A 225528-nucleotide genomic window follows, 5' to 3' on the forward strand; every position below is an offset into this window, starting at 1 on the left:
TATTGTGGCTGTTCCTCGGATCGACCTTATGAGTGGCAATACTTACGGGTGCTTGGAAAGCATCCGGCGAGGTCATCAGTTAATTGAAGGCTTAGACCGTGAAGGTAGTGTCCCTAAAAAAGAGAGCACTATAGAAATTGAGAAGCTGAGCCAGCGAGGTTAGCTTCTCTCGGGTAAAACGCATCGGCGAGGATGTTGCCGAAAAGCTCGCAGCTGGCGTTGACAAAAACTGCGAATTACTTATTCATCATTCTCTTCAGGGATGTCGTCGACATAAAGCATGGTTACCTTGTAACCGTCATTTTGAAATAGGGTTTGCTCCAGAATGTTGTTGGGTAAATGCGGCCCTCGTTCATCAGACAGCCAAACTATCCCGTCGAGCTCAGCCATCTCTCCGATCCCATCGCCGTTATCTCTTGAAGACGACTGTTTTGGAAGCTGTTGTCCCTTTCTGACGCTCAGCAGGTAAGGAAATTCTGGGCCCTTCGCCCAATATCTGATGGTGTCGTTATGGGAGAAAACGAAGGCTACCGGATAGTCAGAGAGGTTCATAAACCTCCGTGCAGTAGCTTCAATACTTGAATCAAAGTGGGCAGCAAGCCTAACCACCTGCGCAATGTCCGGCTCCCCGGCCGCACGCTGCAACTTCTTGAATGCGACCGTAGGCATCAATAACTCTGAAGCAAAAGCATTAGCCTCTACCTCCATTTCAATGCCTCTGTTGGAGTTAGGAGCGGAAGATGAGTCCTTTATATTTTCTGAAGTGCAGGAGAACTCGAGTTGGCGATGCCATGGGAGTAGGTAGTGGCCTAGCTCATGCCCAATGGTGAAGCGCCGACGTTGGGGATTTGCATTTGCTTTCACCAAAATGACCCCCTGAGATTTCTCAGGGTTAGTCATGAGCATTCCCTCGAATCCCTCGGTGACTAACTCACCGATGCTCTGGATACCAACAACCGCCGCCAATTCCTCCAGAGGAATCGGATACGGCATGTTTGGATTCTGGCGCAGGATTTCATCAACGATTTCGACTGGACGGACCTTGCCATCCAACTCTATCAAGTCGAGGGAAATGCTTGAAGTCACTATTTTTTGCCCTTCAGTACTTCCATCATTTGCTTGAGCGTTTCTTGGTCTCGAGGGTCGAGCGACTTCAGGTCTCTGTAGAACACCATCGCCTCATCATCGGCTGTTATACCTTCACGGCTTGGGTCAATGAGGTAGTCCACGGTAACTTTGAAGTGGTCTGCTAATTTTCGTAACAGATCCGCTGAAGGGTTCGAACTCTTGCCTTTCTCAAGCTCCCATATGTGTGTTTTTGTTACGCCCACGATGTCTGCTGTTTGTTGCAGCGACTCTCCCTTTCTCATGCGAAGCTCATTGAGCTTAGCTCCTAGGGACATGACATTATCCTCCAAATTTTCTGTGCTCGAACTGAAACCCGCTAGCCGGGAGCGTACCTCGTAAGATACACCCGAACAAAAATGTTGTGCAAGGGTTGTATTTTTCGATAGTTAGATTTATCTTACGAATATGGGGTGGCCGATACGGACATCCATCTACATGTTCTGGAGATTGAAATGACGAAGAGAAATCAACACGTAGTTCCGCATGATGATGCTTGGGCGGTTAAGGGGGCCGGCTCTGCGCGTGCCACTGTGGTTGTCGATACACAGAAGGAAGCAATTGACCGTGCTCGTGATATTGCTAGGAACCAGGGTACCGAATTGTTCATTCATGGCCGTGATGGGCGTATCCGCGAGCGCGATAGCCACGGCAACGACCCTTTTCCTCCAAAGGGCTAAACGTGGGTAGCAGGAAGCACTACGAGCCGCTTCACTTTCTCGTCTTATTGGGAGGATATGCAGGTGTTTGAAAAAATCTTCAATGCATTCTTGGACAATCCGAAACGCCTGGTTGCGCTAGGCGATTTTTTGATCACTTTGGGTTACTGGCTTGGTATTGTCGGATTGGTGGGCAAAGTGGCTACAACAGCAGTGGGAGCTATGACGAGCATGGCTAATAGCAGCGCGAGTGTAGGGACACTGGCCGATATCTATCCTTCGTTACCGACGGCCTGGGTTCCCGAAAGTGCTATTGGGTTGGTGCTTACAGCCCTGATCCTATCGTTGGGGCTATGGCTCAAACACACCGGTAAGCAATTTGAGCGCTATTTGCGCTACTAACTCGCTATCTGGCTAGGAGTAACTGCTATGTCCAATGGCGCAACTCATCGTTTGGCTGCGGCTGTTGCTGTAGGGACTGCGTTAGCGCACGCGGAGTACAACCGCAATGAAAAGACGTTGCGGCCTGTTGTGGGCGCTGTGTTGGCTGCAGCTACAACCAATCTCCCCGACTTAATTGAACCAGCATTACACCCTAATCATCGCCAGTTTTTTCATAGTGTTGCTTTCGCAGGAATTCTGGGTTGGGGGGCCTACAAGGTGTATGAGTGGGAGGCCGAGCACCCGGTCGACAAAGCAATCCGTCTCGTATTGTTGGTTGGTGCTGCCGGCTACCTGATCCACCTCGCGTTGGATGCCTGCTCGCCCAAATCACTACCTCTCATTGGCAAGATCTAAGGGCATAAATGCAGCCACACGAATATTCAGTCATTGGGCATAGTCGAGCCTCAATCGGCCGCTACCTGGGGGTCGCCGCCGGGCTTCTGGCATCGATTACGGCGGTATTGGTTACCTTGGGGCTAGATTTGGTCCAAAAATTTGGCGTCTCGAATGAAGCAGCCAAAGTGGTTCTCTTTCCGGTGAACGCAACCACTTTTTATTTAATTGGACACTTGGCATTCGAGAAGTGGGTGTGGCGCCGAAAGTTCGTGCAAACGCTCTTAGGAGTCCCGGATTTGAACGGTGAGTGGGATTGTCAGGGGGAAACAAGAGATCAGGACGGGAACGCGATTCATTGCTGGCATGCAACGGTAACCATCAGCCAGACTTGGGAAAAAATCCGGGTCTATCTAAACACGGGGCAATCCAGTTCCCGCAGTAAGTCCGCCTCTTTGGTGAAGGAGCCGGGACGTGGCTACGTCTTGATGTACAGCTATCAAAACGAGCCCAAGATCGGCGAGCCGGAGCTGCGTTCCCATGTTGGGTATTGCGAGTTGTTACTCAACGAAGAGCTGACAACTGCTGAAGGTGACTATTTCAACAACAAGGGTCGGATTACTTTCGGCCGTATGAAATTGGTTCGGAAGGAGAAGACTGGTGGCTAATTACACTCAAAAACTCGCCAACATGCGTAGTCGGCGCATGGGGTTAGGCAACGCTGCGCTTTCAGCTAATTTCCGTGAGGCTGTCGCACTTGACTCGATAAGTGAGGAATTCAGCGAGGCATACGAGAAGCGCGCAAAAACCGACGCAATCAAATACGCATTAGGAGCTATGCAGGCGCTGGATGCGAAGTACACTGCGATTAGCTTCCAAGAAGGCGACCGGGTGAAGAACCAACTTGGTCCATGCCTCCAAAGCGTAGGAATTTCGGCAACATTTGAGTACCAAGGCTCTGTGCCGTTGGATATTCATATTCGGCGAGCCAGTGATATTGACCTGCTCGTGCTCCATGACCGTTTTGTAACTGTTGACCATACGGGACCCCGAGCACAGACCTATTTCACGCTTCCATTGTCTGTTCTGGACGAGATGTTGAAGCTACGATCCCAATGCGAATCCATTCTCACCCAGAAGTTTCCTGCGGTAACTGTCGATACGTCGGGTGCAAAATCGATTTCGCTATCTGGTGGCTCATTGCAGCGAAAGATCGATGTTGTCCCTAGCCATTGGCATGACACTGCGGCATATCAGGTGTCGAAGGAAAAGCATGATCGTGAGGTAAAGGTACTTGATAAGCACGAACGGACGTTGATAACTAATCGTCCTTTTCTCCATATGCGGCGCATCGAGGAGAAAGACGGTCGTACCAATGGTTGTACCAAGAAAGTCATACGGCTACTGAAAAACCTCAAAAGGGACTCGAGCAAAGACATAAAGCTCAGCAGTTACGATATCGCGGCCTTGGTTTGGCACTTCAGTGATCAAGCACTGAACAAGCCATACTATCTTGAGCTCTCCCTAGTCGCGGAAACACAGAACTGTCTGCAGTTTATGCTCAACAACCCGGGTTATGCGCGAACACTCGATGTGCCGGATATGTCCCGTAAGATTCTCGATTCCGATGACAAGATGTCGGCCTTGCGACATTTGAAGGCGGAGGTCGACGAGTTGGCCACGAATCTAGTGCGTGAGCTGAAGCCCATCTATCTCGACAGCCAAGACTTTATTCGCAAGAGCCTAGCTGAAGCGCAGGTGTTCTAAATGCAGCTGGTAGAACCTTTCCTAGAAGAGCAATGGATTGTCGATGGCGTAGCAAGCGCTACTCGCCCTAAAGTTGACTCGCTGTATATCAAACCACTTCTCCAGAGCCTGGGACTATCGGGAACAGATGTAGTCCGCCACTCGTTAGTGCTAGACAACAATGTTCTCGCCGACCTCATCGAGTCGCGCAGGCCAGCCAACAATGAGTTTCTTGAGCGGTTGCTCAAGAGCCGACCAATCGAACTGAATCCAGTGGTGGCTTTTTTGGAGCAGCGTCAGAAGTTCTCTGGGGCTACGAAAGCGTTGGCTGATTACCGTGACTATTTAGCACGAGCCTTTGGTCACCATATTTCAGATCAAAACCTGGCAGCATTTGAGAAGTCACTTGAAGACGAGAAGGCAGCGCTGATATCTAATATTGAGACGCTAGCGGGGTATCTTTCACTGACCATTTACCTCTACCACCAGAACTGGCCAATTGAAAAGAAGCTCGAGACGCTGGCTGGATTGGTCTGCGCGAACAATCTTCCGGTATTTCAATTGCACTTCTACTTTGCAGCACTGGTGTTCTTGGTCGGTGAGCGTGCGGAACTATTCGATCAAGCGGATGTAAAAAAGGTCAGAAGGGACATGAAGGTTGCTAAGAGCGTCGATGAGCATTGGGTCAAAGTCCGAAACCTCACTAACGATTTGGCATTTCCTGCCCTTTCCCTATTTTCTGCGGGGCTTGGGCCTGGAGGGCTTGTATTCCCTTACGCTGCGACTCGGGACAGGCTTTGTCAGCTACTACTGAGCCAGGTTTCATGCGCCATGGTGGTGGCTGGTGACGATGGGCGCGCAAATGGCCTCTGGGCGCCAAGTGATGGGAGCTTGCTGAAGGAACAACTCGGAACACAATTGGATTTCTACATACCTAGGCGCAAAGCCCTCCAGGAAGCCGGTGATGTAGCGATCAGGAGTGCCAACGTTCGCGCCTTCGCTGATCGATACGTGGAGATGGCAGTCGTACACCATGGTGGTTAGGCCTCGCCATTGAGCTAATGCTTCTCCGCTCGTGTTGATGAATGGTAGTGGAAGCGATTTTTGAAGACCATCAACGAGTTGTTCCCCCGCACCAATTATGACCGAGAAAACTGGTTGGACGAATTATCTGATCTTGCCCGAAGCCGCTTCAGTTGTAGATATGTAGTGCCCAGAAAGATTAACGAACATGCAGAAATCTCGTTATGAACGGTACCGTCGGTTAATGCGGCTGTTTCACAGGAACCACCCTTGGCAACTGGACGATGGGGTTCACATGCCTCACACATACCTTGAGGCTCGGATACTTTCCTGGTGGGATGAGGTTGGATTCATCGTTAATGGATACCGTGTGGTGGTCTGGTGGGAGCATCTTCGGACAAAGTACGCGGACGCGATTCACAGACATGCCTGTGATCAGGCTGGTCCTTGCCCCGAGCTGTCGATGTTCAAGAGCGAAGAGAAATGCTGGAAGCGCGTCGGTCGATCCAGAAAGAAAACAGTTGGCTACCGAACACAATCCAGTTCGGCTGAAGAGAGAAGCTATTTCGACACGATTACAGCCAAGGAAGATCAGTTGAGGCTTGGTGGGATTGAATATTCGGTTCGACCGAGCATGACTGTGCGTCGGTACAGTTGGGGGATAGGCGTTGAGCTTTGCACTCCGCAGGAGGTCCGGAATATTGAAGAGGCTCGTAGTCTGGCCTCGATGGCAAAACGTCTCATCAAGCGCCAGGTCACGCTAAACGAGTTGTTCCCCGATACCAGTTATGACCGAGAAAACTGGTTGAACGAGTCGTCTGACCGTGCCAACGACGTTGCCCAAGCCCACACCTAGGTGTCGTCTATGCACATTGCTTTCCATTCTGATCCAATCGACCAGGAAGTCTTGCTCCGGGACATTCGATGTTATGGTTTCGCTTACTTGGATACGTTGCGAACCAATGCACAGCGGATCGGGAAAGAACTGAGGAAAAATGGTGCTGAAGCAATTGGTCTCGCAGTTTGTGGCCCGGATGGCGATTACCATTACTACCTGATGTCTCTATCGATCGCGGAGCACGACATTTCAGCAATCCAGGGCCGCGTTCTGCGAGCTGTCTTAGCGTGGCATGCTGACGGTTGTCCATTGCCCAGCGTACGCATGTTGTAGGCATGCTCTATGCGATGGCCCCTTTGATAGAACTCTCCATTAACAGTGGCAGAATTGCAGGAAATCTTCAGTTTCTTTGGCACACTGCTTGGTAGCCATGCCAAGGTATGTGAAATATCCTAGATGCTGCCTAGGTGGTGAGTTCACTTTCTGTGTCACCCGACATTTCCCGCTGACGATGTCCTGATTCCTGCTCAGTGCTCAGAACAAGAAGGCCGCTCGAAAGAGTGGCCTTCTTGATTTCAGGGGCCATGTATCCGGTTTTTCCGGAAGGAGGCGCGCGGCTTTCCCTCTATCCTGCACGGAAAAAAACGATCCACATTTTCCCGTCGTCTAGAAAAGGAAACCCAAAAATGAGAATGATCATCTGGTCCCTGTTTGCCCTAGCCATGCTTCTCTGGACAGGTACGGCACTGATTGCGGTGCACTTTGTCGATTGGACGGTCCAGACTTTCGGCAACACCTTGCCGACCGCCCAGGAACTTGGCGCAGTCGCCGAAGCCATTCCTTTGCCGGCCTGGTTGGCGGTCTGGGTTGATCCTGCCTGGGCGCAAATTTTCCAGGCCGGGTTCGGCAATTTCATCGAGGTTGTTTCGCAGAGCGCGCCTTTCCTGGCTTCCGCGATCAGTTGGCTCAGCCCGTTGATCTGGGGCATCTGGGGCCTGGGTGTGCTGGTGCTGCTGATCGCCGCAGCGCTGGGTCACTGGCTGCTTGGGACGCTGAAGAAATCCGCCTGACGAGGTATTTGCCAGGCAAGCGTCGATAGGCTGGTGAGACCGTTAATCTCCGGTTAACCCGGAAGCTGAAGAATGGCGCCCGTTCGCGGGATTCGCCCGCATCTGCGCCATTTCTTCATGCCCGACGACAATCAGAAGCTTGGCCGGCTCGGCTTCGACTACACCTCGACCTTCTACGGCCGCGACATGCTGCGCGACGGCGATTACCTACTACCAGGGGGCCGACCAGGCATTCAGGGAGCGCCTGATTGCCTGGCGGGGCGATTGAGGCCAGACCTCAGGTTCCACGTGAAACCTCAGCTTTTCTCGCCGCACCAGCACTGACTCAGCCCCTGGCGCACCTTGGCGGCGTCGTTTTCGCTGGCGAGCAGGCAATGCAGCTTGGCGAAAGCGGCTTCCAGTGTCATGTCGCCGACGGCAACGACGCCGATGCGGGCGAGGGCGGCGCCGGTGGCGTAGGTTTCCTGGCTGACGCCGCCGACCAGGCATTGGGTGGTGTTGACCAGGACGATGCCGCGGGCGGCGGCGCGTTCGAGCGCGGCCATCAGCTCGCGGTCGCCTTGCGGCGCGTTGCCGACGCCGTAGGTTTGCAGGATCAGGCCGCGGACGCGGGGATTGGCGGTGACGGCATCGACTGTACCGGCGGCGATGCCGGGGTGGAGTGTGAGGACGGCGACGGCCTGGTCGTCGAATTCGGGCACGACGAAGCATTTTTCGCCGGGGCTGAGGATGCGGTCGCGGTGGGCGGGGCCGCCGGCTTCGGCCAGGGGGGGGGAGTTGGGTGAGTCGAAGGCGGCGAATTCGGTGGCGGCGAGCTTGCGGCTGCGGTTGCCGCGCAGCAGCCGGCCACCGAAGTGGATGGCGACCTCGGGCACCGGGTCGACGGCGGCAAAGTGTAGCGCGCCGTCGACGTTGGCCAGCGCATCGCTGCCGGCCTCGCCCAGCGGAATCTGGGCGCCGGTCAGGATCAGCGGCTTGTCGGTGCCGCGCAGCATGAAGGACAGCGCCGAGGCGCTCCAGGCCATGGTGTCGGTGCCGTGCAGGATGACGAAGCCGGTGTAGTCGTCCCAGCGGTCGAGCAGGGCGCGGGCGATGGTCGGCCAGTGGCCGGGGCGCAGGTCGGCGCTATCGATCGGCGGCAGTTCGACGATGTCGTAATCGGGCAGGCGCTTGCCGTCGCGGGCGGCGAGCGCGGCGCGCAGGCGGGCGGGGAAACCGGGCGTTGGCCGGTAGCCGTCGGCGGCAGCGACCATGCCGATGGTGCCGCCGGTGTGAAGGATGAGCGTCTTCATTTGCGGGGGTTGAATTCTCGACAGGTGACGAAGGTAGTCCGAATGGGCGGCGGACGCCAGTGGCTCGCATACAATCGGTCCTTTTGCTTCAGGAGACCGCCATGCCCATGTTCGTCGATACCTCCCCGCCGGGACAGTGCATTTTCTGCAAACTGGTGGCTGGCGAGATTCCCTCGTCGAAGGTGTACGAGGACGAGCAGACGATTGCCTTCCTCGATCTCGGCCAGTTGAACCCGGGGCACACGCTGGTCGCCGTCAAGCGCCACGCCGACAACCTGCTCGAACTGACGCCGGACGAGGCCGCTGCGGCGATGCGCACGGCGCACCGGGTGGCGCACGCGATCCGCAAGGCGTACAACCCGCCCGGGCTGACGCTGCTGCAGTGCAACGGCAAGGAGGGCGACCAGACGGTGTTCCATTTCCACATGCACGTGCTGCCGCGCTGGGGCGATGACGGCATCGGCCTGTCGTGGCCGCGCAAGGACCCGGCACGCGAGGTGCTGGAACAGTACGCGGCGCAGTTGCGCGCCGCCATCGCCGCGGAGTGAGGCGATGCGGGTCGTTGTTCAACGTGTGAAGTCGGCCGACGTGACCGTCGATGGTGCCGTCACCGGCCGCATCGGGCCGGGTCTGCTGGTGCTGGCCGGCTTCGAGGAGGGGGACGGCGCGGCCGACCTCGACTGGATGGCCGGCAAGCTGGTGCGCCTGCGCCTGTTTGCCGATGAAGAAGGGGTGATGAACCACAGCGTCGTCGAGGCCGGCGGCGAGATCCTGGCGGTCTCGCAATTCACGCTTTACGCGTCGGTGAAGAAGGGCAACCGGCCGTCGTGGGGGCGGGCCGCGCGCGGCGATGTGTCCGGGCCACTGTTCGCCGCCTTTGTCGACAAACTGGCGGCAGCGCTGGGCAAGCCGGTGCCGACTGGCGTGTTCGGCGCCGACATGCAGGTTGCGCTGGTCAATGACGGACCGGTGACGCTGAGCATCGATTCGCGCCAGCCGGAATAGCTGATCAGTCGCCTTCCTTCTGGCTGGTCAGGACGCCCGGATAACCGGCCGGATCGTTCCGGTGGTCGTAAATCTCGCGGATCTGGAATTCGAGATCGGTGAGGGCACCGTTTTCGTCGGCGTAAATTTCCCGGATGCGCAGGACTTCGGGCAGCGTTTTGCGGAAGGCTTCCATCAACGCTGGATCGAAGTGCTTGCCGGTCTGCTCGTCCATCAAGTGCAGCGCGTCGTCGAGCGCGAATGCCGGCTTGTACGGACGGACCGAGACCAGGGCGTCGAAAACGTCGGCGATGGCGACGATGCGGCCTTCCAGCGGGATTTCCTCGCCCTTGAGCTGGCGCGGATAGCCGCTGCCGTCCCATTTCTCGTGGTGGGAGAGGGCGATGATACGGGCGGTTTCGAGCAGTTCGTTGTCGTGCTTGCCGATGATTTCGGCACCCATGATCGGGTGCTGGTGCATGATCTTCCATTCCTCGGCGTTGAGTTTGCCGGGTTTGAGCAGGATCGCGTCGGGAATGCCGATCTTGCCGATGTCGTGCATCGGCGCCGTGTTGAAGATGATGCTGGCGGCTTCGTCGCCCAGGCCGTGGGCTTCGGCGATCAGGCGGGCGTAGTGGCTCATGCGCAGCACATGGTTGCCGGTTTCGTTGTCCTTGAACTCGGCGGCGCGGCCCAGCCGGCGGATGATCTGCTGGCGGGTGGTCATCAGTTCGGCGGTGCGCTGGCGGACCATGCGTTCGAGTTCGCGCGACTGGTCGTAGAGCGCCAGGTGGGTGCGCACGCGGGCTTTGACGATGGGCGGGCTGATCGGCTTGGTGATGTAGTCGACGGCGCCCAGTTCGAGGCCGCGCTGCTCGTCCTCGGTGCTGCTCATGGCGGTGACGAAGATGATCGGGATGCGCCGACGGTCGGGGTTGGCCTTGAGCCGGCGGCAGATTTCCAGGCCGGACAGGCCGGGCATCATGATGTCGAGCAGGATCAGGTCGGGCGGCTCGTCGGAATAGACGATCTTCAGCGCCTTCTCGCCGGAGGTGGCGACGCGGATGCGGTAGTCGTGGGAGAGTACGTCGCTGAGGATGGTGATGTTTTCCGGACTGTCGTCGACGACCAGGATGCTTTGCTTGGGCAGCAGTGGAGTCATGTTTGTTGCGCTCGGGTCGGGAGTGTTGCGACAAGCGTGTCGAGGAGGGTTATGGCGGTTTCGAAATCGTAACTGCCAATGGCGCGCGTCAGATCGTTGATGGCCTGTGGATCGAGGCGGCTGCGCAGGGCCTCGGCCAGGTCTTCGAAGACCTGAACGGCGCTGGCGTCGTCGTCCCCGAGCAGTTCGCGCAGGCGGGCCAGTTCGGCGGGGTCGAGTTCGGCTCCGGCAGCGGGTTTCGGGATTGCCGTTCCGGTGTGCCGGGCAATGGTGGCGAGTACGCCGTCGAGGGAGACGCTCAGGGCCTGGCAGAGCTGCTCGATGCGTTCGCCATTGCCGGGCTGCTGCTTCAGTGTCTGTTCCAGTTCGCCGGCCAGGCGGCCGAGCTTGTCGGCGCCAATATTGCCGGCCAGCCCGCGCATGGTGTGGCTGAGCAGGATCATTTCGTCGACCGCGCCGTGCGCCTGGGCGGATTGCAGGCGGGCGATGAAATTGCCCTGATCCTCGACGAAGCGTCCCAACAGGCGGGTATGCAGCCCCTGATTACCGCCCAGGCGGGCGATGGCGGTGGCGCTGTCGATAGGTTCGTCGTCGGTGAATGGGGTTGGATCGGTGGTCTCGACCGCGGCGACCGGTGGCAGCTGGCCCAGCCAGTGGTCGAGCGTGCTGCGCAGGTTGGCGATGTCGATCGGTTTGGCGATGTGGTCGTTCATGCCGCAGGCCAGACAGTGTTCGCGGTCGGCGGCCAGGGCATTGGCGGTCATGGCGATGATCGGCAGTTCATCCCGGCCGAGATCCGCGCGGATGCGCCGGGTGGCTTCGTAGCCGTCCATCACCGGCATCTGGCAATCCATCAGCACCAGGTCGAAGCGGCCGGTGCGGACGGCGTCGACGGCGAGTGCGCCGTTGGCTGCGGTGGCGACGCGCAGGCCGAAGCCGGCCAGCATTTCTTCGGCCAGTTCGCGATTGACTTCGTTGTCCTCGACCAGCAGCACGCGGTGCCCGGCCAGCTTGCTGTTGTCCTGGGCGTCACGCGGGGCTTCGGGCACGCCCGGCGCCCGGTGCAGGGCCAGCATGATGCTGTCGAACAGGCCGGACGGCGTCGCCGGCTTGCCGAGGATGGCGCTGACCTTGTGCGGATGCAGCGCGTCGCGCAATTCGTCGTGGTCGTGTGCGGTGGTCATGATCACCGCCGGCGCATCGTCGCCGGGCGCGTCCTGGCGGATCGAGGCGACCAGTTCGACGCCGTCCATGCCCGGCATCTTCCAGTCGAGCAGCAGCAACTGGTAGGGGCGGCCGGCCTGACGGGCGGCGGCCATTTCGACCAGGGCTTCGGCGCCGCTGGCCGCCACCCGGCAATCGATGCCGAGCGCCGCGAACATGTGGGCGAATACTTCGCGGGCGCCTGGGCTGTCGTCGATGACCAGGGTCCGCAGGTCAGACGGGATGCCCAGCCGGCGCGGCTCGTCGGGCTCGCTGCCGGCCGGTTCGAAAGGCAGTTCGAAGGTGAAGCAACTGCCTTCGCCGGGCTGGCTGGTGACCGAAATCTGTCCGCCGAGCAGGTCCACGATGCGTTTGCAGATCGACAGGCCGAGGCCGGTGCCGCCGTATTTGCGGGTGGTCGAACTGTCGGCCTGGGAGAAGGCGCTGAACAGCCGCTCCTGTTGTTCCTGGCTCATGCCGATGCCGGTGTCGCGTACGGCGAAGCGCAGCAGGACGTCGTGATCGCGTTGTTCGGCGAGCGTCACGGTGACCGTGACCTCGCCCTGTTCGGTGAATTTGACGGCGTTGCCGACCAGATTGAGCAGGACCTGACCGAGGCGCAGCGGATCGCCGATCAGCCGGTCGGGGACGTTGGCCGACAGGTCGAACAGCAGTTCGATCCCGCGTTCGCGGGCCTTGATCGCGCACAGGTCGCCGAGATGCTGCAGGGCCGCGTCGATGCTGAAGACGGTGCGTTCGAAGCGCATCATGCCGGCCTCGATCTTGGACAGGTCGAGGATGTCGTTGATGATGCCGAGCAGGCCCTTGGCGGCGGCATCGACCTTGTTCAGATAGTTTTTCTGGCGCGGGTTGAGTTCGGTCTGCAGCGCCAGGTGGGTCATGCCGATGATGGCGTTCATCGGAGTGCGGATCTCGTGGCTCATGTTGGCCAGGAAGTCGGCCTTGGCGGCGGCCGCAGATTCGGCAGCGGCGCGGGCCTTCTCGGCTTCGCGCTCGGCTTCCTTCTGGGCGGTGATGTCGACGATGACGCCGATCAGCCCGCCCGGCGCCCCGTCCGGCGAACGGAAGCCGCTGACTGCGTACAGGGTGTCGCGGATCTCGCCATCGGCGCGCTGCATGCTGACCACCCGGCTGACCCGGCCGCATTCGGCGATCAGTTTTTCATCCTCGGCCTGGAAGGCAGCACGTGCGTCGGCGGGCAGGAATTCCAGATCGAGCACGCGCTTGCCGATGAACTGGCCGCGGTCGATGCCGAAGAATTCCTCGTAGGCGCGGTTGCAGCCAAGGAAGCGGCTGTGCTCGCCCTTGTAGAAGATGGGATTGGGAATGGTGTCGAGCAGAGCACGCTGGAAGGCGAATTGGCGGATCAGTTCGATCTGCATTTCGTGGCGGTCGGAGATGTCGAGCACGCTGACCAGCAGCGACGATATCGTGCCGGCCTCGTCGCGGACCGCGGCCACCTGGATATCGCCCCAGCGCGTCGCGCCGTGGGCGTCGATGAACTCGAATTCGCTGCGCAGGCCATTTTCCTCACCGGTCAGGATGACCTGCAGTGCGTTCTGCAGGCGTTCGGTTTCGGCCGGTGTCAGCGACAGATCGTGCAATTCACGCAGGCTGTCCTGGGTCCGGGCGACGAAATCGGCAAAGGCCCGGTTGCTTTCGGTGGCCCGTAATTCGGGATCGAGGCTGACGATGCCAACGGCGGCGTTGTCGAAGATGGCGCGGAAGAAGGCTTCGCGCTGTTGCAGGTGTTCCTGGCTCTGGCGCAGGGCGCTGGTACGCAGGGCGACCGTCATTTCGAGGTCGGCATTGATGCTTTGCAGCGCCTGGCGGCCGGATTGCAGTTGCTGGCGCATGTTCTCCAGCGCGTCGGCAAGCTGCGCCACTTCCTGCCAGGGGGCGGTGGTGGTGACCGGTTGGTCCAGTTCCTGGCGGCCGATGCGCTCGCTTTCCGCGGTCAGTTCGCTGAGCGGTTCGCCGAAGCGGCCGGCGATGCGGATGGCGACGGCGATGCCCAGGCCGAGAGCGCAGAGCAGAATGAGGCCGAGGACGGCCAGATCGCTGCCGGTGATCGGCACGAAATCGCGTTGCGGGGCGACGACACCGAGCCAGACGCCGGTCCGGTTCGCGTCGAGCCGCGTGAACAGCCCTAGCCAGCGTCCGTCCGGCCGTTCGAAGGCGCGTACGCTGCCGGCTGGCGGGGATTCCTGCTGCCACAGCCGGTAAGCCTGGGCGAGCTCGCCGAAGCCGGCTTCTTCGGGGGTTTTCAGCAGGGCCTGATTGATCGCTTCGCTGTCGGTGAAACGCTCGTCGCGCGGCGGCGCGATCAGGCGGCCGTCACCGAGCAGCAGTGCCGCCTGGCCGGCGCTGCCGAGGGCCAGACTGGTGGTGAATTCGGCGATGTCGCCGAGGCGCACGTCGTGGGCGATGACGTAGCGTTCGCCGCCGGCATCCTGCCAGCGCATGCCGGCGGTCAGCCCGGGTTCCTGCGTGGTGAAGAAAATGTAGGGCTGGGTCCAGTGCACGCCGGTATCGCTGTCGAGCGCCATGGCGCCCTTGAACCAGGGACGCTGGCGCGGGTCGTAATCGCTCTCGCGGATCTCGATGCGCTCGATCTGACGTTGGCTGTTCCAGGTGATCCAGAAACTCAGCCGGCCCCATTCGGCCGGGTTGCTGATGCGGTTGATCCAGCCGCCTTCCGGGGTCAGCAGCAGGAAGAATTCGCGGCCCGATTCATGGGCCAGGATGATCGAGTTGATCTCGTCGTGGTTGGCCAGGACCGGGAAGAAGAATTCGTTGAAGCGCAGCAGGTCGGCGTGGTCGACACTGCCGGCGCGGCCCCAGCCGTGGCTGGTGCGCAGGGTGATCTCGACCGAATGCAGCAGGCGCTCGTAGCGCGATTCGAGCTGTTCGGTCGCCAGGCGCATCTGCGATTCGGCCAGGCGCTCGACGGTCGGTTGGCCGATCAGCTTGATGATGCCGACGGCGAAAGCGGCGAGGGCGAGCAACGTCAGCAGCCCGATGCGCAGCACCAGGCTATAGGCGAACCCCGGTTTTCTGAATGAAATGCCGCGCAAGGCGCTTCCTCCGTGCTGCCTTATCCCGCCTGCCAGTGAGTTTTATTGTTTTTCGTTGCTACGCCAGCATAACGGAGCGGCATTGGCCTTTCAAGGAAAGATCAGGGCACCACGGTGATTTCCGGCGGCTTGCCGATGTATTCCAGGCGCTTGTTCAGGGCCTCGGTGACGAAGATGCGGTTGTCACGGTCGACGCGCATGACCAGCGGCGTCTGCATCTTGTCGGCCATCGCCCGCCAGCCATCGGGGCCGGCGACGAAAATGGGCTTGGACGCCGCATCGGACAGGGTGCCGGCCTTGGCGCTGGCCGGGATGAGCACGGTTAGCGCCTGGGTGTGATCGACCGGCCAGCCGGTGCGCGGGTCGATCAGGTGGGCGTAGCGCTTACCGTCGAGTTCGAAGTAGCGCTGGTAGTCGCCGGAAGTGCCGATGGCCTCGCCGTCGTCGAGCATGACCGTGGCCAGCGGGCCGGGCTGGCGCGGGTGCTGGATGCCGATGCGCCATTTGCGGCCTTCCTTGCTGCCCAGGGCGAGGACATTGCCGCCGATGTTGATCAGTGCATTGCGGATCCCCTGTTCGCGCAGGATGGCGGCGGCGCGGTCGAGGGCGACGCCCTTGAGGTAGCCGCCGAAATCGAGGGCCAGCGCCGGGTTGCGGGTGGATACCGTGGTTCCGGTAATGATCAGGTCGGCCAGCGACGGGCGCTGGCCGCGCCAGGCCTCGATGGCGGTGGGATCGGGCAGGCGCGCCTCGAATTCGTCGGCGTGAAAGCCCCACAGCTTGATCAGCCCGCCAATGCCCGGGTCGAACAGGTAATCGCCCTGCGCCGCGAGCGCCTGCGCCTCGGTCATGAATTCGGCCATCTCCGGGCTGACCGGGTGCGAACGGCCGGCGGCGAAAGCGGCATTGACCTCGGTGAGTTCGGACGGTTGCCAGGCGTGATAGGCGCGGTGCATGCGGTCGAATTCGCGCAGCACCGTGGCGATGGCTTTGCGGCCCTGTTCGGGGTCGGCGTCGACGACGATGACCTCGACCCGGGTGCCGAAGACGAAGGCCTGCTGTTCCTGCAGGGGCGCCTTGCCGCAGGCGGCGAGGGTCAGCGAAAGGAGGGCGATCAGGAGAGTCCGCATGCGTGTTCAATGGCAGTGATGCAGGCGCCGGCGGAATCGAAACCGCTTTGCTGGCGGATTTCGACCATGCCGGCCGGGTGGGTGACGTTGATGCCGGTCAGCGCGTTGCCGATGACGTCGAGACCGACGATCAGCAGACCGCGCTTGAGCAGTAGCGGGCCGAGGGTTTCGCCAAGGTGGCGGTCGTGGGCGCTGACTTCCTGGGCGACGCCGGTGCCGCCGGCGGCCAGGCTGCCGCGCGTCTCGCCGGCCTTGGGAATGCGCGCCAGGCACCAGGGCACGACCTTGCCGGCAATCAGCAGGATGCGTTTGTCGCCCTGGCCGATCTCGGGCAGGTGGATCTGCGCCATGATCGTGCGGCTGCCGTGGTCGGTCAGCGTCTCGACGATGACGTTACGGTTGGGATCGTTGCGGTGCACGCGGAAAACCGGCACCTTGCCGCAGCCGTCCAGCGGTTTGAGGACGACATCGCGCTGTTCGTCGATGAAATGCTGGATCTGCCCCATGTCGCGGCTGATCAGGCTGCTCGGCGCGAATTGCGGAAACTCGGTGATGGCCACCTTTTCCGCATGCTCGCGCAGCGCACGCGGCCGGTTGATGACGCGCACGCCGTCGGCTTCGGCCCGCTCCAGCAGCCAGGTGGCGGCGAGGAATTCGCGGTCGAGCGGCGGGTCAAGACGGACGATGACCGCGTCCAGGCCTTTCAGCGGCCGCCATTCGCGGCCGGTTTCGCGGTACCAGTCGTGGTCGTCCGGCCGCAGGTGGAGGTGGATCAACTCGCCGAAGACGCCGCCCGGATGGCCGGCTTCCGGCTTGCGCCAGCCAAGCGAGGCGGCTTCGATGGCGAAGACCTCGTGACCGTGGCTCTGCGCCGCGCGCATCAAGGCCACGCCGGGGTCGTTGAAAGCTTTTCGGGTGCTCAGCGGATCGACGACAAAGGCCAGCGACAGGCTGGCCCCCTTGCCCGAGATTTCCTTGGCGAAACTCAGTTGCATCGCGCTCTCCGGTCAGGTGCTCGCCCGCTGGCCGCTATCAACGAAGTGATAGTTGCCGGTCAGCAGGGGTTGTGGGGGAGGCGGTAATTCGGCCAGGTAGGCGGTGGCGAATTCCGTTGCCATCGTCGCGAGGCCACGTCGGATTTTTTCCAGATAGCCGGCCGGGGCTGGCGGCAGCGGTGGAGGGGGGCGTCTTTCGTCAATGAAGGTGATGGCGTCGACAGCTTGTCCGGCGGCGGTGCTGCAACACACTGCGGTCAGGGCGTAGCCCTTTTCACGCTGAATCAGTCTGGCCAGTTCTTCCGGGTTGATCTCGATCAGCGCCCCCAGGCATTGCCCGCTGCCATCCACTTGAAGATTCAGGAAACTGGCCGGTGTTTCCCGGCCAAGGCTGTCGACATGAATGGTGTGGATCGAATCCCAGCTGAGGCAATACCCTGGCAAGCGTACCGGCAACAGATCGGCGGCTGAGGTGTACCGGTGCAGGGCGCGTTCGGCGCTGACAGGGTCGAGCAGGGAGCCGTAAACGAAGAGTTTCATGCGCCACTCAATCAAGGATTTCCAGGTCAAGGACCGCAGCACACAGCGCGGCAAAGCCATCTTCGTGCTGTTCGATGCCTGCCGCGCAGGCCAGTTCCCGTTCGCTGGCCGGTGCCTCGCGGGCACGTGCCAGGGCGGTGCGCCAGTCCTGATCGAGCAGACCGCAGGCCAGGGCATTTTCCAGTTGCAGGGCAAAGCGTTTCTTGCTCGAACCGGTACGTTCCAGCAGGCTCAGTCCTTCGTCGATGATCGTGCGTGCCTGCTGCGCGGTTTCGTTTGTCGACTGTGGGTCGGTGAGCAGTGCCCGGCACAGGTGGGCGAGGGCCAGGTTGTGCAGGGCGACCGGCAATTCATCGATGTCGGCGATGCGTCGCTTGAGGTCGACAGCCAGCGTTGCGTATTCGATTGATTCGGCGATCAGGGTCAGGGCGTGCTTGGTGTCGGCTTGGCGTTGTTTGAGTCCGTACTTGCGGCTGACGTAGGCAAGATTGGTCAGCGAGCCGCTATACCATTTGAGCTGTATTCCGGGAATGGCGAGCGCCATGCGGTTTTCCGCGATGGCTTCGGCCTGTCGGCCATCGGCATCGAGATAGAGGGCGCGGTAGTTGTGATAGCGCCAGCACGCCTCTGCTTCGCCCGGGTGACGTTCCATCAGCTGGCCGACGGTATCGAGCCAGGCGAAACCTTGCGCGAGCAGGCTGCTGTCTCCCGTCGAATAGTTCAGCCATGCGGCTTCAAGCAATGCCGCGACATGAATGTCCGGACGTTGCGCCAGACTGTTGCATGCCAGGATCGGGCGGATGATGGCGAGGCCGCCGCGAGCATCGCCCTGGCGTTCCCGTAGACGGGCCAGACGTATACCGGCGGGCAACGGATCGAGATTCCTGAGTTTGTCCCAGATGGCGCTGGCAGCGGCGTAATAGCCACTGACTTCGAGCAGGCGGGCAAGCCGGGCAAGGATGTCCGGGGAAAATGCGTTGAACCGGGTCAGTGCTTGCACTTCCTCGGCAACAGGACGAAGGGGTGTGTGGTCGGCGATTACGCGCGGCAGTCGCCGGGCGATCTGACCTGCGCCGGGGCCATCGGCAAATTCCTGGCGGGCAAGGTGGGCAAACAGCGGGTAGTGTTCGCCTCGATCCAGGCCGGTGATTGTTTCCCCGACCAGCAGGCGCATCTGCTGCCTGAGCGATTGCTGCACTTGCGTGGAGTCGGCGGCTTGGTCATGGAGTACGGCCAGGCCATTGATCGTGTAGAGCAGGGTGGTCGGGTCGCCGTCATGGACAAAGCGGCGTGGGTCGCTGAGCAGTAGCTGTCGGGCCTGTGCCGCCAGTTGCGAGGCTTCGGGAGCGATGGCAGCAGCGAGCGCGGGCGACAGGCAGAGGATTTCGATCTGGTCCGGGTGCGGGTCGAGATAGGCGTAATCGTTGCGGCAGCGAGCGAGGAAACGATAAACGAAATCTTGCGGCAGATCGGTGGCAAAGTGCTGCGTCAGGCGCAGGAAGGCATTTTCCGAAAAGCATGCCGGACCGCTGTCGGCGCTGAGTGGACAGCGCATGAGCTGCTGCAGCGGGAAGGAAGCGACACGCATCAAGTGCAGCAGGCGCAATTCGCCTGCATTCAGGACTGTGATGGGTGCGGTTTCGCCAGCGCTTCGGGAAGCTGATTCGATCACCTGAAGCTTGATCCCGGATTGCGCTTCCAGCGCCCGGCAGACGCCTGTCATTTCATCGTTGCGGACATGCAGCCGGAGCCGGCTCCCGGAGGTCAGATGCTCGCGGAAAAGCGGCAGCAGAATGTCCCAGAAAACTTCTGCCTGATCGACAGTCGACGCGAGGCCGGGATTCCAGACATCGATCCGGCGGACTTTGTCGAGTTGCCGCAGGCGGGCCCAGGCCCGAGCCTGGCGCATGATTCTGGCGGGCCGCAGGTGGAAACGGTGAGTCATGTCGCGGAACCCGTCGACCATTTCTCCCAGTTCCTGTGACAACAGGGACATGCGCTTGGAACGGGCAGCGATGGCGGCGAGGACGACGTAGGCCAGGAGCGAGGCAAGTACGACCAGGATCAGCCGGGCCGAGGGTTGTTCGTCCAGGATCAGGTCATAGATCCCGTTGCCGAGGACGGCGAACAGGCTGATCGGGACGAGCAGGACGAGTACTGCCAGGGTGGTGCCCGACAGTGACAATAGCCGGGCGTTGGGAACCCGGGCCAGTTCTGCGGCCAGCCGCGAGGCGGCATCGGTTTCCGGGAGCGAGATCGTCCAGGCGTCGGCACCGGTAGCGACGAAGGTGTCGGGGGGCGGGTTTTCCCGCCAGTCGGCGGCAATCTCGACCTGGATCATGACCCCGGCTGCGTATTGTCCAGCTCGACCGCCGCTGCCAGGCAGGCCAGGCGGGCGACGACGCCGTAGGCGTAGAAACGGTTGGGCGGCGAATCGGGGTTGCCGCAGCGGTAGTCGGGCAGGTTGCAGCCGGTCTCGAAGGCCAGCGGCTCGAAGTGCATGCCCGGCGCGTTGAGGTTCTCGTCCTTGCCGCGGCCGGTATGGACGCGGTAGAAGCCGCCGACGACGTAGCGGTCGATCATGTAGATGACCGGCTCGGCGACCGCCTCATTGACCGTCTCGAAGGAGTGCACGCCTTCCTGAATCAGCACTTCGGAGACTTCCAGGCCTTCCTTGACCACGCTCATCTTGTTGCGCTGCTTGCGGTTGAGGGCGATCACTTCATCGACGTTGCGCACCGTCATCACGCCCATGCCGTAGGTGCCGGCGTCGGCCTTGACGACCACGTAGGGGGTTTCGGCGATGCCGTATTCGCGATACTTCTCGGCGACGATGTCGAGCACGGCCTGGACATTGGCGGCTAGGCATTCCTCGCCCTGACGTTCGTGGAAGTTGATCGAGCGGCAGACCGAAAAAGCCGGGTTGATGCGCCACGGGTCGATGCCGATTTCGCGGGCGAAGTCGTTGGCGACCTGGTCGTAGGCGGCGAAGTGATTCGATTTGCGGCGCACCGCCCAGCCAGCGTGCAGCGGCGGCAGCACGTACTGTTCGTCGAGATTGCCGAGGACTTCCGGGATGCCGGCCGACAGGTCGTTGTTGAGCAGGATGGCGCAGGGCTCGAAGCCGGCGACGCCGACGCGGTTGCCGTTGCGCACCAGCGGTTCGAGCAGCAGCTGCTGGCCGTTCGGCAGGTCTACCGGGGTCGGTCCGGTGAGGTCGGGAATCAGCGAGCCGATCCGCACTTCCAGCCCGGTCTGCTTGAGCACGGCGGCGATCTGGGCAACGTTCTGCAGGTAGAACTGGTTGCGCGTGTGGTTCTCGGGAATGAGCAGCAGACGCCGGGCTTCCGGGCAGAACTTCTCGATCGCGCTCATCGCGGCCTGCACGCACAGGGGCAGGAAGGCCGGGTTGAGGTTGTTGAAGCCGCCGGGGAACAGGTTGGTATCGACCGGCGCCAGCTTGAAGCCGGAATTGCGCAGGTCGACCGAGGAGTAGAAGGGCGGGGTGTGTTCCAGCCACTGTCCGCGCAGCCAGTGTTCGATCTGCGGACTGGCTTCGAGGAAGCGCCGTTCGAGTTCGAGTAGCGGGCCGGTCAGGGCCGTGGTGAGATGGGGGACCATGGTGCTGTCTCCAGGGTTTTTTGCGCGTTATTGTCGGCCGCGATGTTACACCGCGGTGCACAAAAATGGGGCCGCCGGCCGCGGTCCGGCGCGCAAAAAGGGTAAAATCCCGTCTCTTTTGAAATACTTGCCGGATCGGAATCGTCGTGCTCGTTGCTGCCAACATTACCATGCAATTCGGGGCCAAGCCCCTCTTTGAAAACGTCAATGTCAAGTTTGGCGAGGGCTATCGTTACGGCCTGATCGGCGCCAACGGCGCCGGCAAGTCGACCTTCATGAAGATCCTGTGCGGGGCGCTGGAGCCTTCAGCCGGCAACGTCTCCAAGGACGTGCACGAGCGCATGGCCTACCTGCGCCAGGACCAGTTCGCCTATGAGGACATGCGCGTCCTCGACGTGGTCATGATGGGCCACGAAGAACTGTGGAGCGCGATCCAGGAACGCGACGCCATCTACGCCAAGCCGGAAGCGACCGAAGATGACTACATGCGCGCCGCCGAGCTCGAAGGCAAGGTCGGCGAGTACGACGGCTATACCGCCGAATCGCGCGCCGGCGAGTTGCTGCTCGGCGTCGGCATCCCGACCAGCCAGCACAACGGCCCGATGAGCGAAGTCGCCCCGGGCTGGAAGCTGCGCGTACTGCTCTGCCAGGCGCTGTTCGCCAACCCGGACATCCTGCTGCTCGACGAACCGACCAACAACCTCGACATCAACACCATCCGCTGGCTGGAAGAGGTGCTCAACAACCGCGATTCGACGATGATCATCATCTCTCACGATCGCCACTTCCTGAACCAGGTCTGCACCCACATGGCCGACCTCGACTACGGCAAGATCACCACCTACGCCGGCAACTACGACGACTTCATGGAAGCCGCGCAGCAGGCCCGCGAGCGCCAGTCGCAGGCCAATGCCAAGGCCAAGGAGCGGATCGCCGAACTGCAGACCTTCGTCCGCCGCTTCTCGGCCAACGCCTCCAAGGCCAAGCAGGCAACCAGCCGTCTGAAGCTGATCGACAAGCTCAAGCCGGAAGACGTGAAGCCGTCGTCGCGCCAGTATCCGTGGATCCGCTTCGAATACGACGAGAAGCTGAAGCTGCACCGCCAGGCCGTCGAGATCGAGAACCTGACTTTTGCCTACGAAGGCGGCGAGCGCAAGATATTCGACAACCTGACGCTGACCATCAACGGCGGTGAGAAGATCGCCGTGATCGGCGAGAACGGCGTCGGCAAGACGACTTTCCTGAAGTTGCTGATGGGCGAACTGCAGCCGCAATACGGCACGCTGAAGTGGGCGGAAAAGGCCAAGACCGGTTACTACGCCCAGGACCACAGCGCCGAGTTCGCCGGCACCCAGAGCCTGACCGAATGGATCGTCGGCTACGCCCGCGCCTCGGTCGAGGAAGGTGGCGATCTGGAAACTCTGGTGCGCGGCACCCTCGGTCGCCTGCTGTTTTCCGGCGACGAGCAGAAGAAGGCTGTCAACGTCATCTCCGGCGGCGAACAGGGTCGCATGCTGTTCGGCAAGCTGATGCTGCAGAAGCCGAACGTACTGGTGCTCGACGAACCGACCAACCACCTCGACATGGAATCGATCGAAGCGCTCAACAGCGGCCTGGAGAAATTCCCGGGGACCTTGATCTTCGTCTCGCACGACCGCGAATTCGTCTCCTCGCTCGCCACTCGCGTGCTCGAAGTCAAGGGCGACGGCCGCATCGTCGATTACCTGGGCGGCTACGAGGACTATCTGGCCTCGCAGGGCGTCGAGTAAGCGTTTTCTTATCTCGGGGGAGGCTGATACGGTTTTTCGGTCAGGCCTTTCTCGTTGATCCAGCTATGCGCCGGCTGTGGTCGTCCAAACAGGTAACCCTGCAGCAGCCGGCAGCCCATCTGTTGTAGCAATGCTAGTTGCTCGGGCGTTTCAACGCCTTCGGTGACCACCCTCAAATCCAGATCCGCCGCCATCGACACGATCGCACGCACGATCTTCTGGTCCGATGAACTTACGGTCAGGTTGCGGATGAAGGACTGGTCGATCTTGATGATGTTCACCATGAAGCTGGACAGGTAGCTCATCGACGAATAACCGGTGCCGAAATCGTCAATGGCGATCCGCAAGCCGAGTTCCCGCAGGCGCCTCAATACTTCGGTGACGCCACCGCTGTCGCCAAGCAGCATGTCCTCGGTCACCTCCAGAATCAGTCGCTCAGCCGGCATGCCTTCTTCGGCCAGGATGGCAGCGACGCGCTCGGGAAAATCTTCGGCATTGATGTCGCTGACCGAGACATTCACCCCCAGGTAGGGGGCTGAGGGTGCTGCCAGATAGGGGATGAAAGCCCTGCTGGCTGAACGCAGCATGCTCAGCGTCAGCTCGCGGATGCAACCGGTTTCGATGGCCGCATGAATGAATTCTGGCGGCGGAACCCAGCCCAATTCCGGGTGCTGCCAGCGAGCCAGGGCTTCAAAGCCTGCTATCCCCTGCGTGTTACTTTCGACGATGGGCTGGAAATACACCTGGATGTCGCCATTGGCCACGGCATTGGGCAGCCAGGCTTCGAGACGGAATTGGCGTAGCGCGCGTTCGTGAATATTTCGGTCAAACACCACCACTTGGTTGCCGCGTTCCCGTTTGGCTTCGTGCATGGCGGTATCCGCTTCGCGCAACAGACGGTCTCGATCCACTTCTCCTGTAGTGCACCGGGCCACACCAAACGCTGCCGTTACCGACAAACGGTGTCCTGCGACGTGAAAAGGTTCGCTCAGTACGCGCTCGCACTGGTGACAAAGTGTTGCCAGATCGTTCGTTTCATCTAATTGCCGCAGGATGACGAAGGCGTCACCGCTGAAGCGGATAAGCTGGCTCCGTCCATCGAGAAGGCTGGACAATCGTTCCGCAACAGAGGAAACCACCTCGTCTCCGAAGGAGTGGCCATAGGTATCGTTGATAAGCTGGAAGCGGTTGACGTCCGCCATCACCAGCGCAATGGTGTGTCCTGAACCCCATTTCCCCTGGGCGAGTTGCTCGCTGAGCCAAGCACGGTTCGGCAATCCGGTCAGATCGTCATGGGTTGCCTGGTAGTGCAGGGCTGCGTGGCGCGAAGCGAGAATGCGGCTACGGATCAGCACCCCAGCGATCACCAGAATAAGTGCGACAATGACGGCAAGAAAGCCGAGCAAGGTGCTGCGGTATTCCGGATCGAACATTGAAGGCGGTCGGTTAATTATCTGGCTTCCCGGCGGCAAGGCTCGTTCGGAGATGCCGAACCGGTGCAGTTCCCGGTAATCGAACAGCTTTGCCAGGGGCGTTTCATAGACGATGGGAATTGATTCCGGCGCTTCGCCTGCAAGTATTCGCTGCGCCATGCGCGCCATCAACCGACCGTTTTCCAGTCCACTGTTCATGTAGCCGCCCAACGCACCGAGGCCGACGGTGGCGTCTAGATCGGAGTAGACCGGTCGGGTGGTGCGAGCATGCACGTGGGCGACCAATTCCTCTGGGCCATAAGGTCGTCCGCCGTCGATACGAGGTTGAGCTCCCAGGGCGAACAACAGGGTGTCCTCGCCGAGGAGCGGCAGGCGCCCCTCGACTTCGGCAAGGTTGCGCGTTACCCAGTGTTCCACCGCAATTCCAGTTCCTAGTTGCGTCAGCGCTTCGGTGACATGCTGTCGTATGCCAGCTCCCGACTCGTCCTCTGCGGTCAGGAATACCAGTCGCTTGACCTCCGGGTGCAGGCGCAGGGCCAAGTCGAGAGTTCGTGTGAAATCGAATCGTTCGGCGATGCCGGTGACACCGGACCGACTACCTATGATCTGGCCTGGGTCGTTGTTGATGCCGGAAAACACGATGGGTATGCCGGCAAATCTTTCCTGATGAACGGCGAATTCCAGCGCATTGTCGTCAACCGTTACCACCAGGTCGAAATCTTGCCCGGCATATTTTTCGCTCAGGTAGCGTGCGAAGTGTCGGCGTGCGTCTTGATCGGGGCGGCGCTTGGTGTCCATCCACTCGATATGCAGCGTTGGGCGAGCTGCCATGACACCACCCCACTCCTCGAAACCATCGAGGATGCGGTCCTCCCAAGTGTAGCCGTGGTGGTAAGACATCAAAACGAGCACCCGGGGGACTTCCTGGGCCGCAAACAGTCCGCTTGTCAGAACGAATTGCAACAGGCTGGCAACTAGCCAATGCCGCCAGGCTGGTATTCCGCTTCCCGACATTCATGGCTCCTTTGGTGGGTCTGGTCTTTTTTTTCTAAGGGTACTTTATCAGCTTCGACTTCTCTACCGACGTGTTATCAAAACCTGTTCGGACTCACGCCGTGCTTCCGTTGTTGGCATCCAGCCAGTGCAGCAGGCTGGCGAACAGTTGTTCCGGGATGACCGGTTTGCCGATGTGGTCGTTCATGCCGGCGTCGAGGCAGCGTTGCCGGTCTTCGGCGAAGGCGTTGGCGGTCATGGCCAGGATCGGGGTGTCGCGGTTCAGGCTGTCGGCGCGGATGGCGCGGCTGGCTTCGATGCCGTTCATCAGCGGCATTTGCATGTCCATCAGGATCAATGCGTAGTGCGTCTGGTGGGCGAGATCGACAGCTTCCTGGCCGTTGTTGGCGAGGTCGATGCGTATCCCCGTTTCTTCCAGCAAGCCGAGCGTGACTTCCTGGTTGATCGGCTCGTCTTCGGCGAGCAGGATGCGGCAGCCACGGTGGCGCCGGCTGAGTTGGGCTTCGGCCGATTCCTCGGGCACGATGGTGGCGGGCTGCGGCGCATGGGCGGCCGCCTTGCGCAGGCGGATGGTGAACCAGAAGCAGCTACCCCGGCCGGGTGCGCTGTCCACCCCGATTTCACCGCCCATCAGGTGCACCAGCTTCTTGCTGATCGCCAGCCCGAGGCCGGTGCCGCCATACTTGCGCGTGGTCGAGCTGTCGGCCTGCTCGAAGGCATTGAACAGCCGGCGCACGTGCTCGGCGTCGATGCCGATGCCGGTATCGCGGATGGCGAAACGCAGCAGGCTGTCGTCGGCGGTCGATTCGAGGACCGAGACGCTGACGACGACTTCGCCGCGTTCGGTGAATTTGACGGCATTGCCGGCCAGGTTGGTGAGTACCTGGCCGAGCCGCAGGGCATCGCCGCTGAAGTTGCCGGTAGCGTCGGATGGCAGCGGGTCGATGCGGAATTCGAGGCGTTTTTCGGCAGCCTTGTGACCTAGCAGGTCAGCCAGGTTGTCGAGTACCTGCTCGAGACGGAATTCCGCATTTTCCAGGCCAAGGTGCTCGGCTTCGATCTTCGACAGGTCGAGGATGTCGTTGAGGATCAGCAGCAGGCGATTGGCTGCCTCCATGGCCCGGTCCAGCTGGTGCTGCATCTTCTGGTCGGCCACCCGGGCGCGGACCAGCGAAACCATGCCCATGATGCCGTGCATCGGGGTGCGCAGCTCGTGGCTCATGTTGGCGAGGAAGGCGGATTTCGCCTTGTTCGCCGACTCGGCAGCCTCCTTGGCTTGCTGCAGGGTCTGGTTGGCAATCTCCAGGTCGACGTTGAGTGCCTGGATGCGTGCTTCCGAGCGCATCCGCTCGGCGATTTCGATTTCCATGCGCTCGTTGCCGCTGCGCAGTTCGGCGGCCTGGCGTTCGAGGCTGTCGGTGTGGTCGCGCAGTTGCCGGGCCATGTCGTCGATGGCTTCGTAGAGGCTGGAGACTTCGCGCAAGGGCGTGCTGTCACCGCCGGTCGGGCGCCAGTTGCCGGCGGCGATGCCGGCAGCGGCGCCGGACAGGCGGATCAGCGGGCGCGAGATCCAGTCGCTGGCGAGCAGGCCGATGAATATGCCGAAACCGGTGACCAGCAGGCCGAGGTAGATGACGTTCTGCAGCATGCTGCTGGCCAGCGTGTCGAAATGCGATTGCGGCAGGATCAGGCCGATGTTCAGGACTTGTCCCTGTTCCAGCTGGTGTCGGCGCCAGTCGACCAGATAGCGCTTTTCGTCGACCAGCACGAAGGCGCTGCCCTCGGGCTTGCCGTCGTCGCGCATGGTCTCTCCGGCGGCGCGCAGCAGGGGATCGTCGCTGCCGGCCAGGGTGATCCGGATCGTTTCTCCGTTGGTCCGGTAGATCGGGTGCCTGCTGGAACTGGCCAGCAGCTTGCCGTCGCTTTCGGCGAGGAAGGCGATTCCCCCGGAGTCCTCGCTCATTTCGGCAAGCAGGGTCGATAGTTGGGACAGGGCGACGTCGGCGGTAGTGACGCCGATGAAGCGACCGGCCGGATCGTGGAGCGGCGACGACATGCCGATGCCCATGGTGTCGTAAGCGCCCTGGGCGTCGTTGATGGCGTAGCGGTAGGCGGGGTACCAGGCGATGCGGCCGTTTTCGCGGGCGGCAACGAACCATGGACGGGTGCGCGCATCGAAGGCGTTGTTGGTCTGGGTTACCAGTGTGGTTGGCCGGGCTGCATCGTCCACCCGGTAAATGTGCATGCTCCGGTTGTCGGCAATGCGGGCATGCAGCAGGCGCAGGCCGCGGTCGGCACCGAGTGGTGGCCGGCTGCCGGCATAGTATTCGCCGTCGGTCATGCCGGCGGAGATGAAGGTCAGCAGGGGTTGCTGGCGGATCTGCAGGAGGAAGTCCTGCATCATCCGCTCGCGCTGATCGGGATCAAGCAAGCCGGCGCGGGCTTGCTCGACATTGAAGGCGACAACCCGTCTGGGTACTTCGAAAAAGGCCGCAACCCGGTCATGGATGCGTTCGCCGAGTGCGTCGGCCATGTTCTGGGCGAAGCGGTCGGCGGCCTGGCGGGCATTGACGTAGGAAATCCAGCCGCTGACGACGACAATGGGCAACAGGACGAGCAGCAGGGAACCGATCAGGAAGGTGCGCAGGCCGATGCGGCCGACTCGAGTCACCGGGTTGTCGTTGTGGTGGCGGAACAACTGACGCAGCATCAGGGCCAGGGTCAGCAAGGCAATCACGCCGCGGGTCAGCCACTGGCGCAGCGTGTTGTAGGGGTCGCCGGCCAGTGGCTTGGCGGCCAGGCGCCATTCGCCGCCGGGCAGATGGACGTCGATGGCAACATGCGCCTGCTTGAACAGCGCCGGGTCTCCATAAAATACTTCCCCGCTCGCACCGGCGCCGTCGCGACCGCGGATGGCCAGGGTGAAGCTGCTGTCGCGGCCGATCAGGCCGGCATCGGCGAGCACCCCGTCGAGATCGATGGCCGAGGAGACGACGCCCCGGAATTCCTCTGCCTGCCCCTCGCCGACGGAAAAATAGATCGGTGTGCGGCTGACCAGGCCGGGGCGGCCGCTCTGTACCAGGTCGATAGGCCCGGTCAGCACCGTGTCGCGGACGGCCAGCATGCGCTCGATGCCGGTCATGATGTAGGGCCGGTTGGCGTAATTCATCCCCTGGACAGCTTCGTTACCGGCGAAGGGATGGACGAAAACCACTTCGTAATGGCGCGACAGCGTCAGGTTGATGATGTTGCGGTGTTCGTTGATCAGCTTGTCGGAGAGTTCGCGCAGGCGGGCTTCGTCGAAGTTGAGGTCGGGCGGCAGGGTCGCGGCGAAATCGTAGTGAATCTGCTTGTGGTTCTGCAGGTCGCGCTCAAGCCGCAGGGCAGCGGAGCGCAACTGCGTCTCGGTCTGTTGCAGGTCAAGTGCTTCGACTTGTTGCCGATCAACATGGGTCAGGACAATGGCCAGTAACCAGCCGCCGATGGCGATGGCCAGCAGTTGCAACCAGGTGCCGGCGGCAAGGTTGCGGAAGGGATTCACGCTTATTGGCCCAGCCCTTTGCGCAGGCGGTCGAGCAGCCAGGCAAAGCCGACCAGCAGGACGAGGCGCTGCAGCGTGTTGAACAGCAGCGGACCGCGTTCTAGTCCGCCGGCGCTCAGTTGCCGTTCGGCGAGGTACCACAGCACGGCAGCCAGCACGGCCAGCATGGCAGCTCGCGGCAGGCTGATGAACCAGGCGACGGCGGCGATCGGCAGCAGGAAAAAGAGGTGGAATTCATGGCTGGCCGGGCTGTTCATGCGCAGGTAACCGACCAGGCCGGTGACGACGATGGCGGCTGCCCAGATACCGATCTGGGCCAGCGGTTTGGGGCGTGCGGCGAAGAGGGAATTCAGGTTCATGGCGAGATGTTCGGGTATTCCCGCTCGGCAATCAAGCGTACCCAGGCCAGCGGGCTGAAACTGCTATCGGCGAACAGGGCGACGGCGACCGTCAACACGGCCGTGAACAGCGGCGGCAGAAGCAGCAGCCAGGCGGTTTCGCGCCGGCCGACCGGGTGGATTTCCTCGTGCGGCCAGTCGGGCGGCGGCAGCTTGAGCCAGGCCCGGTGGAGGATGGGCAGGAAATAGGCGGCGTTGAGCAGGCTAGACCCCCACAGCACCCAGATCGCCCAGTCCATGCCGGCGGCGCTGGCGCCGTCGGACAGCCAGGCCTTGCTCACCGCGCCAGCGGTCAGCGGCGCACCCATCATGCCCAGGGCGCCGATGCTGAAGGCCAGCGTGGTCAGCGGCATGCGCCGGCCGACCCCGTCCATTTCGCTGACCTTGTGGATGCCCAGGGTCTCGGCGTAATTGCCGGCGCAGAAGAACAGGGTGATCTTCATGATGCCTTGATGGACCAGGTGGACCAGGCCGCCGATGGTGCCGAGTGGCCCGAACAGCGCGACGCCGAGGACGATGTAGGAAACCTGGCTGACGGTCGAGAAGGCCAGCCGCTTCTTGAGGTCGTTCTGGAACAGCGCCCGGCTACTGCCCCAGAGGATGGTGACGGCAGCGATAACGGCCAGCGGCAGGAGCAGGCCAAGCGACTGGGCGAACTCGATGCCGTAGATTTCATAGACGATGCGGACGATACCGAAGGCGCCGGCCTTGACCACGGCGACCGCATGCAACAACGCCGAGACCGGCGCCGGCGCGACCATCGCCTGCGGCAACCAGCCGTGCAGCGGGACGATGGCGGCCTTGACGCCGACCCCGGCGATCAGCAGCGCGAAAATCAGCTGAAGGGTCAGCGGGTCCAGCCCCGGGATGGCGGCGAGCAGGCCGCCCTGGGTGAATTCGCCGGGGCCGGCCAGGTGGTCGAGCCAGACGATGCCGGCGAGCAGCGCGGCGCCGCCGGCCAGGGTGTAGGCAAGGTAGATGCTGCCGCCGCGCATGGCCTGCGGCGTGCCGCGATGGACGACCAGCGGGAAGGTGGCCAGCGTCAGCAACTCGTAGAAGACGAAGAAGGTGAACAGGTTGCCGGCCATGGCGATGCCCATGGTTGCGGTGACGCACAGGCTGAAGAAACCGAAGAAACGGCTGCGATGCGGCGCGTGTTCGAGGTAGCCGATGGCGTACAGCGTGGTGAACAGCCACAGCACCGCCGACAGCGTGACGAAGAGCAGGGCCAGGGCGTCGGCCTTGAAGACGATTTCGATGCCGGGGGCGATGGCATGGCGCAGGCCGTATTCCTCTCCGGCGGCGACGCCGGCAATGAGCAGCCCGACCAGCCCGGCCTTGGCCAGCGCGCCGGCGAGGTTGAGCGCGGTGCGCAGGGCGACGCGCTTTTCCGGCAGGGCGAAGATGATCAGCCCCGGTAACAGCGACGAGGCGATCACCGCCAGCGGCAGCCACTGGTTGCTGGTCATGGCTGGACTCCGGCGATCAGGGCGAGCAGCGGCGCCGCGCCCAGGCCGATCAGCACGCTGCCGGCGGCCAGCGCGAACGCCGTCCATTCGAGCAGCGCTGCCGGCCGCTGCGGCAGCGGCACGTCATCGTGCGTGGTCGGGCGGCGGAAAGCCAGGCGCAGCACGCGGAAGACGTAGATGCCGGCAAGCAGCCCGCCGCTGAGCGCGACGACGACAATCCACGGTTGACCGGCGGCGAGCGCCGCGTCGATCAGCAGCCACTTGGCCAGGAAACCGCCCGACGGTGGCAGACCCATCAGCGTCACCCCGGCTAGCGCGAAAGCGAACAAGCTCACCGGCAGATGCGCGGCGGCACCGGCGACGCCGAGCACACGGTCGCTGCCGCCGACCTTGATCAGCGTGCCGGCGGCGACGAACATCGCCGCCTTCGCCAGGCCATGCGCCGTCGCCTGCAGGATGCCGGCCTGCAGCGCCAGGGCGCCGGTGCCGAGCAGCGGGAAGATGAGGAACAGGTAGCCCAGCTGGGCGACCGTCGAATAGGCGACCAGCATCTTCAGCCGGTCGGCGCGGATGGCCCGCCACGACCCCCAGAGGATGGCGGTGGCGCCGAGCGCGGCCGGCACCTGGGCGAGCGCCGGCAGGGCCTCGCTCAGCGCGGCGAAGGGGCCGAGCCAGAGACGCAGGAAGAGGTAGAACGAGGCCTTGACCACCAGCGCCGAGAGCAGCGCCGACACCGGCGCCGGGGCGCCGCCGTGGGCCGGCGGCAGCCAGAAGTGGAAGGGCAGCAGGGCGGTTTTCAGCAGCAGCCCGGTCAGCATCAGGCCGCCGGCCAGCCACACGGCGAGCGGCGCCTCACTGGTGATCAGGCTGCCGAGCAGGCTGGCCGAGACGGTGCCGTAACTGCCGTAGATCAGCGCCACGCCGAACAGGTAGGCGCCCGAGCCGACCAGCGTCGCCAGCAGGTAGCGCAAGGCGGCGGCGATCTGCGCCGCGCCGCCGCCGGCAGCGACCAGACCGACGGCGGCCAGGCCGACCAGTTCCAGCGTCACGTAGAGGTTGAACAGGTCGCCGGAGAGGAAGAGCGCGTTCATGCCGGCCAGCAGGAAGCCGGTCAGCGGCCAGAAGGCGGGCGGCGTGGCTTGGCTGAAATAGCTGCGGGCGTAGAGCGCCAGCGTCAGCGCGACGCCTTGGGTGAGCAGCAGCATGACCAGCGACAGGCCGTCGGCAACCAGGCGGATGCCCAGCGGCTCGGCCCAGCCGCCGGCTAGGTGGCCGATGCTGCCGTGACTGGCAACGTCGCCAGCCAGCGCGATGACGCACAGCAGCTGGCCGCCGATGCCGGCCAGTGCCAGCATCGGTCCATGGCGGTCGGCGGCGAGGAAGGCCAGCGTTGCCCACAACAACGGCAGCAGGATCAGCCAGGCGAGCGGATCGAGCAACGGGGTCATCGGCCGACCTTCCGTCTGTCGTTGGCCATGCGCCGCGCCCGGCTGCCGGCGTCGCCGACGCGGGCGATGTCCTCGCGTCCGGTCAGCGCGTGCCAGCGCCGGGCCAGGGTCAGCGCCAGTGCCGTGGCGGCCACGGCGACGACGATGCCGGTCAGCACCATGGCCTGCGGCACCGGGTCCGGCGTGCCGTCGCGCTGGGCCAGCCCGACCAGGACCAGGAAGGCGCCGCTGCCCATCAGGTTGAAGGCGAGGATGCGGCGCAACAAGGCCTTGAGTAGCAGCACGCCGCCGAGTCCGAGGACGAACAGCAGGCAGCCGGTGGCGGCGTAGATCAGGCCGGCGCTCATGTCTTGTCCGCCCGGAGCAGGAAGAAGGCCGCCAGGTTGACCGCCAGCGAGACGGTCAATCCGCTCTCGATCAACACGATCAGCAGGCCGGCGTGTTCCGGCGGATAGCGCAGCAGGCCGCCGTTAGCCAGCAGCGCGGCGGCGATGGCGAGAAAGAGCAGGAAGCCGCCGGCGATTGCCAGCCGGGGGCCGCGCCGGTCGCGTGGCCAGGGGGCGAGGATTTCGGCCAGGTGCAGCAGCACGGCCGCAGCGGCGAGCACGGCGGCGGCCTGGAAGGCGCCGCCGGGGCGGAAGGCGCCGGCCCACAGCAGATAGACGGCGGCCAGCACCATCAGCGGCACGGCCAGGCGGGCCAGGGTCGGCAGCATGGCGTTGCGGCTGCCGGTCGGTGGTGGCGGCGGCAGGCCGGCGGCGAGCATGCCGAGCAAGGCGATGATCAGGACGGCGACTTCTAGGAAGGTGTCGTAGCCGCGAAAGTTGAGCAGTACGGCGGTGACCGGGTGACTGACGCCGCTGGCGCCGAGGTTGGTGGCGACTTCTCCGGCCAGCTTGACCGGTGCCGGCGGTAGGCCAAGGACGGCGACCAGCAGCGCGGCGGCGAGGCCGAGCAGGGCGACAACGGTCAGGCTGCGCCACAGGGCTTTCATGATTGGCCTTCCTCGTCGTCCGGGCGGCGGGCGCGCAGCGCGGCGACCGCGTCGAGCAGCAGGGCGCCGGTCAGGCCGGCGCCGATGGCGGCTTCGGCGAGCGCGATGTCGGGGGCGTCGAGACGCGCCCAGGCCAGCGTCAGCAAGAGGCCGAAGACGATGAACAGGATCACCGCCCGGCCGATCTGCGGCGTCGCCAGCGTGCGCCAGGCGCTCCACAGCAGCGCGGCGGCGAGCAACAGGTCGAAGGCGGTGCTCATGGTTGCCGCTCCTGCCAGGGCGCGACGCCCAGGCGTTCGGCGCGGCGGGCGATGCTGTAGCCGACGGCGGCACTGGCGATCAGTGCCAGCGGCCAGATCGCCAGCAGCTTGAGCGCCACGGCCAGGCTGTCAGCCTGTAGTGCCAGCCCGGCGAGCACGCAGCCGAGCCCGAGGTTGTCGGCCTTGGCCAGCGCGTGCAGGCGGGTGTAGATGTCGGGAAAACGCAGCAGGCCGACGGTGCCGGCGAAGAAGAACGCGGCGCCGGCGAGGAGGAGCAGGGCGGAGAGCAGGTCAAGGAGCATCGTCTTCCTCTCCCGGTTTCTGCCAGGCGCGTTGGGCGAAGGCGATGCCGCTGATGGCGGCGAGCAGGGCCAGCGTCAGGGCGACGTCGACCAGTGCCGGATGACCGCCGGCAAAGGCCAGCAGGACGAGGATGCCGACGCCGGTGCTGCCGAACAGCAGCGCCGCCAACATGCGGTCGGCCGGGGTCGGGCCGCGCGCTGCCCGCCACAACGCGGCGATCAGGTTGAGCAGCAGGAAGATGGCCAGTCCCAGGCTGAGCGTAGCGATGTCGAGGTTCATCGTGCCTCCCTGAAGACGGCGGCGACGCGATTGGCTAGGCGGGCGGCATCGTCGGCGAGCGGTTGCCGCCGGTCGAGGACATGGACGAGCAGCGTGTCGCCCTGCAGGCGCACGCCGAGCGTGCCCGGCATCAGGCTAAGGGCGGCGGTGAATAGCAGGCGGGGCAGCCCCGGGGGCAGGGTCAGCGGTACTTCGATCAGCGCCGGTCGCAGGGCCGGTTGCCGCTGCAATGCCAGTCCGGCGACCTGGATGCCGCCGGCCAGCGACTGGCGGACGAACCAGACGAGAAAACGGAGCAGTCCGCCGGCCGAGATCGGCAGCAGGGTCTTCGCCGGCAGCAGCCACAGGCTGGCGGCGGTGGCACCGGCAACGCCGGCCAGTGCCAGCGGCCAGGCGTTCAGGTTGCCTTCGGCGGCTGCCAACCAGAGCAGCGCGAAGATGGCGCCCCGGCGCAGGGCGCTGCGGCTTGTCGTGGCATGGCTTGTCTGTTGGCGGTGGGGCATGGTTCGGCAAGCATCCTCATAGTTTCTAGAACAGACCGGCGGCAGCTCAGCCTGTTCCCACCAGCCAGCGCTTTTCCATTTCCATGATCAGGAAGATGACGCCGCCGATCGCCAGCGGTACCAGCCAGTGGCGCAGCGCCAGCGGCGTCGTGCCGAAGGCGCTGTTCATCAGCGGCAGGTAGACGAAGGCCAGTTGCAGCAGGAACAGCACGCCGACAGCGAGCCAGACCGCTCGGTTGGTGAACAGGAGGTCGAGACGCAGGCTGGAGGTGGTCAGGAAGCGGGCGTTGAAGAGATAGAAAGCTTGGGCGACGACCAGCGTGTTGACGGCCATGGTGCGGGCTAGATCAATCGGCATGCCGAGTGCCAGCTCGACTTCGAACATGGCGATGGTAGCGCCGCCGATGAGCAGCGAGACGATGGCCAGACGGATGATGAACGTGCGGTCGAGGATCGGCGTGCCCGGCTTGCGCGGCGGGCGCCGCATGATGCCCGGTTCGGCCGGTTCGAAGGCCAGGGCCATGGCCAGGGTGATGGCGACGACCATGTTCACCCACAGGATCTGCACCGGGGTCAGCGGCAGGGTCAGTCCGAACAGGACCGCCGCCAGCATCACGAAACCCTGGCCGCCGTTGGTCGGCAGGATGAACAGGATGGCTTTCTTCAGGTTGTCGTAGATGGTCCGGCCTTCTTCGACGGCGCGTTCGATCGACGAGAAGTTGTCGTCGGCGAGGACGATTTCGGCGGCTTCCTTGGTTGCCTCGGTGCCCTTGATGCCCATCGCCACGCCAACGTCGGCGCGCTTCAGCGCCGGCGCGTCGTTGACGCCGTCGCCGGTCATGGCGACGACCTCGCCGTTGGCCTGCAGCGCGGTGACGATGCGCAGCTTGTGCTCGGGGCTGGTGCGGGCAAAGATGTCGCAGTCGCGGACGAGGTGGCGCAGCGCTTCGTCGTCGGCGGCTTCCAGTTCGGTACCGGTGACGACCTTGAGCGTATCCGCCGTGCCGATGCCCATCTCGATGCCGATGGCGCGGGCGGTGCCGGCGTGGTCGCCGGTGATCATCTTGACCCGGATGCCGGCGCCGTGACACGAGGCGATGGCCTGGATGGCCTCCGGTCGCGGCGGGTCGATGATGCCGACCAGGCCGATGAAGATCATGCCGCTGTCGAGGTCGTCGATGCCCAGATGCTGGCGGCCGTCGTCGATCGGGCGGGCAGCGGCGGCGAGCACGCGCAGGCCTTCCTGGCTGAGGCGGTCGATCTCGCGCTCCCAGTAGGCGCGGTCGAGCGCCTGCGGCGTGCCGTCGGCGCCCAGTTCTTCGGCGCAGCGGTCGAGCAGGCGGTCGGGCGCGCCCTTCAGCAGGATGCGGCGCAGGCCGGCCGGGGTGTCGGCCAGCGTCGCCATGAACTTGTTCACCGACTCGAAGGGGATGGTTGCATGCCGGGTGTGCCGCTCGGCAGAGAATCCGGCCTTGTGCGCCAGCGTGCGCAGCGCGCCTTCGGTCGGTTCGCCGGTGACCCGCCACTGGCCAGCGTCTTCAGCGACGTGGGTGTCGTTGGCAACGGCGACGACTTCGATCAGCGCGTGCAGGTGCGCGTGTTCGGCCAGTTCGATCAGTTGCCCGTCGAGCGTGATCTGGCCCTGCGGCGCGTAGCCGGTGCCGCTGACCAGGTAGCTACCGGCGCGGGTGATGACGTGGCGGGCGGTCATTTCGTTCTTGGTCAGCGTGCCGGTCTTGTCGGAGCAGACGACGGTCACCGAACCCAGCGTCTCGACAGCGGTCAGCTTGCGGGTGATGGCGTTGCAGCGGGCCATGCGCTGCACGCCAAGGGCCAGCGTGATGGTCAGGATGGCCGGCAGGCCTTCGGGAATGGCGGCGACGGCGAAGCCGATGGCGGCGAGGAAGACTTCGCCGAGCGGGAAGGCATGCAGCCCGATGCCGACCGCGACCATCAGTGCAGCGAGGCCGACGATGACCACCGACAACTGCTTGCTGAACTGCGCCATCTGCCGGGTCAGCGGCGTCTGCAGGGTTTCGACTTCGGCGATCAGGCGGTTGATGCGGCCGATCTCGGTGTTCGGGCCGGTGGCGGTGATCACGCCCAGGCCCCGGCCGGCGGCGACCAGGGTGCCGGAATAGGCCATGCAGAAGCGGTCGCCGATGCCGGCGTCGGCCGCGACCGGGTCGGCGCTCTTGTCGCTGGGCACCGATTCGCCGGTCAGCGCCGATTCCTCGATGCGCAGGTTGGTCGCTTCGAGCAGGCGCAGGTCGGCCGGCACGCGGTCGCCCGATTTCAGGCGGACGATGTCGCCGGGCACCAGTCCGTCGGCGTCGATCTGCGTCCATTCGCCCTGGCGCCGGACCTGGGCGCTGGCTGACAGCATCTTGCGGATGCCGGCCAGGGCTTCCTCGGCCTTGCCTTCCTGGATGAAGCCGATGATTGCGTTGATGACGACGACGCCGACAATGACGCCGGTGTCGATCCAGTGACCGAGCAGCGCGGTGATGCCGGCAGCGATCAGCAGGATGTAGATGAGGATGTCGTGGAAGTGCTTGAAGAAGCGCTTGAGCAGGCTGTCTCGCGGCGGCGCGGGAAGGCGGTTGGGACCGGTTTCGGCGAGCCGGCGGGCGGCTTCCTGGGTCGTCAGGCCGTGGCTGTCCGACTGAAGTACTTCAAGAACCTGATCGCTGCGCTGGGCATGGGGCGGGGTACGGCGTGGCTGATTCACGAGGTCTCCGGAAATGCTTATTGGCAGGTACCCTCGGCGGCAAGGGTGCGGATGATGCGGACGCAGTCGAGGTCGGACTGGTGGTAAGCGGATTTGACGTACTCGATGTAGGCCGCTTCCTCGCTGCCGGCCTCGATCGCCAGTCCGGTGACGTAGCTGAAGCGCAGGAAAAGGTGGCCGTCGTGCGGTTCCTCGATGCGGATGGTCAGGCTGCCGCCGGGTTGTTCCGCGCTCGGTTCGATGTCGAAACAGACCGCCTGTTCCTCGGTCAGGGTGACGCGGTCGCGGATGCGGACGGCGCCGAAATCGAGTTCGCGCAAGGCGCTGTCGGCTTGCCGCTCAAGCATGGTGAAGTCGGCCAGTCCCGGCAGGAACAGCAGCGGATTGTCGACGCGATGGAGCAGGCCGAGCCAGAGCTGGCGGCGCGTCAGTTGCATGACCAGCGGGTTGCCGGGGTCGTTTATGGCAATCAGATGTTCGAAGTTCATGCGCCGATGGTAGCATCCTCACATGCAACTTGAACGTATCCTCCAAAGCCACGGCTTCGGCACCCGCAAGGCCTGCCGCGCCATGATCCGGCGCGAACGGGTGAGCGTCGCCGGGCAGATTGTCGACGACCCCTTTGCCGATCTCGCCACCGACGGGCTGGTCTTTTCCGTCGACGGGACCGATTGGCCGTTCCGCGAGCAGGCCAGCCTGCTGCTCTACAAACCCGCCGGTTACGAATGCTCGCGCAAGCCGCAGCATCATCCCTCGGTGCTCGAACTGCTGCCCCTGCCGCTGCGCGAGCGTGGCGTCCAGCCGATCGGCCGGCTCGACGAAGACACCACCGGGCTGCTGCTGATCACCGACGACGGGCAGCTCAATCACCAACTGTCCTCGGGCAAGCGCAAGGTGCCCAAGGTTTATCTGGCGACGGTCAAGCACGCGCTCGACGCCGCCCAGATCCAACAATTGCTCGCCGGCGTGCTGCTCCACGACGAGCCGGCGCCGATTGCCGCCGCCGCCGCCGAGATCGTCGACGATCATCAGCTGCGCCTGACCGTGACCGAAGGCAAATACCATCAGGTCAAGCGCATGGTCGCCGCCGTCGGTAACCGGGTCGAAGCCCTGCATCGCGAGGCACTGGCCGATCTGCGCCTGCCTGCCGGCCTCAAGCCGGGCGAATGGCGCTGGCTGGACGCCGAGGACATGAAACAACTGGGGGTGTCGCCATGACCCTGACCGAAATGCGTTACATCGTCGCCCTGGCGCGTGAGCGCCATTTCGGGCGGGCGGCGGAAGCCTGCCATGTCAGCCAGCCGACGCTGTCGGTGGCACTGAAGAAGGTCGAAGGACAGATCGGTACCGCGTTGTTCGAGCGCACCGCCAGCGACGTGCGCATCACCGCGCTCGGCGAACGCATCGTCGAGCAGGCCAAGCGCGTCCTCGACGAAGCGGTCAAGCTCGAGGAAATCGCCGAAGCCACCGGCGATCCGATGAGCGGCCAGTTGCGCGTCGGTATCATCTACACCATCGCGCCGTATCTTCTGCCGCAGCTGATTCCGGCGTTGAGCCGGCTGGCGCCGAAGATGCCGCTGTTCCTCAAGGAGGATTTCACGGCCAACCTGATCCCGGCGCTGAAGTCTGGCGAGCTCGACGTGATCGTCATCGCGCTGCCCTTTGCCGAACCGGGGCTGGTCGCCCAGCCAGTCTATGACGAGCCCTTCCGCGTCGTCGTCCCGGCCGGGCACGACTGGGTCGGACGCGAAAACATTCCGGCCGACGAACTCGACGGCCAGAACCTGTTGCTGCTCGGTCAGGGCAATTGCTTCCGCGACCAGGTGCTGGAATCCTGCCCGCGCCTGAGCGGTCAGGATGCGCTGGATCACTCGCTGGAAGGCAGTTCGCTGGAAACCATCCGCTACATGGTTGCCAGTGGTGCCGGCGTCGCCGTGATGCCGAGTACCGCCGCCGACCCGCTGATCGACAAGGAGCCGATGGTGCGCGTGCTGCCGTTTGCCGGCTCGCCGCCCGAACGCACGGTCGGCCTGGTCTGGCGGGTGACCTATCCGCGACCGCAGGCCATCGACGTGCTGCGGGCTGCAGTCCTGTCCTGTCAGCTACCCGGCGCCACGCCGCACCGCTGAGGTTTCACGTGAAACGCCCGACCGTCCTCCTGCTGACTTTACTGCTGGGGATGGTCTTGTCGGGTGTGGCGCAGGCGGTGCCGGAGCGCGTACGCGTGGTCGGCGACAAGAATTTCCCGCCCTATCTATTTCTCAGTGCCGACGGTCACCCGGAAGGCTATATCGTCGATCTGTGGCGCCTGTGGGAACGCAAGACCGGCATTCCCGTCGAGCTCAAGGCGATGGACTGGGCCGATGCCCAGGCCAGCCTCCTGGGGGGCGACGCCGACGTGATCGAGAACATCTACCGGACGCCGGGGCGCGAACCGCTGTATGAGTTTTCCCTACCCTATTCGACCCAGCGTAGCTTCATTTACAAGCACGAGAGCATCAGCGGCGTGGGTAGCCCGGCGACGCTCAAGGGTTTCCTGATCGGGGTCGAGGAGGGCGATGCCTGTGGCGAGGTGCTGGCTGCCCGGGGCATCACGACCTTGCAGTACTACCGCGATTACTCGCAGATGATCCAGGCGGCGATCGACCAGGAAATCAAGTTGTTCTGCCTCGATGAAGCGCCCGCCGCCTATTACCTGTACCGGTTCAAGGCCCAGGATCAGTTCCGCCAGGCTTTCGAGTTGTATCGCGGGGAAATGCGCCGTGCCGTGCGCAAGGGCAATGGCGAACTGCTGGCCATCGTCGAAGCCGGCATGGCGTCGATCAGCAAGGAGGAGCTGGCGGCGCTCCATGAGAAATGGATGGGCAAGCCGTTGTTGCTGGCGCCGTATGCCCGTTTCATCGGTCTTGGCCTGTCCATCCTGCTCTTGCTCGGCGCTGTTCTGGCGTTGTGGGTTTTCCTGTTGCGCCGCGTGGTCAACCAGCGCACGGCGGAACTGGAGATGCGGCGGGCGCAACTGAATACCGTCGTCAGCACGATTCCCGACCTGGTCTGGCTGAAGGATGTCGAGGGGACCTATCTGGCCTGCAATCGTCGCTTCGAGCAGTTGTTCGGGGCGACCGAAGCCGAGATTGTGGGGCGAACCGATTACGATTTCGTTGGCCAGGAACTGGCCGATTTCTTCCGCGAAAACGATCGCAAGGCAATGGCTGCTGGTTATCCGTCGCTCAATGAAGAGTGGCTGACTTTTGCCGAGGGCGGGGAGCGTCTGTTGTTCGAGACGATAAAAACACCGATGCTTGATCGCCAAGGGAAACTGATCGGAGTGCTTGGTATCGCCCGTGATATCACGCATCACCGTGAAACGGAAAACGAACTGAGGGCCAGCGAGGAAAAACTGCGTCGCTACCGCGAACAGCTCGAGGATCTGGTCGACGAACGCACCCGGCAACTGGCGCAGGCCCGGGACGCCGCCGAGAGCGCCAATCGGGCCAAGAGCGCATTTCTGGCCAACATGAGTCACGAAATCCGCACGCCGATGAATGCGATTATCGGCATGTCGCATGTGCTGCACCGCAAGCTTGCCGATCCCGAGCTGATCGACCGGCTGGACAAGATCGACGAGGCGGCGCGGCACCTGCTGGCAATCATCAACGACCTGCTCGACCTTTCCAAGATCGACGCCGACAAGCTGCAACTGGAGCAGCGGCCAGTCGAGCCGGCCGGCATCATGGACAATATCGTGTCCATGCTGGCGGTGCAGGCGAACGCCAAGGGCATCGAGTTGCGGTACCGGGTCGGTGACATGCCGGCCGGCTTGCAGGGTGACGGCGGACGCCTGATCCAGGCCTTCCTGAACCTGGCCAGTAATGCCGTCAAATTCACCGATCACGGCAGCGTCGAACTGTCGATCGATTGCGAGCGCGTTGAAGACGGTAGCGCCGTCCTGCGGTTCACGGTGGCTGACACGGGGATCGGGATCGTCCCGGAAGTCCTGCCCGAGTTGTTCCAATCCTTCCATCAGGCTGACAATTCGACTGCCCGGCGTTTTGGCGGTACCGGCCTGGGCCTGGCGATCACTCGCCGTCTGGCCCGCCTGATGGGCGGTGATGCCGGGGTAGAGAGCGAGATTGGACGGGGCAGCCGTTTCTGGTTTACTGCCCGTCTGGCTGTGGGCGAGGCGGCACCGCCGCTGCCCAAGCCGGCCGGCGGTGCCTTACGGGCCGATCAGGTGCTGCGGGCCGAATTCCTCGGTAGTCGCGTTCTGGTGGTGGAAGACGACCCGATCAATCAGGAAGTTGCCGTCGAACTGCTGCAGATGGTGGGTCTCGAGGTCGACGTGGCCGACGACGGCTTGCTGGCTTTGGACAAGGTGAGCCAGGCCCGCCGGCCGTTTGCCCTGATCCTGATGGATCTGCAGATGCCGCGTCTGGGCGGCCTGGAAACGCTGGCGCGCCTGCAGCAGATGCCGGGATTCTCGACACCGGTGGTCGCGATGACCGCCAACGCCTTCATCGAAGACCAGCAACGCTGCCGGGACGCCGGCATGGTCGATTTCATCGCCAAGCCGGTCGATCCGGTCCTGCTCTACGAGACCGTTCTCGAGTGGCTACGCCAGGGGAGAGCGACCGGCTGAGGGCTTATGCGTTTGCCGGCGGTTCGGTATCCAGCCGGTTCCGTCCGGCTGCCTTGGCCCGGTACAGGGCCTGATCGGCCTGCCTCAGCCAGGCTGCCGGATTGTCCGGCTGCTCGGGGATGCCATGCACCAGGCCGATGCTGATGGTGAAGGTGATCGGCTGTCCTTCCCAGGTGATCTGCAGGGCCGAAATATCGCTGCGCAAGGCTTCGAAATGGGCGAGGACTTCCTCTCGGGTGTCACCGCTCATGAAGGCGACGAATTCCTCGCCGCCGATCCGGGCGATGTTGTCGGTCTGGCGTCGCAGGTGCTGCTGCAGGCAGCGGGCCAGTTCGACCAGGCAGTGATCGCCAGCAGCGTGGCCGAGGCTGTCGTTGATCTTCTTGAAGTGATCGATGTCGATCATCGCCGTGGTAAAGGTCTGGGCGTTGCGCTGGCAACGCGAAAATTCCCGGGCAAACTCCTGCTCGAAGAACTGCCGGTTGCCGATCCCGGTCAGCGGGTCGGTGATGTTGAGTTGTGCCAGCTTCTGGTTGGCTTCGGCAAGTTGACGGTTGAGGCTGCCAAGCTTGCGGTTCCACAGTATCAACAGGGCCAGCGCGACGAAGATGATGCTGCCCCAGCGCCACAGCAGGGCGGTATCGATCCCCGGTTCGATGCGTATGGTTTGCCAGCGGCTTTCGATGCGTTGGCGATCGGCATCACTCAGGCTGGCCACCATTTTTTCGGCAATCGAAAACAGTTCGGGGAGATCGTTGCGCGTGGCCAGCGACAGCTTGCTGTCGACGGGAATACGGCTGACCACCTTGATATCGGCAAAACCCAGTTCGCGCAGATGGTAATTCACCGTGCTCAGCGTGCCGATATACCCCTCCAGCCTGCCCCGTTGGAGTTCGCGCAAGCCCTCCTTCTCGTTGTCGACCTCGACCAGTTCCAGTTGCGGGTAGCGACTGCGTAGCTGGTCGGCAATCGCATGGCCGCGCACGATGCCGACCTGGCGTCCGGCAAAGGCATCAAGGCCTTCGACAAACGGCGTTTCGATCCGCGCCAGAAGGACGTTCGGTGTTGTGTAGTAGGGCGCGGTGAAATTGAGGTGAATGCTCTGTTGCGGGGTCTGCACGGCCATCGTCAGCAGGTCGCAGCGACGTGCCTGCACGGCCTGCAGCGAGGCAAGCCAGGTGTTGGTCGGGACAATCTCGTAGGCGAGGTCGAACTGCTGGCTCATCCGCTCGAGATAGTCCGCGGCAATGCCGGCGTGGCGGCCGCCATCGAGTGCTTCGATCGGCATCCAGTCGGGGTCGGTACATACTTTCAACGGGCCATGCTGGCGTAACCACAATTTTTCGCCTTCGCTGAGCGCTTGCGGGGCCCCCGAATTATCGCGATAGCTGGCGCCCAGCCAGCGATTCTCGATGCTGCGTCGTTCAGTTGGCGTGATCGCCGCCAGTGCGCTGTCGAAAATCCCGACCAGCGGAGCCAGCCCCGGGCGCATGCCGAAGCGCAGGTCTTCGCCGGAGAAATCGGGCAGGATCAGTTCGCCGGCAATCGTGACGTTGGCCAGGCCCAGTTCGCGCACCCAGTGATTGCCGTTGTGCAGCGAGGCGATCACGACATCGACGCTGCCATCGGCCAGTGCCCGGAACATCGCATCCTGCGCACCGTAGGTGACGACTTGCTTGCCGAAGCGCTCGCGCAGGGCCTTTTCGTAAAAAATGCCTTCGCCGATGCCGATTTTCCGCTGGCCGAAATCCGGTGGGTCGGTCAGCCGGAAGCTGTGGTCGCGGGTGAAGGCGACGTTGGGGATGACGTGGTAAGGATCGGTGAAACGGGTGAAGGCCAGCCGGTCCGGCTGCCGGGAGATGTTGGTCAGGACATCGATTTCGCCGCGGCGAAGCAATTCGATCAGGACTGGCCAGCGGTCGACGACAGGGGTGACCGTCAGTCCGGTCAGATCCTGGATGCGCTCGAGGATGTCGATCGCCAGTCCCTGCGTCTTGCCGCCGTCGGCGAAGCTGAACGGGGCGTAGTCGCGCATGATGCCGACTCGCACCGGGCCGAGACGGCGGAGGTAATCGGTCTGTTCGCGGCTGAGCTGGAAATGCTGGGTTTCGCGGTTGCGACGCCCGCCGAATTCCTGCCAGACGGCCAGCATTTCCTGCATGCGGGCCGGCGGAATGGCTGCCAGGCCGGCGGCGATGACCTGATGGGCCTCGGGCTTTTCGCGGCGCACACCGATACGGAAGTCTTCCAGCTCGAAGCCGTCCATGGCCACGCGCCCGGCCACGCCGATCTGGTTGAAGCCTTCGCCGCGTGCCAGGTAGGCCAGGGTGACTTCCGGCCCGACAATGGCGTCCACCCAGCCGAAGGCCAGGGCGCGGATCAGGTTGGGTAGCGCGTCGTATTCGCTCAGTTGCAGGCCGTGGCGCTCAAGCGTGCTCTTGTAGAAGATGTTCTTGACGATGCCGACGCGATGGGGTTTCAGGTCCTCAAGGCTGGTGATCGGTGGCAGGCGGCGGTTCATGTCCTGCATGACGACCGTTTGCCGGTGATGGTAGGGCTCGGTGAACAGCGTGAAGGGTTTGCGGTCCTCGCGCAGCGAAATCTCGTCGATGGCGTCGATTTCGCCACGGACGAAGGCGGCGTAGATTTCCGGCCAGCTACCGGCCTTGTAGTCGAAGCGCAGCCCGGTCCGCCCCGAAATTTCTTCGAGAACGTCGATCGAGAAGCCTTCGAGTCGGCCGGCATGAACCGTGGAATAGGGGGCGTTGTCGGCAATTATGCCGATGCGGACGACGGGCTTTCCTGAAAGCCAGATTTGCGCGGCTGGGTCTAGCGTGACTTCTGCTGCAGTCGAAGCGCAGTACAGGATCAGGAACAGGGCGCCGAGATGGCGAAGGAAGTTGCGCATCGGCCCAGCTTAGCCGAGCGGCATGCCGGCTGCAAGCAGCCGGCGCGGTGTATCAGGCTTCCGCCTTCTTCTTTGCCGCAGGCTTCTTGGCTGCCGGAGCCTTCTTCTCGAACTCGAAACCGACCTTGCCTTCGGCGACGACCAGATAAGCCGAGAACTTGCGCTTGGTCCGGTTGGAGACGAACTCCCTGAGCAGGTCGGTCTTGCCGGTTTCCAGCATCTTCTTCATCTGGGCGGTGTCGACCGGCTGCTGCAGGATGATCTTGCCGGAACGGAAATCGCAGGTCTTGTCCGGGCCGACCGATTTCTCGCAGACATAGGAGCTGCCATGGTCGTAGACATTGGCCGCGCACTTCGGACATTTGCCCAGGCTTTCCTGGCCGGAGAAATCGACCGGCTCGGCGTTGGCTTCGTCGGCTTTGTCCTGGCCGAAGTCGAATTCCGGCAGATGCTCGTCGTTGAGCTTGATCGCCGCAGCAAAACTGCGGCCCATCTTGTTGCGGAAGCCGGTCAGCGGGCCGACGTGGCGTTCGGTCAGCAGCGTCTCGATTTCGGCCGGTTCGTACTGGCGGCCGGCGACGATCTTCCACAGCGAATAATCGCAGTCGCTGCACTGGAATTTCTTGTAGGTCTCGCGGATCAGGCCGCCGCACTTGGGACAGGGGGCGCTGAGGATGCCGAAATCGCCCGGAATCGTGTCGCTGTCGTAGGTCTTGGCGCGCTCGACGATGTGCCGCGTCATCTCGGCGATCTCGCGCATGAATTCGTCGCGCGTGAAATCGCCCTTCTCGATGCGGCCCAGCTTCCATTCCCAATCGCCGGTCAGTTCCGGCTGGGTCAGTTCCTTGATGCCCAGGCCGTTCAACAACGTCATCAGGTTGAAGGCCTTGGCCGTCGGGATCAGTTCGCGGCCTTCGCGCAGCATGTACTGCTCACCGATCAGGTTTTCGATGATCTGGGCGCGCGTCGCCGGGGTGCCGAGGCCGCGGCCGGCCATTGCCGCCTTCAGTTCTTCGTCGTCGACCATCTTGCCGGCGCCTTCCATGGCCGACAGCAGGGTGGCTTCCGAATAGCGCGGCGGCGGCTTGGTGGCGTTGGCCTTGACCGTGACTTCCTCGGTCTTGACCTTTTCGTCCTTGTCGACCGCGACCAGATTGCCTTCGTCGCCGCTCTGGCCTTCCTTGCCATGGACGGCAAGCCAGCCCGGATTGACCAGGACCTTGCCTTCAGTCTTGAACGGATGACCCTCGACCCGGGTGATGCGGGTGGTCACCATATACTCGGCGGCCGGGAAGAACACCGACAGGAAGCGGCGGACGACGAAGTCGTACAGCTTCTGCTCGGCTTCGTTGAGGTTCTTCGGCGCCTGCGGTGTGGGGATGATGGCGAAGTGATCGCTCACCTTCGCGTTATTGAAGATGCGCTTGTTCGGCAGCACCCAGTTGCGCGCCAGGACCTGGTGCGCAAACGGCGAGTAACGGGCGAGCAGGACTTCGTCGTGCCCCTTGCCGGCGCCTTCGCCGGTAAGTACGCGCATCGTTTCCTTGACCGTGGCGATGTAGTCCTCGGGCAGGCAGCGCGAGTCGGTTCGCGGGTAGGTCAGGACCTTGTGTTTTTCGTAGAGTGCCTGAGCCAGGCCGAGCGTCGTTTTGGCCGAGAAACCGAAACGGCTGTTGGCCTCGCGCTGCAGGCTGGTCAGGTCGAACAGCAGCGGCGACAGGCGGGTTTCCGGCTTGGCTTCCTCGCTGACGATGCCGGGCTTGCCCGAGGTGGCGGCCTGGATCGCTTCGGCGCGGGCCACTTCCCACAGGCGGTCGGCACGGGCGTGCTCGTCTTCCTGCTTGCCCTTGAAACCTTCGTCAAACCATTTGCCGGTGTAATTGCCGGCCTTGGCGGCGAATTCGGCTTCGACTTCCCAGTAATCGCGCGGCTTGAAGTCGCGAATCTTGCGTTCGCGCTCGACCACGATGGCCAGCGTCGGCGTCTGCACGCGACCGACCGTGGTCAGGTGGAAGCCGCCGGTCTTCGAGTTGAAGGCGGTCATTGCCCGGGTGCCGTTGATGCCGACCAGCCAGTCGGATTCGGAACGGCAGACGGCGGCGTCGGCCAGACCCTGCATTTCGCTGCCCGGGCGCAGGCGGGCGAAGCCGTCGCGGATGGCTTGCGGCGTCATCGACTGCAGCCACAGCCGCTGCACCGGTTTGCCGGCTTTGGCGTGCTGGGCGATGTAATTGAAGATCAGCTCACCTTCGCGCCCCGCGTCACAGGCGTTGACCAGGCCGGTCACATCCTTGCGCTTGATCAGCTTGTTGAGCACACGCAGGCGCGGCGCGCTCTTTTCGATCGGATTCAGCGCGAAATGCGGCGGGATCACTGGCAGGTGCGCGAAGGACCACTTGCCGCGCTTGACCTCGAATTCTTCCGGACAGGCCAGTTCGAGCAAATGGCCGACGGCCGACGAGACGACGTATTCGTCGGACTCGAAGTATTCGTCGTGCTTGGTGAAACCACCGAGCGCCTTGGCGATGTCGCTGGCGACGGAGGGTTTCTCGGCGATGATCAGTTTTTTGCTCATGGGGTCTGCCTGTCAGGTGCCGGGCATGATAAGTGGGCGCCCGACGGATTGGCAAGGGCGGACACAATTGATTTCTCGATCAATCGACGCGCTGGTAGCGATTGCCGGGCAGGACGGCGATCTTGCCAGCGAGTTCCAGGCTGAGCAATTCGCTCAGCAGGCTGTCGGCGCCCAGCCCGCTGCGCTCGACCAGCTCGTCGAGTCCGCAGGGATCGTGGCCGAGCGTGTCGAGTAAGGGATGCTCATTTGCATCATCCGGAATCGGCGCGTGTCGGGCGGGCGCCTGGCCGTTCAGTTCTTCGAGGATGTCGTCGGCGGTCTCGACCAGTTTCGCGCCTTGGCGGATCAGCTTGTGACAGCCTCGGGCCAGGGGCGAGTGGATGGAACCGGGAATGGCGAAAACTTCTCGCCCCTGTTCGCCGGCCAGCCGGGCGGTGATCAGCGAGCCGCTTTCGGTGGCCGCTTCCACCACCAGCACACCGCGAGACAAGCCGGCAATGAGGCGGTTGCGGCGGGGGAAATTGGCGGCATTGGCCGGTGTGCCAAGCGGAAATTCGGAAACGATGGCGCCGCGTTCGGCAATTGTCAGCGCCAGTTCACGGTTGCGGGCCGGGTAGATGCGGTTGGCGCCGGTACCGATGACCGCGACGGTGGCCCCATCGGCGGCCAGCGCACCGCGATGCGCCGCCGCGTCGATGCCCAGGGCCAGGCCGCTGACGATGCACCAGCCCTGGCCGGCCAGGGTGCGTGAGAATTGTTCGGCGTTGCGCAGCCCTTGTGGCGTGGCGTTGCGGCTGCCGACGACGCCAATCGCTGGTCCCTGCAGCAGCGCAGGATTGCCGCGCACGTAGATGACGCTCGGTGGATCGGGGATTTCCAGCAGGCTGGCCGGATAAGCCGTATCGGCCAGGGTCAGGATGTGCTGGTCCGGCTGCTCGGCCCAGTTCAGTGCCTGGGCGATATTTTCAGCGGGGTCGAAATCGAGCAGCAGGTCGGCCTTGTTGCCGATTACGCTGCGCACGGCCGACAGGCCGGCGGAGAAGATGTGGTCGGGCAGTCCGAAGGCGGCGAGCAGCTTGCGCTGCGTCTCGCCGCCGATGCCCGGAGCCAGGGTCAGGTGCAGCCAGGCTGCCAGACCCCGGGGCGGGCTCACGGATTGCCGACGGCGTCCCCGATCAGCACCGATTTGGAAGCATCGATTACCAGTGCGTAGGAAACGCGGTTAAAGGTGCGGAAGACGAAGGCCAGTGCATAGCGCTCATCCGGGATGGTGGTCGATTCGCGCTTCACGTCGTCGTCGAGGTGCAGGGCGACGCGCTTGCGGTAGAAGGCCACGACATGGCCGACCTCAATACCGTCGTCGGCCCCCTTGTTCAGGGTCACCACCGAGCTGGCGCCGCCCTCGCTGACGCCGCCGTAGATCGACATGATGCGGGCGTCGATCTTCTGCTCGGGCGAGCGCGGGACATAGGCCATGATGGTCGGTTGCGGTGCCGGCTTCAGCCAGTCGCCGCGGGAAATTTCTTCCTTGGCCAGGGTGATGCGCAGGGTGGCCGGCTCGCCGGGGCGGGTCAGTCGGGCGTTGCCGAGGAAGAAGGCTTCGTGGGCGAGCACCTCGCCGGTTTCGGGATCCTTCAGCGGCTTGCCGGGGCGGAAGACATGCCATTTTTCGACGCTGGCGTCGGGAATTCCGCTGGCGTAGGCCGTGTCGCCGCTACCGAGCAGGATGCGTTCTTCCTGGGTGGCGACGATGCGCGCCGACGTTTTCTCGATGCCGGCCTCGACAATCAAGGGCTGCGAAATGAAGGGTTCGATGACATTCGGCGGGATGCTCGGGATCACCTGATCGATGGCCGTGGCATAGGCCTGCGGCTGCAGTCGGCCTTGTACCGGCTTGCCCAGGCGCAGGCGGGGATTGCCATCGGACAGGTCAAGCCAGACGATGTCGCCAGGATAGATCAGGTGGGGATTCTTGATCTGTTCCTTGTTCAGGCGCCAGATTTCCGGCCAGCGCCACGGCTTTTTCAGGAATTTTCCGGAGATGTCCCACAGCGTGTCGCCCTTGACGACGACGTGCCGGTCCGGTGGATTGCTGACCAGTTCAAGCGGCTCGGCCGCAGAAGCGCAGGCGGCTGTCGCAGCCAGGATGAGCGCGGATATAATGCGAACCATGGGTAACCCCTCACATACCGGTGGAACGCGCAGCAGCTTGTGTGGTCTTACCGGCGTCTGCAATTCGCGTTCTTATCTCGAGAATTGCTTTAGATTCTGCATGTAATCCTCTAAGCAAGCAAGCATTTATTCCCTATTTGCCATGGCCTTATTACCCATTTTGCGTTTTCCCGATCCCCGGTTGACGAAAGTCGCGGCTCCCGTGACAAAAATTGACGATAGCATTCGCCGGTTGGCGGCCGATATGGCCGAGACCATGTACGAGGCGCCCGGGATCGGGCTGGCCGCGACCCAGGTCGATGTACACAAGCGGGTGGTGGTGATCGATGTCTCCGAAGACAAGAGCGAACTGCGGGTCTTCGTCAATCCGGAGCTCGACAACTGCCTCGGTCTGGCTGTCGGCGAGGAGGGTTGTCTGTCGGTGCCCGGCATTTACGACAAGGTCGAGCGTGCCGAGCGCGTCACCGTCCGTTATCTCGATCTCGACGGCAAGGCCCGGGTGCTCGAAGCCGACGGCCTGCTGGCGGTATGTATACAGCACGAGATCGATCACCTGAACGGCAAGGTCTTCGTCGATCACCTGTCGCAACTGAAACAGACACGTATCCGCAACAAGCTGGCCAAGCAGGCTCGGGTCACCGCATGAGGGTGATTTTCGCGGGTACGCCGGAGTTCGCGGCGCAGGCGCTGTCGGCCATCGTTGCCGCCGGTCACCAGGTGGCGCTGGTGCTGACCCAGCCGGATCGGCCGGCGGGGCGCGGCATGAGCCTGCAACCGTCGGCGGTCAAGCAGGTGGCGCTGGCGCACAGGATCGAGGTTTTCCAGCCGCTGACCTTGAAGGATGCCGAGGCGCAGGCAAAAGTGGCTGCCGTTGACGCCGAGGTCATGGTCGTTGCCGCGTATGGGCTGATCCTGCCGCAGGCGGTGCTCGACCTGCCGCGTTTCGGCTGTCTGAACATCCACGCTTCGCTGTTGCCGCGCTGGCGCGGTGCGGCGCCGATCCAGCGGGCACTGCTCGCCGGTGACAGCGAGACCGGCGTCTGCATCATGCAGATGGAAGCCGGCCTCGATACCGGTCCGGTGCTCTTGCGCGAGGCCTTCCCGATTGCCGGCGACGACACCACGGCGACCCTGCACGACAAGCTCGCCGCCTGTGGCGCGAAGCTGATCGTCGATGCCCTGGCGGACCTGCCGTTACCGGCCGAAGTTCAGCCGGGCGAGGGTGTGACCTATGCGCACAAGATCGAGAAGGTGGAAGCCGCGATCGACTGGACGCGCAGCGCCGCCGAGCTCGATCGCCATATTCGTGCCTTCAATCCTTTTCCCGGTGCGCAGGCGCAGTTTGCCGGGCAGACCGTCAAACTGTGGGCGGCGCGGCCGGTTGCCGGTCAGGGCGAGCCCGGTAGTGTGCTGACGGTCGACCGTCATGCGGTGGTCATCGCCTGCGGCGAAGGCGCGTTGGCTGTGAGTGAACTGCAGAAGGCCGGCGGCAAGCGCCTGCCGGTCCAGCAGTTCCTGGCCGGTCATCCGCTGCAGCCGGGCGATCGTTTCAGCGGCCGGGATTGATCGCCGCTGGCGTTTCACGTGAAACGCGCTGACGGTGAATTTCCTCCAGCAGGCGGCCGAGCCGGTAGCCGGCTTCGGCGACCCGGCGTTCGCCCGTCGCTTGTGCCCATTGCCGGTAATCGTCGTCTATCAGCAGACTGACGCTGCCCATGGTTTTCGGATAAGCCCGCTTCAGGAGCTGCCGGCTTTCATTCAGCCATTGCCGCACGTCGCCCTGCCTGGGGGTTGGCCAGTTGGCCTGCAGTGCCTCGGCCCGCAAGCGCAGGCGCTTGCCGCGCAGGCCGCTCGGGCCGGGTAGATCGTCCCACCAGGCGTGCAGCTTGACGAAAGGCTGGCGGGCCGACGGGTCTTCGATCAGTACCGTGTTGCCGCCACGGTCTTCGCTGTATCCGGCATGGAAGGGCTGGTGCAGGTCGGCGACCAGGTGGGCGAGCCAGGGTAAGGCCCAGGCAAGCTCGGCCGGCTGCGTGCTGGTGGCGAGCAGCTCGCTCAATTCGACGATCTTGCGGTCGATCTGCCCCCGGCCGCGTTTGCCGTGGCGGTCGAAATCGACGTAATGCCAGTCGCCATGCCGGCCCATGTCGGGAAAGCCGGGCAGGGGCGGGTTGTCTGACGGCTGGTCGGCAAAGCGCGGATCGTGACGGATGGCATCCGGCCAGGTGCTGGCCTCGGCGAAAATCAGCGCGGCATCGTCGGCGCCGGCTTTCTCCCGCCAACGGCCGTGATCCGGGTGCCGGGCCAGTGCCTGGCTGACGAATTCGCTGGTATCCGGCGCCATCTGCTGCCAGGCGATCAGGATGCCGAGCCGGTGCCCGGCACCGTTCCAGGCAAGAGCAGTGGGGCTGGTGAGCAGGAAAATGAGCAGGATGAGCAAAGGGCGCATGCCGGAATTATGCCCCGTGCGATAATCGCCACCTATGTCGCGATTGCCCTTCACCTCACTTGCCTATGCCTTGCGCGAGGCCGCCCGCATCGATGCGGCGGTATTCGCCGGTCAGAGCCTGGCCGACAACCTGCTCGGTCGCGTCGATGTCGTTGCCCGGCCGGCCGTCCAGGATCTTGTTTACGGCAGTCTGCGTGCCTTCGGTCGGGGCGATTTCTTCCTGTCGCGACTGCTGGAAAAGCCGCTGGCCGTCGATGAAGTCCGGGCGCTGCTGCTGGTTGCCCTGTATCGCCTGGAAACCCGCCCGGATGCAGCGCATACCGTGGTCGACCAGGCGGTGTCGGCGGCTGGCGAAATCCTGCACGGAAAATTCCGTGGCCTGGTCAATGCCGTATTGCGCAGCTTCTTGCGCCAGCAGGCGAGCTTGACCGCCGATGTCGCCGCCGACCCGGTCGCCCTGGCCCAGCATCCCGGCTGGTGGCTGGCGCAGCTGCAGGCCGCCTGGCCGGACGACTGGCAGCGCATCGTCGATGCCGGCAACCAGGCGCCGCCGATGGGTTTGCGCGTGAATCGGCGCCGGATCAGCCGTGATGACTATCTGCGGCAACTGACGGCGGTCGATATTGCCGCTCACCCGGTTGGCGAGGATGGACTGGCGCTGCTCAAACCGCAGCCGGTCGATCGTCTGCCCGGTTTCTTCGACGGCCTGGTTTCGGTCCAGGACCCGGGTGCCCAGCGCGCTGCGGAAATCCTCGCACCGGCTGCCGGCAGTCGCGTCCTCGATGCCTGCGCGGCGCCGGGCGGCAAGACCGCGCACCTGCTTGAGCGTGCCGACCTCGACCTGCTTGCGCTCGATCTCAAACCGGCCCGCTGCCGGCGGGTCGAGGAGGGGCTGGGACGTTTGCACCTGTCGGCCCGGGTCGAAGCTGCCGATTGTGCCAAACTCGATGTCTGGTGGGACGGTCGTCCCTTCGATGCGGTGCTGGCCGACGTGCCCTGTACCGCCAGCGGCGTCGTGCGCCGCAATCCCGACGCCAAATGGCTGCGCCGGCCCGAGGATGTCGCCAGCTTTGCCGGCACCCAGGCGCGCATCCTCGATGCCCTGTGGCAGGTGTTGCGGCCGGGCGGTAGACTGCTTTATGCAACCTGTTCGGTCTTCCTGGAGGAAAACTCGGTGCAGGTCAGGAATTTCCTCGGACGCCAGACGGCGGCGGGGATCGTTCACGAGGAACAGCTTCTTCCCGATGCGGAACGCGATGGCTTCTACTACTGCCTGCTCGAAAAGCGTGCTTGAGCGCCTGCGCGGCCTGTTGCTGTTGCTGGCTTTCCTGCCGGCGCTGGCCTGGGCGGCGGAAATCGAAGTCCACAATCCCGGGCTGACGGTGACCGAGGAAGGCCATTTGCTGTCCGCGGATTTTCGCTTCGAACTGAGTCCCAGCCTGGAAGAGGCGGTCAATCGCGGCGTCGTGCTGTATTTCGTTGCCGATTTCGAACTGACCCGCGAGCGCTGGTACTGGCTCGACGAGAAACTGCTCAGCCGCAGTCTGACCTATCGCCTCTCGTATCACGCGCTGACCCGTCAGTACCGCCTGAGTACCGGCGGCCTGCATCAATCCTTCGAGACGCTGGGCGAGGCACTGGCCGTGTTGCGCCGCCTGCGTAACTGGCTGGTCATTCCCCGCGACGATGCGCGCATCGTTGCCGGCGGAAATTATCAGGCTGCCGTACGCCTGCAACTCGACGTCCGCCAGTTGCCGCGCCCCTTCCAGATCAGCGCGCTCGGCAACAAGGACTGGACGCTCGCCAGCGACTGGAAGACTTGGGCGACCAAGTTGCCGCTGCCGCCTGTCGTGGAGGACAAGTGAAGCGATTTGTCGCTGCTGCCGGTGCCCTGGCTGCCGCCATCGGCGGGATCCTGTGGTTCCTGTTGCTGATGGCGACGGCGGCTGACACCGTCGTCTTCTCGCGCAACTATCCGCTGCTGATCGCGCTTAACGTCGTCCTGGCGCTCGGCATGGTGACGCTGGTCGGCTGGCAGTTGCGCAGCCTGTGGCGCGATTACAAGGCCCAGGTCTTTGGCGCCCGCCTCAAGCTGCGCCTGATGCTGATGTTCGGCGTCATCGCGGTGTTGCCCGGGGCGCTGGTCTACGGCGTGTCGGTGCAGTTCATGACCCGTTCGATCGAAAGCTGGTTCGACGTGCGCGTCGAGAAGGCACTGGAATCGGGCCTGCACCTCGGACGTTCGGCACTCGATTCATTGCTCGCCGAACTCAACGTCAAGGCGCGCGACATGGCCGACGAACTGTCGGTGATTCCTGAGCCGTCGCGGCGTTCGGCACTGTTCCGGCTGCGCGAGGACAAGGGCGTGCAGACGGCAGCGCTGTTTTCGGTCAGCGGCAAATTGCTCGCCAGTGCGACCGGCGATCTCGTGTTGCTGCCGGCGCTGCCCGGTCAGTCCCAGCTCAGGGAGGCACGGACCCAGCAGGGATTGAGCGGCATCGAGGGGGAGGAAGAATCGATGTTCCTGCGCGTGCTGCTGCCGGTCTCGCCGCGCGAGATGTTCGAGGAACCGCGCATCCTGCAACTGACGCAGGCCGTACCGGCCAATCTGGCACTCGATGCCGAGGCCGTACAGGCGGTTTATCGCGACTATCAGGAGCTGCAACTGGCGCGCGCCGGGCTGACCCGGATCTATGCCCTGACCCTGACCCTGACCGTGCTGGTCGCGCTGTTCAGCGCCTTTGCCCTGGCTTACTGGATGGCCCGGCGGCTGGTGGCGCCGCTGTACATCCTGGCCGAAGGCACGCAAGCCGTTGCCCAGGGTGACTTCTCGCAGCGTCAGGCGGTGTATAGCGGCGACGAACTCGGGGTGCTGACCCAGTCGTTCAACCGCATGACCCGGCAGCTTGACGATGCGCGCCGCGAAACCGACCGCCATCGCGGCGAACTCGAATCGGCGCGCGGCTACCTGGAGTCGATCCTGGCCAACCTGTCGGCCGGCGTGCTGGTGTTCGACCGCGATTTCCGCCTGCGCACGGTCAATGAAGGGGCGTTGACCATCCTCGACGATGATTTTTCCGGCCTGATCGGTCTGGCACCGGAAAGCTGGCCGCGCCAGGAAATGCTGGGTGGCTTCATCCGCCAGAACTTCGCCGCGACTGGCGAACCGGAATGGCAGGCCCAGCTGGAGCTGGAGCGGCCGAACGGCATGCCGCAGGTGTTGCTGCTGCGGGCTTCGCGCCTGCCCGAGGCCAGCGGCGGCGGTGACGTGGTCGTGTTCGACGACGTCACCCGGCTGATCGCCGCCCAGCGTAGCGCCGCCTGGGGCGAGGTGGCCCGGCGCCTGGCACACGAGATCAAGAACCCGCTGACGCCGATCCAGCTATCGGCCGAACGTCTGCAGCACAAGCTGGCCAGCAAGTTGAGCAACGGCGACGCCGAAATGCTGGCGCGCGGCACGCAGACCATCATCGGCCAGGTCCAGGCGATGAAGCGCATGGTCGATGATTTCCGTGATTACGCGCGGATGCCGGCGCCGGAAGTCGCGCCGCTCGATCTCAACGGCTTGCTCGGCGAGGTCATGGGCTTGTACGAGAGTTCCGCCGCGCAGTTCTCGGTCGTGCTGGGAGAGGGACTGCCGCCGGTGCTTGGCGACGCCACCCAGTTGCGTCAGATCATCCACAACCTGCTGCGCAATGCTGAGGATGCGTTGGAAGGTCGCGGTGACGGCCGGGTCGAAGTGGTCACCGAACTGGCCGGCCGTTGCGCCCGTCTGCGCATCACCGACAACGGGCCGGGGTTCCCGGTCGAGTTGCTGCCGCGTATCTTTGAACCGTATGTCACCACCAAGGCCCGGGGAACCGGGCTGGGATTGCCCATCGTCAAGAAGATTGTCGATGAACATCAAGGTAGTATAGAAATCAGCAATGCACCGGATGGCGGGGCGCGGATCGATATCCGCCTGCCGCTGGTCCGGGACAAGGAGGCCAAGCATGGCAATCATTCTGGTCGTTGATGACGAAGTCGGCATCCGCGAACTGCTTTCCGAAATCCTCATCGACGAGGGCTACGATGTTCGCCTCGCCGAGAACGCTGGCGCCGCCCGCCGCGTGCGTCAGGAGTTGCGCCCGGACCTGGTCCTGCTCGACATCTGGATGCCCGACACCGACGGCATTTCGCTGCTCAAGGAATGGCATGCCGGCGGTCACCTGAACATGCCGGTAGTCATGATGTCCGGTCACGGCACCATCGACACGGCCGTCGAGGCGACGCGTTTCGGTGCCTTCGATTTCCTGGAAAAGCCGATCGGCCTGCAGAAGCTGCTGGCTACCGTGCAGAAGGCGCTCAAGCACGACGCGCCGCCGCAGCGTCCGCCGCTGACCCTGGAGGCCTTCGCCCGCCTGCCCTTCGTCAAGGAATTCCGCCGGCGCCTGGAACAGGCTGCGGCCAAGGCTTCGGTGGTGTTGATCAAGGGCGCCACCGGCGGCATGGGCGAAATCGCTGCGCGCACCCTGCTGGCGCCGCGCGCGCCCTGGCTCGACCTGTCTACGGTGAGCAGCGCGCTCAGTCAGGAGACACTGGAGAAAGTCGGTGGCGGCATCCTGTTCGTCCCCGATCTGGCGGCGTTGGGCAAGATGCAGCAGATGAACCTGGCGTTTGCGCTGGATCGTGCCGAAAAACTGCATCTGCAGCTGGTGGTGGCCAGTACCACGCCGCTGTCGGCGCTGTCCGGCTGGGATGCCAAGCTGCTGGCCCGGCTGGGCGAAATCTGGGTGGCGCTGCCGGCGCTGGCGGCGCATGCCGACGACCTGCCGGAAATCGCCGCACTGTTGCTGACTAATTTCGTCGAACGCGGCGAAGTGCCGCCGCGGCGTTTTTCGACTGCGGCGCTCAATGCCTTGCGCACGCTGCCCTGGAAGAAGCACCCGGAAGCCAGCTGGAACGTGCTTTACGGGCTGGTGCGCAACCTCGCGCTGACAGCGCTGGACGAGGAAATCGGCGCCGACGACGTGGCCCGGGTGATGCCGCAGGAAATCGAGGAGGACGCGCCGGCGCAATCCTTCCTGCCGCTGTTCGAGCAGCCTCTGCGCGAAGCCCGTGATGCCTTCGAGAAGTTGTATTTCGAACACCACCTGCGCCAGGAAGGCGGCAACATGACGCGCCTGGCCGAGCGTTCCGGGCTGGAGCGGACCCACCTGTACCGCAAGCTCAAGCAGCTCGACATCCGGCTGGGCAAGCGCGGCGAGGACTAAGCATGAAAATCATCATTCTCGGTGCCGGTCAGGTTGGCGCCAGCGTGGCCGAGGGCCTGGTTTCCGAGGAAAACGACATCACCGTCGTTGACCAGGATCCGGCGCGGCTGGCGCAGTTGCAGGACCGCCTTGACCTGCGCACTGTGGTCGGCGATGCGGCAACGCCGACGGTGCTGCGCAGCGCCGGTGCCGAGGATGCCGACATGGTCATCGCGGTGACCCAGAGCGACCAGGCCAATCTGGTGGCCTGCAAGCTCGGACAGTCGGTGTTCAACATTCCGACCCGCATCGCCCGCCTGCGCTCGCGCGACTTCCTCGAAGACGAGTCGCTGCTGGCCAGCGACAATTTCGCCGTCGATTTCGCGCTCTGCCCGGAACAGGTCATTACCGACTACATCCGCCGCCTGATCGAGTTTCCACGCGCGCTGCAGGTGCTCAACTTCGCCCGTGGTCGCGTCTGTCTGGTCGCCGTGCGCGCCTATGAAGGCGGCCTGCTGGTCGGCAAGCCGATCAAGGCCATGCGCGAGCATCTGCCGCCGGAAATCGATGCCCGCATCGCCGCCATCTTCCGCGATAACCAGCCGGTTTTCCCCGAGGGCGATACCGTGGTCAAGGCCGGCGATGAGGTCTTCCTGCTGGCTGCTGCCGAGAACATCCACCCGGTGCTCAACCAGTTGCGCCGGCAGACGGCGCGGGTCGAGCGCATCATGATCGCCGGCGGCGGCAACATCGGCCTGCGCCTGGCCAAGTCGCTCGAAGAGCGCTACGAGGTCAAGCTGATCGAAGGTCGCCGGCCGCGCGCCGAGCTGCTGGCCAACGAACTGAACGACACCCTGGTGCTCTACGGCGACGCCACCGACGAAGACCTGCTGGAACAGGAAAACATCGCCGAGATGGACCTGTTCCTGGCGATGACCAACGACGACGAAGACAACATCATGGCCGGCAGCCTGGCCAAGCGTCTGGGCTGCAAGCGCGTCGTCGCTCTGGTCAATCGTCGCGCCTACGCCGAAATGATCGAGGGCGGACCGATCGACATCGGTATCTCGCCGGCCCAGGTGTCGATCGGCACCTTGCTCGCCTATGTCCGCCAGGGCGATGTCGCCGAGGTGCACTCGCTGCGCCGGGGGGCTGCCGAAGCCCTGGAAATCGTCGCCCACGGTGATCGCAACACGTCCAAGGTGGTTGGCCGGCGCATCGACGAAGTGCAGTGGCCCAAGGGCGTCACCGTCGCCGCCCTGGTGCGCAATTTCGAGCAACCCATCGTTGTCGGCCAGACCGACGACTGGACGGCAATCACCCGCTACGGCGAGGTGGTCATCGCGCACCACGACACGGTGATCGAGCCGGGCGACCACGTGATCATCTTCTGTACCCGAAAGAAGCTGGTGAAAAAGGTGGAAAAGCTGTTCCAGGTCGGCTTCCACTTCGTCTGAGGATGGCTTCGTGACCCGTTTCGCTCCCGTCCATCGCGCGCTCGGCATGATCCTGATGCTGTTCGGTCTGGCCATGCTGGTGCCGCTGACCGTCTCCCACGTCATGGATGACGGCGCGCAGCGCGTCTACGACGAGGTATTCCTGCTGACCATGCTGTGCGGCAGCTTCCTCTGGTACCGCTACCGCAATACGCCGCGCGATCTCAACGTACGCGACGGCTTCCTGCTGGTCGTGCTGGTGTGGACGGTGCTGCCGGCTTTCTCGGCCTTGCCGTTCATGATCCACCTCGGCATGTCGCATACCGACGCCTATTTCGAAGCCGTATCGGCGCTGACGGCGACCGGGGCGACGGTGATGTCCGGCCTGGACAGCCTGCCGGCGTCGATCAACCTGTGGCGTCACCTGATGCAATGGCTGGGCGGCATGGGCCTGATCGTTCTGGTGGTCGCCATCCTGCCCATGCTCGGCATCGGTGGCCGGCAGATGTTGCAGGCGGAAATTCCCGGGCCGATGAAGGACAACCGGATGACACCGCGGGTGACCGAGACGGCCAAGGGGCTGTGGCTGATCTACGTGTTCATCACCATCGCCTGCGCCGTGGCCTATCGCTGGGCCGGCATGAGTTGGTTCGACGCCATCTGTCACAGCTTCTCGACCGTTTCGCTCGGTGGTTTCTCGACCCACGACGCCAGCCTGGGCTATTTCAATTCGCCGGCCATCGAGTGGATCTGCATCGCCTTCATGCTCTTTTCCGGGATCAACTACGCCACCCACTTCCTCGCCCTGACCGGACGCTCGGTGTTCATCTATGGTCGTGACCCCGAAGCCGGCTGGTTCGTCGGCGTATTGCTGGTCAGCGTCTTTGTGCTCGCCAACTACCTATGGAAGGAGGGCTCCTTTCATGACATGGACACGGCCTTCCGCTACGCCATGTTCAACGTCATCTCGGTAGCGACGACGACCGGTTACTCGACCATGGACTACGGCCAGTGGCCGATGTTCGTTGGCCTGTGGATGTTGTTCCTGTGCAGCTTCTCGACCAGTGCCGGGTCTACTGGCGGCGGCATCAAGATGATGCGGGCGCTGCTGCTGTACAAGCAGGTCTATCGCGAACTGGTCCGCGCCATGCATCCGGCGGCCGTGTATAACGTCCGCCTGGGTGGGGCGACGGCGCCGCAGTCGGTGTTGTTCGCCGTGCTTGCCTTCGCCTTCGTTTACATGGTCAGTATCGTTTCGATGACCTTGTTGCTGGCGTTCACCGGGCTCGATACCGTGACCGCCTTCAGCGCCGTTGTTGCCAGCGTGAACAACACCGGCCCGGGTCTCGGTGCGGTCGGGCCGGCAACGACTTTTGCCGGGCTCGAGGACTTCCAGACCTGGGTCTGCATTTTCGCCATGTTGCTCGGTCGTCTTGAAATATTCACCTTGCTGGTCGTGTTGACGCCAGCATTCTGGCGCAAGTAAAGGCGCTGCCTTCGGGGTTTGCGGAGTTGCGATGAGAATTTCCGTTGTTTCCGGTCTTCTTCTGGCCACAGCGCTGCTGGCGGCCTGTGGCGACAAGGCTGCCGAACCGGCAGCCGTTGCGCCGGCCCAGCCGGCGCTGACGCTGGCCACGCTCGGCGAGTTGGCTTTGCGCCCCGAGCGCAACGCGCCGGCCGCCGTGATCGGCCGCCACGAAGCCCGTATTTCGGCCGAGGTCGCCGCCACCATCCAGGCCCTGCCGGTCGAGGTCGGGCAATCGGTTGCGGCCGGTGCGCTGATCGTCCGTCTTGATCCGCGTGACGCGGCACTTGCGCTGGAGCGCGCCGAGGCCGCGCTGGCCCAGGCCGAGGCCCGGCTGGCGCAAGCCGATGCCCAGTTGCAGCGGGCGCAGACCTTGCGCGAGCGTAATTTCTATTCCCCGGAAGCATTGACGCTGCGCGAGACCGAGCGGGCCGCTGCCGTGGCCGATGCGCGGGCGGCCCGGGCCAGCCGCGATACGGCCCGGCGGGCGCTCGACAAGCACAGCCTGCGCGCGCCGTTTGCCGGTGTCGTGCGCGAACGCCCGGCCCAGCTCGGCGAACTGGCCGCGCCGGGCAGCGTGCTGCTGACGCTGGTTGCTGCGGGTGATCCGGAAGTGGCGGCACAACTGCAGCCGCAGGATGTCGAGGTGGTCGCCCAGGCCGGCGAGTGGCAGTTCGAAGCGGCGGGTGTCCGCCATCCTTTACGCCTGATCCGCGTGTCGCCGGCAATGAATCCCGAGTCGCGCAGCGTCGAGGCGCGTTTTGCCTTTGCGGCGGCGGCGCCGGCCATCGGCCAGTCCGGTCGTCTGCTCTGGCGCGAATCCCGGCCCTGGTTACCGGCTGACCTGCTGGTCCGCCGCGATGGCCGCTACGGCGTGTTCACGGCGGTTGATGGCAAGGCGCGTTTCCACGTGCTGCCCGGTGCCAGCGAAGGCCGGCCGGCGCTGGTCGACCTGCCCGACGACACCCGGATCGTCGTCCAGGGCCGTCATGCCCTGCAGGACGGGGCGGCGCTGCCGTGAGCCTGTACCGCAAGCTGCTGGAAAACCATCCGCTGGCGAACATCGCCTTCGCGGTGGTGCTGATGCTCGGGGTGCTTGCCTACCTGACCATGCCGCGCGAGCAGGACCCGGAAATCAACTTCAACTGGGTGGTGATCACCACCGTGCTGCCCGGTGCTTCCGCCGAAGACGTGGAAAAACGCGTCACCGAGCCGCTCGAGGACGCGATCAAGGGCGTCGCCGACATCCGTTTCGTGCTGTCGTCGTCGCGCGAGAACGTGTCCAACATCCTGGTCCGTTTCCGCGACATTTCGACCAGCGTCTTCGACAAGCGCATCAACGACCTGCGGCGCGACATCCAGAACAAGGCCAGCAGCGAGTTGCCCGCCGTGGCCAAGGATCCGCGGGTCATGGAAATCACCACCTCGAACGGTTTTCCGACGGCGCTGGTGCTGGTCACCGGGCAGGCGGCCGACGAGGTTCTGCGCCAGCGCGCACGCCTGCTGAAGAACGAATTCGAGCGCATGAACGGGGTGGACCAGGTGTTCGCCACCGGCCTGCAGGACCCGGAACTGCTGGTCGAGTTCGATCCCGTGGCGCTGGCCAATCGCGGCCTGTCGGCGACCCAGGTGGCCGACGCAACGCAGGCCTGGTTCCGTGACGTTTTTGCCGGCAAGGTCGAGACGCAATCCGGCGACGAGCGCAATGCCTGGCTGGTGCGCATCCTCGGCGAGCATGTCGATCCGGCAAAGCTGGCCGATATTCCGGTGGGCAGCGCCCAGGTGCCGCTCGCTTCGGTGGCCGAGGTGTCGCGCGGCCGGGCCAAGGCTGGCAGCCTGGCGACGCACGAGGGCAAACCGGCGGTGATGCTGTCGATCACCAAGAAGAGTCGGGTCAATACGCTGGACATGATAGAGCGCATCAACGGCTTCATCGCCGAAAAGAATCCGCTGCTGGCCGCCGACGGCATCCGCCTCGAACTGCTCGACGACCAGACCATCCCGACCCGCGAATCGATCGGCATCATGGAAGCCAACGCCGTCGTCGGCCTGGCGGTGGTCTTGATCATCTGCTGGCTGTTCCTCGGCGCCCGCATCGCCTTGCTGGTCGGCATCGGCCTGCCGTTTTCGCTGGCCGGTACCTTCGCCGTGCTGGCGGCGCTCGGCTACACGGTCAACATCTCGGTGCTGCTCGGTGTCGTAATCGTGCTCGGCATGGTCGTCGACGACGCGGTGGTCGTGGTCGAGACCATCTACTACAAGATGCAGCGCGGGCTGGCGGCCATCGATGCCTCGATCGAGGCAATGCGCGAAGTGGTGGCGCCGGTGACCTCGTCGGTACTGACGACGATGGCAGCCTTCCTGCCGCTGATGCTGTTGCCCGGCATCGTCGGCAAGTTCATGTTCGTGATTCCCTTCATCATCACGCTGGCGCTGGCGATCAGCCTGTTCGAAGCATACTGGATGCTGCCTGTGCACGTTGCGACGGTGGGCCGGCGTCCGCCGGCCGACGACTGGCGGGCGCGCTTCAATCATCGCTTGCGGGTCAGGTATTCGCGCTTGCTGCTGGCGCTGCTTCGCCGGCCGCGTTTGTCGCTGGGCGCGGCCGGGCTGGTCTTCGTGCTGGCGGTCGGCGCCGTCGCCGGTGGCGCGGTGCGCATGCAGTTCTTTGCTTTCGATCCGCTGCGCCTGTTCTACGTCAACGTGGACATGCCGGCCGGTGCGCCGATCGAGGAGACCATGGCCCAGGCCAGCCGGGTCGAGGCCGAGGTGCGCAAGCACCTGCGCGACGACGAAGCACGTAACGTTGCTGCCTACGCCGGGGTCAAATTTACCGATACCGAGCCGCTCTACGGCGACATCTACGGGCAGGTGATCGTTTCCCTGAACCCGCGCGATCAGCTGGGCAGCGATGCCCGCGACGTCCAGGACATCGTCGCCGCCATGCGGCCGACCGTCGAGGCCCTGCCGGGGCCGGGCAAGATCAGCTTCACCATGATCTCGGGCGGGCCGCCGCTGGAGAAACCGGTCAAGGTCCGCGTGCGCGGCGACGATCCGCTCGAATTGCGCGCTGCAGCCGATGCCGTGCTGGCGGTCGCGCGGGCCATTCCCGGCAGCAAGGACGTGGTCGATGACGACATCCCCGGCCGCCCGCAACTGGTGCTGACGCTCGACCGCGAGGCCCTGGCCGCCGCCGGTCTCGACGCCGGCCGGGTGGCGCGCCTGATGCGTCTGCATGTCGACGGCGAAATCATCGCCCAGACCCGCGACCAGGGCGAGAAGATCGAATTGCGCGTACGCGCCAATCACGGCGGTCTGGTCGGCCAGGACATCGGCGACCTGCTGGCGACGCCGATTGCCCTGGCCTTGCCCGACGGTCGTCGTCAGACCACCTCGCTGGGCGCGCTGGTGCAGGCCGAGACGCGTACCGGCAAGGGCGTCATCAAGCGCTACAACCTGATGCGCGCGATCACCGTCGAAGCGGACCTGGACAAGGAAATCACCGATACCGTTGCGGCCAACCGCATCCTGCGCGAGGAATGGCAGAAGATCGCCGCCCAGTACCCGGGCGTCAATCTCGATTTCTCCGGCGAACTCGACGACATCAACGAAAGCCTCGATGCCATGCTGGCGCTGTTCGCGCTCGGTGTCGGCCTGATTTACCTGATTCTGGCCACCCAGTTCCGCAGCTATTTCCAGCCCATGCTGATCCTGGTCACCGTGCCGCTGGCCTTTACCGGCGTCGTCCTCGGCCTGCTGGTGTCCGGCAATCCCTTATCCCTGTACACGCTCTACGGTGTGATCGCGCTGACCGGGATCGCCGTCAATTCGGCCATCGTCCTGATCGACGCCGCCAACCAGCGCCTGCAGGAGGGCATGGGCGTGCTGCATGCAGCGGTCTATGCCGCCCGGCGACGTATCGTGCCCATCCTGATCACCTCGGTGACGACCATCGGCGGCCTGTTCTCGCTGGCCTTCGGACTGGCCGGCGAGTCGCTGCTGTGGGGGCCGGTGGCGCAATCCATCGTCTGGGGACTGGCCTTCTCCAGCCTGCTGACGGTGTTCGTCATTCCGCTGCTGTACTGGATGACGATGCGGCGCCGCGTGACCAGCCGGGCGTAAAGGCGGATAATCGCTGTTTCCTGATTTTCTGGCGGAGTAAAGCGTGAGCCGACCCAAGAACGATACCTTCCTGCGTGCCCTGTTGAAGGAGCCGACCGACTACACCCCGCTGTGGCTGATGCGCCAGGCCGGTCGCTACCTGCCGGAGTACTGCGCCACCCGCAAGCGGGCCGGTAACTTCCTGAACCTGTGCAAGACCCCGTCGCTGGCCTGCGAAGTGACGCTGCAGCCGCTGGCCCGTTACGACCTCGACGCCGCCATTCTGTTCTCCGACATCCTCACCGTGCCCGACGCGATGGGCCTGGGCCTGTATTTCGCCGAAGGCGAGGGCCCGAAGTTCGAGCGTCCGCTGCGCGAGGAATGGGCGATCAACAACCTGACCGCGCCCGATCCCTACGACCACCTCGGCTACGTCATGGACGCGGTCGCGGAAATCCGTCGCGCACTCGACAACTCGGTGCCGCTGATCGGCTTCTCCGGTAGCCCCTATACGCTCGCCTGCTACATGATCGAAGGCCAGGGCTCGTCCGACTTCCGCCACATCAAGGGCATGATGTACAGCCGCCCGGATCTGCTGCACAAGATCCTGTCGGTGACCGCCGATGCGGTGACCAGCTACCTGAACGCGCAGATCGATTCCGGCGCCCAGGCGGTGATGATTTTCGATACCTGGGGCGGTTCGCTGTCGGCGGCGGCTTACCAGGAATTCTCGCTGGCCTACATGCAGCGCATCGTCGCCGGCCTGAAGAAGGAAAAGGACGGGCAGCGCATTCCGAGCATCGTGTTCACCAAGAACGGCGGCCTGTGGCTGGAAAAGATCGCGGCCATCGGCTGCGACGGCGTCGGCCTGGACTGGACCATCGATATCGGCGAAGCTCGTCGCCGCGTTGGCGACCAGGTCGCGCTGCAGGGCAACATCGACCCGAACGTGCTGTTCGGCACCCCGGAAACCATCGCTGCCGAAACCCGCAAGGTGCTCGACAGCTACGGTCCGGGCAATACCGGCCACGTCTTCAACCTGGGCCACGGCATTTCCCAATACACCCCGCCGGAAAATGTTTCGGTGCTGGTCGATACGGTCCACAGCCACAGCCGTTCGCTGCGTAAGTGAGGACTCATTTTCCGGGGCAGGGCTTGACTTATTCACAGAATTTCCTGCCCCGGAATAAAAAAGTCCTGAAACCTGCTTGACAAGCGGGTTATTGTGTAAGTTGTTGTTATAAAAGCTTTTTGTGATTTGCACAATATTTCGGCAAGGTAACAAAATCCTTACGAAACGCCCACTTAGCTTTTTTCCCCCTTGGCAATCCACAAAGTTATCCACAGCTTTTGTGGACAACTGAAACGCGCCGACCGCCAAGCGTTTTTCCGGACCGATCATGCCTGTTCTGCGCGTCGCCCTCGATCTGCCCCTGCATCGCCTGTTCGACTACCGGGCCGACGATGCCACGCCTGCCGATGTCGGCCTGCGCGTGCGCGTGCCGTTCGGGCGGGGCGAGCGGATCGGCGTCATCGTCGCCGTGGTCGGGCAGAGTGAATGGCCGGCCGGCCAGTTGAAAACGGCCAGGGAAATCCTGCGCGATCCCGGGCCCTTGCCCGACGATTTCTTCGCCTTGTGCGAATTTGCGAGTACTTACTATCAAGCGCCGCTCGGCGAAGTCGTCCTGCAGGCTCTACCCGCCGGTCTCAAGCGCCTGTCGCCGCCGGAACGCCGCGCCGGACGCCCGCGTAAGCCGCCGCCGGCTTTGCCGGAGCCAGCGCTGACCGAAGAGCAGGCTTCAGCCATCGGGCAGGTCGACATCGACGGTGGCTATTCTGCCCACTTGCTGTTCGGCGTCACCGGCAGCGGCAAGACCGAGGTTTATCTGCGCCTGATCGACCAGGCGCTGCAACTTGGTCGCCAGGTGCTGCTGCTGGTGCCGGAAATCAACCTGACGCCGCAACTGGAAGACCGCGTTCGCGGGCGTTTCCCGGACCGTTGCGTGGTCTCGCTGCACAGCGAACTGGCGGAAGCCGCGCGCGAGCGCAACTGGCGTAGCGCCTTTGCCGGCGAGGCTGATCTGGTGCTCGGCACCCGCCTGTCGGTGTTCACGCCGCTGCCGCGCCTGGGGCTGATCATCGTCGATGAGGAACACGACCCGTCGTTCAAGCAGCAGGACGGCATGCGCTATTCGGCACGCGACGTCGCCGTGGTCCGTGCCCGTCAGTTGGCCGTCCCGGTGCTGCTCGGCTCGGCGACGCCGTCGCTGGAAAGCTGGGCCAACGCCCAGGGCGGGCGCTACAAGCTACTGACCTTGAAGGAACGGGCCAGTCCGGCGGCTCGCCTGCCGGCTGTGCATGTGCTCGATACCCGCCGGATGACGCTCAAGGAAGGCGTCAGCGAACCCTTGCTGGCGGCGATTCGCGAACGTCTGGCGCGCGGCGAGCAGAGCCTGGTCTTCCTGAATCGTCGCGGTTACGCGCCGGTGCTGGCGTGCCCGGCTTGCGGCTGGGTGTCGCGCTGCCAGCGCTGCGCCGCCAACCTGGTGCTGCACCTGGCCGATCGCCGCCTGCGCTGCCACCACTGCGGCTTCGAGAACGGCGTACCGCGCGCCTGCCCGACTTGCGGCAACCAGGACATCCATCCCTACGGCCGCGGCACGCAACGGGTCGAGGAATGGTTGCAGGGCGAATTTCCCGACGCGCGCATCCTGCGCGTCGACCGCGATTCGGTGAAAAGCCGGACGCAATGGGAGACCATGCTCGAACGCATCCACGGCGGCGAGGCCGACATCCTGGTCGGTACGCAGATGCTGGCCAAGGGGCACGATTTCCCCAAGCTGACGCTGGTCGGCGTGCTCGGCGCCGACGCTGCGCTGTACGCCGCCGACTGGCGCGCCCCGGAGCGTCTGTTCGCGCAACTGATGCAGGTCGCAGGTCGCGCCGGGCGGGCCGAATTGCGCGGCGAAGTCCTGGTCCAGACGCAGTATCCCGATCATCCGCTGTTTGCGGCGGTGGCCAGCCACGATTACCCGGGTTTTGCCGCGAGCCAGTTGCAGGAACGCGAGCAGGCCGGCTTTCCGCCTTACGCCTTCCAGGCCGTCCTGCGTGCCGAAGCGCCGGCGATGGCCGACGCCGTGGCCTTCCTCGAACTGGCGGCGGCGCTGCCGGTGGTAAAAGCGCACGATCAGGTCATGCTCTACGACCCGGTGCCGATGAAGATGGCCCGGCTGGCCAACCTCGAACGCGGGCAGCTGCTGGCCGAGGCCTTTTCCCGACCGGCCTTGCAGGCCTTCCTGCCGCGTTGGCGGGAAGCCATCGAAGGCCTGAAAACCTCGAACAAGTTGCGCTGGCACCTGGAAGTCGATCCGCTCGAACTGTGACGGGCATGTCCCTTGCAATGGCTTGAGCCCAATGACTGCAAGGAGTGCATCATGAGAATCCAGGAATCGGCCGTCGACATGACGGCCAGCCATACCGCGACCAGCAGCCGCGCTGAGGTGATCGACAGCGAACTGCGCTTTGACCAGCTTTTCCAGCGTCTGGCCAGCGACGAAGCCGACAAGGGTGACAAGCTGCGCGAGCGGGTGCAGAAGATGCTCGAATCGTTGCTCGAGTCCATCCTGGCGGCAATGGATGGCCGGCAATACCGGAAGGAAATTGCCGCCGACCTGCCCGCCGATGCCGAAGGCGGCACTCCGGCGCGCAGTCCGGCCAGGCAGATGCACTGGCGGCGCACGGTGTATGAGCGGGTCAGCGAATCCGAAACGACCCAGGTGTGTGGCAGCGGACTGGTCAAAACCTGTGACGGCCGGGAAATCGCCTTCAATTTCAAGGTGGACATGGCGCGCGCCTACAGCCGGGAAAGCTACGCCGAGGAATCGGGCAGTGTCGAGTTGCGCGATCCGCTGGTGCTCAATTTTGATGGCACTTACTGCCAGTTGGTGGACAGCCGCTTCTCGTTCGATCTGGATGCCGACGGCACACCTGAATGGCTGCCTGAATTGGCCGACGGCAGTTGTTTCCTGGTCTTCGACCGCAACGGCAACGGCCGGGCCGACGATGGCAGCGAATTGTTCGGCACCCGTAGCGGTAACGGCTTCGCCGATCTGGCCACGCTCGACGAAGATGGCAATGGCTGGATCGATGAGGGCGACAGCGCCTTCGCCAGACTGGCCCTGTGGTCGGGCGACAGCTTCCGCTCGCTGGCCGAGGCTGGGGTTGGGGCGCTTTATACCCGGGCGGTCGATGCGCCGTTCTCGCTCAAGAACGCCGACAACGAACTGCTCGGGCAGATCCGGGCGGCCGGCGTGTACCTGATGGAGAGCGGCAGCGCCGGGCTGATGCAGCAGGTCGACCTGGCGACCTCAGAGCGCTCGCCGGGGACGCAGGAACCAGATCAGCGACAGCGCCTGTAGACCGAGCAGGCAGTAGAAGGCCGTCCGGTAAGCTTCAGCCGTATCCTGACCGGCGGCCTGCAGGGCATCGACAAAACCGCCGATGCCCCATTGCAGGCCGAAGGCGCCGAAGAAGACGAGCAGGTTCAGCGCGGTATTGGCGCGCCCCGACATGGTCGGCGGAAAGGCCTGGGCGACCAGCGAATAGGCGATGTTGGACAGCGAGAAGCAGGCGCCGAGCAGGGGCCACAGCCAGTCGCCGGCCCAGCCCGGTTGCAGGCAGATGACGGCGAAGGCGGCAAAAGCGGTGAGCATCGCCCAGCGGAACAGCTTGTCCAGCGGCACGCCGCGATGCACCAGCGCGGTGGCGAAAAAGCCCATGAACAGGAAGCCGCCGAGCATGGCCACGCCCATCCAGGTCAGGCGGGCGGCGACGGCGGTGGCGTCGAGTTGTTCGAGCACGTTCATCCAGCGCGAGGCCCATAGCCCCTGGACGGCCATGAACCCGCCGGTGAAGCAGAAACCCATCGGCGCGTAGCGCCAGAAATGGGCGCTGGCGAAAATCTGGCGGACGCCGGCCATCTGTTCGGCGAAGCTGGCGCTGCTGCCTGTGCTCGGTTTGTCCGGAACCAGCCGCCACAGCAGGGTGGCGACGAGCAGGGTGACGACGGCCAGCGCCAGGACGATTTCCCGCCAGCCGGTAAAACCGAGGGCGATTTCCAGCGGCTTGGCGGCGGCCAGCGCACCGAGCCCGCCGGAAGCCATGATCCAGCCGGTCAGCGACGCCTGGCGCTCGGGCGGAAACCACTGGGTAAAGGCCTTGAACGAGGCCATCAGGCAGGCCGAGACGCCGAGCCCGATCAGGGCACGGCCCAGCGTCAGCCCGCTCAGGCCGTCAGCCAGCGCGAAGACGGCGGCCCCGGCGGCGGCAATGCACAACAACGCCGCCTCGACGCGGCGCGGACCGAAGCGGTCGAGCAGCATGCCGAGCGGCAACTGGGCGGCGCCGAAGGCGAGGAAATAGGTGCTGGTCAGCAGACCGAGCGCGTTGTCCGGCAAGGCCAGCTCGCCGGCGATGACCGGGCCGAGCACGGCGTTGACCGTGCGGTAGAGGTAGGACAGGAAGTAGCCTGCGGCAAAAGGCAGGAACAGGCGCAGCATCAGGCTGCGCGGATCGGGGTGGCTCATGCCTGCTCCGGTTTCACGTGGAACGTTGCCGGCGCTGCGGCCGGGGTGTCGGGACTGCGCTTCAGCCAGGCGAGCCGTTGTTCGATTTTCTGCCGCCAGTGCTCGGCGATGCCCGGGGTGGCGGTCAGCCGCTCGAGTTCGTCGATGGCCGGGCGATGATCTTGCCAGAGCTGCATGGCGGCTGCCAGGGTCGGACCGGTACCGGGTTGTTCCAGCAGCAAGGCGTTGCCGGGGGCGACCGTGCCCGGCGTCAGGACGCGCCAGTACCAGCCGGTCAGGCGCTGTTCGGCGATGAACTGCGCCATGCCCTCGGTGGCGAAGCGCTCGTCGATCTTCCAGCAGGGATTGCGCGGCTGGCAGACCTGCAGGCGGGCGTCGCCGAGTTGCCAGATGTCGCCGATGCGCACGCTGCTTTCGTCGAGTTCTGCGGTCGACAGGTTTTCGCCCAGACTTCCCGGTACCAGTTGCCCGGCAATTTCGGGAAAACGGGCGGCGAGTCGGGCGTAATGTGCGGCCGGGTAGAGATGGACGGCCTTTTCCGGGCCGCCGTGAACGCGCCGGTCAGCCTGGCTGTCGGCGAGAAAGCCTTCCGGGCCGAGCGCCAGTGGGCCGGTCGCCGGTTGTTTGTAGATGCCGGTCGGTCGCCCGGATTCGGGAAGCAGGCGGATGCCGCCGACAAAAAGGGAGATCTGTGCCATGGGACGGCGATTGTGCCATCAATTCCACAGCCATGCAGCGCCGCGCACCCCCGAGGAATCCCCGTGGGCGGGCGGCAGGATGCGGGTGCGCAGGTCGTCGGAGAAGACGTGGGGGCGGCAATAGCCCGGGAGCTTTTCGTAGAGTTGCGCCATCTGCGACAGTCCGCCGCCGAGGACGACGACGTCGGGGTCGAGCAGATTGATGACGCTGGCCAGCGCCCGCCCGAGACGGCGCGCGTGGCGGTCAAGGGTGGCCGCACTGGCGGCATCGCCGGCGGCTGCCTGGTGGGCGATGTCGGCGGCAGTGAGGGCGATTCCGGTATGGCGCTGATGGTCGGCCGCCAGGCCAGGACCCGACAGCCAGGTTTCGTTGCAGCCGTCGCGGCCGCAATAGCAGCGCTGGGGTGGCAGCGGATCGGCCGGGTCGGCGGGCAAGGGATTGTGCCCCCACTCACCGGCAATGGCATTGGCGCCGACCAGTACCCGGCCATCGATGACGATGCCGCCACCGACGCCGGTACCGAGTATGACCCCGAACACGCAGGCGGCACCGCGTCCGGCACCGTCGATGGCTTCCGACAGCGCAAAACAGTTGGCGTCGTTGGCCAGGCGGATTTCCCGCTGCAGCAGGTGCTGCAGGTCGGCGCGCAGCGGCTGGCCGATCAGGCAGGTCGAGTTGGCGTTCTTGATCCGCCCGTCGACCAGCGATTCGGCCCCGGGAATGCCGATGCCGACGCTGCCGCGCCGGCCCAGTTCTATCTCGGCATCGGTGACCAGACCGGCGATGGCCTGCAGGGTGGCGGGGTAGTCGCCCTGCGGCGTGGCGACGCGTCGTCGCAACAGTTCGCGGCCGTCGTCGGCGAGGGCGGCAATCTCGATCTTGGTGCCGCCAAGGTCAATGCCCAGCCGCATCAGACGCGGACAGCGACCGCCTTGACGTTGCCCCAGGTGGTGGTCATCGTGCGCAGGACGCTGGCGCCGGATTCGAGCAGCAGGAGGAAGAGGTCGCGCTCGGAATAGAGGCAGACTTCGTTGCGGATATCGTACTTGCGGGCCATGGCCGGGGACAGCTTGCTGTAGCGCTCGTAGATCGACTGCTCGCGTCCCGGATAGCCGTCGCCCAGCTCAGAATGCAGGCCGAGGATGGAAATGTAGAGCTTGCCGCCGATCTTCAGCTTTTGCATCAACTGGCGGATCAACTGCTTGCCTTGCGCGTAGGGCAGGCTGCACAGGCCGCGGCGCAACACGATGATGTCGAAGGGGGCGCCGCTGTCGGTTGCGGGCGGTGCCGGCAGTTCGGTCGGTGTGAAATGGATGCTGCCGGTCAGACCGGAGGCCAGGATGCGTCCTTCGATTTCACGTTGCCGGTCGGCCAGGTCGGCGACCGTCACCTGGGCGTCGAGCTGGGCAAAACGCACGGCCAGCTTGCACTGGCCAGCTGGCAGCACGAGCACGGAAACACTGTGATCGATACGCTGGCGCTTGGCGCATTCCTCCAGCGCCAGTTGCTGGATGGCGTCGTTGTCCTCGGACCAAGGATTGGCATTGGTATTTTTGTGCACTGGCGTCTCCCCCTTGCGGACATTGTGCATGAGCGTCGATGCTCCTGGCAACACGGCCGCTCCGGGAAAACCGCGATTGACCTCGCTGCAGCACAGGGCAGAATCGCCGTTGCCGTCGGAATTCCGAGGGCGGGGCGGCGAGGGACGTCGGTTTTCCGTGAGTCGGCCTATTCTTTCTAGAGTCAAATTGCCAGAAAATCAATGGCTTGTTATTTTTGTCGGCGCTTGGAAACGCTGGCACATGGCTTGCGATGTATAGGCTGCCGAAGCCCGCTCGCGGCTTCCTTACCTTCAGGAGAAGACATGAAACGTATCGCCCTCGCCGCCGCCCTCGCCGCCGTGTTTTCCAGTGCCGCCATGACGCCGGCTTTTGCCCAGGAAGCTTCGACGCTGAAGAAGATCAAGGACACCGGCAGCATCACCCTCGGTCACCGTGAATCCTCGATTCCCTTCTCTTATTACGACGACAAGCAGCAGGTCATCGGCTACTCGCATGAGCTGATGCTCAAGGTGGTCGATGCGATCAAGAACGAACTCAAGCTGGCCAAACTGGACACCCGCCTGATGCCGGTGACCTCGGCCAACCGCATCACCCTGCTGCAGAACGGCACGGTCGATATCGAATGCGGCTCGACGACGAATAACCTGGAGCGCCAGAAGCAGGTCGGCTTCTCGACCACCATTTTCGTCATCGGCACCCGCCTGATGACCAGGAAGGGCTCGGGCATCAACGATTTCGCCGATCTCGCCGGCAAGAACGTGGTCACCACCGCCGGGACCACTTCCGAGCGCCTGATCCGCCGGATGAACGAAGAAAAGCAGATGAAGATGAACATCATCTCGGCCAAGGATCACGGCGAAGCCTTCCTGACCCTGGAAACCGGCCGTGCCGTCGCCTTCATGATGGATGACGCGCTGCTTTACGGCGAAATGGCCAAGGCCAAGAAGCCGGCTGACTGGACCGTGGTCGGTACCGCCCAGTCCAAGGAAGCCTATGGCTGCATGCTGCGCAAGGATGACGCCGAGTTCAAGAAGGTCGTCGATGCCGCGCTGACCAAGGCGATGACTTCCGGCGATGCCGAGAAGATCTACAACAAGTGGTTCATGAACCCGATCCCGCCCAAGAGCCTGAACCTGAACATGCCGCTGTCGGCTGAAATGAAGGCCTTGTACAAGGCGCCGAACGACAAAGCGTTCGAGTAATCCCCCCAATCATTTGCTGTGCTGCCGGCGCCTCCCGAGTGAGGTGCCAGGCCCGGCTCATCCCAAAAAACAGAGGAGTTCATCATGTTCAAGCGAATTTTCACCCGCTGTGCGGTCTTCGCCGCCGGTTGCGCCGCCTCGCTGGCGGTCATGGCTGCCCAGCCCAATGTCGTCATCCTGGCCACCGGCGGCACCATCGCTGGCGCTGGCGCCGAAGCCACCAACAGCGCCACCTACCAGGCTGCCAAGGTGCCGGTCGACAAACTGATCGCCGGTGTGCCGGAACTGGCCAAGGTCGCCGCTGTGCGCGGCGAGCAGGTCTTCCAGATCGCCTCCGAAAGCTTCACCAACGAGCACCTGCTGACGCTCGGCAAGCGTGTCTCGGCGCTGGTCAAGCAGGCCGACGTCGACGGCATCGTCATCACCCACGGCACCGATACGCTGGAAGAAACCGCCTACTTCCTGAATCTGGTGATCAAGAGCGACAAGCCCATCGTCCTGGTCGGTTCGATGCGTCCGGGTACCGCGATGTCGGCCGACGGCATGCTCAACCTGTACAACGCTGTTGCCGCCGCCGCGGCCAAGGATGCTCGCGGCAAGGGCGTCCTGGTGGCGATGAACGACGAACTGAACAGCGGCCGTGACGTGTCCAAGATGATCAACATCCAGACCGGCGCCTTCAAGAGCCCCTGGGGCCCGCTCGGCATGATCGTCGAGGGCAAGAACTACTGGTTCCGCCTGCCGGCCAAGCGCCACACCGTCAATTCCGAGTTCGACATCGACAAGATCGACAGCCTGCCGGCGGTTGGCATTGCCTACGGTCACGGCAACGTTGCCGACACGGCCTACAAGGCGCTGGCGGCCAGCGGTGCCAAGGCGATCATCCACGCCGGCACTGGTAACGGTTCGGTCGCCAAGAACGTTGTCGCCGGCCTGCGCGAACTGCGTGGCCAGGGTGTCCAGATCATCCGTTCTTCGCACGTCAATGCCGGCGGCTTCGTCCTGCGCAACGCCGAGCAGCCGGATGACCAGTATGACTGGGTCGTCGCCCACGATCTGAATCCGCAGAAGGCCCGCATCCTGGCCACCGTCGCCCTGACCAAGACCGGCGACAGCAAGGAACTGCAGCGCATTTTCTGGGAATACTGATCCCGGCCCGCGGGCGGCCGAGCAAGGCCGCCCTTATTTTCCCTTTCAGGAGTTCCGCATGAATTACCAATGGAACTGGTCCATCTTCCTGCAGCCGACAGCCGTTGGCGATACGACCTATCTCGGCTGGATGTTCGCTGGCCTGCAGATGACGCTGATGCTGTCGCTTTGCGCCTGGGTGCTCGCCCTGCTGCTCGGCGCCGTCGTCGGTGTCCTGCGCACTGTCCCGAACAAAGTGCTGAGCGGGCTGGCGACTGCCTACGTCGAGCTGTTCCGCAACATCCCCCTGCTTGTCCAGTTGTTCATCTGGTATTTCGTGATGCCGGAGCTCGTACCGCAGAGCCTGGGCGATGCCTACAAGCAGTCGCATCCGGTGTTGCAGCAGTTCCTGGCGGCGATGGTCTGTCTGGCGCTGTTCACCAGCGCCCGGGTGGCCGAGCAGGTGCGTTCGGGTATCAATTCCTTGCCCAAGGGCCAGAAGAACGCCGGCCTGGCGCTCGGTTTCACGCTGCCACAGGTGTATCGCCACGTGCTGCTGCCGATGGCTTTCCGCCTGATCATGCCGCCGCTGACTTCGGAGTTCCTCAACATCTTCAAGAACTCTGCCGTCTGCTCGACCATCGGCCTGCTCGAACTGGCTGCCCAGGGGCGCCAATTGGTGGACTACACGGCGCAGCCTTACGAATCCTTCATCGCCGTCACCATTGCCTATGTGGCGATCAACGTCGTCGTCATGACGCTGATGAAGAAGCTGGAAGACAAGGTCCGCGTGCCGGGCTACATGGGGGGCAAGTAAATGGTTTACGAATTTGACTGGTCTTCGATCCCCGGCGCCTTGCCGATACTCTGGGACGGCATGGCGGTATCGCTGGAAATCACCCTGATCGCCATCGTTGTCGGCATCGTCTGGGGCACCCTGCTGGCGATGATGCGGCTGTCGTCGATCAAGCCGCTGTCGCTGTTTGCCGCCGGCTATGTGAACCTGTTCCGCGCCGTGCCGTTGGTCATGGTGCTGCTCTGGTTCTTCCTGATCGTGCCGCGCTTCATCGCCGACCTCTTCGGCCTGCCGCCCAATACCGACCTGCGCCTCGCTTCGGCGATGATCGGTTTCGCTTTGTTCGAGTCGGCCTACTACTCGGAAATCATCCGTGCCGGCATTCAGTCGGTGCCCAAGGGCCAGATGGCCGCCTGCCAGGCGCTGGGCATGACCTATGGTCAGGCGATGCGCCTGGTGATCCTGCCGCAGGCCTTCCGCAACATGGTTCCGCTGCTGCTGACCCAGGCCATCATCCTGTTCCAGGATACCTCGCTGGTCTATGTCTCCGCGCTGGCCGACTTCTTCGGTTCCGCCTACAAGGTCGGCGACCGTGACGGCCGCCTGGTCGAGTTGCTGCTGTTTGCCGGCCTCGTCTATTTCGTCCTCTGCTTTGCCGCGTCGATGCTGGTCAAGCATTTGCAGAAAAAATACCAACCGGCCTGAGGCCGCGTTTCCAGGAGATAGTCATGATCCAGATTTCCCATGTCAGCAAGAACTACGGCAGTTTCGACGTGCTCAAGGATTGCAGCACCACGGTCAGCAAGGGCGAGGTGATCGTCGTTTGCGGCCCTTCGGGTTCCGGCAAGTCGACGCTGATCAAGTGCGTCAATGGCCTCGAACCCTTCCAGTCGGGCGAAATCATCGTCAACGGCACCTCGGTCGGCGATCCGAAAACCAATCTGTCCAAGCTGCGCGCCCACGTCGGCATGGTTTTCCAGAACTTCGAGCTGTTCCCGCACATGAGCATCACCCAGAACCTGGCCATCGCCCAGGTCAAGGTGCTCGGCCGCCAGCAGGACGAAGCCATCGACAAGGGCCTCAAGCTGCTCGACCGGGTTGGCCTCAAGGCGCATGCGCACAAGTTCCCCGGCCAGTTGTCCGGCGGCCAGCAGCAGCGCGTGGCGATCGCCCGGGCGCTGGCGATGGACCCGATCTGCATGCTGTTCGACGAGCCGACCTCGGCGCTTGATCCGGAAATGGTCAACGAAGTGCTCGACGTGATGACCGAGCTGGCCCAGGAAGGCATGACCATGATGTGCGTCACGCACGAAATGGGCTTCGCCAAGCGGGTTGCCAACCGCGTCATCTTCATGGACCACGGCCGCATCGTCGAGGACGACAGCAAGGAAGCCTTCTTCGCCAATCCGCGTTCGGAACGGGCGCAGCAGTTCCTGGCCAAGATCCTGCACCACTGATGGCCAGCCTGGGCGCTAAGGAAAGCATGTCATGAAAGCCTTGTTCCGTCTGGGAATTGGTCCGCAACTGGCGATGGCGTTTACCGTCATCGTCGGCCTGTTTGTCGTCGTGGCTGGCTGGACGACGTTCAGCCTGGGGCGCGTCGATGCCGCAGCCGAGCGCATCGCCACGGTGTCGTTGACCAAGGACAGCCAGATTGCCGAATTGGGCTACGCCTACGCCGGCATGCGCGAAAGCGTGCGCAATAACATCATCTTCACCGATGCCGAGGTGATGAAGGCGGAAGCCGCACGCTACGAGCGTGAGAAGGCGCGCTTCTTCGCCGCCCTCGGGGCGCTGGAGAATATTGCGGTCGACCATGCCGTCACCGGTGAAGGCGCGTTGCTGCAACGGGTCAGGCAACAGGCGACGGCGGCCATCGATATCCAGGACAAGGCGATGGCCGAGGCCATGCAGTTCCTGTCGACGGTGGCCATGGGCATCCTGCAGCAGGAAGCCGAGCCGCGCATGCAGGTGCTCGAAGCCAGCATCGCCGAAGCGCGCCAGCTGGTGCAGGCGCAAAGCCGCGAACGGGCCGGCGACATCGTGGCCGAGTCGGCGAATACCCGTCGGCTGACGCTGATCCTGGTGGTCGTTGCCGTCCTGATCGCCGCCGTGCTCGGTTATCTGCTGACCGGGGGCGTGCGTCGTCCGCTGGAAACGACGGCTCGCCTGATGGAAAGCATCGCCGCTGGCGACCTGACGCAGCGCATTGAGCCGAACGGCTTTGCTGAAATCCGCCGCGTCCAGGCGGCGGCGATGAAGACCACCCAGTCGCTGGCCGACATTCTGGGCGCCATCCGCCTGGAAGCCGGGCAACTCAAGCATGCCGTCACCGCGCTTTCCGGTTCTGCCGACGAAATGCGCGGCAGTTCGGAAGCGCAGGCAGCGGCCAGTGCCGCCATGGCCGAAACGCTGCAGACCATGTCGGTCTGCATCACGCATATCGCCAACCTCGGTCAGGAGGCCCAGGATCTGTCCGGCAAGGCCGGGCAGCAGGCGGCCGGTGGTTGCCAGACGATCCAGACCATGGTCGACGAGATTCGTCAGATTGCCGGGCTGGTCACCGATTCGGCGGCGACGGCAACGACGCTGGGGCAGGAGTCGGAGCGCATCTCGGCGATTACCTCGGTGATCCACGATCTGGCCGACCAGACCAACCTGCTGGCGCTCAATGCCGCGATCGAGGCGGCGCGGGCCGGCGACAGCGGCCGGGGCTTTGCCGTGGTCGCCGACGAGGTGCGCAAGCTGGCCGAAAAGACGACCGCTTCGGCCAGCCAGATCGCCGCCATGGTCAGCGCCATCCAGAACGGCGCGCGCTCGATGGCCGAACACATGCAGCGCTCGGTCAGCCGCGTCGACGAAGGCCTGCGCATGGCCTGCGCGGCCGGCGAATCGATGAGCGCCATAGAAAGCAGCAACCGCCACGTCGCCCGGGTCATCGAAGAGGTCTCGGCCAGCCTGCGCCAGCAGTCGTCCGGCGGCGAGGAGATCGCTGCCCGGGTCGAACACATCGTCCGGATGATCCACGAAAACAACCGTGCCACCGCCAGCATGGCGACCACGGCGCGACAACTGGACAATCTGGCGAGCAGTCTCGAATCCGGAATTACCCGTTTCAGGACAGCTTGAGGATGGGCAGCGAAGCCAACCTGGCCAAACTTCTGGTCAGTTTATTGTTATCTAGCCAATCAATGAAGACCACAACTATCAATGGAGACAACATGACCACACGACTCGAACACGATCTGCTCGGCGACGCCGAGGTACCCGCCGGCGCCTACTGGGGCGTGCATACGCTGCGCGCCATCGAGAACTACCCGATTACCGGCAAGACCATCGGCAGCTACAGCGAACTGGTGCGCGCCCTGGCGCTGACCAAGCAGGCGGCGGCATTGGCCAATACCGAACTCGGGCAGCTCGACCGTACACGCGCCGATGCCATCGTCGCCGCCTGCCAGGAAATTGCCGGCGGCAAGTTGCACGAGCAGTTCGTCGTCGACGTCATCCAGGGCGGCGCCGGTACCTCGACCAACATGAACGCCAACGAAGTCATCGCCAACCGGGCGCTGGAAATCATCGGCCACAAGAAGGGCGACTATGCCCATCTGCATCCGCTCAACCACGTCAACATGTCGCAGAGCACCAACGACGTCTATCCGACGGCGCTGCGCGTCGCTGCCTGTTTTGCCATCCGCGGCCTGCTGTCGGCGATGGCCGGGCTGCGCGAGGCCTTCGCCGCCAAGGCCGAGGAATTCAAGGACGTGCTGAAGATCGGCCGCACCCAGTTGCAGGATGCCGTGCCGATGACGCTCGGTCAGGAGTTCTCGACCTACGCGGTGATGCTGCAGGAGGATGAGCTGCGCCTGGGCGAGGCGATTGCCCTGATCCGCGAGATCAACCTCGGCGCCACCGCCATCGGCACCGGCATCAACACCGACATGCGCTATTCCAAGCTGGCCATCGACCACTTGTCGCGGCTCTCCGGCTTCAGCCTGGAAGCGGCGCCGAATCTGATCGAGGCGACCCAGGATTGCGGCGCCTTCGTGCAGCTATCGGGCGTGCTCAAGCGCGTTGCCACCAAACTGTCGAAAACCTGCAACGACCTGCGCCTGTTGTCGTCCGGTCCGCAGGCCGGGCTCAATGAAATCAACCTGCCGCCGCGCGCTGCCGGTTCGTCGATCATGCCGGGCAAGGTCAATCCGGTGATTCCGGAAGTGGTCAACCAGATCGCCTTCGAGGTCATCGGCAACGACGTCACCATCACGATGGCGGCCGAGGGCGGCCAGTTGCAGTTGAACGCCTTCGAACCGATCATCGCCCACAGCCTGTTCAAGAGCATCGAGCATCTGACCGCCGGCTGCCGCACGCTGACCGCCCATTGCGTGCGCGGCATCACCGCCAACCGCGAGCTGCTGGCCGAGCGCGTGCGCACGTCGGCCGGGCTGGCAACGGCGCTGAATCCGCATATCGGCTACGAGAACGCCACGCGGGTTGCCCAGGAGGCGTTGCGCAGCGGCCGCGGTGTTGCCGAGTTGGTCGAGGAAATGGGATTGATGGACAAGGCTCAACTGGCCGCCGTGCTGGCGCCGGAAGTGCTGACCGCGCCGCGCCGGCCGGGTTGAGCGGCGATGGCGGGCCATGGTGTTCCCGGGCGGCAGGGGTTTGACCCTACAATGACCCATCAATGAGCCCGCCCGTCATGCCGGAATCCGACATCATTTCTCCCTACTCCTTGCCCAATCCGCATCGCGTGCTTGGCGTGGCTGGCTTGTTTGTGGCGTTCCTGCTGCTCGGTCTGGCGTCCTACCGGGTCTCCGAAAACTATGGGGTCGAAAGCATGCGCCAGGCAGCGTCGCATCAACTCGACATCCTCGGGGCGGCGATCGACAGCGAGGTAACCCGCCATGCCTCGGTGCCCAGCGCGGTCGAGCTGAACCCCGATGTCGTGACCTTGCTGCGCGCGCCGAGCGAAGAGGCGGACATCCGCCAGGCCGAGGCCAACCGTTTCCTGCAGAAACTGAACGATCATCTGGGCGGCCCGGCGATTTTTGTCCTGGATCTGAGCGGCCGCGTGGTGGCGTCGAGCGACTGGATTTTCTCGGACAACCTGCTTGGTTCCGATCTCTCCTACATGCCCTTCTTTCGCGATGCGGTGCGCGGTACGCCAGCCCGGCATTACGCGGTCGATCATATCCGGCATGAACCGGGGTATTACTTCGCCCTGCCGATTCGCGACGAGAGTCGTGAGTGGGCAATCATCGGTGTTGCCGTCGTCAAATCGGGCATCCGTGAAGTCGAGCGGCGCTGGCTGGCGCAGGAAGCGCCGGCCCTGATCGTCGACCGCAACGACGTGGTATTGCTCGCCTCGCCGCCGGAGTGGCGCTACGCCACGCTCGGCCGGCAGCCGACAGCGGTGCTCGAACGCCTTGGCCGGCAGCAGTTTGCCGGTCAGGCGCTGGGGGCGATCAGCCTCGACATCGACCTGGCAGGGGCGGATGAAGGGCGCGTGGTGCGCCTGCCCAAGCACCTGCGCGACGATGTGGCCCCGGCGCAGGGCGCGCGTCCCTACCTGGCGATGGCCAGGAATCTGCCCGGTACGGCGTGGCGCATCGTCGTCTTCTCGGATTTGCGCGCGGTCGGTGTCCAGGCGGCGACGCATGCCGCGCTCAGCGTGGCGGCCCTCGGCTGCCTGCTGCTTGGCGTCTTGTACGCCCGCCAGCGACGGCGTCTGGCGCGTGGGCGCGAAGAGGCGCGGGCGATGCTCGAACTGGCGAACCAGGAACTGGAACGCAAGGTCGAGGCGCGCACCGTCGACTTGTCCGAGGCGGTCTCCGGTCTGCAGCGCGAGGTCCAGGAACGCCAGCGCGCCGAACAGACCTTGCGTGCCGCCCAGAATGAACTGGTCCAGGCGGCCAAGCTGGCCGTGCTCGGCCAGATGGCGACGGGGATTACCCACGAACTGAGCCAGCCGCTCGGCGCCATTCGTACCCTGTCGGCCAACGCCGCCGAATTCATGCGTCGTGGCGAGGCGGCGACCGCCGAACGCAATCTTGCCATCGTCGAGCAGTTGACCGAGCAGATGGGCAACATCATCGGCCCCTTGAAGACCTTTGCGCGTAAATCGCCGGCGGTTTCAAGCGCGGTCGATATCGGGCAGGCGGTCGATAGCGCACTGTTCCTGTTCGAGTCGCGACTGAAGAAGGATGCGGTGATTGTCGAGCGCCATTTTGCCCCCGGTGCCACGACCGCCTGGTGTGACCGCAACCGCTTGCAGCAGGTCCTGGTCAACCTGGTCGGCAACGCCCTCGACGCGATGCATGACGAGCCTGTCCGCCGTTTGAGTTTCAGCAGCGAAGCAAGCAGTACCGGCAAGATTGCCTTGTCCGTCGTAGACAGCGGTCACGGTTTTTCCGAGGAGGCGGTGGCGCATCTGTTCGAACCCTTCTTCACCACCAAGCAGCCCGGTGAAGGCCTGGGGCTTGGCCTGACCATCTCGCGGGATATACTCCGCGATTTCGGCGGTGATCTGATGGCCGGCCCGGCACCCGGTGGTGGTGCCCGCTTCGTCGTCCTGCTGCCGCCGCTGTCGTCGGGAAGCGCTTGATGAAAACATCCTTGCAGGTCCTGCTCGTCGAAGACGACCCCAATGTCCGTCTGGGGTGCGAACAGGCCATGCAACTGGCGGGAATTCCCGTGCTCTCGGTGGCTTCCGCGGAAGCTGCGGAAAAGTACCTGAAGCCCGATTTTGCCGGCATCGTCGTCACCGACATGCGGCTGCCGGGCGCTAGCGGCATGGACCTGCTGCGCCTGGTCAGGGAACGCGATCCCGATCTGCCGGTGATCATCATCACCGGCCACGGCGACGTCACGCTGGCGGTCGAGGCGATGCGCAACGGTGCCTACGATTTCATGCAGAAGCCGTTCTCGACCGACGATCTGGTCGATGTCGTCCGCCGGGCGCTGGAGAAGCGGGCGCTGGTGCTGGAAGTCGAGGCCCTGCGCCGGCGCCTGGATCAGCGCGACGACCTTGAATCCCGCTTGATCGGCCGTTCGCCGCAGATGCAGCAGGTGCGCCGGCTGATCCTCGACATCGCCGATGCCGGCGTCGATGTGCTGATCTACGGCGAAACCGGTACCGGCAAGGAAATGGTTGCCCGCTGCCTGCACGACCTGTCGCGCGCCGGCCAGGAAAACTATGTCGCCCTCAATTGCGGCGGCATGGCCGACAACATCCTCGACAGCGAATTGTTCGGCCACGAGGCCGGGGCCTTTACCGGGGCGCAGAAACGGCGCATCGGCAAGATCGAATACGCCAGCGGCGGTACGCTCTTCCTCGACGAGGTCGAGAGCATGCCGATGAGCATGCAGATCAAGTTGCTGCGCGTGTTGCAGGAGCGCGTCATCGAGCGGCTGGGCTCGAACCATCAGGTGCCGGTCAATTGCCGTGTCGTCGCGGCGAGCAAGGAAGATCTTAAAATCTGGTCGGAACAGGGAAAATTCCGCGCCGACTTCTATTACCGCCTCAATGTCGTACGTATCGAACTGCCGCCGTTACGCGAGCGGCGCGAGGACATCCCGGCGCTTTACGACGCATTCCTGCTGCAGGCGGCCAAACGCTACAACCGGCCACTGCCGGCATTGACGCCGGAGGTTCTGCAGCGGCTGATGGTCCAGGACTGGCCGGGCAATATCCGCGAACTGAAGAATGCCGCCGATTGCCACGTTCTCGGCATCGGCAAGGCCTGCAGCGGGATCGATCCGACCGTCAAACCGTCGCTGGCCGAGGCGGTCGAGAATTACGAGCGGCTGCTGATTGCCGACGAGTTTTCGCGTCAGGAAGGCAATATCCAGCGTACCGCCGATGTCTTGAGGACAGCCCGCACGACCCTGCACGACAAATTGAAGAAATACGGTCTGCTATAGTGCCTCTCCCTTGAGAGAGATGACGCGAACGGACAGATGCGATGATCGTTACCTTCCAATCCAGCGAAACCGGTGAATTGCTGATGTACGCCGAAACGGCGAAAACCCTGCTGGAAATTGTCGGCAAGGAAACCGGTGCGCGCGGTGTATTCACCCAGCCCGAAATGTTGCCGGCGGCTGCCAAGCTGCAGCGTGCCGTCGATGAGGCGCGTCGTCAGATGGCGGGCGCGCCGGAACCGGATGATGAGGAAGAGCGGCAGAAACCGCCGCCGGTAGGCCTGCCGCAACGCGCCTGGCCGATGATCGACATGCTCGAGCGGACCGCGAACAGCGGCCCGGAAGCGCACATCGTCTGGGAAGCGGCGGCCGACTTCTGAGCGCCCGGCTCAGAACAGTTCGATATCGTCGCTCTTTTCCTTCATCTCGGCCATGAAGCGTTCGACCGCTTCCTGGACCGGGATGCCCTGCATGACCGCGTCGAACATCGCGATTTCCTCGCGCGTCGTGTATTTGCCCTTGATCCGCGTTTGCAGTCCAACCCATTCGCCCGGGTTGTAGATGCGGCCAGGTTCGGCGACCAGATCGCTGAGTTCGCCCAGACTCAGGCCGACGTGGGCAAGGCGCTGCACCAGCTTGTCGTAGAACTGGAAGGCAATGATCGCCTGGTGCACCATGCCGGAGACGTTGCCGGCAGCGCCGAGCAGTTCGGCCCGGGCCGCACCGGCGGCGCCGTCGTCGGGTAGCGCTTCGACCTTGCCGACGATTTCCTGCATGCAACCGGCCATCGTGGTGAAGGATTGCGTCAGCACATCGACGGAGGCATTGCTGTCCTTCATCGCGTGCTCGATCTGCACGGCGGCGAGCTCGAGCATCAATACGGTTTCGCGGACCTGGCTCCAGTTGAGGTCCGGGGCGTGCGCGGTGGAGCCGCGCGGCGGAACGATCTTGTCGGTCATGGTGGTGTCCTGTTCTGGTCGGCGACTATAACCCACTTCCGGCTGCCCGTTCCAGCACCACGTAATGCTTGCGGACGGCCTCGAGCACGGCGAAGGTGCCGGTGAATCCGGCCGGGATCACGCCGGCCTCGCCAGGACCGAATTCGGTCGCCTCGCCGTCGCTGTCGGTGATGCGGATACGGCCTTCGATGATGCAGAAGAACTCGTCCTTGCCCTCGGCAAAGGCGATGCGCCAGGCGCCCGGTTCGCAGGCCCAGATGCCAGCAACCAGATCGCCCTGCGGCGCCGCGAAATGTTCGTGCGTGGTACGCAGCGGGTTGCCCGCGACCAGACGGTCGGGACGCGGATGATCGTAAGCCGCCGCTGGCGACTGACGGGCAAAGACGGTCAATTTCGGCATGACGTGATCTTGATGGGTCAGGGCGCAATTTTACGGCGCACCCGGGGCAATTGGCACCCGCAGTGCGTTTTCACCGGATAATCCGCGCATGCCCGCTCTGTTTTCCCTGCTCGCCGCATGCTTGATGCTGCTCCTGCCGATAACGTCGCTGCAGGCCGCCCCCGAAATCGCCATCGATGTCGGCCACGGCGGTCGCGATAGCGGCGCCATTTCGGCGCGCGGGCGCAGCGAATTCGAGTTCAACCGGGATTTGGCCGGGCAACTGGCGCAGACCTTGGCCGAGCGCGGCCGGCGCGTACGGCCTGTCAATTTCGACGGCAACATCGGCAGCCTGGCCGCGCGGCCCGAGGCCGCGGTCGGCAGCGACTTCTTCATTTCCATCCATCACGATTCGGTGGGTGAGGCCTGGTTGCTGCCGTGGCTCTGGGAAGGCGTCGAGCGCACGCATACCGAGGTCAAGCGCGGCTACGGCATCTTCGTATCGGCCAATAATCCCGACCCCGCGACCAGCCTGCTCTGTGCGTCGGCGATGGGCGCCATGCTGCGCCGCGCCGGCTTCGTGCCGAGCGACTGGCACGGGCGCAAGCACGCGCCGGCCGATGCGAAAAACGGCGTCTGGTACTTCGACAACCTGGTCGTCCTCTACCGCACGACGCTGCCGGCCGTGCTATTCGAGGCCGGCGTGATCAAGCACAAGGACGAGGAACTCGAACTGCTCGACCCGGCGCGTCAGGCGCGCATGGCCGATGCGCTGGCGACCGGGCTGGCCGCCTGCCTGCAGGTCACAGGAAAACCGGTTCCGGACTGAGGACGACGGCGAACTTCTCGTGCACGGCCGCCTGGACGGCAGCCATCGTGTTGCGCACATCGGCGCCGCTGGCGCCGCCGCGATTGACCAGCACCAGCGCTTGCTTCTCGTACATGCCGACCGGGCCGAGATCCTTGCCCTTCCAGCCGGCTTGTTCGATCAGCCAGCCGGCGGCCAGTTTGACGCGCCCGTCGGCTTGCGGATAGTGCGGCAACTTGGGGTAGGCGGCGAGCAGGGCGTCGGCCTGCGTCCGCTCGACCACCGGGTTGTGGAAGAAACTGCCGGCATTCGGCGTCACCGCCGGATCCGGTAACTTGCGCTGGCGTACGGCGATGACCGCGTCGGCGACATCGCGCGCGCCGGGTTCGGCGATGCCGCGCTCGGCCAGTTCCTGGCGCAGATCGGCGTAGCCGATGTTCGGTCGGTAGTTCCTGGGTAAACGGAAAACGACCGAGACGATGGCGACACGGCCGTCGAGGTGCCAGCCTTCCTGTTTGAACAGGCTGTCGCGGTAAGCGAAATGGCAGGCGGCGCGGTCGAGGGTAAACAAGGTTTGCCTGGCGAAATCCCAGGCCGTCACCGAATGCAGGCGCTCGCCGACTTCCAGCCCGTAGGCACCGATGTTCTGCACCGGCGCGGCACCGACGGTACCCGGGATCAGCGACAGGTTTTCCAGTCCGGGACAGCCTTGCGCCAGCGTCCATTGGACGAATTCATGCCAGTTCTCGCCGGCGCCGCCCTCGATGTAGACGACCTCGTCGTCCTCGCGCAGAACGCGCTTGCCGGCAATCGCCATGTGCAGCACCAGACCGTCAAAATCGCCAGTCAGCACCAGGTTGCTGCCGCCACCCAAAACGAAACGGCGCTCGCCGGGAGCGACTGCCGCCAGTTGCCCGGGATCGGTGATTCGCTGATAACGGGCGGCCTTGCCGGGCAGCGCGAGGGTGTTGAAGGGGGTGAGGTCGATGGCGGTCTGTACGGTCATGGCGCCATTGTCGCCGATCACCCGGTGGCTGGGAACCGCTCCTCAGTGCGTCCGGAAGTTGTCGGCACTGATGCCGTGCCGGGTCAGTTTGTCGTATAGCGTCTTTTTCGGCACCTGCAGCAGTTCGGCCGCCTGGGCGACGTTGCCGGCACATTGCTGGAGGGCGCTTTCGATGGCGCGGCGTTCGGCGGCGTCGACCTGGGCGCCGAGTGAAGCGGGCGGGGCCTCGGGGGCGCCGCTGAGGGCGTCGGACAGGCCGAGGGCCCAGCGGTTGGCGACGTTCTTGAGCTCACGGACATTGCCCGGCCAGTCGTGTGCCTGCCAGCGGGCGAGGTCGGCCGGCGTCCAGTTGGCTGGCGGGCGCTGGTAGCGCTGGGCGGCTTCCTGGAGGAAGGCGGCCATCAACAGCGGAATGTCGTCGCGGCGTTCGCGCAGCGGCGGCAGGTCGATGCTGACGACGTTGAGTCGGTAGTAGATGTCGGCGCGGAACTGGCCGGCGTCGGCCAGCGTCTTGAGGTCGGCCTTGCTGGCGGCGACGACGCGGCAATCGACGGCGATGCTGTGGTTGCTGCCCAGGCGTTCGATGCAGCGCTCCTGAAGCACGCGCAGCAGCTTGACCTGCAGGTTGAGCGGCATCGATTCGATTTCGTCGAGGAACAGCGTGCCGCCGCTGGCGTGTTCGATGCGGCCGATGCGCCGCTTGCCGGCGCCGGTGAAGGCGCCCGCCTCGTGGCCGAAGAGTTCGCTTTCGAAGACCGTTTCCGGCAGCGCCGAGCAATTGACCGCGACGAAGGGGCCGCGCCGGCCGCTGGCGTCGTGGATGGCGCGGGCGACGACTTCCTTGCCGCAACCGGTTTCGCCGTTGATCAGGATGTCCACGCCGGTCGGCGCGAGGGCGCCGATCAGCCGGCGGATGTCCTGCATCGCCGGGGTCTGGCCGATCACCGCGCTCAGGCCGGCGGCGTGCAGTTGCTCCTTGAGCTGGCGGTTCTCGACCAGCAGGGCGCGTTTGTCGAGGGCGCTCCTGACCGCAGCGATCAGGCGTTCGGAGGGAAAGGGTTTTTCGATGAAGTCGTAGGCGCCGTCGCGCATCGCCTCGACGGCCATGGCCACGTCGCCGTGGCCGGTCATCAGCAGCACCGGCAGTTCGCGGTCAAACTGGCGCAGTTCGCGCAACAGCGTCAGGCCGTCGCGGCCGGGCAGGCGGATGTCGCTGACGACCAGCGCGGGCCGTGTCGTCGCCAGCGCGGCAAGCATGCTTTCGGCGTCGGCGAAGGCGCGCACCGGGATGTCGGCGATGGTCAGCGCCTGCGCGCAACCCTTGCGCACGGCGCTGTCGTCTTCAACCAGAAAGACCGTGAGTTCAGCCATGGACGACGGCCTTGGCGTAGCTGGCACGGTCGAGTTCAACGGTTTCGACGCTGAGCTGCAGTTCGTGTCCCGCAGGTGGAACCAGCGTCGCCATTAGGGCGGCGAGTGCGGCGTTGGCCAGTTGTTTGCGTTCGTCAGCGCTGCGTCCGCTGAGCAGCGCGATACGCAGATGGGCGAAGGCACGGGCGCCTGTTTGGACGCCGGTGCGGAAATCGCCGAGGCAGAGCGCGCGGCTCTTGATATCGGCTTCGCCAAACAGGCCCGAGTCGAAGGCGGCGGCGTTGATCGCCGTCAGCGCGGCGGCTGGGTCAATGGCGAGGTTGGCGGTGTATTCAAGCGTCAGGTGCGGCATGGTCGTCTCCGGCGGCGGGCAGCGTCAGCACGAACACGGCGCCGCCGTCGGCCGCGTTGTCGGTGCGTAGTGTGCCACCGTAGCTTTCGACGATGGCCAGCGAGATCGCCAGGCCGAGGCCGAGGCCTTCGCCGGCGGGCTTGGTGGTGTAGAAGGGTTCGAACAGGTGGCTGCGTACTTCGTCGGCAATCCCCGGGCCGTGGTCGCGCACGCTCAGGCGGACCTGGCCGGCGCTGCGGGCGACGGTGATTTCCAGGCGGGGTGCGGGCTGGCCGTGCATGGCGTCGAGGCCGTTGAGCATCAGGTTGACCAGCACCTGTTCGAGGCGACCGGCTTCGGCGACGACCTGCAGCTCGCCATCGTTCTGGCTGACCTCGATGCTGGCCGCAGTGTCGCGGCGGCGCGGTTCGACCAGCAACAGCGCATGTTCGATCGCGCTGGCGACGCTGACCGGCTGCGGCGTCGCCGCTTCTTTACGGGCGAAGGTTTTCAACTGGCGAACGATGCGTCCGGTACGGCCGACCAGTTCGCCGATCATCTGCAGGTTTTCCGCGACTTCCTCGTGGCGGCCGCGGGCAAGCAGGGCGCTGGCGTTGTCGGCGAAGGTCTGCAGCGCCGCCAGCGGCTGGTTCAGTTCGTGGCTGATGCCGGCCGACAGCTGCCCGAGGACGGCCAGCTTGCCGGCCTGCACCGCAGCGTCGCGGGTTTCGTGGAGAATTGCTTCGGTGCGTTGCAGTTCGGCGATCTTGGCGGTCAGGTCGGCGGTGCGTTCGGCGATGCGCTGTTCCAGTTCGCCGTGAATGCGCTGCAATTCCTCGCGCCGGCGGCGGCGATGGCGCAGGTGGGCGGCGACGCCAATGGCGAAGGCGGCGGCAAAGGCCAATGCCATGGCGCCGGAAAACGCCGCCGCCCGAGCTTCGTCGAGGCGGCCGAGCTGCACCACCTGCCAGCCGAAATTGCCGACCGGACGGGTCACCAGCAGGTGCTCGCGCGGCGTTTCGTCGGGCAGTGCCAGACGCAGGGGGGCGCTGGCTTCGAGCGGCACGGGCCGGTCAGCCAGGGCGACGATGGCCTGGTTGCCGTACTGACGGGTCTCCGCCAGGCGTGCCGTGGTTGCCGCCGGCAGCGGCGCCAGCGTGCGATAGCGCAGGCGGCGTTCCGACGACAGGAAGACGATGCCGTCGGCGTCGGCCAGCAGCAGGATGTCGCCGGCGCCGGCCATGGCCTGTTCCATGGCTTCCAGGCCGATCTTGAGGACGACGACACCGAGGATCTGCTGTCCGTCGCGGACTGGTGCGGCGATGAAGTAACCGGGTTCGCCGGTGGTCACGCCGACGCCGTAGAAGCGCCCCAGGCCTTGCGCGACGGCATCGGTGAAGTAGGGCCGGAAGGCGTAGTTGTGGCCGATGAAACTGCGCGGCTGGCGCCAGTTGCTGGCAGCCAGCGTCAGGCCGTTGGCGTCGATCAGGTAGGTGGCGGCCACCGCCGCCCCCTGTTGCGCGGCTTCGAGATAGGCGTTGGCCGCGTCGATCCGCTGTTTGTTGTCGGGGTCGCGCAGCAGCGCGGCCAGCGAAGGTTCGAGCGCGAGCAAGCCGGGCAGCGATTCGTGCCGGTTCAGCGTGGCGTCGAGCGACAGGGCGAAGGCGTCGAGACGCTGCGTCGCCAGCCGGCGCTCATGGGCCAGGTTGTGGTCGAGCAGCAGGCGATAGCCGAGCAGGCCGATCAACAGGCAGGCCAGCGTTGCCAGTACGGTCAGCAGCCAGGTGCGGGAGGGCGGTTTGGTAGGAATGACAGGACGGCTCATGGCCGCATCGTAACCAGTTTTGCCTGTTGCGGTGCAGGGGCCGGGCAGGCTTTCAGGTCGACCACGGTGTCGGCAGGCAGCGTCGGCAGCCAGTCCGGCATCGGTCGGCAGTCAGCGGCCGAACACACCACATAGGGCGCGACATGCGGTGAATGGCGCAAGCTCACCGCTGGCAGCAACGGCAGGGCGGGGGTGTAGTGCCAGGCACCGTCGCGGTAGACGGCGTCTGCCGGCGGTTCCATGCCGGCGCCGGTGCCCCGCACGCGGGCCGAGGTCAGGTGGAGTCGATCGCCCTGCAGGCGGTAGTCTTCCGCCCACAGGGTTTTCTGGATCGAGTGCGTCCATTGCAGCGTGACTGCCTCGCCGAGCGGCGCCACCAGCAGGCCGGCGACGAGGCAGATCACGTTCATGCCGGCTGCAGGCGACGGGTGCGCAGCAGGTGCCAGCCGATGAAGGCGGCACAGGCGGCGAAGCCAAGCTCGTCGGTGAGCGGCATGGCGGCGACCAGCATGAAGGCGGCGGCAGCAGCCCAGATGCGTTCCCAGGCGGCCAGCGGTGCGCGCAGGTAGCCAATGCTGGCAGCGCCCCACAGCGTGATCGCCAGCAGCGCTTTACCGACGATGTAGGCGACTGCCAGGACCGATGGATCGCCCTGCAGCATCAGCGCATTGTCGTACACCGCCATGAACGGCACGACGAAGCCGGCAATCGCGATCTGCACCGCCTTGATGCCGATCTTCATCGCCGGTTCCTTGGCCACCGAACTGGCGGCGAAGGCGGCGAGCGCTACCGGCGGCGTCAGGTCGGCCATGATGCCGAAGTAGAAGACGAACATGTGGCTGACGATCAGCGGTACGCCGAGTTCGAGCAGCGCCGGCGCGGCGATCGAGCTGGTGATGATGTAGTTGGGGATGGTCGGGATGCCCATGCCCAGCACCAGGCAGATCAGCATGGTCAGCAGCAGCGAGACGAACAGGCTGTCTTCGCCGACCTTGAGGATGAAACCGGCGAAGTTCGTGGCCGCGCCGGTCAGCGTCAGGACGCCGATGATGATGCCGACGATGGCACAGGCGACACCGACCGGCAGCGCCTGCTTGGCACCATCGACCAGACTGTTGCGCATCACCCGCAGCGTGTCGCGGCCGCCCTGGACGAACAGGCAGGCGACGATCAGCAGGGCGATGACGATCAGCACCGGATAGACGCCCCACTTGATCAGCGCCGAGGTGCCCAGACCGACCGCGAGCCAGAAGACGAAGCGGAAAGCGGTCGCCGACAGGCGGGCGGCGACGGCGGCGCCGAGGATCAGGATGGCGCACAGGGCGAGGCCCACCATGCCCGAGTACATCGGCGTGAAGCCGTTGAACAGCATGCCGACCAGGCCGACCAGCGGCAGCACCAGGTACCACTGGCTGCGGATCGCCTGCCACGGATTCGGGCAGTCTTCCTTGGCCAGTCCGCCGAGATTCTTGCGGCCGGCTTCCAGATGCACCATCCAGAACACTGTCGCGTAGTAGAGCAGGGCTGGGACCAGCGCCGCCTTGACGATCTCGATGTAGGGAACGTTGAGGTTCTCGGCCATGATGAAGGCGACCGCGCCCATCACCGGCGGCATGATCTGGCCGCCCATCGACGAGGTCGCCTCGACGGCGCCGGCGAAGGTGCCGGAATAGCCGAAGCGCTTCATCAGCGGGATGGTGAACTGGCCGGTGGTCAGCACGTTGGCGACGCCGGAGCCGGAGATCGAGCCCATCAGCCCCGAGGAAACGACTGAAACCTTGGCCGCGCCGCCCTTGGCGTGGCCGACGAAGCCCAGCGCTACCGAGTTGAACAGGTTGATCATCCCGGCGTGTTCGAGGAAGGCGCCGAACAGCACGAAGAGGAAGATGTACATCGCCGAAACCATGGTCGGGATGCCGAAGATGCCTTCGGTGCCGAAAGCCAGCTGGTCGACGATCTGGGCGAAATCGTAGCCGCGGTGGGCGAGGTCGCCCGGCAGGTGCTGGCCGAACAGGCCGTAGAGCAGGAACAGTGCGCAGATGGTCGGCAGCGCCAGGCCGAGAATGCGGCGGGCAGCCTCGAAAACGAGGACGATCATCGCCGTGCCGACGATCAGGTCGGTGGTGCTCGGGTCGCCGGCGCGCATGATCAGGTCGACTTCGAAGACCCATTGATAGGCGGTGAGGGCGAAAGCGAGGATGGCCAGCAGCCAGTCGCCGAAGGGAACGCGGTCAAGGCGACCGTTCTTGCGGATCGGGAAGAGGATGAAGGTCAGGGTCAGCAGGAAGCCGACATGCAGCGCGCGCATGACCAGGCTGGAGAGCGGATGGAAGGCCGCAATCGCCAGCTGGTAGATGGAAAAGCCGAGCGCGATGCCGGTCAGCACGAGGAGCGCGACGCCCCCGAGACGGCGCTGGGCGCCGTGCTCGGAGAACGTCTCCTGCTCGATGTTCGGCGGGGAGACGTGAGCCGTCATGATCGCTTACTTGAGCAGACCGGCTTCGCGGTAGTACTTCTCGGCACCCGGGTGCAGCGGCACCGGCGAACCGACGGCCAGCTTTTCCTTCTTGATCGCCTTGGCAGCAGCGTGGGCGGTGGCCATGGCATCCAGGTTCTCGGCCATCGACTTGGTCATCTTGTAGACGGTGTCAGCCGGCACGCCTTCGTGGGTGATCAGGTAGTTGGGCACGAGCACGGTGTTCACGTCGGTGGTCTGGCCGTTGTAGGTGTTGGCCGGGATGGTGCCGGACTGGTAGGCGGCGTCGCCGATCTTGGCGACCACGTCAGCCGGGATCGGGATGACGACGATCTTCAGCGCGGTTGCCAGGTCACGTACGGCGGCAACGCCGAGACCAGACGACAGCAGGGTGGCATCGAGCTGGCGGTTCTTCATCAGTTCGACCGACTCCGAGTAGCCGAGATATTCGGTCTTGGCGAAGTCCTGGTAGCTCATGCCGACGGCCTTGAGGATGTCGCGGCTGTTCAGTTCGGTGCCGCTCTTCGGGGCGCCGACCGAAACGCGCTTGCCCTTGAGGTCGGCCAGCGACTTGATGCCGGAATCGGCGGAAGCCAGGAAGTGGATGTAGTTCGGGTAGATCGCGGCGACCGTGCGCAGCTTGTTCAGCGGCGCCTTGAAGCCGACGTCGGCGTTGCCCTTCCAGGCTTCGGACAGCGTGTCGCCGAGCGTGAAGGCGATTTCGCCCTTGCCGGCCTGCAGCAGGTTGAGGTTTTCGGCCGAAGCCTTGGTCGCCTGCACCGACATCTTGGCATCGGGTAGCACCTTGCCGTAGATCTGGGTCAGCGAGACGCCGAGCGGGTAATAGACGCCGCTGGTGCCGCCAGTCAGGACGTTGATGAAGCCGGATGCATTGGCGGCAGTGGCGCCGACGGCCAGCGAGGCGGCAAGGATCAGGGAACGCAATTTCATGTTATCTCCTCCGTGGAATTGGGACGCGCCGCAAGGCGGCAGCGGAGGAAGACATCGCAGGACCTGTGCCAGCCGCGGCGCCGGCTGGCAAATCATTGATTTATTGAAGTTGTTTTCTGGCTGACGATAACCGGCGACGGTCGCTCAGTGCGGAACTCCGGAATCAGGCAAGGCGCCAGTGCGGAAATCCGCACAAGCCTAATCCGCCAGCAGCATCGCGCCGAGTGCTGCCGGCTGCGCTGCCGCCCGCCAGCCGGTACGCATTTCGTCGGCGTTCAGGCTGCCGTAACCCCAGGTCACGGCGATGAAGGGCAGGCCGTTGGCGTCGGCCGACTCGCCGTCCTCGCTGCGGTCGCCGATGTAGATTGCCTGTTCCTTGGCGATGCCCTGGTCGGCGAGCAGCCGGGCGATCATCGCCGCCTTGTTTGCCAGGCGCGGCGAAATCAGGTCGAGCGCGTACACATGGGCGAAATGCACGCGCCAGCCGAGGTGATCGAGGATCAACCGGGTCGGATGGATGCGCTTGTTGGTGGCAATCGACAGCGTCAGCCCGGCCCCGGCCAATTCGGCAAGCAACTCACCAACGCCGGCATAGGCGGCGGTTTCCCGGTAGCCGGCGCCGTCGTAACTGGCCTTGAAGGCCTCAGCCAATCGCCCGATCAACGCGGGATCGGCGCTACCCGACAGCAGTTGCAGGGTCTCGGTCAGCGGCGGGCCGATCACGCTTTCATCGATGGTGACAGCCGGTGCGATGCCGGTGTGCGCGAAAGCCGCGCGAAAACTGGCGAGGATGGCCGGGGCGGAGTCGATCAGCGTGCCGTCGAGGTCGAAAATGATGTGCGGATAGCGGGGCATGGTGGCGGGCATTGGGGAGGTTGGCGAAGGATAGCGTGTTTAGCCCAGCGGCGTTGCCGCCGCTGACGGATCGTTCTCGTCTGGTTCTATGCCCCAGTCGCCCCAGGTGTACCAGTCGTCGCCAAGCATTTCGGCGGGGTGCATGGTGCGGCCGGAGCCGTTGCCGCATTGCAGGTCGCGGGCCGGGCAGTATTTGTCGCAGCCCCAGCAGATGCGCTCGGGGTGTTTGGGGTGGAGCGGGAAGCGTTTGGCCATCGCTCCACCTCGATTAAAGCAGCGGCGCCAGCCAGCGTTCGGCTTCGCCGAGCGCCATGCCCTTGCGTCGCGCCCAGTCTTCCAGTTGATCGCGGCCGATCTTCGGGATGGCGAAGTACTTGGCGCCGGGGTGGCCGATGTAGAAGCCGGAGACGGCTGCCGCCGGGGTCATCGCGCAGGATTCGGTCAGCGCCATGCCGATTTCTGGGGCGTCGAGCAGGGCGAACAACTCGCGCTTGGCGGTGTGGTCCGGGCAGGCCGGGTAGCCGGGGGCGGGGCGGATGCCGGTGTAGGCTTCGGCGATCAGCGCGTCGTTGTCGAGCGTTTCGTCCTTGGCATAGCCCCAGTAGTGCGTGCGTACTTGCTTGTGCAGCCATTCGGCAGCGGCCTCGGCGAAGCGGTCGGCCAGCGCTTTCAACATGATCGCCGAGTAGTCGTCGTGGGCGGCTTCGAAAGCGGCGACGCGGTCGGCTATGCCGAGACCGGCGGTGACGGCGAAGGCGCCAGCGTAATCCTGTTCACCGACGAAATCGGCCAGTGCGGTGTTGAAACGTCCGGCCGGTTGCTTGATCTGCTGGCGCAGGCCGACCCAGCGAGTGGCCTCGACACTGCGCGACTCGTCGGTGTACAGCACGATGTCCTCGTTCTCGCCGCGGGCCGGGTAGAGGCCGAATACGGCTCTGGCGGTCAGCCACTTTTCGGCGACGATTTTCGCCAGCATCGCCTGCGCGTCGTGGAAGAGCTGGCGGGCGGTTTCGCCGACCACGTCGTTGGTCAGGATGGCCGGGTAGCGGCCGGCCAGGTCCCAGCTCTGGAAGAAGGGCGACCAGTCGATGAACGGGACCAAGTCGGCGAGCGGAATATCGAGCGTCTGGCGACCGAGTTGCGCCGGTTTGGTCGGCGTGTGCGCTTCGTTCCACGTGAAACGATTGCCCCGGGCGTCGGCCAGGCTGGCCAGCGTGGCGCCCTTGCGGCCGGCGTGTTCGGCGCGCACGGTTTCGTACTCGGCGGCGATTTCGGCGACGTAGCCGGCCTTCTGCTCGGTCGATAGCAGCTTGGTGGCGACGCCGACGGCGCGCGAGGCGTCCGGCACGTAGACCACCGGGCTGTCGGTGTTGGTGGCGATCTTGATCGCGGTGTGGGCGCGGCTGGTGGTGGCGCCGCCGATCAGCAGCGGCTGGTTCATGCCGAGGCGCTTCATCTCGCCGGCGACGTGGGCCATTTCTTCCAGCGACGGGGTGATCAGGCCGGACAGGCCGATGATGTCCACCTTGTGTTCGAGCGCCGCCTTGAGGATGTTGTCGCAAGGCACCATGACGCCGAGGTCGATGACGTCGTAGCCGTTGCAGCCCAGCACCACGCCGACGATGTTCTTGCCGATGTCGTGCACGTCGCCTTTAACGGTTGCCATCAGGATCTTGCCCTTGGAGCCGAGACCGGTACGGGCCTTTTCGGCTTCGATGAAGGGCAGCAGGTGGGCGACCGCCTGCTTCATGACGCGCGCCGACTTGACCACCTGCGGCAGGAACATCTTGCCGGCGCCGAACAAGTCGCCGACGACGTTCATGCCGCTCATCAGCGGCCCTTCGATGACCGCCAGCGGCGGCTTGCCTTCGCTTTCCAGCTTGACGCGCACTTCCTCGGTGTCGGCGACGACGAAATCGGTGATGCCTTTGATCAGCGCGTGTTCCAGTCGCTTCTCGACCGACTGCTCGCGCCAGGAGAGGTCCGGGCCGGCGTCCTTGGCCTTGCCTTCCTTGACCGTCTGCGCGAAATCAACCAGTGCCTCGCCGGCGCCGGGGTTCTTGTTCAAAACCACGTCTTCGACCTTGGCCCGCAGTTCAGGCTCCAGGTCGTCGTACACGCCGAGCATGCCGGCATTGACGATGCCCATGGTCATGCCGTTCTTGATCGCGTGGTAGAGGAAGACGGTGTGGATGGCCTCGCGTACCGGGTCGTTGCCGCGGAAGCTGAAGGAAACGTTGGAAACGCCGCCGGAAATGTGGGCGTGCGGCAGGTTTTCCTTGATCCAGCGCACCGATTCGATGAAATCGACGGCGTAGTTGTCGTGTTCCGGGATGCCGGTGGCGATGGCGAAGATGTTCGGGTCGAAGATGATGTCTTCGGCCGGGAAACCCATGCCGGTGAGCAGTTCGTAGGCCTTGCCGCAGATCTCGATCTTGCGCGCGTAGGTGTCGGCCTGGCCCTTTTCGTCGAAGGCCATGACGATGACGGCGGCGCCATAGCGACGGGCGAGTTTCGCCTGTTCCAGGAACTTGGCTTCGCCTTCCTTCATCGAGATCGAATTGACGATGCCTTTACCCTGGATGCACTTGAGGCCGGCCTCGATGACTTCCCACTTCGACGAGTCGATCATGATCGGCACGCGCGAAATGTCCGGTTCCGAGGCGATCAGCTTGAGGAACTTGTCCATCGCGGCGAGCGAATCGAGCATCGCCTCGTCCATGTTGATGTCGATCACCTGGGCACCGTTCTCCACCTGCTGGCGGGCGACGGCGAGCGCGTCGTCGAAGCGGCCTTCGAGAATCATCCGCGCGAAGGCGCGCGAACCGGTGACGTTGGTCCGTTCGCCGACGTTCACGTAGAGCGACTCGGCGGTGACGTTGAAGGCTTCCAGCCCTGAGAGGCGCAGCGCCGGTTCGATTTTTGGCGTTTTACGCGGGTTGACCGTGGACACCCGTTCGGCAATGGCGCGGATGTGCTCGGGCGAGGTGCCGCAGCAGCCGCCGACGATGTTGACGATGCCGCGCTCGGCCCAGCCGGCGATCTCGTCGGCCAGTTGTTCCGGGGTTTCGTCGTAGCCGCCGAAGGCATTGGGCAGGCCGGCGTTGGGGTGGGCCGAGACGTAGCAGTCGCAGACGCGCGACAGTTCCTCGACGTACTGGCGCAGCTCGCTGGCGCCGAGCGCGCAGTTGAGACCGAAGGAGAGCGGCTGGACGTGGCGCAGCGAGTTCCAGAAGGCTTCGGCGGTCTGTCCCGACAGCGTGCGCCCGGAAGCGTCGGTGATCGTGCCCGAGATCATCACCGGCCAGCGGCGGCCGGCGATGTCGAAGTACTTCTCGATGGCGAGCAGCGCGGCCTTGGCATTCAGCGTGTCGAACACGGTTTCGACGAGCAGGATGTCGGCGCCGCCTTCGATCAGCCCGGTGGTCGCTTCGAAGTAGTTGGCGACCAGTTCGTCGAAAGTGACGTTGCGGTAGCCGGGGTCGTTGACGTCGGGCGAGATCGACGCGGTGCGTGAGGTCGGGCCGAGGACGCCGGCCACGAAGCGCGGCTTGGCCGGATTCTGCGCGGTGAATTCGTCGCACAGCTTGCGGGCGAGCGCCGCGCCTTCGAAGTTCAGTTCGTAGACGATCTCGGTCAGGTTGTAGTCGGCCTGCGAGACGGCGGTCGAGTTGAAGGTGCAGGTCTCGATCAGGTCGGCGCCGGCTTCCAGGTACTCGCGGTGGATGCCGCCGATGATGTCGGGGCGGGTCAGCACCAGCAGGTCGTTGTTGCCCTTTAGGTCGTGCGGGTGATCCTTGAAGCGCTCGCCGCGGTAGTCCTTCTCCTGCAGGCCGTGGCGCTGGATCATCGTGCCCATGGCGCCGTCGAGGACGAGCAGGCGTTGTTCGAGCAGGGCGTGGAGTTCGGCAGTACGGTCGGGCTGGATCATGGCTTACCTCGGCAAAGCACCGGTGACGCCGCAAAAGCGAACGGCGCTGCAAACCGGCGAGTGGAACAGGGTTTGCGAGCGCCGTTGATCGTTGCCGAGCCTGGCCCCGATGTGGTCAAAGGGTCGCAGCGCTCCTCGGCAGGGGGTGAAGTGTAGCCGTCGACGGCACGAAAGCCAAGTTTTCCCTGCAAAAACAGTCGCTCAGCCCAGCGGCTCGCAGCGTAGCCAGACGGTGAACACGGCGCCGCTGCCGTCTGGCGAGTCGACGGTGATGCGGCCGTCGTAGCGTTCGACCAGCGATTTGCTGACCCACAGGCCAAGGCCGTGGCCGCCGGGTTTGTGGGCGGTGTAGAAGGGCTCGAACAGGTGTTCGCGGTCGGCTTCCGGGATGCCCGGGCCGGAGTCGGCGACGCTGAGGCGCAGGCCGATCGGCATGTCGGCCTCGTCCCAGTCCTCGACCGCCAGGCGCAGCGTGCCGCCGTCGGGCATGGCCTGGATCGCGTTGGCCAACAAATTGATGACGACCTGCTGCAGCTCGTTCTTGTTGCAAGTGACCAGCCGCGCCGAATCGATCTGCTGTTCGATGGCGATATTGCCCTTGCGCAACAGGTGACCGACCAGCAGCAGGCAGTCGTGGATCAGTTGCTGGGCGCCGACCGGTTCGAGGTAGCCGACGTATTCCTGCGGTCGGGCGAATTGCAGCAGCTTGGTCACGATCAGGCGGATGCGGTGCACCTGATCGAGGATCAGCCGGAACTCCGGCTCGACCGGTTTGGCTTGCTCGCCGAGCACTTCGCGGGCCATTTCCAGATTGCCCTGGATGACGGCAATCGGATTGTTGATTTCGTGGGCGACGCCGGCGGTCAACTGGCCGATGGCGGCCATTTTTTCCTGAGTGATCAGCTTGCCCTGCGTCGACCGCAGGGTTGCCAGCGCTTCCTGCAATTCGGCAGTGCGCTGGGCCACCTTGCCGTCCAGGGCTTCGCCCCAGCGTTGCAGGGCGAGCGCCTGCGCCTGCTGGCTTTCGAGCAGGCGGTCGAAGTGCCGGGCCAGGTCGCCGACCTCGTCGACATTGGGCACCGGGCCGACGCGGGCGGTGCCATCGCCGTTCTGGATGGCGTTCATGGTCGCGTGCATGCGCTCGATCGGATGAAACACCTGGCGCGCCCAGAGCACGCCGAATACCGCAACCAGCAGCATGGTCAGCGCGAATAGCGCGACGATACCGGACAGCGCCGAATTGCGGGCTTCGGCAAACGGCGTTTCGAGGAAACCGACGTAAAGCATGCCGATGCGCTCGCCGCGACTGTCGATCAGCGGGCGGTAGCCAGAGTAGTACCAGTCCTGGACGACGAAGGCGCGGTCGAGCCAGGTTTCGCCCGCGCCGAGCACGGCGTCGCGTACCGCCTGCGAGACGCGGGTGCCGATGGCGCGGCCGCCTTCGAACAGGCGGACATTGGTGGCAATGCGCACGTCGCCGAGGAAAAGCGTTGCCGTGCCGACGCTGCCGAGCATCAGTTCGCCATCGGGATAGACGATTTCGTTCAGGCGGTCGACGAATTCGAGATTGCCGTTGAGCAGCACGCCGCCGGCCAGCACGCCGAGCAGCTGGCCGTCGTGCGCGTAGACCGGTGCGGCGCTATGCACGACCAGACCCCGGTCTTCGGCCACACGCGGGTCGGGCGTCGCGTTCTGGGTCGGCAGCAGCGGCGTATGCGCGCGGCGGGCCAGGGCGGGGTCGATGGCGGCCAGCAAGCCGGGGGTGAAGATGTCGTTATCGGTCTGCGCCTGCCCTGAACGGGCGCGCTCGATGACCGGCCAGCCGGCGAAGCAGGGCTTGCCGGCATAAGCGGGGGCGCAATCGTCGGCGTCGAGCAGGTGCAGGAAATCCAGCTTCAGGCGCTGTCGCTCCGCGTCCAGCCAGCGGGGCAAGGCATCCGGGTCGGCGGCGGCAGCGGCCAGGCGGGTCGACCCGGCCAGACCTTCGACGGCGGTACCGATGCCGGCGCTGACGCGTTCGTAGTAGCCGTTGGCGATGCCCAGATCGGCGCCGACCTTGGCCACCAGCAAGCGGTCGAGATAGGCGCTGCCCCATTGGGTGAGGATGATCAGCAGCAGCGGCAACACGACGCCCAGCGGCAACAGGGCCAGCGCCAGCAGACGTTGGCGGATCGACTGCCGCCGGGGTTTGTCGCTCACTCGCAGCCCCAGGCGGTGCACTTGCGGTCCAGCGTCTTGCGCGAGATGCCCAGGCGGCGCGCGGCTTCCGACTTGTTGCCGTGGCAGGCCTGCAGCGTGGCCAGGATGTGCCGTTTCTCGACGGCTTCCAGGCGCTCGCCGCTCGCGCTTTCACCGTCGTCGCCGCTGTCGTCGTCGGTACCCAGGTCGAACCAGCCGAGGATCAGCGAGCGTTCGATGAAATTACGCAGTTCGCGTACATTGCCCGGCCAGTCATAGGCGGCCATGCGGGCGAGGGCACGCGGCGTCAGGTCGAGCGGCGGCACGTTCAGCGCCTGCGCCATGCTGGCGATGAAATGGCGGGCGAGCAGGGCGATGTCGTCGGGGCGCTCGCGCAGGGCGGGCAGATTGAGTTCGACGACCTGCAGGCGGTAGTAGAGATCCTGGCGGAAGCGCTGCTGGGCGACTTCCTCCTTGAGATTGCGGTTGGTGGCGGCGATGACGCGCACGTCGACCGGGATTTCCTGTTCCGAGCCGACCGGCCGGATGCGCCGCTCCTCGAGCACGCGCAACAGCTTGGCCTGGGCGGCGGCGGGCATTTCGGCGATTTCGTCGAGGAACAGGGTGCCGCCCTGGGCGTAGTAGAACAGGCCTTCGCGGGCGCTCTGGGCGCCGGTGAAGGCGCCCTTGACGTGGCCGAACAGCTCCGATTCGATCAGTTCGGCGGCAATCGCCGCGCAGTTGATCGGCACGAAGGGGCCGGCGTGACGGGCGCTCATGCGGTGCAGGGCGCGGGCGGCGACTTCCTTGCCGGTCCCGGATTCGCCGGTGATCAGCACGGTGGCGTTGGTCGGCGCGATGCGCTTGAGGCGCTCGCAGATGCCCTGCATGGCATCGGACTGGCAGATGACGCCATCGACCGCCGTCGATCTTTCCTCGATCTCGCGGCGCAGCACGAAATTTTCCCGGCGCAGCCGCGAGCGTTCGAAACAGCGGGCGACGCCGTTGAGCATCTGGGCCACCGAAAAAGGCTTGAGCAGGAAGTCGGAGGCGCCGGCGCGCAGCGCGTCGATGGCCGTATCGAGGTCGGCGTAGGCGGTGATCAGGATGACGTCGCCGGCAAAGCCGTCGTCGCGCAGGTCGTGCAGCCATTCGATGCCGGAACGGCCGGGCAGCGAGATGTCGAGGATGATCAGGTCGTACAGCCGCCGGTGCAGTTGCGGCACCGCCTGTTCGACGCTGCCGGCCGTATCCACCTGGCCGTAACGCTGGGCCAGCGCCCGCTGCAGGAAACTGAGCATGCCCGGCTCGTCGTCGACGACGAGGATGGAAAAGGGGGGCTGCCCCACCCCTGCCTGATCCGGGCTTGACTGAGCGTTTCCCGGTTTTGTTTGATCCATGATTGACTCCGCTTTTCCGGCATCATCGCAAACCTGGGCCTTGGCTAGCAATTGCTACGCGATGCGGCCAATTGTCGGGGAAGGCGGGGCATGGGAGTAAAATCGCGGTTTTTCAACAGATTGCGATGCCATGACCTTTGCCGAACTGGGCCTAGCCGCCCCGCTGTTACAGGCGCTTGAAACCCTCGGTTACCAGACGCCGACGCCGGTACAGCAGCAGGCCATTCCGCCGGTGCTGGCCGGCCGCGACCTGATGGCGGCGGCGCAGACCGGCACCGGCAAGACCGCCGCCTTCGCCTTGCCGCTGCTGCACAAGCTGGCCGCCGACGGCAAGAAGGTCGGCAGCAACGCGATCCGGGCGCTGGTGCTGGTGCCGACGCGCGAACTCGCCGAGCAGGTCAACGCCAGTTTCCGCGAATACGGTCAGGGCTTGTCGGTCAGTTCCTACGCGGCCTACGGCGGCGTCAGCATCAACCCGCAGATGATGCGCCTGCGCCGCGGCGTCGATGTGCTGGTGGCGACGCCCGGCCGCCTGCTCGACCTGTTCCGGCAGAACGCCGTGAAGTTCCGCGATGTGCAGGTGCTCGTGCTCGACGAAGCCGACCGCATGCTCGACCTCGGTTTTTCCGCCGAACTCGACACGCTGTTCATGGCGTTGCCGAAGAAGCGTCAGACGTTGCTGTTCTCGGCGACCTTCTCCGAACAGATCCGCAACATGGCGCGCGCCCGCCTGCGCGATCCGCAGACGGTCGAGGCCGGCCCGCGCAGCGTTACGGTCAAGGCGGTCAAGCAGTGGGTGGTGCCGGTCGACAAGAAGCGCAAGACCGAGCTGTTCCTGTTCATGCTCAAGGACCGCAAGTGGGGGCAGGTGCTGGCCTTCGTCAAGACCAAGAAGAGCGCCGACGATCTGGTTGCCCGCCTGCAGGCGAAAAAGATCGCCGCCGATGCGATTCACGGCGACCGGCCGCAGGCCTCGCGCCTGCGTGCGCTGGAGAGCTTCAAGGCGGGCGAGGTGCAGATCCTCGTCGCCACCGACGTGGCGGCGCGCGGGCTGGACATCGACGATCTGCCGCAAGTGGTCAATATCGACCTGCCCATCGTCGCCGAGGATTATGTGCACCGCATCGGCCGCACCGGCCGGGCCGGCGCCACCGGCGAGGCGATCTCGCTGGTCTGTGCCGACGAGGCGCCGTTGCTGGCGGCCATCGAGGTGCTGATCAAGCAGGTGCTGAGCCGCGAGGAAGAGCCGGGCTTCGAGCCGGATCACCGGGTGCCGGCAACCAACGGCGTGGTCGCCGCGCCGAAACGGCCGAAAAAACCCAAGCTCGGTCGCTCCGGCGGCACCCCGGGCAACTGGGTGGGTTACGACGACTATACGGTCGGCGACAAGCCGGTACGGCGCGGTACCGGCCAGCCGCTGGCCCGGACCCCGCCGCTGGCCGGCAAAAGACCGCCGGCCAAGGCACGCGGTCGTTGATGGCCGGCGTCAGCGAACGCTGACGCCGCTGCCTGCGCGCATCTGGCCGATCACCCGGGCTTCGCTGAAGCCGTCGGCGCGGAAGATGTCGAGCACCGCGTCCACGCAGTCCGGGGCGCAACTGACCAGCAGGCCGCCCGAGGTTTGCGGGTCGGTCACCAGCTTCTGCTGCCACGGGGCGAAGTCGGCCGGCAGTTCGACTTCGTCGCCGTAACTGGCCCAGTTGCGGGTCGAGGCGCCGGTGGCGACGCCCTGGCCGAGCCAGTCCAGCGCTTCGGCGATCACCGGCAGGTCGGCGAAATTGACGTCGGCGCCGAGGCCGGCACCCCGGCAGATTTCCAGCAGATGGCCGGCCAGGCCGAAGCCGGTGACGTCGGTCAGCGCGTGCACGCCTGCCAGTTCCGCGAGCTTGGGGCCGGGGGTGTTGAGCTTGGTCGTCCAGCGCAGCATCTCGGCGTAGCCGGCGGCCGACAGCTTGCCTTGCTTGAGCGCCGCCGACAGCACGCCGATGCCGAGCGGCTTGCCCAGCACCAGGCAATCGCCGGCCTGCGCGTCGCGATTCTTCTTGAGCTTGTCGGGATGGACCAGGCCGAGGGCGACCAGGCCGTAGATCGGTTCGACGACGTCGATCGAGTGCCCGCCGGCGACCGGGATGCCGGCTTCGCGGCAGATGCTGCTGCCGCCTTCGATGATCTGGCCGATGATTTCCGGCGGCAGCTTGTCGATCGGCATGCCGACCAGGGCCAGCGCCAGGATCGGCTTACCGCCCATGGCATAGACGTCGGACAGGGCATTGGCGGCGGCGATGCGGCCGAAATCGCGCGGGTCGTCGACCACCGGGGTGAAGAAGTCGGTAGTGGCGACCAGCGCCTGCGTGTCGTTGAGGCGGTAGACGGCGGCGTCGTCCGAGGATTCGATGCCGACCATCAGTTCGGGCGGAATCAGGCCGCGGTCGACGTGCTTCAGGATGTTGCTCAGAACGGCCGGCGAGATCTTGCAGCCGCAGCCGCCGCCATGGGCGAACTGGGTCAGGCGCAGGGGGGGCGGGTTTTCGGAAGGTTTGTCCATGAGCTGATCCTGAACTTCGTTAAAATGCCGTCTTTGGCTTGAAAGGGCGAAGGATAAAGGAAAATGCGCGACGACAGGCCGCCGGCAAATCAACGACCGTCCTCGCGCAAGGGGATCGCCAGCCTCGACGCGCTGGCCGGTTTCGACGAGATCATCGACGTCCGTTCGCCGGCCGAATTCGCCGACGACCACATTCCCGGCGCGATTTCCTGCCCGGTTCTCGACGACGCACAGCGGGCCGAGGTTGGCACGCTGTACAAGCAGGTCTCGCCCTTCGTCGCCAAGAAACTCGGCGCCGCCTACATCTCCGCCAATATCGCCCGTCATTTGCAGGAACGCTTCCTCGAGCGGGACAAGTCCTGGCGGCCGCTGATCGTCTGCTGGCGTGGCGGCATGCGTTCCGGCGCGATGACCACGGTGTTCCGCTCGGTCGGCTGGGATGCCTGCCAGCTCGAAGGCGGTTACAAGGCTTTCCGTAATCATGTGCTGGCCGAACTGGAGCGCCTGCCCGGCCTGTACCGTTTTCACGTCATCGCCGGGCCGACCGGCTCGGGCAAGACGCGCATCCTCCAGGCCATGGCCGGGCAGGGCGCCCAGGTGCTCGACCTGGAGGGTCTGGCCTGCCACAAGGGCTCGGTGCTCGGCGGGCAGCCCGGCCAGGCGCAGCCGGGGCAGAAATGGTTCGAGACCTGCCTGTGGCACGCGCTGGCCGCCTTCGATCCGGCGCGGCCGGTGTTCGTCGAATCGGAGTCGCGCAAGATCGGCCGCCTGCGCCTGCCGGAAGCCCTGTTCCTCGCCATGCAGCAGGCGCCGTGCAGCGAAATCCGGGTTGCCCGCGACGACCGCGTCGCTTTCCTGCTCCAGGATTACCCGCATTTTCTGCACGATATCGGGGAACTGGCTGTGCGTCTGAACGGTCTGCGTGCACTGCTCGGCAACGAGCGTATCGACGACTGGCTGGAACTGGCCGGGCAGGGCGATTTTTCCCGTCTGACCGCGTCCCTGCTCGAACTCCACTACGATCCGCTGTACGGGCGCGCCCTGGGCCATCTGCGCGGCCCGCGCCGACAGATCGAGGCCGGCGCGCTGACGACAGAGGAAATTGCCCGGGTGGCGCAGCAGGTCCAGGCCTTGGCGCCCTGATTCATGGGTTGGGACATTTTGTCCGTTGGGCTGGGTGGTTTGGACAAAATGTCCCATTTTCCGCGCTGTGCCGAAACCTGAAGTCTTTCGCCTCAGTGACTTGCGCTGAATGGCATGGTCGTTGCAGTGGTTTTTCCTTGCGACAGGGAGTCGCATTCAGGAGGAAAAACATAATGAACATGAACAGGCGGCAGTTCTTCAAGGTCTGCTCCGCCGGGCTCACGGGTTCGTCCATCGCAGTGATGGGCTTCTCCCCGACCGCAGCTCTGGCGGAAGTACGCACCTTCAAGCTCGCCCGCGCCACCGAAACGCGCAATATCTGCCCGTATTGCTCGGTGTCCTGCGGGGTGCTCATCTACTCGACCGGGGATAAATCCAAGAATTCCCAGTCCGAGATCATCCACATCGAAGGCGACCCGGATAATCCGGTCAATCGCGGTACGCTGTGCCCGAAGGGCGCCGGCCTGCGCGACATGATCCAGAGCAAGGACCGCCTGAAGTGGCCGGAAGTCCGCGAAGCCGGATCCAGCGAATGGAAGCGGATTTCCTGGAACGAAGCGCTCGATCGCATCGCCAAGCACATGAAGGCCGACCGCGACGCCAATTTCATCGCCCAGAACGCCGACGGCCTGACCGTCAACCGCTGGCCGACGATGGGTGCGCTGGTCTCTTCCGCCTCTTCGAACGAAGCCGGTTACCTGACCGTCAAGACCCTGCGCGGTCTCGGCGTCACTGCGCTCGATACCCAGGCACGCATTTGACACGCTCCCACGGTGGCCAGTCTGGCTCCGAGTTTTGGGCGTGGTGCGATGACCAACCATTGGGTGGACATCAAGAACGCAGACCTCATTTTCGTCATGGGCGGCAATCCCGCCGAAGCGCATCCCTGCGGCTTCAAATGGGCGATCGAGGCCAAGAAGAATCGTAAGGCAAAGCTTGTCGTCGTCGATCCGCGCTTCAACCGCACGGCATCGGTGGCCGACTACTACGCGCCGATCCGGCCGGGTTCCGACATTGCCTTCCTCGGCGGCGTCATCAATTACCTGGTCAGCCATGACAAACTCCAGCACGAGTACGTCAAGGCCTACACCAATGCCGCTTTCCTGATCGACGAAGGCTACGGCTTCGAAGACGGCATCTTCTCCGGCTACAACGAGGAGAAGCGCAACTACGACAAGTCCACCTGGAAGTACCAGATGGGCGAGGACGGCTTTGCCAAGGTCGACGAAACCCTGCAGGACCCGCGCTGCGTCTTCCAGCTGATGAAGGCCCACTACGCCCGCTATACGCCAGAAGTCGTGCAGCAGGTCTGCGGTACGCCGAAGGACGCTTTCCTCAAGGTGTGCGAGTACATTGCCTCGACCGCCGCCAAGGACAAGGTCATGACCAGCCTGTACGCGCTGGGCTGGACCGAGCACTCGGTCGGTTCGCAGAACATCCGCTGCATGGCGATGATCCAGTTGCTGCTCGGCAACATGGGCATGGCCGGCGGTGGCATCGGCGCCTTGCGCGGCCACGCCAACGTCCAGGGCATCACCGACATGTGCGCCTACTCGCAGAACCTGCCGGGTTACCTGTCGGCGCCGAACGAAACCGACAAGGATCGCACCAGCTATCTGGAGAAGCGTACGCCGAAGGCGCTGCGGCCGAACCAGATGAACTTCCCGCAGAACTTCCCGAAGTGGTTCACCAGCCTGTGCAAGGCCTGGTACGGCAACGCCGCCACCCCGGAAAACGGCTTCGCCTTCGACTGGTTGCCCAAACTGGGCGGGCCGGGCGACACGCTGGCCATCTTCCACGCAATGTTCGAGGGCAAGATCAACGGCTTCATCTGCCAGGGCTTCAACCCGCTGTCGTCGGTGCCGAACAAGAAGAAGGTCGGCGATGCGCTGGCCAGGCTGAAGTGGATGGTCGTCATCGATCCGCTGGCCACCGACACCTCCGAGTTCTGGAAGCCGCACGGTGAGTTCAACGACGTCAAGCCGGCCGAAATCCCGACCGAAGTGTTCCGTCTGCCGGCCACGCTGTTCGCCGAAAACTCGGGCACCTTCACCAACTCCGGCCGCGTCATCCAGTGGCGCTGGAAGGCGGCGGACGGTCCGGGCGATGCCAAGGACGACACCGAGATCATCGCTGCCTTGTTCCTGCGTCTGAAGGCCATGTATGCCAAGGACGGCGGTGCTTTCCCGGATCCCATCCTCAACCTGACCTGGGCCTACACCCAGCCGGCCAAGCCGTCGCCCGAAGAGCTCCTGCGCGAGATCAACGGCAAGGCGCTGGCCGACGTGGTTGATCCCAAGGACCCGACCAAGGTCCTGGTCAAGGCCGGCGAGCAGTTGCCGAGCTTTGCCATGTTGCGCGACGACGGTTCGACCGCCTGCGGCAACTGGATCTACTGCGGTTCCTGGTCGCAGGCCGGCAACAACACCGCGCGGCGCGACAACAGCGATCCGTCCGGCCTTGGCCAGACGCTGAACTGGGGCTTCGCCTGGCCGGTGAACCGGCGCATCCTCTACAACCGCGCTTCCGCCGACGTGGCTGGCAAGCCGTGGGATGCCCAGCGTACCGTGCTCAAGTGGACGGGCACGGCCTGGGGCGGCAACGACATTCCGGACATGCGTCCGAATGCCGCGCCGGAAGAGAACGTCATGCCCTTCATCATGACGCCGGAAGGTGTCGGCCGCCTGTTCAGCCGCGAGCTGATGGCGGAAGGCCCGCTGCCGGAGCACTACGAGCCGTTCGAAAGCCCGCTGGACAACAATCCGATGCACCCGAACAACCCCAAGGCCAAGTCCAATCCGGCCGCCCGGGTGTACAAGGGCGACATGGAAGCGTTCGGCACGGCCAAGGACTTCCCGTACGTGGCGACGACCTATCGTCTGGTCGAGCACTTCCACTACTGGACCAAGTTCTCGCAGATCAACGCGATCATGCAGCCCGAGCAGTTCGTCGAGCTGGGCGAGGAACTGGCCAAGGAGAAGGGCATCAAGGCCGGCGACAAGGTCAAGATCCGCTCCAACCGCGGCTTCATCAAGGCGGTGGCGGTGGTGACCAAGCGTATCAAGACGCTCGATGTGGACGGCAAGAAGGTCCACACGGTGGGTATCCCGATCCACTATGGGTTCAAGGGGGCGACGAGGCCTGGCTTCATCACCAACACCCTGACCCCGTTCGTCGGTGACGCCAACACGCAGACGCCGGAATACAAGGCGTTCCTGGTCAACATCGAGAAGGCGTAAAGGAGAGCTGACATGGCATTGCAATCGCTAGACATCAAACAGCGCTCCGCCACCACGACGCCGTCCACGCAAGTGCGGCAGACGGTGGAGATCGCCAAACTCATCGACGTTTCCGCCTGCATCGGCTGCAAGGCGTGCCAGGTAGCCTGCTCGGAGTGGAACGACATCCGCGACGAAGTCGGCAACTGCCACGGCGTCTACGACAACCCGATGGATCTGTCGGCCAAGTCGTGGACGGTGATGCGCTATACCGAGGTCGAGCAGAACAACAAGCTGGAGTGGCTGATCCGTAAGGACGGCTGCATGCACTGCGCTGATCCGGGTTGTTTGAAGGCTTGTCCGGCTCCGGGTGCGATCATCCAGTACGCCAACGGCATCGTCGATTTCCACCAGGAAAACTGTATCGGCTGCGGCTACTGCGTGACCGGCTGCCCGTTCAACGTCCCGCGCATCTCCAAGGAAGACAGCAAGGCTTACAAGTGCTCGCTGTGTTCCGACCGGGTTGCCGTCAACCAGGCACCGGCCTGCGTCAAATCCTGCCCAACAGGTGCGATCCAGTTCGGCAGCAAGGAGGACATGAAGGACTACGCCGCCAAGCGCGTCGCCGACCTCAAGGAGCGCGGCTACGACCAGGCGGGGCTGTACGACCCGCAGGGCGTCGGCGGTACGCACGTGATGTACGTGCTGCACCATGCCGACAAGCCCGATCTGTACGCCGGTCTGCCGGCCAATCCGTCGATCAGCCCGCTGGTCTCGCTGTGGAAGGGCTTCGCCAAGCCACTGGCTACCCTGGCCCTGGCCGGTGTTGCCCTGGGCAGCCTGTTCCACTACGTGACCAAGGGTCCGAACGAGGTCTCCAAGGAGATCGAGGACGAGATCGAGCGCGAAGATGCGTTGGCTAACAAGGAGGAAGCAAAATGATCCGCGATCCCAAGGACCTCAAGCGCTACACGGCGTCGGAACGGGCCAACCACTGGGTGGTGGGCATCAGCTTCATCCTCCTCGGTCTTTCCGGACTGGCCTTCTTCCACCCGGCGTTCTTCCCGCTGACACAGTTGTTCGGCGGGCCGGTGTGGACGCGCATCCTGCACCCCTACCTGGGGGTGATCATGGCGCTGGCCTTTGTCGTCATGTTCTTCCGCTTCAAGCACTTGAACAAGATGACACCGGCGGACAAGGAGTGGCTGAGCAAGGTCGACCAGATGGTTGACGGCGACGACCACAACATGCCGGAGCAGGGCAAGTACAACGGTGGCCAGAAGGTGATGTTTTGGGCACTGGCCATCAGCATGCTGCTGATGACCCTGTCCGGCATCGTCATCTGGCGGGCCTGGTTCGACCTGCCGGTGGACATCGTCCGCCTCGGCGCCGTCGTCCATGCCGCCGCCGGTGCCGTGATGATCGGCCTGATCATGGTGCACGTCTATGCCGCCATCTGGGTCAAGGGCACCATCCGCGCCATGTGGTACGGCACGGTCACCCGCGCCTGGGCCAAGCAGCATCACCGTGGTTGGTACCGTCAGGTAACGGGGAAATAATCCCGGTTCCCTGTTTCTAAAACGATTTACCTTGCGTTATCGGGGCTCTGCAGGAATATTCCTGCATCCCCGCTTTTTTCAAGATGGACCCCATGCAGAGCCAACCGATAGATTTTCATCCGCCCAGCGAAGAGGCGGCGCCCTACCTGTTGCCGGCGGCCGATGTGTTTGCCGGCCGCGCCCGTCGTTTCGAACACCTGGCCTGCGATCACAGCCTGGCTGAGTGGCTGCGCTTCTTGGCCCGCCTGAGCCAGGCCCAGCACGATGCGCTCAAGGCCATCCCCGAATTTCCGCTGCCGGAGGCGCAGGCCCGCGAACTGGCCCGCAACCACGGCATGCCCCCGCTCAATCTGGGCGAGCGCCCCGCGGTCTGGCGCGATGCCTTGCGCCAGATGCTCGCCGCCCTCGACGACGAGACCCTGCCCGAGGGTGCACGCGCCACCTTGACCGGTCTGCAGACGGCCGACGACAGCCGCCTGGAAAAACTCGCGGCGACCCTGCTCGAAGGCGAGATTTCCGCCGATCTGGCCGGCGAACTGCCCTTCATCGCCGCCGCCTTGCAAGTCACCTACACCGGCATGGCCCTGCGCCTCGATCCGGCCAGCCTGCAGAAACTCGACGCCCCGGCCGTCTGCCCGTGCTGCGGCAGCCCGGCGGTGGCCAGCGTGGTCCGTCTCGGCGCCGCCATCAACAACCTGCGCTACCTGCACTGCAGCCTGTGCAATACCGAATGGAACGTGCCGCGCGCCACCTGCACCACCTGCGAGGACGACAAGGAAATCGCCCTGCATGAACTCGAAGGCACAGCAGGGAAAAATGCAGGCGCCGTCCGTGCCGAAACCTGCGACGCCTGCAAGAGCTACCTGAAGATCGTCTATCAGGATAAAGACCCGAATGTGGACCCGGTCGCCGACGACCTGGCGACGCTCGCCCTCGACATGCTGGTCGACGAAGCCGGCTACGAGCGCAGCGGCCCGAATCTGTTGCTGATCGGTGCCTACAGCGGCTGATCCAGCCTTTCCCTCAACCTTTCTGCCCGGTCCGGGTGAAAGCCATGAACGAAAATCCACGTCTGCCCGCGGTTGACCGCGTCCTCAAACAACTTCCCGAGCTGATCGAAGCGCACGGTCGCCAGCCGGTGACCGCCTGCGTCCGTGCCGAGTTGGCCGCTGCCCGCGAGGGCGCGAAGCACGGCCTGCCGTTGCCCGACGAGGCGACGCTGCTCGCCGCCATCCGCCGCCGCGCCGCTGATGCCGCCCGCGCCAATCTGCGGCCGGTGTTCAACCTGACTGGCACCGTGCTGCATACCAACCTCGGTCGCGCGCTATTGTCCGAAGAAGCCATCGCGCTGATGGTCGAAGCCGCGCGTTCGCCCTGCGCGCTGGAATACGACCTCGCCTCCGGTGGCCGTGGTGACCGCGACGATCTGGTGTCCGGCCTGCTCGCCGAACTGGTCGCCGGCGGCTCGCCCGACATCGCGGCGACCATCGTCAACAACAACGCCGCTGCCGTGCTGCTGACGCTGAACGCGCTGGCCCAGGGCAAGGAGGCGGTGGTCTCGCGCGGCGAGCTGGTCGAGATCGGCGGTGCCTTCCGTGTTCCCGACGTGATGCGGCGGGCGCAGGTGAAGCTGGTCGAGATCGGCACCACCAACCGCACGCACGAGAAGGATTACTTTGATGCCATCGGCCCGAAGACGGCGCTGCTGATGAAGGTGCATACCAGCAACTATGTCGTCACCGGCTTCACCAAGAGCGTCGACGAGCAGGCGGTGGCCGACATCGCCCACGCCGCCGGCCTGCCTTTCGTCGTCGACCTGGGCAGCGGTACGCTGACCGATTTCGCGGCGCTCGGCCTGCCGGCCGAGCCGACGCCGCAGCAGGCGCTGGCCGCTGGTGCCGACATCGTCACCTTCTCCGGCGACAAGCTGCTCGGCGGGCCGCAGGCCGGGCTGATCGTCGGCCGCAAGGACCTGATCGCGAAGATCAAGAAGAACCCGTTGAAGCGTGCGCTGCGCGTCGGCAAGACGACGCTCGCCGCGCTGGAAGCGACGCTGCGCTTGTATCGCGATCCGGATCGTCTGTGCCAGCGCCTGCCGACCTTGCGCCTGCTGACCCGGGCGACGAGCGAGATCGCCGCCCTTGGCGAGCGCTTGCTGCCGTCGGTGCAGGCTGCCGTCGGTGCCGGCTTCGTGGTCGCGCTTGAGGACTGCGCCAGCCAGATCGGCAGCGGTGCCTTGCCGGTCGAGCGGCTGGCGTCGACCTCGTTGGTCCTGCGTTCGACCGCGAAGAAGCCGGGCAAGGCGCTGGCCGCCGTCGAAGCCGCCTTTCGCGGGCTGCCGCAGCCGGTGATCGGCTACATCCGCGACGATGCCTTCCGGCTCGACCTGCGCTGCCTGGAGACCAAGGATGAAGCGCGCTTCGTCGCGCAGCTGGCGGCAGTGAAACTGTAGTTTTCCGGAAATGGCCACGAGCAGCGGTCCGCGTACCGCCCGCCATTCCCGACCCCCGGCGCCTGGCGGCGCCACCCTGTAAATCCGGGCATCTCCGTGTCCGGGTGGTTCAACGCAATGGAGACGACAACATGAGCTTCAATCGAAGACAATTCCTCGCCGCTGGGGCGGCGCTCGGGACGAGCGGTGCCATCGCCACGCCGACCAGCCCGCTACCTTTCCTGATCCAGATGCAGTCCGACCCGTTGCTGCCGAAAGCTACCGGCAAGCGCGTGGTCATTTGCGGCGGCGGCTGGGGCGGGGTGACCGCCGCCAAGCACCTGAAAGTGCTCGATCCCAGCCTTGACGTCGTGCTGCTCGAACGCAACCCCATCTTCTTCGCCTGCCCGATGAGCAACAAGTGGCTGGTCGATGTCGTCGATGCGCAGTTCCTCACCTTCAGCTACCTCGACGTCGCCCAGAAGTACGGCTACCACTTCATCCAGACCGAAGTCACCGCCTTCGAGCGCGACAAGAAGCGTGTCGTCACTGCCCAGGGCTGGATTGATTACGACTACCTGATCGTCGGCGCCGGCATCCGCTACAACTATGAAGCCTGGTTCGGCAACGACCGCAAGGCCGCCGAATACACCAAGGCGATGTTCCCTGCCGCCTACATCCCGACCGCCGAGCACTTCAAGCTGAAGCAGAACATCCAGAACTTCAAGGGCGGCGACCTGGTGATGACGCTGCCGCCGCCACCGCACCGCTGCCCGCCGTCGCCCTACGAGCGCGCCTGCCTGATCGCCGACCTGTTCAAGCAGCGCAAGACCAAGGGCAAGATCATCATCCTCGATCCCAAGCCGAGCATCATGCCGATCGGCGGCGGCTACAAGGACGCCTTCGAGGAGCTGTACAAGGACCAGATCGTCTACGTGCCCAAGGCGCAGATCCAGGAAGTCGATCCGTTCAACAAGCGGATCAAGACCACGGCCGGCGACTTCAAGTTCGACCATTCCATCCTGATGGCCCCGCACCAGGCCGGCGACATGGCCTGGAAGGCCGGCGTCATCGGCCGCGACGCGGATGGCAAGCTGACCGGCTGGGCCGGCGTCGATCCCTTCTTCCTCAACCTCAAGGACGACCCGGACACCTACGTGATCGGCGACGCCGTCGGCGTCGTCTCGCCGCTGTTCAAGTACTACCCGAAGGCCGGCCACGTCGCCAACGCCCACGCCAAGATCGTCGCCAAATACATCACCGACCGCATCAAGGGCCGCGAACTGAAGCCGGCGCTGCCCGACAACCTCTGCTTCATGATGGTCAAGACCCAGCCGCAGGAAGCGATTGCCGTGCGCTTCAAGTACTGGGTCAACGACAAGGGCCTGATTGTCCAGGACCAGGACGACGACAACCTGCGCCGTCCCGAACTGGTGACCGAGGACTTCCAGTGGTTCGCCGGCAAGGTCGAGGACATGTTTGGTTGATGGCTATCAGCTGGTTCCACGTGGAACCAGCTTTGTCTGCTAGATTGGAAAGATGAGTACCAAGCCTTCTCTTGCCGTCGTTGAGCGCTTGTATCTTGCTGATGCGATGGGCGCACCCCTGCAGGCGCGGCTGCGTCTTTCCTTGTGTGCGGGGCAGGGGATTGTTGGCGACCGACATGCCAGTCGGCGAGATTGGCCGGGGCAGAACCTGACCCTGGTCGAGGCCGAAGAGATCGAAAGTTACTGTTTGAGCCGCAGTCGGCCGATTGATCTGGCGCTGACACGCCGTAACATCGTCACTCGTGGCGTTCGTCTCAATTCCCTGGTGGGTCGTCGTTTTCGCATTGGCGATTGCTTGCTGTACGGTGTCGAACGCTGTGAGCCCTGCCGTAGCCTTGGTCAGCGCCTGGCTGACGAAACCTTTGATGTGCCAGCCGTCATCCATTACTGGACGGGTCGTGGCGGCTTGCGTGCCGATGTCTTGAGCGATGGTCCAATCCGCGCCGGCGATAAGCTGGAGATCGTCGACACGTCCGGAGGCCTGGCATGATCGTCGGCACCGCCGGTCACATCGATCACGGCAAGACGACGCTGGTCAAGGCGCTGACCGGCGTCGACTGCGACCGCCTGAAGGAAGAGAAGGCGCGCGGCATCACCGTCGATCTTGGCTACGCCTATACGCCGACCCTCGGCTTCATCGACGTGCCGGGGCACGAGAAATTGGTGCACAACATGCTCGCCGGTGCCACCGGCATCGACTTCGCATTGCTGGTCATCGCCGCCGACGACGGGCCGATGCCGCAGACCCGCGAGCACCTGGAGATCGTCGAACTGCTCGGCATCCGCCGGGGGGCGGTGGCGCTGACCAAGATCGATACGGTTGCCGCCGACCGCGTCGAAGCGGCAAAAAGTGAAATCGAAGCGCTGCTCGCGGATACCGCGTTCGCCGGGGTGCCGGTGTTTCCGGTTGCCGCGGTCAGCGGTGCCGGCATTGCCGAACTGCGCGCGCATCTTGAGGCCGTCGCCGCCGGGCATGCCCGGCGCGAGGCTGCCGGCGGCTTCCGGCTGGCGGTCGATCGCTGCTTCACGCTCACTGGCGCCGGTACCGTCGTCACCGGTACGGCCTTCGCCGGCTGCGTCCGGGTCGGCGATCAGCTACTGCTGTCGCCGAGCGGCAAGCCGGTGCGCGTGCGCAGCCTGCGCGCTCAGGATGCGCCGGCCGAATCCGGCCAGGCCGGACAGCGTATCGCGCTGGCGCTGGCCGGCGTCGACAAAGGCGAAGTCGAGCGTGGCCAGTGGCTGCTGGCGCCGCCGCTGCACCGGCCGTTGCGCCGTTTCGACGCGAAGTTGCGGGTGCTTGCCGGGCAGCCGGCGCTGAAGCACTGGACGCAGGTGCACCTGCACCTCGGCGCCATTGACGTGCCGGCGCGGGTGGCCCTGCTCGGCGCCGAGGAAATCCCGCCGGGCGGCGAAAACTGGGCGCAACTCCACGTCGACCGCGACATCGGCGCGCTCGCCGGCGACCGTTTCATCCTGCGCGACGCCGCTGCTCGCCACACCATTGCCGGCGGCTGCGTCCTCGACAGCGCGCCGCCGACACGGCGCAAGTCGAGCCCGGAGCGCCTGGCGATGCTGGCAGCGCTGGCCGATCCCGATCCGGCGGTGGCGCTGGCGCTGGCCGCCCAACAGCAGCCGGCTGGTGTCGACCTGGCGGCGTACGCGCTCAACCGCAACCTCGACGCACCGACGCTGGCTGAAATCTGCCAGCGGCTTGGCCTGCGCACGGTCGGCGACATCGCCTTCGCCGCCGCCGGCTGGCAGGGCCTGGGTGAGCGCTTGCTCGCGGCGCTTGCCGCGGAACACGAGCGGGCGCCCGACCTCACCGGCGTCGAGCGCGACCGCCTGCGCCGGCTGACGCTGCCGACATTGGCCCGTCCTGCCTTCGACGCACTGCTTGGTGAACAGCTGGCCGCCGGCCGTGTCGCCCAGAGCAACGCCTGGCTGCACCTGCCCGGCCATCGCGTCGAACTTGCTGCCGCCGACCGCGACCTGTGGCAGACCTTGCTGCCGCTGCTCGCCGCCGAGCCGTACAACCCGCCGCGCGTGCGCGATGTCGCCAAAGCCACCGGCATCGCCGAGGACACCGTGCGTGCGCTGTTCAAGCGCATCGCCCGGCATGGCGAAGCCTGGCCGGTGGCGCACGACCATTATTTCACCGCCGCCGCAGTGGCCGACCTGGCCCGCCACGTCGCCATGCTCAACGAACGCGACGGCTGCGCCCGCGCCGCGCCGCTGCGCGACGTGATCGGTGGTGGACGAAAAGTCGCTATCCACATTCTCGAATTCTTCGATCGCATCGGCTACACTCGCCGGGTGCGCGATACGCACGTACTGCGCGGTGTACCGGAGCAATTCGGATCATGAACAACGGAAGGAATCGTTCCCCGGTGGGGCGGCCGGTCTTCAAAACCGGCAGGGCCTGTCAGACAGGCTTGGGTAGGTTCGACTCCTGCTTCCTTCCGCCATCGATCGCGCGTGGCGCATCCATGACTTTGTCGACTGCGCCTCGCCGTGCAGCAGCACTGTCTTCGGCTTGTCTTCGCGTCCTGAATGCACCACGCGCGCCGAATACGCCGCTATAAGTTTCACGCGAAATCCGCTAAATGGCTCACTCTCCTTTCACCGGCACCATTCCCGACGATCTCCTCTACGACCCCGAGCACGACATGTGGGTGCGCGAGCTGCCGGGCGGCGAGTTGTTGGTCGGCGCGACCGCTTTCGGCATTCACCTGGCCGGCGAGATCATCGCTTTCACCAGCAAGCCGAACGGTGCTGAGGTGGCGCGCGGGCGGGGGATGGGGACGGTCGAGTGCCGCAAGACGCTGCTCGCGCTGCATGCGCCGCTGTCCTTCGTCCTGCTCGAAGGCAACGAGGCGGCCGAGGAGCGGCCCGGGCGGATCAACCGCGATCCCTACGGCGACGGCTGGATGGCCCGGGTGCGGCCGACCGAGTGGGCCGGCGAGCGCGGCCTGCTGGTCGATGCCGCCGCCTACCGGGCGCAGGTGCTGAAGCTCGATCCGGAGGCCCGCCTTGACTGAGCGCCTGGCCCTGCTGATCGGCTCGGCGCAGCCGGAACAGGCGGTGACGCCGCTGGTCCATGCGCTGGCGGCACGCGCGCTGGATGCCGAGGTCGAAATCCACTTCGCCGGGCCGGCGGTGCGCTGGCTGGTCGCCGGGGTTGCCGAGGCGGCCTGGCCGACGCCGGCGCGGGAAAAGTCCATCGCCGCCTTCCTCGACGAAGCGGCTACCGCCGGCGTCCGCTTCTACGCCTGCGGCATGGCTCGCGCTGCCTGGGTCGGCGCCGAAGAAACGCTGCGCGCCGATGCCGGCGCCGCCGGCGCCACTGCATTCGTCGCCCGCACGCTCGATCCGGCGTGGCGGACGCTGGTGTACTGATGGATCGCGGAGAGATTACCGGCGTCGTCCTGGCCGGCGGGCTCGGCCGGCGCATGGGCGGTGTCGACAAGGGCTTGCAGGAACTGGCCGGGCGGCCGCTGGTGGCGCACATCATCGAGCGCCTGCAGCCGCAGGTCGGCCCCTTGCTGATCAACGCCAACCGCAATGCCGAGGTCTATGCCCGTTTCGGCTGTCCGGTGGTCGCCGATGCCGTGCCCGATTTTGCCGGGCCGCTGGCCGGCCTGCATGCGGCGCTGGCAGCCGCATCGACCCCGTGGGTGGTAACCGTGCCCTGCGATTCGCCCTTCCTGCCGGCAGATCTGGTGTCGCGCCTGGCCGGGGTGGCCGAGCAGGCATCGGCCGGGGTGGCGGTGGCGCGCACCGGCGACCAGGTGCACCCGGTGTTCTGCCTGTGCCGGCGCGAGTTGCGCGATCATCTCGGCGATTACCTGGCGCGCGGCGAGCGCAAGTTCACCGGCTGGTACGCTTCGCTGGCGACGGTGGAAGTGGCTTTCGACGATCAGCCGGCGGCTTTCGAGAACATCAATACGGTGGCCGAACTGGCGAGTTTTTCCCGGCCGGTTTAGGGCTTGGGCTGGATGCGCTGGCCGGCCTTCCTGACGGTGCCGTCGGCGAGGTCGAAGTGCACCGAAAAGTAGCTTTCCTCGGTGGGGAAATCGCCTTCGATTCGCCATTCCCAAACCGATTCGCCCAGATTGGAGAAAGTCTGGCGACTGGCCGGCTGGCCGAGCAGGCGCCGGACTTCGTCCTGCGTCAGACCCGGCGTGACGCGGGCGTAGGTCGCCGGCGTCAACACCTGGTCGAGCGCGGCAACGATTTCCTGGCGGTCGAAGCGGATCATGTAGCAATGCACGCCGGCTGGTTGACGGCTGTATTCCCAGGTCACCGTGCCGTCGTCGTTGCGGTGGATGAAGCCGGGTTCGCCCATGCGGCTGCGCACTTCGGCCTGGGTGGTGATGCCCGGCTTGATTTCCGGCAGATTGACCATGTCGCAGGCGGGCAGCAAGGCCGTCAGCAGTGCGGCGATCCAGGCGGGCAGTTTCATGGGGGCTCCTGTGGCGGGAATGGGTTTGGGCGTTTGGCTACCTTGCTCGCATAATAGCGGCTCATCCAGCTATTGTTCATGCCATGCAGCATCTCGACCCCCAAGCCGCCCATGATTTCCTCCAGCAGACTCCGGAGGCCGTACTCGTCGATTGCCGGACGGAAATCGAGCACATGTATGTCGGCCATCCGGTCGGTGCCGAGCACGTGGCCTGGCAGGAGGCGCCGGATTGGGAAATCGATCCCGATTTCGCGCGCAAGGTCGGCCGCCTGGTCAAGGGCGACCTGAGCCGGCCGGTACTGCTCATCTGCCGTAGCGGCACACGCTCGATCTTTGCCGGCGAGGCGCTGGAAGCAGCGGGCTTCCAGCAGGTGATCAACATCACCGAAGGTTTCGAAGGGCCGCTCGACGACAATTTCCATCGCGGCACGCTCGGCGGCTGGCGCCTGCGCGGCCTACCCTGGCAGCAGTCGTAGCCGCCGGTGCGCCAGCGCGGCCAGGCCGCCGGCGGTGAGCAGGCCGGCCATGCCCAGCGCCAGGTGCAGGGTCGATCCCCACAATAGCGGCGCGATCAGCGCCGCCGACAAACCATTGAATCCGGACTGGAAGAACGTCTGGCAGGACGCCGCCAGTCCGCGTTTGTCGGGGAAAGGATCGAGTGCGAACAGCGTCAGATTGGGCATCGCCAGCGACATGCCGATGGTGTACACGAACAGGGGGGCGACGCTCCACGGCAGGCCGGGCGGCAGGCTGAGGTTGAGGCCGAGATTGAGCAGCGCGGCGGTGGCCATGATCGCGTAGGCGACGGCGATGGTCTTGCCCGGCGGCAGCTTGCCGGCCAGGCGCCCGGAAATCCACGAACCGCACATCAGGCCGGCCATCGCCGGGCCGAACAGCCAGAGGAAGGCGGTTTCCGGCAGGCCCAGGTGCTGCATCAGGAAGGCGGGCGCTGACAGTACATAGACGAAGAAGCCGCCGAAATTCAGCGCCAGCGCCGAACAGGCGAACAGGAAGCGCGGCGAACTCATGACTTCGCGATAGGCGCCGGCCAGGTAGGTCGGGCGCAGTGACTGGCGTTTCTCCGGTGGCAGGGTTTCCGGCAGCAGTTTCAGACAGGCCAGCCACAGCGCGGCCGTTGCCAGCACCAGGAAGGCAAAAATCGACCGCCAGCCGAAGGCAATCTGCAGCCAGCCGCCGATCACCGGCGCTATCGCCGGGGCGAGCGCGAACATCATGGTGATCTGCGCCATCAGCCGCTGGGCGGCGGCGCCGTCGTAGAGATCGCGGACGATGGCCCGGCTGATGACGATGCCGGCGCCGGCGGTGATCCCCTGCATCGCCCGCCAGAACCACAATTGCCCGATGCTGGTGGCGAGCATGCAGCCGAGCGAGGCGACGCCGAACAGCGCCAGCGCGCCGAGGATCACCCGGCGGCGGCCGAAACGGTCAGCGATTGCGCCATGCCACAGGGTCATCGCGGCGAAGGACAGCAGGTAGGCGGACAGCGTTTGCTGGACCTCGAGCGGCGTTGCCCCGAGTTGCGCGGCGATGTCCGGGAACGACGGCAGGTAGGTATCGATCGAGAACGGACCGAGGGCGGAAAGGCAGGCAAGCAGCAGGGCGATGCCGCGGGTGCTGCGGGTGGTATGGGGCATGGGATCAGTCGCGGGCGAAGCGGCGGTACTGGATGGCTTCGGCAATGTGGGGTGCGCCGATGATAGCGCAATCGCCGAGGTCGGCGATGGTGCGCGCGACCTTGAGTACGCGGTGCCAGGCGCGCGCCGACAGGCCGAGGCGCTGGGCGGCCTGTTGCAGCAGGGCGCTGCCGGCGGTGTCGGCCTGGCACAGGGCATCGATTTCGCGGGTGTTGAGACGGGCGTTGGCCTTGCCCTGGCGCTCGCGCTGGCGCGCCCAGGCCAGTGCGACGCGCTCACGCACACTGGCCGAGGATTCGCCGTCCGGGCGTCCGGCCAGCGATTCGGGCGGCAAAGCCGGGACTTCGATGACCAGGTCGATGCGGTCGACGAAGGGGCCGGAGAGTTTGCCGCGGTAGCGGGCAACTTGCTCCGCTGTACACAAGCAGCGTTTTTCGCCGTGGTAGCCACAGGGACAAGGGTTCATCGCCGCGATCAACTGAAACTCGGCCGGGTAATCGGCATGGCGGGCGGCGCGGGAAATGTGCACGCGCCCGGTTTCCAGCGGTTCGCGCAGGGTTTCCAGCACCTTGCGGTCGAATTCGGGCAATTCGTCGAGAAACAGGATGCCCTCGTGGGCCAGGCTGATCTCGCCCGGGCGCGGCGGATTGCCGCCGCCGACCAGCGCTGCCGCCGAGGCGGTGTGGTGCGGGCTGCGGAAGACGCGCTGGCCGTAGCGGGTCGGATCGAACTGGCCGACCAGCGACAGGACGGCCGCCGAAGCGCGCGCGGCGGCGTCGTCGAGCGGCGGCATCAGGCCCGGCAAGCGGGCGGCGAGCATCGACTTGCCGGCCCCTGGCGGTCCCAGCATCAGCAGTGAATGCTTGCCGGCGGCGGCGATTTCCAGCGCCCGCCGCGCCTGTACCTGACCCCGCACCTCGGCCAGATCGGGATAGTGGATGGGGTTGCTGCGTTCCGGCAGCGGCGGGGGCTGCAATGGGCTTTCGCCGGCCAGATGGGCGCAGACGGCGAGCAGCGAGCCGGCGGCCAGAATGTTGTCCTGGCCGGTGAGCACCGCTTCGCAGGCGCTATCGTGGGGCAGGATGAAGGTCTTGCCGTCGCCGGCAGCGTTCAGTGCCATGGCCAGGGCGCCGCGTACCGGGCGCAGTTCGCCGGACAGTGACAACTCGCCGGCAAATTCATGGGCAGCCAGTTTTTTACCCGGAATCTGGCCGCTGGCAGCGAGGATTCCGAGTGCGATCGGCAGGTCGAAACGTCCGGACTCCTTGGGCAGGTCGGCCGGTGCGAGATTCACGGTAATCCGCCGGGCCGGGTATTCGAAGCCGGAATTGACGATGGCGGCGCGTACCCGGTCGCGCGCCTCGCGCACTTCGGTATCGGGCAGACCGACCAGGGTCAGTCCGGGCAGGCCGTTGGCCAGGTGCACCTCGACGGTGACCGGCGGCGCGTTGAGTCCGTCCAGTCCCCGGCTCAGCGCAACGGCCAGTGCCATCGCTGCTTACTGTTTCCCGTCGCGGGCTTTTTCCAGCGCCTCGACGCGTGCTTCCAGTGCCTGCAATTTTTCGCGGGTGCGGGCCAGTAGTTGCGCCTGGATGTCGAATTCCTCGCGGGTGACCAGGTCGAGCTTGCCGAAGACGCCGCTCATGACGGCCTTGGCGTTCTTTTCGATGTCTTTTGCCGGCGAATTGGCCAGAAGGGCGCTCATCTTGTTGCCGAATTCTTCCAGGATCTTGGGGTCGAGCATGATTTTCCTCCGTAGGCCGGCGAGTTTAGCACAGTGGAATTTGTCGCGATTTGCCGTCTCGCTCGTCGCTGGTGCGTGACGAAGTGTAACTGCACCGGATTGGTGCCCTGTATCGGTGCGTAGTCTTGGGTTATTTGTTTATCTATATGAATTTAATGGATAAAAGCTCGCTGGCACAGCTCCTGCATTGCTGTGCTGCACAAAATACTGTTTTTGCTTTTCAACTTTTCCTTACAGGAGAGAAACCATGAAGAAGTCCCTGATCGCCCTGGCTGTCGCCGGTGCCATTTCCGTTCCGGCCATCGCCCAGGAAGCCGCAAGCCCGCATACCTTTACCGGTAATGTCACCATTGCCTCGGATTACGTCTTCCGTGGCATCAGCCAGACCCAGCACAAGCCGGCCATCCAGGGTGGTTTCGACTACAGCCATGCCAGCGGTTTCTACGCCGGCATCTGGTCATCCAATGTTGCCTGGGTCAAGGAAGGTGGCTTCAAGGACAACAGCAGCCTGGAAGTGGATGTCTACGGCGGCTATCGTGGTGCGATCGGTGATTTCGGCTATGACGTTGGTGCCTTGCACTACTACTACCCGGGCGATACCAACACCACTAACAACTTCCCGAACCCGGATTCGACCGAGGTCTATGTCGGTGTCAGCTGGAAGTTCCTGAGCCTGAAGTATTCGCACGCAGTGTCCTCGCACCTGTTCGGCTGGGTCAACCCGACGAGCAATGAGAAGAGCCGGGGTAGCAACTATCTTGACCTGACGGCAACGCACGATTTTGGCAATGGCTGGGGTGGCGTGGCGCACGTGGGTCGCCAGACGATCAAGAACTACAGTGATGCTTCCTATACCGACTGGAAGATCGGCGTTACCAAGGATCTCGGCTTTGGCGTTGCCGGCCTGACCTACACCGATTCTAATGCCAAGGGAAGTTGCCCGTTCGTCAACACGCAGCCTTACTGCTGGGGTACCGCGCCTCGTGACAAGGACGTCAGCGAGTCTCGTGTCGTCCTGTCCTTCAGCAAGTCCTTCTAATCACTTCAGATGTTCGCCCGGTGTCTGCGGACACCGGGAAGACGCAAGTCGCTACCACTTAGGGGAACACTCATGAAATTCGTTACTGCCATCATCAAGCCGTTCAAGCTTGACGAAGTGCGTGAGGCGCTGTCCGCCATTGGCGTTCAGGGCATCACGGTGACCGAGGTCAAGGGTTTCGGTCGTCAGAAAGGCCATACCGAGCTGTATCGCGGCGCCGAGTATGTGGTCGATTTCCTGCCCAAGGTCAAGCTCGAAGCTGCCGTCAAGGCCGAGCAGATCGATCAGGTTATCGAAGCCATCGAGAAGTCTGCCAGCACCGGCAAGATCGGTGACGGCAAGATCTTCGTCTTCGATCTCGAACAAGTCGTCCGTATCCGCACCGGTGAAACCGGTGACGATGCCCTGTAAGGAGTCCTGACATGAAACACGTACTCTCCATGCTGGCCCTGCTGGGCGCGGTGACCTTCGGGGCACCGGCCTGGGCCGAAGAGCCGGCCGCTGCTGCGGCTGCCGTCGAGGCAGTTGTTGAAGTGGCTGCCGAAGCCGCTGCTGCGGTTGCCGAAGCTGCCGCACCGGCGCCGGTTGTTGAAAAGGGTGACGTTGCCTGGATCATGACCGCCACGCTGCTCGTCCTGTTCATGGCCCTGCCCGGCCTGGCACTGTTCTACGGCGGTCTGGTCCGCTCGAAGAACATGCTGTCGGTGCTGATGCAGGTCATGGTCGTCTTCTCGCTGATTTCCATCCTGTGGGTTTTCTACGGTTACAGCCTGGCTTTCACTGAAGGCTCGCCGTACATCGGCTCGCTGTCCAAGCTCTTCCTGTCGGGGGTGACGCCGGATACGCTGGCCGATACCTTCACTGACAACGTCAAGCTGCCGGAATATGCCTTCATCGCCTTCCAGTGCACCTTCGCCGGTATCACCTGCGCGCTGATCGTCGGTTCCTTCGCCGAGCGCATGCGCTTCTCCGCCGTGCTGATCTTCTCGGTCATCTGGTTCACGCTGTGCTATCTGCCGATCGCTCACATGGTCTGGGGTCCGGGTGGTCTGCTGCTGGGCGACGGCGCGCTGGACTTCGCTGGCGGTACCGTGGTGCACATCAACGCCGGTGTTGCCGGTCTGGTCGGTGCCTACATGGTTGGCAAGCGTATCGGCTACGGTCGTGAATCGATGGCTCCGCACTCGCTGACGCTGACCATGGTCGGTGCCTCGATGCTGTGGGTGGGCTGGTTCGGCTTCAACGCCGGTTCCAACCTGGAAGCCACTTCGGGTGCGACGCTGGCCTTCATCAACACCCTGATCGCCACGGCGGCCGCCGTGCTGGCCTGGAGTGCCGGTGAAGCCATGTTCAAGGGCAAGGCCTCGATGCTGGGTGCTGCTTCCGGTGCGGTTGCCGGTCTGGTTGCCATCACCCCGGCTTGCGGTTCGGTCGGCCCGATGGGCGCCATCATCATCGGTGGTCTGTCCGGCTTCGTCTGTCTGTGGGGTGTCAGTGGCCTGAAGCGCATGCTTGGTGCTGATGATTCGCTCGACGTGTTCGGCGTGCATGGCGTCGGCGGCATCATCGGTGCCATCCTGACCGGTGTGTTCACCGCCCCCTCGCTGGGTGGCACGGGCGACGCCGAGTTCAGCATCGCCAGCCAGGTCTGGATCCAGACCTACAGCGTGATCATCACCATCGTCTGGTCTGCCGTGGTTGCCTTCATCGCCTACAAGATCGCCGATATCGTGGTCGGTCTGCGGGTGCCGGAAGAAGAAGAGCGCGAAGGTCTCGACCTCACCGCTCACGGCGAAAGCGCCTACCACCACTAAGCAGTTTCGTAGTCTCTCTCCCTTTGGGCACCTTCGGGTGCCCATTTTTTACGGGAAATAAAAAACCGCCGAACCGGCGGTTTTTTATTTGGGCGATTGATCAGGCTTACTTGATCAGCGGCAGCAAGGCTCGGAAATCGTCGGTGCCGCCCTTCTCCAGCCACTCGAACAGGACCATTTCGGTGCTGACCACATGGCCGCCGGCATCGCGCAGACGTTCCAGAGCGAGCTGGCGGTTGGCTGGCGTGCGCGAAGAGGCGGCGTCGGCAACCATGAACACCTGGAAGCCTGCGGCGAGCAGGCCGAGGGCAGTCTGCAGGACGCAAACGTGGGTTTCGGCGCCGGTCAGGATGACCTGGCGGCAGCCGGTTGCGCGCAGCATGTCGAGTACGCCGGGCTCGCTGGCGCAGGAGAAATGGATTTTCTCGAAAATGGTAGCGGCGCTGGTTGCGTCGCGAATGGCGGCGACGCTGTGGCCGAGTCCCTTGACGTAGTGCTCGGAAACGAAGGCCGGGATGCCGAGGTGGCGGGCGCCTTCAAGCAGCTTGACGCTGTTGCGGGTGATTTCGTCGGCTTCGAAGATCGCCGGGGCGAGCTTTTCCTGGATGTCGACGACGAGGAGGAGCGAGTCTTTGCGGGAAATCAGCATTAGCGGAACACCACCGTCTTGTTGCCGTGTACCAGTACACGGTCCTCAAGATGGTAGCGCAGGCCGCGGGCGAGAACTGTCTTCTCGATGTCTTTTCCGTAGCGGACCATGTCTTCCGGCGCGTCCGAATGGTCGATGCGGATCACGTCCTGCTCGATGATCGGACCGGCGTCGAGCTCGCTGGTCACGTAATGGCAGGTCGCCCCGATCAGCTTGACGCCGCGCTGGAAAGCCTGGTGGTAGGGCTTGGCGCCGACGAAGCTGGGCAGGAAGCTGTGGTGGATGTTGATGATCTTGCCGGTCAGCGCGTCGCACAGTTCCGGCGACAGGATCTGCATGTAGCGCGCCAGGACCATGGTGTCGCCGCGCACATCGTCGAAGATGCGCTGGATTTCGGCGTAGGCGGCGGCCTTGTTGTCCGGATTCACCGGCACCTGGATGAAGGGAATGCCGTGCCACTCGACGAAACCCTTGAATGTGTCGTGGTTGGAGATGACGCAGGGAATCTCGATGTCCAGCTCTTTCGACTGCCAGCGCGCCAGCAGGTCGTACAAGCAATGTTCCTGCTTGGAGACCATGACCACGACGCGCTTCTTGACTGCGCTGTCGCTGATCCGCCAGTCCATCGCCAGCGGTTCGCCGATTTCGCGGCGGAAGCGGTCGCGGAATTCGGCGAGCAGGAAGGGCAGCGAATCGGCCTTGATCTCGATGCGCATGAAATAGCGACCGGTGACATCGTCCGCGTGGAAACTCGATTCGAGAATCCAGCCGCCGTGCTCGGCGATGAAGCCGGAAACGCGGGCGATGATCCCGACCCGGTCGGGGCAGGAGGCGGAGAGGGTGTAGAACCGGTCGCGATGCATGATGGTCAGGCGGCCTTGGCGAATGCTTTGTCGATTTCGGCGCGCAGCGCGTCGTAGTCGCGTACCACCGGGAACTGCGGGAATTCGCGGATGACGTTTTCCGGCGGGTGGAAGAGGATGCCGCCGTGGGCTTCGCCGAGCATCGCCGTGTCGTTGTACGAATCGCCGGCGGCGACGATGGTGAAGTTCAGTTCCTTGAAACGCTTGACCGCCTCCTGCTTCTGGTTCGGCATGCGCAGGTGGTAATTGACCAGCATGCCGTCGGCGTCGGCTTCGAGCGAATGGCAGAACAGCGTCGGCCAGCCGAGCTGGCGCATCAGCGGATGGGCGAATTCGTAGAAGGTGTCGGACAGGATGATGACCTGGTAATCCTCGCGCAGCTGGTCGAGGAAGGCGCGGGCGCCCTGCATCGGGCCCATTTCGGCGATCACCTTCTGGATGTCCGGCAGACCGAGCTTCTTCTCGCGCAGGATGTTCAGGCGATAGGTCATCAGCTTGTCGTAATCGGGTTCGTCGCGCGTCGTGCGCTTGAGTTCGGGAATGCCGGTGCGCTCGGCGAATTCGATCCAGATTTCGGGGACGAGTACCCCTTCGAGGTCAAGACAGACGATTTGCACGGCGAAACTCCCTGAGACGGCGAAAAAACGCGATTTTACCCGATTAACCCGTCTGGATTACGGCTTCCGGGTGGGAAAGGTAGTAGCCCTGTGCGTAATCGACACCGAGGCCGCGCAGGATTTCCAGCGTCCGCGCGCTGCCGACGAACTCGGCCACCGTTTTCTTGCCCAGACCGCGCGCGACTTCGACGATGGCGCGGACGAAGACCTGGTCGCTGGGATCGTCGGCCAGGTTGCGGATGAACATGCCGTCGATCTTGAGCACATCGGCGGGCAACTGCTTCAGATAGGCGAAGGACGAGAAGCCGACGCCGAAATCGTCGAGGCAGACGGTACAGCCCAAACGGTGCAAGTCGTCCATGAAGGTCTCGGCGTCATGGATGTTGGCCAGGGCAGCGGTCTCGGTCAATTCGACGATGAGCCGCTGCGGCTCGACCTCGAACGCCGCCAGCTTGCTGCGGATCAGTTCGGCCAGTCCCGGTTCGCCGAAGGAGCGCGCGGAAATGTTGATGGCCAGGGCCGGCAGATCGGGTTCTTCGGCGAGCACGCGGATGGCGTCGCTGATCACCCAGCGGTCGATGTCGAGAATGCGCCCGCTCTTCTCGGCGGCGGGGATGAACTTGCCCGGCATCAGCAGCGAATCGGGGCTGTCCGGGTCGATCATCCGGACCAGGGCTTCGTAATGGGCGACGGTGCCGGTGCGCACCGAGTGGATGCCCTGGAAATGCAGGACCAGGCGCCGCTCGTCGAGCGCGCGCTGGATGCGGTCGTTCCAGCCCAGTTGGTGGAGCATCTGCTCGGAGTCGTCGAGATCGGGCCGGTAGATGCGCCAGCAGTTCTTGCCGCTGGACTTGGCCTGGTACATCGCGGCGTCGGCGTGGGAAACGATGTTCTCGCTGCTGTCACCGTGTTCCGGGAAAAGCGCGATGCCGAGGCTGATGGTCAGGCCGAGCTGATGGCCGGAGAAATCGAAGGCGATGCTGCGCACGGCATTGACGATGCGTTCGGCCAGCGCCTGGGCGCCGGCCCGGTCGGCCCCGGGGGCGAGGATGACGAACTCGTCGCCACCCAGGCGGGCGAGCATTTCGTCGGCGCGGACGATCTTGCCGATGGTGTTGGCAGCGCGCAGCAGGACGTTGTCGCCGGCGCGATGGCCAAAGGTGTCGTTGATCGTCTTGAATTCGTCGATGTCGAAGTAAAGCAGCGCGCCATGGTATTCCGGTCCGCGATGCACGTGTTCCAGTGCGCGTTCGAGTTCGGCCGAGAAGCGGGCCCGGTTGGCCAGCCCGGTCAGCGGGTCGCTTTCGGCCATGTAGAGCAGGCGTTCAGCCAGTTCGCGCTGGGTCAGCTCGGCTGCCTCGAGTTCCACCATGCGGGCATTCAGGGCGGTGGCCATGGCGTTGAAGGCGGTGACGACGCGGCCGATATCGTCGTTGTCACCACTGGGCAGCGGCGAAAAGCGCTCGCCTTGCGCCAGGGCGCGGCTGGCGTTCGACAGCGCGCTCAGGTGGCGGGTCAGCCACAGTGCGATGGCGGTCAGCACGCCGGTGGTCAGCAGGATGCCGAACAGGGCGAGCAGGATGTTCTGGGTCAGGATGTCGCGCCGGGCGGTATTCAGGAAGTGCAGGTCGAGTCCGATCAGCAGTTCGCCGTAGTGCCGGCCTTCGATTTCCATGGCGATGTGGAAGTCCATGCGGCTGCTGTCCTCGGGTAGTCCCGAGAGGAATTCCACGGCGCTTTGCCCGGGCAGTTCGCTGGCCGACGCCGAGGCGATGCGCCGGTCTTCGTCGTCGAACATGACCAGATAGCTCATCCCCTGCAACTGGCGTGCGTCGTTCAGGATTTCGCTGATGGCGGCGTAGTCGTGCTGGGCCATGGCCGGCGCCAGCGCGGCCCGCATCAGGCGGCTGGTTTCAGCCCGGCGCAGCTCGAATTGCTGGAGCAGGTGGGTTTCGGCAAGGCGCTGGCTGTTCCACAGTATGGCCGAAATCATCACGACCTCGACGATCACCGTCAGGACGATCAGGCGCCCGCGCAACGAGCGGGGCAGCAGCGTCATTTTTGATCCGCTTCGCGCAGCTGCCGGCGGGTTTCGGGCAGTGCGCGTTCCAGCGTCTTGCGGTCGTCGGCGGTGAGCGCGCGGAAACCGCCCTGGGCCGTGGAGGTGAAGAATTCCTGGCCAGCAGGCGAGCGTTCGAAAGCTTGCAGCGCGGCGATTACGGCCTTGTAATCCTCGCCCAGGCGGGCATGGGCGATGTAGAACTGTCCCGGGAAAACGGCCAGGTCGCGCCAGACCTGGGTGCGCTGGCGAATTTCCGGCGGCGACAGGACCAGGCTGGTGGCATTGACCAGGGCGGCGCGGGTCTTGCCGGTAATCGCGTTGTGGATTGCGCTGGAATGCGAGACGGCGCTGACGAACTGGTAGTCCCGGTTCTCGACCAGTCCCTCGTCGGCCAGGGTCTGTGCGCCCAGGATGGCCATCAGTGCGCTGCGGTCGGTGACGGCAATGCTGGCGCCGCGCAAGTCGGCGATGTTCTTGACTGGTTGGTCGGCGGCACTGACCAGAATGCCGCGAATCGGGTCGCGGTGAACCAGCAGCGGCTGAAAACCATGGTCGCGAATCGCCAGCCAGCCGTAATGCGGCGGGGTGATCGCAATATCGTAGTCGCCAGCGCGCAGGCGCTGGAAAAAGCTTTTGTAATCTGGAGCGGTACGCAGATTGACCGGGCGCTGCAGGCTGCTTTCCAGGCTCTGGGCCAGCGCCGCATGAGTGCGCAGCAGCATGCCGGTGCTCATGTAGGGAACGATGCCGAGGGTCAGCGGGGTGCCGGCCGGCTTTTCGGCGGCTGTGGCCGGATGCGGCAGGATAAGGCCAAGGGCCAGCGACAGGGCGCAGACGAACAAGCTCAGGTGGCGCATACGACAATCCGGGGACACATAAGCACAGGATTATAGACCGTAAGGCCGTCAGGGTTTATGCGGAATCGGCGGACGGCAGTGCTTCGAGTGCTTCGTGCAATTCCAGCCAGCGCAGCTCGGCTTCGTCGATCTGCTCGCCAAGTGTACTGGCCTGGCGATGCATTTCTTCGCTTCTGGCGCGGTCTACCTTGGTGTAAAAATCGGGCTCGGCGAATTGCGCGTCGAGCGCCGCCTTCTCTGCCTGCCACTTGGCCAGCTTGCGGTCGATCTGCTCGATTTCCTTGCTCAGCGTGCGCCGCCGGGCGAGCAGGGCCTGCCGGCTGGCCTTGGCGTCGGCGCGTTGCTGCAGGCGTTCGCTTTTCTCGGCAGCGACGTCGGGTGCCGCTGCCTTCTCGGCGTTGCGCTGCGCTGCCAGCCAGGCGGCGTAGTCGTCGAGGTCGCCGTCGAAAGGCGTTGCCCGGCCGTTGTCGACGAGCAGCAGTTCGTCGGCGCAGGTGCGCAGCAGATGGCGGTCGTGCGAGACGACGACCATGCCGCCCTCGAATTCCTGCATGGCGAAGGTCAGCGCCTCGCGCATTTCCAGGTCGAGGTGGTTGGTCGGTTCGTCGAGCAGCAGCAGGTTGGGCTTGGTGCGGATCAGCAGGGCCAGCGCCAGGCGCGATTTCTCGCCGCCGGAGAAGGGTTCGACGGCGCGTGTCGCCATGTCGCCGCGGAAGTCGAAACCGCCCAGGTAATCGCGCAGTTCCTGCTCCGGCGTCAGCGGCTCAAGGCGTTGCAGGTGCTGCAGCGGCGATTCGTCGGGGCGCAGTTGTTCGAGCTGGTGCTGGGCGAAGTAGCCGATATTCAGCGCCTTGGCTTCCCTACGGTTTCCTTTTTCCTCGCCGCCTTGTTGCGCGACGGCACCGGCGAGCAGCTTGATCAGCGTCGACTTGCCGGCGCCGTTGCGGCCGAGCAGGCCGATGCGGCAGCCCGGGCGCAGCGTCAGCGTGATGTTGTCGAGAATCTTGCGGTCGACGTAACCGGCACTGGCATTCTCGATGACCAGCAGCGGATCGGGCAGGCTTTCCGGCGCGCGGAAGCTGAAATGGAAGGGCGAGTCGACGTGCGCGGCGGCGACGATTTCCATGCGTTCGAGCATCTTGACCCGGCTCTGCGCCTGGCGTGCCTTGGTCGCCTTGGCCTTGAAGCGCTCGACGAAGCGGGTCAGCTTGGCGATCTCGCGCTGCTGCGCGGCGAAAGCCGATTGCTGGGCGGCCAGGCGGGCGGCCTTGGCACGTTCGTAGTCGGAGTAGCCGCCCGTGGTCAGCGTCAGCTTCTGCTGGTCGATGGCGATGATCTGGCCGACCACGGCGTCGAGGAAGTCGCGGTCGTGCGAGATCAGCAGCAGCGTCGCCGGCGTCGTCTTCAGCCATTGTTCCAGCCAGAGCACGGCGTCGAGGTCTAGGTGGTTGGTCGGCTCGTCGAGCAGCAGGAGGTCGGCGCGGCAGGAGAGGGCGCGGGCGAGGTTGAGGCGGACCCGCCAGCCGCCGGAGAAATCGGCGACCGGCCGGGCGAAATCGGCGTCGGTGAAGCCAAGCCCGTGCAGCACCTCGGCGGCGCGCGCCTTGGCCGAATAGCCGTCGATGTCGGCGTAGCGGGTGTGCAGGTGACCGATCGCCTCGCCGTCGCCGCGAGCCTCGGCGTCGGCCAGTTCGCGTTCGACGCGGCGCAGTTCGAGGTCGCCGTCGAGCACGAAATCGAGCGCGGCGTCGGGCAGGGCCGGGGTTTCCTGGGTGACGCGGGCGATCTGCCAGCTGGCCGGAATCTCGCAGTCGCCGGCTTCGGCGTGCAGTTCGCCGGCGAGCAGCGCGAACAGGCTGGACTTGCCGCAGCCATTGGCGCCGACCACGCCGACTTTCCAGCCGGGGTGGAGCTGCAGGTTGGCGTCGACCACCAGGGGGCGGGCGGCGCGGGCGAAGGTGAGTTGGCGGAGGGCGATCATCAGGGGGCGAATTATAGCGGCGGGCTGCTAGAATCCTCGCATGATCAAGCTGATTACCACCGACCAGCTCAAACCGGGCATGTATATCCATGACCTCAATTGCGGCTGGCTCGATCATCCCTTCCTGACCAACGCTTTCCACGTGCGCGACATGGCGACCGTGGACAAGATCGTCAAGCTCGGTATCCGGGAGGTGTACATCGACACCGTCAAGGGTGCCGATGTCTGGCAGGCGCGCAGTGCCAGCGAGGTCAGTGCCGAACTCGACCGGCGGCTGCAGGAAATTGCCGAGAAAAGATCCGACCGGCCGATCGAGGTCGACGTCAAGGACGAAGCGGCCCGGGCGCGCCGTCTGCAAGGCGAAGCCAACAAGATCGTGCGCAACATGATGGACGATGTGCGCCTGGGCCAGCAGATTCAGGTCGAGCGCGTCGAGCCGCTGGTCGAGGGCATTGTCGATTCGATCTTCCGCAACCAGGATGCGCTGCTGCCGCTGAATCGTCTGAAGAATCACGACGACTATACCTTCCAGCATTCGGTCAGCGTCTGTGCCCTGCTGGTCGCCTTCGGCCGGGGCATGAAACTCGACAAGGCGGTGATCCGCGAACTGGCGCTCGGTGGCTTGCTGCACGATGTTGGCAAGGCGCGTATTCCTGATCGCATCCTGAACAAGCCGGGCAAGCTGAGCGACGACGAATTCGACCACATGCAACACCATGTCGACGAGGGTGTTGCCCTGTTGCGCGAGTCGGGCGGCGTCAGCGACATCGCTTTGCAGGTGACCGCCCAGCACCACGAGCGCTTCGACGGGTCGGGTTATCCCGGTGGCCTGGTCGGCGCCGGCGTGTCGCTGTACGGGCAGATGGCGTCAATTGTCGATGTCTATGATGCGATCACTTCCGAGCGCGTCTACCACAAGGGTATGGCGCCGACCCAGGCGCTGAAGAAGCTTCTCGAATGGAGCAGCCATCATTTTGATCCCAAGCTGGTCCAGGCCTTCATCCGCTCGATCGGCATCTATCCCAGCGGCTCGCTGGTCATGCTCGAAAGCAAGCGCCTCGGCGTGGTTCTGGAGCAGAACGAAGGCAATCTGCTTGAACCCGTGATCAGGGTCTTCTATCACACCGGGCAGAAGCACTACATTCCGCCGGAAATCATCGACCTGTCCAAGTTCCAGGTAGACCGGGTCGCCAGTTTCGAAAGCTACGAAAAATGGAACATCGATCCTCAGCTCTGGTTGCCGGGCTGATTCCGGCCTGGATGGCCGGCGATTGAGCAGGCGCGGTTCACGGTGATCCGCAAGATAGCCATCGGCGATTTGCAGCCCGGCATGTATGTCGTTGATCTGCACAAATCCTGGCTGGAACACCGCCTCTGGCGCAACCGCCTGATGATCCGCGACCAGGCGCAGATCGACCGCCTGCGCGAGGACGGTATCGTCGAAGTCAGCATCGATACCCGGCGCGGCAAGGATGTCCCGGTTCCTGCGCCGAAGGAAGCCCGTCGGCCGGTGCCGATGTTGCCGCCCAGGCCTGCGCCACGGGTGTCCCTGGGCGAGGAAAGACGGCGTTCGGCCCGCCTGTTGAACGAGGGGGCAGTTCTGCTCGACGAGCTGACCGATGCGGCCCGGGCCGGGCAGCGGGTCGACGCATTGCGTCTGGAGCCGCTGGTGGCCCGAATGATCGAATCGGTGGCGCGCAATCCCGATGCGCTGGTTCCCCTGTCCCGGCTCAAGCAGATGGGCGAGTACGACAATGCCCATGCCGTGGCAACGGCGGCGCTGATCATTGCGCTTGGTCGTCAGCAGGGGCTGGCCGCGCCCGAAATCGAGAAAATGGCGCTCGGGGCCTTGCTCAAGGACATCGGGCTGGCGGCCATTGATACGCGTTTGGTCGACAAGTCGGGGCAGCTATCGCATGCCGAGTATGTGCAGGTACAACGCCATGTCGAGGAGGGCCTGGCGGTGCTCGAAGCGACCGCCAGCCTGCCGGAAACGACGGTGGCGGTGGTTCTTGAGCACCACGAGCGTTTCAACGGCAGCGGCTATCCCTACCGCATGGCCGGCGAAGGGATTTCACTGGCCGGCCGGCTGGCGGCGATTGTCGATAGCTATGACGCGATGACCTCCGACCGCCCGTATCGTGCCGCGCTATCGCCGACGGTGGCATTGCGCCAGCTTTACGAGCAGGGCGGCAGCCAGTTCGATCCGGCGCTGGTCGCCGGCCTGGTCCGCACCCTTGGCATTTACCCGGTCGGTACCCTGGTGCTGCTCGAAAGCGGGCATCTGGCGGTGGTCGAGCAGGTGCATGCCGAGCAACCGTTGAACCCGGTGGTCAATGTCATCTACCACGCCGGGCGGCGCCAGTATTGCGCGCCGGTGCAGGTCGACCTGGCCAGGAAAGTCGGTAACCACTACGGGCAGATCGTCCGCGCCGAAAGCTTCCAGCGTTGGGGGCTCAGTCCGGAGCGCTGGCAACCAGCCTGATCAAGCGGGCAATCGGCGTCGGTACGCCAGCCGCAGCGGCTTTGCTCAGCGGCAACCATGCGCTGCCGGTCTCGCCGGTTGCCGGAGGCGCCTGGACACGGCAGAGCACCGGTTGCAGGGTCAGCCGGAAATGCGTGAACGCGTGTTTCAGGTCAGGCAGCTTCCGCTGCGCCAGGGCGCACAGACCGCGCGCCGCCAGCACCTGCTCCGGTTCGCCTTCCGGTGGCACCAGCAGGCCACCCCACAGGCCGCTCGGCGGTCGCCGTTCGAGTAGCAGGCGCTGGCCGTCGGTGATCAGCACGAAGGTCGCGTTGCGTTCCGGCATCGGCGCTCGCGGCCGGGCTTCCGGCAAGGTTTTCTGGCGCCCTTCGCGGCGGGCGACGCAGGCATCGGCAAAGGGACAGGCCGGACAGTGCGGCGTGCCGCGCGTGCACAAGGTCGCGCCGAGGTCCATCAGGCCCTGCGTGTAGGCCTCGATGCCGGTTTCCGGGAGCAGGCTTTCGGCGAGTTGCCAGAGTTTGCGTTCAACCGGAGCCGAGCCCGGAAAACCGGCGATGCCGAAGACCCGGCATAGCACTCGCTTGACGTTGCCGTCGAGGATTGCGGCCCGCTCGCCGAAACAGAAGGCAGCGATGGCGGCGGCCGTCGACCGGCCAATGCCGGGAAGTTCGGCGAGTTCGGCCGCAGTTCTCGGGAAAGCCCCGCCATGCTGCGCGACGATCTGCTGGGCGCAACGGTGCAGGTTGCGCGCCCGGGCGTAGTAACCGAGTCCGGCCCAGTGTTTGACGACGCGCTCGATCGGCGCCGCCGCCAGCGCCACAATATCGGGAAAGCTGCTCAGGAAACGCTGGTAATAGGGGATCACCGTGGCGACCTGAGTCTGCTGCAGCATGATTTCCGACAGCCAGACCCGGTAGGGGTCGCGGCTACCCTGCCAGGGCAGGTCGTGGCGGCCGGCAGTCTGTTGCCAGGCGATCAGTCGTTGGGCAAAGCTTTGTTCTTTCGGCAAATTTCGTCTCGACGCGGGAAGCGGGAGCCGGGATAATACGGCGTTTTTTCCGTAGTGAATGCCATGACCCAGCCGCAAACCGATACCCGCGCCCTGCGCAATGCCCTTGGCCGCTTTGCCACCGGCATCGCCATCGTCACGGCGATCGATCCGGACGGCCATCCGATCGGGCTGACGGTCAATTCCTTCTCGGCGGTTTCCCTGCAGCCGGCGCTGGTGCTGTGGTGTCTCGACAACGGCTCGCACAATCTGGAAGCCTTCCGCAAGTCAAGTCACCACGCGATCAACATCCTCTCAGCCGAACAGCAGGATCTCTCCAACCGTTTTGCCACCTGGCCGGCCGACCGCTTTGTCGGACTGCCCTGGCACGCCGGCGTCGGCGGCGCACCGGTATTCCCCGGTTGCTGCGCCAGTTTCGAAGTCGCCAACGAGAGCGCGCTGCCGGGCGGCGATCACACGATCTTCGTCGGCCGCGTCGAGAAATTCAGCGAAGCCCCGCAACTGGCGCCATTGTTGTTCCACGCCGGCCGGTACCGCAAACTGGCCGGGGTCTGATCCGGCAGTTCAGTTAGGCAGTCCTGCCCGGTCCGACTGGCGTCGGCGGGGATGATTGCCGGAGATGGGCAGGCCGCCCACGCCGTTGTCGCTGGTCCATTGGATCAGGGCTTCCCTGATCAGCCGTGCCTCGCCGGCGCTCAATTCGTCGTTGGCCAGCGCGATCCGCATCATTCCGCGCAGCAGGGTCTGTTGCAGGAAGGGATGGCTGACCTCTTCCAGCACCCGGGACAGGTCGCCGGCCGTCAGGCGCTGGTCGAGGGTACGGGTCATCGACTGACCGAGTTCGAGGTCTTCGTAGAACTCGCGGATCACCGTGTCGAGCAGCGGGCTGTCGATACCCAGCGCGCGCAGGATGTCGTCCTGTTCGATCAGTTTGTACTCTTCCGGCTCAGCCACACCGTCGATCAGCATGCCGAGGGCGAGGATGCGGGCAATGGCCTTGGGGCTGTTGTTTGGGTAATGGCGCATTTTTGTCTCCTGGGAATGGTTGAATCCTGCCGGGGGTTCCGGTCCGACTGATTATGCGGTGCCTGCCGGGGAAAATGTCTTACCCGGCACGATCGGCTACCATTCGTGATCAGATCGTTACATATCGCAACCATTTAGAACAAAACCGAATCGGCTGGTGCAGCGCGAGCGACAGACGGAAATCCTCGGACCCGCATTGAATTGCCGGTGATCCAGGACTAGAATCTCGCCTTCACCGCCCGAGCGGGCGTCGTATAGTGGCATTACCTGAGCTTCCCAAGCTCATGAGGAGGGTTCGATTCCCTTCGCCCGCTCCAGTCGCCGGTCCAATCAGCCCTCCTGTCTTGCGGAGGGCTTTTTTGTGTCCGGAAGCCCGGGGGCGCGGGATTCGCCGGCGGCTTCCAGCAATTCCCGGATGAAGGCCTGCGCCGGTAGCGACAGCACTTTCCCTTTCAGATGAACGATGGACCACGGCTGGCGGATCGGGAAGTGTTCGACGTCGAGGATGGCCAGTCCTTGTTCGGCGGGGTCGGCGGCTAGCGAATGTCGCGACAGGATGGCCAGGCCGAGGCCGCTGGCGACGAGGTCGCGGATGGCTTCGTTGCTGGCGACGGTGAGGCGGACGGTCGGTGTCAGGCCGAGTTGCTGCAGGTGACGGTCGACGGCGGCGCGCGAGCCGGAGCCGGGTTCACGCAGCAGGAAGGATGCGCCGGCCAGTTCGGCCGCCGTGCAGCGCCGGCCGGCGGCGGGGTGGTCGAGTGGGGCGATGACGACCAGCGGATTGTCGAGGAAGGGGCGGACGACGATGTCCATGTCAGCCGGCGGCAGGGACATGATGTAGAGGTCGTCCTCGTTGCCGCGCATGCGGGCGACGACGCCGGCGCGGTTGGTGATTTCCAGCTGGACGTCGATTTCCGGGTAGCGGCGGCAGAAGGCGCCGAGCATGCGCGGCAGGAAGTACTTGGCGGTGGTCACCAGGGCGACGCGCAGACGACCGCTGTGCATGCCCTGCAGGGCACCGATGGCCGAATCGAAGCGCGCCCATTCGTCGTCGAGCGCTCGTACTGTTGCCTGCAGTTCCTCGCCGGCAGCGGTCAGGCGGATGTCGCGGCCGATCTGCTCGAACAGCGGCAGGCCGATCGTTTCGCTCAATTGCTTGATCTGGATCGAGACCGCCGGCTGGGTCAGGTGCAGCGTCTCCGCCGCTCGCGAAAAGCTGCCGAGACGGGCGACGCTGGCAAAGGTTTCGAGCTGACGCTGGGTAATGTGGCGGCGGTTCATATAAGTAAAAGCAAATGATTTGACGATAAAGTTTAATTGGATTTAATCGATCGAAAAAGGGATAGTCGCGCCGTCGCGGCCCAGCCGCCTGCCGGAATGTTTCCATGCCCTTCGAACCCGTCATCCTTTTCTTCCTGCTCGGTGCCCTGGCCGGTCTGATCCGCTCCGACCTGCGCATTCCTGCCGTCCTCTACGAATCGCTGAGCATCTTCCTGCTGCTGGCGATCGGCCTGAAAGGTGGCGTCGAACTGGCGCGCTATCCGCTGGGCGACCTGGTATTTGCGGCCGCCTGCGTGGTGCTGGCCGGGGCGCTGATTCCGTTGATTGCTTTTCCGGTGCTGCTGCGCGCCGGCAAGATGGCGCGTGCCGACGCGGCGTCGATTGCTGCCCACTACGGTTCGGTGAGCGTCGTCACCTTCGCCGTCGGCAGTACCTTCCTGGCCGGGCAAGGCGTCGAGGCTGAGGGCTACCTGACGGTTTTCCTGGTCCTGCTCGAATTCCCGGCGCTGATGATCGGTATCTGGCTGGCCCGCCGGGGCGAGGGTGGCGGTGATTGGGGCAAGGTGCTGCACGAGGTCTTTGCCGGCAAGAGCATCGTCCTCCTGCTGGGTGGCCTGGTGATCGGCTGGGTTGCCGGTAGCGAGGGCTTGAAGCCGCTCGACAAGCTGTTCTTCGACCTGTTCAAGGGCATGCTGGCGATCTTCCTGCTCGAAATGGGCCTGGTGGCTGCCAGCCGCATCGGCGATCTGCGCCGGGCCGGCTGGTTCCTGGCCGGCTTCGCCATCGTCATGCCGCTGGTGTCGGCCGGCATCGGCATTGCCACCGGCCTGCTGCTCGGCCTGTCGGTCGGTGGCACGACCTTGCTGGCGACGCTTTACGCCAGCGCCTCCTACATCGCGGCGCCGGCAGCGATGCGCATTGCCGTGCCGGAAGCCAATCCCGGCCTGTCGATTGGCGCCGCGCTCGGCATCACCTTCCCGTTCAACCTGCTGGTGGGCATTCCGGCCTATCATTGGCTGGCCACCACCCTGCATGGAGTTTTCGCATGAACCGCCCGTTGCAAACCCGCAAGCTGCTGACCATCGTCTGCGAGGCCGCCCTGGAAAAGCGCCTGGAAAAGGAGCTGCCGCAGTTCGGCGCGCACGGCTACACGATTTCCGACGCCCGCGGCAGCGGCGCCCACGGTCGGCGCGACGCGGCCTGGCCGGCCAGCGCCAACATCCGGGTCGAGGTGCTGTGCGACGAGGCGGTGGCGGAAACCGTCATCCGCCACCTGGAAGCGCAGTATTTCACCAGCTACCAGCTGGTCGTCTTCCTGTCGGACGTACAGGTGTTGCGGGCGGAGAAGTTTTAACCCAGCAGGTTTAGCCTAGCAGCTTGCGCTGATCGAGGAATTTTTCGAGGATTTCCAGCCGGCTCAGCGGGTCTTCGAGTTCCAGCAGCTTCTGCTTGGCCAGGTTCTGCACCGGCAGCACTTCGGTCAGACGGTAGCCGACCCAGGCCGCGTCGTCGTAACGGTGCGGTTCCGGCATGCGCGCCGGGCCGAGATCGCCGATCACGCGCTGGAGTAAAGGCAGCAGGCGCTCGCGATGCTGTGGCAGCGGCACTTCCGGCTCGGCGATCAATTCGACGCTGGCGATCAGCAGCTTGTCGGCGCCGACCTCGTGGTCGAGGATGCGGAAACGCCGGCCGCCGAGGGCATCGATCATCAGGATGCCGAGCTGCTCCATTTCCCAGTTGGCAATGCGGGCCAGGGTACCGACGGTGTGCGGCACGGCAGCTTCGCCGACTTCGGCGCCGGCGTCGATCAGGCAGATGCCGAAGGGCGTGTCTTCCTTGAGGCAGGCGGCGGCCATGTCCAGATAGCGTTGCTCGAAGATCTTCAGCGGCTGCACGCCGCCGGGGAAGAGCACGGTGTTGAGCGGGAACAGCGGGATGCGCAGGGTTTCGACGGCGGCGCCGCCGGGCGAACGCATGAAATCGAACCAGCCCATCTCAGTCGGCCTCGCCCCAGCGCCGCATCAGCGTGTGACCGACGCCTATCTGGTCGAGGACGCGGGCGACGACGAAATCGACGATGTCCTGCACGCTCTGCGGGTGCTGGTAGAAGCCCGGGCTGGGCGGCAGGATGACGGCACCGGCGCGCGACAGGCGCAGCATGTTTTCCAGATGGATCGCCGAGAACGGGGTTTCACGTGGAACCAGCACCAGCTTGCGGCCTTCCTTGAGGACGACGTCGGCGGCGCGTTCGATCAGGTTGTCGGAAAGGCCCTGGGCAATCGAGGCCAGCGTGCCCATCGTGCACGGACAGACGATCATCGCGTCGGGCGGGTTGGAACCGGAGGCGACCGGCGCAAACCATTCCTCGCGGCCGTATACCTGCAGGTTTTCCGGGTGGGCAACGTTGAAGCGGGCGAGCAGGGCAGTGCGCGCCTCGGCAGGCCGCGACGGCAGCTCGAAATCCATTTCCTGACGGGCCACGATCTGCGCCGCCTGCGAATACAGCAACTGCACGCGACAGCCGGCGGCGAGCAGGCATTCGAGCAGGCGCAGGCCGTAGGGCATGCCCGAGGCGCCGGTCAGGGCAAGGCAGACGGTTTGGCTCATCGTGGGAAATCCGTGGCAGGCGTATCAGCCAGCAGTTTAGCCGCGATCAGGCCGTTGATGGTGCCGAATACCAGCGCCGCGCCGGCAAACACCGGGGTGAGCAGGAAGACGCCGTCGTGCGGGATCAGCCAGGCGCGGGCAAGCAGCAACTGGCCGCCGATGTGGGCAAAGGCGGCCAGGATCGACAGGCTGACCGGACCGAACCAGCGGGCCGGTAAATGGCGGGCCAGACCGAGCGTGAGCAGGCTGAGCGTGGTTCCGGTCAGCGACAGGAAGAAGCCGGGGGCGAGGAAGTAGCCGAGCAGCAGGCTGCCGGCCAGCACGCGCAGGACGCTGACCCAGACCGCCGTACCCCAGCCGTAGCGCAACAGCACGACCAGTGTGACGATATTGGCCAGCCCCGGCTTGACGCCGGGCAGCGGCGAGGGAATTGCCGCATCGACCAGCGACAGACCGACGGCGGCGGTGGCCAGCCAGGCGACGCGCCGGTCCTCGGCGGTGACGGTCAGTTCAATAGCTGATCGAGTCATAGACACGGGTCCGGCCGGTGATCTGCAGGCTGACGCGATTGGGGGCGCAGATGGCGATTTCGCCGGGGCGCATCAACCAGCCTTGCTTGACGCAGTACTGGCGCGGGCCGGGGTCGGAAACGACACGGGCGCGGCCGGGTTCGACGGCGATCAAGGTGCTGCCGAGCGGACCGGGGACTTCGATCTGCTTCCTGGCTTTGAGGTCGATATCGGCAAAAATCTGGCCCTCCTGGCGGACGATTGCCCGGTCGGCCATGCCGCCCTGCCAGAACATCGGGATGCTCAGTCCGACCAGCACGGCGGCCAGTCCGATGATCAGCCAGTCGCCGGGCAGCAGCAGCGCCAGCCAGCGCATCAGCCGGCCAGGGTGCGGTGACGGACCAGGACGCGGGCCTGGCCGGCGAATTGCCGGGCCAGGGTCTCGGCCAGGTAGACCGAACGGTGCTGACCGCCGGTGCAGCCGATGGCGACGGTCAGGTAATTGCGGTTGTCGCGCACGTAGCTGGGCAGCCAGTCGCCGACGAAGCGGGCGATGTCGTCGCGCATGCGGGCCACTTCAGGCTGGGCCTCGAGAAATTCGATGACCGGACGGTCGCGCCCGGTCAGCGGGCGCAACTCGGGATCGTAGTGCGGGTTGGGCAGGCAGCGTACGTCGTAGACCAGGTCGGCGTCGAGCGGCAGCCCGTGCTTGAAGCCGAAGGACTGGAACATCAGCGTCAGGCCCTGGCCGGGCTCGGTTTCGATGAACTGGCGCACCCATTCGCGCAGCGCATTGGCCTTGAGGTTGCTGGTGTCGATGCGGTGGCCGAGGTCCGAAATCGGCGCCAGCATCTCGCTTTCCAGGCGGATCGATTCGGCCAGCGTGCGGTTGTCGCCGCCCAGCGGGTGGCGCCGGCGGGTCTCCGAATAGCGCTTGAGCAGCGTTTCCTCGCTGGCGTGCAGGAACAGGAAATTGTGCCGAACGCCGTCCTCGGTGAGCTTCTTGAGCTTCTCCGGGAGCAGGCTGATGCCGCCGCCGGAACGGGCATCGATGGCCACCGCCACCTTGCGCACCTTCTCCTCGCGCAACATGCCGGCGAGTACCGTGAGCATCACCACCGGCAGGTTGTCCACGCAGTAATAACCGGCGTCCTCGAGCAGGTGCAGGGCGACGGACTTGCCTGAACCGGACAGGCCGCTGATGAGAATGAGTTCCATGGAGGCAGAGCATAATCAACGGGGCGGCAGCCGGCAAGCTGCGGGGTGCTGTCTATATCGACGGGAGTTGGCGTTATCCACGCCAGGGGCTTATTCTCTTGGGATGTGCAGGCAGGGCAACCTATCGGGAACTCGGTTGATTCAAACAAAAGCCTCCGGACTTCGGTTCACTGGCTCGCCAGCCGGAGGCTAGGGTAGACTTCCAAACTAAAACGACGCCTGCAGAATTGCAAGGTTGGAAAATGCAGGATGACGGCTATCTGTCGTCAGGAAAAGCGAATTGAGGAATTAGGAGACGCTTTCGCAACGGCTGCGGTGTTTTCTATGCGCGGGAGAGATTAGATGAAGTGCGTGGAGTTATACGCTGGTGCTGGCGGACTAGCCATGGGCGTTCACCTTGCTGGGTTTGAGCCTCAAGCTGTCGTCGAATGGGATAAATGGGCGTGCGACACCATCCGCGAGAACGGGGTATGCGGTTATCCGCTCGTGGCAGGCTGGAATGTCCATGAAGGCGATGTCAGAGCTTTTGATTGGGAAAGTATCGGCGAAGGCATTGACCTTCTCGCTGGTGGCCCGCCGTGCCAACCTTTCTCTGTCGGCGGAAAGCACAAAGCACATGACGACAGCCGCGACATGTTTCCCGCAACGGTAGATATCGTGCGCAGACTGCGCCCACGAGCCTTCATCGTTGAGAATGTGAAAGGACTGACCCGTTCGTCGTTTGCAAACTACTATCAATACATCTTGTTGCAACTGACATTCCCCGAAGTCGGGAAGCGGAATAGCGAGGATTGGCTGAGCCATTTCCATCGATTGCAAAAGGAAAAGGCCTCGGGCAAGGCAATCGGTAACGGACTGACCTACAATGTTGTTCCGACCCTAGTGAACGCTGCCGATTATGGCATCCCACAAAAGCGGGAGCGGGTCTTTGTCGTCGGATTCCGTGCTGATCAGGAGGTCGAATGGTCTTTTCCGAAGGCAACACATAGCTTTGACGCCCTCCTTTATGACCAGTTCGTCAGCGGTGAATATTGGAAGCGGCATGGTATTAAACAACTGCCAATACCTGAGAAGCACATCTCGCGCATCAGAAAGCTGGGAATGTTTCCGCCAGATACGCTTCCTTGGAAAACCGTGCGCGATGCCTTAGTAGGCTTGCCAGATCCAGAATCAACGATGGCAAAAATCTTCCCCGACCATCGTTTCCAAGATGGTGCCAAGGTTTATCCAGGTCATACGGGGAGTCCGCTTGACCTGCCTGCAAAAACCCTGAAGGCGGGGGGGCACGGCGTTCCCGGCGGCGAAAACATGCTTGTTCGTGAAGACGGAAGCGTTCGCTACTTCACCGTAAGAGAGGCCGCGCGTATCCAGACTTTCCCTGATGGCTACCGCTTCCATGGTTCGTGGACGGAAACCATGCGGCAACTAGGTAATGCGGTTCCCGTCATGCTTGGGCGGATCGTTGCCGCCAGCGTTGCCGAGAAACTTGCTCTTGCGCAGATGCAGCAACTTGCGAGTACTCCCGTGAAGGCCAAGGGTGTTGCATGATGGCGGATATCATCCCTTTCAACCCGCTGGATAAAAGGAATCTAGGGGCAAGTGTTGCTGAAGCGATGCTCGCAAGCAAGGTGCATCCGCTCGGAGATTTGCCTGAATTCAAGGGGGCGGGCATTTACGCTATTTACTACGCAGGCAACTTTGCTCCGTATGCGGAGATTGCAAAGCGGAACAAGGATTCGAAGACAGCTCCCATCTATGTTGGTAAGGCTGTTCCTGCGGGGGCCAGAAAAGGTGGTGGAGCAGGAACAAATGGCGGTAAACCACTATTCAATCGCCTGGCCGAACACGCGGAAAGCATTCGTGCCGTCGAAAATCTGGACGTCAAGGACTTCTATTGTCGCTTTCTCGTCGTTGACGATATTTGGATTCCCCTGGGCGAGTCCTTGCTGATCGCTCGTTATTCGCCAGTTTGGAATGCGCTTATCGACGGTTTCGGAAACCACGACCCTGGCAGTGGGAGATACAACGGCATGAGACCCCGCTGGGATCTCCTTCATCCGGGACGGGCCTGGGCGGCAAAGTGCAGACCAAGACCAGAGTCACCTGAAGACATTGCACGTGATATCGAGACCTATCTTCGGAACTCGACTTTCCCGATTTCTGACCGTTTCATCGTATCTGACGATTGAGTTTATTCTTGTGAACCGACTAACCGAAGGGCTTGCGGCATGACCCCCACCATCCCCCTTCCCGATTTGCCCTTTCTCGCCGAACTGACGGCGTTGCGCCGCGACATCCACGCGCACCCGGAACTGGCTTTCGACGAATACCGCACCGCCGACATCGTCGCCCGCGAACTTGAGCGCTACGGCCTGGTGGTGCATCGCGGCCTGGCCCGTACCGGCGTGGTTGGCGTGCTCAAGGCCGGCAACTCGTCGCGGATGATCGGCCTGCGCGCCGACATGGACGCCTTGCCGCTGGCCGAGATGAACGAATTCCCGCATCACTCGAAGCACCCGGGCAAGATGCACGCCTGCGGCCACGACGGCCATACCGCGATGCTGCTCGGTGCCGCCCGTTACCTGGCGAGCCATCCCGATTTCGACGGTACCGTCGTCTTCATCTTCCAGCCGGCCGAGGAATCCGAGGGCGGCGCGGCAGTCATGATTGAGGACGGTCTGTTCGAGCAGTTCCCGGTCGAGGCGGTGTTCGGCCTGCACAACTGGCCGGGAATTCCGGTCGGCGAGATGATGGCGATGCCGGGGCCGGTGATGGCCGGGACCTGTGGTTTCGAGATTCATGTGCGCGGTCACGGCTGCCACGCGGCGATGCCGCACCAGGGCATCGACGCCATCGTCACCGGTTCGCAACTGGTGCAGGCGCTGCAGACCGTGGTCAGCCGCACGCTGCATCCCTGCGATGCTGCTGTGGTCAGCGTCACCCAGTTCCATGCCGGCGAGGCCTGGAACATCATCCCGGAAGAAGTCGTGATGCGCGGCACCATCCGCACCTTCAAGCCCGAAGTCCAGGAGGCCGTCGAGCGTGCCATCGAACGCCTGTGCAGCGGCATCGCCTCGGCCAACGGGGCGCAGATCAGCGTGCGTTTCGACCATCGCTATCCGCCGACGGTCAACAGCCCGGCCGAGGCCCGTTTCTGTCAGCAGGTGGCGGCCGAGGTGTTCGGCGAGGACAAGGTCTTGCGCGACACCCTGCCGTCGATGGGCGCCGAGGACTTTGCCTACATGCTCAAGGAAAAGCCCGGCTGCTACGTGTGGCTGGGCAACGGCCCGGGGACGGGCGGTTGCACCCTGCACAACCCGCATTACGACTTCAACGATGAACTGTTGAAACTGGGCGTCGCCTACTGGGCGCACCTGGTCCGGCGCGCCCTGCCGAAAAGCTGAGGCTTATAGCCGGAAGCGGGAAATCGATTCGTTGAGCGCCCGCGAAACGGCGTTCAGGCGGGCAGCGTTGTCGACCACGTCGTTCAGTGCCTGATCGTTTTGCGCGATCAGGTTGCGCACCTGCTCGACGTGCGATTCGATCAGCCGCTCGTTTTCGTTCTCGACGGTAACTGCCTGGGCGATCCGGCGAACCACGGCATTGACCTCCTGCGAACCGGCATTCATCCGGTCGAAGGCTTGGCGTGACTGGTTCGACAATTCGACGCTCTCGCCAACCTGCAGCAGGCCGGATTCCATGCCCTGCACCGCGCGCTGGGTACCGGACTGGATGCTCTCGACCATGGCCGAGATTTCGGCCGTCGATTGCGCGGTCCGTTCCGCCAGCTTGCGCACTTCGTCGGCAACCACAGCAAAACCGCGGCCCTGTTCGCCAGCGCGAGCCGCTTCGATGGCGGCGTTGAGGGCGAGCAGGTTGGTCTGGCTGGCAATGTCGGAAATGACGCCGAGGATGGAACTGATCTTCGCCGACTGCGCACCCAGATCCTGGATATGGGCCGCCGTTGCCTTGACCGAGCCGGCCATGGCCTCGGTTTCGGCCGCCGCACGGCTGGCCAGCTCGGCCCCGCTGCCGGAAGTCTCGCTGGACTCGCCGACGATGCGTTCGGCTTCGCCGACGGCCTGCATGACGCTGCCCAGCCCGGCGGCGAGCTGGTGTACGTTGTCGACCATGTCCTGGGCGTAATTCAGTTGCTGCCGGCTGCCATCGGCAACCTGCTGGGTGGCCTTGCCGACCTGGTCGGCACTGCGTTCGACGTCGCGTGCATGTTCGGCCAGGGTGCCGACCAGTTGCCGCAGTTGCGACTGCATGCGGGCCAGCGCGGCGAGCAGGCTGTTCTGTTGCTCGGCATCGACATGAATGGTCTGGCTGAGGTCGCCGGTGGCTACGGTGCTGGCGACTTCGCGGGCATAGGCCGGCTCGCCGCCAAGCTCGCGACGGACGTAGGCGAGCGTGGAAAAGACGCTGACGCCGCCAATCAGGATGGCGAGGGCGGTCAGTAGCAGGGTGATGAGTTGGCGATTGTCGGCGGCAGCGGCGACCCGGCTGCGTTCTTCCTGGGTCTTCTGCTTGAGGATTTCAAGATCGTCGAGCAGCGCCTGCTTGAGCTTGCGCCAGGCCGGGGTTTCCTTGCTGTTGATCAGCGTCTTGGCTTCCTCGACGTTGCCGGCCTTGAGTGCGGCCATGACCAGTTTCTGGGCTTCCGACTGTTCGGCGGCCAGGGCTTCCAGGGTGGCCAGCGAGGCGCTGAATCCGTCTACCGCTTTGGCGCTGGCCAGCGCCGATTGGCGGGCGGTGGCGAAATCCTCGCGCGCTTTTTCGAGGTTCTTGTAGGCCCGCGGGTTTTCCGGGTCGAGCGTGATGTTGCGCAGCGCCTGGCCCATCTGCAGCCCCTGGGCGTACATTTCGCTGTAGTCTTGGCGCAGTGCCCCAGTGCCGTCGAGAAACTCGCCAAAGCTGCTCGAGGTGGCGCGCAGGCCGCTGTAGGCGACGACGATGGCTGCGACGAAGGCGGCGATGATTAGGGCCATGCCCAGCATCAATCGGTTACGAAAGCTCATTGAATTCCCCCTGTTCTATAAGGGTTTCATTGTAATCGGCTGTCGTTATTTTTTGTCAGCGGCTTGCCAGCATGTCGTCGACGCGACGAATGGCGCTGGCGTGCAGCAGTTCCTGCTGCAGCCTTGACGATAACTCATCGTCGGCGATGGCCAGGTAACGCTGGTTCAGATCGATGACGATGGGCAGGCTGGCGACGAAGGCGGCAAAGTCCCTGACCGGCATGGGCTGCCGTTCCATCAGGGCAAAGGTCGTGATCACCTTGATGGCGTGCCAGGCCAGTTTGTCGATGTTGGCGCTGAAATGGTCGAGCCGGCCGAAAGCGCGTTGCAGGGCGCCGGCCGCATCGGCAAACGGGGCGCCGTGGCCGGGGATGACGATGTCGATCGCCAGCCGCGACAGCTCTTCCAGCGTTGCTCTGGTTGCCGCCAGTCCGTCGGCGGTGCCGAGCAATTCCGGGAAGACCACGCCGAAGCCGTTTTCCCAGAGCGCGTCGCCGGAAATCAGGATGCGCCGTTCGGGGTTGTAGTAAGCCAGCGCATCCATGTCGTGCCCAGGAACGGCGATGGCCCGCCAGTTGAGGCCGCCGAGTTCGAGTTCGTCGCCGGCATGGATCAGTGCGTCGTGGCGAAAGATGGCAGCCTGCTGGCCGAGCGGCGACAGCAGCAGGGCGGCTTCGTCCCATTCGGCGATGGTCGCCTGCATGCCGGCCGGAACCACGATTTCGCAATCGAATGCCGTTTTCAGCGCGGCGTTGCCGCCGATATGGTCGGAATGCGAGTGGGTGTTCACCAGCCGTGTCAGTTGCCGTCCTTCCAGCGCCTGCCGGACCAGGGCCAGGGTTTGTTCGGCATGGGTGACGTAGCCGCTGTCGATCAGCGTGGCCCGGTCGTGATCGATGCACAGGACGTTGTTGGCCGACAGCCAGCCGCGTTCGAGAACGCGCAGACTAGCCGGCAGCTGGACCGTCACGCTGGTGTATCCGGGTCGGTCGAGCTGCTCGGCTGGGTGTCGATAACGACTGGCTGGAGTTCGACCACGACGTCCGGAACACTTTCGGGTGGGCGGCCGCAGCCGAGGCAGTAGCCGGAATCCGGGTCGGTCATGCAGATGCCGACGCACTGGTAACGGGTTTCGTTTGCCTCGTTCATGGCTTTCCTGCAGCGGCGGACGCCTGCCGGCGTTCGGCGACCCGTTCGAGGACCGTCAGTCGGGTCGCGTTGTCGAAAGCGGACCAGCCGGCGATCTCCTCCAGTGTGCGCTGGCAGCCGATGCACAGTCCGCTGAGCGGATCCATGCGGCAGATGTTGATGCAGGGGGAGGCGGGGGGCGTGCTCATTAGATGATGATGTAGCGTTGCTGGTTGTTGCGGGATTTCTCGACGGCCGCCCTGGCTTCGTCACGTGAGACGCGAACCAGGGTCGCCAGATGCTGACGCCGGTCGCGGCTGGAAAGTTCCGGGAAACTGATGGTTTGCGCATCGTCGTCGGCGTTGGCGTCATGCACGATGCCCAGGCGGTCGATCCGGATGCTGACCGGGGTCAGGCTGAGCGCGCTTTCCGGGTGGCGCAGGAAATCGGCGAGCAATTCCACCAGGTTTTCCGGCATCAGTGCCTCGTCGTCCCGGCGCAACTGCATGTCCAGTTCGACCAGGTGCCGGGTGTGCTGCTCGTGTTCGGCCATCGGGTGGCTGTGCTGCCAGGCCGCCAGTTGGGCGTGTTCTGCCGACAGGTCGGCACGCAGGCCCTGGCGCTCGCGGCGCAGGGTTTCGACGTGGGCGTTGAAGGTCTGCAGCAGGCTTTCCAGTGCCCGCGCCTGCAACCGTGAACGCGTCATGTCCAGGTCGCAGCAGGGTTCGATCAGGGTCTGGCCTGAGAAGAAGAGGACTTCCTGTGGCACGTCGGCGCGGATGATGTTGCCCTGCTGGGCCATGCCGAAATGCTTCTTCTGCTGGCGACGGGCCGCCAGCATTGCGCAGAAGCAGTCGCTGCGCCAGCATTCCGGCTTCTCGAGAAAGTCGCGGACCGCCTGGCTGCGCCCGAGCATGTCGTCGATGTCGTTGGCGGTGGCGAACAGCGCATGGACCAGCGCATCGCTGCCGAAAGCCTGGCGGTTGATCTGGATCGGGCCAGGCAGTGCGGCGACCAGTCCCTGGCAGTAGCCCAGCGCGTGTTCGACGGCGCCCAGCAGATGTTTGTCCAGCCGGGGCGCTGCGCGGACCAGCGGGTCCACTATCCCGATCACCCGGTCGAGCGCGGCCGCCACCGCGGGGTCGGGTGGTGCGGCCGGTTTCAGGAGATCGGTGATGGCGCTGAGAAAGCTCACTCGTCGGCAGTACACAAGGCCCGGCCGGCGCGGGCGCCGTTCGGTCGGTTGAGGGCGCGGGAAATCCAGTCGCCGGTAGCCGCCAGTTTAGCCAGATCGATGCCGGTTTCAATGCCTAATCCATTGAGCAGATAGACCACATCCTCGGTGGCGACGTTGCCGGAGGCGCCTTTCGCGTAGGGACAGCCGCCGAGGCCGGCGACCGAAGCGTCGAAAACCGCCATGCCCTGCATCAGGGACGCGTAAATGTTGGCAATCGCCATGCCGTAGGTGTCGTGATAATGCCCGGCGAGCTTTTCGATCGGGACGACGCGGGCGCAGGCTTCGATCATCCGGGCAATCGAGCGGGGATTGCCGACGCCGATCGTGTCGCCGAGCGAGACCTCGTAGCAGCCCATGCCGTAGAGGATGCCGGCAATCTCGGCCGCCTTTTCCGGCGCTACCTCGCCCGAATACGGGCAGCCGACGACGCACGACACATAGCCGCGCACCGGGATTTCCAGCGCCGAGGCGGCGGAAACCACTGGCTCGAAGCGCTTCAGGCTCTCCGCAATCGAACAGTTGATGTTCTTCTGCGAGAAGGCCTCCGAGGCGGCGCCGAAAATCGCCACTTCATCCGCGCGGGCCGCGACGGCGCCGTCGAAACCCTGCAGGTTCGGCGTCAGCGCCGCGTAGGTGACACCCGCCCGGCGCTTGATGCCGCCCAGCACGGCGGTGTTGTCGCCCATCTGCGGCACCCATTTCGGCGACACGAAGGAAGTCGCCTCGATCACCGGCAGTCCGGCATCGGCCAGGCGCTCGATCAGTTCGATCTTGGTTTCACTCGGGACAAGCTGTTTTTCGTTCTGCAGTCCGTCGCGCGGGCCGACTTCGACGATCTTGACCTTGGTTGGCAGCATCAGGCGTCTCCTTCGAACTCGACCAGCGCCGCGCCGTCGGTCACCTGTTCGCCGGCGGCGTAGCAGAAGGCCTTGAGCGTGCCGGCGGCGGGGGCGGTGATGGTGTGTTCCATCTTCATCGCTTCGAGGATCAGCAGCGGTGTGCCTTTTTCCACCTTCTGGCCGGGCTGGGCGAGCAGGGCGACGACCTTGCCGGGCATTGGCGCGGTCAGGCCGCCGCCGTGGCTGTCGCCGGCATCGACGCGGTGCAGCGGGTCATCGCGCAGGAGTGAGTACGTGCTCCCTTGCAAAAACACTGTGCGCTTGTCGTCGACGGCGACGACGCTGGCGATCAGCCGGCGGTCGTCGAGTTCGACGGCAAAGCGGTCGCCTTCCAGCTTCCTGCCGCTGGCCACGGTCGTTTCGCCGCCGAGCGAGATTTCCCACCGCTCGCCGAGGTAACGGACGCGGGCTTCGACCAGCGTCTCGCCGTCCATGAAGCTGATCGTGCGTGCGGCCGACAGGTTCATGCGCCAGCCGTCGCGCGCGTGCCAGGGCGAGAACGGGTCGCCGCTGTGCTGCGCGGCCTGCTTGGCGGCGTGCTGTTCCCAGAGCAGTTCGCCGACCGTGGCGACCAGCAGCGCGTCGCGCGGCACCGGCTGGGCGGCGGGGAAGAGGAAATCCTTCTGCCGCTCGATCAGGCCGGTATCGAGGTCGGCCTTGCCGAAGGCCGGGCAGGCGACCAGGCGGGAGAGGAAATCGATGTTGGTGGTCAGGCCGGCGACGCGGTAGTCGGCCAGTGCCTTGCGCATGCGCGCCAGGGCGCCGTCGCGGGTTTCGTCCCAGACGATCAGCTTGGCGATCATCGGGTCGTAGAAGGGCGTGATTTCGTCGCCTTCCTCGACGCCGGTATCGACGCGTACATTGATCGACTCGGCCGGCGGCACCAGGCGCACCAGCTTGCCGGTGGCAGGCAGGAAGCCCTTGTTCGCGTCCTCGGCATAGATGCGCGCTTCCAGCGCGTGGCCGCGGATTTCCAGCTGTTCCTGACGGAGCGGCAGCGGCTGGCCGGCGGCGACGCGCAATTGCCATTCGACCAGGTCCTGGCCGGTGATCATTTCGGTGACCGGGTGCTCGACCTGCAGACGGGTGTTCATCTCCATGAAGAAGAAGCTGCCGTCCTGGTTGGCGATGAATTCAACCGTGCCGGCGCCGACGTAGCCGACGGCCTTGGCCGCGGCGACCGCCGCCTCGCCCATCTCGCGGCGGCGCGCCTCGGTCATGCCTGGCGCCGGGGCTTCTTCGAGCACCTTCTGGTGGCGGCGCTGCACCGAGCAGTCGCGTTCGAACAGATAGACGCAGTTGCCCAGCGTGTCGGCGAAGACCTGGATTTCGACGTGGCGCGGCTTGGTGATGTATTTCTCGATCAGCACATGGTCGTCGCCGAAGCTCGACAGCGCCTCGCGCTTGCACGACGCCAGCGCGTCGGGGAAGTCCTCGGATTTCTCGACCAGGCGCATGCCCTTGCCGCCGCCACCGGCCGCCGCCTTGATCAGTACCGGGTAGCCGATCTTTTCGGCCTCGGCATGGAGCAGCGTCGGGCGCTGGTCGTCGCCGTGGTAGCCCGGCGTCAGCGGCACCTTGGCCGTGCCCATCAGCTTCTTGGCTTCCGACTTCGAGCCCATGGCGCGGATCGCCGAGGCCGGTGGGCCGATGAAGACCAGTCCGGCCTGGGTCAGGGCTTCAGCGAACTCCTCGTTTTCAGAGAGAAAGCCGTAGCCCGGATGCACCGCCTGGGCGCCGGTGCGCTGGCAGGCCTCGATGATCTTGTCGGCCACCAGATAGGACTCCCGCGCCGCCGCCGGTCCGAGCAGCACGGCCTCGTCGGCCAGGCGCACGTGGCGGGCGTTGGCGTCGGCTTCGGAATAGACGGCGACGGTACGGATGCCCATGCGGCGGGCGGTTTTTATTACCCGGCAAGCGATCTCGCCGCGATTGGCAATCAGAATCTTGGTGAACATCGTTTTACGCCTCCATCCAGTTGGGCGAACGTTTCTCAAGGAAGGCGGCAATACCCTCGCGTGCCTCGGGCGTCGCCCGCAAATGGGCGATGCGGTGGGCGGTTTCCTCGACCAGGGTGTGATTGACCGGCTGGTGATCGACAGCGCGGATCAGGTCCTTGGCGGCGGCCTGCGCGTTGGGGCCGCCGGCGAGCAGCGCGGCGACGATCTCGGCGACCTTGGCGTCGAGCGCTTCCGGTTCGGCGACTTCATGCACCAGCCCGATCTCGCGGGCGCGGACGGCGTCGATGCGTTCGGCGCTCTGGAAGTAGCGCGTCGCCTGGCGGGCGCCGATGGCGCGCAGCACGTAGGGCGAAATCGCCGAGGGAATGATGCCGAACTTGACCTCGGAGGTGGCGAACACCGCCTTGGTCGACGCGACGGCGATGTCGCAGGCCGAGGCCAGGCCCATGCCGCCGCCGAGCGCGGCGCCTTGCACGCGGGCGATGGTCGGCTTCTTCATCTCGGCCAGGGTGCGCAGCATGCCGGCCAAGGCGCGGGCGTCGTTGAGGTTTTCATCGATGCCGTTGTTGGCGGCGCGGCGCATCCAGTTGAGGTCGGCGCCAGCCGAGAAACTCTTGCCGCGTCCGGCGAGGACGACGACGCGGACGTCGGCATCCCCGTCGAGGGCGATGCAGGCGGCGGTCAGTTCGGCGATCAGGGTTTCGTCGAAGGCGTTATGCAGGTCGGGCCGGTTCATCCAGATCGTGGCGACCGGGCCGGTGAGTTCGATTTCCAGGGAAGTCAACATGGTGGCTCCTTACATCCGGAAAATGCCGAACTTGGTTTCCTCTGCCGGCGCGTTCATCGCCGCCGACAGTCCCAGGCCGAGCACGCGTCGGGTATCGGCCGGATCGATGATGCCGTCGTCCCACAGCCGCGCCGACGCGTAGTAGGGATGGCCCTGCGATTCGTACTGCTCGCGGATCGGTGCCTTGAAGGCTTCTTCCTCGGCTGGCGACCAGCTGCCGCCCTTGGCCTCGATGCCGTCGCGCTTGACCGTGGCCAGCACACCGGCCGCCTGCTCGCCGCCCATCACCGAGATGCGCGCGTTCGGCCACATCCACAGGAAACGCGGGCTGTAGGCGCGACCGCACATGCCGTAGTTGCCGGCGCCGAACGAGCCGCCGATGACGACGGTGAATTTCGGCACCTTGGCGGTGGCGACGGCCGTAACCATCTTGGCGCCGTCGCGGGCGATGCCGCCGTTTTCGTATTTGCGGCCGACCATGAAACCGGTGATGTTCTGCAGGAAAACGAGCGGGATGCCGCGCTGGGCGCAGAGTTCGATGAAATGCGCACCCTTCAGCGCCGACTCGCTGAACAGGATGCCGTTGTTGGCGACGATGCCGACCGGGTAGCCGTAGATGCGCGCGAAACCGCAGACCAGCGTGTTGCCGTAGCGCGCCTTGAACTCGTCGAAGTCGGAGCCGTCGACGATGCGGGCGATGATCTCGCGGACGTCGAAGGGCTTCTTGGTGTCGGTCGGGATGACGCCGTAGAGCTCTTCCGGGCTGAACAGCGGGGCGCTCGGGGCGGACAGGGTGACCGGCGGCGTCTTTTTCCAGTTCAGGTCGCGGACGATGCGCCGGGCGATGGCCAGTGCGTGGGCGTCGTTCTCGGCCAGGTGGTCGGCGACACCGGAGATGCGCGTATGCACGTCGGCGCCACCGAGGTCTTCGGCGGTGACGACCTCGCCGGTCGCCGCCTTGACCAGTGGCGGGCCGCCGAGAAAGATGGTGCCCTGGTCGCGGACGATGATCGACTCGTCGCACATCGCCGGCACATAGGCGCCGCCGGCTGTGCACGAACCCATGACGGCGGCGATCTGCGGGATGCCCTGGGCCGACAGGTTGGCCTGGTTGAAGAAGATGCGGCCGAAGTGTTCCTTGTCCGGGAAGACCTCGTCCTGCATGGGCAGGAAGGCACCGCCGGAATCGACCAGATAGATGCACGGCAGGCGGTTTTCCAGCGCGATTTCCTGGGCGCGCAGGTGCTTCTTCACGGTCAGCGGGTAGTAGGTGCCGCCCTTCACCGTCGCATCGTTGGCGACGATCATGCACTCGACGCCTTCGACGCGGCCGATGCCGGCGATCACCGAGGCGGCTGGTACGTCGCCGCCGTACATGCCGTACGCTGCGAACTGGCCGATTTCGAGGAAGGGCGTGCCGGGGTCGAGCAGGGCGCTGACCCGCTCGCGCGGCAGCAGCTTGCCGCGCGCAAGGTGCTTCTGGCGCGCTGCTTCCGGGCCGCCGAGGGCGATCTTCTCGACTTTTTCATGCAGGTCGGCAACGACCGCCTGCATCGCTGCCGCGTTGGCCTGGAAGTCGGCCGAACGCGGGTTCAATTGGGATTTCAGGATGGTCATGTCTCCTCGCTTCTTTTGTGTGTGCGTTACCTGAAAACGGAAAAATGGAAGGCCCTACAACTGCCTTTCCTCCTTGAGCCATTTACTGACCGGTTCAGGCCGGTAATCGGCCATCGTCGCCAGCAGTCTTTCGATATCGGTGTCGGCCAGCGCCATCGCCCGGTTCTGCGGGCGCAGGAAGCCGTCGCTGACGGCGCGGTCGAACATCGCCAGCAGCGGGTCGTAAAAGCCATTCACGTTGAGCAGGCCCATCGGTTTCACGTGGAACCCGAGCTGCCCCCAGGTGAGGATTTCGCAAAATTCCTCGAAGGTGCCGAAGCCGCCGGGCAGCGCGATGAAACCATCGGACAACTCGGCCATGCGTGCTTTACGGGTGTGCATGGAGTCGACGACTTCGAGCCGGGTCAGCGCCCGGTGATCGACCGCACGACCGGCGACTTCCTTGCCCACCAGCGCTTCCGGAATGATGCCGATGACCGTGCCGCCCGCTTCCAGGCAGGCATCGGCGACGGCGCCCATGAGGCCGATGTTGCCGGCACCATAGACCAGTTCGATGCCACGCGCGGCGAGCAGCCGCCCGAGCTTTTCGGCTTCGGCCCGGTAGATCGGTTGGCTGCCGGCGTTCGAGCCGCAGAAGACGCAGAATCTTTTCATGTTTCTCTTGGCTTGATTCAGAAACCGCCGCTTTCCAGCCAGTGCTCGATCTGCGGCAGGCGGTCGGCGCCGAAGAAGTGCTCGCCGTCGATGATCACGTGTGGCGAACCGAAGACGCCAGTAGCCAGCGCCTGCTCGCATTCGTCCTTGAGCCGGGCCTTGATTTCCGGGCTTTGCAGCGCGGCGGCCAGGGTTTCACGGTCGACACCCAGTTTTCCGGCAATGTCGAGCACGGTCTCGGGCGAGGAAATGTCGAGGTCGTCGACGAAAAAGCCGCGATAGACGGCATGGGCGAACTGGCGGGCCAGTGCGCAATCCTGACCGTGCAGCCAGTAGTAGGCGCGGGCGGCGTTCTGCGTCGGCAGCGGGAAGCGGCTCGGCGGATTGTAGGGAACCCCCATGTGGCGGGCGGAGCGATGGAAATCGCGATAGACGTATCTGGCCCTGGCGCTGCTGCCGTCGGCAGGCGGCCGCGAGCCGGTGGCCTGGAAGATGACGCCGAGCAGGATCGGGTGCCAGCGCACCTTGCGACCGAAGCGGGCGGCGACATCGTCGATCTTCTCGGCCATCAGGTAGCCGTAGGGGCTGGAAAAATCGAACCAGAAATCGATAGTGTTCTTGTCGGTGGTTTCGCTCATCTTTGTCTCCTCGGGGTTGGGGGCGGTCGCCGGAATTCTCTGTCCGGTCGACCGCGGGTTGGCTTACTCGGCAGCGATCGAACGACCGATCACCAGTCGCTGGATGTCGTTGGCGCCTTCGTAGATCTGGCAGATGCGTACGTCACGGTAGATGCGCTCGACCGGGAAATCGCTGGTGTAGCCGACGCCGCCGTGGATCTGGATGGCGTCGGAAGCGATCTTCTCGGCGGCTTCGGAGGCGAACATCTTGGCCATCGACGCTTCCTTGAGGCAGGGCTTGCCGGCGTCCTTCAACTGGGCGGCGCGCCAGACCATCAGGCGGGCGGCGTCGAGCAGGGTGTTCATGTCGGCCAGCTTGAAGTTGACCGCCTGGTGCTCAATGATCGGCTGGCCGAAGGTGACGCGCTCCCTGGCGTAACGCACAGCCGCTTCAAACGCGGCGCGGGCCATGCCGATGCTCTGGGCGGCGATGCCGATGCGGCCGGCTTCGAGGTTGGAGAGGGCGATCTTGTAGCCTTCGCCTTCCTTGCCGAGCAATGCGGAAGCCGGCACGCGGCAGTTTTCCAGGATGATCTGCACGGTGTCGGAGGCGTGCTGGCCCATCTTGTCCTCGGTGCGGCCGACGATGAAACCCGGCGTGTTGCAAGGAATCAGGAAGCAGGAAATGCCCTTCTTGCCGGCGGCCTTGTCGGTCACCGCGAAGACGATGGCCATGTGGGCGTGCTTGCCGGTGGTGATGAACTGCTTGACGCCGTTGAGCACGAAGAAGTCGCCATCCTTGTCGGCGCGCGTGGTGATGGCGGCGGCGTCCGACCCGGTGTGCGGTTCGGTCAGGCAGAAGCAGCCGAGTTTTTCGCCACGGGCGAGCGGCTTCAGCCATTCTTCCTTCTGCGCGTCGGTACCGTATTTCTGCGTGATGCCGCAGGCCAGCGAGTTCTGCACCGAAACGATGGTCGAGGTGGCGCCGTCGCCGGCGGCGATCTCTTCCAGCGTCAGCACCAGCGACATGTAATCCATGCCGGCGCCGTCCCATTCCTCGGGCACGCACATGCCCATGGCGCCGAGTTCGCCGAGTTCCTTCAGGGCGTCGGCCGGAAAGGTGTGGTTGCGGTCCCATTCGGCGGCGAAGGGCGCGAGGCGCTCCTGCGCGAAGGCGCGCATGGTGTCGCGGATCATTTCCTGTTCTTGCGTCAGAATCATGCTGTTTTCTCCAGAGTTGTTTTTTGTAGGGTGGTCAGCCAGACGCCGGCAATCACCAGCAGGCCGCCGAAAAGCACCGGCAGGCCGAGGCGCTCGTCGAGCAGGACGGCGGCCTGCAGCACGGCGAAGACCGGTACCAGGTTGATGAAGACCGAGGCGTGGCCGGCGCCGAGTTGCTGCACGGCGGCGGTGAACCAGGTGTAGGCGATGGCGGTGCCGAAGACGGCGAGGAAGAACATGCCGGTCCACACCCGCCACGACCAGGCGGCCGGATCGATGTCGCCCTGCACCAGCGCTGCCAGTCCGAGCAGGATGGCGCCCGTCAGGCAGGCGTAGAGCGTGGTTGCCAGTGCCGAGAAGCGGCCGGTGGCGCGCCAGCCGATGAAGGTGTAGGCGGTCCAGCTCAACACGCAGCCGATGATCAGCCATTCGCCGATGCCGACCTCGCCTTGCAGCAGGGCCAGCGGATCGCCGTTGCCGATCACCGTCAGGCAGCCGGCCAGCGCGATGATGCTGCCGACCGCTTTGCGCGGGTTCATGCCTTCCTTGCCGGTCAGCCAGGCGAGCAGCACGATGACCACCGGATTGAGCGCGACGACCAGCGCGCCGCGTCCGGCCGGGATGTGCTGCAGCCCGAAAAAGAAGCACAGGCCGTAAAGGAAGATGCCGAAAAAGCCCAGCGCCCAGACCAGCGCCCATTCCTGCCGACCCTGGGGCAGCGGGATGCCGCCACCGGATATCAGCATGACGCTGCCGACCACCAGGCCGGCAATGACAAAGCGCAGCGAGGCGACGGCGAGCGGCGCACTGAGTTCCTGGGCGATGACCCGCCCGGCAATCCAGGTGCCGCCCCACATCGCCATCGCTGCCACCAGCTTGGCGTAGGTCAGGGTCCGGGCCTGTTGCGGCACTTAGAGCATTTCCACCGCGAGGGCCGTGGCTTCGCCACCGCCGATGCACAGCGAGGCGACGCCGCGCTTCTTGCCGTACTTCTTCAGCGCGCCGAGCAGGGTGACGACGATGCGGGCACCGGAAGCGCCGATCGGGTGACCCAGTGCGCAGGCGCCGCCATGCACGTTGACCTTGGCCGGATCGAGCTTGAGGTCGTGCAGCGCGGCCATGGCGACGACGGCGAAGGCTTCATTGACTTCGAACAGGTCGACGCTGTCGGCGCTCCAGCCGGTCTTGGCGAACAACTTCTGCATGGCGCCGACCGGGGCCGACGGGAACAGTGCCGGCACGCCGGCATGGGTGGTGTGGGCGACGATGCGGGCAACCGGCGCCAGCCCCAGCTTGGCGGCTTGCGATTCGCGCATCAGCACCATGGCGGCGGCGCCGTCGGAAATCGACGACGAGTTGGCGGCGGTGACCGTGCCGTCCTTCTTGAACGCCGGCTTCAGGGTCGGAATCTTGTCCACATTGACTGCGAACGGGCCTTCGTCCTTGTCGATGACGACATCGCCTTTACGGCCGGCGACGGTGACCGGGGTGATTTCCCAGTCGAAGGAACCGTTGTTGCTGGCTTCGATGGCGCGGGTCGTCGATTGCACGGCGTAGGCGTCCTGCGCTTCACGGGTGAAACCGTAAGTGGCCGCACACTCTTCGGCAAACGTGCCCATCAGGCGGCCACGGGTTTCCTTGCTGTAGGCGTCTTCGAGACCGTCCATGAACATGTGGTCGAACATCTGGCCGTGGCCGAGGCGGTAGCCGCCGCGTGCCTTGGGCAACAGGTAGGGGGCGTTGGTCATCGACTCCATGCCGCCGACCACGGCGGCGCCGTAGGAGCCGGCGAGGATGCCGTCGTGACCGAGCATGGTCGCCTTCATTGCCGAACCGCAGACCTTGTGGATCGTGGCGCAGCCGGCCGACAGCGGCAGGCCTGCCTGCAGCGCGGCTTGACGGGCCGGCGCCTGGCCCTGGCCGGCCTGGAGCACGCAGCCCATCAGGACTTCTTCGATCAGCTTGGCGTCGATGCCGGCGCGGGCGACGGCGGCCTTGATGGCTTCGGCGCCGAGATTGGCGGCGGTCAGGCCGGCAAAGCCGCCCTGGAAGCTGCCCATGGCGGTGCGGGCGGCGGATACGATGACGATCGGGTCTTGCATGCTGTTTTCTCCTTGCGGATTGTTATGGGAATGGGGTTAAAAGGGGGCTCAGACGTCGAGTGCCAGTAACGCTGCCTCGTAACGGGTCGGCAGGTCGGTCGGGGTGTCGATGGTGATGCCGAGGTCGTGCATGTGACCGTCCTTGAGACCGTAGATCCAGCCGTGCACGGTCAGTTTCTGGCCGCGCTGCCAGGCATCCTGGACGACCGGGTTGTGGCAGACGTTGACCACCTGTTCGAGGACGTTGAGTTCGCACAGACGGTCGTGGCGTTTTTCCGGCGGCAGCGAATCGACGGCGGCGAGGTGCTTGTTGTGCACGTCGTGCACATGGCGCAGCCACAGGTCGACGACGCCGACACGGGCGCGGTTGAGCGCCGCCAGCACGCCGCCGCAGCCGTAGTGGCCGACGACCATGATGTGTTTGACCTTGAGCACGTCGACCGCATACTGGATCACCGACAGGCAGTTGAGGTCGGTGTGCACGACGACGTTGGCGACGTTGCGATGGACGAAGACCTCGCCCGGCAGCAGGCCGACGATCTGGTTGGCCGGTACGCGCGAATCGGAACAGCCGATCCACAGGAATTCCGGCGTCTGCAGGTCGGCCAACTTGTCGAAATAGCCGGGATCGATTTCGCGCATCTGGCGGGCCCAGGCGCGGTTGTAGTCGAACAGGTGGCAGAGGTTCTCGTTGCAGTTTTCCTCTTCCGACCAGTTGTCGAGGTCGAGCGCCAGAAAGATGGTGTTCTCGACCGGCGTCGGGTAATAGGCCGGGACTTCGTTGAAGCCGAGTTCGCGGTAGAGCTTCACGGCCATGCGCATGTTCGGCATGGTGTCGAGCAGCAGGCGCTTATAGCCGATTTCCTTGGCTGCCTTGATCGCCGCCAGTGCCAGCGCCCGGCCGACGCCGAGGCCGCGCCGCTCGGGATCGACGTAGAGGCGCTTCATTTCGCAAACGCCTTCGGAGAAAGGACGCACCCCGACGCAGCCGGCCGGCTGGCCGTTGACTTCGGCGAAGAACAGGCGGCCTGCCGGGGCCGCGTAGGCGCCGGGCAGCGAGGCCATTTCCTGGTCGAAATTCTGGTACGAGAGATCGACGCCCAGCCAGCCCGCGTAATTGCGGAAATACTGGCGGACCTGTTCGATGGCCTCGGTGTCGGCGGCGGAAAGCGTGCGCAGGGTGATCTTCATGCTGTGTGGCTCCTGGTAGGCGAAGGCGGGATACCGCTCCGCATTTTTACGTTGTCCCTGGGGTGGCCAGGGACAATCGCGCATTCTACCTGTGCCTGTAATTATGAATTCAGCGTGTCTCCGCCATCAGTTCGCGACCGATCAGCATGCGGCGGATTTCCGAGGTGCCGGCACCGATCTCGTAGAGTTTCGCATCGCGCCACAAGCGGCCGGTCGGGTACTCGTTGGTGTAGCCGACCCCGCCCAGCGTCTGGATTGCCTCGCCAGCCATCCAGGTCGCCTTTTCGGCGGAGTAGAGGATGGCGCCGGCGGCGTCCTTGCGCAGCGTGCGCGAATGATCGCTGCTGTCGCAGGCGCGACCGACGGCATAAACGTAGGCGCGGGTGGCCTGCCAGGTCGAGTACAGGTCGGCAACCTTGCCCTGCATCAGCTGGAAGTCGCCGATCGGCTGGCCGAATTGCTTGCGTTCGTGCAGGTAGGGCACGACCACGTCCATGCAGGCGGCCATGATGCCGAGCGGGCCGCCGCAAAGCACGGCGCGCTCGTAGTCGAGACCGGACATCAGTACCTTGGTGCCGTTGCCGACGCCGCCGAGCACGTTCTCTTCCGGTACTTCGCAGTCGTCGAAGAACAGCGGGAAGGTGTTGGAGCCGCGCATGCCCAGCTTGTCGAGATGGGTGCCGTGGGAAAAGCCCTTCATGCCCTTCTCGACGATGAAGGCGGTCATGCCCTTGGCACCGGCCGCCGGATCGGTCTTGGCGTAGACAACCAGAGTGTCGGCGTCGCCGCCGTTGGTGATCCACATCTTGGCGCCGTTCAACACGTAGCGGTCGCCCTTCTTCTCGGCGCGCAGTTTCATCGAGACGACATCGGAACCGGCATTCGGCTCGGACATCGCCAGCGCGCCGACGTGTTCGCCGGAAATCAGCTTGGGCAGGTATTTCTGCTTCTGCGCTTCGCTGCCGTTGCGGCGGATCTGGTTGACGCACAGGTTGGAGTGGGCGCCGTAGGACAGGCCGACCGAGGCCGAGGCGCGCGAGATTTCCTCGAGCGCGACGATGTGCGCCAGGTAGCCCATGTTGGTGCCGCCGTACTCCTCGCCGGCAGTCATGCCGAGCAGGCCCATGTCGCCGAATTTCCGCCACAGGTCGGCGGGGAATTCGTTGACCCGGTCGATTTCCGCTGCGCGCGGGGCAATCTCGGCGTCGGCAAACGCCTTGACGGCGTCGCGCAGCAGGTTGATGTCTTCGCCGAGGGCGAAGTCGAGGCTGGGAATGTTCATTGGTTTGTCTCCAGTTTGTTGTTGCTTGTCTTGCTGTCCGCTTTGCCGTGCATCGCCATGATCGTCTGCTGCATCAGCGCACACAGGGTTTCTTTACCGTCATTGACGGCGAAGACTTCGGCCTGGGTAACGATCAGCGTGCGGCCGGAACGGACGACCTGGCCGCGGGCGATCAGTTTTTCACCGTCGGCCGGGGCGAGCAGGTTCATCTTGTATTCGACGGTCAGCACCGAGGCGCTGGCCGGTACCGTGGTCATTGCCGCATAGCCGGCAGCCGAATCGGCAATCATGCCGACGACACCGCCGTGCACGTAGCCGTGCTGCTGTTCGATCCCGTCCCAGTGGGGCACGTGGATTTCCGTGATGCCGTATTCGATTCGCGGCAGCGCCGCGCGGATCAGCGCCATCGCGCTCTGGCGCTGGAAACTGGCGAGGACGCGGGCAGCGAAATCGGGGTCGGTAGGCTTGTGCATGGCAGTCGATTTATCTTACGTTGACGTTAACGTAAACCAATCGGCAAAAAAAATCACGCGTTTTTCCTGCGCGTCAGTTCCTTTTCGCACTGCTGTTCGAACTGGCCGATTTCGGCGAGCATCGCTTCGATGTCCTCGCGCTGCTGTTCCAGGGCTTCCCGCCGCTTGGACATGACGCGCAGGCATTCCATCAGTTGCGGCGTCTCGTCCTCGGTCGAGTTGTACATGCCGATCAGGTCCTTGATCTCGGCCAGGCTCAGGCCCAGGCGTTTGCCGCGCAGGGCCATTTTCAGGCGGGCCCGGTCGCGGCGGGTGAAGATGCGTTTCTGGCCCTCGCGCTGCGGGGCGAGGATGCCCTGGTCTTCCCAGAAGCGGATGGTGCGCGGGGTGATGGCGAATTCCCGGGCAAGGTCGGAAATGCTGAAAGTGGCCGGCTGGCTCATGATGTCTCCAAGATTGCCGCGAAGTTAAGCAGATGACGGGGCTTTTTTCAATCCGCTACCGTATGGTAACTTGTACAAAAAACGAAACGGAACAGCATGTCCCTCGATTATCCCTTCACAGAGATTCCCGCCGCCGGGGAAGTGCGCGAAGTCGCGCCCGGCATTTTCTGGCTGCGCATGCCGCTCCCGTTCCAGCTCGACCACATCAACCTGTGGCTGATGCGCGACGGCGACGGCTGGACCATCGTCGATACCGGTTTCCCCGACGATGCCGTGCGCGAAACCTGGCGCGCCATCCTCGACCGCCTCGACGGGCCGGTGACACGCCTGATCGTCACCCACTTCCATCCCGATCACCTCGGACTGGCGACCTGGCTGCTGGCCGAGACCGGTGCCGAGCTGTGGATGACCTCCGGCGAGTTTCTGACCGCCCATGTCGTGTGGAATGAAGTTGCTGGCCACGGCGCGCGTTTCATGGTCGAACAGTTCCGTCAGCACGGCCTCGATGGCGAGCATCTGGCCCGTTTCGAGAAGCGTGGATCGGGCTATCGCAAGGCGGTGCCCGGCTTGCCGGAACACTATCGGCGGATCAAGGCCGGCGATGCGATCCGGATTGGCTGTCACACCTGGCAAACAATCATCGGTTATGGTCATGCGCCGGAGCATCTGGCGCTTTACTGTGCTGAACTTGGCGTGTTAATTTCCGGAGACATGTTGTTGCCAAGAATTTCCACCAACATCAGCGTTTTTGCGGCAACGCCGGACGCCGACGCCCTGCGTTGGTATCTGGCGTCGCTGGACCGGATGGCTGAGGAAGTTCTGCCGCAAACCCTGGTTTTACCATCACACGGTCTGCCCTTCACCGGGGTGCAGGCACGGGTGGGTGCATTGCATGCGCACCACGAAGAACGATTGCATGCGCTTGAGAACAGCTGTGAACACGCGCCGCAGAGCGCAGCCGGGTTGCTCGACGTGTTGTTTGGTCGGGTGCTCGATACACACCAAACGATGTTCGCGATGGGCGAAGCAATTGCCCACCTGAACTATCTGGAACAAGCCGGTCGGCTGTCACGCAGCATCGACGCCGACGGGGTGATTCGCTATTCGCGGTTGCAGCACCAACCCGCCGCGCACTGACAGAGGGAGTTTCAAGATGTCGCAGCAAACCGAAGACCAGGGCCTGAACCTGCCCAATCCGGCCGAAATGGCCAAGACCTATGCCGAGGTGGCACAGCGCGCCTCGCGCATCATCACCCAGTACATGGAAAAGAAGGCCAAGGACGGGGTCGAGGCGCCGGCCGACGAACTCGGCGTGGCCAAGGCCTTCATGGACCTGTCGGCGCGGCTGATGGCCAACCCGTACAAGCTGGCGCAGACCCAGATGAACATGATGTGGGACTACTTCTCGCTGTGGCAGGGTTCCATGATGAAGATGATGGGCATGCCGGGCGCCGCCCCGGTGGCCGCGCCGAAGAAGGGCGACAATCGCTTCAAGGACGAGGAATGGGAACAGCATTTCCTGTTCGACTTCATGAAGCAGTCCTACCTCATCGCCGCTCGTCACATTCATGACACGGTGGCCGATACCGATGGCCTGGATGACGCGACCCAGCAGAAGGTGAATTTCTTCACCCGTCAGTACATCGACGCGCTGTCGCCGTCGAACTTCGCCATGACCAATCCGGAAGTCTTCCGCGAAACGGTCAAGAGCCACGGTCAGAACCTGATCAAGGGCCTGAACAACCTGCTGCACGACGTCGAGGCCGGCGATGGCCAGCTGCGCATCCGGATGACCGACACCTCGGCCTTCGAAATGGGCAAGAACGTTGCCACGACGCCGGGCAAGGTGGTCTTCCAGAACGAACTGTTCCAGTTGATCCAGTACGATCCGAAGACCCCGGACCAGTACAAGAAGCCCTTCCTGATCGTGCCGCCGTGGATCAATAAGTACTACATCCTCGACCTGCGCGAGAAGAACTCCATGGTCAACTGGGCGACCAGCCAGGGCCACACCACCTTCATCATGTCCTGGGTCAACCCGGACGAGAAGCTGGCGCAGAAGTCCTTCGAGAACTACCTGCTCGAAGGTTCGCTGGAAGCGATCAACCAGGTCTGCGCCCACACCGGCGAAGACAGCGTCAACCTGGCCGGCTACTGCCTGGGCGGTACGCTGACCATGACCACGCTGGCCTACATGACCGCCAAGAAGGACAAGCGCGCCAACTCGGCAACCTTCTTCACGACCATGCTCGACTTCTCCGAGCCGGGCGAACTCGGTGTCTTCCTCGATGAAGGCGCGGTTGCCGGACTGGAAAAGAAGATGGCCGAACGCGGCTTCCTCGAAGGTTCGGAAATGGCCGGCACCTTCAACATGCTGCGCGCCAACGACCTGATCTGGTCCTTCGTGGTCAATAACTACCTGATGGGCAAGGATCCGTTCCCGTTTGACCTGCTGTACTGGAACTCGGATTCGACGCGCATGCCGGCAGCGATGCACAGCTTCTACCTGCGCAACATGTACCTGGCCAACCTGCTCAAGGAGCCCGGTGGCATCACCCTGGGCGGCGTCAAGATCGACCTCTCCAAGGTCAAGACCCCGTGCTACTTCATCTCCACGATCGAAGACCACATCGCCCCCTGGAAGAGCACCTACATGGGCGCCCGCCTGCCTTCCGGCAAGACCAAGTTCGTGCTCGGCGGCTCCGGCCACATCGCCGGCATCGTCAATCCGCCGGCGGCCAACAAATACGGCTACTGGACCAATGACGCGACCGACGGCAACCTGCCGGAAAGCCCGGAAGAGTTCCTGGCCGGTGCCACCCAGAATGCCGGTTCGTGGTGGACGCACTGGCATGAGTGGGTGACCAGCCTGCCGGGCGGCTCGGCCAAGGTGCCGGCCCGTCAGCCGGAAGCCGGTGCGCTCAAGGTCATCGAACCGGCCCCGGGCAGCTACGTCAAGTTCCGTCTGGACACCCAGAAGAAGGACTGACCGGCATTTCTGCCGAGATCATGGGGAGGGCTGCGGCCCTCCCTTTTTTCATTGTGAAAAGGCGTTTGCCATTTGTTACATATCTCCGTTATGCCTGTCTGCGGTGCGTGCTAATCTGAACTGGTCACTCGTCGAACAAGCAAGGAGAGAACAATGAAAAATACGATACTGATGCTCAGTGCAGCCAGCCTGGTCCTCACGGGTTGCGCCAACATGGATGAAACCCAGCGCCACACCGGTACCGGTGCGGCGATAGGAGCCGTCGCCGGGGCGGTTCTCGGCGCGGCAACTTCGAACCGCTCGGATCGTGGTGAAGGAGCGCTGATCGGTGCTGCTGCCGGTGCGGCTATCGGCGCCGGTGGTGGTTACCTGTGGTCGAAGCGGATGCAGGAACAGAAAGCAGCGATGGAGCAGGCGACTGCCGGCACCGGCATCGACGTCACGCAGACGGCCGATAATCGCCTGAAGCTGGAGATTCCCAGCGATGTTTCCTTCGATTCCGGTCGTTACGACATCAAGCCGTCCTTGCGTCCGGTCCTCGACAAGCTGGCTCAGGGGCTGACCCAGCATCCGGTGACCCGGGTGACCATCATCGGCCATACCGACAGTGTTGGCTCCGATGCGGTCAATAACCCGCTGTCGGTGAATCGGGCGGCGGCCGTGCGCGATTACTTGGCACCGCGCGGTGTCGCCTCGTCGCGGATCGCCATCGATGGTCGTGGTTCGCGTGAACCGATTGCCGACAATGCCACCGCCCAGGGACGGGCGATGAACCGCCGGGTCGAGATTTTCATCGCCGAAACCAGCGCTAACTGATTCCGCGTCTACCCCCAGCCAAGCCCGCCGAGTGCGGGCTTGTCAACGTCCGGGCAGGGGGAGTTGCGGCAAGGCCGGCAATTCGATGGCGTCGAGCATGTTCTTGACGATCAGCCCGAGCTCGGTGTCGCCGGTGATTTCCAGTTCGCGGTTGAAAAACAGCGTGTCCGGGTCTTCCTGGCGGGCGAGCAACTGCAGGAAGGCCGACAGGTTGGCGGCGAACGCCAGGTCGGGTTCGCGCTGGGCCTGGAAAACCGGGCGGAACATGCCGTTGCGGAAGGTATAGTTGGCTTCGCCGCCGGTATCGAGGACGCGGACGCGGAACAGCTTGTCTTCCAGTGCCGCCAGTTCGCTTTCGGGCAGCAGTTTGAGTTTGAGGGCGGCGTTCAGTGTGCCGACCAGGGCCAGCGTATGCGGCCATTGCGGCAGCTTGTGGCCGAAGCGGGCGATGAAGGCCGGCAGGCGGAAACGGGGAATGACGAAGTTCGGGCTCATGCGGTGACTCCGGGAAGTTCGTTGGCGGAATGTACCGCAATACCGGCGTCGCCGTGCCAGTAGCCGTTGACCAGGCCGCTTTCGCTCCAGGTCGAGGTGTCGGGCGCGGTGACTTGTCCGCTTCCGGCGGCGGCAAAGGCAGCGATGATTTCGGCCATGTGCTTCTTCTGTGGGCTGAGGCGGATAATGTCGATGCCGATCTCGCGCAGCGCCGGCATGTCGCCGAGCAGGCTGTAGGTCTGCGCCGACATCGTCTGGATCCCGTTGATGGTCAGGAATTCCTGGCCTTCGCGAGTGCGCAGGGTCAGTCCTTCCTCATGGTCGAGGCACTTGAACTGGCAATCGTCCTTGTTCAGGTCGTAATGACGGGCGGTGAAGCAGCGTGCCGAAAAGGCCAGCGGCAGTTTGCCGAAGGCGAAGACCTCAGTCTCGACGCCGGCCGGCCGGTAACGATGCAGGTGCTCGATCATCTGGCGCGAGGCTTCCAGCGGCGGTACCCAGCGGCACATGCCGTAGCGGGCGAAGGTGGCCAGCGTTTCCTCGTTGTAGATGTTGAGGTGCGGCCCGGCGACAAAGGGCTTGCCGCAGACGAGATTGACCGCGCCGAGGTCGTTGGCTTCGACCTTGCAGCCTGCGTCGTCGACCAGGCGGCGGAGGGCCTTCAGGTCACTCTCCGATTCGAGCAGGGCCTGCGCCGAAACGATGACTTCCTTGCCGGCGTCGGTCAGGTCGCGGGCCAGGCCGATCCAGTCGCTGGTGCGCAACTGCTGGCGCCGGGAACAGACCACTTCACCGACATGGATGACATCGAGGGCCGGGTTTTCGGCCATTTCCGCGTAAAAGGCCATGACTTCGGCCTTGGGCCAGAAGTAGAGCAGGGGGCCGAGCGACAGTTTCATGCTTATCTCCACGGCCGGTTGTAGGCGCCGAGCGTCGCCTGGCTGCCTTCGGAAACCTTGGCCAGTTCGCTCTGCCAGGCCGGCTTGACGTGGTAGCGCGCGTCGCCATCGCGCAGGGCATCAAGTGCGGCGCGCAAGGTGCGGGTCACCTGGGTGACATAGGTCGGGCTGCGCTGCCGGCCTTCGACCTTGATCGCGCGCACGCCGATCTTGAGGATGTCGGGCAGGATGGAGAGGACGTTGAGGCTGGTCGGCTCCTCGAGCGCGTAATAGGTTTCGCCCTGGACGTCGAAGCGGCCCTTGCACAGCGTCGGATAACCGGCCGGTTCGTCGTCGCCGAAGCGGTCGATGAGGATGCCGTTGAGCCGGGTCTCCATGGCGCCGGGCTGCTTGTCCCATTTGACGTACTTGGCCGGCGAGCAGGCGCCGACGGTATTCGGCGACTCGCCGCAGGCGTACGACGACAGCCAGCAGCGACCCTCGTTCATCACGCACAGGCTGCCAAAACCGAAGACTTCGATTTCCACCGAGGTGTTCCGGATCACATGCTCGACCTGGGCCAGCGTCAGCACGCGCGGCAGGACGGCGCGCCGGATGTTGAATTCGCGCTGGCAGAAATTGATCGCCTCGTAACTGGTCGCCGACCCTTGGACCGACAGGTGCAGGCGCTGTTGCGGATGACGGCGGGTGGCGTAATCGAGCAGGCCGACGTCGGCCAGGATGATCGCATCGACGCCGAGGTCGACGGCGGCATCGACCGCCTTGTGCCAGTCGGCGGTGCGTCCGGCCTGCGGGAAAGTGTTGATCGCCAGCAGGATTTCGCGGCCTTTGCCGTGGGCGTAGCGGATACCGTCGCTCATGCCTTTCTGGTCGAAGTTCAGACCGGCGAAATTACGCGCATTGGTATCGTTCTTGAATCCGAGATAGACGGCGTCGGCGCCATTATCCACGGCTGCCTTGAGCGCCGGCAGGCTACCAGCGGGGCAAACGAGATCGGGCAAGGTGGGCATGAGAAACATTCATTCCGGAGAAGGGGGAAAGTATAGCCAGTGCGCCGGGCCAGCCATTGATCCTCATCAAAGCCCTGGCTCGTGCTAGGATTCCGGCAACATTCCTGCATCGGCATTCAGCATCCATGTCCCAGAATCACGTTCTCGTTGTCGACGACGAAGCCATCAACCTGATGCTGATCGAGGATTTTCTCGAGCAGGAAAAGCTGGCTCTCGAGTTGTTCAGCGATCCGCTGCAGGCCTGGCAGCGACTGGCCGAGCCGGGCAGCGATTTCTCGCTGGTCGTGCTCGACCGGATGATGCCCGGCATGGACGGTATCGAACTGTTGCGCCGGATCAAGGCCGACCACCGTTTCGAAGACGTGCCGGTGATCATGCAGACGGCCGCCTCGGCACCGGAGCAGGTGCGCGAGGGGCTGGAGGCCGGGGCTTACTACTACCTGACCAAGCCGTATGCACCGGAAGCGCTGATTTCCATCGTCCGTGCTGCCCTTGACGACCGGCGGGCCCGGGCTTCGTTGCGCACCCGGGCGGCCCGCCTCGAGGAAGCGCAGAAGCTGCTGGTCGGCGCCGAGTACGGTTTTGCCACGCTGGAGGAAGTCTCCTGTCTGGTGCCGGTCCTGGCCGCCCTGTGCCCGGATCCGGACCGCGTCGCGCCGGGCCTGTCGGACCTGATGCTCAACGCCGTCGAGCACGGTAACCTGGGTATCACCTATCGTGAAAAATCGCTGCTCAAGTGGGATGGCGACTGGGAGGCAGAAATCCGCCGCCGGCTCAACATTGCACCGTTCAGTGGTCGGCGGGCGACGATCCAGGTGACATGCAGTACCGAGGCGATCAGTTTCCGCATCACCGATGAAGGTGAGGGCTTCGACTGGCAGAAATTCCTCGATTTCGACCCCGAGCGGGCTTTTGATCCCAACGGGCGCGGTATCGCGATGGCGCGGCTGACCAGTTTTTCCAGTCTTGAATACGAAGGCCGCGGCAACATCGTGACCGCCCGCGTCATTCTGTCACCACGTCCCTGAGGTTCTTAGCGCAGGACGATGGTTGGCTTGTAGCCGAGTGCGTTGCGGATGCGTTCGGCGATATTTTCGGCTGCCGGGCGTGAGGCATAGGGGCCGAGCTGCAGACGGTGCAGGCCGTTGGCCCGGACGATGTGCATTTCTTCCCTGACCCAGTCGAGTTCGCCGACCAGATGGCGCTTCAGGTTGTCGGCGTTGTCGGCATTGGCGAAGGCGCCGAGCTGCAGGTAAACCCCTGCCGGCAGAGCGTTTTCCACTACCGGCGGGCTGACTGCCGGCTGCGGCGGCGGTGCCACCTGGGCGTAGCTGGTGCTGCTGCCGGTCGGGACGATGGCCTCGACTTCGACCTGGGCGCTGCCGTTGCGGATGATGTCCAGTTTGTGCGCGGCGGTATAGGAGAGGTCGATGATGCGTCCGGCGTGGAAGGGGCCGCGATCGATGACGCGAACGACGACCGAGCGCCCGTTCTGCAGATTGGTGACGCGGGCATACGACGGCAGGGCCAGCGTCGGGTGAGCGGCGGTCATGGCGAACATGTCGTAGGGTTCGCCGATCGAGGTTTTCTGACCGTGGAATTTCTTGCCGTACCAGCTGGCCAGGCCACGGGCCTTGTACGGGCGGACCGAGGTGTTTGGCTCGTAGCGTTTGCCGAATACTTCGTACGGCCGCAGTGCCGGCCGGTGCAGCGGCTCCCAGCGCGGTACCGCGTCGGGGATCTGGTCCAGGTTGTCCGGAATCTCGCTGGCCGGGCCGTCATCCTTGTAATAACCGCCGCCGCGCGGGGTGGCAACCGGCGGCGGGGGTGCCGGGCGGCTGGTACCAGCGCTCGGGGTCGCCGGCGCGCTGCTGGCCGGCCGCTCCGGCTGACTGCCGCAGGCGGCGAGCAACAGGGTGAAAGTCAGGGGGGCCAGCAGGCGAAGGGAAGCGGTCATTTCTTTACCAGCATGCGGTGGGTATGGATGCTCATCAGGATGCCGACGCCGAGCATCAGGGTCAGCAGCGCGGTGCCGCCGTAGCTGATGAAGGGCAGCGGGACGCCGACCACCGGCAGGATACCCGAGACCATGCCCATGTTGACGAAGGCGTAGATGAAGAAGACCAGGGTCAGGGCCGCAGCCAGCAGGCGCGAGAACATGGTCGGCGCAGCGGCGGCGATCATCAGCCCGCGGCCGATCAGCAGCGTGAACAGGATCAGCAGGATACCGTTGCCGAGCAGGCCCCATTCCTCGGAAAAGACGGCGAAGATGAAGTCCGTGTGTTTTTCCGGGATGAATTCCAGGTGGGTCTGGGTGCCGTTCAGGTAACCCTTGCCGAAGCCGCCGCCCGAGCCGATGGCGATGGTCGACTGGATGATGTGATAGCCGGCGCCAAGCGGGTCCGAGGTCGGGTCGAGCAAGGTCAGTACGCGCCGTCGCTGGTAGTCGTGCAGCATGTTCCAGGCAAAAGGCATGGCGGCGCCGGCGGCAGCCCCCAGGCCGAGCATGATCTTCCACGGCAGGCCAGCGAAGAAGATGACGAAGAAGCCGGCGGCGCCGATCAGCAGCGAGGTGCCGAGGTCAGGCTGCTTGAGCACCAGGGCGATAGGGATCAGTAGAATCGCCGTGGCAACGGCGAAATGCCGGGCACGCAGCATCGACTCATGCTTGTGGAAATACCAGGCCAGCATCAGCGGCATGGCGATCTTCATGATTTCGGACGGCTGGATGCGCGCCACGCCGAGCGAAATCCAGCGGCGCGAGCCATTGACCACGATGCCGAACAGGGCGACACCGATCAGCAGGACGACGCCGAGTACATAGAGCGGGACGGCAAAGCGCATCAAGGTCTGGGGTGGCGTCCGGGCGACGACCAGCATGACGACGGTCGATGCAGCGATGTTGATCAACTGCTTGTCCAGTTTCCAGAAGCCGTCGCTGGCGGTTGCCGAATAGATGGTCATCAGGCCGATGCCCATCAGCGCCATGACGATCAGGAAGAGCGGCATGTCGAGGTGGGCCAGGATGTTCTGGATGATGCGCTTAATGAGCTTCATCGGTGCTCTCCTGAATCAGGTCGATGGCTTCCTCTTCATCCGGGCTGTCGACTTCCGGTGCCGGGCCGCCCGGGCGCTTGCCGGTCAGGTGGTAGTCGAACAACTGGCGGGTGATTGGTGCCGCCGATTGGGCACCGAAACCGCCGTTTTCGACCATCACGGCGACGACGATCTTCGGGTTGTCCACCGGGGCAAAGGCGACGTACCAGGAGTGGTCGCGCAGGCGTTCGCGAACCTGGCCGGCAACATATTTCTGGCCGCTTTTCAGGCTGAAGACCTGGGCGGTTCCGGTCTTGCCGCCGGAATCATAGGCGGCGCCGGCGAAGACGCGGGCACCGGTACCTTCCTTGACGACCCCGGCCATGCCGCGCTTGATTACGTCGACATGTTCGCGCTTGAGTGCAATCTGGCGGATCGGCTGCGGTTCGACCATGCGCACCTCGCCGGTGGTCGGGTTGGTGATCGAATGGACCAGGTGCGGCCGGAAAACCTGGCCATAATTGAGTACGTTGGCCAGAGCATGCGCCATGTGCAGGGTCGAATAGGCGTTGTATCCCTGGCCGATGCCGATCGAGATGGTCTCCCCGGGATACCATTTCTGCTGTTCGCGTTTCTTGAAGCGGCGCTGCTTCCATTCGGGTGACGGCAGGATGCCGGTCGCCTCGCCGGGAATGTCGATTTCCGTCCGTCGGCCGAGGCCGAGGTCGCCCATGAAGCGGGCGATGTTGTCGATGCCCATATCGTTGGCCAGGACGTAGTAATAGGTATTGCACGAGACGACGATGGACTTGTGCATGTCGACCATGCCGTGACCGCCGACCTTGTCGTCCATGAAACGACGGTTGCCGAAATTGAAGAAGCCGGGGTCGGCGATGGCCTGGCCGGGGGTGCGTTTGCCCGTGGTCAGTGCGCCCAGTGCCATCAGCGGCTTGAAGGTCGAACCCGGCGGATAGGTACTGTAGATGGCGCGGTTGAGCAGGGGTTTGTCCGGATGATTGTTCAGCTCATCCCAGTCGTCGAAGCGGATGCCGTCGACAAACAGGTTGGGGTCGAAGGCGGGCGAGGAAACCAGGGCAAGCACGGCGCCGTTGCTGGGGTCGATGGCGGCCAGCGAGCCGCGGCGACCACCAAAGGCCTGCTCGGCAACCCGCTGCAACTCGGCATCCAGCGTCAGCTTCAGATTGTTGCCGGGGGTCGGCGGCGTTTGCGAGAGGACGCGCACGGCACGGCCGCCGGCATCGACTTCGACCTGTTCGTAACCGGCGGTGCCGTGCAGTTCGAATTCGTAATGCGCTTCCAGGCCGATCTTGCCGATATGCTCGGTGCCCTTGTAGTTCGCGCCATGCCCGCTGGCCTCGATCATCTCCTTGTCCTTGGTGTTGATCCGGCTGATGTAGCCGATCGCATGCGCGGCCAGCGAGTTTTCCGGATACTGGCGGAACAGCCTGGCCTTGACCTCGACGCCAGGGAAGCGATAGCGATGGGCGGCAAAGCGGGCGACTTCCTCGTCGGTCAGGCGGGTACGGATGGGAATGGATTCGAAGTTTTTCGACTCCTCGAGCAGGCGTTTGAAGCGTCGCCTGTCCTTGAGCTGGATTTCGACGATCTCGCCCAGCTGGTCGATGGTTTCTTCGAGGCCCAGGGTTTTTGATGGGGTGATTTCAAGCGTGAACGCCGAGTAGTTGCGCGCCAGGATGACCCCGTTACGGTCTTCGATATTGCCACGGTTGGGCATCACCGGGACCAGCGAGATGCGATTGCTTTCGGCGCGCGTCGCGTAGTACTCGTGCTGCAGCACCTGCAGATAGAAAAAGCGGCCGAAGAGCAGGGCAAAACACAGCAGCACGAAGCTGCCGGCGATGACCAGGCGGTTGCGGAAGCGATCCGAGTCCTGTTCGCTGTGATGGAAGTCGTTCATTGCCGACGGCGGTCAGAGCGGACGGTTTTCGTCCCGCTCGACCGGCTGATATTGCGGCAGCAGTAGCAGGAAGGTGGCGGGAATCCACAGGAAGGTGGCGATCAGCGGACCGATCAGGAACCCCCACCCCGGGAAATCGGCGCCGGCCAGCATGCGCATGGCGAGCTGGATGAACTGGCTAGCCAGCAGCATGGGCAGCACCTGCAAGGCCTGCTGGGCCAGCGGGAACCACAGGATACGCCGGGACTGGCTGGCGGCGATGTAGGCCAGCAGGACGTAAGCCAGGCAATGCTGGCCGAGCGCGGCGCCGTCGGCGACATCCATCATCAGGCCGAGGACGAAGGCCCAACCCATGCCGACGCGACGCGGTTCGCGGATGCTCCAGAAGCACAGCACCAGTGCAACCCAATCAGGGATGCCGGGCCATTGAGCGGTTGGCAGGAAATTCAGCAGCAGGGCGGTGAGCAGGCTGAAGGCGATGAACCAGGGCCGGACCGGTAGCAGGATGCGCGATGAGGAGAAGGTTGGCTGCATCAGTTTGCTCCCGCCTTGACGGGGGTGCCCGTGTTGCCGCTACGCCCGGTTGCGTCGGGTGGGCGGGGGGCTTGCGGCTGGCGTGGCGAGAGGACCAGGACTTCGCCGAAATTCTCGACGGCGGCTACAGGTGCGCACAGGATGCGGGCGAAGGCGTAGGAGTGTTCGCGCTCGATGCTGACCACACGGGCAACCGGAAAGCCGGGTAGGTAGATGCCGTCGAGCCCTGAGGTGACCAGCAGGTCGCCTTCCTGGATGTCGGCGTTGGCCGGGATGTAGCGCAATTCGAGTCGTCCTTTGCCCAGGCCGAAAACCACCGAGCGCTGGCCGGTACGAACCACCTGGACAGGCACCGTCTGGTCCTTGTCGGTGATCAGAGTGATTTCCGACGAGAACGGGAAGGTCCGGGTGACCTGGCCGACCACCCCGGATTCGTCGATGGCCGGTTGGCCGGCAACGATGCCGGATTGCTGCCCCTTGTCCACGATGATCTTGTGCGAGAAGGGGTCGCGGGCCGTGTACATGATCTGGGCCACTTCGCCCTTGGCTTTTTCCCGCTCCTTGACCGCCAGCAGCTTGCGCAGGCGCTCGTTTTCCTTCTCCAGGTGTTCCAGGCGCTGCAAGTTCGGTGCGGTCTGCAGCTGCGTTTGCTTGAGGCCGGTGTTTTCCTCAAGCAAGTCGTCCAGCCCGCGCAGGTAGCCGAGTGCGTTGTCGACCAGGCTGCCCGGCGTCTGGGCGATGCGCTGGATCGGGTCGGTGACCAGGGCAATGCTCTGGCGCAGCAGGTCGAGGCTTTTCAGTCGCAGGTCGACGACGAACAGCGCCAGCGAGATCGCGACATAGAAAGTCAGAAGGGCCAGCGGTGCTGGCCCTCGCTTGAAGAAAGGCGGTGGAGCGTGGTCGGTGCCAGCCATCGCGATCAATCCTGCAGGCTTGCGGTCGACGCGTTAATCCGAGGCAAAAATGCTGCCCAGCTTGTCCATCTTTTCCAGCGCCATGCCGCAGCCGCGAGCGACGCAGGTCAGCGGCTCGTCGGCGACGATCACCGGCAGGCCGGTCTCTTCCATCAGCAGGCGGTCGAGATCGCGCAACAGGGCGCCACCGCCGGTCAGGACCATGCCCTTTTCGGCGATGTCGGCGCCGAGTTCCGGCGGCGTCTTTTCCAGCGCCGACTTGACGGCGGAAATGATCTGGTTGAGCGGGTCGGTCAGCGCTTCGAGGATTTCGTTCGACGAGATCGTGAACTTGCGCGGGATGCCTTCGGCCTTGTTGATGCCGGAGACTTCCATTTCCTTGACTTCGGCGCCGGGGAAGGCCGAGCCGATGGTCTTCTTGATATTTTCGGCGGTGTTTTCGCCGATCATCATGCCGTAGTTGCGGCTGATGTAGTTGATGATCGCTTCGTCGAGCTTGTCGCCGCCGACGCGCACCGAACCGGCATAGACCATGCCGCCGAGCGAGATGACACCGACTTCGGTAGTGCCGCCGCCGATGTCGACGACCATTGAGCCGGTCGCGTCGGAAACCGGCAGGCCGGCGCCGATGGCGGCAGCCATCGGTTCCTCGATCAGGTACACCTGGCTGGCGCCGGCGCCGAGGGCCGATTCGCGGATCGCGCGGCGTTCGACCTGGGTCGAGCCGGACGGCACGCAGATGATGATCCGCGGGCTCGGCGAGAACAGCTTGGAATCGTGCGCCTTCTTGATGAACTGCTTGAGCATCTGCTCGGTGACGGTGAAGTCGGCGATCACGCCATCCTTCATCGGCCGGATGACGGTGATGCTGCCGGGGGCCTTGCCAAGCATTTCCTTGGCCTCCTTGCCGACGGCCTGGATGGTTTTCTTGGCGTTGGGGCCGCCTTCGAGGCGGATCGCAACGACCGAAGGCTCATCGAGGACGATCGAGCGGCCACGCACGTAAATCAGCGTATTGGCCGTGCCGAGGTCGATGGCGAGGTCGTTGGAAAAATACTTGGAGAGGAATCCGAACATCTGTTGAGCTCCGCGCGGGGGATGCGGTAGGTAAAGCTTTTATGATACCTTACAACGCTTTCGTTTTTAAGACTTTGTGCGCCGCAAAAAGTCTTTTTCAAGCCATGTCGCTTACTCCAGAACAGGTTAAACGGATTGCCCATCTCGCCCGCATCGAGGTCAGCGAATCCGAGGCCCTGACCACCCAGGGTCATCTCAACGGCATCTTCGAACTGATCGAGCAGATGCAGGCCGTCGACACCACCGGTGTCGAGCCGATGGCGCACGCGCAGGACGTCTCGCAACGCCTGCGTCCCGACGCCGTCAGCGAGGCCGACCGGCGCGCCGCCTACCAGGCCGTCGCGCCGGAAACCGAGGCCGGTCTCTATCTCGTGCCGAAGGTGATCGAATGATCGACAAGACACTCAAGCAACTGTCGCAGGCCCTGGCAGCCAAGGAAGTCTCCAGCGTCGAACTGAGCACGCTGTTTCTCGACCGGATCGAGCGTCTGAACCCCGACATCAACGCCTTCGTCACCGTCGACCGCGAAAAAACGCTGGCCATGGCCGCTGCGGCCGATGCCCGCATAGCTGCCGGAACGGCCGGACCGCTGACCGGCATTCCCATCGCCCAGAAGGACATCTTCTGCGCAGAAGGCTGGCGCACCACCTGCGGCTCGAAGATGCTCGCCGACTTCGTTGCGCCCTACGACGCGACGGTGATCGAAAAAATGCATCGCGATGCCGGTCTGGTGTCGCTGGGCAAGACCAACATGGACGAGTTCGCCATGGGCTCGTCGAACGAGACCTCGTTCTTCGGCCCGGTGAAGAACCCCTGGGACCGTACGCGCGTTCCCGGCGGTTCATCCGGCGGTTCGGCGGCGGCGATCGCCGCCCGCCTGGCGCCGGCGGCGACCGGTACCGACACCGGCGGCTCGATCCGCCAGCCGGCGGCGCTGTGCAACCTGACCGGCCTCAAGCCGACCTACGGCGTCGTCTCGCGCTACGGCATGATCGCCTACGCCTCGTCGCTTGATCAGGGCGGCCCGATGGGCGCCACCGCCGAGGATTGCGCGCTGCTGCTCAACACCATGGCCGGTTTCGACGCGCGCGATTCGACCTCGCTCGAGCGCCCGGCCGAGGATTACACGCGCAGCCTCGAGCAACCGCTGGCCGGCCTGCGCATCGGCCTGCCCAAGGAGTTCTTCGCTGCCGGTTGCGACGCCGGGGTGATGGCCGCAGTGCAGGAAGCGATCAACGAATACCGCCGGCTCGGTGCGACCATCGTCGACGTCTCGCTGCCCAACTCGCACCTCTCGGTGCCGGCCTACTACGTCATTGCGCCGGCCGAGGCAAGCTCGAACCTGAGCCGTTTCGACGGCGTCCGCTACGGCTACCGCGCGCCGGACTACGGCAACCTCGACGACATGTACATGAAGACGCGGGCGCAGGGTTTCGGCGAAGAGGTCAAGCGCCGCATCCTGATCGGCACCTACGTCCTCTCGCACGGCTACTACGACGCCTACTACCTGCAGGCGCAGCGTATCCGCCGGCTGATCGCCAACGATTTCGTCGACGCCTTCAAGTCCTGCGACGTGATCCTCGGGCCGACTTCGCCGACGACCGCGTTCAAGCTTGGCGAAAAGTCTGCCGACCCGGTGCAGATGTACCTCTCCGACATCTACACCATCGCCGTCAACCTCGCCGGCCTGCCCGGCATGGCCCTGCCTTGCGGTTTCGCCGGCGGCCTGCCGGTCGGCCTGCAACTGATCGGCAATTACTTCGACGAGGCCCGCCTGCTCAACGTCGCACACCGCTACCAGCAGGCGACCGACTGGCATCAGCGGCGTCCTCAGGGCATCGAGTAAATGCGCAGCACCATATTCGCGCTGATCGGCGCCGCCCTGCTGGCAGCTTGTGCCTCGCCGCCGCCGGCGCCCGAGCCGGTGCCGGAACCGGCGCCGCCGGTGGCCGAGGAGACGCCGAAATTCAAGAACTCGACCTTGAAGTACCTGGCCAACCGCAACCTGAAGCCGCAGCCGACCCGGCCGCTCAACGTCCGCTCGCGCTGCTCTCACCGTGATGCGATAGGTACCGTCACCCGGCTCAACCTGCTGGTCAAGGAGGCCGAGGTCAAGAGCTTCGATGCTCAGGTCAGCATGAAGGGGCGCGGTGTCTGCAACTTCAACATCAAGGACTTCGCGCAGGACGCGAAGCTGCCGCAGGTCCTGCTCCGGCACAAGAAGGAAAGCGCTTGCACCGTGCGCATGTGGGAACAGGGCAAGGAAGTCACCATCGCCTTCAACAGTTGCCAGCAATCCTGCGAAGGCAAGGCTTTCGATTATCTGTGGCCGGTCGTCGTCGACGCGAAGACCGGGCGCTGTCATTGAACGGATGAAACCATGAATCAATGGGAAGTTGTCATCGGCATCGAGACGCACGCACAACTGGCGACCGTCTCGAAAATTTTCTCGGGCGCTTCGACTGCCTTCGGCGCTGCACCGAACACCCAGGCCTGCGCGGTCGACTTGGCCCTGCCCGGCGTGCTGCCGGTGCTCAACCGTCAGGCCGTCGAATGTGCGATCCGCTTCGGCCTGGCCATCGGCGCCCACGTTGCGCCGAAGTCGGTGTTTGCGCGCAAGAATTACTTCTACCCCGACCTGCCCAAGGGCTACCAGATCAGCCAGTTCGAACTGCCGGTGGTGCAGGGTGGCGCGATTACCGTCCAGGTTGGCAGCGGCGACAAGGCTTACGAAAAGACGGTCAACCTGACCCGCGCCCATCTTGAAGAAGATGCCGGCAAATCGCTGCACGAGGATTTCCACGGCAAGTCAGGCATCGACCTCAATCGTGCCGGCACGCCGCTGCTCGAAATCGTCACCGAGCCCGACATGCGCTCGTCCGACGAGGCCGTCGCCTACGCCCGTGCCCTGCACGCGCTGGTGCGCTGGATCGGCATCTGCGACGGCAACATGCAGGAGGGTTCGTTCCGCTGCGACGCCAACGTTTCCGTGCGTCGTCCCGGTGCGCCCTTCGGTACCCGCCGCGAGATCAAGAACCTGAACTCCTTCCGTTTCCTCAAGGAGGCCATCGACTACGAAGTCCAGTGGCAGATCAACGAGATCGAGGAAGGCCGCGCCATCCAGCAGGCAACCGTGTTGTTCGATCCGGACAGCGGTGAGACGCGCACCATGCGGACCAAGGAAGACGCACACGACTACCGTTATTTCCCCGACCCGGATCTGCTGCCGCTGGCCATCACCGATGACTGGATCGCGCGGGTCAAGGGTGAATTGCCCGAACTGCCGGTGCAGAAGCGTCAGCGTTTCATGGACCAGTTCGGCTTGTCCGCCTACGATGCGACGACGCTGACCGCCAGCCAGGAAATCGCCGATTTCTACGAGGCGACCGTAGGTGTTGCCGGGCAGGGCGCGGCCAAGCCCTGTGCCAACTGGGTCATGGTCGATCTTGCTGCCCGCCTGAACAAGGACGGCCTGGAGATTGCCCAGTCACCGGTCTCCCCGCAGCAACTCGGCGGCCTGGTGGCGCGCATCGCCGACAACACCATCTCCAACAACATCGCCAAGAAGGTTTTCGAAGCGCTGTGGAATGGCGAGGGCGCGAGTGCCGACGAGGTCATCGACAAGCAGGGCCTGAAGCAGATTACCGACAGCGGTGCCATCGAAGCGTTGGTTGACGAGGTGCTCGCGGCTAATGCGGCCAATGTCGCCGAATATCGCGCCGGCAAGGAAAAGGCGTTCAACGCGCTGGTCGGTCAGGTGATGAAGGCCGCGAAGGGTAAGGCCAATCCGCAGCAGGTCAACGAACTGCTGAAGAAGAAGCTGGAGGCTTAAGGTTCGACGGGCTGGGCGCTTGAGCGCCCGGTCAGCTGGAAGTAACGCTGGCGGTCGCTGTCGTATTTGCTGCGGATGGCTTCCAGTTCCTTGCGCTTGACCTGGATCAGCTCCTGCTGCAGGCGGATTTCGTGGCCGACGGTGCGCAGCTTGGTGTCGAGTTCGGGCGGCATCGCCTTGCGTTTGTAGAACTCGGCTTCTTCGGCCAGCTTGCGTTGCGATTTCTGCAAGTCGGTGATCTTGGCCGTGGCCGTCTGGATGGTCAGCTGGACATCGCCTTCCGCTTTGCGCTGGGCCATGTCGATGTCTTCGGCCGTGGCATAGGTGGTCAGCAGCGCCTGGTCGATGCGCCGCTGTTCGAGGCGTTTTTCCTCTTCTTCTTTCTTGCGTTGCGCTTCGGCGGCAGCGGCCGCTTTCTGTTCCGGGGTCAGCGGTGCGGCGACGTCGCGGATCGGGTTGCCGGCCCGGTCGAAAACCCGGTAGGCCAGGCCGCGACATTGTTGCGGCAACATGTCGGCGCAGATGCGGCGACCGCTGGCGGGTTCGGTACAGCAGAACAATTCGCCTGCCGCCGCCCACACCGGAGCGGCCAGCAAGCTCAACAGGAGGGCGACGACGGCCCTAGACATCGACCCCGTAGCGTTCGCGGTAGGCGGCGACGGCAGCCCGGTGTCCGGCGAACTCGGCATGGTGTTCGAGGTAGGTCATCAGGTCGCGCAGGCCGGCGACGGCAACTACCGGGATGCCGTAGTCGCGCTGGACTTCCTGAACCGCAGACAACTCGCCCTGGCCGCGCTCCTGGCGGTCTAGGGCAATCAGGACGCCGGCCGGCGTGGCGCCGGCGGCACGGATCAGTTCGACCGATTCGCGCACCGAAGTGCCGGCCGAAATCACGTCGTCGACAATCAGCACGCGGCCGCTCAGCGGGGCGCCAACGATGGTGCCGCCCTCTCCATGATCCTTGGCTTCCTTGCGATTGAAGGCGAAAGGATAGTTGCTGCCTTCGGTGGCCAAGGCGATGGCGATTGCGGCGACCAGCGGAATGCCCTTGTAGGCCGGGCCAAACAGCATGTCGAAGTCGACGCTGCCAGCCTTGGCGGCTTTCGCGTAGAATCCGGCGAGACGCCCGAGGGACGCGCCATCGTTGAACAGGCCGGCATTGAAGAAGTAGGGCGACAGCCGCCCGGCCTTGGTCTTGAATTCGCCGAAACGCAGCACCTCGCATTTCAGGGCGAACTCGATGAAATCCTGACGAAAATCCATAAATCTCCAGTTCCAGTCTGGAAAACGACCGGTATTAATGCAATGTTACGCATCATCTCCCTGAACCTCAATGGCATCCGCTCGGCCTGGAGCAAAAACCTGCTGCCCTGGCTGCAACAGCAGCAGGCCGACATCGTCTGTCTGCAGGAACTGAAAGCCCAGGCGGCTGATCTGATTGCCGAGATGCGGGCGCCTGATGGCATGCACGCTGCGTATCACCATGCCGAGAAAAAAGGCTACAGCGGTGTTGGCGTCTGGAGTCGGTCGGCGCCGGTGAGTGTGATCGAGGGGTTCGATGGCGGCGAATTCGACGCCGAAGGCCGTTATCTGCGCGCCGATTTCGGCAATCTGTCGGTGATCTCGCTTTATCTGCCGTCCGGTTCTTCCTCGCCGGAGCGCCAGGAAGCGAAGTTTCGCTTTCTCGATGTCTTCCTGCCCAAGATGCAGGCGTTGCGCGCCGAAGGCCGGGAAATCGTGCTGTGTGGCGACTGGAATATCGCGCACAAGGAAATCGATCTGAAAAACTGGAAGTCGAATCAGAAAAACTCGGGTTTCCTGCCGGAAGAGCGCGCCTGGCTGACCCGGGTGTTCGACGAGCTGGGCTGGGTCGACGTCTATCGCCAGCTTCATCCCGAAGCGACCGCCGAGGCCTACACCTGGTGGAGCAATCGCGGGCAGGCCTGGGCGAACAACGTCGGTTGGCGCATCGATTACCAGATCGCCACCCCCGGGGTGGCGGCGACGGCCAGGCAGGCGTCGATCTACAAGGACAGCCGCTTTTCCGACCATGCCCCGCTGATCATCGACTACGACTATCTTCTGGCGACCAATGCGAATTGATTTACGCTGCCGGAAGGGCTAACCTGTAATCCCTGAACAACCGCTCGCAGACGAGGTTACAAAATGTCAGAACAAATGACCGCCGCCAACAAGGACAAGCTGGTTTCCGACCTGAAGGTCGTGATTGCCGATACCGAAGAACTGCTGCGTGCCACCACCGGTGTGGCCGGCGAAAAGGTCGGCGAACTGCGCGAACGCCTGACGGTACGCTTGCGCGATGCCAAGGAACGCATCGTCGATCTCGAACATGTCGTTATCGACAAGACCAAGGCTGCCGCCCGTGCCACCGACGATTTCGTCCATGACGAGCCGTGGAAGGCCGTCGGCGTTGCCGCCATCGTCGGTGTCGCCCTGGGTGTGCTGATCGGCCGCCGCTAAGCGGATGTCGGCCCAGTTGCCGCCCGAAGACGCCGGGCGCCCGGGACTCTTCGCCGCGCTGAAGAACATTTTCGCGACGCTCCTGTCGATCGGCAGGACGCGGGCGGAATTGCTCGCCGTCGAGATCGAGGAAGAGAAATATCGCCTGATCGCGATGTGGGCCAAGGCCATCGGCGCGGCATTCCTGATCGCGCTCGGGGTTATCATGGCCGTGTTCAGCCTGGCGCTGGCCTTCTGGGAACAGCGGGTAGTGGTTTTCGGCCTGTTCGCTGCGCTGTTCTTCGTCGGCGCCGCCGTGCTGGTGCTGTCGCTACGGCAGCAGGCCAAGGCACCGAGCCGTCTGTTCCGTAGCAGTCTGGCCGAACTGGACGCCGACATCGCGCAATTGCGCGGCAGTACGCGCGAATGAACGAAAAACTGCTCGAACTTGCCGCCCGGCGCGGTGCGCTCGGCGTTCGCATCGCCGGCCAGCGGCAGACGCTGGCGCGCGAGGCCGAGGCCCTGAGCGGCGTTTTCTCCGCCGGTGACGTCGTCTTGCGCGGCGTCGACTGGCTCAAGCAGCATCCGCTGGCGGTTGGCGCCGCCGTTGCCGGCGCTGTCGTTGTGCGTCCCCGGCGGGCCTTGCGTTGGGCCCAGCGCGGCTTCTTCGTCTGGCGTGGCTGGCGGGCGATGCGCAACACCCTGTCGCGCCTCTAGCATGGATCGCCTGGTCTTGCCCCTGCCCGGCTGGTGGCGGCAGTTGCTGTCGTCGCAGCGGCGCGAAGTGCAGCGGGTGATCGGCGAGGTGATGGCCACGCGCGGCATGATGCCGCTGCTGATGAAAGCCCGTAACGGCGGGCAGTGGACCATCGAAGAGCGGCGCGAGCTGCTGATCCATCTACGCCGGATCGCCCATCTTTCCCCCTACCTGATCGTCCTGCTGCTACCCGGTTCGGTGCTGATCCTGCCGGCCTATGCCTGGTGGCTGGATCGCCGCCGCCTCAGGCGACAGGACTAGTCCGTTCGCCATTTTCGCGCCACGGCGCGACCTTGAGCAGCAGCAGCATGCCGGGGATGGCAAGGAAAAAACACAGCCAGAAGAACTGCGTCCAGCCCACGGCCTCGACCAGCCAGCCGGCGGTGGCGTTGATGAAGGTGCGCGGCACCGCCATCAGGCTGGTGAATAATGCCAGTTGCGTGGCCGTGTAGGCCGGGTGCGTGGTGCGCGCCATGAAGGCGACGAAGGCTGTGGTGCCCAGTCCGGCGCCGACGGCTTCGCCGGCGATGACGATGGCCAGTGTCGCCAGACGGAGCGGCGTCGATTCGCCGGGGCCGATCCAGGCCATCCAGACGAAGCCGAGGATGGTCACGATCTGGGCGACGCCAAAGAGCCATAAGGCTCGGTTGATGCCCAGCTTGAGCATCCAGATGCCGCCGAGGATGCCGCCGATGACCATCGGCCAGAGGCCGGCATTCTTGGCGATGATGCCGATCTCGGTTTTGCTGTAGCCCATGTCCAGGTAGAAGGGGGTGGCCAGTGCGGTGCACAGCGAGTCGCCGAGCTTGTAGAAAAACAGGAAGGCCAGAACCAGCAGCGCCGATTGCACGCCGTGGCGGCCGAAGAATTCGCGGAAGGGTTCGACCACGGCATCGCGCAGCGTGCGCGGGCTGCCCGTTGCGGCCAGCGGTTCCTTGACCAGCAGCGTCATCGCCAGGCCGGGAATCATGAAGGCAGCGGTGATCACGAAAACCTGGTTCCACGGCAGGTGGTCGGCCAGGATCAGCGATAGAGAGCCGGGCACCAGGCCGGCGATGCGGTAGGCATTGACGTGAATGGCGTTGCCCAGGCCGAGCTCGTGGTCGGGCAGGATCTCGCGGCGGAAGGCGTCAAGGGCGATGTCCTGGGTGGCCGACAGGAAGGCGAGCAGGGCGGTCAGGCCGACAACCAGCGACAGGTGATCGACTGGCGACAACTGGCCGAGCCAGCCGATGGCGGCGACCAGGCCGATCTGCGAGACGAACATCCAGCTGCGCCGACGGCCGAGCCAGGGCAGGATGCCGTAGCGGTCGAGCAGCGGTGCCCACAGGAATTTCCAGGTGTAGGGAAACTGGATCAGCGCGAAGGCGCCGATGGCGCGCAGCGACAGGCCTTCGGTCTTGAGCCAGGCCGGCACCAGATTGAGCAGCAGGTAGAGCGGTAATCCCGAGGCGAAACCGGTGAAGATGCAGATCAGCATCCGCCGGTTCCACATCGCGTTCAGCCAGGCGGGCATCAGCGCGGACGGGTCAGGCGGTAAACGGCCAGGCTGCCGAGGAAATTCAGGTCGCGCGGCGACTCGGCCTGGATGATTTCACCGGCCTCGTCGAGGACGCGCCGTTCGACGATGGTCAGCCCCATTTTTTCACAGAGCGCTTCGAAATCGAGCAGCGTGAAGAAGCGGACGTTGGGCGAGTCGTACCACTGGTAGGGCAGGTCTTCCGACACCGGCATGCGGCCGTCGAGGACCGAGCGCAGGTTCTGCCAGTAGGCGAAATTGGGGAAGGAAACGACCGCTTCGCGACCGACGCGCAGCATCTCGCGCAGGATGCCTTCAGTGTGGCGCACCGTCTGCAGGGTGCGCGACAGCACCACGTGGTCGAAGGCGTCGTCAGCGAAGTCCTTGAGGCCGTTTTCCAGGTTGCTCTGGATCACGTTGATGCCGTTGCGCAGGGCGGCCAGCACGTTGGCGTCCTCGATATCGACACCCCAGCCCTGGACATTGCGGGTTTCGATCAGGTGCTTGAGCAGCGCGCCGTCGCCGCAACCGAGGTCGAGCACGCGATGTCCCGGCTCGACCCAGCCGGCGATGACGTCGAAATCGGGGCGTCCGAGCGTATTGGTCATAAGGCGATGTTCCCCAGGAAGGCGGCAACCAGGCCGTGGTATTGCGGGTCTTCCATCAGGAAGGAGTCGTGGCCGAAGTTGAGGTCGATTTCGGCGTAGGAGACCTTGCGTCCGTTGGCCAGCAGCGCGGCGACGATTTCCCGCGAGCGCGCCGGCGAGAAGCGCCAGTCGGTGGTGAACGAGGCGACGAAGAAATTGGTGTCGGGATGCGTGCGGGCCATGGTCCTGACCAGATCGCCGTCGTCGAGCCGGGCCGGGTCGAAGTAATCGAGGGCCTTGGTCATCAGCAGGTAGGTGTTGGCGTCGAAATAGCCGGCGAATTTGTCGCCCTGGTAGCGCAGGTAGGACTCGACCTCGAACTCGACGTCGTAATCGAAGGCGAACGAGCTGTTGCGCAGCTCGCGGCCGAATTTCTCGCCCATCTGGTCGTCGGACAGGTAGGTGATGTGGCCGAGCATGCGGGCCAGGCGCAGGCCGCGCACCGGCCGCGTGCCATGTTCGTAGTAATGGCCGCCGTGGAAATCCGGATCAGTCAGGATGGCCTGGCGGGCGACGTCGTTGAAGGCGATGTTCTGCGCCGTGAGCTTGGGCGCGGAAGCGATGATCAGCGCGTTGCGCACCCGCTCCGGGTAGGAAATGCTCCAGCGCAGCGCCTGCATGCCGCCCAGGCTGCCGCCCATGACGGCGGCCCAGCTATCTATGCCGAACTTGTCGGCCAGGCGGGCCTGGGCATTGACCCAGTCGCTGACGGCGATGATCGGGAAATCGGCACCCCAGGGTTTGCCGGTGGCCGGGTTGATCGACGACGGGCCGGTCGAACCGTGGCAGCCGCCGGGATTGTTCAGGCCGACGATGAAGAACTTGTCGGTGTCGAGCGGCCGCCCCGGGCCGATGATGTTGTCCCACCAGCCGACATTGTCCGGTGCATCGGCGTAATGTCCGGCCAGGTGATGGTGGCCGGACAGTGCATGGCAGACCAGAATGGCGTTGGAGCGGGCGGCGTTGAGCGTACCGTAGGTTTCGACGGCCAGGTCGTAGGCCGGCAGGATGCCGCCGCTACGCAGATGGAGCGGTTCGCTGAAGTGGATGCGTTGTGATTCGACGACGCCAATACCCGGCATGATGATTCCAGAAACAAAAAACCCAGTTGGCCAAAACGCGAACTGGGGTCCCCGCTTTAGCGGCATTTCTAAGGCGCCCGCAATCTGAGATAAATCGGCGCCGCCGGAGGTTTCCGACGGCCTTGAAGATACCCAGCGGTCGTTGAAAAGTCAATTCGTGACATCAGCCTGCGAATGTAAATGGGACTTTGGTACTATTCGGGCTAGTCAAACGAACAATATCAAGGGGCAGGCATGCTCGAACAGCGACGACATCAACGCATCCGCTTCGGGGTTCCGCCTCGGGCGAAGGTGGGCTTTGGTGGCAAGATCGGAGAAGCTTGCATCGAAAACCTGTCGATGTCCGGCCTGATGATGCACTGCGACATCCCGCTCGAGATCGGACAATCCGCCGGTTGCGAGTTCTCGTTGTTCGGCTCGCCGGTGATGGATGTCTCGGTGACCGTGGTCAGCCGTCTCGGCGACCTTTACGGCGCCCGTTTCCAGGCCGGTCTGATCAATCAGGTGGTGATCGAGGATGCGATCCGCGGCGCGCTGGCATCGGGCAAGGCTTCCATCCTGTCGGTGCACGAAGTGGGTGGGCGCAAGATCATGCGCATTGCCGGCGGTCTCAACGGCTCTTTGCGCAATGATTTCATGCACGCGTTGACCCGTGTCGGAGTCGACGAAATCGACCTGGCCGGCGTCACCCAGGTCGAACAGGCCGGCCTGGCCTTGTGCGTGGTGGCGACAGAGCGTCATGGCGCGGTACTCGGTGAGCAGTCGGTGTGTTTTGCCGAGGCCTGGAAGTTTGCCTTGACGCTGCCGGGTCATCCAGCTGTCTGACAAGGGCATTGCCTTGTCATCACGCATTGCGCCGCTAATTCTGTCGCTTCTGGTATCTGGCGCCTCAGCCAGCGATGAACTTTTCTTTGCCGACCTGCCCGTTGTCGCTTCGGTCAGCCGCCTGCCTCAGCGCCTGGCCGATGCTCCCGCATCGGTGACGGTGATTGATCGTGAAATGATTCGAGCCTCGGGTGTTCGTTCATTGAACGACATCTTCCGTCTGGTGCCGGGCTTCCAGACCTTCGCTCACAGCGATACGGCGGCCAGGGTCAATTATCACGGGATTACGGACGACAACGATTTTTCGCCACGGGTTCAGGTGCTGATCGATGGTCGTTCGCTGCATTCACCCTTGTTCCGCAATGGCATGAATTGGGCATTGGTGCCGGTGGCACTGGAGGATATCGAACGAATCGAGGTGGTTCGTGGCTCCAATTCAGTGTCTTACGGCACCAACGCCTTTCTCGGCGTGGTCAATATCATCACCATCGATCCCTCGCTGGTACAGGGAAGCTCGCTCTCGGCGAGCAGCGGCAGCCAGGGCGTACGCGACTACACCTTGCGTACCGGCGGGCGCATTGGCGATAACGGCAGTTATCGCCTGACCTACCAGGAGACCAAGGACGAGGGCCTCGATGACGATTACGACTGGCGTGACAGTTACCGGAATCGTCGCCTTGATCTACGCGTCAACTACGCTGCGAGCATCAGCGACAGCCTTGAGTTGCATCTTGGCCGGGTTGACGGCGAATTCACCCGCGGGCGACTGGATACCGTGACCCCGCCGGTGGTCGATACAAGAAACCCGTTCCGTGCGCTCGATGAGTCGTCGCTCTGGATACAGACGCGCTGGTTACGGACGCTCGAAGATGGTGCGGACTTTTCGTTGCGTTACACCTTCAGCGAAGACCGGGGCGATGACAGCTACACTCATCCGAGCCGCCCGCCGGGTTACAACGAAGTCAATGAATCCGGCGATTGGGGGCGGCGCCACGAAATCGAGGCAATGCACAACTTTTCGCCGATCGACAAAGTTCGCCTGGTTTGGGGGGCTAGCTGGCGCCACGATGCCGTCAGTTCAAAAACCATGCTTCACGATCGCGGAACGGAGACGCGTCAGGTATGGCGGGCCTTTGCCAACAGCGAGTGGAAGCCTTCGTCCTGGGTGACTGCCAATCTTGGGGCATCCAGTGAGTACGATACCCTGGCGGGTAACCACCTGTCGCCGCGTGCCAGCCTGGCGTTTCATTTCAATACGGAGAACACGGTCCGGGTCGGCTATGCTCAGGCTTGGCGGACTTCCAGTATTTTTGCCTATCGGGCCAATTACCTGAGCGGGCCAGCTGCCAATCAGGTCATCCGGATCGGCAATCCGCAATTGCCGGCCGAAAGGCTGGACAGCTGGGAGCTAGCCTACCTCGGTGACTGGCGCGACTGGCGGATGAGTCTGGATGTGCGCCATTTTCGGGAGAGGGTCAGTGATCGTTTGATGATCGTTCGCACAGGCGCTTCCCCGATACCGGATTCCGAGCAGTCGATTCAGGACATCACCATGCGTGGTTACGAGGTTCAATTCAAGTGGCAACCACTGGAAATGACTCGTGTATTGCTCAATCACTACAGTATTAGGATTGATAGTCGGTTTTCCGAGAATGGCCAGCGGATTTTGGAGACGCCTGGCAGCAATATAGGTGCTAGCCCTGATAGATACGTTCGTTTGGCAGATGAGTCGGCGCCCCGTCGTAGTTCGTCCGTGCTTCTGATGCAGAAATTGCCGCTTGGTTTCGACCTGTCGCTGGCGCGTTACTGGGTGGGCGGCATGCGCTGGACGCGTAATACCTCAGTCGACAAATATGCGCGGACTGATGCCCGCCTGGCCCATACCTTCAAGCTTGGGGGAAAACGGGGTGAGATTGCCTATACGGTCCAGTCGCTGGATGGGGCGCACGTCGAACAGAGAAAGGCTGGGTCGCAGCCAAATCAGCGAACCGTCGATCGGCGCCACTGGGTCTCCTTGAGCGTGGATTTCTAAGGTCGGCCTCAGCCGCGACTGCCGCGCATGACCACGCCTTCAAACCAGGCGTCAAAGGGCTCGCGGGGGGCTACAGCCTTGCCGTGCGCATAGGCGATCCCCAATCTGTGCAGATGCTCCAGCAAGGGGGTGTCGTCGACCGCTTCGGCAATCGGGAAAATCTGCTGCTCGCCGGTGATTTCGAGGATGGCCCGCAGCAGCGCAGTCGAGGTCATGCCGTCGCCGATATCGCGGGTCAGGCTCTGGCTCAGGCGGACATAGCTGGGCGCTACGGTCCGCAGTTGGGTGAATGAGGAAATCGCGCCGCCGAATTCAGTCAGGACGATCTGGCAACCCAGTTCGCGCATGCGACGGGAAAACTCGATCAGCTGACTGGTCTGGTGGGTGCTGACATCCTCGGAGAACATCAGACACAGCCCTTCTCCCTGAATGGCGTGTTCGGCAAGGCGTGCCGCAATGTAGTCGCCGGTTTCTGGGGTGCTGATGGACGCACGGGAAAGTGGAACCATGCAGGTCATCGGCATGTGTTGCTTGCTGGCACGTGCCAGGGCACGGATCGCGGTGTCCAGGAAATGCTGGTCGAAGCTGCTCGACATGTCGTAACGTTCAGCGGCGTCGATCAGAGCACTGAGGGCGACCGGTGCCTGACCGGGTTCGTTGAGGCGGGCGCTCAATTCGGCCATTGGCCCGCCGGGAACACCTGGCTGCAGGGCGCGGAGCGGAATGGCTTCGATCATCAGGCGGCCTTCCGAGAGGGCATTGGCCAGGCGTCCCGCCCAGTTGCCGCGATCGCGCCGGCGTTCGGTCTGGGTAGCCGGTGCCATTTCGCAAACCTGATTGCGTCCGAGTTCCTTGGCGCGCAGACAGGCTGCATCGCTGAGTGCGAATATTTCCTGGATCTCGCGCACATCTCGACTTACCGGGGTCAGACCGATACTGGCGCCGATGGCGAAAATCCGGTCCTGCCAGACGAAACGGTACTCCGCCGACAGGGCACAGATATCCTGCGCAACCTGGCGGGCCTTGATCAGGCCGCAATTGGCCAGCATGATGCCGAATTCGTCACCGCCCAGGCGCGCCAGGGTGTCTTCTTCGCGCAGTCGCCCCTGAAGGAGCAGGGCGATCTGGCGCAGGAGTTCGTCGCCAGCCAGGTGGCCGCAGGCGTCGTTGACCGCCTTGAAACGGTCGAGGTCAATGAACAGGACGCTGAATTCGTCGCCGCCGGCATGGACGTTGGCCAGTGCCTTGTCGAGCCGGAGTTCGAATTCGCGGCGGTTGACCAGTCCGGTCAAGGCGTCGTGACGGGCCTGGAAGACCAACTGTGCCGTGGCTTCCTCGATCCGCGATTGCATCGACTGGTGAGCGCCCCCGATGTGGCTGGCCATGTCGTTGAAACCGTCCTCAAGGATGCGCAGTTCGCCGCTCGATGAGGCAGGAATACGGGTGCCGAAATGGCCTGCCGACATCTGCCTGACGGCGGCAGTCAGACGCTGCAGGGGTTTGGCCAATTGGTCGGCCATGGCAATGGCCAGCGCGCCCATCAGGCCCAGACCGGTCAGGACGGCGATCAGGCCTTGCAGGATCAGGTCGCGCTGACGTTCGATCAGGTCCAGCTTGTCGAGTTCGATGAAGACATGACCGATGGTTTCCTGCGGGTTTTCGTCGAGCCCGGCAATATCGAACAGCGGATCGCTGTCGCTTTGCGTGCGGATGACGGGGGCGCCAAAGGCGATCCAGGTTTCGGTTTCGGCGACCAGGGCCGGCTTGTCGAGGTGCTGGCGGATGATTTCGGCGGGCAGTGAGACGCGTCCGCTGACCGCCAGCGTGCGCCCCTTCGGGTTCACGATGATGGCCGCCTTGACGCCGGGTTCCTGCATGGCGGCCTGAACCAGGCCGTAAATGCCGTCCATCTGCCCGGCAATGATGCCGTACTCGCTGACCGGCGCGAGGTAACGGACGGTGGCCAGGCCTTTGCCGCGCAACTGGTCTTCGATGGCGTTGATGCCGGTCATCGAGAAATAGAGCACGAGCAGCGTGGTGATCAGGGCGCTGGGTAGCAGCGTGAGGATCAGTAGTCGCTGGCGTAATGTCAGGTTGTTCATTCTTCAGTCCCGCTGGTGAGCAGTTTCTGCAAGAGATCGGTTTCGTCCGGCAGGCGCAGGCCAAAGGCATCGGCGACGCTCTGGTTGATGGTCAACGAATATTCGGAAGGTGGTCGCGGCGGCGGCAGGCGGTTGCCATGAACCGAAATCAGTGCACCGGCCTGTCGGCCGATCTGGGCTGGCGTCGAATACAGTGCAGCGAGCGCTCCTGCCTTGGCCAGGGAGGCGGAGAAGCCGATGACCGGCCGCTGGAAGCGGTAGGCAGTGATCAACAAGGGGCGGATACTACTGCGCGAGTAGATCAGTGCATCGGGGACGGCCAGCAGGACTTCGCTGCGGGCGAGCAGGTTTTCGAGCGTGGGCAGTATTTGTTGTTCGTTGCTTGCCTGCTCGCTGTGCAACTGCATGCGCTGAAGGGTCAGTGCCGAGCGGAACGATGCGATCTGCGGTGCCGATTGATCGCTGACCAGCAAGCCGACGCGGCGCATTTCCGGGAATAGCAAGCGTAGCAACCGTGCCTGTCGTTTGGCCGGCTGATCCAGGTAGATAGCCGAAACCGGGGGCGGTGCACGCGCTTCGACAAGCGCCGCCTGGTAACTGTATTCGGGCAACAGGGTGGCCAGGATCGGTGTTTTCGGATTGGCTGCGAGGGCAGTACGCAGGGCACCGCTGCCGGCGGTGACGATGAGGTCCACCGGTTGCCGGTCGGCTGGTCGGAGATTGTTATCGGTGTAGGCAATTTTCCAGCCGGCCTGCAGGTTTTTTTGCAGGCTGCTGGCGAATTCTCGGTACGGCGCGCTGTCATCGGCCAGGATGAGCGCAATTTCGCCTGCCCAGGCTTTTGCATGGAATAGGAAAAACAGCAGGAGGAGCAGTGCTGGCCGCGACATGCCGTCACTATAGGGGCTGGCGACATGCCAGGGCAATACACGTTTGCCCTACGTTGTACTCGGCCAGAGAATATCGAGCAGCAAAGGCAGGCCTTCGCTGATGGCAACCGGTCCCGGCGTCAGGATGACTGCCGACTTGATCTCGTGCATGCGCCCCTGATTGACCGCCGGAATGGCCTCCCAACCCGGCCGGGCAGCGACGCGTTCAGGGCGGAAGTGTTTGCCGCACCAGGAGCCGATGATGATCTCCGGCGCTGCCGCGATCACTTCCTCCGAGGTCGGTCGACGGTCGCGGGATAGCGGCGAGCGCGCGCGTTCGGCGAAAACATCTTCGCCGCCGGCGATTTCAATCAACTCGGATGCCCAGCGCAGGCCGCTGATCAGCGGATCGTCCCATTCCTCGAAATAAACGCGCGGCCGGCGGCCATGTTGGGCGATGTGTTTCTCGGCCAGTGCCCGGGCCTGGGCGATCTGCGCTTCCAGCCCGGCGACCAGCGCCTGTGCGCGATCCTCGGCGCCGACCAGGCGGCCGACGGTTTCGATCATCGCCAGGATGTCGTCGACGCTGCGCATGTTCAGCGCGTAGACCGCAATGCCAGCCTTGATCAGGTCACGGGCGATGTCGGCCTGGAGGTCGGAGAAAGTCAGCACCAGGTCGGGTTTGACGGCGAGGATCTTCTCGATGTCGCCGGTGGTGAAGGCGAAGACCTTGGGTTTTTCCTTGCGCGCCTGCGGCGGCCGAACGGTGTAGCCGCTGATGCCGACGATGCGGTCCTGCTCGCCGAGGGCGTAGAGGACTTCGACGGTTTCGGTGGTCAGGCAGACGATGCGTTGGGGCAGGCGGGGCATGGTGTTCTCACTTGGGGCGACGGCTGCGTGCGACATCGAGGTGGTCGCAAAGTTTCGCCGTGCCGTCGAGGATGCGCGGCGTGTGCCGCTGCATGATGTCGGGATTGATGTGGAAAAGGTTGCCGCGCTGGACCGCGGTCATGCGTTTCCACTGATGCCAGTCGTCCAGCCATTCGGGCTTGGCGTCGCCCATGCCGGTGGCGACGATGGCTTCCGGGTCGGCCTCGATCACCGACTCGATGCCGACGCGCGGCGCCATCTGCGTCAGGTGGCCGAAAATGTTCTCACCGCCGCAGATGCGCATCGCGTCGCTGATGATCTGCGGGCCGCCGACGGTGACCAGCGGTGCCTTCCAGATCTGGTAGAAGGTGCGCACCTTGGGCTTGCCGGCGTTGGCCGTGCGCAAGGCCGCCATGCGTTCGCGGAAACGCCGCGCCTCGGCATTGGCAACGGCTTCCGTGCCGGCCAGCCGACCGTAGCGTTCGACCTGGCCGGCGATGTCTTCCATGTGGTTGGGCTGGGAAACGAAAACGGTCAGGCCGAGCGCCCGCAGTTTGTCGGCCTGCGCCATGTTGTTGCCGCTTTCCCAGGCCAGCACCAGGTCCGGTTTGAGGGCGACGACCGCTTCCAGGTCGATGCGCGAATAGCCGCCGACCCGTCTGACCTGCTTGGCGGCGGGGGGATAGTCGCTGTACTCGACGGTGCCGACCAGCTTGTCGCCGGCACCGGCAGCAAACAGCGTTTCGGCAATGTGCGGGGCGAGGGCGACGATGCGCTGCGCGGGTTTGGTCAGCCTGACTTCGCGGCCGGTATCGTCCTTGATCAGCAGTTCGGCGTGGACCATCGGGCTCAGGGCGAAGGCTGCCAGTACAGCAAGCAGGTGGATTTTCATGCGGGCTTCCAGTCGGCAAGGGCTGCCTTCAGACACTGCCAGCCGGCCTCGTCGGGTGGCAGGCCGACACGCAGCAGCGGATTCGATTCGTAGCGGCGGGTGAGGATGGCGCGGCGCGCCAGGTATTCGTGCAGTTCGGCGGTGGCCGGTGCGTTCAGCGTCGCGAACAGCGGCGTTGCCTTGACCTCGCCGAGCGGTGCCAGCAACTGGCGCAGGCGTTCGCCGTCGGCGTGCAGGCGCTGGCGCGTCGCCGCCTGCCAGGCGCTGTCGGCCAGTGCCAGCGTTGCCGCGGCGCGCGACGGGCCGGCGACGCTCCACGGGCCGATTGCCTCGGCCATCTTTGTCAGCAGTTCGGGGGCAGCGAACAGGAAACCGACGCGCAGCCCGGCCAGGCCGAAGAACTTGCCCAGCGAACGGAAGACGATCAGGTTCGGCGCGTCCGCCGTGCCGGCCAGCGGCGTCAGGCTGTGCTCGGGCGTGGCGTCGATGAAGGCTTCGTCGACGATCAGCCAGCCGCCGCGCTTTTTCAGTTGCGCCGCGGCGTCGACCGCCAGTTCGCGCGGGTGGCGGTCGGCGGTCGGGTTGTTCGGGTTGCACAGCAGCACGTAGGGCGTCGCCGCCGCCAGCGCGCGCGGCAGCGTCGCGTTCTGCAGGAAGCGCAGCTTGTGGCCGGCGCGCTGCCAGGCCTGCGGGTGTTCGTTGTAGAGCGGCGCGATGCAGGCCACGGCGGCGCGCGGCAGCAGCGCCGGCAACCACTGGATGGCGGCCTGCGAACCCGCGACCGGCAGGAGGTTGCTATTGCCGTAGTAGGCGGCAGCGGCGGCCTCCAGGCCGTCGTTGTCTTCCGGCAGGCGTTGCCAGACTGCGGCCGGCAGCGGCGGCACCGGCCAGCCCTGCGGGTTGATGCCGGTGGACAGATCGAGCCAGTCGGCGAGCGGGATGTCGTAGTGGGCCGCGGCTTCGCGCAGGCGGCCGCCATGGTCAAGCATGCAGGGCTCCGATCAGGAAAAGGACGGCCAGCCACAGCCACAGGCTGCGCCGGATCAGCGTGATCGCCCGGCCGAGGTCGGCGGCGACCGGCGCCGGGCCGCAGCCGAGCGGTGGGCGGATTTCCTCGCGGCCGTGGTAGATGGCGGCGCCGCCGCACTGTACGCCGAGGCTGCCAGCGCCCGCCGCCATCACCGGGCCGGCGTTCGGGCTTTCCCAGCCGGGCGCCTGGGTGCGCCAGCAGGCCAGTGCGTCGCGCCAGCGGCCGAGCAGGGCGTAGCTCAGCGCGGTCAACCGCGCCGGCAGCCAGTTGAGCGCGTCGTCAAAGCGGGCGGCCCAGCGGCCGTACAGGTTATAGCGCTCGGTGCGGTAGCCCCACATCGCGTCGAGCGTGTTGGCCAGCCGGAACAGCAGGGCGCCGGGGCCGCCGAGCAGGGCGAACCAGAACAGCGCACCGAAGATCGCGTCGTTGCCGTTTTCCAGCACCGATTCGACGCCGGCCTTGGCGACGCCGGACTCGTCGAGTGCTGCGGTATCGCGGGAAACGATCCAGCCGACGCGCTGCCGCGCCTCGTCGAGGCGCCCCTCGCGCAGCGGCCGGGCAACCGCTTCGGCGTGCTCGCACAGGCTGCGCGCGCCGAGCGAAAAATAGAGCAGCAGCACGTCGACCGCGAATGGCGCCAATGGTCGCAAGGCCAGCGCCAGCGCCACCCAGGGCAGCACCGCCAGCGCCCAGCCGAGGACGCCGCCGGCAATCGTGCGCCGGTTCAGCCGCTTTTCGATCGCCGCCGCCAGCGCGCCGAAGCCGACCAGCGGGTGAAAACGCCGCACTTCGCCGAACAGGCGGTCGAGCAGCACCGCGGCGAGCGCCGCCAGCGGCATGGCGTAGGGGCCGGCGAGCAGGTTCAATTCGGCCATTGGCGGGCCAGGGCGATGGCGGCGTCGATTGCCGCGCGCGCCTGTGGATTGTTGTGCCAGCAGGTCGAGCCGATCATGCGGGCGATGTGCAGCGTGACGACGGCGCTTTCCTCGCCGGCCAGCCGGGCCAACGGCGCGTAGCCGGCCTCTTCGAGGCGGCGGATCACCGTCGGCCCGACGCCGGGCAGGGCGAGCAGCGCGGCGCGCTGGTCGGCCGGGAAAGTGCCATTCATGCGCCGCGCTCCGCCGCGGCGAGCGCCGACAGGGCGGCGGTCAGCCCGGCATTTTCCGGTAAATCGCGCGTCCCCCACTGTTCGTGGAAGACCAGTTCCTCGACCGGCAGGCGCGGCAGCCAGCCGGCGCTTTCCAGTTCCGGGCGATCCTTGAAATGGCTGACGTGGCCGATGCACAGATAGGCAATCGGCACGATGTGATGCGGAATGCCGAGCGCGTCCTGCAGCGCCTTCTCGTGGAAGATGCTGACCCAGCCGACGCCGAGGCCCTCGGCGCGGGCAGCCAGCCACAAGTTCTGGACGGCGCACACGCTGGAATAGAGGTCCATGGTCGGCATGTGCGTGCGGCCGAGCACGACCGGGCCGCTGCGCGAGCGGTCGCAGGTGATGCACAGGTTCACCGGCGCGTCGAGGATGCCCTGCAGTTTCAGCTTGCCGTAGATTTCGCGCTTTTCGTCCGGAAACATCGTCGCCGCTTCGGCATTGGCCTGCGCGAAGATGTCGTGCACCCGCTGTTTCACGTCCGCCGAGCGGACGACGAGGAAATTCCACGGCTGCATGAAACCGACCGACGGCGCGTGATGCGCCGCCATCAGGATGCGCGCGAGCTGGTCGTCGGCGACCGGGTTGGGCAGGAACTGGCCGCGCACGTCGCGGCGGCTGAAAATGGCGTGATAGACGGCGGCCCGTTCGGCGTCGGAAAAAGCGTGCTGGTTTTCCATGGATTCCCCTTCTGGAAACGCGAAGGCACCCGTCCACGGTGCCGAATTACGTCTCCCGGCCGGTCTTCTGACTCGGATTCACCCGGACGATGCGCCTTCCCGCCGCAGCAGTGGCCTGTGCATCGCCCGTCATCCTCACAGCGTTGGGCACGTGGCGGAATCGCACCGCCTTCCCGATTCTCCTGCCGGCAAAGCCGGAAGGCACCGGGAGACAAGTTTCCGATTCGCATCGGAAGGCAGCGATGGTGCCATAATTACGGCCTTTTTTCACGGGTTTGCACGCATGATAGGCAACGCGCTGATGGTCCAGGGAACGACGTCCGACGCCGGCAAATCGACGCTGGTCGCGGCGCTGTGCCGGATTCTGAAGCGGCGTGGGGTACGCGTGGCGCCGTTCAAACCGCAGAACATGGCGCTCAATTCGGCGGTTACCGTCGACGGTGGCGAGATCGGCCGGGCGCAGGCGTTGCAGGCGCTGGCCTGCGGTCTCGAAGCGCATACCGATTTCAACCCGGTGCTGTTGAAGCCGACCACCGACCGCAAGGCGCAGGTGATCATCCACGGCAAGGTCGCCACCGACCTCGACGCCAAGGCCTACCACGACTACAAGCCGCGGGCGATGGGCGCGGTGCTCGAATCCTGGGGCCGGCTGACCGCGCAATACGATTGCGTGCTGGTCGAGGGCGCCGGTTCGCCGGCCGAGATCAACCTGCGTGACCGCGACATCGCCAACATGGGCTTCGCCGAAGCGGTCGATTGCCCGGTGATCATCGTCGCCGACATCGACCGCGGCGGCGTCTTCGCCCATCTGGTCGGCACGCTGGAGCTGCTGTCGGCGTCCGAGCAGGCGCGCGTCGTCGGCTTCGTCATCAACCGTTTCCGTGGTGACATCGCGTTGCTCGAACCCGGTCTGGCCTGGCTGGAGCAGCGCACCGGCAAGCCGGTGCTCGGCGTGCTGCCCTACCTGCACGGCTTGATGCTCGACGCCGAGGACGCAATCGCGACATCCACGGTCGACGGCAAGAAAACAGCAAAAATCCGCGTCGTCGCGCCGGCCTACCCGCGTACTTCCAACCATAACGACCTCGATCCACTGCGCCTGCACCCGCAGGTCGATTTCCGCTGGATCGCGCCGGGCGAAGCTTTGCCGCCGGCCGATCTGATCGTCCTGCCCGGTTCCAAGGCGGTGCGCGCCGACCTCGACTGGCTGCGCGTCCATGGCCACGACCGCGCCATCGCCCGCCACCTGCGCTACGGCGGCAAGGTGATCGGCCTGTGCGGTGGCTACCAGATGCTCGGCCGCAGCATCGCCGATCCGCTCGGTCTCGAAGGCAAGCCGGGAACGACGCCCGGCCTTGGCTTCCTGGCGGTGGACACGACGCTGGAAACGGAGAAGCAGCTGCGCAATGTGAGCGGCCACTTGCATCTCGAAGGCCGGCCGGTGATGACCGGCTACGAAATCCACCTCGGCGTCACCCAGGGCGATGGCTTGACGTGGGCTGCCGTACAGCTGGCCGACGGCCGTGCCGATGGTGCTATCTCGGCCGACGATCAAGTTCTCGGTACTTACTGCCACGGCGTTTTCGACCATCCCGAGGCCTTGGCTGCATTGTTGCGCTGGGCCGGTGCCGGCGAGGTCGATCACGTCGACTTTGCCGCCCGCCGCGAAGCCGATCTCGACCGCCTGGCCGATTCGGTCGAGGCGGCGCTCGCCTGGGAAAAGCTCAGGCCCTGGCTGGCGCTGCCTTGAGCGTCAGCGGCAGGCCGGCGGCGACCAGCGTCACCTGATCGCAGACTGCCGCGACGCGCTGGTTGAGCCGCCCCTGTTCATCGGCGAACAGCCGCGAAACCGGGTGCATCGGCACGATGCCCCAGCCGACCTCGTTGGAGACCAGGATGATGCGGCCGGGTAGTTGCGGCAGCGTCTCGATCAGCGCCGCCGTTTCACCGGCGAACAACGGGCAGTCGACGGCCTCGCCGGCTTCGGCCTGGGCGGCAGCGCGGCCGGCGAAAAGCAGATTGGAGAGCCACAGCGTCAGGCAGTCGACCAGGATGCAGGTGTCGGGCGCCGCCAGTTCGCGCAGGCAGGCGGCCAGGTGCAACGGCTCCTCGACGCAGCCCCAGTCGGCCGGGCGGCGTTCGCGGTGGTGGGCGATGCGGCGCGCCATCTCGCCATCGCGCGATTCGGCGGTGGCGACATAGACGACCCGGAGACCGGATTCGAGGGCGCGTTGTTCGGCGTGGTGGCTCTTGCCTGAACGGGCGCCGCCAAGGATCAGTTCATTCATGGCCGCCATTGTATAATCGCTGCGTTCGATAAAACGGAACCCGGTGCGAGCTAACTCTATTCCGGGGCGGGCCCGCCGCTGTAATCGGGGACGGACGCTGCACCATGTCACTGCCAAGGGGAAACAGACCCGGCGGGAAGACGCAGCGATCCGGACGATCCGAAAGCCAGAAGACCTATCGAGCACCAAGACAGCAAGCCTGTGGACAGGGCTTCGCGGCTGCGTTGGCCAAACGCTGTCGCGAAGCCTTTTTTCATTTTGGAGAATCGGATGCATTCGTTCGCAATCAGCGCCCCGGACCGGGGCATGGAAAATTCGCTTAAACACAAGGTCGACCGCAAGACCAAACCACCCGGCTCGCTCGGCCAGCTGGAGGCGCTGGCGGTGCGCATCGGCCTGATCCAGCAGACGCTGACGCCGTCGCTCGACCGGCCGCAGATGCTGGTCTTCGCCGGCGATCACGGCGCGGCCAAGGCCGGCGTCTCGGCCTATCCGCAGGACGTGACCTGGCAGATGGTCGAGAACTTCCTCGCCGGCGGCGCGGCGATCAATGTTTTCTGCCGGCAGAACGGCCTCGGCCTGGCGGTGGTCGATGCCGGGGTCGCCCATGATTTCGGTGGTCCGCGTGAAGGCCTGATCGATCTCAAGGTGGCGCCGGGCACGGCCAATTACCTCGAATCCCCGGCGATGACGGCGGCGCAGTGCGCGCAGGCGATCGAACAGGGCGCCGGCGTGGTCTTCGGCCTGGCGGCAGCCGGCTGCAAGGTGGTCGGTTTCGGCGAAATGGGTATCGGCAACACCGCTTCGGCATCCTTGATCACCCACTGCCTTACCGGTGTGCCGCTGGCCGATTGCGTCGGTCGCGGTACCGGTCTCGACGACGTCGGGCTGGCGCGCAAGCGGGCGCTGCTGGAGCAGGCGCTGACCCGCTACCGCACTGCCGGTGGGGCCGACGACGCCTTTGCCGTGCTCGCCGAGTTCGGCGGGTTCGAGATCGCGACCATGGTCGGCGCCATGCTGGCGGCGGCGGAGGCGAAGATGGTGCTGCTCATCGACGGCTTCATCGTCGGTTCGGCAGCGCTGGTCGCCGAGCGGCTGGAACCGGCCTTGCTCGACTACTGCGTCTTCTGCCACCGTTCGGCCGAGCCCGGCCACCGCGCGCAGTTGCAGGCGCTGTGCGCCGAGCCGCTGCTCGACCTGGGCCTGCGCCTGGGTGAGGGGACCGGCGCCGCGCTGGCTTTCCCGCTGGTCCAGGCGGCGGTCGCCTTCCTCAACGAGATGGCCAGCTTCGAGTCGGCCGGCGTCGCCGGCTAGCCATGTTGCGCCGCGAGCTCGAATACTTCCTCGGCGCCGTGCGTTTCTTCACGCGGCTGCCGGTGCCGGCCTGGGTCGGCCATTCGGCTGAAGCGCTGAACCACTCGGCGCGCTGGTTTCCGGCGGTCGGCCTGGTCGTCGGCGGCATTGCCGCACTGGTCTACCTGGCCGCGCTGCAGTTCTGGCCGCAGCCGGTCGCCGTGCTGCTGGCGATGGCGGCAACGCTGTACGCCACCGGCGCCTTCCACGAGGACGGCCTGTCCGACACCGCCGACGGTCTTGGCGGCGGCTGGGACAAGTCGCGCATCCTGGCGATCATGAAGGATTCGCGGGTCGGCAGTTACGGCGTGGTTGCGCTGTGGCTGGGGCTGACCGGCAAGTTCGTGCTGCTCGCGGCGCTCGATCCGGCACTGGTGCCGGCGGCGCTGCTCGCCGGTCATGCCGGGTCGCGCGGCTGTGCGACGCTGCTGCTGGCGAGCATGGACTACGCGCGCGACGACGCGCAGTCCAAAGCCAGGCCGCTGGCCCAGCGGCTGGCGCCGGGGGCATTGCTGTTCGCCTTGGCAGTCGCGCTGGCGCCGCTACTCTGGCTACCCTGGCAACAGGCAGTGGTCGGGCTTGTGCTGGCGTTGCTGGTCACGGCCTGGCTGGCGGCCAAGTTCCGCCGCTGGCTGGGCGGTTATACTGGCGACTGCCTGGGCGCCACCCAGCAGCTTGCCGAAATCGCCTTCTACCTGGGGCTGCTCGCGCAATGGCCGCGCTGACGCTGTACCTGGTGCGCCATCCCGAGCCCGAGATTGCGCCGGGCATTTGCTACGGTCGGCTTGATATTCCGGCCAGGCAGGTCGATGTTGCCGCTGCCCGTCTGCGTAGCGAATTGCCTGCCGGGCTGCCGGTGTGGAGCAGCCCCTTGCAGCGTTGCCGGGCCTTGGCTGAAGCCTTGCATCCGGCGCCGTTATTCGATGCACGCTTGCAGGAGATGGACTTCGGTCGCTGGGAGGGCGTGCCATGGGATGAGGTATCGCGTGCCGAACTCGATGCCTGGGCTGCCGATGTAGAGAACTATGCTCCGCCTGGTGGAGAGTCGCCGCTGATGGTGCGGGCACGCGTGCTGGAATTTCTTTCGACATTGACGCTGCCGGCAGCCGTGCTGGTCACCCATGCGGGGGTGATACGCTTGCTGCTGGCGGCGCAGGATGGCGGTGAGCTTGCATCTTGGCTGACCCGGGACCTTCCCTACGCTTCATGTACGGTCATCGAATGGAACCAGTAGAATGCCGGCCATGAATGAATTTAATCCCCTGCGCGATGCTATCCCCTTGCGGGAGGTGAAGCGTGTACTGGTCATCAAGCTGCGCCATCACGGCGATGTGTTGTTGTCTTCGCCGGTGTTTTCCGCGCTCAAGCTGGCGGCGCCGCAGGTCGAGATCGATGCGCTGGTCTATGCCGACACGGCGGAAATGCTGAGCTTGCACCCGGCGATTTCCCGCGTGTTCGAGGTCGACAGGAAGGCGAAGCAGAAGGGGGCCATGCACCAGTTGAAATCGGAACTGGATTTGCTGGCTGGCTTGCGTGCCCGCTCCTATGACCTGATCCTGCACCTGACCGAGCATTGGCGGGGTGCCTGGTTGTCGAGAATCCTGCGGCCGCGTTGGGCGGTGGGGTGCACCCGGAGCGATGCGGGAGCGCTCTGGCGGCGGAGTTTTTCGCATCTTTACAAGGTTTCGGGTGGTCTGCCCCGTCATACCGTCGAGCGGAATCTGGATGCCTTGCGCCGTATCGGAGTGTGGCCGGCGCCGGCGCAGCGGCGTCTGGTCCTGGTGCCGGGAGAGGCCGCAGAGTCTTCGGTACGGCAACATCTGGCGGAAGTTGGCGTGCAAGGCCGGTTCATTCACATCCACCCGGCCTCCCGCTGGTTCTTCAAGTGCTGGCCGGTGTCGCGCATGGCCGAGCTGATTTCGCGCCTCGAGCAGGCCGGGCACTGCGTGCTGCTGACGGCTGCGCCCAGCCAGGACGAACTGGCGATGCTGGCGGCCATCCAGTCGCAACTGGGGCATCCCGTGGCGACCCTGGGCGGCAAGTTGTCGCTTAAGGAATTGGCGGCGTTGACCCGGATGGCGGATGCCTTCATCGGGGTTGATTCGGCTCCCATGCATATTGCCGCGGCCATGGGCACGCCGACCGTCGCCTTGTTCGGGCCTTCCGGTGAGAAACAATGGGGGCCCTGGTCGGCGCAGGCGCGCGTGGTCAGCAGCATGCATCATCCGTGTCGGCCCTGCGGCAACGATGGTTGCGGTGGCGGCAAGGTCAGCGACTGCCTGGAGAGCCTTCCGGTCGAGCAGGTGATGGCGGCCCTGGATGAAGTTCTCGATAAATGAAAATTGCGATTGTCCGTCAGCGCTACAACCCCTACGGCGGGGCTGAGCGCTTTGTCGAACGGGCGCTGGCGGCGCTGGCGGCGGAAGGGATCGATGTTTTCCTGATCGCCCGGCAATGGACGCAGGCCGCCGCTAACGGTTTTCAGCGGATCAATTGCGATCCGCCGTCGGGTGGAGTGTTCGGCGGCCGTCTGGCGCGCGACCGGGGTTTTGCCCTGGCTGCAGCAAAACTCATGGCGGCGGGTCAGTTTGACCTGGTCCAGTCGCATGAGCGTATCCCGGGGTGTTCGATTTTTCGTGCCGGCGACGGTGTTCATGCCGCGTGGCTGGCGCAGCGTGCCCGGGTGCTTGGTGCCGTCGGTCGTTGGAGTCAGAGACTCTCGCCTTACCATCGCTATGTCCTGGACGCCGAGGCGAATATGTTTGCCCATCCGGCCTTGCGGGCCGTGATCTGCAATTCCCGCATGGTCGCCGATGAAATCCACCGCTTCTACGGTGTCGACCGGGAGCGCCTGGTACTGATCGAAAACGGCGTCGATCTCGATGTATTCAATCCGGAGCAGGTCTCGATCCATCGTGCCGGAATCCGGCGCGCGTCAGGCATTCCGGAGTCGGTGCCGCTGCTGCTTCATGTCGGCAGCGGCTTTGCGCGCAAAGGGGTGCCGCAGTTGTTGCAGGCCATGGCGCGTTGTGCCGGGGGCGAATTTCATCTGGCGATTGTCGGCGCGGACCGCAAGCTGAATGCGCTGCGCGCGACGGCGGAACGCCTGGGGATCGGCCGGCGGGTACATTTCACCGGGCCCCTGCCGGATGTCCGGCCGTGGTACGGTGCGGCCGACGGATTCGTCCTGCCGACGCTGTACGATCCCGGGCCGAATGCGGTACTGGAGGCGATGGCCTGCGGATTGCCGGTGCTGACCTCGACCAGTTGTGGTGCGCGCGACTGGGTCATCCCTGGCAAGAATGGCTATCTTGTCGATGCGCTGGATGTCGACGCCTTGTCCGATGGCCTGCTCAGGCTGTGCGCGCTGGCTGAATTGCCGGCCAGTCGCCTGCTGGCCCGCGCCGCTGTTGCCGAGCTTGGCCTGCCAGCCATGGCCGACCGACTGATCGCGCTTTATCGTCGGCTTATTGTCGGCAACGGCCTGCAGGTCTCGCCTGACCGGGTTGTATAATCGCGGGTCGTTCCCGGTCGCGATACATGAACAAAACAACGAACAGCCGCCAGCTTTACCTCCGTCTTCTCGGGTATGTCCGCCCTTACTGGCTGGCCATCGTCCTGTCGCTGCTGGCGACCATGGTGCTGGCTGCGACCGATCCCTTGTTCCCGGCTTTGCTCAAGCCAATGTTCGACAATGGTTTCAAAACCGGCGAGGACGGTTGGTCGCCGCTGGCGATCGCGCTGGGCATTGTCGGGGTGTTTTTCCTGCGCGGGATCTTCAACTTCTTCTCCAGTTACGGCTTTTCCTGGGTTTCCAACCGGGTGGTGACCGATGTCCGCGAAGCCATGTATGCCAAGATGGTACGTTTGCCGATCGGCTACTTCCAGGCCAATTCCTCGAACGTACCCCTGACCAGGATCGCCTATGACGTGAACGGAGTTGCGTCGGCGGCGACCTCGGTGGTGGTCATCGTCATTCGCGATGGCTTGTCGGTGCTGGGTCTGCTGGGCTGGCTGCTCTGGTTGAACTGGCAACTGACCCTGGTCTGTTTGGCCCTGATTCCGGCCATTGCGATTGTCATGCGGACCTTTTCCGGACGTTTGCGCAAAGCCAGCCTGAATGCCCAACAGGCCATTTCGAGCATGGTGCAGGTACTGCAGGAGACCGCGCACAGCAATCGGGTGATCAAGGTTTTCGGTGGCGAGGCCCAGGAAACAACCCGTTTTTCCGGGACCAACAACCAGGTCCGCAACCAGAACATGCGGCAGGCTGTCGCGGCGGCGGCGATCGGGCCGATCGTGCATCTGCTGGCGTCGTTTGCCGTGGCCATCGTGGTCTATGTGGCGATCGTCCAGTCCGGCGAAGGTCAGGTTACGGTCGGTGGTTTCGTTTCCTTCATCACTGCCTTGCTGATGCTGCTGGCACCCTTGCGCCGTCTGGCCGACGTCAACGCGCCGTTGCAACGTGGACTGGCCGCTGCCGAGAGTGTTTTCAAGTTGCTCGACGAGCGGGAAGAGACGGACCTGGGGCGGTTGCAGTTGTCCGAAGTGCGTGGCGAGTTGCGTTTCGAGAAGGTTTCTTTTCGTTATCCCGGGGCCGAGCGTTCGGCACTCGATGCTGTCAGCCTGACTTTGCCGGCCGGTCAGACGCTCGCGCTGGTCGGGCAGTCGGGGGGCGGCAAGTCGACGCTGGCGGCTCTGGTGCCACGTTTCTATGCGCCGGATTCCGGCCGTATCCTGCTCGACGGCCACGATCTTCAGGATCTGACCCTGGCTTCCCTGCGCGGGCATATCGCCTATGTCAGCCAGGATATCCTGTTGTTCAACGACAGTGTTGCCGCCAACATTGCCTATGGCGACGCCAGAACGCGGACCATGGAAGAGATTGAAGCAGCGGCCAAGGCGGCCAATGCGCTGGAATTCATCCGGGCCTTGCCGCAGGGCTTCGACACGGTCATCGGGGAAAACGGCAATCGTCTTTCCGGCGGGCAGCGCCAGCGCCTGGCGATAGCCCGCGCCATCCTGAAGAACGCACCCATCCTGATCCTCGATGAAGCCACGTCGGCGCTCGACAACGAGTCCGAGCGCCTGGTCCAGGAAGCGCTGGAGCGCCTGATGACGGGCCGCACGACCCTGGTCATCGCACATCGCCTGTCGACCATAGAAAGTGCCGATTGCATTGCTGTTCTGGCGGGCGGGCGTCTGGTCGAAAGCGGAAATCACCAGGAACTGCTGGCCAGCAATGGCGCTTATGCCCAACTCCATCGACTTCAGTTTGCGGAAGCTACATGAAAATTGTCCATACCGAGGCTTCCCTGGGCTGGGGGGGGCAGGAAATCCGGATTCTCGAGGAATCGCGCGGCATGATGGCGCGCGGCCACGAGTTGTTGTTGCTGTGTCCGCCGGAAGCACGCATTCATCAGGAAGCCCAGCGTTGCGGCATACCGGTACAGCCGCTGCCGATTGGCAAGAAGCGGCTGGCCGGTGTGTTGGCAATGCATCGCTGGCTGAACGAACATCCGGTTGATCTGATCAATACCCACAGTTCCACCGACAGCTGGCTGGTCGCCCTGGCTTGCAGCCTGCGCGCGAATGCGCCGGCAGTGGTGCGTACACGTCACATTTCTGCTGCGGTCTCGAGCAATCCGGCAACCCGCTGGTTGTACACCCGGGGCTGTCAACACGTGGTCACCACGGGTGAGGCGTTGCGGCGCGAACTGATCGATGGCAATGGATTTCCTGCCGCGCACATCACCTCGGTGCCGACCGGTATTGATCCGCAGCGGTTCGCGCCAGGTGATCGTCAGGCCGCATGCGTGCGTCTTGGTCTCGATCCGGCTTGCCTTCATGTCGGCATCGTGGCGACGCTAAGAAGCTGGAAAGGACATTTGTATCTTCTGGAAGCTTTTGCTCGCCTGGAACTGCCGATGTGTCGCCTGCTGATCGTCGGCGAGGGGCCGATGCGCCCGAACATCGAGGCGAGGATTGCCGAACTTGGCCTGGCCGACCGCGTTTCGCTGGTCGGCCAGCAGGACCAGCCGGAGCACTGGATGCAGGCCATTGATGTCTTCTGCCTGCCATCGTATGCCAACGAAGGCGTGCCGCAAGCCATCCTGCAGGCCATGCTCAGCGGCTTGCCGATCATTTCGACGCCGGTTGGTGCCATCACCGAAGCCATCACGCATGGCGAAACCGGTCTGATCGTGCCAGCCCGTGACGCCGATGCCCTTTACCAGGCATTGCAGGATCTGCTGGGCGCGCCGGAGCGCCGCCAGCTGCTCGGCACTCGCGCCCGCCAGGAAGCGGCCGCGCGCTTTTCACTGGCGAGCATGCTGGACCGGATGGAGTCAATTTTCCAGTCTGCCGTTGCCGGCCGTACCGGAGTTTAGGCGGAATGTCGGACCTCTTGCCCGCGCCGGCTTCGGTACATTCCATTCTGGCGATCCAGGTCTCGCGCATCGGCGATACCTTGCTGTCGACCCCGACCTTGCGAGCCATCGCCGAGCGCTTTCCCGGGGCGCGCCTGACCGTGCTCGGGCATCCGAACCGCGCCGAAGTGTTCAAAAACCTTCCCTTTGTTCACGCGGTCGGTTCGATCACCAAGAAAACCGCACTCTGGCAGGGCTGGTTGCCTGGCAAGCCCTACGATCTTGCCTTTGTTTTTGGCTATGACCAGGCACTGGTTCGCTACGCGCTGCGCGTAGCCCGCAGGGTGGTGGCCATGCGCCAGCAGGATGCCGGTCTGAATGGCCGCTTGCTCCATGCCGCCAGTGAACCGGCACCGAAATCCCGGCATGCGGTGTATATGCAGCATGCCCTGGTCGCCGATCTGGGTCTCCCGATCCACGACGAGCGCCTGGCCTACGTGGTCACCGAAGCGGAAGCCGAATGGGCGCACGCTACCCTGAGCGAACGTGGCTTGTTGGCTGCCTTCCCCCTGATCGGCCTGCAGATCGCCAGTTTTCCGACCAAGGGCTATCGCGATTGGCCGGTCGAGAATTTCCTGGACCTGGCCAGGCGGATACAGGCGGCCTACCCGCAAGCGCATTTCCTGATATTCGGCGGCCCGCTGGAGCGCGAGCGGACCATGTCCCTGGCTGCGCAGCTGGGCACGGCGGCGACGCATCTGGCCGGTACGCTGAGCCTGCGCCAGACGGCGGCGCTGATGAGCCGCCTCGACTACTACATTGGCGTCGATACCGGTCCCACGCACATCATGGGCGCTCTCGGCCGACCGATGATGTCGTTCTACCATCCTTCCTCGCCGGCCCATCTGTTGCAGCCACTGCAGCACCCGGCCCTGGCTGCCGTCGATCACCCGCTGGCCGGCCAGGTCGGCCCGGAGGCGCCGATGGCCGGATTGACCGTGGACAGTGTGTGGACGAAGCTTGAACCGGCCTTGGCCGGGCTGCGGGCGCGCTGACATGTATTTTGCCTTCATCCTGCCCAATCTGGCCGGCGGCGGGGCCGAGAAGGCCATCCTGAAAACGGCGGCGGCGCTGGTCGAACGTGGCCATCAGGTGAGGCTCTTCCTGCTGGAGCGTCGGACAAGCTATGCCCCGGATCCCCGGGTCACCGTCCATGTACTTGCCGAAAAACTACATCGAGGCTGGTTGGGCAAGCGCTGGTCAGCCTGGCGTCTGCGCCGTGCGCTGTGTCGGCAGATGCCCGACCTGCTGGTGTCCACCTTGCCGTTTGCCGATGAAGTCGCCGCGCTGAGCGGTGCGCCGAATCACTGGTGCCGGGTTGCCAATACCCTGTCGGCGGAGGTCGGGAAGTTGCGGGCCGCTTCGCCAGGCAAGGCGGCGCGGCGTTTGCAGCGCTATCGCTCGCTTTACGGTGGGCGTCCCTTGATTGCCGTATCCGGCGGAGTGGCAGACGATCTACGGGAAAACCTCGGTTTGCCTTCGCAGGTGGTGACGATTCCGAATCCTTTCGATCTTGCCGCGATCCGTCGTCAGGCTGCCGAGCCTTTGCCAAACTTGCCGACGCGGGATTACGTCCTGCACGTTGGCCGTTTTTCGCCGCAGAAGCGCCACGATCTCCTGCTTGATGCCTGGCTCGCCATGCCGCAGGACCTGGATCTGGTCCTGCTCACGGCAGCGGAGCCAGCACTGCAGGCGATGATCGAGGCCCGCGGCTTGTCGGCGCGGGTCCGGGTCGCCGGATTCCAAGCCAATCCCTACCCGTGGATGGCGGGCGCGCGCTTGCTGGTGCTGTGTTCCGACCACGAGGGTTTGCCCAATGTTCTGATCGAGTCGCTGATCTGCGGTACGCCTGTCGTTGCCACGGATTGTCCTTCCGGCCCCCGGGAAATCCTCGGCACGGCCTTGCCGTCGGCCTTGGTTCCGTGCGGCGACGCAGTGTCGCTGGCCCAGCGCATGCAGGCATTTCTTGCCTCTCCGCCGTCGCTGGCGGCGTTGGACCTGTCGGCCTACAGCGTCGAGCGTACGGCCGAGGCATACGAGGCGATAGCCCGGGCAAATGGGAGCACAGGCTGATGTGCGGCATTCTCGGCATGGTCGGGAAACGTTGGCATGCGCAGGCCGGACAGGCCCTGTCCAGCATTGCCAGCCGAGGGCCGGATGCCCAGACCGTGCTCGCCATGGGCGAAGCGCTGTTCGCCCATACGCGGCTGGCGGTGATCGATCTGGCCGGCGGCCAGCAGCCGATGCAGACGGCGGATGGGCGCTACACCATCGTCTTCAACGGGGAAATCTACAATGCCCCCGATTTGCGCCGCGAATTGCAGTCGAATGGCGAATCATTCCGGACCGACCATTCCGATACCGAAGTACTGCTTCTCGGATTCCGCGCCTGGGGCGAAGCATTGCTCGAAAAGCTCGACGGCATGTTTGCCTTCGCCATCTGGGATGCCCGGACGGGCGAATTGTTCGCGGCCCGCGACGCGCTCGGCATCAAACCTTTCATGTACGGCATCGACCAGGGAGAACTGGTCTTTGCCTCGACGCTGGCGCCGTTCTTCACCTTGACCGGTTTCCCGCGCCGGCTTGATCCCGAAGCGTTGCGCGATTACCTGGCATTCCAGACACCGCTGGCGCCGCAGACCTTCCTGCGCGATGTCAGGCAATTGCCGCCAGGTGCCTGCATGCGTTACCGGGCTGGCGAGGCAACGGCAGTCTGCCGACAGTGGTGGACGATCCCGCGGGAATCGGCGCTGATCATGCCCGAGGAAGCGCTGTTGCCAGAGTTGGAGCGGGTGCTGCGAACCAGCATGGCGCGTCAGCAAGTCGCCGACGTACCGATCGGCGCCTTTCTTTCCGGCGGGATCGATTCCAGTCTGCTGGTCTCCTATCTGGCGGAATCAAGTCGGCAGCCGGTGGAGACCTTCAGCCTGAAATTCGCCGATCAGGGTTTTGACGAAAGCATGCATGCGGCGCAGGTTGCCGAGCGCTTCGGCTGTCGGCATCACGTCCTTGAAGCCCCGTCGATCGATGCTGACCGGTTCGTTGCAGCCATTCGCGATCTCGACCAGCCGCTGGCCGACCCCGCCTATGTCATGACGCATGCGCTGGCTGGTTTGACCCGTCAACATGTGACAGTTGCCATCAGCGGCGATGGCGGCGACGAGCTGTTCGGTGGTTACCCGCGGTTCACGGATACGGAAAGCCGGCACCCAGCGCGTTTCTGGCAGCGACCGCTACGTGCCGCAGTCGATGCCGGTCTGCTGCCATCCGCCCTGCTGCGACGCAGCCTGAGCGGACGGGAGCTGCTGCACTACCGTCGTGTCGAACTGGGGCCCTGGGTCGGTCGCAAGCGGATGGCGCACTATCTTGATCCTGCCATCCTGCCCGCCGCGCGGATAGAAAATACGCTGGACGCCTGGTTGCGCCTGATCGATGCTCAGGGAGGGGTGATGGATAGTACGGCATTGATGCGCGCCGATCTGTGGACCTATCTGTCGGAAAACTGTCTGGCCAAGACCGACCGGGCGAGCATGGCGCACGGGCTTGAAGTGCGCGTACCTTTGTTGGGCCAGCCAGTGCTGGATTTTGCGCTGGCCGTGCCGGCCAGCGTGCATTTGCGCGGCGGTCTGAAGTCGCTGCTCACCGGGCTTGCCCGGCAGCGCTTGCCGAGTTGTGTGTGGGACCGCCCGAAACACGGCTTTTCCGTGCCGCTCAGGCAATTGTTCAAGGGAAGCTGGCGTGAAGTGGGTGATGCCTGCTTTGCCGGGGCACAGGCTTACCCCTTCCTCTCCGGGAAGGCCCTGGCCGCGCTCTGGCAGCAGGTTGACGATAGACATGTATCGTCGCGACTGGTGTATACCTTGCTCGTGTTGCTGGTGTGGCTCGAGAACAAGGATATATCGATCAATTAACTGGGGGGTGGATATGCTTTTCAAAGCAGGTGGACGGACGGAGCGACGGTGGCGGAAAATTCAATGGCGATTTCTGCGCCCTGACTGGGCATCGAATTTCGGCGTCGATTTGCCGCTGAACTTGCCGGTGATCACGCCGCCGATCCGCAAGGACATATTTTTTGGTGGCTATGAAGCCAAGGAAGCCGGACTCGTACAGAAATATCTTTCGCCGTCGGATGTCGTCTTCGAGGTCGGCGCGGGGATCGGTTTTCTGTCGGCGATGTGCGCCAAAGTCGTCGGCAACGGCAATGTGCATGCGTATGAGGCGAATCCCCAGCTGATCCCCATCATTCGCAGCGTGCATGAGCGGAACGGCGTGTCGCCGCACGTATACAACGTCCTGCTCGGTAGCGGCGAAAGCGAACGTACGTTCTGGCTGGAGACCGACTACTGGGCATCTTCGCTGATCAAGGGCTCAGCCGATGCGCAGCCCATACAGATTCCGCAGATTGACCTGAATGCTGAACTCGCCCGCATTCGCCCCAGCTTTCTGATCGTCGATATCGAGGGCGGGGAGTACGAGTTCTTCAAGGACATCGATCTCTCCTCGATCACTAAAATCTGCATCGAGGTCCATCCGCATGTCCTGGGTAACGACAAGGTTTGCGAAATACTGGCCTGGTTGTTCGCCCGGGGGTTCAGTCTGGAAGTCGGCAACATGCGCAAATTCGTCTTCTACTTGTACCGGACCGGCACGGGAGTCATCTAAGTGGCTGTCACGCTGAGTTTGATCGTTCCGGTCTATAACGTCGCACCATACCTGGCGCAGTGTCTCGACTCCCTGCTTGCGCAGGATCTGGACGGTGTCGAGATCATTGTCGTCGACGACGGGGCAACCGACGAATGCCCAGCGATACTGGCAAGCTACCAGGAAGCGCATCCCGGGGCGCTGACCGTCATCCGGCAGCCGAATGCCGGCCTGTCCGCGGCACGGAACACGGGGCTCGACAAGGCGAGCGGCCAGTATGTGGCGTTTGTCGATTCGGACGACTGGATCGAACCGTCGTACTATCGCCGCTTGCTCGAACTGGCGATCAGCCAGGATCTGGACATGGCGCATGGCAACGCCATTTTCCACTTCGAAGGCCGGCGCGAGGATCAGCCGATCTATCAGGATGCATTGTCTACCGAGGTGATGCACGGACGCGAGGTGCTGCGCAAGCGTCTGGCCGAGCGCACCTTCCTGCACATGGTGTGGATGCATCTCTACCGCCGCGAGTTCATCGAAATGCACGGGATGCGTTTCATCCCGGGGCGCATTCATGAGGACGTTTTGTGGACGACGCAGGCTTTCCTGCTTGCTCGGCGGGTCGCCTATGATCCGGCCCAGGGCTATTTCTATCGCCAGCGTATTCGCCGGTATTCCCAGGCTGCATCCGATGCGCGGTTTGCGACCATCATCGACAGTTCGATCCGCAACGCCCTCGGCCTGGCCGAAATGGCCGACGGGCTTGGCGAGGATGCAGAACTTGCCGGTCTGATCCGCTGGCAGCTGGTCGACGGCGGTCTGTCGGTGTTTCACAAACTGCGGAAAATTGCCGATCCGGAAATTCGCCGCCAGGTTCACCGCCAGTGCCGTGAACTGGGCTTGTATTCGACACTGTGGCGCAGCGCCACCCTGTTTTCGCAGCGTCGGCGGATTGCCCGGAACTGGCTGCAGGGATTATTCCGGAGATGATCCGGCGCTGCATCCAGATCAATCTGCAGCCCGGCTGGGGCGGCGGGGAGATCTATACCGTCTTTTTTACCCGGGCGTTGCTGGCTCAGGGGGTGCCGACGACCTTGTACGTGCTGCGCGACAATACGCGCTGGACGAGCGAACTGCCGCCCGGCGTCGACATCGTTCCGGTGGCCGGGGCTGCGGAAATGCTGACCTCACTGCAGGCATGCGAGGCGCCCTGGGTCGTCTGCCAGACGCCGCTGGATCTGCCTGCGCTGGAGGTCTTGCGTCATCCCCGGCGCCTGTTGTCGTGCATCGCCCACATGCCCCTCTATGGTCGTGACCCGCGCCGCATTGCCGGTCACGACTACGTGATTGCCGTGTCGGCCCACGTCATTGCCAGTCTGCAGGCAGCCGGGATATCGCAGGTCCATCCCGAGCCGCTGCTCGGTATTGCCGATCTGGCGCCACGGCCAGCCGGCGATGCGGCATCGGGGGTTGTCCGCCGCTCGCGCTACGACTGGGATATGCGCAAGGGCAGGGACCGTCTGCTGAGCTGGCTGGCGCCGCTTGCGGCCAGTTTTGCCCGGGCCGAGGCTTATCGGAAAAAGCCGGGCATCACGCTGGGCATCGTTTCGCGACTGACCCCGATCAAGCAGTTCCCCCTCTTGTTCAGTCTGTTGGCGCCTGTGTTGGCACGGCATCCGGACGTCCATCTGGAAATCTTCGGGGCCGGCGGCTACGCCTCGGTGCGCGATCTGGATGCTGCCCTGCGTCCTTGCCGACGGCAGGTCCGTTTCTGGGGGCAACAGCCGGATGTGGCTGCCGTTTACCGACAGATCGATTATTTGCTGACCGGTTTGCCGGAGAAGGAAGCGCTGGGCTTGAATGTGATCGAAGCTCAGGCCTGCGGTACGCCGGTGCTGGCCGTCGATGCCAGCCCGTTCACAGAGACCGTGTGCGCCGGGGTGAGCGGACTGTTTTTCGAGGATCCTCGCCACGATGGCGGGACCAGTTTCGACGCACTGATTACCCGCCTGGAACGGCAAGCTTTCCGGATCGATCCGGAAGCCGCCCGGGATCACCTGGCCAGGTTTTCGGCGGAAGCCTTCGCGCAACGGGTCGGTCGGCTGTGTACGGCGGTCAATAACAAAGGAGTCCCAGGGTGAGCGGAAAAAAAGTCATCATCAACTACCGCAAGGGTTTTGAGCCGCTTGAGGAGGCATTCGCCAATCTTGGCTACGAAGTGATCAAGAATGCCTGGCATCTGCCGGCGGGTGCCGACGATATCGAACTGGCGGTGGTCAACCTTTATGAAGCGATCCGCCAGCCCTGGCGGGCGCTGTCGTTCAAACGCCAGTTAAGCCGGGCAGGGATTCCGCTGATCGGCCTGGATCGCGATGCGCCATGGCATATGGGTATCCGCAAGCGGCGCATCCTGCTGTTCCGTTGCCTGAACCTGCTCGACATCTATGCCAGCCATACGATGCAGCCAACCTGGAACTTCGCACCCACCAAAATCTACAGTCCGAACGCCGTCTGGGTGCGCAATTTCAACCTGCACGGCCACACCCTGGACGAAATGCGGGATCCGGGGTTCTACGAATACGATGTTTCCTTTCTCGGCAACATGGACGGCGTGCGCTACAAGGAACATGCCGAGCGGCAGCATTTTTTTGCCGCCCTGCGCGAGCGCCTTGATGCGCTCGGCATTCGGCACTACATCAAGCATTCGTCGGGTATCAGCGAGGAGGAACAGATCCGGGTCATCCAGCGCTCGTGCATCAACCTGAGTTTCCGCTCGTCCTGCGATCACGGCGGCGAAATGAGTTGGGGACTGCCGGAGCGCTGTTATGGCGTGCCGGCACGGGGAGGATTCCTGCTGACTGACCGGCGCCGCCATGCCGCCGACGATTTCGATCTGGCGCGGGAGTGGGCGGACTACGAAGGGATGGACGACTGCATCCGGCAGATCCAGCACTGGCTGGCCAATTTCGCGCAGACACGGGCCATTGCCGAAGCGGCACACGAGAAGGTCATGGCCTGCCACACCTACGAGCACCGGGCGCAAAACCTGATCAATGCGGCTCATGCCTGCCGTGCCGCCAGGCAAACAAGCTGAAGGTCGCGCCAAGCCATGAAGATTCTTGTCATTCGCCGCGACAACATTGGCGATCTGGTCTGTACCACGCCCCTGATCCGCGCCCTGCGCCGGCAGTTGCCCAACGCCAGCTTGCAGGCGCTGGTGACCCATTACAATGCCGAAGTGCTGGCTGGAAATCCTGATCTGGACCGGGTTTACTCCTATCAGAAAGCCAAGCATCGCGGCCCCGGCGAAGGCACGCTGGGGATCTACTGGCAACGCTTGAAAACCATTCTCGCCCTGCGCCGGGAACGTTTTGACTGGGTTTTGCTGCCCGGAGGCGCCCAGGCAAGTTCGTTGCGCTTTGCCCGCATGATCGCCGCCAAGCGGGTGTTGATTCGGGACGATCAGGACCGGCAAGGTGGTGCCCACGAGGTCGAGCAATGCTGCCACCTGCTGCCGCGCATGGGCTTGCGGTACGAGACGCCAGCGCCGCTGGTCGTTCCCGATCCCGCTTTGCAGCAGGCTTTCCGCGAACAGTGCAGCGCCCGGCTCGGCTTCGCCCCGACCCGCCTGATCGGGGTCCACGTAAGTGCTCGCAAGCCCTCCCAGCGTTGGCCCGCCGATCGCTTCGCAGCCTTCATTCGCGCGGTGACGGAGCCGGAAGGAACTGCTTGCCTGCTGTTCTGGGCGCCCGGCTCCAGCGACGATCCGAAACATCCGGGTGATGACCACAAAGCCGCCGAGATCATCGCCGCAACCCATGGGGCCCCGGTAGTCCCGCTGCCGACCGGGCATCTCAGACAACTCATTGCCGGCCTGAGCCTGTGCGATGGCGTACTATGCGCCGATGGCGGCGCGATGCACCTCGCCGCTGCGCTGGGCAAGCCCATGGTCTGCCTGTTCGGCGACTCCGATCCGGAAAGGTGGGGTCCCTGGGGCAACCCGCATCGGATTGCCCAGGCGGAAAGCAGAGATGTCGAGGATCTAACGGTTGAAAGCATCCTCCAGCGCTGGGAAGAGGTTCAGGGAGCCAATTCTGCGATTGAGTGTCAGGAGCGTCAATGATCCCTAGACAACATGGAAGCTACGAGCGATCGGGTGAAAAATTGCAAACACCAGTAGATAAAGTGGATTTTTCAGTTGTAGTCCCCGTGTATGGCTGTTCATCCTGTCTGTATGAATTACATGAACGCTTGCGTTCATCGCTGCGGACAATCACGGAGAACTACGAGATCATTCTGGTCAATGACGCCAGTCCAACGGCATCGTGGGAAGTCATATGCGAACTGTCGAAACAGGATTCCCGGGTCAGGGGCATCAACCTCTCAAGGAATTTCGGCCAGCACTATGCAATCACGGCAGGTCTCGACTTTTCCCGAGGCGATTGGGTAGTCGTAATGGATTGCGACCTGCAGGATCAACCGGAAGAAATCATCAAGCTTTACCGGAAAGCGCAGGAAGGGTTCGATTTAGTTGTTGGTCGCCGTATAAATAGACAAGACGGGTATTTCAAAAAACTTGGCTCTAGGTGGTTTAACCTGATTTTTGATTACTTTACGGGAAGCCAGCTTGATAATCGAATAGGGAATTTTGGTTTGTATTCCAAGCGAGTTGTAAATAGTATTCGTTCTATGCGAGAGCAGAACAGGTCGTTTGGTCTTTTTGCTTATTGGGTTGGTTTCCGAAGGGCGGAGATTGATATTATCCATGCGGCCCGCAAGGAGGGACGCTCAGGCTATACCCTCAGACGGCTTGTTAACCTAGCGATTGATAGCATCGTGGCTCATTCTAATGCGCTACTGATGCTTACCATTAAAACCGGCTTTCTGATGGCAGTGGGGTCTGTTTTATTTTCATTATGGCTCGCCGTTCGTTATTTTATCTCTGGCGGGGGCGTTACCGGGTGGACCAGCCTAATGGTTTCGATTTACTTCACTGCCGGTTTGATGATTACCTGTATCGGTGTAGTGGGGCTCTATATTGGAAAGATATTCAACGAGGTGAAAGGGCGTCCCTTGTACATCGTTCAGTCAACAACGTTTGATCCGGAGCAGGACTCGTGACGCAATTGAAACTGGGATTCATCGGTGGCGGCCTGAATTCCGCTGTCGGTGCTGCGCATTTTACCGCTGTCAGCATGGACAGCAGATTTCGGGTAGAGGCTGGCTGTTTCAGCCGGCATGAAGCAATCAATAACAGAACGGCCGAACAATGGAATGTCGCAGCACAGCGGGTCTATCCCTCGTGGCAATCCATGCTGGCCGGAGAGGTCGGGCGCCTTGATGCCGTTGTTGTACTGACACCGACGCCTGAACATAAAGCCCCGGTGATTGCCGCGTTGACGCATGGTTTCCCGGTAATTTGCGAGAAAGCGCTGGCGTCGACAAGTGACGAAGCAAGAGCGATTGATAAAGTAGTCAGGGATGTTGCTGGCTACCTGAGCGTGACTTACAACTACACCGGCTATCCGATGGTCAGGGAGTTGAAGGAGATGATACGCCAGGGCAAGTTGGGGCGTATCGAACAGATTCATATCGAAATGCCGCAGGAGGGCTTCGCCCGCCTCAACCGTGAAGGCAAGCCCATGGTACCCCAGCAGTGGCGCCTGAAAGATGGGGTAATTCCGACGATTTCGCTTGATCTTGGCGTCCATGTATTGCACATGATCGATTTTTTGACTGGCGAGAAAGCCATTGAGGTAGTTGCAACCCAAAGTCGCCAAGGACGGTTCACGCAAGTGGTTGATAACACGATGGCGATCATTCGTTATACGAACGATATCGAGTGTGGGGTGTGGTTCAGTAAAGCCGCACTTGGTCACAGAAATGGCCTGAGAGTTCGCGTATATGGCGCTGAGGGTTCGGTCGAGTGGTTTCAGATGGACCCCGAAGTGCTGATTTACAGTGATAATCGGGGATGCAGGCATCACATTGACCGGGGTCACAACGATTTGCTGCTTGCTCATGAATCGCGTTACAACCGCTTCAAGTCTGGGCATCCGTCGGGCTTCCTGGAAGCCTTCGCTAATTTATATGCTGATATCGGTGATGATTTAATGCATCGCAAGAGCGGAAGCGAAAGAGGCTGCGGTTATACCTTTACGGCGCAGGAGGCAATGGAAGGTTTGCGCATATTGGAAGCAATGACAATTTCGGCGCATGAGCGTCGATGGGTTGAAATTGGAGGATGAGATGCGAATCAATGTGAATGCTCTGACGATCGATGAACCCGTGAGTGACCCCCGGGCTATTGCTTTCTGTGAACACTTCTTGAGTGGCGGGGTTCCTCGCTATGTCTTTGGTTGTAATGCATGGGGAAAAAGCATTGCTGATGCTATTCATATAGATGGTTTTGTCGATGACTTTTCGAATGATGAATTGTTTTGTGGTCGCAAGGTAATTCGATCATGTGATTTGCCAGTTAATGCGTTTGTTGTTTCTGCTGTTGTTCTGGGAAGGCCTTTAACTGCTCTCGCTAAAATGAATGAAATTGGGGTTGCTGTTATTGATTATTTTTCATTCAAAAAATACAGTGGCTTGCCTTTGCGGGTGGTCGATTATTTTCATGGTTGCGCTGAGGATATATTTTCAAACAGGGAGAGATATGATTCGGTTTTTTCTAGGCTCTCTGATCATGAATCAAGGCACGTTTTTAGTAAGATAATAAACTTTCGTGTTTCAGAAGATATTCATTGGATGAGTGGGTTCTCGGATGAGCAATATCGTCAGTATTTTGAGAATTTTCTTTGCTTGAACAGGTCTGGTGAGGTATTTATTGATGTTGGCTCTTACGACGGGAGTACGGCAAAGGAATTCATTGCTCGCTGCGAAAATTATAAAGCGGTCCATGTTTTTGAGCCAATTTTGTCAAACATGGAGCGTGTTCGTAAAAAATTGTCGAGCTATGATCGTGTTAGCTACTATGAATGTGCTGCATCAGATAAAGAAGGTGTTATTTGCTTCACATCCGACGGTGCTTCGTCGATGTGTTGTGATGAAGGGGATATGAAGGTCAAGGGGGCTCGTATTGACGAGCTAATTAATGAGCCTTGTACCTTTATTAAAATGGATGTTGAGGGTTCAGAGGTCGCTGCAATCAGGGGGGCTTCTAAAACAATTCTTGACCATCATCCTCGATTGGCGATAAGTGTTTATCATCGGGCGGATGATTTTTGGCGCATCCCTGACGTGGTTTTTGCCATCCGTGATGATTATGATTTGTTTTTGAGGCATTACACGGAGGGGGTTGTTGAAACAGTAATGTTTTTCATGCCAAGGGTCTCTTGATATGAGCACTAATTACCCTCTACTTATGATTGCTGGGGGTGGATACGCAGACATCCCCCTGATCCACGCGGCAAAGTCGCTTGGCTATCGAGTGATTACGAGTGGTAATCGTCCCGAAGATATGGGGCATCGTGAGTCTGATCTGTATTGCCCGGGTGATTTTTCCGATCCGGATGAAATGCTTCGGATCGCAAAGGCGCAGCGGATTGATGCCGTCTGCGCCTGTTGTAACGATTTTTCGGCTATTTCAGCGGCTTATGTGGCTGAGAAACTTGGCTTGCCGGGGCATGATTCCTACGAGACCGCGCTAACACTGCACCACAAGGACCGGTATAGAAGCTTTGCCGAGCGAAGCGGGATTCCTACTCCGCGGGCGTGTGGCTTTGTTGATCCGGATGAGGCAGCCGTCGCGATGGAAAAACTTCGCTTCCCGCTGATTGTGAAGCCGGTTGATCTGACTGGAGGTAAAGGGATCAACCGAGTGGACTCTCGCGCTGAATATATGTCGGCCGTTAAACAGGCTTTTGACAGGTCAAAAAGCAAGCGCATTGTTGTTGAAGAATTCATTACCGGGACTCGTCACGGATTTTCCGCATTCATCAGCCAGGGACGGGTGGCTTTCCATTTTTGTGATAATGAGCATTATCACCTTAGCCCCTATCTTGTTTCTGCGGCCTCGACGCCTTCGATTGTGCCGGACAGGGCGGTCGAGGAGTTGATCCGTCAAAGTGAGCGCATTTGCGAATTACTGGCGCTCAAAGATGGTATTTTTCACGTTCAGTTTATTCTGCACGATGATGAGCCAACAATCATTGAAATCTGTCGCCGCCCGCCCGGGGATCTTTACATAAAATTGGTTCAGCATGCCACCGGTGTCAATTATCCCGAATGGATCGTTCGGGCCGCGGCAGGATTACCCTGTCCGGATTTGAGGCAGGAAGACATCAAGGGGTGTTTCGTCAGGCATTGCGTCATGGGGCATTCCGCCGGTCGCCTCCGTGATCTGCGAATCGCTCCGGAAGTCGAAGAACGGATTTTTGATGGGCTGCATTGGTGGAGAACGGGCGATTTGGTTCTTGATCCTTCTACCCATAAGCATGGCATTGTGTTTTTGAAATACGACGACGTTGAGCAGATGCGACGCGAAGTTGATTCGCTACAGAATGCGATATTCGCGGACGTGGCCCCTTTCTCCGACCAGATTGCCTAATGGATTGTTTGGTAAATGCCAGCCAGATTTCATGATTACTTCTATATCCTCGCCACGATAGCTTTTACAGTCTACGGTCAGCTTGTCCTGAAGTGGAGAATCACACAGTTTCCGCCGATGCCGGCGGATTTCCTGCAGAAAATAAAATTCCTGCTCCTGCTGGTTTTCGATCCGGCAATATTCTCCGGATTTGCTGCTGCATTTCTGGCTTCCTTGGCCTGGATGGCGGCGATGACGAAGTTCGATCTCAGCCACGCCTATCCGTTCATGAGTCTCAACTTTGTCGTCGTGCTATTTCTCAGTGGATTGTTGCTTGGTGAACAACTGACTGTTCAGAAAGCCCTTGGCGTCAGCCTGATCGTTCTCGGGACCGTAGTCGCCGCGCGCGGCTAGGTGCATGCGAGTACCGTCGAGTTGGTTTCCCGTCGCGTTATTCCAATCATTTGGTGACTGTTAATTGTGAATATTCCTTTCAACAAACCTTACATGACCGGCAAGGAGCTCTATTTCATTGCCGAAGCCAAGTTTGGCAACATGCTGGCAGGGGATGGGCCATTTACCAAACGCTGTCACAATTGGCTGCAGCAAAACACAGGCAGCTCTAAGGGTTTGCTTACCCATTCCTGCACCGCTGCTTTGGAAATGGCGGCGCTCTTGCTGGATATCTCGGATGGCGATGAGATCATCATGCCTTCCTATACCTTCGTGTCCACGGCGAATGCTTTCGTATTGCGTGGCGGAGTTCCCGTTTTTGTCGATGTACGGCACGACACCCTGAATATAGACGAACGCCTGATTGAAGCAGCGATTACCGAGCGTACCAAGGCCATCGTACCGGTTCACTACGCCGGGGTTGCCTGCGAAATGGATACGATCCTGCAAATTGCCCAGCGCCACGGAATTGCTGTCGTCGAAGATGCAGCCCAAGGCGTAATGGCGAGATACAAGGGGCGTGCCCTGGGAAGTATAGGCAATCTGGGAACCTACAGCTTTCACGAAACAAAGAATGTCATATCCGGCGAGGGAGGGGCATTGCTGGTCAATGATCCTGATTTGATCCTGCGTGCGGAGATCATTCGAGAAAAGGGAACCGATCGCAGTCGTTTCTTCCGTGGGGAAGTCGATAAATACACCTGGCAGGAGGTTGGTTCCTCCTTCTTGCCGGGAGAGCTGACGGCAGCATTCCTTTGGGCTCAGTTGGAGGAAGCGGATTCGATTACCAAGGCCCGCCTGGCTCTATGGCATCGTTACCACGAGCACCTGGCACCGCTGGAGGCCAGCGGACTCATCCGGCGCCCGGTGATTCCCAATGACTGTGAGCATAACGCCCATATGTACTACATTTTGCTGGCGCCAGGCATTGATCGGTGCCGGGTTCTCGATGAGGTTAAGCGAGAAGGTGTAGCTTGTGTATTTCACTACATTCCCCTTCATTCCTCCCCGGCCGGCCGTCGCCTTGGTCGTGTGAGTGGCAGCCTGGAAGTTACCGACAGTCACGCTGAGCGTCTGATCAGGTTGCCTTTATGGCTGGGTATGACAGAGCAGGAGCTGGCGCGAGTGGTGGAGATACTCGGAAACGCCGTTCGTCGCTGAGAATCGCTTTATGTCCTTGAGTGGACCGGGGAGTATTTTTTGGATCGCATGATCGCGCACAAGGACAGGTGGATCGTCACTATCTTCGGCTTGCTGGCTCTGTTGGTCGGCATTCTCTATGCGGTCAAGCCCCTGAATGCCGACGACGTATATTTTCTGCACCATGCCTGGAGCATGGTGCATTTTGGCGCCACGCCTTATGCCGCCTATCCGTTTCCGGTCGCTCCGGCGATCTTCGGCATGGTGGTTGGTGGTGCGGGTCTTTACGGCGCCTTGGCGCTGAAGATTCTGGCTTGCGTGATCAGCGTATTCCTGATTTTCAAAATATTTGACCGGGGTGGCTTCTTTTATCCGCTTATCGGCCTCGTGGTTTTTTATCTGCTGTTGTACAACCGGTTGCTGGACATCCGGCCGGAGATGCTGGCCACGCTGATTTCACTGCTGGTTCTGTACCTGCTTGCATGTTTTGACAAGCGGGTGCTGGAGAGCGGCGACTGGCTGCTTTTTCTCTGCATTTTCCTGTTGTTTCTCTTGCCTTTCGTGTCGCCGCGCTACGTTGTGTTTTCGGCGGTGATCGGTTTGTTCATTCTCTTTGCTGGTCGCGCTGGCTTCCTGAAGGTGTTGTTTATCTCACTGCTCAGCATGTGTCTTGTGCTGTTGCTGGTTTATGGGCTGGCTGGATTTCCGGCGGACGGTCTGAACACTTTCCTGCAGGGGGATACACGAGAGGCCATCGCACTGAAAAACCGGATCAGGTTGCTGTTCGGGAAAAATGTCCTGGTGGTGTACCTGTTCATTTTTGTCGGCATGCTGATCGCAGTCCGTCATGGGCGGGAGATGCTGCGGCCCTTGCTGCTTTACCTGGCAGTGACGGGGGCGTATTTCATTTTTTCGCTTTCTCTGGAAAAAATGCCTTTCCGCTATGTTGCCCAGCCGACGGTCCTCCTGATCGTGGCGTTCTGTTATTTTGAATTCCTGCGCCCGGTGCCATATAGACTGGATCGGGAGCAGGTGAGGAAAGCTGGTCTTCTGGTCAGGTTTCTGTCGATATTCTTCGTCGCGTTGTTCAGCTACCACTTGACCAAGGATATCTTGAAGGAGGGGCGAGCCGTGGTGACCTGGGCTGCGTCGGGCGAAGGCTTGTCTTGCAAGGGGCTTAAGTACGGTGATTTGATCGGTCGCTATGACCTGAATCCTTTAGAGCAGGTTTGTTTGTCCAGCAGGCTGTGCGACGAGTTTCGCGGTTACAAGGTTTTCGTCGATAGTTTCAGAACGCATCCGATCTGCCTTGAAGATCAGTACTCCTCAACGTACTGGCAAGGAAAGCTGGACCGGACAGAATTGATTACCGAATTTACCCGGGCTGGCGAGTTGTTCATCATCCAGAATCAAGAGGGAAAAGGGATCTTTCTTTATAAAACTGGCGACTGATCCATGGTGCTCCATTTTTTTTGGGTTTGTATGTTTGACCGAAGCAATCAAACGTGCTTTGTGGCTAGTCGTTAATATCAAAGGAGCAGTCAGTGCGGTTATTGTTGGGACGTATTTTGCGGATATTTTGGGGGCCAAAAATTCCGACGCTACCCAATGGGGAGAAAAGGCTGCATTTAGGTTGCGGCAAAATCGATCATCCGGGTTTCATAAATGTTGATGCGATACTGCGTCGCCACGTCCACAAAATTCAAGAAGTCGATCGCTTGAATGCCTTCGCAGATGCCAGTGTTGATCTGGTTTATGCCTGTCATGTTCTGGAGCACTTCAGTCACCTGGATGTTCCCGATGTGCTTAAGGAGTGGGGGAGAGTGATCAAGAAGGACGGTAGGCTATGCCTCTCTGTTCCTGACTTCGACAAGATATTGCATATTTACGAAGAGACAGGAAAGCGTGTGGATGTCATCATCAATGCGTTGATGGGTGGGCAGGAATACGCGTACAACTATCACCGGGTGATATTCAATCAGGACTATCTGACGGATTTGCTGCTGGCGGCGGGTTTTACCAGCGTCAGGATTTGGCAGCCCGACGATGGAGGTGTCGGACACGATGTAAATGACTGGTCGAGGCGGCTGTTCAAGGTGGGGGATCGCGCGTATCCGATCAGTTTGAATATCGAAGCGATCAAATAGCTCGTTATCGGCTAGTGGGCGGCTTCCCAATTCGGCCCGACCCCCACTTCGACGACCAGTGGCACCTTCAGCTGCGCCACCTGAGTCATCAGGCGCGGTAGCTGCGTGCGGATTTCCACCAGCTCGGCGTCCGGCACTTCGAGCACCAGTTCATCGTGCACCTGCAGGACCAGTTTCGACTGGCGTGCTGTCTGTTCCAGCCAGCCCTGGACGGCGATCATGGCAAGCTTGATCAGGTCGGCGGCGGTGCCCTGCATCGGCGCATTGATCGCCGCGCGCTCCGCGGCCTGGCGGCGGTTGCCGTTGCTCGAACGGATTTCCGGCAGCCACAGGCGGCGACCGAAGACGGTCTCGACGTAGCCGTGCTCGCGCACCGTCGCCCGCGCTTCTTCCATGTAACGGGCGACACCGGGGTAACGGGCGAAGTAGCGGTCGATGTAGGTCTGCGCGGCGCTGCGTTCGAGGCCCAACTGGCGGGCGAGGCCGAAGGCGCTCATGCCGTAGATCAGGCCGAAGTTGATGCTCTTGGCGACGCGGCGTTGATCGGGGCCGACTTCCAGCGGCGTGACGCCGAAGATCTCGGCGGCGGTGGCCCGGTGCACGTCCTCGCCGTGGGCGAAGGCGTCGAGCAGGCGGGCGTCGCCGGAAAGGTGCGCCATGATGCGCAGTTCGATCTGCGAATAGTCGGCCGAGACGATGCTGCTGCCTTCGGGGGCGACGAAGGCGGTGCGGATCTTGCGCCCTTCGTCGGTGCGTACCGGGATGTTCTGCAGGTTGGGTTCGCTGGAAGCGAGCCGGCCGGTGACCACCGAAGCCTGCGAGAAATGCGTATGCACGCGGCCGGTGTCCGGGTTGATCATGCGCGGCAGCTTGTCGGTGTAGGTGCCTTTCAGTTTCGCCAGCGAGCGGTGTTCGAGCAAGAGCTTGGGCAACGGATAGTCGAGTGCCAGTTCGGACAGCACTTCCTCGTCGGTCGACGCGCCGCCGGACGCGGTTTTCTTCTTCACCGGCAGGCCGAGCTTGCCGAACAGGATTTCGCCCAGTTGCTTGGGCGACGCCAGGTTGAACGGCTGGCCGGCGAGTTCGTAAGCCTGCGCTTCCAGCGCCATGATCTTCTGGCCGATTTCGTGGCTCTGACGGGCCAGCGTGTCGCCGTCGATCAGGATGCCGGTGCGCTCCATCTGCCAGATCACCTGGCGGGCCGGCAGTTCGATCTCGTGGTAGATGCGGGAGAGTCCCGGCTCCTTGGCGAACTGCGGGTGCAGCACCTCATGGACGCGCAGCGTGACGTCGGCGTCCTCTGCCGCGTAGGTGGCGGCGCGCTCGATGTCGACC

210 protein-coding genes, 2 tRNA genes and 3 riboswitches (1 of these 215 running past the window's edge) are annotated in these 225528 nt (G+C 63.8%); of the genes, 105 read left to right on the plus strand and 107 right to left on the minus strand.

Translation table 11 applies throughout. The features are described from left to right. Nucleotides 1-240: 240 nt before the first annotated feature. Together G471_RS18170 and G471_RS0102245 are read right to left on the minus strand one after the other, a co-directional pair. Nucleotides 241-1086 (minus strand): ImmA/IrrE family metallo-endopeptidase, encoded by an 846-nt coding sequence (locus tag G471_RS18170; RefSeq protein ID WP_157272428.1) that lies wholly within the window; start codon nt 1084-1086, stop codon nt 241-243. After that, nucleotides 1086-1403 carry a helix-turn-helix domain-containing protein gene (locus G471_RS0102245; protein ID WP_028993892.1) on the minus strand — a complete coding sequence of 106 codons (318 nt, stop codon included), beginning with the start codon at nt 1401-1403 and terminating at the stop codon, nt 1086-1088. Before G471_RS0102245 ends, G471_RS18170 begins: the two co-directional genes overlap by 1 nt. 135 nt (nt 1404-1538) lie before the next feature. Between G471_RS0102245 and G471_RS18580 the strand changes: the two genes are divergently transcribed. The 9 genes from G471_RS18580 to G471_RS0102290 all read left to right on the plus strand — a co-directional run bounded on the left by G471_RS18580 (nt 1539) and on the right by G471_RS0102290 (nt 7562). Then, nucleotides 1539-1805, plus strand: a complete 267-nt coding sequence (locus G471_RS18580; protein ID WP_245580487.1) for a DUF2188 domain-containing protein — start codon at nt 1539-1541, stop codon at nt 1803-1805. Nucleotides 1806-1868: 63 nt separating this feature from the next. Further along, nucleotides 1869-2186: a hypothetical protein gene (locus tag G471_RS0102255; RefSeq protein WP_157272429.1), complete on the plus strand. Its 318-nt coding sequence runs from the start codon at nt 1869-1871 to the stop codon at nt 2184-2186. Between the two features lie 27 nt (nt 2187-2213). Further along, entirely contained in the window at nt 2214-2582 is a 369-nt protein-coding gene (locus G471_RS19000; protein WP_028993895.1) for a metal-dependent hydrolase, read from the plus strand. 8 nt (nt 2583-2590) lie between these two features. Next, nucleotides 2591-3229, plus strand: a complete 639-nt coding sequence (locus G471_RS0102265) for a Cap15 family cyclic dinucleotide receptor domain-containing protein (protein ID WP_028993896.1) — start codon at nt 2591-2593, stop codon at nt 3227-3229. After that, nucleotides 3222-4328 (plus strand): nucleotidyltransferase-like protein, encoded by a 1107-nt coding sequence (locus G471_RS16410; protein ID WP_169720477.1) that lies wholly within the window; start codon nt 3222-3224, stop codon nt 4326-4328. The genes G471_RS0102265 and G471_RS16410 overlap by 8 nt, the downstream gene beginning before the upstream one ends. Next, complete coding sequence (locus G471_RS0102275) at nt 4329-5351, plus strand: hypothetical protein (RefSeq protein WP_051295216.1); 1023 nt, start codon at nt 4329-4331, stop codon at nt 5349-5351. A gap of 442 nt (nt 5352-5793) precedes the next feature. After that, complete coding sequence (locus tag G471_RS19005) at nt 5794-6186, plus strand: hypothetical protein (protein ID WP_157272430.1); 393 nt, start codon at nt 5794-5796, stop codon at nt 6184-6186. A 668-nt stretch (nt 6187-6854) separates the two neighbouring features. Beyond that, on the plus strand, nt 6855-7238 hold the full coding sequence (locus tag G471_RS0102285) for a hypothetical protein (protein WP_028993899.1): 384 nt from the start codon (nt 6855-6857) through the stop codon (nt 7236-7238). Between the two features lie 72 nt (nt 7239-7310). Then, nucleotides 7311-7562, plus strand: coding sequence for a hypothetical protein (locus G471_RS0102290; RefSeq protein ID WP_028993900.1), 252 nt, complete (start codon nt 7311-7313; stop codon nt 7560-7562). Here G471_RS0102290 and G471_RS0102295 read toward each other — a convergent pair. Then, nucleotides 7535-8530: an asparaginase gene (locus G471_RS0102295; protein ID WP_028993901.1), complete on the minus strand. Its 996-nt coding sequence runs from the start codon at nt 8528-8530 to the stop codon at nt 7535-7537. The two genes, G471_RS0102290 and G471_RS0102295, sit on opposite strands and share 28 nt — an antisense overlap. A gap of 101 nt (nt 8531-8631) precedes the next feature. Between G471_RS0102295 and G471_RS0102300 the strand changes: the two genes are divergently transcribed. Beyond that, nucleotides 8632-9078 carry an HIT family protein gene (locus G471_RS0102300; RefSeq protein WP_028993902.1) on the plus strand — a complete coding sequence of 149 codons (447 nt, stop codon included), beginning with the start codon at nt 8632-8634 and terminating at the stop codon, nt 9076-9078. A gap of 4 nt (nt 9079-9082) precedes the next feature. Further along, entirely contained in the window at nt 9083-9535 is a 453-nt protein-coding gene (dtd, locus tag G471_RS0102305; protein WP_028993903.1) for a D-aminoacyl-tRNA deacylase, read from the plus strand. Nucleotides 9536-9539: 4 nt separating this feature from the next. On the opposite strand, the gene G471_RS0102310 is transcribed toward dtd, so the two are convergent. The 7 genes from G471_RS0102310 to gshA form a co-directional block, all read right to left on the minus strand. Beyond that, a complete protein-coding gene (locus G471_RS0102310; protein WP_028993904.1) occupies nt 9540-10676 on the minus strand; it encodes a response regulator in 1137 nt (378 codons plus the stop codon). After that, on the minus strand, nt 10673-14977 hold the full coding sequence (locus tag G471_RS18175) for a response regulator (protein ID WP_157272431.1): 4305 nt from the start codon (nt 14975-14977) through the stop codon (nt 10673-10675). The genes G471_RS0102310 and G471_RS18175 overlap by 4 nt, the downstream gene beginning before the upstream one ends. A 101-nt stretch (nt 14978-15078) precedes the next feature. Then, nucleotides 15079-16107 carry an FAD:protein FMN transferase gene (locus G471_RS0102320; RefSeq protein WP_028993905.1) on the minus strand — a complete coding sequence of 343 codons (1029 nt, stop codon included), beginning with the start codon at nt 16105-16107 and terminating at the stop codon, nt 15079-15081. Continuing rightward, nucleotides 16092-17102 carry a glutathione synthase gene (gshB, locus tag G471_RS0102325; RefSeq protein WP_051295220.1) on the minus strand — a complete coding sequence of 337 codons (1011 nt, stop codon included), beginning with the start codon at nt 17100-17102 and terminating at the stop codon, nt 16092-16094. Before gshB ends, G471_RS0102320 begins: the two co-directional genes overlap by 16 nt. 12 nt (nt 17103-17114) lie before the next feature. Continuing rightward, complete coding sequence (locus G471_RS0102330) at nt 17115-17642, minus strand: gamma-glutamylcyclotransferase family protein (protein ID WP_028993907.1); 528 nt, start codon at nt 17640-17642, stop codon at nt 17115-17117. Between the two features lie 7 nt (nt 17643-17649). Then, a complete protein-coding gene (locus G471_RS0102335) occupies nt 17650-19983 on the minus strand; it encodes a tetratricopeptide repeat protein (RefSeq protein WP_028993908.1) in 2334 nt (777 codons plus the stop codon). Further along, nucleotides 19980-21263 carry a glutamate--cysteine ligase gene (gene gshA / locus G471_RS0102340; protein ID WP_028993909.1) on the minus strand — a complete coding sequence of 428 codons (1284 nt, stop codon included), beginning with the start codon at nt 21261-21263 and terminating at the stop codon, nt 19980-19982. Before gshA ends, G471_RS0102335 begins: the two co-directional genes overlap by 4 nt. A 146-nt stretch (nt 21264-21409) precedes the next feature. On the opposite strand from gshA, the gene G471_RS0102345 reads away from it, so the two are divergent. Continuing rightward, nucleotides 21410-23032 carry an ABC-F family ATPase gene (locus G471_RS0102345; protein WP_028993910.1) on the plus strand — a complete coding sequence of 541 codons (1623 nt, stop codon included), beginning with the start codon at nt 21410-21412 and terminating at the stop codon, nt 23030-23032. Nucleotides 23033-23040: 8 nt separating this feature from the next. Here the strand turns inward: G471_RS0102345 and G471_RS18180 are convergent, their stop codons facing one another. The 13 genes from G471_RS18180 to G471_RS0102410 form a co-directional block, all read right to left on the minus strand. Beyond that, a complete protein-coding gene (locus tag G471_RS18180) occupies nt 23041-25479 on the minus strand; it encodes a putative bifunctional diguanylate cyclase/phosphodiesterase (RefSeq protein WP_081700064.1) in 2439 nt (812 codons plus the stop codon). Between the two features lie 94 nt (nt 25480-25573). Beyond that, nucleotides 25574-29020, minus strand: a complete 3447-nt coding sequence (locus G471_RS18185) for an ATP-binding protein (RefSeq protein ID WP_051295222.1) — start codon at nt 29018-29020, stop codon at nt 25574-25576. Nucleotides 29021-29022: 2 nt separating this feature from the next. Then, nucleotides 29023-29379 (minus strand): hypothetical protein, encoded by a 357-nt coding sequence (locus G471_RS19010; protein ID WP_028993911.1) that lies wholly within the window; start codon nt 29377-29379, stop codon nt 29023-29025. Beyond that, nucleotides 29376-30887 carry a complex I subunit 5 family protein gene (locus tag G471_RS0102365; protein WP_028993912.1) on the minus strand — a complete coding sequence of 504 codons (1512 nt, stop codon included), beginning with the start codon at nt 30885-30887 and terminating at the stop codon, nt 29376-29378. Before G471_RS0102365 ends, G471_RS19010 begins: the two co-directional genes overlap by 4 nt. Next, a complete protein-coding gene (locus G471_RS0102370) occupies nt 30884-32335 on the minus strand; it encodes a complex I subunit 5 family protein (RefSeq protein WP_028993913.1) in 1452 nt (483 codons plus the stop codon). The genes G471_RS0102365 and G471_RS0102370 overlap by 4 nt, the downstream gene beginning before the upstream one ends. After that, the gene (locus tag G471_RS16430) at nt 32332-32682 is read right to left on the minus strand and encodes an NADH-quinone oxidoreductase subunit K (RefSeq protein WP_081700066.1); all 351 of its coding nucleotides are present in this window, start codon (nt 32680-32682) and stop codon (nt 32332-32334) included. Before G471_RS16430 ends, G471_RS0102370 begins: the two co-directional genes overlap by 4 nt. Further along, a complete protein-coding gene (locus G471_RS0102380) occupies nt 32679-33329 on the minus strand; it encodes an MnhB domain-containing protein (RefSeq protein ID WP_043420629.1) in 651 nt (216 codons plus the stop codon). Before G471_RS0102380 ends, G471_RS16430 begins: the two co-directional genes overlap by 4 nt. Next, nucleotides 33326-33589, minus strand: coding sequence for a Na(+)/H(+) antiporter subunit B (locus tag G471_RS19305; RefSeq protein WP_028993915.1), 264 nt, complete (start codon nt 33587-33589; stop codon nt 33326-33328). Before G471_RS19305 ends, G471_RS0102380 begins: the two co-directional genes overlap by 4 nt. Beyond that, entirely contained in the window at nt 33586-33891 is a 306-nt protein-coding gene (locus tag G471_RS0102390; RefSeq protein ID WP_028993916.1) for a cation:proton antiporter, read from the minus strand. The genes G471_RS19305 and G471_RS0102390 overlap by 4 nt, the downstream gene beginning before the upstream one ends. Then, nucleotides 33881-34171 (minus strand): MrpF/PhaF family protein, encoded by a 291-nt coding sequence (locus tag G471_RS0102395; RefSeq protein ID WP_051295223.1) that lies wholly within the window; start codon nt 34169-34171, stop codon nt 33881-33883. Before G471_RS0102395 ends, G471_RS0102390 begins: the two co-directional genes overlap by 11 nt. Beyond that, the gene (locus tag G471_RS18190; protein WP_051295224.1) at nt 34168-34674 is read right to left on the minus strand and encodes a Na+/H+ antiporter subunit E; all 507 of its coding nucleotides are present in this window, start codon (nt 34672-34674) and stop codon (nt 34168-34170) included. Before G471_RS18190 ends, G471_RS0102395 begins: the two co-directional genes overlap by 4 nt. A 46-nt stretch (nt 34675-34720) precedes the next feature. Beyond that, a complete protein-coding gene (locus G471_RS0102405; protein WP_028993918.1) occupies nt 34721-37405 on the minus strand; it encodes a cation-transporting P-type ATPase in 2685 nt (894 codons plus the stop codon). A 17-nt stretch (nt 37406-37422) separates the two neighbouring features. Continuing rightward, a complete protein-coding gene (locus tag G471_RS0102410) occupies nt 37423-37893 on the minus strand; it encodes an SRPBCC family protein (protein ID WP_028993919.1) in 471 nt (156 codons plus the stop codon). Nucleotides 37894-37915: 22 nt separating this feature from the next. On the opposite strand from G471_RS0102410, the gene G471_RS0102415 reads away from it, so the two are divergent. The 3 genes from G471_RS0102415 to G471_RS16440 are packed head-to-tail and all read left to right on the plus strand — an operon-like array spanning nt 37916 to nt 42041. Beyond that, complete coding sequence (locus G471_RS0102415) at nt 37916-38623, plus strand: pseudouridine synthase (RefSeq protein ID WP_028993920.1); 708 nt, start codon at nt 37916-37918, stop codon at nt 38621-38623. After that, complete coding sequence (locus G471_RS0102420; RefSeq protein ID WP_028993921.1) at nt 38620-39534, plus strand: hydrogen peroxide-inducible genes activator; 915 nt, start codon at nt 38620-38622, stop codon at nt 39532-39534. Before G471_RS0102415 ends, G471_RS0102420 begins: the two co-directional genes overlap by 4 nt. Nucleotides 39535-39542: 8 nt before the next feature. Beyond that, nucleotides 39543-42041, plus strand: a complete 2499-nt coding sequence (locus tag G471_RS16440; RefSeq protein WP_051295226.1) for an ATP-binding protein — start codon at nt 39543-39545, stop codon at nt 42039-42041. Between the two features lie 4 nt (nt 42042-42045). Here G471_RS16440 and G471_RS16445 read toward each other — a convergent pair whose 3' ends face one another. From G471_RS16445 to G471_RS0102445, 4 genes are all read right to left on the minus strand, one after another. Continuing rightward, nucleotides 42046-44949, minus strand: coding sequence for a transporter substrate-binding domain-containing diguanylate cyclase (locus G471_RS16445; protein WP_051295227.1), 2904 nt, complete (start codon nt 44947-44949; stop codon nt 42046-42048). 52 nt (nt 44950-45001) lie between these two features. Further along, the gene (locus G471_RS0102435; protein WP_028993922.1) at nt 45002-47524 is read right to left on the minus strand and encodes a DNA topoisomerase III; all 2523 of its coding nucleotides are present in this window, start codon (nt 47522-47524) and stop codon (nt 45002-45004) included. 79 nt (nt 47525-47603) lie between these two features. Then, nucleotides 47604-48677: a DNA-processing protein DprA gene (gene dprA, locus G471_RS0102440; protein WP_028993923.1), complete on the minus strand. Its 1074-nt coding sequence runs from the start codon at nt 48675-48677 to the stop codon at nt 47604-47606. After that, the gene (locus G471_RS0102445) at nt 48674-49696 is read right to left on the minus strand and encodes a LysM peptidoglycan-binding domain-containing protein (protein ID WP_028993924.1); all 1023 of its coding nucleotides are present in this window, start codon (nt 49694-49696) and stop codon (nt 48674-48676) included. Before G471_RS0102445 ends, dprA begins: the two co-directional genes overlap by 4 nt. A 142-nt stretch (nt 49697-49838) precedes the next feature. Here G471_RS0102445 and def point away from each other — a divergent pair, with 142 nt between their 5' ends. After that, entirely contained in the window at nt 49839-50342 is a 504-nt protein-coding gene (gene def, locus G471_RS0102450) for a peptide deformylase (protein ID WP_028993925.1), read from the plus strand. Next, nucleotides 50339-51262, plus strand: a complete 924-nt coding sequence (fmt, locus tag G471_RS0102455) for a methionyl-tRNA formyltransferase (protein WP_028993926.1) — start codon at nt 50339-50341, stop codon at nt 51260-51262. The genes def and fmt overlap by 4 nt, the downstream gene beginning before the upstream one ends. Here fmt and G471_RS0102460 read toward each other — a convergent pair. After that, a complete protein-coding gene (locus G471_RS0102460; RefSeq protein WP_028993927.1) occupies nt 51246-52145 on the minus strand; it encodes a S1/P1 nuclease in 900 nt (299 codons plus the stop codon). The two genes, fmt and G471_RS0102460, sit on opposite strands and share 17 nt — an antisense overlap. Nucleotides 52146-52179: 34 nt before the next feature. On the opposite strand from G471_RS0102460, the gene rsmB reads away from it, so the two are divergent. The 11 genes from rsmB to G471_RS16460 all read left to right on the plus strand — a co-directional run bounded on the left by rsmB (nt 52180) and on the right by G471_RS16460 (nt 68856). Further along, nucleotides 52180-53439 carry a 16S rRNA (cytosine(967)-C(5))-methyltransferase RsmB gene (gene rsmB, locus G471_RS0102465; RefSeq protein WP_028993928.1) on the plus strand — a complete coding sequence of 420 codons (1260 nt, stop codon included), beginning with the start codon at nt 52180-52182 and terminating at the stop codon, nt 53437-53439. Continuing rightward, nucleotides 53402-54010, plus strand: coding sequence for a DUF4390 domain-containing protein (locus tag G471_RS16450; protein WP_028993929.1), 609 nt, complete (start codon nt 53402-53404; stop codon nt 54008-54010). The genes rsmB and G471_RS16450 overlap by 38 nt, the downstream gene beginning before the upstream one ends. Then, the gene (locus G471_RS0102475) at nt 54007-56160 is read left to right on the plus strand and encodes a sensor histidine kinase (RefSeq protein WP_028993930.1); all 2154 of its coding nucleotides are present in this window, start codon (nt 54007-54009) and stop codon (nt 56158-56160) included. The genes G471_RS16450 and G471_RS0102475 overlap by 4 nt, the downstream gene beginning before the upstream one ends. Beyond that, entirely contained in the window at nt 56138-57397 is a 1260-nt protein-coding gene (locus G471_RS0102480; RefSeq protein WP_028993931.1) for a sigma-54-dependent transcriptional regulator, read from the plus strand. Before G471_RS0102475 ends, G471_RS0102480 begins: the two co-directional genes overlap by 23 nt. 2 nt (nt 57398-57399) lie before the next feature. Beyond that, on the plus strand, nt 57400-58833 hold the full coding sequence (trkA, locus tag G471_RS0102485) for a Trk system potassium transporter TrkA (protein WP_028993932.1): 1434 nt from the start codon (nt 57400-57402) through the stop codon (nt 58831-58833). A 10-nt stretch (nt 58834-58843) separates the two neighbouring features. After that, nucleotides 58844-60298 (plus strand): TrkH family potassium uptake protein, encoded by a 1455-nt coding sequence (locus G471_RS0102490; protein ID WP_028993933.1) that lies wholly within the window; start codon nt 58844-58846, stop codon nt 60296-60298. Between the two features lie 31 nt (nt 60299-60329). Beyond that, a complete protein-coding gene (locus G471_RS16455; RefSeq protein WP_051295229.1) occupies nt 60330-61358 on the plus strand; it encodes an efflux RND transporter periplasmic adaptor subunit in 1029 nt (342 codons plus the stop codon). Continuing rightward, nucleotides 61355-64459 (plus strand): efflux RND transporter permease subunit, encoded by a 3105-nt coding sequence (locus tag G471_RS0102500; RefSeq protein ID WP_028993934.1) that lies wholly within the window; start codon nt 61355-61357, stop codon nt 64457-64459. Before G471_RS16455 ends, G471_RS0102500 begins: the two co-directional genes overlap by 4 nt. A 43-nt stretch (nt 64460-64502) precedes the next feature. Next, on the plus strand, nt 64503-65570 hold the full coding sequence (gene hemE / locus G471_RS0102505) for a uroporphyrinogen decarboxylase (RefSeq protein ID WP_028993935.1): 1068 nt from the start codon (nt 64503-64505) through the stop codon (nt 65568-65570). 268 nt (nt 65571-65838) lie between these two features. After that, nucleotides 65839-67821, plus strand: coding sequence for a primosomal protein N' (locus G471_RS0102510; RefSeq protein WP_028993936.1), 1983 nt, complete (start codon nt 65839-65841; stop codon nt 67819-67821). A 51-nt stretch (nt 67822-67872) separates the two neighbouring features. Beyond that, nucleotides 67873-68856: a hypothetical protein gene (locus G471_RS16460; RefSeq protein ID WP_051295230.1), complete on the plus strand. Its 984-nt coding sequence runs from the start codon at nt 67873-67875 to the stop codon at nt 68854-68856. Here G471_RS16460 and G471_RS0102520 read toward each other — a convergent pair. Genes G471_RS0102520 through G471_RS0102535 form a run of 4 tightly spaced genes read right to left on the minus strand, consistent with a single transcriptional unit; the run spans nt 68806 to nt 72283 of the window. Further along, on the minus strand, nt 68806-70023 hold the full coding sequence (locus G471_RS0102520) for an MFS transporter (RefSeq protein WP_028993937.1): 1218 nt from the start codon (nt 70021-70023) through the stop codon (nt 68806-68808). The genes G471_RS16460 and G471_RS0102520 overlap by 51 nt on opposite strands. Beyond that, entirely contained in the window at nt 70020-70721 is a 702-nt protein-coding gene (locus tag G471_RS0102525) for an MOSC domain-containing protein (protein ID WP_028993938.1), read from the minus strand. The genes G471_RS0102520 and G471_RS0102525 overlap by 4 nt, the downstream gene beginning before the upstream one ends. A gap of 18 nt (nt 70722-70739) precedes the next feature. Continuing rightward, nucleotides 70740-71633, minus strand: a complete 894-nt coding sequence (locus G471_RS0102530; protein ID WP_028993939.1) for an ROK family protein — start codon at nt 71631-71633, stop codon at nt 70740-70742. Continuing rightward, nucleotides 71633-72283 carry a class I SAM-dependent methyltransferase gene (locus G471_RS0102535; RefSeq protein ID WP_157272432.1) on the minus strand — a complete coding sequence of 217 codons (651 nt, stop codon included), beginning with the start codon at nt 72281-72283 and terminating at the stop codon, nt 71633-71635. Before G471_RS0102535 ends, G471_RS0102530 begins: the two co-directional genes overlap by 1 nt. A gap of 303 nt (nt 72284-72586) precedes the next feature. Here G471_RS0102535 and G471_RS0102540 point away from each other — a divergent pair, with 303 nt between their 5' ends. The 10 genes from G471_RS0102540 (at nt 72587) to G471_RS16470 (ending at nt 83710) form a co-directional block, all read left to right on the plus strand. After that, nucleotides 72587-73486 (plus strand): glutamate/aspartate ABC transporter substrate-binding protein, encoded by a 900-nt coding sequence (locus tag G471_RS0102540; RefSeq protein WP_028993941.1) that lies wholly within the window; start codon nt 72587-72589, stop codon nt 73484-73486. An 84-nt stretch (nt 73487-73570) separates the two neighbouring features. Continuing rightward, complete coding sequence (locus G471_RS0102545) at nt 73571-74635, plus strand: asparaginase (protein WP_028993942.1); 1065 nt, start codon at nt 73571-73573, stop codon at nt 74633-74635. A gap of 58 nt (nt 74636-74693) precedes the next feature. Then, the gene (locus G471_RS0102550; RefSeq protein WP_028993943.1) at nt 74694-75431 is read left to right on the plus strand and encodes an amino acid ABC transporter permease; all 738 of its coding nucleotides are present in this window, start codon (nt 74694-74696) and stop codon (nt 75429-75431) included. After that, nucleotides 75432-76115 (plus strand): glutamate/aspartate ABC transporter permease GltK, encoded by a 684-nt coding sequence (gltK, locus tag G471_RS0102555; protein ID WP_028993944.1) that lies wholly within the window; start codon nt 75432-75434, stop codon nt 76113-76115. It abuts the gene before it with no gap. A gap of 23 nt (nt 76116-76138) precedes the next feature. Next, nucleotides 76139-76867 (plus strand): amino acid ABC transporter ATP-binding protein, encoded by a 729-nt coding sequence (locus tag G471_RS0102560; protein ID WP_028993945.1) that lies wholly within the window; start codon nt 76139-76141, stop codon nt 76865-76867. 31 nt (nt 76868-76898) lie between these two features. Then, entirely contained in the window at nt 76899-78539 is a 1641-nt protein-coding gene (locus G471_RS16465) for a methyl-accepting chemotaxis protein (protein WP_051295231.1), read from the plus strand. A gap of 92 nt (nt 78540-78631) precedes the next feature. After that, a complete protein-coding gene (gene aspA, locus G471_RS0102570; RefSeq protein WP_028993946.1) occupies nt 78632-80032 on the plus strand; it encodes an aspartate ammonia-lyase in 1401 nt (466 codons plus the stop codon). Nucleotides 80033-80094: 62 nt separating this feature from the next. Beyond that, nucleotides 80095-82014: a sensor histidine kinase gene (locus G471_RS0102575; RefSeq protein ID WP_245580488.1), complete on the plus strand. Its 1920-nt coding sequence runs from the start codon at nt 80095-80097 to the stop codon at nt 82012-82014. Next, the gene (locus tag G471_RS0102580) at nt 82014-83333 is read left to right on the plus strand and encodes a sigma-54-dependent transcriptional regulator (RefSeq protein ID WP_028993948.1); all 1320 of its coding nucleotides are present in this window, start codon (nt 82014-82016) and stop codon (nt 83331-83333) included. The genes G471_RS0102575 and G471_RS0102580 overlap by 1 nt, the downstream gene beginning before the upstream one ends. A 41-nt stretch (nt 83334-83374) precedes the next feature. After that, complete coding sequence (locus tag G471_RS16470; protein ID WP_051295232.1) at nt 83375-83710, plus strand: DUF1840 domain-containing protein; 336 nt, start codon at nt 83375-83377, stop codon at nt 83708-83710. Between the two features lie 9 nt (nt 83711-83719). On the opposite strand, the gene G471_RS0102590 is transcribed toward G471_RS16470, so the two are convergent. Then, nucleotides 83720-84289 carry a hypothetical protein gene (locus tag G471_RS0102590; protein WP_028993949.1) on the minus strand — a complete coding sequence of 190 codons (570 nt, stop codon included), beginning with the start codon at nt 84287-84289 and terminating at the stop codon, nt 83720-83722. Between the two features lie 25 nt (nt 84290-84314). Continuing rightward, complete coding sequence (locus G471_RS0102595; protein WP_028993950.1) at nt 84315-84689, minus strand: cupin domain-containing protein; 375 nt, start codon at nt 84687-84689, stop codon at nt 84315-84317. Between the two features lie 88 nt (nt 84690-84777). Between G471_RS0102595 and G471_RS0102600 the strand changes: the two genes are divergently transcribed. After that, on the plus strand, nt 84778-85497 hold the full coding sequence (locus G471_RS0102600; RefSeq protein ID WP_245580489.1) for an N-acetylmuramoyl-L-alanine amidase family protein: 720 nt from the start codon (nt 84778-84780) through the stop codon (nt 85495-85497). Here G471_RS0102600 and murB read toward each other — a convergent pair. The 12 genes from murB to G471_RS0102660 all read right to left on the minus strand — a co-directional run bounded on the left by murB (nt 85472) and on the right by G471_RS0102660 (nt 101800). Further along, nucleotides 85472-86482, minus strand: coding sequence for a UDP-N-acetylmuramate dehydrogenase (murB, locus tag G471_RS0102605; protein ID WP_028993952.1), 1011 nt, complete (start codon nt 86480-86482; stop codon nt 85472-85474). The two genes, G471_RS0102600 and murB, sit on opposite strands and share 26 nt — an antisense overlap. 42 nt (nt 86483-86524) lie before the next feature. Continuing rightward, nucleotides 86525-87853 (minus strand): sigma-54-dependent transcriptional regulator, encoded by a 1329-nt coding sequence (locus tag G471_RS0102610; protein WP_028993953.1) that lies wholly within the window; start codon nt 87851-87853, stop codon nt 86525-86527. After that, nucleotides 87846-88205, minus strand: coding sequence for a 5-carboxymethyl-2-hydroxymuconate Delta-isomerase (locus G471_RS0102615; protein WP_028993954.1), 360 nt, complete (start codon nt 88203-88205; stop codon nt 87846-87848). The genes G471_RS0102610 and G471_RS0102615 overlap by 8 nt, the downstream gene beginning before the upstream one ends. Further along, entirely contained in the window at nt 88186-90009 is a 1824-nt protein-coding gene (locus G471_RS0102620; RefSeq protein WP_043420632.1) for a sensor histidine kinase, read from the minus strand. The genes G471_RS0102615 and G471_RS0102620 overlap by 20 nt, the downstream gene beginning before the upstream one ends. Then, complete coding sequence (locus G471_RS0102625) at nt 90006-90419, minus strand: DUF1850 domain-containing protein (RefSeq protein WP_028993956.1); 414 nt, start codon at nt 90417-90419, stop codon at nt 90006-90008. The genes G471_RS0102620 and G471_RS0102625 overlap by 4 nt, the downstream gene beginning before the upstream one ends. Continuing rightward, nucleotides 90416-92485: a TRAP transporter permease gene (locus G471_RS0102630; protein WP_081700068.1), complete on the minus strand. Its 2070-nt coding sequence runs from the start codon at nt 92483-92485 to the stop codon at nt 90416-90418. The genes G471_RS0102625 and G471_RS0102630 overlap by 4 nt, the downstream gene beginning before the upstream one ends. Nucleotides 92486-92491: 6 nt before the next feature. Continuing rightward, a complete protein-coding gene (locus tag G471_RS0102635) occupies nt 92492-93436 on the minus strand; it encodes a TAXI family TRAP transporter solute-binding subunit (protein WP_028993958.1) in 945 nt (314 codons plus the stop codon). Between the two features lie 198 nt (nt 93437-93634). Further along, the gene (locus G471_RS0102640; RefSeq protein ID WP_028993959.1) at nt 93635-94291 is read right to left on the minus strand and encodes an HAD family hydrolase; all 657 of its coding nucleotides are present in this window, start codon (nt 94289-94291) and stop codon (nt 93635-93637) included. Between the two features lie 39 nt (nt 94292-94330). After that, complete coding sequence (locus G471_RS0102645; RefSeq protein ID WP_028993960.1) at nt 94331-94546, minus strand: DUF3079 domain-containing protein; 216 nt, start codon at nt 94544-94546, stop codon at nt 94331-94333. A 13-nt stretch (nt 94547-94559) separates the two neighbouring features. Then, nucleotides 94560-98219 (minus strand): methionine synthase, encoded by a 3660-nt coding sequence (gene metH / locus G471_RS0102650; RefSeq protein WP_028993961.1) that lies wholly within the window; start codon nt 98217-98219, stop codon nt 94560-94562. A gap of 72 nt (nt 98220-98291) precedes the next feature. Then, nucleotides 98292-98365: riboswitch (S-adenosyl-L-homocysteine riboswitch) on the minus strand. A 58-nt stretch (nt 98366-98423) separates the two neighbouring features. Then, entirely contained in the window at nt 98424-100421 is a 1998-nt protein-coding gene (locus G471_RS16475) for a sensor histidine kinase (protein ID WP_245580490.1), read from the minus strand. Next, a complete protein-coding gene (locus G471_RS0102660; RefSeq protein WP_043420633.1) occupies nt 100418-101800 on the minus strand; it encodes a sigma-54-dependent transcriptional regulator in 1383 nt (460 codons plus the stop codon). The genes G471_RS16475 and G471_RS0102660 overlap by 4 nt, the downstream gene beginning before the upstream one ends. A 130-nt stretch (nt 101801-101930) precedes the next feature. On the opposite strand from G471_RS0102660, the gene G471_RS0102665 reads away from it, so the two are divergent. Beyond that, nucleotides 101931-103277, plus strand: a complete 1347-nt coding sequence (locus G471_RS0102665; protein WP_028993963.1) for a DEAD/DEAH box helicase — start codon at nt 101931-101933, stop codon at nt 103275-103277. Nucleotides 103278-103286: 9 nt separating this feature from the next. Here the strand turns inward: G471_RS0102665 and selD are convergent, their stop codons facing one another. Further along, on the minus strand, nt 103287-104345 hold the full coding sequence (selD, locus tag G471_RS0102670; RefSeq protein ID WP_043420634.1) for a selenide, water dikinase SelD: 1059 nt from the start codon (nt 104343-104345) through the stop codon (nt 103287-103289). Nucleotides 104346-104408: 63 nt separating this feature from the next. Between selD and mnmH the strand changes: the two genes are divergently transcribed. The 13 genes from mnmH to mobA all read left to right on the plus strand — a co-directional run bounded on the left by mnmH (nt 104409) and on the right by mobA (nt 118226). Continuing rightward, nucleotides 104409-105488, plus strand: a complete 1080-nt coding sequence (gene mnmH / locus G471_RS16480) for a tRNA 2-selenouridine(34) synthase MnmH (protein WP_051295234.1) — start codon at nt 104409-104411, stop codon at nt 105486-105488. 173 nt (nt 105489-105661) lie between these two features. Then, nucleotides 105662-108727 carry a formate dehydrogenase-N subunit alpha gene (fdnG, locus tag G471_RS0102685; protein WP_157272433.1) on the plus strand — a complete coding sequence of 1022 codons (3066 nt, stop codon included), beginning with the start codon at nt 105662-105664 and terminating at the stop codon, nt 108725-108727. Nucleotides 108728-108739: 12 nt separating this feature from the next. Further along, the gene (fdxH, locus tag G471_RS0102690) at nt 108740-109648 is read left to right on the plus strand and encodes a formate dehydrogenase subunit beta (RefSeq protein WP_028993967.1); all 909 of its coding nucleotides are present in this window, start codon (nt 108740-108742) and stop codon (nt 109646-109648) included. Continuing rightward, a complete protein-coding gene (locus tag G471_RS0102695) occupies nt 109645-110265 on the plus strand; it encodes a formate dehydrogenase subunit gamma (RefSeq protein ID WP_028993968.1) in 621 nt (206 codons plus the stop codon). Before fdxH ends, G471_RS0102695 begins: the two co-directional genes overlap by 4 nt. A 92-nt stretch (nt 110266-110357) precedes the next feature. Continuing rightward, a complete protein-coding gene (gene fdhE, locus G471_RS0102700; RefSeq protein ID WP_028993969.1) occupies nt 110358-111275 on the plus strand; it encodes a formate dehydrogenase accessory protein FdhE in 918 nt (305 codons plus the stop codon). Between the two features lie 44 nt (nt 111276-111319). Beyond that, nucleotides 111320-112717: an L-seryl-tRNA(Sec) selenium transferase gene (selA, locus tag G471_RS0102705; RefSeq protein WP_028993970.1), complete on the plus strand. Its 1398-nt coding sequence runs from the start codon at nt 111320-111322 to the stop codon at nt 112715-112717. A 131-nt stretch (nt 112718-112848) separates the two neighbouring features. Next, on the plus strand, nt 112849-114183 hold the full coding sequence (locus tag G471_RS0102710) for an NAD(P)/FAD-dependent oxidoreductase (protein WP_028993971.1): 1335 nt from the start codon (nt 112849-112851) through the stop codon (nt 114181-114183). Between the two features lie 52 nt (nt 114184-114235). Beyond that, the gene (locus tag G471_RS0102715; protein WP_043420637.1) at nt 114236-114733 is read left to right on the plus strand and encodes an MOSC domain-containing protein; all 498 of its coding nucleotides are present in this window, start codon (nt 114236-114238) and stop codon (nt 114731-114733) included. Beyond that, the gene (gene selB / locus G471_RS0102720) at nt 114730-116607 is read left to right on the plus strand and encodes a selenocysteine-specific translation elongation factor (RefSeq protein WP_028993973.1); all 1878 of its coding nucleotides are present in this window, start codon (nt 114730-114732) and stop codon (nt 116605-116607) included. The genes G471_RS0102715 and selB overlap by 4 nt, the downstream gene beginning before the upstream one ends. Nucleotides 116608-116612: 5 nt before the next feature. Next, nucleotides 116613-116708: transfer RNA gene (locus tag G471_RS0102725), tRNA-Sec, on the plus strand. 138 nt (nt 116709-116846) lie between these two features. After that, nucleotides 116847-117281, plus strand: coding sequence for a glycine cleavage system protein H (locus tag G471_RS0102730; RefSeq protein ID WP_028993974.1), 435 nt, complete (start codon nt 116847-116849; stop codon nt 117279-117281). Beyond that, nucleotides 117274-117639 (plus strand): DsrE family protein, encoded by a 366-nt coding sequence (locus tag G471_RS0102735; protein WP_028993975.1) that lies wholly within the window; start codon nt 117274-117276, stop codon nt 117637-117639. The genes G471_RS0102730 and G471_RS0102735 overlap by 8 nt, the downstream gene beginning before the upstream one ends. Then, entirely contained in the window at nt 117639-118226 is a 588-nt protein-coding gene (gene mobA / locus G471_RS0102740; RefSeq protein ID WP_051295272.1) for a molybdenum cofactor guanylyltransferase MobA, read from the plus strand. The genes G471_RS0102735 and mobA overlap by 1 nt, the downstream gene beginning before the upstream one ends. Here the strand turns inward: mobA and G471_RS0102745 are convergent. Further along, nucleotides 118223-118705 carry a hypothetical protein gene (locus tag G471_RS0102745; RefSeq protein ID WP_028993977.1) on the minus strand — a complete coding sequence of 161 codons (483 nt, stop codon included), beginning with the start codon at nt 118703-118705 and terminating at the stop codon, nt 118223-118225. The genes mobA and G471_RS0102745 overlap by 4 nt on opposite strands. Nucleotides 118706-118788: 83 nt before the next feature. Here G471_RS0102745 and G471_RS0102750 point away from each other — a divergent pair, with 83 nt between their 5' ends. Then, nucleotides 118789-119181 carry a rhodanese-like domain-containing protein gene (locus G471_RS0102750; RefSeq protein WP_028993978.1) on the plus strand — a complete coding sequence of 131 codons (393 nt, stop codon included), beginning with the start codon at nt 118789-118791 and terminating at the stop codon, nt 119179-119181. Here the strand turns inward: G471_RS0102750 and G471_RS0102755 are convergent. From G471_RS0102755 to G471_RS0102765, 3 genes are read right to left on the minus strand one after another with little or no spacing between them, the layout of a single operon-like run. Beyond that, nucleotides 119161-120360, minus strand: a complete 1200-nt coding sequence (locus tag G471_RS0102755; RefSeq protein WP_028993979.1) for a multidrug effflux MFS transporter — start codon at nt 120358-120360, stop codon at nt 119161-119163. The two genes, G471_RS0102750 and G471_RS0102755, sit on opposite strands and share 21 nt — an antisense overlap. 4 nt (nt 120361-120364) lie before the next feature. Then, the gene (locus G471_RS0102760; RefSeq protein ID WP_028993980.1) at nt 120365-121852 is read right to left on the minus strand and encodes a YifB family Mg chelatase-like AAA ATPase; all 1488 of its coding nucleotides are present in this window, start codon (nt 121850-121852) and stop codon (nt 120365-120367) included. Between the two features lie 6 nt (nt 121853-121858). Continuing rightward, entirely contained in the window at nt 121859-122104 is a 246-nt protein-coding gene (locus tag G471_RS0102765) for an accessory factor UbiK family protein (protein ID WP_028993981.1), read from the minus strand. A 247-nt stretch (nt 122105-122351) separates the two neighbouring features. Here G471_RS0102765 and G471_RS0102770 point away from each other — a divergent pair, with 247 nt between their 5' ends. The 3 genes from G471_RS0102770 (at nt 122352) to G471_RS0102780 (ending at nt 124957) form a co-directional block, all read left to right on the plus strand. Next, nucleotides 122352-123143 (plus strand): TorF family putative porin, encoded by a 792-nt coding sequence (locus G471_RS0102770; RefSeq protein WP_028993982.1) that lies wholly within the window; start codon nt 122352-122354, stop codon nt 123141-123143. A 72-nt stretch (nt 123144-123215) separates the two neighbouring features. Then, nucleotides 123216-123554 (plus strand): P-II family nitrogen regulator, encoded by a 339-nt coding sequence (gene glnK, locus G471_RS0102775; RefSeq protein ID WP_028993983.1) that lies wholly within the window; start codon nt 123216-123218, stop codon nt 123552-123554. A gap of 11 nt (nt 123555-123565) precedes the next feature. Further along, complete coding sequence (locus tag G471_RS0102780; protein WP_028993984.1) at nt 123566-124957, plus strand: ammonium transporter; 1392 nt, start codon at nt 123566-123568, stop codon at nt 124955-124957. A gap of 106 nt (nt 124958-125063) precedes the next feature. Here G471_RS0102780 and G471_RS0102785 read toward each other — a convergent pair whose 3' ends face one another. The 6 genes from G471_RS0102785 to G471_RS0102810 are packed head-to-tail and all read right to left on the minus strand — an operon-like array spanning nt 125064 to nt 131986. Then, complete coding sequence (locus tag G471_RS0102785) at nt 125064-125606, minus strand: hydrolase (RefSeq protein WP_028993985.1); 543 nt, start codon at nt 125604-125606, stop codon at nt 125064-125066. After that, the gene (purU, locus tag G471_RS0102790) at nt 125606-126469 is read right to left on the minus strand and encodes a formyltetrahydrofolate deformylase (protein WP_028993986.1); all 864 of its coding nucleotides are present in this window, start codon (nt 126467-126469) and stop codon (nt 125606-125608) included. Before purU ends, G471_RS0102785 begins: the two co-directional genes overlap by 1 nt. Before the next feature lie 5 nt (nt 126470-126474). Then, complete coding sequence (gene thrH / locus G471_RS0102795) at nt 126475-127086, minus strand: bifunctional phosphoserine phosphatase/homoserine phosphotransferase ThrH (RefSeq protein WP_028993987.1); 612 nt, start codon at nt 127084-127086, stop codon at nt 126475-126477. Nucleotides 127087-127129: 43 nt separating this feature from the next. Then, on the minus strand, nt 127130-129145 hold the full coding sequence (locus tag G471_RS0102800; protein WP_028993988.1) for a putative bifunctional diguanylate cyclase/phosphodiesterase: 2016 nt from the start codon (nt 129143-129145) through the stop codon (nt 127130-127132). Beyond that, on the minus strand, nt 129142-130005 hold the full coding sequence (locus G471_RS0102805) for a phosphate/phosphite/phosphonate ABC transporter substrate-binding protein (protein WP_028993989.1): 864 nt from the start codon (nt 130003-130005) through the stop codon (nt 129142-129144). The genes G471_RS0102800 and G471_RS0102805 overlap by 4 nt, the downstream gene beginning before the upstream one ends. Before the next feature lie 55 nt (nt 130006-130060). Beyond that, nucleotides 130061-131986: an ATP-binding cassette domain-containing protein gene (locus tag G471_RS0102810; RefSeq protein WP_028993990.1), complete on the minus strand. Its 1926-nt coding sequence runs from the start codon at nt 131984-131986 to the stop codon at nt 130061-130063. Between the two features lie 40 nt (nt 131987-132026). Here G471_RS0102810 and G471_RS0102815 point away from each other — a divergent pair, with 40 nt between their 5' ends. After that, entirely contained in the window at nt 132027-133235 is a 1209-nt protein-coding gene (locus G471_RS0102815; protein ID WP_028993991.1) for an HD-GYP domain-containing protein, read from the plus strand. A gap of 42 nt (nt 133236-133277) precedes the next feature. After that, nucleotides 133278-134471: an HD-GYP domain-containing protein gene (locus G471_RS0102820; protein WP_028993992.1), complete on the plus strand. Its 1194-nt coding sequence runs from the start codon at nt 133278-133280 to the stop codon at nt 134469-134471. Here the strand turns inward: G471_RS0102820 and mutY are convergent. Then, a complete protein-coding gene (gene mutY, locus G471_RS0102825) occupies nt 134443-135480 on the minus strand; it encodes an A/G-specific adenine glycosylase (RefSeq protein WP_028993993.1) in 1038 nt (345 codons plus the stop codon). The genes G471_RS0102820 and mutY overlap by 29 nt on opposite strands. 63 nt (nt 135481-135543) lie before the next feature. On the opposite strand from mutY, the gene G471_RS0102830 reads away from it, so the two are divergent. Next, the gene (locus G471_RS0102830) at nt 135544-136035 is read left to right on the plus strand and encodes a flavin reductase family protein (protein ID WP_028993994.1); all 492 of its coding nucleotides are present in this window, start codon (nt 135544-135546) and stop codon (nt 136033-136035) included. Between the two features lie 9 nt (nt 136036-136044). Here G471_RS0102830 and G471_RS0102835 read toward each other — a convergent pair whose 3' ends face one another. Beyond that, the gene (locus G471_RS0102835) at nt 136045-136506 is read right to left on the minus strand and encodes a tellurite resistance TerB family protein (RefSeq protein WP_028993995.1); all 462 of its coding nucleotides are present in this window, start codon (nt 136504-136506) and stop codon (nt 136045-136047) included. A 243-nt stretch (nt 136507-136749) separates the two neighbouring features. Between G471_RS0102835 and G471_RS0102840 the strand changes: the two genes are divergently transcribed. After that, nucleotides 136750-136823, plus strand: a tRNA-Gly gene (locus tag G471_RS0102840). A 13-nt stretch (nt 136824-136836) separates the two neighbouring features. On the opposite strand, the gene G471_RS0102845 is transcribed toward G471_RS0102840, so the two are convergent. After that, on the minus strand, nt 136837-137787 hold the full coding sequence (locus G471_RS0102845) for a LysR family transcriptional regulator (RefSeq protein WP_028993996.1): 951 nt from the start codon (nt 137785-137787) through the stop codon (nt 136837-136839). 104 nt (nt 137788-137891) lie between these two features. Here G471_RS0102845 and G471_RS0102850 point away from each other — a divergent pair, with 104 nt between their 5' ends. Further along, on the plus strand, nt 137892-138836 hold the full coding sequence (locus tag G471_RS0102850) for a sodium-dependent bicarbonate transport family permease (protein WP_028993997.1): 945 nt from the start codon (nt 137892-137894) through the stop codon (nt 138834-138836). Then, nucleotides 138833-139141, plus strand: a complete 309-nt coding sequence (locus G471_RS0102855) for a P-II family nitrogen regulator (RefSeq protein WP_028993998.1) — start codon at nt 138833-138835, stop codon at nt 139139-139141. Before G471_RS0102850 ends, G471_RS0102855 begins: the two co-directional genes overlap by 4 nt. A 10-nt stretch (nt 139142-139151) precedes the next feature. Here the strand turns inward: G471_RS0102855 and G471_RS0102860 are convergent, their stop codons facing one another. From G471_RS0102860 to rapZ, 5 genes are read right to left on the minus strand one after another with little or no spacing between them, the layout of a single operon-like run. Then, nucleotides 139152-139781, minus strand: coding sequence for an LON peptidase substrate-binding domain-containing protein (locus G471_RS0102860; protein ID WP_081700072.1), 630 nt, complete (start codon nt 139779-139781; stop codon nt 139152-139154). Between the two features lies 1 nt (nt 139782). Continuing rightward, on the minus strand, nt 139783-140394 hold the full coding sequence (locus G471_RS0102865; RefSeq protein WP_028994000.1) for a flavin prenyltransferase UbiX: 612 nt from the start codon (nt 140392-140394) through the stop codon (nt 139783-139785). Next, complete coding sequence (locus G471_RS0102870; protein WP_028994001.1) at nt 140391-140924, minus strand: Gx transporter family protein; 534 nt, start codon at nt 140922-140924, stop codon at nt 140391-140393. Before G471_RS0102870 ends, G471_RS0102865 begins: the two co-directional genes overlap by 4 nt. Then, complete coding sequence (locus tag G471_RS0102875) at nt 140905-141279, minus strand: NusG domain II-containing protein (protein WP_028994002.1); 375 nt, start codon at nt 141277-141279, stop codon at nt 140905-140907. The genes G471_RS0102870 and G471_RS0102875 overlap by 20 nt, the downstream gene beginning before the upstream one ends. After that, a complete protein-coding gene (gene rapZ / locus G471_RS0102880) occupies nt 141279-142121 on the minus strand; it encodes an RNase adapter RapZ (RefSeq protein ID WP_028994003.1) in 843 nt (280 codons plus the stop codon). Before rapZ ends, G471_RS0102875 begins: the two co-directional genes overlap by 1 nt. A gap of 342 nt (nt 142122-142463) precedes the next feature. On the opposite strand from rapZ, the gene G471_RS16485 reads away from it, so the two are divergent. Genes G471_RS16485 through G471_RS0102910 form a run of 3 tightly spaced genes read left to right on the plus strand, consistent with a single transcriptional unit; the run spans nt 142464 to nt 145525 of the window. Continuing rightward, nucleotides 142464-143669: a DNA cytosine methyltransferase gene (locus tag G471_RS16485; RefSeq protein ID WP_043420642.1), complete on the plus strand. Its 1206-nt coding sequence runs from the start codon at nt 142464-142466 to the stop codon at nt 143667-143669. Continuing rightward, nucleotides 143666-144310, plus strand: coding sequence for an Eco29kI family restriction endonuclease (locus G471_RS18585; protein WP_088177943.1), 645 nt, complete (start codon nt 143666-143668; stop codon nt 144308-144310). Before G471_RS16485 ends, G471_RS18585 begins: the two co-directional genes overlap by 4 nt. Before the next feature lie 39 nt (nt 144311-144349). After that, nucleotides 144350-145525: a M20 aminoacylase family protein gene (locus G471_RS0102910; RefSeq protein ID WP_043420645.1), complete on the plus strand. Its 1176-nt coding sequence runs from the start codon at nt 144350-144352 to the stop codon at nt 145523-145525. A gap of 3 nt (nt 145526-145528) precedes the next feature. On the opposite strand, the gene G471_RS16490 is transcribed toward G471_RS0102910, so the two are convergent. The 18 genes from G471_RS16490 to G471_RS0103000 all read right to left on the minus strand — a co-directional run bounded on the left by G471_RS16490 (nt 145529) and on the right by G471_RS0103000 (nt 162754). After that, entirely contained in the window at nt 145529-147142 is a 1614-nt protein-coding gene (locus tag G471_RS16490; RefSeq protein ID WP_081700073.1) for a methyl-accepting chemotaxis protein, read from the minus strand. Nucleotides 147143-147197: 55 nt separating this feature from the next. Next, the gene (locus tag G471_RS0102920; protein ID WP_028994010.1) at nt 147198-148112 is read right to left on the minus strand and encodes an MBL fold metallo-hydrolase; all 915 of its coding nucleotides are present in this window, start codon (nt 148110-148112) and stop codon (nt 147198-147200) included. Next, nucleotides 148109-148291, minus strand: a complete 183-nt coding sequence (locus G471_RS0102925) for a DUF1289 domain-containing protein (protein ID WP_028994011.1) — start codon at nt 148289-148291, stop codon at nt 148109-148111. The genes G471_RS0102920 and G471_RS0102925 overlap by 4 nt, the downstream gene beginning before the upstream one ends. Continuing rightward, on the minus strand, nt 148288-148479 hold the full coding sequence (locus G471_RS0102930; RefSeq protein ID WP_028994012.1) for a DUF1289 domain-containing protein: 192 nt from the start codon (nt 148477-148479) through the stop codon (nt 148288-148290). Before G471_RS0102930 ends, G471_RS0102925 begins: the two co-directional genes overlap by 4 nt. After that, the gene (locus tag G471_RS0102935) at nt 148479-149465 is read right to left on the minus strand and encodes a hypothetical protein (protein ID WP_028994013.1); all 987 of its coding nucleotides are present in this window, start codon (nt 149463-149465) and stop codon (nt 148479-148481) included. Before G471_RS0102935 ends, G471_RS0102930 begins: the two co-directional genes overlap by 1 nt. After that, entirely contained in the window at nt 149462-150367 is a 906-nt protein-coding gene (locus G471_RS0102940; RefSeq protein ID WP_028994014.1) for a hydroxymethylglutaryl-CoA lyase, read from the minus strand. The genes G471_RS0102935 and G471_RS0102940 overlap by 4 nt, the downstream gene beginning before the upstream one ends. After that, nucleotides 150364-152364 (minus strand): acetyl/propionyl/methylcrotonyl-CoA carboxylase subunit alpha, encoded by a 2001-nt coding sequence (locus tag G471_RS0102945; protein WP_028994015.1) that lies wholly within the window; start codon nt 152362-152364, stop codon nt 150364-150366. Before G471_RS0102945 ends, G471_RS0102940 begins: the two co-directional genes overlap by 4 nt. A 4-nt stretch (nt 152365-152368) precedes the next feature. Then, entirely contained in the window at nt 152369-153154 is a 786-nt protein-coding gene (locus G471_RS0102950) for an enoyl-CoA hydratase/isomerase family protein (RefSeq protein ID WP_028994016.1), read from the minus strand. A 9-nt stretch (nt 153155-153163) separates the two neighbouring features. Beyond that, nucleotides 153164-154771: a carboxyl transferase domain-containing protein gene (locus G471_RS0102955; protein WP_028994017.1), complete on the minus strand. Its 1608-nt coding sequence runs from the start codon at nt 154769-154771 to the stop codon at nt 153164-153166. A 54-nt stretch (nt 154772-154825) separates the two neighbouring features. Continuing rightward, nucleotides 154826-155425, minus strand: a complete 600-nt coding sequence (locus tag G471_RS0102960; RefSeq protein WP_028994018.1) for an LOG family protein — start codon at nt 155423-155425, stop codon at nt 154826-154828. 17 nt (nt 155426-155442) lie between these two features. Continuing rightward, nucleotides 155443-156063 carry a 2-hydroxychromene-2-carboxylate isomerase gene (locus G471_RS0102965; protein ID WP_028994019.1) on the minus strand — a complete coding sequence of 207 codons (621 nt, stop codon included), beginning with the start codon at nt 156061-156063 and terminating at the stop codon, nt 155443-155445. Between the two features lie 63 nt (nt 156064-156126). Then, nucleotides 156127-157263, minus strand: a complete 1137-nt coding sequence (locus G471_RS0102970) for an acyl-CoA dehydrogenase (RefSeq protein ID WP_028994020.1) — start codon at nt 157261-157263, stop codon at nt 156127-156129. After that, complete coding sequence (locus G471_RS16495) at nt 157260-158174, minus strand: DMT family transporter (RefSeq protein ID WP_051295236.1); 915 nt, start codon at nt 158172-158174, stop codon at nt 157260-157262. The genes G471_RS0102970 and G471_RS16495 overlap by 4 nt, the downstream gene beginning before the upstream one ends. Beyond that, on the minus strand, nt 158175-159365 hold the full coding sequence (locus G471_RS0102980; RefSeq protein WP_028994021.1) for an acetyl-CoA C-acyltransferase: 1191 nt from the start codon (nt 159363-159365) through the stop codon (nt 158175-158177). It lies immediately after the preceding gene. A 48-nt stretch (nt 159366-159413) separates the two neighbouring features. Beyond that, the gene (gene can, locus G471_RS0102985) at nt 159414-160556 is read right to left on the minus strand and encodes a carbonate dehydratase (RefSeq protein WP_028994022.1); all 1143 of its coding nucleotides are present in this window, start codon (nt 160554-160556) and stop codon (nt 159414-159416) included. Between the two features lie 109 nt (nt 160557-160665). Beyond that, nucleotides 160666-161838 (minus strand): isovaleryl-CoA dehydrogenase, encoded by a 1173-nt coding sequence (locus tag G471_RS0102990; protein WP_028994023.1) that lies wholly within the window; start codon nt 161836-161838, stop codon nt 160666-160668. Next, nucleotides 161835-162311 carry a PaaI family thioesterase gene (locus G471_RS0102995; protein ID WP_028994024.1) on the minus strand — a complete coding sequence of 159 codons (477 nt, stop codon included), beginning with the start codon at nt 162309-162311 and terminating at the stop codon, nt 161835-161837. Before G471_RS0102995 ends, G471_RS0102990 begins: the two co-directional genes overlap by 4 nt. A 53-nt stretch (nt 162312-162364) precedes the next feature. Continuing rightward, a complete protein-coding gene (locus G471_RS0103000; RefSeq protein WP_028994025.1) occupies nt 162365-162754 on the minus strand; it encodes a MerR family transcriptional regulator in 390 nt (129 codons plus the stop codon). Between the two features lie 96 nt (nt 162755-162850). On the opposite strand from G471_RS0103000, the gene G471_RS0103005 reads away from it, so the two are divergent. The 3 genes from G471_RS0103005 (at nt 162851) to G471_RS0103015 (ending at nt 166559) form a co-directional block, all read left to right on the plus strand. Continuing rightward, complete coding sequence (locus G471_RS0103005; RefSeq protein ID WP_028994026.1) at nt 162851-163891, plus strand: MBL fold metallo-hydrolase; 1041 nt, start codon at nt 162851-162853, stop codon at nt 163889-163891. Nucleotides 163892-163907: 16 nt separating this feature from the next. Continuing rightward, nucleotides 163908-165743, plus strand: coding sequence for a PHA/PHB synthase family protein (locus G471_RS0103010; RefSeq protein ID WP_028994027.1), 1836 nt, complete (start codon nt 163908-163910; stop codon nt 165741-165743). A gap of 153 nt (nt 165744-165896) precedes the next feature. Beyond that, nucleotides 165897-166559, plus strand: coding sequence for a YiaD family glycine zipper/OmpA-like lipoprotein (locus G471_RS0103015; RefSeq protein WP_028994028.1), 663 nt, complete (start codon nt 165897-165899; stop codon nt 166557-166559). 42 nt (nt 166560-166601) lie between these two features. Here the strand turns inward: G471_RS0103015 and ubiT are convergent, their stop codons facing one another. From ubiT to ubiU, 3 genes are read right to left on the minus strand one after another with little or no spacing between them, the layout of a single operon-like run. After that, a complete protein-coding gene (ubiT, locus tag G471_RS0103020; RefSeq protein WP_028994029.1) occupies nt 166602-167054 on the minus strand; it encodes a ubiquinone anaerobic biosynthesis accessory factor UbiT in 453 nt (150 codons plus the stop codon). Beyond that, nucleotides 167051-167953 carry a U32 family peptidase gene (locus G471_RS0103025; protein ID WP_028994030.1) on the minus strand — a complete coding sequence of 301 codons (903 nt, stop codon included), beginning with the start codon at nt 167951-167953 and terminating at the stop codon, nt 167051-167053. The genes ubiT and G471_RS0103025 overlap by 4 nt, the downstream gene beginning before the upstream one ends. A 2-nt stretch (nt 167954-167955) precedes the next feature. Then, entirely contained in the window at nt 167956-168963 is a 1008-nt protein-coding gene (gene ubiU / locus G471_RS0103030) for a ubiquinone anaerobic biosynthesis protein UbiU (protein WP_028994031.1), read from the minus strand. 125 nt (nt 168964-169088) lie between these two features. Here ubiU and G471_RS0103035 point away from each other — a divergent pair, with 125 nt between their 5' ends. Further along, the gene (locus tag G471_RS0103035) at nt 169089-169991 is read left to right on the plus strand and encodes a response regulator (RefSeq protein WP_028994032.1); all 903 of its coding nucleotides are present in this window, start codon (nt 169089-169091) and stop codon (nt 169989-169991) included. Nucleotides 169992-169996: 5 nt separating this feature from the next. On the opposite strand, the gene G471_RS0103040 is transcribed toward G471_RS0103035, so the two are convergent. Genes G471_RS0103040 through G471_RS0103065 form a run of 6 tightly spaced genes read right to left on the minus strand, consistent with a single transcriptional unit; the run spans nt 169997 to nt 176463 of the window. Then, a complete protein-coding gene (locus tag G471_RS0103040; RefSeq protein WP_028994033.1) occupies nt 169997-170920 on the minus strand; it encodes a septal ring lytic transglycosylase RlpA family protein in 924 nt (307 codons plus the stop codon). Then, a complete protein-coding gene (gene rodA / locus G471_RS0103045) occupies nt 170917-172020 on the minus strand; it encodes a rod shape-determining protein RodA (RefSeq protein ID WP_028994034.1) in 1104 nt (367 codons plus the stop codon). Before rodA ends, G471_RS0103040 begins: the two co-directional genes overlap by 4 nt. Next, nucleotides 172007-173938: a penicillin-binding protein 2 gene (gene mrdA / locus G471_RS0103050; RefSeq protein ID WP_028994035.1), complete on the minus strand. Its 1932-nt coding sequence runs from the start codon at nt 173936-173938 to the stop codon at nt 172007-172009. Before mrdA ends, rodA begins: the two co-directional genes overlap by 14 nt. Nucleotides 173939-173950: 12 nt before the next feature. After that, nucleotides 173951-174472, minus strand: a complete 522-nt coding sequence (gene mreD, locus G471_RS0103055; RefSeq protein ID WP_028994036.1) for a rod shape-determining protein MreD — start codon at nt 174470-174472, stop codon at nt 173951-173953. Beyond that, nucleotides 174472-175386 (minus strand): rod shape-determining protein MreC, encoded by a 915-nt coding sequence (gene mreC / locus G471_RS0103060; protein ID WP_028994037.1) that lies wholly within the window; start codon nt 175384-175386, stop codon nt 174472-174474. The genes mreD and mreC overlap by 1 nt, the downstream gene beginning before the upstream one ends. Before the next feature lie 33 nt (nt 175387-175419). Then, nucleotides 175420-176463, minus strand: a complete 1044-nt coding sequence (locus G471_RS0103065) for a rod shape-determining protein (RefSeq protein ID WP_028994038.1) — start codon at nt 176461-176463, stop codon at nt 175420-175422. A gap of 104 nt (nt 176464-176567) precedes the next feature. Here G471_RS0103065 and gatC point away from each other — a divergent pair, with 104 nt between their 5' ends. From gatC to gatB, 4 genes are read left to right on the plus strand one after another with little or no spacing between them, the layout of a single operon-like run. Beyond that, nucleotides 176568-176855 (plus strand): Asp-tRNA(Asn)/Glu-tRNA(Gln) amidotransferase subunit GatC, encoded by a 288-nt coding sequence (gene gatC / locus G471_RS0103070; RefSeq protein ID WP_028994039.1) that lies wholly within the window; start codon nt 176568-176570, stop codon nt 176853-176855. Beyond that, the gene (gene gatA / locus G471_RS0103075) at nt 176852-178309 is read left to right on the plus strand and encodes an Asp-tRNA(Asn)/Glu-tRNA(Gln) amidotransferase subunit GatA (protein ID WP_028994040.1); all 1458 of its coding nucleotides are present in this window, start codon (nt 176852-176854) and stop codon (nt 178307-178309) included. Before gatC ends, gatA begins: the two co-directional genes overlap by 4 nt. Next, nucleotides 178310-178831 (plus strand): hypothetical protein, encoded by a 522-nt coding sequence (locus G471_RS16500; RefSeq protein WP_051295237.1) that lies wholly within the window; start codon nt 178310-178312, stop codon nt 178829-178831. It begins immediately after the preceding gene. A gap of 12 nt (nt 178832-178843) precedes the next feature. Beyond that, entirely contained in the window at nt 178844-180295 is a 1452-nt protein-coding gene (gene gatB / locus G471_RS0103085; protein ID WP_028994041.1) for an Asp-tRNA(Asn)/Glu-tRNA(Gln) amidotransferase subunit GatB, read from the plus strand. Here gatB and G471_RS16505 read toward each other — a convergent pair. Further along, on the minus strand, nt 180292-180924 hold the full coding sequence (locus G471_RS16505) for a hypothetical protein (protein ID WP_157272434.1): 633 nt from the start codon (nt 180922-180924) through the stop codon (nt 180292-180294). The genes gatB and G471_RS16505 overlap by 4 nt on opposite strands. Beyond that, nucleotides 180917-181558, minus strand: coding sequence for an orotate phosphoribosyltransferase (gene pyrE, locus G471_RS0103095; protein ID WP_028994042.1), 642 nt, complete (start codon nt 181556-181558; stop codon nt 180917-180919). Before pyrE ends, G471_RS16505 begins: the two co-directional genes overlap by 8 nt. A 42-nt stretch (nt 181559-181600) precedes the next feature. Between pyrE and G471_RS0103100 the strand changes: the two genes are divergently transcribed. From G471_RS0103100 to G471_RS0103120, 5 genes are all read left to right on the plus strand, one after another. Continuing rightward, entirely contained in the window at nt 181601-182398 is a 798-nt protein-coding gene (locus G471_RS0103100) for an exodeoxyribonuclease III (protein WP_028994043.1), read from the plus strand. Between the two features lie 63 nt (nt 182399-182461). Next, on the plus strand, nt 182462-182776 hold the full coding sequence (locus G471_RS0103105; protein ID WP_028994044.1) for an ElaB/YgaM/YqjD family protein: 315 nt from the start codon (nt 182462-182464) through the stop codon (nt 182774-182776). Nucleotides 182777-182780: 4 nt separating this feature from the next. Then, a complete protein-coding gene (locus G471_RS0103110; protein WP_028994045.1) occupies nt 182781-183185 on the plus strand; it encodes a phage holin family protein in 405 nt (134 codons plus the stop codon). Further along, the gene (locus G471_RS16510; protein ID WP_043420651.1) at nt 183182-183472 is read left to right on the plus strand and encodes a YqjK family protein; all 291 of its coding nucleotides are present in this window, start codon (nt 183182-183184) and stop codon (nt 183470-183472) included. The genes G471_RS0103110 and G471_RS16510 overlap by 4 nt, the downstream gene beginning before the upstream one ends. 1 nt (nt 183473) lies before the next feature. Next, on the plus strand, nt 183474-183773 hold the full coding sequence (locus G471_RS0103120) for a hypothetical protein (protein WP_043420653.1): 300 nt from the start codon (nt 183474-183476) through the stop codon (nt 183771-183773). On the opposite strand, the gene G471_RS0103125 is transcribed toward G471_RS0103120, so the two are convergent. Genes G471_RS0103125 through metX form a run of 3 tightly spaced genes read right to left on the minus strand, consistent with a single transcriptional unit; the run spans nt 183757 to nt 186766 of the window. Then, the gene (locus tag G471_RS0103125) at nt 183757-185028 is read right to left on the minus strand and encodes an AmpG family muropeptide MFS transporter (protein ID WP_028994047.1); all 1272 of its coding nucleotides are present in this window, start codon (nt 185026-185028) and stop codon (nt 183757-183759) included. The two genes, G471_RS0103120 and G471_RS0103125, sit on opposite strands and share 17 nt — an antisense overlap. Next, nucleotides 185028-185639: a methionine biosynthesis protein MetW gene (metW, locus tag G471_RS0103130; protein WP_028994048.1), complete on the minus strand. Its 612-nt coding sequence runs from the start codon at nt 185637-185639 to the stop codon at nt 185028-185030. The genes G471_RS0103125 and metW overlap by 1 nt, the downstream gene beginning before the upstream one ends. Next, a complete protein-coding gene (gene metX / locus G471_RS0103135) occupies nt 185636-186766 on the minus strand; it encodes a homoserine O-succinyltransferase MetX (protein WP_043420781.1) in 1131 nt (376 codons plus the stop codon). The genes metW and metX overlap by 4 nt, the downstream gene beginning before the upstream one ends. Nucleotides 186767-186994: 228 nt before the next feature. Between metX and G471_RS0103140 the strand changes: the two genes are divergently transcribed. Continuing rightward, complete coding sequence (locus G471_RS0103140) at nt 186995-187585, plus strand: PilZ domain-containing protein (protein ID WP_028994050.1); 591 nt, start codon at nt 186995-186997, stop codon at nt 187583-187585. A gap of 13 nt (nt 187586-187598) precedes the next feature. Further along, complete coding sequence (locus G471_RS0103145) at nt 187599-189617, plus strand: TonB-dependent receptor plug domain-containing protein (protein WP_088177944.1); 2019 nt, start codon at nt 187599-187601, stop codon at nt 189615-189617. Nucleotides 189618-189625: 8 nt separating this feature from the next. Here G471_RS0103145 and G471_RS16515 read toward each other — a convergent pair whose 3' ends face one another. From G471_RS16515 to bluB, 8 genes are read right to left on the minus strand one after another with little or no spacing between them, the layout of a single operon-like run. Further along, nucleotides 189626-191719 carry a diguanylate cyclase domain-containing protein gene (locus tag G471_RS16515; RefSeq protein ID WP_043420657.1) on the minus strand — a complete coding sequence of 698 codons (2094 nt, stop codon included), beginning with the start codon at nt 191717-191719 and terminating at the stop codon, nt 189626-189628. Continuing rightward, nucleotides 191716-192609: an ABC transporter substrate-binding protein gene (locus tag G471_RS0103155; RefSeq protein ID WP_028994052.1), complete on the minus strand. Its 894-nt coding sequence runs from the start codon at nt 192607-192609 to the stop codon at nt 191716-191718. Before G471_RS0103155 ends, G471_RS16515 begins: the two co-directional genes overlap by 4 nt. Before the next feature lie 48 nt (nt 192610-192657). Further along, the gene (locus G471_RS0103160; RefSeq protein ID WP_028994053.1) at nt 192658-193458 is read right to left on the minus strand and encodes a cobalamin-binding protein; all 801 of its coding nucleotides are present in this window, start codon (nt 193456-193458) and stop codon (nt 192658-192660) included. A gap of 7 nt (nt 193459-193465) precedes the next feature. Next, on the minus strand, nt 193466-194350 hold the full coding sequence (locus G471_RS0103165) for a cobalamin-binding protein (protein WP_028994054.1): 885 nt from the start codon (nt 194348-194350) through the stop codon (nt 193466-193468). Continuing rightward, entirely contained in the window at nt 194347-195339 is a 993-nt protein-coding gene (gene cobD / locus G471_RS0103170) for a threonine-phosphate decarboxylase CobD (RefSeq protein ID WP_028994055.1), read from the minus strand. The genes G471_RS0103165 and cobD overlap by 4 nt, the downstream gene beginning before the upstream one ends. After that, the gene (gene cbiB, locus G471_RS0103175; protein WP_028994056.1) at nt 195332-196255 is read right to left on the minus strand and encodes an adenosylcobinamide-phosphate synthase CbiB; all 924 of its coding nucleotides are present in this window, start codon (nt 196253-196255) and stop codon (nt 195332-195334) included. Before cbiB ends, cobD begins: the two co-directional genes overlap by 8 nt. Next, the gene (locus tag G471_RS0103180; RefSeq protein WP_028994057.1) at nt 196243-196488 is read right to left on the minus strand and encodes a Pathogenicity locus; all 246 of its coding nucleotides are present in this window, start codon (nt 196486-196488) and stop codon (nt 196243-196245) included. The genes cbiB and G471_RS0103180 overlap by 13 nt, the downstream gene beginning before the upstream one ends. After that, nucleotides 196485-197210, minus strand: a complete 726-nt coding sequence (gene bluB / locus G471_RS16520; protein ID WP_043420658.1) for a 5,6-dimethylbenzimidazole synthase — start codon at nt 197208-197210, stop codon at nt 196485-196487. The genes G471_RS0103180 and bluB overlap by 4 nt, the downstream gene beginning before the upstream one ends. A 40-nt stretch (nt 197211-197250) precedes the next feature. Then, nucleotides 197251-197434, minus strand: a riboswitch (cobalamin riboswitch). Between the two features lie 59 nt (nt 197435-197493). Between bluB and G471_RS0103190 the strand changes: the two genes are divergently transcribed. Further along, complete coding sequence (locus G471_RS0103190; protein ID WP_028994058.1) at nt 197494-198960, plus strand: cobyric acid synthase; 1467 nt, start codon at nt 197494-197496, stop codon at nt 198958-198960. On the opposite strand, the gene cobU is transcribed toward G471_RS0103190, so the two are convergent. Further along, entirely contained in the window at nt 198935-199507 is a 573-nt protein-coding gene (gene cobU / locus G471_RS0103195) for a bifunctional adenosylcobinamide kinase/adenosylcobinamide-phosphate guanylyltransferase (RefSeq protein ID WP_211226364.1), read from the minus strand. The two genes, G471_RS0103190 and cobU, sit on opposite strands and share 26 nt — an antisense overlap. After that, nucleotides 199481-199695, plus strand: a riboswitch (cobalamin riboswitch). It overlaps the preceding gene by 27 nt. 73 nt (nt 199696-199768) lie before the next feature. Between cobU and cobT the strand changes: the two genes are divergently transcribed. From cobT to G471_RS18595, 23 genes are all read left to right on the plus strand, one after another. Next, nucleotides 199769-200812 (plus strand): nicotinate-nucleotide--dimethylbenzimidazole phosphoribosyltransferase, encoded by a 1044-nt coding sequence (gene cobT, locus G471_RS0103200; protein ID WP_028994060.1) that lies wholly within the window; start codon nt 199769-199771, stop codon nt 200810-200812. 2 nt (nt 200813-200814) lie between these two features. Then, nucleotides 200815-201576 carry an adenosylcobinamide-GDP ribazoletransferase gene (locus G471_RS0103205; protein ID WP_028994061.1) on the plus strand — a complete coding sequence of 254 codons (762 nt, stop codon included), beginning with the start codon at nt 200815-200817 and terminating at the stop codon, nt 201574-201576. Beyond that, nucleotides 201564-202085, plus strand: coding sequence for an alpha-ribazole phosphatase family protein (gene cobC, locus G471_RS16525; RefSeq protein ID WP_051295239.1), 522 nt, complete (start codon nt 201564-201566; stop codon nt 202083-202085). The genes G471_RS0103205 and cobC overlap by 13 nt, the downstream gene beginning before the upstream one ends. A 10-nt stretch (nt 202086-202095) precedes the next feature. Beyond that, nucleotides 202096-203190, plus strand: a complete 1095-nt coding sequence (gene rfaQ / locus G471_RS0103215) for a putative lipopolysaccharide heptosyltransferase III (protein WP_028994062.1) — start codon at nt 202096-202098, stop codon at nt 203188-203190. After that, complete coding sequence (locus G471_RS16530; protein WP_043420659.1) at nt 203187-204365, plus strand: glycosyltransferase family 4 protein; 1179 nt, start codon at nt 203187-203189, stop codon at nt 204363-204365. Before rfaQ ends, G471_RS16530 begins: the two co-directional genes overlap by 4 nt. A 26-nt stretch (nt 204366-204391) precedes the next feature. Next, nucleotides 204392-206143, plus strand: coding sequence for a lipid A export permease/ATP-binding protein MsbA (gene msbA, locus G471_RS0103225; protein WP_028994063.1), 1752 nt, complete (start codon nt 204392-204394; stop codon nt 206141-206143). Continuing rightward, nucleotides 206140-207240, plus strand: coding sequence for a glycosyltransferase family 4 protein (locus G471_RS0103230; RefSeq protein ID WP_028994064.1), 1101 nt, complete (start codon nt 206140-206142; stop codon nt 207238-207240). The genes msbA and G471_RS0103230 overlap by 4 nt, the downstream gene beginning before the upstream one ends. A gap of 5 nt (nt 207241-207245) precedes the next feature. Further along, nucleotides 207246-208274, plus strand: a complete 1029-nt coding sequence (locus G471_RS16535) for a glycosyltransferase family 9 protein (RefSeq protein ID WP_051295240.1) — start codon at nt 207246-207248, stop codon at nt 208272-208274. 1 nt (nt 208275) lies between these two features. Further along, nucleotides 208276-209352, plus strand: coding sequence for a glycosyltransferase (locus tag G471_RS18195; RefSeq protein WP_051295241.1), 1077 nt, complete (start codon nt 208276-208278; stop codon nt 209350-209352). Then, nucleotides 209352-211190, plus strand: coding sequence for an asparagine synthase (glutamine-hydrolyzing) (gene asnB, locus G471_RS0103245; protein WP_028994065.1), 1839 nt, complete (start codon nt 209352-209354; stop codon nt 211188-211190). The genes G471_RS18195 and asnB overlap by 1 nt, the downstream gene beginning before the upstream one ends. A 13-nt stretch (nt 211191-211203) precedes the next feature. Next, entirely contained in the window at nt 211204-211941 is a 738-nt protein-coding gene (locus G471_RS16545; RefSeq protein ID WP_157272436.1) for an FkbM family methyltransferase, read from the plus strand. After that, on the plus strand, nt 211942-212910 hold the full coding sequence (locus G471_RS0103255; RefSeq protein ID WP_028994066.1) for a glycosyltransferase: 969 nt from the start codon (nt 211942-211944) through the stop codon (nt 212908-212910). Continuing rightward, on the plus strand, nt 212907-214061 hold the full coding sequence (locus G471_RS0103260) for a glycosyltransferase family 4 protein (RefSeq protein ID WP_028994067.1): 1155 nt from the start codon (nt 212907-212909) through the stop codon (nt 214059-214061). The genes G471_RS0103255 and G471_RS0103260 overlap by 4 nt, the downstream gene beginning before the upstream one ends. Beyond that, nucleotides 214058-215014: a glycosyltransferase family protein gene (locus G471_RS0103265; protein ID WP_028994068.1), complete on the plus strand. Its 957-nt coding sequence runs from the start codon at nt 214058-214060 to the stop codon at nt 215012-215014. Before G471_RS0103260 ends, G471_RS0103265 begins: the two co-directional genes overlap by 4 nt. Nucleotides 215015-215029: 15 nt before the next feature. Further along, complete coding sequence (locus G471_RS16550; protein ID WP_043420660.1) at nt 215030-216043, plus strand: glycosyltransferase family 9 protein; 1014 nt, start codon at nt 215030-215032, stop codon at nt 216041-216043. After that, nucleotides 216040-217041: a glycosyltransferase family 2 protein gene (locus tag G471_RS0103275; protein WP_051295243.1), complete on the plus strand. Its 1002-nt coding sequence runs from the start codon at nt 216040-216042 to the stop codon at nt 217039-217041. The genes G471_RS16550 and G471_RS0103275 overlap by 4 nt, the downstream gene beginning before the upstream one ends. After that, on the plus strand, nt 217038-218168 hold the full coding sequence (locus tag G471_RS0103280) for a Gfo/Idh/MocA family protein (protein ID WP_028994070.1): 1131 nt from the start codon (nt 217038-217040) through the stop codon (nt 218166-218168). The genes G471_RS0103275 and G471_RS0103280 overlap by 4 nt, the downstream gene beginning before the upstream one ends. Then, a complete protein-coding gene (locus G471_RS18590; RefSeq protein ID WP_081700076.1) occupies nt 218137-219264 on the plus strand; it encodes an FkbM family methyltransferase in 1128 nt (375 codons plus the stop codon). Before G471_RS0103280 ends, G471_RS18590 begins: the two co-directional genes overlap by 32 nt. A gap of 1 nt (nt 219265) precedes the next feature. Beyond that, entirely contained in the window at nt 219266-220474 is a 1209-nt protein-coding gene (locus G471_RS16555) for an ATP-grasp domain-containing protein (protein ID WP_051295244.1), read from the plus strand. Nucleotides 220475-220489: 15 nt separating this feature from the next. Beyond that, nucleotides 220490-220867 carry an EamA family transporter gene (locus tag G471_RS0103295; protein WP_028994072.1) on the plus strand — a complete coding sequence of 126 codons (378 nt, stop codon included), beginning with the start codon at nt 220490-220492 and terminating at the stop codon, nt 220865-220867. Nucleotides 220868-220933: 66 nt separating this feature from the next. Beyond that, a complete protein-coding gene (gene rffA / locus G471_RS0103300; RefSeq protein ID WP_028994073.1) occupies nt 220934-222067 on the plus strand; it encodes a dTDP-4-amino-4,6-dideoxygalactose transaminase in 1134 nt (377 codons plus the stop codon). A 39-nt stretch (nt 222068-222106) separates the two neighbouring features. Further along, a complete protein-coding gene (locus G471_RS0103305) occupies nt 222107-223498 on the plus strand; it encodes a hypothetical protein (protein ID WP_157272438.1) in 1392 nt (463 codons plus the stop codon). Nucleotides 223499-223590: 92 nt separating this feature from the next. Next, complete coding sequence (locus G471_RS18595; protein ID WP_157272439.1) at nt 223591-224193, plus strand: class I SAM-dependent methyltransferase; 603 nt, start codon at nt 223591-223593, stop codon at nt 224191-224193. Between the two features lie 11 nt (nt 224194-224204). Here G471_RS18595 and polA read toward each other — a convergent pair whose 3' ends face one another. Next, a protein-coding gene (polA, locus tag G471_RS0103315; RefSeq protein WP_028994075.1) for a DNA polymerase I crosses the window boundary here: on the minus strand, nt 224205-225528 show its 3' end. Its footprint extends 1376 nt past the window's final position; 1324 of the gene's 2700 nt are visible here — the last part of the coding sequence; the start codon falls outside the window, past its right edge — the gene reads right to left on this strand; its stop codon occupies nt 224205-224207.

The organism is Azonexus hydrophilus DSM 23864 (assembly GCF_000429605.1).
GTDB classification, from domain to species: Bacteria; Pseudomonadota; Gammaproteobacteria; order Burkholderiales; family Rhodocyclaceae; genus Azonexus; species Azonexus hydrophilus.

Excerpts from the sequence above, each read along its gene's own strand:
- G471_RS0102875 (WP_028994002.1), bottom strand. The coding sequence starts at position 141,279 with ATGCGCTGGCTGGCGCTGCTGCTGCCCGGCGACTGGCTGATCATCGGA.
- cobU (WP_211226364.1), bottom strand. The coding sequence starts at position 199,507 with ATGGCGGCCATGAATGAACTGATCCTTGGCGGCGCCCGTTCAGGCAAG.
- G471_RS0103010 (WP_028994027.1), top strand. The coding sequence starts at position 163,908 with ATGTCGCAGCAAACCGAAGACCAGGGCCTGAACCTGCCCAATCCGGCC.
- G471_RS0102785 (WP_028993985.1), bottom strand. The coding sequence starts at position 125,606 with ATGCTGATTTCCCGCAAAGACTCGCTCCTCCTCGTCGTCGACATCCAG.
- G471_RS0102595 (WP_028993950.1), bottom strand. The coding sequence starts at position 84,689 with ATGCCGAAATTGACCGTCTTTGCCCGTCAGTCGCCAGCGGCGGCTTAC.
- cobT (WP_028994060.1), top strand. The coding sequence starts at position 199,769 with ATGCATTCGTTCGCAATCAGCGCCCCGGACCGGGGCATGGAAAATTCG.
- rapZ (WP_028994003.1), bottom strand. The coding sequence starts at position 142,121 with ATGGAACTCATTCTCATCAGCGGCCTGTCCGGTTCAGGCAAGTCCGTC.
- G471_RS0102420 (WP_028993921.1), top strand. The coding sequence starts at position 38,620 with ATGACCCTGACCGAAATGCGTTACATCGTCGCCCTGGCGCGTGAGCGC.
- G471_RS0102415 (WP_028993920.1), top strand. The coding sequence starts at position 37,916 with ATGCAACTTGAACGTATCCTCCAAAGCCACGGCTTCGGCACCCGCAAG.
- gatA (WP_028994040.1), top strand. The coding sequence starts at position 176,852 with ATGATCGACAAGACACTCAAGCAACTGTCGCAGGCCCTGGCAGCCAAG.
- G471_RS0102665 (WP_028993963.1), top strand. The coding sequence starts at position 101,931 with ATGACCTTTGCCGAACTGGGCCTAGCCGCCCCGCTGTTACAGGCGCTT.
- metW (WP_028994048.1), bottom strand. The coding sequence starts at position 185,639 with ATGACCAATACGCTCGGACGCCCCGATTTCGACGTCATCGCCGGCTGG.
- def (WP_028993925.1), top strand. The coding sequence starts at position 49,839 with ATGGCCTTATTACCCATTTTGCGTTTTCCCGATCCCCGGTTGACGAAA.
- G471_RS16550 (WP_043420660.1), top strand. The coding sequence starts at position 215,030 with ATGAAGATTCTTGTCATTCGCCGCGACAACATTGGCGATCTGGTCTGT.
- pyrE (WP_028994042.1), bottom strand. The coding sequence starts at position 181,558 with ATGGATTTTCGTCAGGATTTCATCGAGTTCGCCCTGAAATGCGAGGTG.
- G471_RS0103000 (WP_028994025.1), bottom strand. The coding sequence starts at position 162,754 with ATGAGCCAGCCGGCCACTTTCAGCATTTCCGACCTTGCCCGGGAATTC.
- G471_RS0102620 (WP_043420632.1), bottom strand. The coding sequence starts at position 90,009 with ATGAGCCGTCCTGTCATTCCTACCAAACCGCCCTCCCGCACCTGGCTG.
- G471_RS0102805 (WP_028993989.1), bottom strand. The coding sequence starts at position 130,005 with ATGCGCCACCTGAGCTTGTTCGTCTGCGCCCTGTCGCTGGCCCTTGGC.
- G471_RS0103120 (WP_043420653.1), top strand. The coding sequence starts at position 183,474 with ATGGATCGCCTGGTCTTGCCCCTGCCCGGCTGGTGGCGGCAGTTGCTG.
- G471_RS0102445 (WP_028993924.1), bottom strand. The coding sequence starts at position 49,696 with ATGGTTCGCATTATATCCGCGCTCATCCTGGCTGCGACAGCCGCCTGC.
- G471_RS0103110 (WP_028994045.1), top strand. The coding sequence starts at position 182,781 with ATGTCGGCCCAGTTGCCGCCCGAAGACGCCGGGCGCCCGGGACTCTTC.
- G471_RS16465 (WP_051295231.1), top strand. The coding sequence starts at position 76,899 with ATGAAAGCCTTGTTCCGTCTGGGAATTGGTCCGCAACTGGCGATGGCG.
- fdxH (WP_028993967.1), top strand. The coding sequence starts at position 108,740 with ATGGCATTGCAATCGCTAGACATCAAACAGCGCTCCGCCACCACGACG.
- gatC (WP_028994039.1), top strand. The coding sequence starts at position 176,568 with ATGTCGCTTACTCCAGAACAGGTTAAACGGATTGCCCATCTCGCCCGC.
- G471_RS0102395 (WP_051295223.1), bottom strand. The coding sequence starts at position 34,171 with ATGAACCTCGACATCGCTACGCTCAGCCTGGGACTGGCCATCTTCCTG.
- gshA (WP_028993909.1), bottom strand. The coding sequence starts at position 21,263 with ATGGTCCCCCATCTCACCACGGCCCTGACCGGCCCGCTACTCGAACTC.
- G471_RS0102370 (WP_028993913.1), bottom strand. The coding sequence starts at position 32,335 with ATGACCCCGTTGCTCGATCCGCTCGCCTGGCTGATCCTGCTGCCGTTG.
- G471_RS16510 (WP_043420651.1), top strand. The coding sequence starts at position 183,182 with ATGAACGAAAAACTGCTCGAACTTGCCGCCCGGCGCGGTGCGCTCGGC.
- G471_RS19005 (WP_157272430.1), top strand. The coding sequence starts at position 5,794 with ATGTTCAAGAGCGAAGAGAAATGCTGGAAGCGCGTCGGTCGATCCAGA.
- G471_RS16485 (WP_043420642.1), top strand. The coding sequence starts at position 142,464 with ATGAAGTGCGTGGAGTTATACGCTGGTGCTGGCGGACTAGCCATGGGC.
- G471_RS0102645 (WP_028993960.1), bottom strand. The coding sequence starts at position 94,546 with ATGGCCAAACGCTTCCCGCTCCACCCCAAACACCCCGAGCGCATCTGC.
- G471_RS16445 (WP_051295227.1), bottom strand. The coding sequence starts at position 44,949 with ATGCGCAACTTCCTTCGCCATCTCGGCGCCCTGTTCCTGATCCTGTAC.
- G471_RS0103275 (WP_051295243.1), top strand. The coding sequence starts at position 216,040 with ATGATCCCTAGACAACATGGAAGCTACGAGCGATCGGGTGAAAAATTG.
- G471_RS0102410 (WP_028993919.1), bottom strand. The coding sequence starts at position 37,893 with ATGAACTTCGAACATCTGATTGCCATAAACGACCCCGGCAACCCGCTG.
- G471_RS18195 (WP_051295241.1), top strand. The coding sequence starts at position 208,276 with ATGTATTTTGCCTTCATCCTGCCCAATCTGGCCGGCGGCGGGGCCGAG.
- asnB (WP_028994065.1), top strand. The coding sequence starts at position 209,352 with ATGTGCGGCATTCTCGGCATGGTCGGGAAACGTTGGCATGCGCAGGCC.
- fdhE (WP_028993969.1), top strand. The coding sequence starts at position 110,358 with ATGCAGAGCCAACCGATAGATTTTCATCCGCCCAGCGAAGAGGCGGCG.
- G471_RS16555 (WP_051295244.1), top strand. The coding sequence starts at position 219,266 with ATGAGCACTAATTACCCTCTACTTATGATTGCTGGGGGTGGATACGCA.
- G471_RS0102750 (WP_028993978.1), top strand. The coding sequence starts at position 118,789 with ATGCAGCATCTCGACCCCCAAGCCGCCCATGATTTCCTCCAGCAGACT.
- bluB (WP_043420658.1), bottom strand. The coding sequence starts at position 197,210 with ATGGAAAACCAGCACGCTTTTTCCGACGCCGAACGGGCCGCCGTCTAT.
- G471_RS0103140 (WP_028994050.1), top strand. The coding sequence starts at position 186,995 with ATGCTCGAACAGCGACGACATCAACGCATCCGCTTCGGGGTTCCGCCT.
- G471_RS0103230 (WP_028994064.1), top strand. The coding sequence starts at position 206,140 with ATGAAAATTGTCCATACCGAGGCTTCCCTGGGCTGGGGGGGGCAGGAA.
- G471_RS0102950 (WP_028994016.1), bottom strand. The coding sequence starts at position 153,154 with ATGTTGACTTCCCTGGAAATCGAACTCACCGGCCCGGTCGCCACGATC.
- G471_RS0102530 (WP_028993939.1), bottom strand. The coding sequence starts at position 71,633 with ATGCGGCTGGGCATTGACCTTGGCGGCACCAAGATCGAGATTGCCGCC.
- aspA (WP_028993946.1), top strand. The coding sequence starts at position 78,632 with ATGACCACACGACTCGAACACGATCTGCTCGGCGACGCCGAGGTACCC.
- G471_RS0102525 (WP_028993938.1), bottom strand. The coding sequence starts at position 70,721 with ATGGCACAGATCTCCCTTTTTGTCGGCGGCATCCGCCTGCTTCCCGAA.
- G471_RS0102480 (WP_028993931.1), top strand. The coding sequence starts at position 56,138 with ATGGCAATCATTCTGGTCGTTGATGACGAAGTCGGCATCCGCGAACTG.
- G471_RS18180 (WP_081700064.1), bottom strand. The coding sequence starts at position 25,479 with ATGTCGGGAAGCGGAATACCAGCCTGGCGGCATTGGCTAGTTGCCAGC.
- G471_RS0103160 (WP_028994053.1), bottom strand. The coding sequence starts at position 193,458 with ATGCCCCGCCTGCCCCAACGCATCGTCTGCCTGACCACCGAAACCGTC.
- G471_RS0102760 (WP_028993980.1), bottom strand. The coding sequence starts at position 121,852 with ATGGCACTGGCCGTTGCGCTGAGCCGGGGACTGGACGGACTCAACGCG.
- G471_RS18585 (WP_088177943.1), top strand. The coding sequence starts at position 143,666 with ATGATGGCGGATATCATCCCTTTCAACCCGCTGGATAAAAGGAATCTA.
- G471_RS0102780 (WP_028993984.1), top strand. The coding sequence starts at position 123,566 with ATGAAACACGTACTCTCCATGCTGGCCCTGCTGGGCGCGGTGACCTTC.
- can (WP_028994022.1), bottom strand. The coding sequence starts at position 160,556 with ATGAAGATCACCCTGCGCACGCTTTCCGCCGCCGACACCGAGGCCATC.
- G471_RS16515 (WP_043420657.1), bottom strand. The coding sequence starts at position 191,719 with ATGAACAACCTGACATTACGCCAGCGACTACTGATCCTCACGCTGCTA.
- G471_RS16535 (WP_051295240.1), top strand. The coding sequence starts at position 207,246 with ATGTCGGACCTCTTGCCCGCGCCGGCTTCGGTACATTCCATTCTGGCG.
- G471_RS0102610 (WP_028993953.1), bottom strand. The coding sequence starts at position 87,853 with ATGGCTGAACTCACGGTCTTTCTGGTTGAAGACGACAGCGCCGTGCGC.
- msbA (WP_028994063.1), top strand. The coding sequence starts at position 204,392 with ATGAACAAAACAACGAACAGCCGCCAGCTTTACCTCCGTCTTCTCGGG.
- G471_RS0102600 (WP_245580489.1), top strand. The coding sequence starts at position 84,778 with ATGCCCGCTCTGTTTTCCCTGCTCGCCGCATGCTTGATGCTGCTCCTG.
- G471_RS0103005 (WP_028994026.1), top strand. The coding sequence starts at position 162,851 with ATGTCCCTCGATTATCCCTTCACAGAGATTCCCGCCGCCGGGGAAGTG.
- G471_RS0102295 (WP_028993901.1), bottom strand. The coding sequence starts at position 8,530 with ATGAAGACGCTCATCCTTCACACCGGCGGCACCATCGGCATGGTCGCT.
- G471_RS0102770 (WP_028993982.1), top strand. The coding sequence starts at position 122,352 with ATGAAGAAGTCCCTGATCGCCCTGGCTGTCGCCGGTGCCATTTCCGTT.
- cbiB (WP_028994056.1), bottom strand. The coding sequence starts at position 196,255 with ATGGCCGAATTGAACCTGCTCGCCGGCCCCTACGCCATGCCGCTGGCG.
- G471_RS0102845 (WP_028993996.1), bottom strand. The coding sequence starts at position 137,787 with ATGAACCGCCGCCACATTACCCAGCGTCAGCTCGAAACCTTTGCCAGC.
- G471_RS0102300 (WP_028993902.1), top strand. The coding sequence starts at position 8,632 with ATGCCCATGTTCGTCGATACCTCCCCGCCGGGACAGTGCATTTTCTGC.
- selA (WP_028993970.1), top strand. The coding sequence starts at position 111,320 with ATGAACGAAAATCCACGTCTGCCCGCGGTTGACCGCGTCCTCAAACAA.
- G471_RS16530 (WP_043420659.1), top strand. The coding sequence starts at position 203,187 with ATGAAAATTGCGATTGTCCGTCAGCGCTACAACCCCTACGGCGGGGCT.
- G471_RS16500 (WP_051295237.1), top strand. The coding sequence starts at position 178,310 with ATGCGCAGCACCATATTCGCGCTGATCGGCGCCGCCCTGCTGGCAGCT.
- G471_RS16470 (WP_051295232.1), top strand. The coding sequence starts at position 83,375 with ATGATCGTTACCTTCCAATCCAGCGAAACCGGTGAATTGCTGATGTAC.
- selD (WP_043420634.1), bottom strand. The coding sequence starts at position 104,345 with ATGGACAAACCTTCCGAAAACCCGCCCCCCCTGCGCCTGACCCAGTTC.
- purU (WP_028993986.1), bottom strand. The coding sequence starts at position 126,469 with ATGCATCGCGACCGGTTCTACACCCTCTCCGCCTCCTGCCCCGACCGG.
- G471_RS0102435 (WP_028993922.1), bottom strand. The coding sequence starts at position 47,524 with ATGAGCAAAAAACTGATCATCGCCGAGAAACCCTCCGTCGCCAGCGAC.
- rfaQ (WP_028994062.1), top strand. The coding sequence starts at position 202,096 with ATGAATGAATTTAATCCCCTGCGCGATGCTATCCCCTTGCGGGAGGTG.
- G471_RS0103155 (WP_028994052.1), bottom strand. The coding sequence starts at position 192,609 with ATGTCGCGGCCAGCACTGCTCCTCCTGCTGTTTTTCCTATTCCATGCA.
- G471_RS0103260 (WP_028994067.1), top strand. The coding sequence starts at position 212,907 with ATGATCCGGCGCTGCATCCAGATCAATCTGCAGCCCGGCTGGGGCGGC.
- G471_RS0102520 (WP_028993937.1), bottom strand. The coding sequence starts at position 70,023 with ATGAGCCACCCCGATCCGCGCAGCCTGATGCTGCGCCTGTTCCTGCCT.
- G471_RS0103190 (WP_028994058.1), top strand. The coding sequence starts at position 197,494 with ATGATAGGCAACGCGCTGATGGTCCAGGGAACGACGTCCGACGCCGGC.
- G471_RS0102830 (WP_028993994.1), top strand. The coding sequence starts at position 135,544 with ATGACCCAGCCGCAAACCGATACCCGCGCCCTGCGCAATGCCCTTGGC.
- G471_RS0102765 (WP_028993981.1), bottom strand. The coding sequence starts at position 122,104 with ATGCTCGACCCCAAGATCCTGGAAGAATTCGGCAACAAGATGAGCGCC.
- cobC (WP_051295239.1), top strand. The coding sequence starts at position 201,564 with ATGGCCGCGCTGACGCTGTACCTGGTGCGCCATCCCGAGCCCGAGATT.
- G471_RS0102660 (WP_043420633.1), bottom strand. The coding sequence starts at position 101,800 with ATGGATCAAACAAAACCGGGAAACGCTCAGTCAAGCCCGGATCAGGCA.
- G471_RS0102545 (WP_028993942.1), top strand. The coding sequence starts at position 73,571 with ATGTTCAAGCGAATTTTCACCCGCTGTGCGGTCTTCGCCGCCGGTTGC.
- G471_RS0102995 (WP_028994024.1), bottom strand. The coding sequence starts at position 162,311 with ATGCACAAGCCTACCGACCCCGATTTCGCTGCCCGCGTCCTCGCCAGT.
- G471_RS0102380 (WP_043420629.1), bottom strand. The coding sequence starts at position 33,329 with ATGAAAGCCCTGTGGCGCAGCCTGACCGTTGTCGCCCTGCTCGGCCTC.
- G471_RS0102815 (WP_028993991.1), top strand. The coding sequence starts at position 132,027 with ATGATCAAGCTGATTACCACCGACCAGCTCAAACCGGGCATGTATATC.
- G471_RS0102800 (WP_028993988.1), bottom strand. The coding sequence starts at position 129,145 with ATGACGCTGCTGCCCCGCTCGTTGCGCGGGCGCCTGATCGTCCTGACG.
- G471_RS0102910 (WP_043420645.1), top strand. The coding sequence starts at position 144,350 with ATGACCCCCACCATCCCCCTTCCCGATTTGCCCTTTCTCGCCGAACTG.
- G471_RS0102860 (WP_081700072.1), bottom strand. The coding sequence starts at position 139,781 with ATGGGCTGGTTCGATTTCATGCGTTCGCCCGGCGGCGCCGCCGTCGAA.
- G471_RS0102640 (WP_028993959.1), bottom strand. The coding sequence starts at position 94,291 with ATGCCCCGCTATCCGCACATCATTTTCGACCTCGACGGCACGCTGATC.
- G471_RS0103015 (WP_028994028.1), top strand. The coding sequence starts at position 165,897 with ATGAAAAATACGATACTGATGCTCAGTGCAGCCAGCCTGGTCCTCACG.
- G471_RS0102365 (WP_028993912.1), bottom strand. The coding sequence starts at position 30,887 with ATGACCAGCAACCAGTGGCTGCCGCTGGCGGTGATCGCCTCGTCGCTG.
- G471_RS0102635 (WP_028993958.1), bottom strand. The coding sequence starts at position 93,436 with ATGAAATTGCGTTCCCTGATCCTTGCCGCCTCGCTGGCCGTCGGCGCC.
- G471_RS16545 (WP_157272436.1), top strand. The coding sequence starts at position 211,204 with ATGCTTTTCAAAGCAGGTGGACGGACGGAGCGACGGTGGCGGAAAATT.
- G471_RS19305 (WP_028993915.1), bottom strand. The coding sequence starts at position 33,589 with ATGAGCACCGCCTTCGACCTGTTGCTCGCCGCCGCGCTGCTGTGGAGC.
- G471_RS0103205 (WP_028994061.1), top strand. The coding sequence starts at position 200,815 with ATGTTGCGCCGCGAGCTCGAATACTTCCTCGGCGCCGTGCGTTTCTTC.
- G471_RS0102870 (WP_028994001.1), bottom strand. The coding sequence starts at position 140,924 with ATGACTCGATCAGCTATTGAACTGACCGTCACCGCCGAGGACCGGCGC.
- G471_RS0102290 (WP_028993900.1), top strand. The coding sequence starts at position 7,311 with ATGGCGCCCGTTCGCGGGATTCGCCCGCATCTGCGCCATTTCTTCATG.
- G471_RS0102710 (WP_028993971.1), top strand. The coding sequence starts at position 112,849 with ATGAGCTTCAATCGAAGACAATTCCTCGCCGCTGGGGCGGCGCTCGGG.
- G471_RS0103295 (WP_028994072.1), top strand. The coding sequence starts at position 220,490 with ATGCCAGCCAGATTTCATGATTACTTCTATATCCTCGCCACGATAGCT.
- mreD (WP_028994036.1), bottom strand. The coding sequence starts at position 174,472 with ATGCAGCCAACCTTCTCCTCATCGCGCATCCTGCTACCGGTCCGGCCC.
- G471_RS0102730 (WP_028993974.1), top strand. The coding sequence starts at position 116,847 with ATGGCTCACTCTCCTTTCACCGGCACCATTCCCGACGATCTCCTCTAC.
- G471_RS0102265 (WP_028993896.1), top strand. The coding sequence starts at position 2,591 with ATGCAGCCACACGAATATTCAGTCATTGGGCATAGTCGAGCCTCAATC.
- G471_RS0102630 (WP_081700068.1), bottom strand. The coding sequence starts at position 92,485 with ATGACGGCTCACGTCTCCCCGCCGAACATCGAGCAGGAGACGTTCTCC.
- G471_RS0102320 (WP_028993905.1), bottom strand. The coding sequence starts at position 16,107 with ATGCGGACTCTCCTGATCGCCCTCCTTTCGCTGACCCTCGCCGCCTGC.
- G471_RS0103100 (WP_028994043.1), top strand. The coding sequence starts at position 181,601 with ATGTTACGCATCATCTCCCTGAACCTCAATGGCATCCGCTCGGCCTGG.
- G471_RS0102540 (WP_028993941.1), top strand. The coding sequence starts at position 72,587 with ATGAAACGTATCGCCCTCGCCGCCGCCCTCGCCGCCGTGTTTTCCAGT.
- G471_RS0102980 (WP_028994021.1), bottom strand. The coding sequence starts at position 159,365 with ATGCAAGACCCGATCGTCATCGTATCCGCCGCCCGCACCGCCATGGGC.
- G471_RS0102245 (WP_028993892.1), bottom strand. The coding sequence starts at position 1,403 with ATGTCCCTAGGAGCTAAGCTCAATGAGCTTCGCATGAGAAAGGGAGAG.
- G471_RS0103025 (WP_028994030.1), bottom strand. The coding sequence starts at position 167,953 with ATGAAACTGTCGCTCGGCCCCCTGCTCTACTTCTGGCCCAAGGCCGAA.
- gshB (WP_051295220.1), bottom strand. The coding sequence starts at position 17,102 with ATGCAACTGAGTTTCGCCAAGGAAATCTCGGGCAAGGGGGCCAGCCTG.
- gatB (WP_028994041.1), top strand. The coding sequence starts at position 178,844 with ATGAATCAATGGGAAGTTGTCATCGGCATCGAGACGCACGCACAACTG.
- G471_RS0102865 (WP_028994000.1), bottom strand. The coding sequence starts at position 140,394 with ATGAGCCAAACCGTCTGCCTTGCCCTGACCGGCGCCTCGGGCATGCCC.
- G471_RS0102550 (WP_028993943.1), top strand. The coding sequence starts at position 74,694 with ATGAATTACCAATGGAACTGGTCCATCTTCCTGCAGCCGACAGCCGTT.
- G471_RS16460 (WP_051295230.1), top strand. The coding sequence starts at position 67,873 with ATGAGAATCCAGGAATCGGCCGTCGACATGACGGCCAGCCATACCGCG.
- G471_RS0102835 (WP_028993995.1), bottom strand. The coding sequence starts at position 136,506 with ATGCGCCATTACCCAAACAACAGCCCCAAGGCCATTGCCCGCATCCTC.
- murB (WP_028993952.1), bottom strand. The coding sequence starts at position 86,482 with ATGACCGTACAGACCGCCATCGACCTCACCCCCTTCAACACCCTCGCG.
- G471_RS0102575 (WP_245580488.1), top strand. The coding sequence starts at position 80,095 with ATGAGCCCGCCCGTCATGCCGGAATCCGACATCATTTCTCCCTACTCC.
- G471_RS0102335 (WP_028993908.1), bottom strand. The coding sequence starts at position 19,983 with ATGATCCAGGTCGAGATTGCCGCCGACTGGCGGGAAAACCCGCCCCCC.
- G471_RS0102850 (WP_028993997.1), top strand. The coding sequence starts at position 137,892 with ATGCCCTTCGAACCCGTCATCCTTTTCTTCCTGCTCGGTGCCCTGGCC.
- G471_RS0102560 (WP_028993945.1), top strand. The coding sequence starts at position 76,139 with ATGATCCAGATTTCCCATGTCAGCAAGAACTACGGCAGTTTCGACGTG.
- G471_RS0102930 (WP_028994012.1), bottom strand. The coding sequence starts at position 148,479 with ATGAGCACGCCCCCCGCCTCCCCCTGCATCAACATCTGCCGCATGGAT.
- G471_RS0102285 (WP_028993899.1), top strand. The coding sequence starts at position 6,855 with ATGAGAATGATCATCTGGTCCCTGTTTGCCCTAGCCATGCTTCTCTGG.
- trkA (WP_028993932.1), top strand. The coding sequence starts at position 57,400 with ATGAAAATCATCATTCTCGGTGCCGGTCAGGTTGGCGCCAGCGTGGCC.
- selB (WP_028993973.1), top strand. The coding sequence starts at position 114,730 with ATGATCGTCGGCACCGCCGGTCACATCGATCACGGCAAGACGACGCTG.
- G471_RS0103105 (WP_028994044.1), top strand. The coding sequence starts at position 182,462 with ATGTCAGAACAAATGACCGCCGCCAACAAGGACAAGCTGGTTTCCGAC.
- G471_RS16430 (WP_081700066.1), bottom strand. The coding sequence starts at position 32,682 with ATGAGCGCCGGCCTGATCTACGCCGCCACCGGCTGCCTGCTGTTCGTC.
- G471_RS0102625 (WP_028993956.1), bottom strand. The coding sequence starts at position 90,419 with ATGAACGTGATCTGCCTCGTCGCCGGCCTGCTGGTGGCGCCGCTCGGC.
- G471_RS16490 (WP_081700073.1), bottom strand. The coding sequence starts at position 147,142 with ATGAGCTTTCGTAACCGATTGATGCTGGGCATGGCCCTAATCATCGCC.
- G471_RS16455 (WP_051295229.1), top strand. The coding sequence starts at position 60,330 with ATGAGAATTTCCGTTGTTTCCGGTCTTCTTCTGGCCACAGCGCTGCTG.
- G471_RS16505 (WP_157272434.1), bottom strand. The coding sequence starts at position 180,924 with ATGTCTAGGGCCGTCGTCGCCCTCCTGTTGAGCTTGCTGGCCGCTCCG.
- mobA (WP_051295272.1), top strand. The coding sequence starts at position 117,639 with ATGGATCGCGGAGAGATTACCGGCGTCGTCCTGGCCGGCGGGCTCGGC.
- G471_RS0103180 (WP_028994057.1), bottom strand. The coding sequence starts at position 196,488 with ATGAATGGCACTTTCCCGGCCGACCAGCGCGCCGCGCTGCTCGCCCTG.
- mrdA (WP_028994035.1), bottom strand. The coding sequence starts at position 173,938 with ATGAACGACTTCCATCACAGCGAACAGGACTCGGATCGCTTCCGCAAC.
- G471_RS0102580 (WP_028993948.1), top strand. The coding sequence starts at position 82,014 with ATGAAAACATCCTTGCAGGTCCTGCTCGTCGAAGACGACCCCAATGTC.
- G471_RS0102945 (WP_028994015.1), bottom strand. The coding sequence starts at position 152,364 with ATGTTCACCAAGATTCTGATTGCCAATCGCGGCGAGATCGCTTGCCGG.
- G471_RS19000 (WP_028993895.1), top strand. The coding sequence starts at position 2,214 with ATGTCCAATGGCGCAACTCATCGTTTGGCTGCGGCTGTTGCTGTAGGG.
- G471_RS0102510 (WP_028993936.1), top strand. The coding sequence starts at position 65,839 with ATGCCTGTTCTGCGCGTCGCCCTCGATCTGCCCCTGCATCGCCTGTTC.
- G471_RS0102590 (WP_028993949.1), bottom strand. The coding sequence starts at position 84,289 with ATGACCGACAAGATCGTTCCGCCGCGCGGCTCCACCGCGCACGCCCCG.
- G471_RS0102990 (WP_028994023.1), bottom strand. The coding sequence starts at position 161,838 with ATGAACATTCCCAGCCTCGACTTCGCCCTCGGCGAAGACATCAACCTG.
- G471_RS0102275 (WP_051295216.1), top strand. The coding sequence starts at position 4,329 with ATGCAGCTGGTAGAACCTTTCCTAGAAGAGCAATGGATTGTCGATGGC.
- G471_RS0102925 (WP_028994011.1), bottom strand. The coding sequence starts at position 148,291 with ATGAACGAGGCAAACGAAACCCGTTACCAGTGCGTCGGCATCTGCATG.
- G471_RS0103065 (WP_028994038.1), bottom strand. The coding sequence starts at position 176,463 with ATGTTCGGATTCCTCTCCAAGTATTTTTCCAACGACCTCGCCATCGAC.
- G471_RS0102390 (WP_028993916.1), bottom strand. The coding sequence starts at position 33,891 with ATGCTCCTTGACCTGCTCTCCGCCCTGCTCCTCCTCGCCGGCGCCGCG.
- G471_RS0102715 (WP_043420637.1), top strand. The coding sequence starts at position 114,236 with ATGAGTACCAAGCCTTCTCTTGCCGTCGTTGAGCGCTTGTATCTTGCT.
- cobD (WP_028994055.1), bottom strand. The coding sequence starts at position 195,339 with ATGCTTGACCATGGCGGCCGCCTGCGCGAAGCCGCGGCCCACTACGAC.
- ubiU (WP_028994031.1), bottom strand. The coding sequence starts at position 168,963 with ATGCCCACCTTGCCCGATCTCGTTTGCCCCGCTGGTAGCCTGCCGGCG.
- dtd (WP_028993903.1), top strand. The coding sequence starts at position 9,083 with ATGCGGGTCGTTGTTCAACGTGTGAAGTCGGCCGACGTGACCGTCGAT.
- G471_RS0103125 (WP_028994047.1), bottom strand. The coding sequence starts at position 185,028 with ATGCCCGCCTGGCTGAACGCGATGTGGAACCGGCGGATGCTGATCTGC.
- G471_RS0102615 (WP_028993954.1), bottom strand. The coding sequence starts at position 88,205 with ATGCCGCACCTGACGCTTGAATACACCGCCAACCTCGCCATTGACCCA.
- G471_RS0102755 (WP_028993979.1), bottom strand. The coding sequence starts at position 120,360 with ATGCCCCATACCACCCGCAGCACCCGCGGCATCGCCCTGCTGCTTGCC.
- glnK (WP_028993983.1), top strand. The coding sequence starts at position 123,216 with ATGAAATTCGTTACTGCCATCATCAAGCCGTTCAAGCTTGACGAAGTG.
- G471_RS0102460 (WP_028993927.1), bottom strand. The coding sequence starts at position 52,145 with ATGCGCCCTTTGCTCATCCTGCTCATTTTCCTGCTCACCAGCCCCACT.
- G471_RS18590 (WP_081700076.1), top strand. The coding sequence starts at position 218,137 with ATGAGCGTCGATGGGTTGAAATTGGAGGATGAGATGCGAATCAATGTG.
- gltK (WP_028993944.1), top strand. The coding sequence starts at position 75,432 with ATGGTTTACGAATTTGACTGGTCTTCGATCCCCGGCGCCTTGCCGATA.
- G471_RS0102960 (WP_028994018.1), bottom strand. The coding sequence starts at position 155,425 with ATGAAAAGATTCTGCGTCTTCTGCGGCTCGAACGCCGGCAGCCAACCG.
- mnmH (WP_051295234.1), top strand. The coding sequence starts at position 104,409 with ATGCGCGACGACAGGCCGCCGGCAAATCAACGACCGTCCTCGCGCAAG.
- G471_RS0103035 (WP_028994032.1), top strand. The coding sequence starts at position 169,089 with ATGTCCCAGAATCACGTTCTCGTTGTCGACGACGAAGCCATCAACCTG.
- G471_RS0102695 (WP_028993968.1), top strand. The coding sequence starts at position 109,645 with ATGATCCGCGATCCCAAGGACCTCAAGCGCTACACGGCGTCGGAACGG.
- G471_RS0102810 (WP_028993990.1), bottom strand. The coding sequence starts at position 131,986 with ATGATCGCCCTCCGCCAACTCACCTTCGCCCGCGCCGCCCGCCCCCTG.
- G471_RS0102970 (WP_028994020.1), bottom strand. The coding sequence starts at position 157,263 with ATGATTCTGACGCAAGAACAGGAAATGATCCGCGACACCATGCGCGCC.
- mreC (WP_028994037.1), bottom strand. The coding sequence starts at position 175,386 with ATGGCTGGCACCGACCACGCTCCACCGCCTTTCTTCAAGCGAGGGCCA.
- G471_RS0102965 (WP_028994019.1), bottom strand. The coding sequence starts at position 156,063 with ATGAGCGAAACCACCGACAAGAACACTATCGATTTCTGGTTCGATTTT.
- G471_RS0102330 (WP_028993907.1), bottom strand. The coding sequence starts at position 17,642 with ATGAAACTCTTCGTTTACGGCTCCCTGCTCGACCCTGTCAGCGCCGAA.
- G471_RS0102745 (WP_028993977.1), bottom strand. The coding sequence starts at position 118,705 with ATGAAACTGCCCGCCTGGATCGCCGCACTGCTGACGGCCTTGCTGCCC.
- G471_RS0103040 (WP_028994033.1), bottom strand. The coding sequence starts at position 170,920 with ATGACCGCTTCCCTTCGCCTGCTGGCCCCCCTGACTTTCACCCTGTTG.
- fmt (WP_028993926.1), top strand. The coding sequence starts at position 50,339 with ATGAGGGTGATTTTCGCGGGTACGCCGGAGTTCGCGGCGCAGGCGCTG.
- G471_RS16450 (WP_028993929.1), top strand. The coding sequence starts at position 53,402 with ATGGCTTCTACTACTGCCTGCTCGAAAAGCGTGCTTGAGCGCCTGCGC.
- G471_RS19010 (WP_028993911.1), bottom strand. The coding sequence starts at position 29,379 with ATGAACCTGAATTCCCTCTTCGCCGCACGCCCCAAACCGCTGGCCCAG.
- G471_RS0102955 (WP_028994017.1), bottom strand. The coding sequence starts at position 154,771 with ATGACCATCCTGAAATCCCAATTGAACCCGCGTTCGGCCGACTTCCAG.
- G471_RS0102310 (WP_028993904.1), bottom strand. The coding sequence starts at position 10,676 with ATGACTCCACTGCTGCCCAAGCAAAGCATCCTGGTCGTCGACGACAGT.
- rodA (WP_028994034.1), bottom strand. The coding sequence starts at position 172,020 with ATGAAGCTCATTAAGCGCATCATCCAGAACATCCTGGCCCACCTCGAC.
- ubiT (WP_028994029.1), bottom strand. The coding sequence starts at position 167,054 with ATGAGCCCGAACTTCGTCATTCCCCGTTTCCGCCTGCCGGCCTTCATC.
- G471_RS0102855 (WP_028993998.1), top strand. The coding sequence starts at position 138,833 with ATGAACCGCCCGTTGCAAACCCGCAAGCTGCTGACCATCGTCTGCGAG.
- rsmB (WP_028993928.1), top strand. The coding sequence starts at position 52,180 with ATGTCGCGATTGCCCTTCACCTCACTTGCCTATGCCTTGCGCGAGGCC.
- G471_RS0103165 (WP_028994054.1), bottom strand. The coding sequence starts at position 194,350 with ATGAAAATCCACCTGCTTGCTGTACTGGCAGCCTTCGCCCTGAGCCCG.
- G471_RS18190 (WP_051295224.1), bottom strand. The coding sequence starts at position 34,674 with ATGCCCCACCGCCAACAGACAAGCCATGCCACGACAAGCCGCAGCGCC.